At 43.9% G+C, this 224,877-nt stretch carries 253 protein-coding genes, 1 other RNA gene, 5 pseudogenes and 3 riboswitches (2 of these 262 cut by a window edge); of the genes and pseudogenes, 46 read left to right on the top strand and 213 right to left on the bottom strand.

Features of this window, described 5'->3' with window-relative positions; all coding sequences use genetic code 11:
* A pseudogene (msrA, locus tag ACMX2I_RS10250) lies at nt 1-470 on the bottom strand (peptide-methionine (S)-S-oxide reductase MsrA); its annotated part reaches 61 nt to the left of the window's first position; the annotation flags it as partial.
* A 130-nt stretch (nt 471-600) separates the two neighbouring features.
* Here msrA and ACMX2I_RS10245 point away from each other — a divergent pair.
* Nucleotides 601-1,026 (top strand): MarR family transcriptional regulator, encoded by a 426-nt coding sequence (locus ACMX2I_RS10245; RefSeq protein WP_039074221.1) that lies wholly within the window; start codon nt 601-603, stop codon nt 1,024-1,026.
* A 51-nt stretch (nt 1,027-1,077) separates the two neighbouring features.
* Here ACMX2I_RS10245 and ACMX2I_RS10240 read toward each other — a convergent pair whose 3' ends face one another.
* The 7 genes from ACMX2I_RS10240 to ilvA all read right to left on the bottom strand — a co-directional run bounded on the left by ACMX2I_RS10240 (nt 1,078) and on the right by ilvA (nt 6,456).
* Complete coding sequence (locus tag ACMX2I_RS10240) at nt 1,078-2,415, bottom strand: MATE family efflux transporter (RefSeq protein WP_414956841.1); 1,338 nt, start codon at nt 2,413-2,415, stop codon at nt 1,078-1,080.
* Nucleotides 2,416-2,486: 71 nt separating this feature from the next.
* On the bottom strand, nt 2,487-2,681 hold the full coding sequence (ypmT, locus tag ACMX2I_RS10235; protein ID WP_087990457.1) for a protein YpmT: 195 nt from the start codon (nt 2,679-2,681) through the stop codon (nt 2,487-2,489).
* A 12-nt stretch (nt 2,682-2,693) separates the two neighbouring features.
* Nucleotides 2,694-3,257 carry a YpmS family protein gene (locus ACMX2I_RS10230; protein WP_333519514.1) on the bottom strand — a complete coding sequence of 188 codons (564 nt, stop codon included), beginning with the start codon at nt 3,255-3,257 and terminating at the stop codon, nt 2,694-2,696.
* Nucleotides 3,258-3,266: 9 nt separating this feature from the next.
* Nucleotides 3,267-4,034 (bottom strand): SGNH/GDSL hydrolase family protein, encoded by a 768-nt coding sequence (locus tag ACMX2I_RS10225; RefSeq protein ID WP_414956840.1) that lies wholly within the window; start codon nt 4,032-4,034, stop codon nt 3,267-3,269.
* Between the two features lie 77 nt (nt 4,035-4,111).
* The gene (locus ACMX2I_RS10220; RefSeq protein ID WP_414956839.1) at nt 4,112-4,693 is read right to left on the bottom strand and encodes an SCO family protein; all 582 of its coding nucleotides are present in this window, start codon (nt 4,691-4,693) and stop codon (nt 4,112-4,114) included.
* A 156-nt stretch (nt 4,694-4,849) separates the two neighbouring features.
* Nucleotides 4,850-5,101, bottom strand: a complete 252-nt coding sequence (locus ACMX2I_RS10215) for a DUF2535 family protein (protein ID WP_087990460.1) — start codon at nt 5,099-5,101, stop codon at nt 4,850-4,852.
* Between the two features lie 86 nt (nt 5,102-5,187).
* Nucleotides 5,188-6,456, bottom strand: a complete 1,269-nt coding sequence (gene ilvA, locus ACMX2I_RS10210) for a threonine ammonia-lyase IlvA (RefSeq protein ID WP_414956838.1) — start codon at nt 6,454-6,456, stop codon at nt 5,188-5,190.
* A 246-nt stretch (nt 6,457-6,702) separates the two neighbouring features.
* Here ilvA and ACMX2I_RS10205 point away from each other — a divergent pair, with 246 nt between their 5' ends.
* Together ACMX2I_RS10205 and trhA are read left to right on the top strand one after the other, a co-directional pair.
* Nucleotides 6,703-7,698 carry a sigma 54-interacting transcriptional regulator gene (locus ACMX2I_RS10205; RefSeq protein WP_414956837.1) on the top strand — a complete coding sequence of 332 codons (996 nt, stop codon included), beginning with the start codon at nt 6,703-6,705 and terminating at the stop codon, nt 7,696-7,698.
* Nucleotides 7,699-7,718: 20 nt separating this feature from the next.
* Nucleotides 7,719-8,360: a PAQR family membrane homeostasis protein TrhA gene (trhA, locus tag ACMX2I_RS10200; RefSeq protein WP_289347553.1), complete on the top strand. Its 642-nt coding sequence runs from the start codon at nt 7,719-7,721 to the stop codon at nt 8,358-8,360.
* Nucleotides 8,361-8,392: 32 nt separating this feature from the next.
* Here the strand turns inward: trhA and ACMX2I_RS10195 are convergent, their stop codons facing one another.
* From ACMX2I_RS10195 to ACMX2I_RS10145, 11 genes are all read right to left on the bottom strand, one after another.
* Complete coding sequence (locus ACMX2I_RS10195; RefSeq protein WP_414956835.1) at nt 8,393-9,013, bottom strand: 1-acyl-sn-glycerol-3-phosphate acyltransferase; 621 nt, start codon at nt 9,011-9,013, stop codon at nt 8,393-8,395.
* Nucleotides 9,014-9,520, bottom strand: coding sequence for a dihydrofolate reductase DfrA (gene dfrA, locus ACMX2I_RS10190; RefSeq protein ID WP_414956834.1), 507 nt, complete (start codon nt 9,518-9,520; stop codon nt 9,014-9,016).
* On the bottom strand, nt 9,517-10,311 hold the full coding sequence (locus ACMX2I_RS10185; RefSeq protein ID WP_414956832.1) for a thymidylate synthase: 795 nt from the start codon (nt 10,309-10,311) through the stop codon (nt 9,517-9,519). The genes dfrA and ACMX2I_RS10185 overlap by 4 nt, the downstream gene beginning before the upstream one ends.
* A gap of 84 nt (nt 10,312-10,395) precedes the next feature.
* Nucleotides 10,396-10,929: a phosphatidylglycerophosphatase A gene (locus ACMX2I_RS10180; protein WP_087990467.1), complete on the bottom strand. Its 534-nt coding sequence runs from the start codon at nt 10,927-10,929 to the stop codon at nt 10,396-10,398.
* Between the two features lie 17 nt (nt 10,930-10,946).
* Nucleotides 10,947-11,558: a YpjP family protein gene (locus tag ACMX2I_RS10175; RefSeq protein ID WP_414956831.1), complete on the bottom strand. Its 612-nt coding sequence runs from the start codon at nt 11,556-11,558 to the stop codon at nt 10,947-10,949.
* A gap of 257 nt (nt 11,559-11,815) precedes the next feature.
* Nucleotides 11,816-12,601 (bottom strand): class I SAM-dependent methyltransferase, encoded by a 786-nt coding sequence (locus tag ACMX2I_RS10170; RefSeq protein WP_414956830.1) that lies wholly within the window; start codon nt 12,599-12,601, stop codon nt 11,816-11,818.
* Nucleotides 12,602-12,642: 41 nt separating this feature from the next.
* Complete coding sequence (gene brxA, locus ACMX2I_RS10165) at nt 12,643-13,077, bottom strand: bacilliredoxin BrxA (protein ID WP_148961540.1); 435 nt, start codon at nt 13,075-13,077, stop codon at nt 12,643-12,645.
* 106 nt (nt 13,078-13,183) lie between these two features.
* On the bottom strand, nt 13,184-14,860 hold the full coding sequence (ilvD, locus tag ACMX2I_RS10160) for a dihydroxy-acid dehydratase (RefSeq protein WP_289347559.1): 1,677 nt from the start codon (nt 14,858-14,860) through the stop codon (nt 13,184-13,186).
* Nucleotides 14,861-15,150: 290 nt separating this feature from the next.
* Nucleotides 15,151-16,284 (bottom strand): conserved virulence factor C family protein, encoded by a 1,134-nt coding sequence (locus tag ACMX2I_RS10155; RefSeq protein WP_087990472.1) that lies wholly within the window; start codon nt 16,282-16,284, stop codon nt 15,151-15,153.
* A 59-nt stretch (nt 16,285-16,343) separates the two neighbouring features.
* Nucleotides 16,344-16,961 carry an HD domain-containing protein gene (locus tag ACMX2I_RS10150; protein WP_414956829.1) on the bottom strand — a complete coding sequence of 206 codons (618 nt, stop codon included), beginning with the start codon at nt 16,959-16,961 and terminating at the stop codon, nt 16,344-16,346.
* A 13-nt stretch (nt 16,962-16,974) separates the two neighbouring features.
* A complete protein-coding gene (locus ACMX2I_RS10145; RefSeq protein WP_148961536.1) occupies nt 16,975-17,457 on the bottom strand; it encodes a glutathione peroxidase in 483 nt (160 codons plus the stop codon).
* A 393-nt stretch (nt 17,458-17,850) separates the two neighbouring features.
* On the opposite strand from ACMX2I_RS10145, the gene metA reads away from it, so the two are divergent.
* From metA to cspD, 4 genes are all read left to right on the top strand, one after another.
* On the top strand, nt 17,851-18,756 hold the full coding sequence (gene metA, locus ACMX2I_RS10140) for a homoserine O-acetyltransferase MetA (RefSeq protein WP_414956828.1): 906 nt from the start codon (nt 17,851-17,853) through the stop codon (nt 18,754-18,756).
* Between the two features lie 229 nt (nt 18,757-18,985).
* Nucleotides 18,986-20,137, top strand: a complete 1,152-nt coding sequence (locus tag ACMX2I_RS10135) for a diglucosyl diacylglycerol synthase (protein ID WP_414956827.1) — start codon at nt 18,986-18,988, stop codon at nt 20,135-20,137.
* Between the two features lie 79 nt (nt 20,138-20,216).
* On the top strand, nt 20,217-20,363 hold the full coding sequence (locus ACMX2I_RS10130; protein ID WP_414956826.1) for a hypothetical protein: 147 nt from the start codon (nt 20,217-20,219) through the stop codon (nt 20,361-20,363).
* A 15-nt stretch (nt 20,364-20,378) separates the two neighbouring features.
* Nucleotides 20,379-20,579 (top strand): cold-shock protein CspD, encoded by a 201-nt coding sequence (gene cspD, locus ACMX2I_RS10125; protein ID WP_003230776.1) that lies wholly within the window; start codon nt 20,379-20,381, stop codon nt 20,577-20,579.
* Between the two features lie 43 nt (nt 20,580-20,622).
* On the opposite strand, the gene degR is transcribed toward cspD, so the two are convergent.
* Nucleotides 20,623-20,805, bottom strand: a complete 183-nt coding sequence (gene degR, locus ACMX2I_RS10120; protein WP_010327956.1) for a transcriptional regulator DegR — start codon at nt 20,803-20,805, stop codon at nt 20,623-20,625.
* Nucleotides 20,806-20,961: 156 nt separating this feature from the next.
* Between degR and ACMX2I_RS10115 the strand changes: the two genes are divergently transcribed.
* Complete coding sequence (locus ACMX2I_RS10115; RefSeq protein WP_087990477.1) at nt 20,962-21,231, top strand: DUF2564 family protein; 270 nt, start codon at nt 20,962-20,964, stop codon at nt 21,229-21,231.
* 28 nt (nt 21,232-21,259) lie between these two features.
* Here the strand turns inward: ACMX2I_RS10115 and ACMX2I_RS10110 are convergent, their stop codons facing one another.
* The gene (locus tag ACMX2I_RS10110) at nt 21,260-21,442 is read right to left on the bottom strand and encodes a zinc-finger domain-containing protein (RefSeq protein ID WP_087990478.1); all 183 of its coding nucleotides are present in this window, start codon (nt 21,440-21,442) and stop codon (nt 21,260-21,262) included.
* Complete coding sequence (locus tag ACMX2I_RS10105; protein WP_333516523.1) at nt 21,435-22,115, bottom strand: ribonuclease H family protein; 681 nt, start codon at nt 22,113-22,115, stop codon at nt 21,435-21,437. Before ACMX2I_RS10105 ends, ACMX2I_RS10110 begins: the two co-directional genes overlap by 8 nt.
* Nucleotides 22,116-22,197: 82 nt before the next feature.
* Here ACMX2I_RS10105 and ACMX2I_RS10100 point away from each other — a divergent pair, with 82 nt between their 5' ends.
* The 3 genes from ACMX2I_RS10100 to sspL are packed head-to-tail and all read left to right on the top strand — an operon-like array spanning nt 22,198 to nt 23,455.
* Entirely contained in the window at nt 22,198-22,887 is a 690-nt protein-coding gene (locus ACMX2I_RS10100) for a queuosine precursor transporter (protein ID WP_333519528.1), read from the top strand.
* Entirely contained in the window at nt 22,887-23,285 is a 399-nt protein-coding gene (locus ACMX2I_RS10095; protein ID WP_414956825.1) for a reverse transcriptase-like protein, read from the top strand. The genes ACMX2I_RS10100 and ACMX2I_RS10095 overlap by 1 nt, the downstream gene beginning before the upstream one ends.
* 41 nt (nt 23,286-23,326) lie before the next feature.
* Nucleotides 23,327-23,455, top strand: coding sequence for a small, acid-soluble spore protein L (gene sspL / locus ACMX2I_RS10090; protein ID WP_414956824.1), 129 nt, complete (start codon nt 23,327-23,329; stop codon nt 23,453-23,455).
* 7 nt (nt 23,456-23,462) lie between these two features.
* On the opposite strand, the gene exnP is transcribed toward sspL, so the two are convergent.
* The 14 genes from exnP to kdgR form a co-directional block, all read right to left on the bottom strand.
* Entirely contained in the window at nt 23,463-24,353 is an 891-nt protein-coding gene (gene exnP / locus ACMX2I_RS10085; RefSeq protein ID WP_394716128.1) for a 5'-3' exonuclease ExnP, read from the bottom strand.
* Between the two features lie 99 nt (nt 24,354-24,452).
* Complete coding sequence (locus ACMX2I_RS10080) at nt 24,453-24,599, bottom strand: hypothetical protein (RefSeq protein ID WP_003230761.1); 147 nt, start codon at nt 24,597-24,599, stop codon at nt 24,453-24,455.
* 74 nt (nt 24,600-24,673) lie between these two features.
* The gene (locus tag ACMX2I_RS10075) at nt 24,674-24,931 is read right to left on the bottom strand and encodes a YpbS family protein (RefSeq protein WP_289347565.1); all 258 of its coding nucleotides are present in this window, start codon (nt 24,929-24,931) and stop codon (nt 24,674-24,676) included.
* Nucleotides 24,932-24,995: 64 nt separating this feature from the next.
* Nucleotides 24,996-28,574 carry a dynamin family protein gene (locus ACMX2I_RS10070; protein ID WP_414956823.1) on the bottom strand — a complete coding sequence of 1,193 codons (3,579 nt, stop codon included), beginning with the start codon at nt 28,572-28,574 and terminating at the stop codon, nt 24,996-24,998.
* Nucleotides 28,575-28,746: 172 nt separating this feature from the next.
* Complete coding sequence (fbpC, locus tag ACMX2I_RS10065; RefSeq protein ID WP_141113371.1) at nt 28,747-28,836, bottom strand: Fur-regulated basic protein FbpC; 90 nt, start codon at nt 28,834-28,836, stop codon at nt 28,747-28,749.
* Between the two features lie 70 nt (nt 28,837-28,906).
* Nucleotides 28,907-29,413 carry an isoprenylcysteine carboxyl methyltransferase family protein gene (locus ACMX2I_RS10060; protein ID WP_414956822.1) on the bottom strand — a complete coding sequence of 169 codons (507 nt, stop codon included), beginning with the start codon at nt 29,411-29,413 and terminating at the stop codon, nt 28,907-28,909.
* 3 nt (nt 29,414-29,416) lie between these two features.
* Nucleotides 29,417-30,514 carry a type III polyketide synthase gene (locus ACMX2I_RS10055; RefSeq protein ID WP_414956821.1) on the bottom strand — a complete coding sequence of 366 codons (1,098 nt, stop codon included), beginning with the start codon at nt 30,512-30,514 and terminating at the stop codon, nt 29,417-29,419.
* Between the two features lie 72 nt (nt 30,515-30,586).
* The gene (gene pbuX / locus ACMX2I_RS10050; RefSeq protein WP_414956820.1) at nt 30,587-31,903 is read right to left on the bottom strand and encodes a xanthine permease PbuX; all 1,317 of its coding nucleotides are present in this window, start codon (nt 31,901-31,903) and stop codon (nt 30,587-30,589) included.
* Complete coding sequence (xpt, locus tag ACMX2I_RS10045; protein WP_414956819.1) at nt 31,900-32,484, bottom strand: xanthine phosphoribosyltransferase; 585 nt, start codon at nt 32,482-32,484, stop codon at nt 31,900-31,902. Before xpt ends, pbuX begins: the two co-directional genes overlap by 4 nt.
* Nucleotides 32,485-32,574: 90 nt before the next feature.
* A riboswitch (purine riboswitch) is annotated at nt 32,575-32,674 on the bottom strand.
* 140 nt (nt 32,675-32,814) lie between these two features.
* Nucleotides 32,815-34,320 carry a carboxypeptidase gene (ypwA, locus tag ACMX2I_RS10040; protein ID WP_414956818.1) on the bottom strand — a complete coding sequence of 502 codons (1,506 nt, stop codon included), beginning with the start codon at nt 34,318-34,320 and terminating at the stop codon, nt 32,815-32,817.
* Nucleotides 34,321-34,432: 112 nt separating this feature from the next.
* On the bottom strand, nt 34,433-35,425 hold the full coding sequence (kdgT, locus tag ACMX2I_RS10035) for a 2-keto-3-deoxygluconate transporter (RefSeq protein ID WP_414956817.1): 993 nt from the start codon (nt 35,423-35,425) through the stop codon (nt 34,433-34,435).
* A gap of 41 nt (nt 35,426-35,466) precedes the next feature.
* Entirely contained in the window at nt 35,467-36,057 is a 591-nt protein-coding gene (gene eda, locus ACMX2I_RS10030) for a bifunctional 4-hydroxy-2-oxoglutarate aldolase/2-dehydro-3-deoxy-phosphogluconate aldolase (protein WP_414956816.1), read from the bottom strand.
* A 1-nt stretch (nt 36,058) separates the two neighbouring features.
* Nucleotides 36,059-37,033 carry a 2-dehydro-3-deoxygluconokinase gene (gene kdgK, locus ACMX2I_RS10025; protein WP_414956815.1) on the bottom strand — a complete coding sequence of 325 codons (975 nt, stop codon included), beginning with the start codon at nt 37,031-37,033 and terminating at the stop codon, nt 36,059-36,061.
* Between the two features lie 37 nt (nt 37,034-37,070).
* Nucleotides 37,071-38,090 carry a pectin utilization transcriptional regulator KdgR gene (kdgR, locus tag ACMX2I_RS10020; protein WP_414956814.1) on the bottom strand — a complete coding sequence of 340 codons (1,020 nt, stop codon included), beginning with the start codon at nt 38,088-38,090 and terminating at the stop codon, nt 37,071-37,073.
* Between the two features lie 222 nt (nt 38,091-38,312).
* Here kdgR and kduI point away from each other — a divergent pair, with 222 nt between their 5' ends.
* Nucleotides 38,313-39,140, top strand: coding sequence for a 5-dehydro-4-deoxy-D-glucuronate isomerase (gene kduI, locus ACMX2I_RS10015; protein WP_414956813.1), 828 nt, complete (start codon nt 38,313-38,315; stop codon nt 39,138-39,140).
* 1 nt (nt 39,141) lies between these two features.
* Nucleotides 39,142-39,906, top strand: coding sequence for a 2-dehydro-3-deoxy-D-gluconate 5-dehydrogenase KduD (kduD, locus tag ACMX2I_RS10010; RefSeq protein WP_414956812.1), 765 nt, complete (start codon nt 39,142-39,144; stop codon nt 39,904-39,906).
* 43 nt (nt 39,907-39,949) lie between these two features.
* Here kduD and ACMX2I_RS10005 read toward each other — a convergent pair whose 3' ends face one another.
* Nucleotides 39,950-41,875 carry an ATP-dependent DNA helicase gene (locus tag ACMX2I_RS10005; RefSeq protein WP_414956811.1) on the bottom strand — a complete coding sequence of 642 codons (1,926 nt, stop codon included), beginning with the start codon at nt 41,873-41,875 and terminating at the stop codon, nt 39,950-39,952.
* A 103-nt stretch (nt 41,876-41,978) separates the two neighbouring features.
* On the bottom strand, nt 41,979-42,170 hold the full coding sequence (locus ACMX2I_RS10000) for a hypothetical protein (RefSeq protein ID WP_394716242.1): 192 nt from the start codon (nt 42,168-42,170) through the stop codon (nt 41,979-41,981).
* A gap of 163 nt (nt 42,171-42,333) precedes the next feature.
* Here ACMX2I_RS10000 and ACMX2I_RS09995 point away from each other — a divergent pair, with 163 nt between their 5' ends.
* Nucleotides 42,334-42,486 carry a YpzG family protein gene (locus tag ACMX2I_RS09995; RefSeq protein ID WP_010327933.1) on the top strand — a complete coding sequence of 51 codons (153 nt, stop codon included), beginning with the start codon at nt 42,334-42,336 and terminating at the stop codon, nt 42,484-42,486.
* A gap of 52 nt (nt 42,487-42,538) precedes the next feature.
* Here the strand turns inward: ACMX2I_RS09995 and ACMX2I_RS09990 are convergent, their stop codons facing one another.
* The 9 genes from ACMX2I_RS09990 to ACMX2I_RS09950 all read right to left on the bottom strand — a co-directional run bounded on the left by ACMX2I_RS09990 (nt 42,539) and on the right by ACMX2I_RS09950 (nt 49,916).
* Entirely contained in the window at nt 42,539-43,696 is a 1,158-nt protein-coding gene (locus ACMX2I_RS09990) for a THUMP domain-containing class I SAM-dependent RNA methyltransferase (RefSeq protein ID WP_394716112.1), read from the bottom strand.
* A gap of 100 nt (nt 43,697-43,796) precedes the next feature.
* Nucleotides 43,797-44,179, bottom strand: an RNA gene (rnpB, locus tag ACMX2I_RS09985) — RNase P RNA component class B.
* A gap of 65 nt (nt 44,180-44,244) precedes the next feature.
* Nucleotides 44,245-44,541 (bottom strand): cell division regulator GpsB, encoded by a 297-nt coding sequence (gene gpsB, locus ACMX2I_RS09980; RefSeq protein WP_003225629.1) that lies wholly within the window; start codon nt 44,539-44,541, stop codon nt 44,245-44,247.
* A 77-nt stretch (nt 44,542-44,618) separates the two neighbouring features.
* Nucleotides 44,619-45,164 (bottom strand): DUF1273 domain-containing protein, encoded by a 546-nt coding sequence (locus tag ACMX2I_RS09975; protein WP_414956810.1) that lies wholly within the window; start codon nt 45,162-45,164, stop codon nt 44,619-44,621.
* Nucleotides 45,165-45,252: 88 nt separating this feature from the next.
* On the bottom strand, nt 45,253-45,477 hold the full coding sequence (gene cotD, locus ACMX2I_RS09970) for a spore coat protein CotD (RefSeq protein ID WP_087990497.1): 225 nt from the start codon (nt 45,475-45,477) through the stop codon (nt 45,253-45,255).
* An 83-nt stretch (nt 45,478-45,560) separates the two neighbouring features.
* Nucleotides 45,561-45,689, bottom strand: a complete 129-nt coding sequence (locus ACMX2I_RS09965; protein WP_003230707.1) for a hypothetical protein — start codon at nt 45,687-45,689, stop codon at nt 45,561-45,563.
* A gap of 99 nt (nt 45,690-45,788) precedes the next feature.
* Nucleotides 45,789-47,042, bottom strand: a complete 1,254-nt coding sequence (locus tag ACMX2I_RS09960) for a ribonuclease H-like domain-containing protein (protein WP_414956809.1) — start codon at nt 47,040-47,042, stop codon at nt 45,789-45,791.
* A 15-nt stretch (nt 47,043-47,057) separates the two neighbouring features.
* The gene (gene mrfA, locus ACMX2I_RS09955; protein WP_253268398.1) at nt 47,058-49,307 is read right to left on the bottom strand and encodes an ATP-dependent helicase MrfA; all 2,250 of its coding nucleotides are present in this window, start codon (nt 49,305-49,307) and stop codon (nt 47,058-47,060) included.
* 102 nt (nt 49,308-49,409) lie between these two features.
* Nucleotides 49,410-49,916 carry a PTS sugar transporter subunit IIA gene (locus tag ACMX2I_RS09950; protein WP_414956808.1) on the bottom strand — a complete coding sequence of 169 codons (507 nt, stop codon included), beginning with the start codon at nt 49,914-49,916 and terminating at the stop codon, nt 49,410-49,412.
* A 137-nt stretch (nt 49,917-50,053) separates the two neighbouring features.
* On the opposite strand from ACMX2I_RS09950, the gene ACMX2I_RS09945 reads away from it, so the two are divergent.
* A complete protein-coding gene (locus tag ACMX2I_RS09945) occupies nt 50,054-50,473 on the top strand; it encodes an Hsp20/alpha crystallin family protein (protein WP_087990500.1) in 420 nt (139 codons plus the stop codon).
* Between the two features lie 20 nt (nt 50,474-50,493).
* Here ACMX2I_RS09945 and ACMX2I_RS09940 read toward each other — a convergent pair whose 3' ends face one another.
* Nucleotides 50,494-50,862 (bottom strand): YppG family protein, encoded by a 369-nt coding sequence (locus ACMX2I_RS09940; protein WP_414956807.1) that lies wholly within the window; start codon nt 50,860-50,862, stop codon nt 50,494-50,496.
* Nucleotides 50,863-51,048: 186 nt separating this feature from the next.
* Between ACMX2I_RS09940 and ACMX2I_RS09935 the strand changes: the two genes are divergently transcribed.
* Nucleotides 51,049-51,237 (top strand): YppF family protein, encoded by a 189-nt coding sequence (locus ACMX2I_RS09935; RefSeq protein ID WP_003225611.1) that lies wholly within the window; start codon nt 51,049-51,051, stop codon nt 51,235-51,237.
* A 39-nt stretch (nt 51,238-51,276) separates the two neighbouring features.
* Here the strand turns inward: ACMX2I_RS09935 and ACMX2I_RS09930 are convergent, their stop codons facing one another.
* Nucleotides 51,277-51,648 carry a YppE family protein gene (locus tag ACMX2I_RS09930; protein WP_148961924.1) on the bottom strand — a complete coding sequence of 124 codons (372 nt, stop codon included), beginning with the start codon at nt 51,646-51,648 and terminating at the stop codon, nt 51,277-51,279.
* A gap of 45 nt (nt 51,649-51,693) precedes the next feature.
* Nucleotides 51,694-51,939, bottom strand: coding sequence for a DUF5446 family protein (locus tag ACMX2I_RS09925; protein ID WP_087990502.1), 246 nt, complete (start codon nt 51,937-51,939; stop codon nt 51,694-51,696).
* A gap of 198 nt (nt 51,940-52,137) precedes the next feature.
* Between ACMX2I_RS09925 and sspM the strand changes: the two genes are divergently transcribed.
* The gene (sspM, locus tag ACMX2I_RS09920) at nt 52,138-52,242 is read left to right on the top strand and encodes an acid-soluble spore protein SspM (RefSeq protein WP_003225606.1); all 105 of its coding nucleotides are present in this window, start codon (nt 52,138-52,140) and stop codon (nt 52,240-52,242) included.
* A gap of 24 nt (nt 52,243-52,266) precedes the next feature.
* On the opposite strand, the gene ACMX2I_RS09915 is transcribed toward sspM, so the two are convergent.
* The gene (locus tag ACMX2I_RS09915) at nt 52,267-53,229 is read right to left on the bottom strand and encodes a DUF2515 domain-containing protein (RefSeq protein WP_414956806.1); all 963 of its coding nucleotides are present in this window, start codon (nt 53,227-53,229) and stop codon (nt 52,267-52,269) included.
* A 40-nt stretch (nt 53,230-53,269) separates the two neighbouring features.
* Between ACMX2I_RS09915 and recU the strand changes: the two genes are divergently transcribed.
* Nucleotides 53,270-53,890 (top strand): Holliday junction resolvase RecU, encoded by a 621-nt coding sequence (recU, locus tag ACMX2I_RS09910; RefSeq protein WP_414956805.1) that lies wholly within the window; start codon nt 53,270-53,272, stop codon nt 53,888-53,890.
* Between the two features lie 21 nt (nt 53,891-53,911).
* On the top strand, nt 53,912-56,638 hold the full coding sequence (locus ACMX2I_RS09905; RefSeq protein ID WP_414956804.1) for a PBP1A family penicillin-binding protein: 2,727 nt from the start codon (nt 53,912-53,914) through the stop codon (nt 56,636-56,638).
* A gap of 73 nt (nt 56,639-56,711) precedes the next feature.
* Here ACMX2I_RS09905 and ACMX2I_RS09900 read toward each other — a convergent pair whose 3' ends face one another.
* The 18 genes from ACMX2I_RS09900 to ACMX2I_RS09815 form a co-directional block, all read right to left on the bottom strand.
* Nucleotides 56,712-57,206 (bottom strand): YpoC family protein, encoded by a 495-nt coding sequence (locus tag ACMX2I_RS09900; protein WP_087990506.1) that lies wholly within the window; start codon nt 57,204-57,206, stop codon nt 56,712-56,714.
* Complete coding sequence (gene nth, locus ACMX2I_RS09895) at nt 57,203-57,862, bottom strand: endonuclease III (protein WP_289347585.1); 660 nt, start codon at nt 57,860-57,862, stop codon at nt 57,203-57,205. The genes ACMX2I_RS09900 and nth overlap by 4 nt, the downstream gene beginning before the upstream one ends.
* Before the next feature lie 18 nt (nt 57,863-57,880).
* On the bottom strand, nt 57,881-58,579 hold the full coding sequence (gene dnaD / locus ACMX2I_RS09890; protein WP_333561927.1) for a DNA replication protein DnaD: 699 nt from the start codon (nt 58,577-58,579) through the stop codon (nt 57,881-57,883).
* Nucleotides 58,580-58,673: 94 nt separating this feature from the next.
* Nucleotides 58,674-59,966, bottom strand: a complete 1,293-nt coding sequence (asnS, locus tag ACMX2I_RS09885; RefSeq protein WP_289349107.1) for an asparagine--tRNA ligase — start codon at nt 59,964-59,966, stop codon at nt 58,674-58,676.
* Nucleotides 59,967-60,109: 143 nt separating this feature from the next.
* A complete protein-coding gene (gene aspB / locus ACMX2I_RS09880; RefSeq protein ID WP_414956803.1) occupies nt 60,110-61,291 on the bottom strand; it encodes an aspartate transaminase AspB in 1,182 nt (393 codons plus the stop codon).
* A gap of 22 nt (nt 61,292-61,313) precedes the next feature.
* Nucleotides 61,314-61,799 carry a cell wall elongation/penicillin-binding protein regulator TseB gene (gene tseB, locus ACMX2I_RS09875; protein ID WP_087990510.1) on the bottom strand — a complete coding sequence of 162 codons (486 nt, stop codon included), beginning with the start codon at nt 61,797-61,799 and terminating at the stop codon, nt 61,314-61,316.
* 8 nt (nt 61,800-61,807) lie between these two features.
* Entirely contained in the window at nt 61,808-61,978 is a 171-nt protein-coding gene (locus ACMX2I_RS09870; RefSeq protein ID WP_003225588.1) for a YpmA family protein, read from the bottom strand.
* Nucleotides 61,979-62,120: 142 nt separating this feature from the next.
* Nucleotides 62,121-64,916 (bottom strand): ATP-dependent DNA helicase DinG, encoded by a 2,796-nt coding sequence (gene dinG, locus ACMX2I_RS09865; RefSeq protein WP_414956802.1) that lies wholly within the window; start codon nt 64,914-64,916, stop codon nt 62,121-62,123.
* 125 nt (nt 64,917-65,041) lie between these two features.
* Nucleotides 65,042-65,425: an aspartate 1-decarboxylase gene (panD, locus tag ACMX2I_RS09860; RefSeq protein WP_087990512.1), complete on the bottom strand. Its 384-nt coding sequence runs from the start codon at nt 65,423-65,425 to the stop codon at nt 65,042-65,044.
* Nucleotide 65,426: 1 nt separating this feature from the next.
* Nucleotides 65,427-66,287 carry a pantoate--beta-alanine ligase gene (gene panC, locus ACMX2I_RS09855; protein WP_333561923.1) on the bottom strand — a complete coding sequence of 287 codons (861 nt, stop codon included), beginning with the start codon at nt 66,285-66,287 and terminating at the stop codon, nt 65,427-65,429.
* A 1-nt stretch (nt 66,288) separates the two neighbouring features.
* On the bottom strand, nt 66,289-67,122 hold the full coding sequence (gene panB / locus ACMX2I_RS09850) for a 3-methyl-2-oxobutanoate hydroxymethyltransferase (RefSeq protein ID WP_414956801.1): 834 nt from the start codon (nt 67,120-67,122) through the stop codon (nt 66,289-66,291).
* A 244-nt stretch (nt 67,123-67,366) separates the two neighbouring features.
* The gene (locus ACMX2I_RS09845) at nt 67,367-68,344 is read right to left on the bottom strand and encodes a biotin--[acetyl-CoA-carboxylase] ligase (protein WP_414956800.1); all 978 of its coding nucleotides are present in this window, start codon (nt 68,342-68,344) and stop codon (nt 67,367-67,369) included.
* Nucleotides 68,329-69,522 carry a CCA tRNA nucleotidyltransferase gene (locus ACMX2I_RS09840; RefSeq protein WP_414956799.1) on the bottom strand — a complete coding sequence of 398 codons (1,194 nt, stop codon included), beginning with the start codon at nt 69,520-69,522 and terminating at the stop codon, nt 68,329-68,331. The genes ACMX2I_RS09845 and ACMX2I_RS09840 overlap by 16 nt, the downstream gene beginning before the upstream one ends.
* A gap of 4 nt (nt 69,523-69,526) precedes the next feature.
* The gene (gene bshA / locus ACMX2I_RS09835) at nt 69,527-70,660 is read right to left on the bottom strand and encodes an N-acetyl-alpha-D-glucosaminyl L-malate synthase BshA (RefSeq protein ID WP_289347591.1); all 1,134 of its coding nucleotides are present in this window, start codon (nt 70,658-70,660) and stop codon (nt 69,527-69,529) included.
* Entirely contained in the window at nt 70,657-71,367 is a 711-nt protein-coding gene (gene bshB1 / locus ACMX2I_RS09830; RefSeq protein ID WP_087990518.1) for a bacillithiol biosynthesis deacetylase BshB1, read from the bottom strand. The genes bshA and bshB1 overlap by 4 nt, the downstream gene beginning before the upstream one ends.
* Nucleotides 71,360-71,773: a methylglyoxal synthase gene (mgsA, locus tag ACMX2I_RS09825; protein ID WP_414956798.1), complete on the bottom strand. Its 414-nt coding sequence runs from the start codon at nt 71,771-71,773 to the stop codon at nt 71,360-71,362. The genes bshB1 and mgsA overlap by 8 nt, the downstream gene beginning before the upstream one ends.
* A 15-nt stretch (nt 71,774-71,788) precedes the next feature.
* Complete coding sequence (dapB, locus tag ACMX2I_RS09820; protein WP_148961492.1) at nt 71,789-72,592, bottom strand: 4-hydroxy-tetrahydrodipicolinate reductase; 804 nt, start codon at nt 72,590-72,592, stop codon at nt 71,789-71,791.
* Nucleotides 72,593-72,603: 11 nt separating this feature from the next.
* A complete protein-coding gene (locus ACMX2I_RS09815) occupies nt 72,604-72,939 on the bottom strand; it encodes a nucleotide pyrophosphohydrolase (RefSeq protein ID WP_039074303.1) in 336 nt (111 codons plus the stop codon).
* 139 nt (nt 72,940-73,078) lie between these two features.
* Between ACMX2I_RS09815 and ACMX2I_RS09810 the strand changes: the two genes are divergently transcribed.
* Nucleotides 73,079-73,951 carry a YitT family protein gene (locus ACMX2I_RS09810; protein ID WP_087990521.1) on the top strand — a complete coding sequence of 291 codons (873 nt, stop codon included), beginning with the start codon at nt 73,079-73,081 and terminating at the stop codon, nt 73,949-73,951.
* A 286-nt stretch (nt 73,952-74,237) separates the two neighbouring features.
* Here the strand turns inward: ACMX2I_RS09810 and ypjB are convergent, their stop codons facing one another.
* From ypjB to ACMX2I_RS09630, 36 genes are all read right to left on the bottom strand, one after another.
* Entirely contained in the window at nt 74,238-75,032 is a 795-nt protein-coding gene (ypjB, locus tag ACMX2I_RS09805) for a sporulation protein YpjB (protein WP_087990522.1), read from the bottom strand.
* 68 nt (nt 75,033-75,100) lie between these two features.
* The gene (locus tag ACMX2I_RS09800) at nt 75,101-75,694 is read right to left on the bottom strand and encodes a DUF1405 domain-containing protein (RefSeq protein WP_414956797.1); all 594 of its coding nucleotides are present in this window, start codon (nt 75,692-75,694) and stop codon (nt 75,101-75,103) included.
* 112 nt (nt 75,695-75,806) lie between these two features.
* Complete coding sequence (locus tag ACMX2I_RS09795) at nt 75,807-76,574, bottom strand: menaquinol-cytochrome c reductase cytochrome b/c subunit (RefSeq protein WP_087990523.1); 768 nt, start codon at nt 76,572-76,574, stop codon at nt 75,807-75,809.
* Nucleotides 76,575-76,608: 34 nt separating this feature from the next.
* Complete coding sequence (qcrB, locus tag ACMX2I_RS09790) at nt 76,609-77,283, bottom strand: menaquinol-cytochrome c reductase cytochrome b subunit (protein WP_003225560.1); 675 nt, start codon at nt 77,281-77,283, stop codon at nt 76,609-76,611.
* A gap of 1 nt (nt 77,284) precedes the next feature.
* Complete coding sequence (locus ACMX2I_RS09785; protein WP_003230627.1) at nt 77,285-77,788, bottom strand: ubiquinol-cytochrome c reductase iron-sulfur subunit; 504 nt, start codon at nt 77,786-77,788, stop codon at nt 77,285-77,287.
* Nucleotides 77,789-77,930: 142 nt separating this feature from the next.
* Nucleotides 77,931-78,377 carry a YpiF family protein gene (locus ACMX2I_RS09780; RefSeq protein ID WP_202327404.1) on the bottom strand — a complete coding sequence of 149 codons (447 nt, stop codon included), beginning with the start codon at nt 78,375-78,377 and terminating at the stop codon, nt 77,931-77,933.
* Nucleotides 78,378-78,431: 54 nt separating this feature from the next.
* The gene (locus tag ACMX2I_RS09775; RefSeq protein WP_087990525.1) at nt 78,432-78,971 is read right to left on the bottom strand and encodes a ReoY family proteolytic degradation factor; all 540 of its coding nucleotides are present in this window, start codon (nt 78,969-78,971) and stop codon (nt 78,432-78,434) included.
* A 71-nt stretch (nt 78,972-79,042) separates the two neighbouring features.
* Entirely contained in the window at nt 79,043-80,314 is a 1,272-nt protein-coding gene (locus ACMX2I_RS09770; RefSeq protein WP_414956796.1) for a tetratricopeptide repeat protein, read from the bottom strand.
* 347 nt (nt 80,315-80,661) lie between these two features.
* A complete protein-coding gene (gene aroA, locus ACMX2I_RS09765) occupies nt 80,662-81,948 on the bottom strand; it encodes a 3-phosphoshikimate 1-carboxyvinyltransferase (RefSeq protein ID WP_394716088.1) in 1,287 nt (428 codons plus the stop codon).
* 11 nt (nt 81,949-81,959) lie between these two features.
* Complete coding sequence (locus ACMX2I_RS09760; protein WP_148961486.1) at nt 81,960-83,075, bottom strand: prephenate dehydrogenase; 1,116 nt, start codon at nt 83,073-83,075, stop codon at nt 81,960-81,962.
* A 48-nt stretch (nt 83,076-83,123) separates the two neighbouring features.
* A complete protein-coding gene (gene hisC, locus ACMX2I_RS09755; protein ID WP_414956795.1) occupies nt 83,124-84,206 on the bottom strand; it encodes a histidinol-phosphate transaminase in 1,083 nt (360 codons plus the stop codon).
* Between the two features lie 6 nt (nt 84,207-84,212).
* Nucleotides 84,213-85,019 (bottom strand): tryptophan synthase subunit alpha, encoded by an 807-nt coding sequence (gene trpA / locus ACMX2I_RS09750; protein ID WP_367386853.1) that lies wholly within the window; start codon nt 85,017-85,019, stop codon nt 84,213-84,215.
* On the bottom strand, nt 85,012-86,214 hold the full coding sequence (trpB, locus tag ACMX2I_RS09745; protein ID WP_087990531.1) for a tryptophan synthase subunit beta: 1,203 nt from the start codon (nt 86,212-86,214) through the stop codon (nt 85,012-85,014). The genes trpA and trpB overlap by 8 nt, the downstream gene beginning before the upstream one ends.
* Nucleotides 86,195-86,842 carry a phosphoribosylanthranilate isomerase gene (locus tag ACMX2I_RS09740; RefSeq protein WP_414956794.1) on the bottom strand — a complete coding sequence of 216 codons (648 nt, stop codon included), beginning with the start codon at nt 86,840-86,842 and terminating at the stop codon, nt 86,195-86,197. The genes trpB and ACMX2I_RS09740 overlap by 20 nt, the downstream gene beginning before the upstream one ends.
* A gap of 4 nt (nt 86,843-86,846) precedes the next feature.
* The gene (trpC, locus tag ACMX2I_RS09735; protein ID WP_414956793.1) at nt 86,847-87,599 is read right to left on the bottom strand and encodes an indole-3-glycerol phosphate synthase TrpC; all 753 of its coding nucleotides are present in this window, start codon (nt 87,597-87,599) and stop codon (nt 86,847-86,849) included.
* Nucleotides 87,592-88,608 (bottom strand): anthranilate phosphoribosyltransferase, encoded by a 1,017-nt coding sequence (trpD, locus tag ACMX2I_RS09730; RefSeq protein WP_414956792.1) that lies wholly within the window; start codon nt 88,606-88,608, stop codon nt 87,592-87,594. Before trpD ends, trpC begins: the two co-directional genes overlap by 8 nt.
* Nucleotides 88,580-90,127 (bottom strand): anthranilate synthase component I, encoded by a 1,548-nt coding sequence (gene trpE, locus ACMX2I_RS09725; protein ID WP_394716081.1) that lies wholly within the window; start codon nt 90,125-90,127, stop codon nt 88,580-88,582. The genes trpD and trpE overlap by 29 nt, the downstream gene beginning before the upstream one ends.
* Before the next feature lie 213 nt (nt 90,128-90,340).
* Nucleotides 90,341-90,724, bottom strand: a complete 384-nt coding sequence (gene aroH / locus ACMX2I_RS09720) for a chorismate mutase (RefSeq protein ID WP_087990536.1) — start codon at nt 90,722-90,724, stop codon at nt 90,341-90,343.
* Nucleotides 90,721-91,809, bottom strand: coding sequence for a 3-dehydroquinate synthase (gene aroB / locus ACMX2I_RS09715; protein WP_414956791.1), 1,089 nt, complete (start codon nt 91,807-91,809; stop codon nt 90,721-90,723). The genes aroH and aroB overlap by 4 nt, the downstream gene beginning before the upstream one ends.
* Nucleotides 91,809-92,981, bottom strand: a complete 1,173-nt coding sequence (aroC, locus tag ACMX2I_RS09710; protein ID WP_414956790.1) for a chorismate synthase — start codon at nt 92,979-92,981, stop codon at nt 91,809-91,811. Before aroC ends, aroB begins: the two co-directional genes overlap by 1 nt.
* A gap of 74 nt (nt 92,982-93,055) precedes the next feature.
* Complete coding sequence (gene cheR / locus ACMX2I_RS09705; RefSeq protein WP_394716078.1) at nt 93,056-93,826, bottom strand: protein-glutamate O-methyltransferase CheR; 771 nt, start codon at nt 93,824-93,826, stop codon at nt 93,056-93,058.
* Between the two features lie 233 nt (nt 93,827-94,059).
* Entirely contained in the window at nt 94,060-94,509 is a 450-nt protein-coding gene (gene ndk, locus ACMX2I_RS09700) for a nucleoside-diphosphate kinase (protein ID WP_087990540.1), read from the bottom strand.
* A gap of 114 nt (nt 94,510-94,623) precedes the next feature.
* Nucleotides 94,624-95,586 (bottom strand): heptaprenyl diphosphate synthase component II, encoded by a 963-nt coding sequence (hepT, locus tag ACMX2I_RS09695; RefSeq protein WP_289349108.1) that lies wholly within the window; start codon nt 95,584-95,586, stop codon nt 94,624-94,626.
* 25 nt (nt 95,587-95,611) lie between these two features.
* A complete protein-coding gene (menG, locus tag ACMX2I_RS09690; RefSeq protein WP_087990542.1) occupies nt 95,612-96,313 on the bottom strand; it encodes a demethylmenaquinone methyltransferase in 702 nt (233 codons plus the stop codon).
* 6 nt (nt 96,314-96,319) lie between these two features.
* Nucleotides 96,320-97,075, bottom strand: a complete 756-nt coding sequence (hepS, locus tag ACMX2I_RS09685) for a heptaprenyl diphosphate synthase component 1 (protein WP_333516923.1) — start codon at nt 97,073-97,075, stop codon at nt 96,320-96,322.
* 163 nt (nt 97,076-97,238) lie between these two features.
* A complete protein-coding gene (gene mtrB, locus ACMX2I_RS09680) occupies nt 97,239-97,466 on the bottom strand; it encodes a trp RNA-binding attenuation protein MtrB (RefSeq protein ID WP_087990544.1) in 228 nt (75 codons plus the stop codon).
* Between the two features lie 21 nt (nt 97,467-97,487).
* Nucleotides 97,488-98,060 carry a GTP cyclohydrolase I FolE gene (gene folE, locus ACMX2I_RS09675; protein WP_087990545.1) on the bottom strand — a complete coding sequence of 191 codons (573 nt, stop codon included), beginning with the start codon at nt 98,058-98,060 and terminating at the stop codon, nt 97,488-97,490.
* Nucleotides 98,061-98,247: 187 nt separating this feature from the next.
* Entirely contained in the window at nt 98,248-98,526 is a 279-nt protein-coding gene (gene hbs / locus ACMX2I_RS09670; protein ID WP_003153447.1) for a non-specific DNA-binding protein Hbs, read from the bottom strand.
* Nucleotides 98,527-98,900: 374 nt separating this feature from the next.
* Nucleotides 98,901-100,379 (bottom strand): stage IV sporulation protein A, encoded by a 1,479-nt coding sequence (spoIVA, locus tag ACMX2I_RS09665; protein WP_010330503.1) that lies wholly within the window; start codon nt 100,377-100,379, stop codon nt 98,901-98,903.
* Between the two features lie 182 nt (nt 100,380-100,561).
* Complete coding sequence (locus ACMX2I_RS09660; RefSeq protein ID WP_414956789.1) at nt 100,562-101,296, bottom strand: hypothetical protein; 735 nt, start codon at nt 101,294-101,296, stop codon at nt 100,562-100,564.
* Between the two features lie 21 nt (nt 101,297-101,317).
* Nucleotides 101,318-101,521 carry a DUF2768 domain-containing protein gene (locus tag ACMX2I_RS09655; RefSeq protein WP_087990548.1) on the bottom strand — a complete coding sequence of 68 codons (204 nt, stop codon included), beginning with the start codon at nt 101,519-101,521 and terminating at the stop codon, nt 101,318-101,320.
* Nucleotides 101,522-101,857: 336 nt separating this feature from the next.
* Nucleotides 101,858-102,895, bottom strand: coding sequence for an NAD(P)H-dependent glycerol-3-phosphate dehydrogenase (locus tag ACMX2I_RS09650; RefSeq protein ID WP_414956788.1), 1,038 nt, complete (start codon nt 102,893-102,895; stop codon nt 101,858-101,860).
* A 17-nt stretch (nt 102,896-102,912) separates the two neighbouring features.
* Nucleotides 102,913-104,223 carry a ribosome biogenesis GTPase Der gene (der, locus tag ACMX2I_RS09645; protein WP_087990550.1) on the bottom strand — a complete coding sequence of 437 codons (1,311 nt, stop codon included), beginning with the start codon at nt 104,221-104,223 and terminating at the stop codon, nt 102,913-102,915.
* Between the two features lie 153 nt (nt 104,224-104,376).
* Nucleotides 104,377-104,571, bottom strand: a complete 195-nt coding sequence (locus ACMX2I_RS09640; RefSeq protein ID WP_087990551.1) for a capping complex subunit for YIEGIA — start codon at nt 104,569-104,571, stop codon at nt 104,377-104,379.
* On the bottom strand, nt 104,568-105,461 hold the full coding sequence (locus tag ACMX2I_RS09635; RefSeq protein ID WP_289347607.1) for a YIEGIA family protein: 894 nt from the start codon (nt 105,459-105,461) through the stop codon (nt 104,568-104,570). Before ACMX2I_RS09635 ends, ACMX2I_RS09640 begins: the two co-directional genes overlap by 4 nt.
* Nucleotides 105,458-106,057 (bottom strand): hypothetical protein, encoded by a 600-nt coding sequence (locus ACMX2I_RS09630; RefSeq protein ID WP_289347608.1) that lies wholly within the window; start codon nt 106,055-106,057, stop codon nt 105,458-105,460. The genes ACMX2I_RS09635 and ACMX2I_RS09630 overlap by 4 nt, the downstream gene beginning before the upstream one ends.
* 77 nt (nt 106,058-106,134) lie before the next feature.
* On the opposite strand from ACMX2I_RS09630, the gene ACMX2I_RS09625 reads away from it, so the two are divergent.
* The gene (locus tag ACMX2I_RS09625) at nt 106,135-106,266 is read left to right on the top strand and encodes a YpzI family protein (protein WP_010334754.1); all 132 of its coding nucleotides are present in this window, start codon (nt 106,135-106,137) and stop codon (nt 106,264-106,266) included.
* A gap of 41 nt (nt 106,267-106,307) precedes the next feature.
* On the opposite strand, the gene fni is transcribed toward ACMX2I_RS09625, so the two are convergent.
* The 17 genes from fni to ACMX2I_RS09540 all read right to left on the bottom strand — a co-directional run bounded on the left by fni (nt 106,308) and on the right by ACMX2I_RS09540 (nt 122,184).
* Nucleotides 106,308-107,357, bottom strand: coding sequence for a type 2 isopentenyl-diphosphate Delta-isomerase (gene fni, locus ACMX2I_RS09620; protein WP_414956787.1), 1,050 nt, complete (start codon nt 107,355-107,357; stop codon nt 106,308-106,310).
* A gap of 12 nt (nt 107,358-107,369) precedes the next feature.
* The gene (gene rpsA, locus ACMX2I_RS09615; protein ID WP_087990555.1) at nt 107,370-108,518 is read right to left on the bottom strand and encodes a 30S ribosomal protein S1; all 1,149 of its coding nucleotides are present in this window, start codon (nt 108,516-108,518) and stop codon (nt 107,370-107,372) included.
* A 232-nt stretch (nt 108,519-108,750) separates the two neighbouring features.
* Nucleotides 108,751-109,425: a (d)CMP kinase gene (cmk, locus tag ACMX2I_RS09610; protein WP_414956786.1), complete on the bottom strand. Its 675-nt coding sequence runs from the start codon at nt 109,423-109,425 to the stop codon at nt 108,751-108,753.
* Between the two features lie 78 nt (nt 109,426-109,503).
* A complete protein-coding gene (locus tag ACMX2I_RS09605) occupies nt 109,504-109,680 on the bottom strand; it encodes a YpfB family protein (protein ID WP_087990557.1) in 177 nt (58 codons plus the stop codon).
* Between the two features lie 44 nt (nt 109,681-109,724).
* Nucleotides 109,725-110,378: a flagellar brake domain-containing protein gene (locus tag ACMX2I_RS09600; protein ID WP_333561903.1), complete on the bottom strand. Its 654-nt coding sequence runs from the start codon at nt 110,376-110,378 to the stop codon at nt 109,725-109,727.
* A gap of 93 nt (nt 110,379-110,471) precedes the next feature.
* Nucleotides 110,472-111,824, bottom strand: a complete 1,353-nt coding sequence (gene ypeB / locus ACMX2I_RS09595) for a germination protein YpeB (RefSeq protein ID WP_087990559.1) — start codon at nt 111,822-111,824, stop codon at nt 110,472-110,474.
* Between the two features lie 36 nt (nt 111,825-111,860).
* On the bottom strand, nt 111,861-112,772 hold the full coding sequence (gene sleB, locus ACMX2I_RS09590; protein ID WP_333561902.1) for a spore cortex-lytic enzyme: 912 nt from the start codon (nt 112,770-112,772) through the stop codon (nt 111,861-111,863).
* 150 nt (nt 112,773-112,922) lie between these two features.
* Nucleotides 112,923-113,579 (bottom strand): glutamic-type intramembrane protease PrsW, encoded by a 657-nt coding sequence (prsW, locus tag ACMX2I_RS09585; RefSeq protein WP_087990561.1) that lies wholly within the window; start codon nt 113,577-113,579, stop codon nt 112,923-112,925.
* Nucleotides 113,580-113,698: 119 nt separating this feature from the next.
* Nucleotides 113,699-114,673, bottom strand: a complete 975-nt coding sequence (locus tag ACMX2I_RS09580) for a YpdA family putative bacillithiol disulfide reductase (RefSeq protein WP_333561901.1) — start codon at nt 114,671-114,673, stop codon at nt 113,699-113,701.
* Between the two features lie 109 nt (nt 114,674-114,782).
* Entirely contained in the window at nt 114,783-116,057 is a 1,275-nt protein-coding gene (gudB, locus tag ACMX2I_RS09575; RefSeq protein WP_087990563.1) for an NAD-specific glutamate dehydrogenase, read from the bottom strand.
* A gap of 158 nt (nt 116,058-116,215) precedes the next feature.
* Complete coding sequence (locus ACMX2I_RS09570; protein ID WP_148961461.1) at nt 116,216-116,800, bottom strand: genetic competence negative regulator; 585 nt, start codon at nt 116,798-116,800, stop codon at nt 116,216-116,218.
* A 158-nt stretch (nt 116,801-116,958) separates the two neighbouring features.
* Nucleotides 116,959-117,738 carry a metallophosphoesterase gene (locus ACMX2I_RS09565; RefSeq protein ID WP_414956785.1) on the bottom strand — a complete coding sequence of 260 codons (780 nt, stop codon included), beginning with the start codon at nt 117,736-117,738 and terminating at the stop codon, nt 116,959-116,961.
* An 83-nt stretch (nt 117,739-117,821) separates the two neighbouring features.
* Nucleotides 117,822-118,265, bottom strand: a complete 444-nt coding sequence (locus ACMX2I_RS09560; protein WP_394716070.1) for a YpbF family protein — start codon at nt 118,263-118,265, stop codon at nt 117,822-117,824.
* A gap of 66 nt (nt 118,266-118,331) precedes the next feature.
* On the bottom strand, nt 118,332-119,063 hold the full coding sequence (locus tag ACMX2I_RS09555; RefSeq protein WP_414956783.1) for a LysM peptidoglycan-binding domain-containing protein: 732 nt from the start codon (nt 119,061-119,063) through the stop codon (nt 118,332-118,334).
* Nucleotides 119,014-119,616 (bottom strand): CPBP family intramembrane glutamic endopeptidase, encoded by a 603-nt coding sequence (locus tag ACMX2I_RS09550; RefSeq protein ID WP_176365270.1) that lies wholly within the window; start codon nt 119,614-119,616, stop codon nt 119,014-119,016. Before ACMX2I_RS09550 ends, ACMX2I_RS09555 begins: the two co-directional genes overlap by 50 nt.
* Before the next feature lie 26 nt (nt 119,617-119,642).
* Complete coding sequence (locus tag ACMX2I_RS09545) at nt 119,643-121,133, bottom strand: RecQ family ATP-dependent DNA helicase (RefSeq protein WP_414956782.1); 1,491 nt, start codon at nt 121,131-121,133, stop codon at nt 119,643-119,645.
* Complete coding sequence (locus ACMX2I_RS09540; RefSeq protein WP_414958318.1) at nt 121,126-122,184, bottom strand: helix-turn-helix domain-containing protein; 1,059 nt, start codon at nt 122,182-122,184, stop codon at nt 121,126-121,128. The genes ACMX2I_RS09545 and ACMX2I_RS09540 overlap by 8 nt, the downstream gene beginning before the upstream one ends.
* A gap of 265 nt (nt 122,185-122,449) precedes the next feature.
* On the opposite strand from ACMX2I_RS09540, the gene ACMX2I_RS09535 reads away from it, so the two are divergent.
* Complete coding sequence (locus ACMX2I_RS09535) at nt 122,450-122,698, top strand: ferredoxin (protein ID WP_003225461.1); 249 nt, start codon at nt 122,450-122,452, stop codon at nt 122,696-122,698.
* Between the two features lie 39 nt (nt 122,699-122,737).
* Here the strand turns inward: ACMX2I_RS09535 and fmnP are convergent, their stop codons facing one another.
* Nucleotides 122,738-123,310: a riboflavin transporter FmnP gene (fmnP, locus tag ACMX2I_RS09530; RefSeq protein ID WP_414956781.1), complete on the bottom strand. Its 573-nt coding sequence runs from the start codon at nt 123,308-123,310 to the stop codon at nt 122,738-122,740.
* A gap of 154 nt (nt 123,311-123,464) precedes the next feature.
* Nucleotides 123,465-123,600: riboswitch (FMN riboswitch) on the bottom strand.
* Nucleotides 123,601-123,806: 206 nt separating this feature from the next.
* Here fmnP and serA point away from each other — a divergent pair.
* Together serA and ACMX2I_RS09520 are read left to right on the top strand one after the other, a co-directional pair.
* Complete coding sequence (serA, locus tag ACMX2I_RS09525) at nt 123,807-125,384, top strand: phosphoglycerate dehydrogenase (RefSeq protein ID WP_148961456.1); 1,578 nt, start codon at nt 123,807-123,809, stop codon at nt 125,382-125,384.
* A gap of 117 nt (nt 125,385-125,501) precedes the next feature.
* Nucleotides 125,502-126,652 (top strand): IS3 family transposase gene (locus ACMX2I_RS09520; RefSeq protein ID WP_414955925.1). Its coding sequence is split into 2 segments (ribosomal slippage): nt 125,502-125,775 and nt 125,775-126,652, totalling 1,152 coding nucleotides; the frame shifts between segments, so codons are not numbered across the junction.
* A 65-nt stretch (nt 126,653-126,717) separates the two neighbouring features.
* Here ACMX2I_RS09520 and aroD read toward each other — a convergent pair.
* The 15 genes from aroD to scpA all read right to left on the bottom strand — a co-directional run bounded on the left by aroD (nt 126,718) and on the right by scpA (nt 140,598).
* The gene (gene aroD / locus ACMX2I_RS09515; RefSeq protein ID WP_414956780.1) at nt 126,718-127,485 is read right to left on the bottom strand and encodes a type I 3-dehydroquinate dehydratase; all 768 of its coding nucleotides are present in this window, start codon (nt 127,483-127,485) and stop codon (nt 126,718-126,720) included.
* 109 nt (nt 127,486-127,594) lie between these two features.
* Nucleotides 127,595-128,701 (bottom strand): sigma-X negative effector, encoded by a 1,107-nt coding sequence (locus tag ACMX2I_RS09510; protein ID WP_414956779.1) that lies wholly within the window; start codon nt 128,699-128,701, stop codon nt 127,595-127,597.
* Nucleotides 128,637-129,221, bottom strand: coding sequence for an RNA polymerase sigma factor SigX (sigX, locus tag ACMX2I_RS09505; protein ID WP_202327357.1), 585 nt, complete (start codon nt 129,219-129,221; stop codon nt 128,637-128,639). The genes ACMX2I_RS09510 and sigX overlap by 65 nt, the downstream gene beginning before the upstream one ends.
* A gap of 204 nt (nt 129,222-129,425) precedes the next feature.
* A complete protein-coding gene (gene resE / locus ACMX2I_RS09500) occupies nt 129,426-131,195 on the bottom strand; it encodes a sensor histidine kinase ResE (RefSeq protein WP_202327355.1) in 1,770 nt (589 codons plus the stop codon).
* Nucleotides 131,192-131,914 (bottom strand): DNA-binding response regulator ResD, encoded by a 723-nt coding sequence (gene resD / locus ACMX2I_RS09495; protein WP_087990574.1) that lies wholly within the window; start codon nt 131,912-131,914, stop codon nt 131,192-131,194. Before resD ends, resE begins: the two co-directional genes overlap by 4 nt.
* A gap of 81 nt (nt 131,915-131,995) precedes the next feature.
* Complete coding sequence (resC, locus tag ACMX2I_RS09490; RefSeq protein ID WP_414956778.1) at nt 131,996-133,171, bottom strand: cytochrome c biogenesis protein ResC; 1,176 nt, start codon at nt 133,169-133,171, stop codon at nt 131,996-131,998.
* Nucleotides 133,172-133,208: 37 nt separating this feature from the next.
* Nucleotides 133,209-134,819: a cytochrome c biogenesis protein ResB gene (gene resB / locus ACMX2I_RS09485; RefSeq protein ID WP_414956777.1), complete on the bottom strand. Its 1,611-nt coding sequence runs from the start codon at nt 134,817-134,819 to the stop codon at nt 133,209-133,211.
* Nucleotides 134,816-135,355 carry a thiol-disulfide oxidoreductase ResA gene (gene resA, locus ACMX2I_RS09480; RefSeq protein WP_414956776.1) on the bottom strand — a complete coding sequence of 180 codons (540 nt, stop codon included), beginning with the start codon at nt 135,353-135,355 and terminating at the stop codon, nt 134,816-134,818. The genes resB and resA overlap by 4 nt, the downstream gene beginning before the upstream one ends.
* Nucleotides 135,356-135,448: 93 nt before the next feature.
* Nucleotides 135,449-136,183, bottom strand: a complete 735-nt coding sequence (gene rluB / locus ACMX2I_RS09475) for a 23S rRNA pseudouridine(2605) synthase RluB (protein WP_087990578.1) — start codon at nt 136,181-136,183, stop codon at nt 135,449-135,451.
* Between the two features lie 91 nt (nt 136,184-136,274).
* Nucleotides 136,275-136,811 (bottom strand): spore maturation protein SpmB, encoded by a 537-nt coding sequence (spmB, locus tag ACMX2I_RS09470; protein ID WP_087990579.1) that lies wholly within the window; start codon nt 136,809-136,811, stop codon nt 136,275-136,277.
* Between the two features lie 4 nt (nt 136,812-136,815).
* Entirely contained in the window at nt 136,816-137,406 is a 591-nt protein-coding gene (gene spmA, locus ACMX2I_RS09465) for a spore maturation protein SpmA (RefSeq protein ID WP_024121904.1), read from the bottom strand.
* Complete coding sequence (locus ACMX2I_RS09460) at nt 137,394-138,542, bottom strand: D-alanyl-D-alanine carboxypeptidase family protein (protein ID WP_414956775.1); 1,149 nt, start codon at nt 138,540-138,542, stop codon at nt 137,394-137,396. The genes spmA and ACMX2I_RS09460 overlap by 13 nt, the downstream gene beginning before the upstream one ends.
* A 122-nt stretch (nt 138,543-138,664) precedes the next feature.
* Nucleotides 138,665-139,204, bottom strand: coding sequence for a YpuI family protein (locus ACMX2I_RS09455; protein WP_087990581.1), 540 nt, complete (start codon nt 139,202-139,204; stop codon nt 138,665-138,667).
* A gap of 55 nt (nt 139,205-139,259) precedes the next feature.
* Nucleotides 139,260-139,853, bottom strand: a complete 594-nt coding sequence (gene scpB, locus ACMX2I_RS09450) for an SMC-Scp complex subunit ScpB (RefSeq protein WP_087990582.1) — start codon at nt 139,851-139,853, stop codon at nt 139,260-139,262.
* The gene (gene scpA, locus ACMX2I_RS09445) at nt 139,843-140,598 is read right to left on the bottom strand and encodes a segregation/condensation protein A (RefSeq protein WP_202327346.1); all 756 of its coding nucleotides are present in this window, start codon (nt 140,596-140,598) and stop codon (nt 139,843-139,845) included. The genes scpB and scpA overlap by 11 nt, the downstream gene beginning before the upstream one ends.
* Before the next feature lie 273 nt (nt 140,599-140,871).
* On the opposite strand from scpA, the gene ACMX2I_RS09440 reads away from it, so the two are divergent.
* Entirely contained in the window at nt 140,872-141,396 is a 525-nt protein-coding gene (locus ACMX2I_RS09440; protein WP_202327340.1) for a DUF309 domain-containing protein, read from the top strand.
* A gap of 13 nt (nt 141,397-141,409) precedes the next feature.
* Here the strand turns inward: ACMX2I_RS09440 and ribT are convergent, their stop codons facing one another.
* From ribT to ACMX2I_RS09400, 8 genes are all read right to left on the bottom strand, one after another.
* Entirely contained in the window at nt 141,410-141,784 is a 375-nt protein-coding gene (gene ribT, locus ACMX2I_RS09435) for a GNAT family N-acetyltransferase RibT (RefSeq protein ID WP_087990585.1), read from the bottom strand.
* A 113-nt stretch (nt 141,785-141,897) separates the two neighbouring features.
* Entirely contained in the window at nt 141,898-142,362 is a 465-nt protein-coding gene (ribH, locus tag ACMX2I_RS09430) for a 6,7-dimethyl-8-ribityllumazine synthase (RefSeq protein WP_202327339.1), read from the bottom strand.
* Nucleotides 142,363-142,394: 32 nt separating this feature from the next.
* Nucleotides 142,395-143,591 carry a bifunctional 3,4-dihydroxy-2-butanone-4-phosphate synthase/GTP cyclohydrolase II gene (locus tag ACMX2I_RS09425; RefSeq protein WP_414956774.1) on the bottom strand — a complete coding sequence of 399 codons (1,197 nt, stop codon included), beginning with the start codon at nt 143,589-143,591 and terminating at the stop codon, nt 142,395-142,397.
* A 14-nt stretch (nt 143,592-143,605) separates the two neighbouring features.
* Nucleotides 143,606-144,253 carry a riboflavin synthase subunit alpha gene (gene ribE, locus ACMX2I_RS09420; RefSeq protein ID WP_268551272.1) on the bottom strand — a complete coding sequence of 216 codons (648 nt, stop codon included), beginning with the start codon at nt 144,251-144,253 and terminating at the stop codon, nt 143,606-143,608.
* A 10-nt stretch (nt 144,254-144,263) separates the two neighbouring features.
* The gene (gene ribD / locus ACMX2I_RS09415; protein ID WP_414956773.1) at nt 144,264-145,349 is read right to left on the bottom strand and encodes a bifunctional diaminohydroxyphosphoribosylaminopyrimidine deaminase/5-amino-6-(5-phosphoribosylamino)uracil reductase RibD; all 1,086 of its coding nucleotides are present in this window, start codon (nt 145,347-145,349) and stop codon (nt 144,264-144,266) included.
* Nucleotides 145,350-145,479: 130 nt separating this feature from the next.
* Nucleotides 145,480-145,624: riboswitch (FMN riboswitch) on the bottom strand.
* Nucleotides 145,625-145,743: 119 nt separating this feature from the next.
* Nucleotides 145,744-146,088, bottom strand: coding sequence for a hypothetical protein (locus ACMX2I_RS09410; RefSeq protein WP_087990589.1), 345 nt, complete (start codon nt 146,086-146,088; stop codon nt 145,744-145,746).
* Nucleotides 146,089-146,320: 232 nt separating this feature from the next.
* Nucleotides 146,321-146,875 carry a signal peptidase I sipS gene (sipS, locus tag ACMX2I_RS09405; RefSeq protein ID WP_414956772.1) on the bottom strand — a complete coding sequence of 185 codons (555 nt, stop codon included), beginning with the start codon at nt 146,873-146,875 and terminating at the stop codon, nt 146,321-146,323.
* Between the two features lie 94 nt (nt 146,876-146,969).
* Entirely contained in the window at nt 146,970-147,227 is a 258-nt protein-coding gene (locus tag ACMX2I_RS09400) for a hypothetical protein (RefSeq protein ID WP_202327334.1), read from the bottom strand.
* A 15-nt stretch (nt 147,228-147,242) separates the two neighbouring features.
* Between ACMX2I_RS09400 and ACMX2I_RS09395 the strand changes: the two are divergent.
* Nucleotides 147,243-147,480 (top strand): annotated as a pseudogene (locus ACMX2I_RS09395) (hypothetical protein).
* Here the strand turns inward: ACMX2I_RS09395 and ACMX2I_RS09390 are convergent.
* Entirely contained in the window at nt 147,423-147,629 is a 207-nt protein-coding gene (locus ACMX2I_RS09390) for a zinc ribbon domain-containing protein (protein WP_003223929.1), read from the bottom strand. The pseudogene ACMX2I_RS09395 and the gene ACMX2I_RS09390 sit on opposite strands and share 58 nt — an antisense overlap.
* Nucleotides 147,630-147,942: 313 nt before the next feature.
* Here ACMX2I_RS09390 and ACMX2I_RS09385 point away from each other — a divergent pair.
* Nucleotides 147,943-148,129 (top strand): annotated as a pseudogene (locus tag ACMX2I_RS09385) (spore germination protein).
* Nucleotides 148,130-148,308: 179 nt separating this feature from the next.
* Here ACMX2I_RS09385 and ACMX2I_RS09380 read toward each other — a convergent pair.
* Entirely contained in the window at nt 148,309-148,740 is a 432-nt protein-coding gene (locus tag ACMX2I_RS09380; RefSeq protein WP_087990809.1) for a peptidylprolyl isomerase, read from the bottom strand.
* Between the two features lie 257 nt (nt 148,741-148,997).
* On the opposite strand from ACMX2I_RS09380, the gene ACMX2I_RS09375 reads away from it, so the two are divergent.
* Nucleotides 148,998-149,870 (top strand): DUF1002 domain-containing protein, encoded by an 873-nt coding sequence (locus ACMX2I_RS09375; protein WP_087990593.1) that lies wholly within the window; start codon nt 148,998-149,000, stop codon nt 149,868-149,870.
* A 30-nt stretch (nt 149,871-149,900) separates the two neighbouring features.
* Here the strand turns inward: ACMX2I_RS09375 and lysA are convergent, their stop codons facing one another.
* The 23 genes from lysA to ansA all read right to left on the bottom strand — a co-directional run bounded on the left by lysA (nt 149,901) and on the right by ansA (nt 169,775).
* A complete protein-coding gene (lysA, locus tag ACMX2I_RS09370; RefSeq protein ID WP_202327723.1) occupies nt 149,901-151,220 on the bottom strand; it encodes a diaminopimelate decarboxylase in 1,320 nt (439 codons plus the stop codon).
* A gap of 106 nt (nt 151,221-151,326) precedes the next feature.
* Nucleotides 151,327-152,808: a spore germination protein gene (locus tag ACMX2I_RS09365; RefSeq protein WP_414956771.1), complete on the bottom strand. Its 1,482-nt coding sequence runs from the start codon at nt 152,806-152,808 to the stop codon at nt 151,327-151,329.
* A complete protein-coding gene (gene spoVAEA, locus ACMX2I_RS09360; protein WP_087990596.1) occupies nt 152,753-153,370 on the bottom strand; it encodes a stage V sporulation protein SpoVABEA in 618 nt (205 codons plus the stop codon). The genes ACMX2I_RS09365 and spoVAEA overlap by 56 nt, the downstream gene beginning before the upstream one ends.
* A 7-nt stretch (nt 153,371-153,377) precedes the next feature.
* Nucleotides 153,378-153,728: a stage V sporulation protein AE gene (spoVAE, locus tag ACMX2I_RS09355; protein WP_087990597.1), complete on the bottom strand. Its 351-nt coding sequence runs from the start codon at nt 153,726-153,728 to the stop codon at nt 153,378-153,380.
* A 1-nt stretch (nt 153,729) separates the two neighbouring features.
* Nucleotides 153,730-154,746 carry a stage V sporulation protein AD gene (spoVAD, locus tag ACMX2I_RS09350; RefSeq protein ID WP_414956770.1) on the bottom strand — a complete coding sequence of 339 codons (1,017 nt, stop codon included), beginning with the start codon at nt 154,744-154,746 and terminating at the stop codon, nt 153,730-153,732.
* 13 nt (nt 154,747-154,759) lie between these two features.
* On the bottom strand, nt 154,760-155,212 hold the full coding sequence (gene spoVAC, locus ACMX2I_RS09345) for a stage V sporulation protein AC (protein WP_148961946.1): 453 nt from the start codon (nt 155,210-155,212) through the stop codon (nt 154,760-154,762).
* 11 nt (nt 155,213-155,223) lie between these two features.
* On the bottom strand, nt 155,224-155,649 hold the full coding sequence (gene spoVAB / locus ACMX2I_RS09340; protein WP_087990599.1) for a stage V sporulation protein SpoVAB: 426 nt from the start codon (nt 155,647-155,649) through the stop codon (nt 155,224-155,226).
* Nucleotides 155,639-156,259, bottom strand: a complete 621-nt coding sequence (gene spoVAA / locus ACMX2I_RS09335) for a stage V sporulation protein SpoVAA (protein ID WP_414956769.1) — start codon at nt 156,257-156,259, stop codon at nt 155,639-155,641. The genes spoVAB and spoVAA overlap by 11 nt, the downstream gene beginning before the upstream one ends.
* A 126-nt stretch (nt 156,260-156,385) precedes the next feature.
* Nucleotides 156,386-157,153 carry an RNA polymerase sporulation sigma factor SigF gene (sigF, locus tag ACMX2I_RS09330; RefSeq protein ID WP_087990601.1) on the bottom strand — a complete coding sequence of 256 codons (768 nt, stop codon included), beginning with the start codon at nt 157,151-157,153 and terminating at the stop codon, nt 156,386-156,388.
* Between the two features lie 11 nt (nt 157,154-157,164).
* The gene (gene spoIIAB / locus ACMX2I_RS09325) at nt 157,165-157,605 is read right to left on the bottom strand and encodes an anti-sigma F factor (protein WP_414956768.1); all 441 of its coding nucleotides are present in this window, start codon (nt 157,603-157,605) and stop codon (nt 157,165-157,167) included.
* Nucleotides 157,602-157,955, bottom strand: a complete 354-nt coding sequence (spoIIAA, locus tag ACMX2I_RS09320; protein ID WP_087990603.1) for an anti-sigma F factor antagonist — start codon at nt 157,953-157,955, stop codon at nt 157,602-157,604. The genes spoIIAB and spoIIAA overlap by 4 nt, the downstream gene beginning before the upstream one ends.
* 95 nt (nt 157,956-158,050) lie before the next feature.
* Nucleotides 158,051-159,220 (bottom strand): D-alanyl-D-alanine carboxypeptidase DacF, encoded by a 1,170-nt coding sequence (gene dacF, locus ACMX2I_RS09315; RefSeq protein WP_414956767.1) that lies wholly within the window; start codon nt 159,218-159,220, stop codon nt 158,051-158,053.
* A 153-nt stretch (nt 159,221-159,373) separates the two neighbouring features.
* Entirely contained in the window at nt 159,374-160,189 is an 816-nt protein-coding gene (locus tag ACMX2I_RS09310; protein ID WP_414956766.1) for a purine nucleoside phosphorylase I, inosine and guanosine-specific, read from the bottom strand.
* Nucleotides 160,190-160,201: 12 nt separating this feature from the next.
* Nucleotides 160,202-161,386, bottom strand: a complete 1,185-nt coding sequence (gene deoB, locus ACMX2I_RS09305; RefSeq protein ID WP_414956765.1) for a phosphopentomutase — start codon at nt 161,384-161,386, stop codon at nt 160,202-160,204.
* A gap of 164 nt (nt 161,387-161,550) precedes the next feature.
* Entirely contained in the window at nt 161,551-162,441 is an 891-nt protein-coding gene (xerD, locus tag ACMX2I_RS09300; protein ID WP_414956764.1) for a site-specific tyrosine recombinase XerD, read from the bottom strand.
* Nucleotides 162,442-162,448: 7 nt separating this feature from the next.
* Nucleotides 162,449-162,676, bottom strand: a complete 228-nt coding sequence (locus ACMX2I_RS09295; RefSeq protein WP_414956763.1) for a YqzK family protein — start codon at nt 162,674-162,676, stop codon at nt 162,449-162,451.
* 124 nt (nt 162,677-162,800) lie between these two features.
* Nucleotides 162,801-163,250, bottom strand: coding sequence for a ferric iron uptake transcriptional regulator (gene fur / locus ACMX2I_RS09290; protein ID WP_010328189.1), 450 nt, complete (start codon nt 163,248-163,250; stop codon nt 162,801-162,803).
* A gap of 112 nt (nt 163,251-163,362) precedes the next feature.
* Nucleotides 163,363-164,007 carry a stage II sporulation protein M gene (gene spoIIM, locus ACMX2I_RS09285; protein WP_202327315.1) on the bottom strand — a complete coding sequence of 215 codons (645 nt, stop codon included), beginning with the start codon at nt 164,005-164,007 and terminating at the stop codon, nt 163,363-163,365.
* 101 nt (nt 164,008-164,108) lie between these two features.
* Nucleotides 164,109-164,324 (bottom strand): hypothetical protein, encoded by a 216-nt coding sequence (locus ACMX2I_RS09280; RefSeq protein WP_087990609.1) that lies wholly within the window; start codon nt 164,322-164,324, stop codon nt 164,109-164,111.
* 102 nt (nt 164,325-164,426) lie between these two features.
* A complete protein-coding gene (locus ACMX2I_RS09275; RefSeq protein WP_087990610.1) occupies nt 164,427-165,746 on the bottom strand; it encodes an NAD-dependent malic enzyme in 1,320 nt (439 codons plus the stop codon).
* Between the two features lie 17 nt (nt 165,747-165,763).
* Nucleotides 165,764-167,170 carry a malate-H+/Na+-lactate antiporter MleN gene (gene mleN, locus ACMX2I_RS09270; RefSeq protein ID WP_087990611.1) on the bottom strand — a complete coding sequence of 469 codons (1,407 nt, stop codon included), beginning with the start codon at nt 167,168-167,170 and terminating at the stop codon, nt 165,764-165,766.
* Between the two features lie 142 nt (nt 167,171-167,312).
* Nucleotides 167,313-168,740, bottom strand: coding sequence for an aspartate ammonia-lyase (gene aspA / locus ACMX2I_RS09265; protein WP_087990612.1), 1,428 nt, complete (start codon nt 168,738-168,740; stop codon nt 167,313-167,315).
* Nucleotides 168,741-168,785: 45 nt separating this feature from the next.
* Nucleotides 168,786-169,775 (bottom strand): asparaginase, encoded by a 990-nt coding sequence (gene ansA / locus ACMX2I_RS09260; RefSeq protein WP_202327305.1) that lies wholly within the window; start codon nt 169,773-169,775, stop codon nt 168,786-168,788.
* Nucleotides 169,776-169,955: 180 nt separating this feature from the next.
* On the opposite strand from ansA, the gene ansR reads away from it, so the two are divergent.
* Nucleotides 169,956-170,306 (top strand): HTH-type transcriptional regulator AnsR, encoded by a 351-nt coding sequence (gene ansR, locus ACMX2I_RS09255; protein ID WP_202327303.1) that lies wholly within the window; start codon nt 169,956-169,958, stop codon nt 170,304-170,306.
* Nucleotides 170,307-170,314: 8 nt separating this feature from the next.
* On the opposite strand, the gene ACMX2I_RS09250 is transcribed toward ansR, so the two are convergent.
* Together ACMX2I_RS09250 and nudF are read right to left on the bottom strand one after the other, a co-directional pair.
* Nucleotides 170,315-171,478 (bottom strand): TIGR00375 family protein, encoded by a 1,164-nt coding sequence (locus ACMX2I_RS09250; protein WP_414956761.1) that lies wholly within the window; start codon nt 171,476-171,478, stop codon nt 170,315-170,317.
* The gene (nudF, locus tag ACMX2I_RS09245; protein ID WP_202327300.1) at nt 171,475-172,032 is read right to left on the bottom strand and encodes an ADP-ribose pyrophosphatase; all 558 of its coding nucleotides are present in this window, start codon (nt 172,030-172,032) and stop codon (nt 171,475-171,477) included. The genes ACMX2I_RS09250 and nudF overlap by 4 nt, the downstream gene beginning before the upstream one ends.
* A 73-nt stretch (nt 172,033-172,105) precedes the next feature.
* On the opposite strand from nudF, the gene mciZ reads away from it, so the two are divergent.
* Together mciZ and ACMX2I_RS09235 are read left to right on the top strand one after the other, a co-directional pair.
* Nucleotides 172,106-172,228, top strand: a complete 123-nt coding sequence (gene mciZ, locus ACMX2I_RS09240; RefSeq protein ID WP_414956760.1) for a Z-ring formation inhibitor MciZ — start codon at nt 172,106-172,108, stop codon at nt 172,226-172,228.
* 62 nt (nt 172,229-172,290) lie between these two features.
* Nucleotides 172,291-173,211, top strand: coding sequence for an aldo/keto reductase (locus tag ACMX2I_RS09235; protein WP_414956759.1), 921 nt, complete (start codon nt 172,291-172,293; stop codon nt 173,209-173,211).
* Between the two features lie 289 nt (nt 173,212-173,500).
* On the opposite strand, the gene ACMX2I_RS09230 is transcribed toward ACMX2I_RS09235, so the two are convergent.
* Nucleotides 173,501-173,725 (bottom strand): YqkE family protein, encoded by a 225-nt coding sequence (locus tag ACMX2I_RS09230; RefSeq protein ID WP_087990810.1) that lies wholly within the window; start codon nt 173,723-173,725, stop codon nt 173,501-173,503.
* 166 nt (nt 173,726-173,891) lie between these two features.
* Here ACMX2I_RS09230 and ACMX2I_RS09225 point away from each other — a divergent pair, with 166 nt between their 5' ends.
* The gene (locus tag ACMX2I_RS09225) at nt 173,892-174,812 is read left to right on the top strand and encodes an alpha/beta hydrolase (RefSeq protein ID WP_414956758.1); all 921 of its coding nucleotides are present in this window, start codon (nt 173,892-173,894) and stop codon (nt 174,810-174,812) included.
* Between the two features lie 78 nt (nt 174,813-174,890).
* Here the strand turns inward: ACMX2I_RS09225 and ACMX2I_RS09220 are convergent, their stop codons facing one another.
* The 7 genes and pseudogenes from ACMX2I_RS09220 to ACMX2I_RS09190 all read right to left on the bottom strand — a co-directional run bounded on the left by ACMX2I_RS09220 (nt 174,891) and on the right by ACMX2I_RS09190 (nt 179,078).
* Nucleotides 174,891-175,130, bottom strand: coding sequence for a YqkC family protein (locus tag ACMX2I_RS09220; protein ID WP_003236767.1), 240 nt, complete (start codon nt 175,128-175,130; stop codon nt 174,891-174,893).
* A 14-nt stretch (nt 175,131-175,144) separates the two neighbouring features.
* Entirely contained in the window at nt 175,145-175,468 is a 324-nt protein-coding gene (locus ACMX2I_RS09215) for an iron-sulfur cluster biosynthesis family protein (protein WP_414956757.1), read from the bottom strand.
* Nucleotides 175,465-176,496, bottom strand: coding sequence for a bifunctional GNAT family N-acetyltransferase/GrpB family protein (locus tag ACMX2I_RS09210; RefSeq protein WP_087990620.1), 1,032 nt, complete (start codon nt 176,494-176,496; stop codon nt 175,465-175,467). Before ACMX2I_RS09210 ends, ACMX2I_RS09215 begins: the two co-directional genes overlap by 4 nt.
* A pseudogene (locus ACMX2I_RS09205) lies at nt 176,489-176,834 on the bottom strand (antibiotic biosynthesis monooxygenase family protein). The gene ACMX2I_RS09210 and the pseudogene ACMX2I_RS09205 overlap by 8 nt, the downstream one beginning before the upstream one ends.
* A gap of 9 nt (nt 176,835-176,843) precedes the next feature.
* Nucleotides 176,844-177,314 (bottom strand): GNAT family N-acetyltransferase, encoded by a 471-nt coding sequence (locus ACMX2I_RS09200; protein WP_087990621.1) that lies wholly within the window; start codon nt 177,312-177,314, stop codon nt 176,844-176,846.
* 190 nt (nt 177,315-177,504) lie between these two features.
* Entirely contained in the window at nt 177,505-177,843 is a 339-nt protein-coding gene (locus tag ACMX2I_RS09195) for a YolD-like family protein (protein WP_414956756.1), read from the bottom strand.
* Complete coding sequence (locus tag ACMX2I_RS09190; RefSeq protein WP_414956755.1) at nt 177,840-179,078, bottom strand: DNA polymerase IV; 1,239 nt, start codon at nt 179,076-179,078, stop codon at nt 177,840-177,842. Before ACMX2I_RS09190 ends, ACMX2I_RS09195 begins: the two co-directional genes overlap by 4 nt.
* Nucleotides 179,079-179,245: 167 nt before the next feature.
* On the opposite strand from ACMX2I_RS09190, the gene ACMX2I_RS09185 reads away from it, so the two are divergent.
* On the top strand, nt 179,246-179,452 hold the full coding sequence (locus ACMX2I_RS09185; protein WP_148961969.1) for a YqzH family protein: 207 nt from the start codon (nt 179,246-179,248) through the stop codon (nt 179,450-179,452).
* A 63-nt stretch (nt 179,453-179,515) separates the two neighbouring features.
* Here the strand turns inward: ACMX2I_RS09185 and ACMX2I_RS09180 are convergent, their stop codons facing one another.
* Nucleotides 179,516-179,689 carry a hypothetical protein gene (locus ACMX2I_RS09180; protein WP_414956754.1) on the bottom strand — a complete coding sequence of 58 codons (174 nt, stop codon included), beginning with the start codon at nt 179,687-179,689 and terminating at the stop codon, nt 179,516-179,518.
* 302 nt (nt 179,690-179,991) lie between these two features.
* Between ACMX2I_RS09180 and ACMX2I_RS09175 the strand changes: the two are divergent.
* A pseudogene (locus ACMX2I_RS09175) lies at nt 179,992-181,204 on the top strand (MDR family MFS transporter).
* A gap of 204 nt (nt 181,205-181,408) precedes the next feature.
* On the opposite strand, the gene ACMX2I_RS09170 reads toward ACMX2I_RS09175, so the two are convergent.
* The 5 genes from ACMX2I_RS09170 to ACMX2I_RS09150 form a co-directional block, all read right to left on the bottom strand.
* Nucleotides 181,409-181,795: a VOC family protein gene (locus tag ACMX2I_RS09170; protein ID WP_414956753.1), complete on the bottom strand. Its 387-nt coding sequence runs from the start codon at nt 181,793-181,795 to the stop codon at nt 181,409-181,411.
* Between the two features lie 4 nt (nt 181,796-181,799).
* On the bottom strand, nt 181,800-182,759 hold the full coding sequence (gene coaA / locus ACMX2I_RS09165) for a type I pantothenate kinase (protein ID WP_414956752.1): 960 nt from the start codon (nt 182,757-182,759) through the stop codon (nt 181,800-181,802).
* A gap of 71 nt (nt 182,760-182,830) precedes the next feature.
* Nucleotides 182,831-184,165, bottom strand: a complete 1,335-nt coding sequence (gene dsdA / locus ACMX2I_RS09160) for a D-serine ammonia-lyase (RefSeq protein WP_414956751.1) — start codon at nt 184,163-184,165, stop codon at nt 182,831-182,833.
* Between the two features lie 79 nt (nt 184,166-184,244).
* Nucleotides 184,245-185,024 carry an SDR family NAD(P)-dependent oxidoreductase gene (locus ACMX2I_RS09155; RefSeq protein ID WP_087990629.1) on the bottom strand — a complete coding sequence of 260 codons (780 nt, stop codon included), beginning with the start codon at nt 185,022-185,024 and terminating at the stop codon, nt 184,245-184,247.
* A 5-nt stretch (nt 185,025-185,029) separates the two neighbouring features.
* Nucleotides 185,030-185,989 (bottom strand): MBL fold metallo-hydrolase, encoded by a 960-nt coding sequence (locus ACMX2I_RS09150; RefSeq protein WP_414956750.1) that lies wholly within the window; start codon nt 185,987-185,989, stop codon nt 185,030-185,032.
* A gap of 403 nt (nt 185,990-186,392) precedes the next feature.
* Between ACMX2I_RS09150 and proC the strand changes: the two genes are divergently transcribed.
* Nucleotides 186,393-187,223, top strand: a complete 831-nt coding sequence (proC, locus tag ACMX2I_RS09145; protein ID WP_414956749.1) for a pyrroline-5-carboxylate reductase — start codon at nt 186,393-186,395, stop codon at nt 187,221-187,223.
* Nucleotides 187,224-187,266: 43 nt separating this feature from the next.
* Here proC and ACMX2I_RS09140 read toward each other — a convergent pair whose 3' ends face one another.
* Nucleotides 187,267-188,901 carry a M20/M25/M40 family metallo-hydrolase gene (locus ACMX2I_RS09140; RefSeq protein WP_414956748.1) on the bottom strand — a complete coding sequence of 545 codons (1,635 nt, stop codon included), beginning with the start codon at nt 188,899-188,901 and terminating at the stop codon, nt 187,267-187,269.
* Between the two features lie 173 nt (nt 188,902-189,074).
* On the opposite strand from ACMX2I_RS09140, the gene namA reads away from it, so the two are divergent.
* Together namA and ACMX2I_RS09130 are read left to right on the top strand one after the other, a co-directional pair.
* Nucleotides 189,075-190,091: an NADPH dehydrogenase NamA gene (gene namA / locus ACMX2I_RS09135; RefSeq protein WP_148961976.1), complete on the top strand. Its 1,017-nt coding sequence runs from the start codon at nt 189,075-189,077 to the stop codon at nt 190,089-190,091.
* A 109-nt stretch (nt 190,092-190,200) separates the two neighbouring features.
* Nucleotides 190,201-190,962 carry an alpha/beta fold hydrolase gene (locus ACMX2I_RS09130; RefSeq protein ID WP_087990634.1) on the top strand — a complete coding sequence of 254 codons (762 nt, stop codon included), beginning with the start codon at nt 190,201-190,203 and terminating at the stop codon, nt 190,960-190,962.
* Between the two features lie 42 nt (nt 190,963-191,004).
* On the opposite strand, the gene rpmG is transcribed toward ACMX2I_RS09130, so the two are convergent.
* Nucleotides 191,005-191,154 carry a 50S ribosomal protein L33 gene (rpmG, locus tag ACMX2I_RS09125; protein WP_003226511.1) on the bottom strand — a complete coding sequence of 50 codons (150 nt, stop codon included), beginning with the start codon at nt 191,152-191,154 and terminating at the stop codon, nt 191,005-191,007.
* 82 nt (nt 191,155-191,236) lie between these two features.
* On the bottom strand, nt 191,237-192,160 hold the full coding sequence (gene rnz / locus ACMX2I_RS09120) for a ribonuclease Z (protein WP_414956747.1): 924 nt from the start codon (nt 192,158-192,160) through the stop codon (nt 191,237-191,239).
* Between the two features lie 226 nt (nt 192,161-192,386).
* On the opposite strand from rnz, the gene zwf reads away from it, so the two are divergent.
* Nucleotides 192,387-193,856 carry a glucose-6-phosphate dehydrogenase gene (gene zwf / locus ACMX2I_RS09115; protein ID WP_087990636.1) on the top strand — a complete coding sequence of 490 codons (1,470 nt, stop codon included), beginning with the start codon at nt 192,387-192,389 and terminating at the stop codon, nt 193,854-193,856.
* A 125-nt stretch (nt 193,857-193,981) separates the two neighbouring features.
* On the opposite strand, the gene gndA is transcribed toward zwf, so the two are convergent.
* Both gndA and ACMX2I_RS09105 read right to left on the bottom strand, forming a co-directional pair.
* Nucleotides 193,982-195,391, bottom strand: coding sequence for an NADP-dependent phosphogluconate dehydrogenase (gene gndA, locus ACMX2I_RS09110; protein ID WP_289347648.1), 1,410 nt, complete (start codon nt 195,389-195,391; stop codon nt 193,982-193,984).
* Between the two features lie 109 nt (nt 195,392-195,500).
* A complete protein-coding gene (locus ACMX2I_RS09105; RefSeq protein WP_414956746.1) occupies nt 195,501-196,745 on the bottom strand; it encodes a DNA polymerase IV in 1,245 nt (414 codons plus the stop codon).
* Between the two features lie 72 nt (nt 196,746-196,817).
* Between ACMX2I_RS09105 and mifM the strand changes: the two genes are divergently transcribed.
* The 3 genes from mifM to ACMX2I_RS09090 all read left to right on the top strand — a co-directional run bounded on the left by mifM (nt 196,818) and on the right by ACMX2I_RS09090 (nt 198,832).
* Nucleotides 196,818-197,105: a membrane protein insertion/folding monitor MifM gene (mifM, locus tag ACMX2I_RS09100; protein ID WP_075746683.1), complete on the top strand. Its 288-nt coding sequence runs from the start codon at nt 196,818-196,820 to the stop codon at nt 197,103-197,105.
* 29 nt (nt 197,106-197,134) lie between these two features.
* Complete coding sequence (locus tag ACMX2I_RS09095) at nt 197,135-197,962, top strand: membrane protein insertase YidC (RefSeq protein WP_414956745.1); 828 nt, start codon at nt 197,135-197,137, stop codon at nt 197,960-197,962.
* Nucleotides 197,963-198,124: 162 nt separating this feature from the next.
* Nucleotides 198,125-198,832, top strand: a complete 708-nt coding sequence (locus ACMX2I_RS09090; RefSeq protein WP_414956744.1) for a YqjF family protein — start codon at nt 198,125-198,127, stop codon at nt 198,830-198,832.
* A 68-nt stretch (nt 198,833-198,900) separates the two neighbouring features.
* Here the strand turns inward: ACMX2I_RS09090 and ACMX2I_RS09085 are convergent, their stop codons facing one another.
* Genes ACMX2I_RS09085 through mce form a run of 3 tightly spaced genes read right to left on the bottom strand, consistent with a single transcriptional unit; the run spans nt 198,901 to nt 201,969 of the window.
* On the bottom strand, nt 198,901-200,016 hold the full coding sequence (locus ACMX2I_RS09085) for a tripeptidase T (protein ID WP_414956743.1): 1,116 nt from the start codon (nt 200,014-200,016) through the stop codon (nt 198,901-198,903).
* A 17-nt stretch (nt 200,017-200,033) separates the two neighbouring features.
* Nucleotides 200,034-201,557, bottom strand: coding sequence for an acyl-CoA carboxylase subunit beta (locus ACMX2I_RS09080; RefSeq protein WP_414958317.1), 1,524 nt, complete (start codon nt 201,555-201,557; stop codon nt 200,034-200,036).
* A complete protein-coding gene (gene mce, locus ACMX2I_RS09075) occupies nt 201,550-201,969 on the bottom strand; it encodes a methylmalonyl-CoA epimerase (protein ID WP_087990812.1) in 420 nt (139 codons plus the stop codon). The genes ACMX2I_RS09080 and mce overlap by 8 nt, the downstream gene beginning before the upstream one ends.
* Before the next feature lie 89 nt (nt 201,970-202,058).
* On the opposite strand from mce, the gene prli42 reads away from it, so the two are divergent.
* Nucleotides 202,059-202,151, top strand: coding sequence for a stressosome-associated protein Prli42 (gene prli42, locus ACMX2I_RS09070; protein WP_003226489.1), 93 nt, complete (start codon nt 202,059-202,061; stop codon nt 202,149-202,151).
* Nucleotides 202,152-202,171: 20 nt separating this feature from the next.
* Here the strand turns inward: prli42 and ACMX2I_RS09065 are convergent, their stop codons facing one another.
* The 6 genes from ACMX2I_RS09065 to brxB all read right to left on the bottom strand — a co-directional run bounded on the left by ACMX2I_RS09065 (nt 202,172) and on the right by brxB (nt 206,764).
* Nucleotides 202,172-202,744, bottom strand: coding sequence for a L,D-transpeptidase (locus ACMX2I_RS09065; protein ID WP_414956742.1), 573 nt, complete (start codon nt 202,742-202,744; stop codon nt 202,172-202,174).
* A 51-nt stretch (nt 202,745-202,795) separates the two neighbouring features.
* Entirely contained in the window at nt 202,796-203,764 is a 969-nt protein-coding gene (locus ACMX2I_RS09060) for an aromatic acid exporter family protein (protein ID WP_148961988.1), read from the bottom strand.
* Between the two features lie 72 nt (nt 203,765-203,836).
* Nucleotides 203,837-204,559 (bottom strand): arginine ABC transporter ATP-binding protein ArtR, encoded by a 723-nt coding sequence (gene artR, locus ACMX2I_RS09055; RefSeq protein WP_394716001.1) that lies wholly within the window; start codon nt 204,557-204,559, stop codon nt 203,837-203,839.
* Nucleotides 204,552-205,211 (bottom strand): arginine ABC transporter permease ArtQ, encoded by a 660-nt coding sequence (gene artQ / locus ACMX2I_RS09050; RefSeq protein WP_087990644.1) that lies wholly within the window; start codon nt 205,209-205,211, stop codon nt 204,552-204,554. Before artQ ends, artR begins: the two co-directional genes overlap by 8 nt.
* A gap of 80 nt (nt 205,212-205,291) precedes the next feature.
* On the bottom strand, nt 205,292-206,059 hold the full coding sequence (gene artP / locus ACMX2I_RS09045; RefSeq protein ID WP_394716000.1) for an arginine ABC transporter substrate-binding protein ArtP: 768 nt from the start codon (nt 206,057-206,059) through the stop codon (nt 205,292-205,294).
* A gap of 267 nt (nt 206,060-206,326) precedes the next feature.
* Nucleotides 206,327-206,764, bottom strand: a complete 438-nt coding sequence (gene brxB, locus ACMX2I_RS09040) for a bacilliredoxin BrxB (RefSeq protein ID WP_087990646.1) — start codon at nt 206,762-206,764, stop codon at nt 206,327-206,329.
* Nucleotides 206,765-206,922: 158 nt separating this feature from the next.
* Here brxB and ACMX2I_RS09035 point away from each other — a divergent pair, with 158 nt between their 5' ends.
* The 3 genes from ACMX2I_RS09035 (at nt 206,923) to ACMX2I_RS09025 (ending at nt 209,998) form a co-directional block, all read left to right on the top strand.
* A complete protein-coding gene (locus ACMX2I_RS09035; protein ID WP_394715999.1) occupies nt 206,923-207,816 on the top strand; it encodes a YegS/Rv2252/BmrU family lipid kinase in 894 nt (297 codons plus the stop codon).
* Nucleotides 207,817-207,917: 101 nt separating this feature from the next.
* Nucleotides 207,918-209,087, top strand: coding sequence for a multidrug efflux MFS transporter Bmr (gene bmr, locus ACMX2I_RS09030; protein WP_414956741.1), 1,170 nt, complete (start codon nt 207,918-207,920; stop codon nt 209,085-209,087).
* A 71-nt stretch (nt 209,088-209,158) separates the two neighbouring features.
* Complete coding sequence (locus tag ACMX2I_RS09025; RefSeq protein WP_414956739.1) at nt 209,159-209,998, top strand: MerR family transcriptional regulator; 840 nt, start codon at nt 209,159-209,161, stop codon at nt 209,996-209,998.
* A gap of 57 nt (nt 209,999-210,055) precedes the next feature.
* Here the strand turns inward: ACMX2I_RS09025 and ACMX2I_RS09020 are convergent, their stop codons facing one another.
* The 8 genes from ACMX2I_RS09020 to ACMX2I_RS08985 form a co-directional block, all read right to left on the bottom strand.
* Nucleotides 210,056-211,330, bottom strand: coding sequence for a dihydrolipoamide acetyltransferase family protein (locus tag ACMX2I_RS09020; RefSeq protein WP_414956738.1), 1,275 nt, complete (start codon nt 211,328-211,330; stop codon nt 210,056-210,058).
* Between the two features lie 21 nt (nt 211,331-211,351).
* Nucleotides 211,352-212,335, bottom strand: coding sequence for a 3-methyl-2-oxobutanoate dehydrogenase subunit beta (gene bfmBAB / locus ACMX2I_RS09015; RefSeq protein WP_414956737.1), 984 nt, complete (start codon nt 212,333-212,335; stop codon nt 211,352-211,354).
* A 13-nt stretch (nt 212,336-212,348) separates the two neighbouring features.
* The gene (gene bfmBAA / locus ACMX2I_RS09010; protein ID WP_414956736.1) at nt 212,349-213,341 is read right to left on the bottom strand and encodes a 3-methyl-2-oxobutanoate dehydrogenase subunit alpha; all 993 of its coding nucleotides are present in this window, start codon (nt 213,339-213,341) and stop codon (nt 212,349-212,351) included.
* 21 nt (nt 213,342-213,362) lie between these two features.
* Nucleotides 213,363-214,787, bottom strand: coding sequence for a dihydrolipoyl dehydrogenase (gene lpdA, locus ACMX2I_RS09005; RefSeq protein ID WP_414956735.1), 1,425 nt, complete (start codon nt 214,785-214,787; stop codon nt 213,363-213,365).
* Nucleotides 214,788-214,807: 20 nt separating this feature from the next.
* Nucleotides 214,808-215,899 carry a butyrate kinase gene (buk, locus tag ACMX2I_RS09000; protein WP_414958316.1) on the bottom strand — a complete coding sequence of 364 codons (1,092 nt, stop codon included), beginning with the start codon at nt 215,897-215,899 and terminating at the stop codon, nt 214,808-214,810.
* Nucleotides 215,900-215,917: 18 nt separating this feature from the next.
* On the bottom strand, nt 215,918-217,012 hold the full coding sequence (gene bcd, locus ACMX2I_RS08995; protein WP_414956734.1) for a branched-chain amino acid dehydrogenase: 1,095 nt from the start codon (nt 217,010-217,012) through the stop codon (nt 215,918-215,920).
* Between the two features lie 11 nt (nt 217,013-217,023).
* A complete protein-coding gene (gene yqiS, locus ACMX2I_RS08990; RefSeq protein WP_414956733.1) occupies nt 217,024-217,923 on the bottom strand; it encodes a phosphate butyryltransferase in 900 nt (299 codons plus the stop codon).
* 124 nt (nt 217,924-218,047) lie between these two features.
* Complete coding sequence (locus tag ACMX2I_RS08985) at nt 218,048-220,126, bottom strand: sigma 54-interacting transcriptional regulator (RefSeq protein ID WP_414956732.1); 2,079 nt, start codon at nt 220,124-220,126, stop codon at nt 218,048-218,050.
* Nucleotides 220,127-220,277: 151 nt separating this feature from the next.
* On the opposite strand from ACMX2I_RS08985, the gene ACMX2I_RS08980 reads away from it, so the two are divergent.
* Nucleotides 220,278-220,514, top strand: coding sequence for a DUF2627 domain-containing protein (locus tag ACMX2I_RS08980; protein ID WP_087990657.1), 237 nt, complete (start codon nt 220,278-220,280; stop codon nt 220,512-220,514).
* A 43-nt stretch (nt 220,515-220,557) separates the two neighbouring features.
* Here the strand turns inward: ACMX2I_RS08980 and prpB are convergent, their stop codons facing one another.
* The 4 genes in view from prpB to ACMX2I_RS08960 are tightly spaced (at most 37 nt apart) and all read right to left on the bottom strand, a layout consistent with a single transcriptional unit that may run on beyond the window.
* Nucleotides 220,558-221,463 (bottom strand): methylisocitrate lyase, encoded by a 906-nt coding sequence (prpB, locus tag ACMX2I_RS08975; protein ID WP_414956731.1) that lies wholly within the window; start codon nt 221,461-221,463, stop codon nt 220,558-220,560.
* A gap of 16 nt (nt 221,464-221,479) precedes the next feature.
* Nucleotides 221,480-222,898 carry a bifunctional 2-methylcitrate dehydratase/aconitate hydratase gene (locus ACMX2I_RS08970; protein ID WP_414956730.1) on the bottom strand — a complete coding sequence of 473 codons (1,419 nt, stop codon included), beginning with the start codon at nt 222,896-222,898 and terminating at the stop codon, nt 221,480-221,482.
* 21 nt (nt 222,899-222,919) lie between these two features.
* On the bottom strand, nt 222,920-224,038 hold the full coding sequence (gene mmgD / locus ACMX2I_RS08965; protein WP_414956729.1) for a citrate synthase: 1,119 nt from the start codon (nt 224,036-224,038) through the stop codon (nt 222,920-222,922).
* A 37-nt stretch (nt 224,039-224,075) separates the two neighbouring features.
* On the bottom strand, nt 224,076-224,877 hold the 3' portion of the coding sequence (locus ACMX2I_RS08960; protein WP_289347667.1) for an acyl-CoA dehydrogenase. It continues 332 nt past the right edge of the window; 802 of the gene's 1,134 nt are visible here — the last part of the coding sequence; its start codon lies off the right edge, out of view; it ends in the stop codon at nt 224,076-224,078.

The raw sequence follows: 224,877 nt of genomic DNA, 5'->3' as shown, positions 1-224,877 counted from the left end.
TAATGTCCTGGATTCTTTTTATAAAAATGCTGATGGTAGCCCTCCGCTTCATAGAAAGGCTCAGCTTTTAAAATGTCGGTTACAATCGGATCTTTAAAGATGCCGCTTTCCGCCAGACGCTGCTTGGAAGCTTCCGCAAGCTCCTTTTGTTTATCATTATGATAAAAAATGGCTGCACGGTAGGAGCTGCCGCGATCCGCAAACTGGCCGCCGGCATCTGTCGGGTCGATTTGCTGCCAAAACAATTCAAGCAGCTTTTCATAAGGATACACATCAGGATGAAACGTGATTTGAACGGCTTCACAATGTCCTGTCGTTTCACTGCACACCTCTTCATACGTAGGGTTTTCAGTATGGCCGCCTGTATACCCGGACACCACTTTTTCAATTCCCGGCTGTTCGTCAAAAGGTTTGACCATACACCAAAAACAGCCTCCTGCAAATGTGGCGATTTCTTTTTTTTCAGACATACTGGTGCCTCCTTTGTTCATACGTGGTATTATTATATTATAGCATGTAAAAATAGAATGAAAATGATTCTGCTTTTCATAAAATCTATAGGTTTTAAGCAATATGCTTATGTAATGGAGGTTCACAAATTTGAAAGTAAGAACACAGATGATGTACGATATGGAAAATTTACTCCGTAAAGTTTTTAAACAAATACGCAACGAAATCAATGAAATTCTTGATAAAGAGCTGTCACGGAATGAATTCACCATTCTGCGGATCCTCAGTGAACAAGGGCCTAAAAAAGTCACCGAATTTGCGCCTATTTTAGAGGTATCAGCAAGCCACATTACAGCTGTGACTGATGCGCTGGTGGAAAAGGAATGGATTACAAGAATCAGATCGAAGGAAGACAGGCGCATCATCCGCATTCATATCACCGAAGCGGGCGAAAAAGTCCTTCAGCATTTCAACGAGAAAAAAACGGAATATTTCTTTAAACGCTTTGACTGCTACACTGATGCCGAACTGGCCTCATTAATCGAGCTTTTCAGCAAACTTGATAAAAAACGATGAAAAAAAGCACATACCGCTATACATGGGTATGTGCTTTTTGCAGCCCTTCATTTATTTTTCAGCGAACAGTTTCATTGTTTTCCATCTTCCGTATCTGTAATACAAAAACGCCGCACAGCTGCTTAATAAAAAACTCATTCCGATTCCGAGCCCGATTCCTTTCTGGCCAAACCATGCTGAAAATAGAGCCGTGAAAGGATATCTCAAAACCCAAAACGATATCAAATTTAAAACCAGCACCTGCAGCATCGCTCCCGCAGCCCTGACGATTCCGTTCAGCACGAAATTAATCCCGATAAAAGGGTAGAAAAACGCGATCCAACGCAAATATTGTTCACCAAACGCAACCGCATCAGGCTCGCTGATAAATAGTCTCATAAGATATTTGCCAAATACCCAAATGATAACGGCAATCATCAGCATGCAAGAAATAACAACTATAACACCTAGCCTCGCAATTGTTCCCACTCTTTTATCGTTTCCGATTCCGATATTTTGCCCTGCCATACTGTTGACCGCCGTACCGGCAGCCATAGCGGGAAGCGTGATGATGCTGTCGAGCCGCTGCACCGCGCCGAAGCCTGACACCACATGCTCCCCGTAGGAGTTGACAACACTCATAATCGCCATCATTCCGCCTGTAATGACCATCATCTGCAGACCGGCTGGAATCCCAAGTTTCAAAACCAGCGCGGACTCTTCCCACTTGGGAACTCGCGGAATAGAGAACGGTACAAGCTTGTGTCTGATGACATAAAACAACCCGTACAGAAACGCAATGCCCTGTGACAAAATTGTCGAATAAGCTGCTCCCGCTATTCCCATGTGCAGCACAGAAATAAAGAACGGCGCCAACACTGTATTCAGCACAACTGCAAACGCAATAAACCGGAGAGGTGTCTTGCTGTCACCGAGCGCCCGAAGCACCGTACTGATAAAGTTATAACCAAACAAAAATAAAATGCCAATAAATTGAATTTGCAAATAGCTCTCAGCAAGCGGTATCATCGACTCCGGCGTTTTCAAAAGACGAAGCAAAAGCTCTGACAGAAAAAAACCGGCCGCGCCGAAGCCGACACTTAGGCCTGTTAATAAAACGACAAAAGCGTTTATATACGACGCCATTCCTTTTTCATCATCTTTACCCTTTTGCTGTGACAAAATAGTTAATGTCGCATTGTTAAGGCCCAAAATAAAAGACAGCACGGTTAAAACAATCGTGCTTGATACCGCGGCTGCCCCAAGGGCCTTCGCCCCCAGTAAATTGCCGATCCACAAACTGTCTATAAATTGAAAGGAAACCTGCAATGCGTTTCCGAGCATAATCGGCATTGAAAACAGCACAAGCTGTTTCAGCACGTTCCCCTGTGTAAAATCGTATGCTTTCATTTTTTCTCCTTGTGGTCTTAAATTTTCACCGGATCACACGAAAAAAGAGACGTTGTTTCATGTCTCTTTTTTCATGACTTATCGGTTTTTTTTCGGTCTCTCATACCGAATGTTAGCACCATCACACTTAAGAACAAGGCACAATAGGAAATGTTCAAATACATTTGGTCCATATCTTCAGCGGCCAGATGATGATAAGCAAGCCAGCCGAAATACAGGGAAAATGTAAAGGATAATAAACTGAAATACTGGTAAATCCGTTTCATTTTCAGTCACCTCTATTGTTTAGGATGGTAATAGGAAAACTCAATTTCATCTTTTTCTAAATTTATTTTATCCGCTCTGACATACATTCCATTCGTTAAAGGCATTTCTGACAGACGCACTTCAATGCTTTTATCGCCGGGATGGACGTGGACAAATGACGGCAATTCGTAAAAACTGTCCATATAATTTAACACAAAGCTAATCGGGATACTCAATTTCCCTAACGAAAATTTCGTTACATTCAGCTCCACGTCGCCATTTTTTTTCACGGTCGGTTCAAAAGCGATAAGCGCATCAATGGTCGTGGAAAAAGCCTTGATTTCCCCGACGACATGAACATCATCATCGATCTCTACTTTATAATCAAGCTGGTTGGATGCTTTGTCTTTTAAATATGAGTTGACAAACGCAGCTAATGATTCTTTTGTGCTTGTCACTTGAAATCCATACTCGCTCTCAGATGAATCCTTTACCTGAGCTTGTTTTCCCGGCAGCATGACTAGTGTCACAAACCCAGCGGCGAGAATCAGATTGATGGCAAGCAATATAAAAAACAGTCGTTTCCACTTATTCATGATGTCACCCTACTCTTTCGGTAATCCTTCTTTTTCAATGGCTTGATAGACGCGCTTCGCGATAAGGGAATAACCCGTACCATTAGGATGAAAATCATCATCCTCAGAAATTCTGCTGCTGTCGCTTTTTTGATTGAATAAATCTTCAATATAAATGATTTTCGCAAACTTATCTTTTTTCAGCTCTTTTTCAGCTACTTGGTTCCAATCAGTAACAACACCGTTTATTTCATTTAATTCAGATAACGTAAATGTAAACGGATTATACATGCTCACATAAATCAGCTCAGCGTGATCATTCAGTTCACGAATTTCAGAAATGATTTTTTTAAAACGCTTTTCGTACGGTTTTTCCGCTTCCTGAAATGGTTCCATTGTTAATTGCAGAAAGTTTTGGCGAAGGACTTTCATCAAATCGTTGCCGCCAATTGTAAAAAAGACATAATCAGCGTCCTTTATGCCTTTTTGAACCTTTTTATCTTTTAATTTCTCTAATAAATCATCAGAACGGTTCCCTTTCACGGCATAATTTTTTACGTCTACCGTTTTGACTTGTTTATTTGACCGGATAGAATCCGCAACCATGCCGACATATCCCTTACCGGCGGGATCTCCGACACCTTCTGTCAGCGAATCTCCGACAGCCGCAATGACAATGTGCTCTTTCGTTTTCGGTTCATGATCTTTTTGTTTCCCCTCAGATGCTGTACGTATGCTCGTACAAGCAGCAAGAAGCAAAATCAAACTGGCCATGAGTGAAAAAATGCGCAGCTTCAATCTTGTTGCTCCTTCCCATTCTACTAGTGGAAAGTGTATCATGTTTTAGAAGATTTGCAAATGCCTAGTCTCCTAGTTTACTTGAGTGTACTGGCTGATTTCACATCAACGATAATATCATCGTACGGTGTATTTTCCACTCCATTGTAATCTTTCAGCACCTTACCGTCCGGACCCACCAAATAAAATGAAGATTGATGAATGACTTGGTCTTTTCCCTCCGGTTTCTTCACAATCGCTTTGAAGCTCTTAAGCGCGAACGCCTCAATGTCACGCTGGCTGTATCCCGTGAGGAAATCCCAGTTATCAAAAGATAGCGGATAATTCGCCGCAAATTTCTTCAGCTGTTTTGGCTTATCGTTTTCTGGGTCAACACTAAAGGAGACGATCCGGACATCTATATTCTCGGCTTTTAGTTTTTTTTGCAAATCGGTCATATGAGCAGTCATCGGCGGACATACAGTCTCGCAATTCGTAAAAATAAAATCCGCCAGCCATACTTCTCCTTTTAAACTCTTTAATGAAACATTTTTGCCGTCTTGGTTTTGAAATGTAAAAGGCTCCACCTCATAATTGAGCGGATCTTTAATTTGTTGTCCTCCGCAGGCACAAAAAAGCAGAAAAAACAGCCCTGCCGCTAAACCCTTGATCACCTTCATGACATTCACCCTTTCCAGCCGGTAAAAGCGCATTCTAAAACCGTCCTTGCCTGCTATATCCTCTATTTTATATTTATATTCGGTACCGGCAAAAAAAATCCTGCATGCCTCCCAACCAACGGTTACAAAGGGAGACACACAGGTAAAAACGGCATATTACGCGTTGTACTTTAACACCTCTTGATGAAAAACAGCCTGATAATCTGCCCATTTCATCCGGCGCTTCATATAATGTCGGAAAGAATACACTTTTGCCCTGCTGTTTGATGAAAACACTTCTTTTAAGTAGAACTGCAAATGGTGATGTAACATAAAGAAATAGTGCTCATCTTCCTTTAATACAGGTATTTCTGTCACTTTCACCTGAATCCCGTCACTGCGTTTGAACTCTAGGCTTTTGAGTAACAAGCTATCAATCCTCTTTTTTTGTTTTTCTTCTATTATATACAATGCCAGCCGGACTGTCTGTCATTTTACGCGGTTGTGCGAAAAAATTAGATCAGCAAATGGAACAAGTCCTCATCCTTATTCACTTCTACATAATGAAACGCTTTTTTGTCCATTCGTTCAATCAGCGGCCCATAGTCAGCCTTGTCCTGCAGCTCGATGCCGACAAGAGCAGGTCCGTTGCTTTTATTATTTTTCTTCGTATACTCAAACCTTGTAATGTCATCATTCGGCCCGAGGACTTCGTCAAGAAATTCGCGGAGCGCCCCCGCTCTTTGCGGAAAATTGACGATAAAATAATGCTGAAGTCCTTCAAAAATCAAGGATCGCTCCTTCATTTCCTGCATCCTTCCGATATCATTATTGCCTCCGCTGACTACGCAAACCACATTTTTGCCTTTTATTTCATTCTTGTACAAATCAAGCGCTGCGACAGATAGAGCACCAGCCGGTTCAGCAACAATCGCACATTCGTTATATAATTCAAGAATGGCTGTACATACTTTCCCTTCAGGAACAAGGAGAATGTCATCCACGACTGATTGCAGTGTCTGGAACGTTTCCTCCCCAATTTTTTTAACAGCCGCTCCATCTACAAATTTATCAATTTTATCCAGTGTGACGACATGCCCGGCTTTGTTTGATTCAAAATAGGATGCCGCCCCTTCCGGCTCAACAGCAATGACCTTTGTTTCAGGAGATACATTTTTTAAATAAGTGCCTACCCCTGAGAGAAGGCCGCCTCCTCCGACACTTGCAAAAAGAAAATGCGGTTCTGTATCAATATCGTTTAAAATTTCGACCGCCAGCGTTCCCTGCCCAGCCATCACATCCGGATCATCAAACGGATGAATAAACGTTCGTGATTCCGCCTCACAGCATTCAACGGCGCTTTTATACGCATCGTCAAACGTATCACCTATCAAAATAATATCGATAAACCCTTTTCCGAACAGTTCAACTTGAGAGACTTTTTGTCTCGGTGTTGTAGACGGCATAAAAATTTTCCCGTGAATGCCAAGATGTTTACATGAGAACGCCACACCTTGAGCGTGGTTTCCGGCACTGGCACATACAATTCCGTTCTCAGTCTGCTCGCTGGAAAGCTGTTTCATTTTATGATAAGCCCCTCTGAGCTTAAAAGATCTGACAACTTGCAAGTCTTCACGTTTCAAATAGATATTGCATTCATATCTCTCAGAAAGTCTGTCATTCCTTTGCAAAGGTGTGTGAATCACAACGTCCTTTACGTTTTGATGAGCCTTCAAAATGTCTTTCACTTGGATGAGAGAATTTTCTTTAAGCAACGGTTTCATGTACAGATTCCTTTCTTGTTTTAAATCCCTATTTAATATGCCATTATAACACGAATATTCAAAAAATAAGACAATTATTTTTATTTAATATTTAAAAAATACAGACCGCATTCATAATATGCCCTGATAACACCTGCGTCACCAGCATTCAGCAGACCTAAGAAAAAAGATGCTCATAAATAAAAGGTGTTTTGAGGTAAAAGGCATGATATAATAAAACCAATTAGAACCAAAAGGAGCCAATTGATGAATAGCGCACCAATACTCAACACGTTTCATAACCTGATCGGAGAACATCAAACATTCCTGGACGCGAAACGAATCGCCAAGCAGTTCTCATTATCGGAGCTTCCTGTCCTAATAACAGGAAAAATCGGAGCAGGAAAAGATCATTTTGCACAAGCGATACACCAGGAATCCTCGAGAAACAGCGAACCTTTTATTAGCGTCAATTGCAGCATCCATTCAGAAGAAAGCCTTATGCTTGAGCTTTTTGGCCATGACGGTAACACAGGTGCGTTTAAAAAAACGGCACAAGGGACCCTTTTTCTTGATGAAGTTTGGCGCATGCCTGCTTCTGTACAAGCTCAGCTGCTAAAAGCGCTTGATTCAGACACGGAAAAACCGCGAATCATCTGTGCTTCTGCAGGCGAATGCGCGGAACATACATTCAGGCAAGACTTATTTTACAGACTGAATATTTTAACACTCACACTGCCCGAATTGTCTGAACGAAAGAGCGATATACCACTTTTGACACAGTATTTTCTCTCAAACTCCGGCCAGCAATTGTTCATTGATCCCTCAGTCTTTTCGATGCTTGAGCAGCACACATTCGAAGGCAATGTCAGGGAATTAAAAAACGCCACAGATTATATGGCCGCAGTGTCAAGCGGAGGAACGATTCATCCATATGATGTGCCGCCATACATTAGGGGCCCAATAGACGGAAAAGCATTGAAGAAAAAAGCAAAGCTGCTGACTTTAATGGAAAAAGCTGAGTTTTTGTTTATTTTGGAAACAATAAAAGCGTTAAACGAAAAAGGAGAACCGGCCAGCAGACGGATCATTTCGGAACACAGTAAAAACACCCAAACCTCGTTAACCCCGCAGCAGGTCAGAAGCCGTCTCGATTATTTGGAGAAAAAAGATTATGTCACAAAAAGCCGCGGACGCGCCGGCACTAAAATTACTTTAGAGGGTTTGAGCTTTCTGGAAACGCTGAAAAATCAAATAATCTAGCGATCGAAAGGAGAATGCACTTGTTTACAATCAAAGAAGAGATCGCCAATGCGATAACACACGGCATCGGTGTACTCTTATCCATACCAGCATTAGTATTTCTGATCTTATTTGCGGCTAATTACGGGTCCGCATGGGACATTGTCAGCTTTACAATATTCGGTGTCTCTATGTTGCTGTTATATTTAAGCTCTACACTGCTTCACAGCATCACACATAAAAAGACGAAGGATATTTTGGAGATTATTGATCATAGCGCCATTTATGTACTGATCGCCGGAACCTATACGCCTTTTTTGCTGGGGCCGCTGAAAGGCACACTTGGCTTCACCCTGCTGGTTATCGTATGGTCTCTTGCATTAGGCGGAATCGTTTTTAAAATTTTCTTCGTGAAACGCTTTATCCTATTGTCAACCTTCGTGTATTTGATTATGGGATGGCTGATGATTATCGCGGTTAAACCTTTATACGCTTCGCTGAGCGGAGCGGGATTCAGCCTCCTTTTTCTCGGCGGCATTTTATACTCGGTCGGAACCATCTTTTATATTTGGAAAAAGATCCCCTTCCATCACGCCATATGGCATAGCTTTGTATTAGGCGGAAGCGCTGCGATGTTTTTCTGTGTACTGTTTTATTGTGTGAAGGTGCCGTTTATTTCGTAACAGAAAAGCGCAGTCTTTGGGACTGCGCTTTTTTATGCACGTAATTGTTTTTCATTTGCTGGTATATAAGCTTTTGAAAATGACAATTCAATGTCTGCTGGTTTTAAGCGTTTAAAAAACGATCCCTTTTGCAGGTCATCTGTTCCTTTCGTTTCCACCATCACCAATGGAAGATGATAACAGGCCGCAAGTTCAACAGGATCTATAGAACCATCTAATGAAAGAATCAGGCTTTGTCCTTTTTCCAGCTGTTTCGTTACATCTTCATATACCTTTTCTGAGTCGCCGTCTGAAATCACATCCATCCGATCTAGCCATTGCCCGATTAAAGGAAAGCGAAATCCTTTTGGATTGGCAATAAAGCCGGCCGGTTCCTCAATATACCCAGCAATTAAGGCCAGTTCAGCCAAACGCAAACGGGGATGCACATACAAAACAGGACCGTGCGGTATTGGCTCAGGCTGATGGATCGTCACAATTGAACCGGTGATGCCGACACAGCCTTCCAAAAACGCCTTTGGCTGCTCGTAGACAAGAATCATCTGTTTTTTGTATGACAGACGGGGGTCAAGCATCCTTTGATTAAATAATTGTTTCATATTTTTTAACAGCATATACACAATATAAATCACTAGCAAGCTGTAGCGAATCAATTAAAATCCTCCCGCTTCAGAAGAATTCTTTTTTTCATACATCAGAAATTCGTAATCGTACGGGTTTTTTTCGTCCTTGATCCCCCGCTCAGAAGAAACCAGCTTCCAATTGGTTTCATCAAATTCGGGGAAGTGACGGTCACCCTCAAACTTGTGATGAATTTTCGTCATATACAGTCTGTCCGCATAAGGAAACAGCGCTGTATAGAGCTGAGCCCCTCCGATCACAAAGCATTCCTCAGAGCCTGAACAATTGTCCAGCACTTCCTTTAACGAACTGACAACCGTACATCCCGGAAATTCTGAAGCCGGCGCTGATGTGACGACAATATTTTTCCGATTTGGAAGCGGACGTCCAATCGATTCAAATGTTTTCCGGCCCATAATGATGGAATGGCCAGAGGTTACTTTTTTAAAGTATGCAAGGTCATTGGGCAAATGCCACGGCAAATCATTGTCTTTGCCGATCAGCCTGTTGGCATCCATCGCAAAAATGAACGAAATCATACGCTGACCGCTCCTTTAATATGAGGATGCGGATCATAATCCTCGATGATAAAGTCCTCAAACGCAAAGTTGAAAATAGAATCAACCTCTCTGGCGAAACGAAGCTTCGGAAGCGGGCGAACATCCCTTGTCAGCTGCAATTTGACCTGTTCAATATGGTTCTGATAAATATGGACATCACCAAATGTATGAATAAACTCTCCCGGTTCAAGCCCAGTCACATGAGCAATCATCATAGTTAACAGGGCATAAGAACCAATATTAAACGGCACACCGAGGAAAACATCAGCAGAGCGCTGATACAGCTGGCAGGACAGCTTGCCGTCAGACACGTAGAATTGGAACAGACAATGACACGGCGGCAATGCCATTTTATCAATTTCACTGACATTCCAGGCGCTGACGATTAAGCGTCTGGAGTTCGGATTTGTCTTAATATCTTCAATAAGGCGGGAAATTTGATCAACGGTTTCTCCGTCAGCTCCCCGCCAAGAACGCCATTGGGAACCGTATACAGGTCCGAGTTCACCGTTTTCATCAGCCCACTCATTCCAGATCCGCACTCCGTTTTCCTGCAAATAGCGTACATTGGTATCCCCTTTTAAAAACCAAAGCAACTCATGGGCAATCGATTTAAAGTGGAGTTTTTTTGTTGTCAGCATCGGAAAACCTTCCTGTAAATTAAATCTCATTTGATATCCGAAGGTGCTGACTGTACCGGTCCCTGTCCGGTCTCCCTTTTTTTCGCCATGCTCTAACACATGTCTGCATAAATCCTTGTACTGTTTCATCTTTTCCATCCTTTAAAAGTAGTCTTCTAGTAGTGTAACACAATAAAAAATCATTTCTGAACCCAGAAATGATTTTTTTATCAGTCATCTGACGACAGGCTTTTCATCCTGTTCTTTTTCTTCATCTTGCAGATCCTGATGCGTATGGGCAATTCTGCTCGCAGCGGCTGCTGCAAGTGCTGCCACGATATCATCCAAAAAGGTATGAATACCGTCCGGGCTTTCATCAAGTTCTTTAATGATTCCAATCTTCTCTTTATCCAAATAACCGAAGTTGGTCAGGCCGATCGACCCGTATACATTAACGATTGAAAGAGGGATAATTTCATCTATGCCGTAAAGCGGTTCATCCGTTTCAACAAGGTGCTGCAACGGTTCCGGAAGAAGTTTCTGCTCAGCGAGCTGATCAAGCGCAAGGCCTGTTAAAACAGCATGAATAATTTCACGTTTGTTCAGCACTTTTTCTACATTCTCCATACATACACTGAGTGGCAAATTTGGATTGTATTTTTCCTGAAGTTTTTGAACAATCCGCGCAATATCTTCGATCATAACGCCCCGTTTGTTCAGCATATCTTTTGTTATATCGACCATTTCATTCATTGTGTACTTTTTCATGTCTAATGGCATCTCCTTTACGCACTCATCCAGTTGGGAGGCGTGTTGCGGTCCCAGTATATGCTTCCAAGCTCATGATGTTTTTGAAATCCATCTTCTGCTGTATGATAATGAAAATTAAACCAGTAGCCGTCATGAGGCGGGTGGTCTCTGCGCACATGGAATCTGATGAGATCTTTTCCAGTCGTCCGATTGTAAACGTTGAAAATTTTTTCCGTTTTGCCCGCTGAAGGCATGCTTGAGATCACAACATCTTGATACGCCTCATCCTCTTGCAATGTCGCCAAATAATCACTAATCACATTTTCGATTTTCGGCATGATCTCTTTCCGATAGTCATCCTCAATGACCGGAGCGATTTTGCTGCCGAATTTCACAAAGGACTGATTCTCAGCGCTGTCAAGGAGCTGTTCCTTGTACGTTTGAAAAAGCAGTTCAGGATTTCGCCTGTCTTCCGACTCATCATCGTACAGGTCATGCTCATCATAAAAAGCGGTGTAATCATTCTGCTCAAGACTGCTCGGCTGTCCAGAGGGCTTGTCCGCCATAAGAGCAGCCGGAGGAGATACGAGCCCGAACGTCACGATGGTAAATAAAACCACAAGGGTCTTTCTCATCCACATTTTCATGATTGCTTATTCCTCTCTATTTTTTTGTTATGTTTCTCTTATTTTAGCACATCCGAAACATGCAAGTCATGTACCATATGAAACTGATATGCAAATTAGGAGATTCGTAACTTTGCGGTTTGCGTAAAAACGCTTACAATATTCTGTGAAAGGAGGCTTTCCACATGATTGACGCTCTGTTTGCCACAGTTTCACTCTTAACATTGTTATACTTTGTCGTCATGGAAGTCACCGATTAACAGAAAGCCCGTGATTCGTCACGGGCTTGTTTTACTTGCGGCTTGAATGACACCATAATGGAACAGCGCTGTTTTTCTTTTGATGACGTTAAAACCAAACTGTTCAAATCGCGGGCTTTTCCAGTGGTCTTTCAGTACAACGCTTTTTCTGGCAGCGCGCACCGCTTCTTTGATACACCCTTCATCCAAAGCTGAATCCTCCGCAAAGTTCCGTAAAGGCGCGATGCCGTCAGACGTCTCTACAGGCTCATGAAACATTGGATCGAAATATATCACATCAAAAGAGTTGTCAGGAAGCTGCTTGATGTATTCATAGCAATCCCCATTCTTTACTTGGATTCTGCTCATTGCAGCCTGAAGCTCTTCTATGCCCGTTTGCCATGATTGCAGCCCCGTCCTCACCAAAACGGACACGAGATGGTTTTTTTCAATTCCAATCACAGAACCCGTTTCGCCTACTGCCATACTTGCGATAATGGCATCCGAACCCAGCCCGAGTGTGCAATCTAAAAACGTATCTCCTTCCGATAAACCAGCTGCCCGAAGCATCGGTTCCCGCTCGTCCCGTAGGAAGCGTTTAGCTCTGAACATCGCTGTATTCGGATGAAAAAAGAATTTAGCCCCTTGTTTCGTATAAAGTTCAAACCGTTCTTTGCCGACCACAAGCAAATCACGTTCAGCTGACTTCAGCAGGTTTTCAACCGTTTGTTTATTTCGGCCGCAATATGGCATATCAAGCTCTTTAGAAAGCAGTTTTGCGGTTTTCACGGTGTGTTCAGACGGTCTATAGCTTGTTGTTATCATCTTCAGTACTCCCAAAAAGAAAATGCCCGGAAAACGGGCATTTAGCAGTGTGCATCAAAGGCAGCGGTCAAATTTTTCATGATCTCTTCCATATCATGACCTTCGATTTCATGACGCGGAATAAAATGGACGACTTCCTTGCCTTTCAAAAGAGCCATTGACGGTGAAGAAGGCTCCTGTCCAGTAAAATACTCACGCATTTTTACAGTAGCTTCTTTATCTTGGCCCGCAAATACAGTCACTGTATTGTCAGGTGTTTTGTCATGCTGGAGGACTGCCTGTGTTGCCGCAGGACGCGCAAGGCCTGCCGCGCAGCCGCAGACAGAGTTAACGACAACAAGAGTTGTGCCCTCTGCCTTTTCCATAAAGTTTTCTACTTCTTCCGCTGTTGTTAATTCTTCAAAACCTGCTCCAGTCAGCTCGCGGCGCATCGGTACAACTAGCTGGCGCATGTATTCTTCGTAAGCCATTGACATAAAAAAAGCCCCCTCTATTATCCTTCATCTGAAGTAAAGGATACTATAGAGAGGGCCGGATTTCAAATATTCACGCCTTAAAATAGGAGAAAGCGTTCCCCGCTGTCTAGATTTTCATGATACCGCCGGTGTTGGCGCTTGTCACAAGTTTGGAATAACGGGCCAAGTAGCCGGTTTTTACCTTTGGTTCAAAACCTTTCCAATTTGCTTTCCGTTTTTCCCACTCTTCCTCCGGCACTTGTACATCCAAGATGCGTTTTTCAATATCAACAATGATATGGTCTCCGTTTTCAACAAAGGCAAGCGGTCCTCCCTCTGCCGCCTCTGGTGATACGTGGCCGATCGAGAGGCCTCGGGAGGCTCCGGAAAAACGTCCGTCCGTAATTAATGCCACTTTTGGTCCGAGCCCCATTCCAACGATCTGAGATGTAGGGGCAAGCATTTCCGGCATACCAGGTCCGCCTTTTGGCCCTTCGTATCTGATAATGACCACGTCGCCTTCTTTTACTTTACGATTGATAATGCCGTTAAGCGCCTCATCCTGAGACTCAAATACGACAGCCGGCCCTTCGTGTCTCGTAATGCCGTTCTGTACGCCGCCTGTTTTAATGATCGCGCCGTCCGGAGCCAGATTACCGAATAAAACAGCGAGGCCGCCCTTTTCAGTGAATGGTTGATCCAGGGGATGGATGACGTCATAATCCTTTACTTCATGTCCGGCAATGGTTTCTCCGAGTGTTTTCCCTGTAACAGTCAGCGCGTCTAAATGAAGCGCCCCTTCTTTCTTGGAAAGCTCATTCAACGCCGCAGACACACCGCCGGCTTCATGAAGATCTTCAATATACACATCTGATGCTGGCGCCAGTTTGGACAAGTGCGGTACACGCTCGGCAACTTCGTTAATGCGTTCTAAAGAATATTCCACGCCGGCTTCGTTTGCGATGGCAAGCGTATGGAGAACGGTGTTTGTTGAACCGCCGAGCGCCATATCGAGCGCAAACGCGTTATCAATCGCTTTTTCTGTCACGATATCACGCGGTTTGATATCTTTGCGAATCGTTTCCATTAATTGAGCAGCTGATTTTCTGACAAACTCTTTGCGTTCCGGTGCTGTCGCAAGAATGGTTCCGTTACCCGGCAAAGCAAGGCCGAGTGCTTCGGACAGGCAGTTCATTGAATTCGCCGTAAACATGCCTGAGCAAGATCCACACGTCGGGCATCCGAACTGTTCTAATTCTTGAAGTTCGTTTTCGTTGATTTTTCCGGCTTGGAAAGCGCCTACTCCTTCGAAAACTGAGGAAAGAGAGATTTTTTTTCCGTCACTTGTTCTTCCTGCCGCCATCGGCCCGCCGCTAACAAAAATCGTTGGAATGTTGATGCGCATTGCCGCCATAAGCATTCCCGGCGTGATTTTGTCACAGTTCGGAATACAGACCATACCGTCAAACCAGTGCGCGGATACGACCGTTTCCACAGAGTCTGCGATAATTTCACGGCTCGGCAGCGAATACCTCATCCCGATATGCCCCATCGCGATGCCGTCATCTACTCCGATTGTATTAAACTCAAACGGTACGCCCCCAGCTTCTCGGATTGCTTCTTTTACGATTTTCCCAAACTCCTGCAAGTGAACATGACCGGGAACGATATCAATGTATGAATTACAAACCGCAATAAACGGTTTGCCAAAATCCTCTTCTTTTACACCTGCTGCACGGAGCAAACTGCGGTGCGGAGCTCTATCGATTCCTTGTGTGATCATGTTACTGCGTAATTCTGCCATGGTGATCCTCCTAAATACTTTTAATTGTTAGACTGGATTTTATTTTAACAATTTTCAGTTTATTTTCGGGCTGTTTTTGCAAACATATGACATTCAGGCCGCCCTTGCCTTGATTGTTTCCTTCATGTTTTTATATTTATATAGCTTTCTGTCGATGTAAACCCTCCAACTATTAATATTGTTACTTACTATAAATAGTTTTCGGATATTTTTCAACAATATTCGAAATAATTTTTATAAAAAGTGAATTCACAAAAAAAAGATGCAGGATCTGCACCTTTTTCATTCTTTTATTCGCCCTTTTTTCTGCTCTCTGTCATTTGTTTCCAAACAGAACCTTTTGCTTCTTCTCCATGCTCAATACGTTCAAGCGCCATTTTCACTTGAAGGCTGACCTCAAATTCGGGATCATTTTCGGCAGTGCGTAAAGCTTCAATGGCACTTTCATCGCCGACTTCGTACAGGAACATAGCCGCACGCCAGCGGACAAGCTTGCTGGAGTCGCTTAACGACTTGATCATAGCAGGAATGGCTTGAGAGTCGCCGATATCTGACAGGCAGTCTCCTGCCGTTCTTCTGACTGAGACAGCTTTGTCCTCAAGTGCTTTGTATAATAAAGGAAGAACATCGGATATTTCAATCATTCCTAAATATACGACAGCCTGTCTTCTGATAGACACCTTGGGATCATCCAATGCCTTCTGTAAAACCGGGATATCCTCCTCTTTCGGATCCATCTGCTCCAAATGCGCATAACGCTTTTTCCAGTCCTCATCATCCAGCATGTCAAGCGTTACTTTATACGCTTTGCGCTGTACAGCTTGTTTTGCTTCGCCTTTTCCTTGAACGGCTGCTTCTGTCAGCCGTTTCAGCCGCTCATCACTGTAAGCGGCCTGAATCTCTTCTGTCACGTCATGACCGATTTCATTAAAATCACCGAATCTGACGCCTTGTTCTTTCCAGGTCCGCTCAAACACAACATTTGAAGCTTCAGATCTGAGTTTTAAGATCGCCTGCTGAAAGCGTTCCGGTAACCCGAAGCGCTCTTCCCGCTCCCCATCAGTTAATTTAACCTGCATAGGAATGCCGCTGAACATCTGCACAAAAACTTTCACCTCTCCAAAAGACTCTTGGTCAGAGCGGTTTCCCTCTGTATTTTCAGCACTTTCCATCCCAAATGCAGAGCGGACTTGCGGTAAAATGTCTTTCCAATCGTATCTCGCGTTCCGTTCAACAGCCAGAAAATCAGCGACATGATATACGCCTTTAACGCCTTCTATTTTAAGGATTTCCGCTATAACAGGCGGTGCGCCTTCTGCTTGATCCGGTTTATAGTTATTGCTTTTGCCCGCCGGAAGCTCTTCCGTTAAGATGACCTTCATTGTATTGGGGCTTGGCGTAGGTTCAATTGATTTTATCTTCATGATCGTCCTCCTATAACATATCTGTGACTTATTCTATCATAGTCGTTCCAAGCCTTCTATTACGACGTTTCGGCATTAATCCCGGGTACGTCTTTTTCTAATTGGCGGACAAACTGAAGCATAAAATCATGTCTTTCTTCTGCCAGTTTCCGTGCGGTGTCTGTATTCATCATATCTTTCAGCCGGAGCAGCTTATGGAAAAAATGAGCGTAGGCGCTTTGATCATTTCCATAAAGGCTGTGCCCTTTTGCGCCCGCAAACATAAAAGCTCTGGCAATCCCTACAGCACCGATGGCATCAAGCCTGTCAGCATCCTGTACGGCTTTTCCCTCAATTGAGTGCGGCTCTATCGCCAGCTTATCCCTATCCCGAAAGGACATTCTTGTGATGATGTGAATCACTCTGTCAGCATCCTCTTTTCCAACTCCGAAAAAAACGAGCTGATCATATACTTCGCTCACTGAAAACCTAAACGCGTCAGGCATCTTGACATCAATTAAATCATGAACCAAAGCCGTGATTTCAACTATGAACAAATCCGCATTTTCCTTTTCTCCAATATACAAAGCAAGATCTGCAACTCTTGATACATGATGCCAATCGTGTCCAGAGCTTTCGCCGGTCAGCACAGACTGGACCCATGCCCTGATTTGCTCTATCCGCTTCAATTCCTTCACAAAAACACCCTCTTTATTGCCCTAACAGCTTCACGATAACGTCTTCCAGCTCTTTCGGATTTGTATTCGGAGAATAGCGGCCAATGATTTCTCCGTTTCTGTCCACTATAAACTTCGTGAAATTCCACTTGATTGCCTTAGTTCCCAGCATCCCTTTCGCATGCTCTGTCAAATACACAAACAGCGGGTGGGCGTTTTTTCCGTTTACTTCTACTTTTGAAAACATAGGAAACGTAACACCGTAATTTGTTTCGCAAAATTCTTGTATATCTGCCTCATCACCAGGCTCCTGGCTCATAAATTGATTGCAGGGGAACCCTAAGATCTCCAGTCCCTCCTGCCGATATGTATCATATAACTCCTGAAGCTGTTTCAATTGCGGCGAAAAGCCGCATTTGCTCGCTGTATTCACGATCATCAATACCTTTCCGGCAAAAGGCTGAAGTGTCATCTCTTTTCCTGTTATTGTACGTACCTTCATATGATATATAGACATATAAGTCCCTCCTATGTCACTGCTGCTGATTATTTTACCTTTTTTATATCTCAATTCAAAATAAACATCTTTTATCAGAACTTATAAGAACAGAGTCAAATAAACCTGATATGCCGGCTGTATATTGCAAACGAGTGGCTGGTGTTCAAAATAATGTTATATACACATCCGGGCTTCTGTTGTTATCTTAACCATTCTATAAAACATGACAGTCCCCTTCTGGGATAAATCATCGAAAAAGCATTTTCCAGTGAAACCAAAAGGCATATCTATGCGTTTTATTTAAAGAGTTTTCTGTTGTTTCCCCCTCAAACACTAATAGATAGATTGAAAATTGGCGTGAAAATTCCTATAATGAAGAAAATTAAACGGGGAAATAATGGAGGTGGCACGTTGCCTATTAATATACCAACACACCTGCCGGCAAAACAGGTGCTTGAGAGTGAACATATATTTGTAATGGATGAAAGCAGAGCATTTCACCAGGATATCCGGCCGCAAAAAATTATCATATTGAATTTGATGCCGAAAAAAATCCAAACAGAGACACAACTTCTCAGATTGCTTGGAAATTCGCCTTTACAGGTTCATTTTACATTCTTAATCCCAAGCACACACACGCCGAAAAATACTGCAAGAGAACATCTTGACGAATTTTATACGACTTTTTCCAATATCCGTCACAAGAAGTTTGACGGCATGATTATCACCGGTGCGCCGATCGAGCATTTGGCGTTTGAAGATGTTTCATATTGGGAAGAGCTCAAAGAGATCATGGAGTGGAGCAAAACGAATGTCACTTCAACCTTGCATATATGCTGGGGCGCTCAAGCAGGTTTATATTACCATTATGGTGTGGAAAAAATTGAAATGCCGAAAAAAATCTTCGGTGTGTTCGAACATACAGTACTTTCAAAACATGAAAGATTGGTAAGAGGTTTTGACGAGCTATACTACGTGCCGCATTCCCGGCATACAGATATAAATATGGAACAGCTTCAAGCAGTGACTGAGTTGAATATTCTTGCCGCATCTAAGGAAGCTGGGGTGTGCTTAATTGTGTCAAAAGACGAAAAACAAGTCTTTTTAACAGGGCACCCTGAATATGATACAAATACGCTTCTTCAAGAATATGAAAGAGATCTGGAACGCAACCTTTCTGGTGTCGAGGCGCCTAAACATTATTTCGCTGAAGACAGCATAGAGCCCGTGAATCGCTGGAAAGCGCATGCGACACTATTGTTTATGAACTGGCTGAATTATTACGTTTACCAAGAAACTCCTTATGAATGGGACTAATTTTTCTATTTTAGTGATACGCTGAGCAAAAAATATGATAAAATACATCTGATTCAGTCTGCGTATAACAAAAATTAAAAATACTGGAATCCAAATCTTTTAAAATTAGCTTAATTTTTTCACTGCATTAATAATTCGATTATGTATTTGTGTTATGTTTATGTATAGACAATAACTCCTTACGATGCATGAAGCTTGCTTGTTGTTGATTACATTGAGGTGAATTTACTTGAATACCAATAAAAGAGTATTAATTTTGACTGCAAATTACGGAAATGGGCATGTGCAGGTAGCCAAAACGCTTTATGAGCAATGTGTTCGGCTCGGCTTTCAGCATGTAACCGTTTCTAATTTGTACCAAGAGTCAAATCCGATTGTTTCAGAGGTAACTCAGTACCTTTATTTAAAAAGCTTCTCAATCGGGAAACAGTTTTATCGTTTGTTTTATTACGGAGTTGACAAAATCTATAATAAACGTAAATTTAATATTTACTTTAAAATGGGAAATAAACGATTGGGCGAACTTGTCGATGAACATCAGCCCGATATTATTATTAATACATTTCCGATGATCGTCGTGCCGGAATACAGACGCCGAACCGGAAGAGTCATTCCTACCTTTAACGTGATGACTGATTTTTGCCTTCATAAAATTTGGGTTCACGAAAACGTGGATAAATATTATGTGGCGACAGATTATGTGAAGGAAAAACTGCTGGAGATCGGCACTCATCCAAGCAACGTAAAAATCACTGGAATTCCAATCAGGCCGCAATTTGAAGAATCCCTGCCGGCGGAGCCGTTATATCAAAAGTACAATCTTTTACCAAACAAAAAAGTGCTTCTGATCATGGCAGGCGCACACGGTGTATTAAAAAACGTAAAAGAGCTGTGCGAAAACCTTGTTAAAGATGACCATGTGCAAGTGGTTGTCGTGTGCGGGAAAAATACGGCTTTAAAAGAATCTTTAAGTATGCTTGAAGCAGAAAACGGTGACAAATTAAAAGTTCTTGGCTATGTGGAGCGCATTGATGAGCTGTTCCGGATCACAGATTGCATGATTACAAAACCAGGCGGCATTACTTTGACAGAAGCAACTGCCATCGGTGTGCCTGTCATTCTGTATAAACCCGTGCCCGGCCAGGAAAAAGAAAATGCGAACTACTTTGAAGATCGCGGAGCTGCCATTGTCGTGAACCGTCACGAAGAGATTCTCGAGTCAGTCACTTCCCTTCTCGCAGATGAAGATACCTTACAGCGCATGAAGAAAAACATTAAGGGCCTTCATTTAGCAAACTCCTCTGAAGTGATTTTAGAGGATATCCTGAAGGAATCAGAAATGATGATGACAGCTAAACAAAGAGCCAAAGCGCTATCGTAATGATGGTCATAGAGAGTACGCGAAAATCGTGTGCTCTTTTTATTTTATTCACCTATTTATAAAAGCGGTTACATTTTTTGTGAAACTTTCCCTTCTTTTTAAAAATAAGCAGTTTCAGAACTTGACGGGTGCTCCCAGATGGTGTATAGTTGAACCATCATTTAACAATGAATCAAAGTTAAATGGTGACAAAATTTTTTTTAGCACACGGGTGCTACAGTACTAGGAGGAATTAAGCAATATGCAAAACGGTAAAGTAAAATGGTTCAACAACGAAAAAGGATTCGGCTTCATTGAAGTTGAAGGCGGAGACGATGTATTTGTTCACTTCACAGCTATCGAAGGAGACGGATACAAATCATTAGAAGAAGGACAAGAAGTTTCTTTTGAAATTGTCGAAGGTAATCGTGGACCTCAAGCTTCTAATGTTGTAAAACTCTAAACTCAATACATGATGACAAATAGAGGAGAGGCAAATGCCTCTCCTATTTGATTTTCATCTGAATTTCAATGGCCAAAATATTTTGTTTGCACCTCTGTTCAATCTCTTCGACATGTTTTTCCATTGACGGCTTCCCTTTTTTCGCGATATCCGCGAGTTCTTCTAAATCACTGTATATTTCTATAAATGTTTTGTGAAGGATCGACCTCAAGTCTTTATCATCCATAGCTTCGTTCCCCTTCTCTGCCAAGATACCTCAAATAGTAAAACAGTCCTATTTATTCTGGTTCAATAGTTATATCGGCTTATTTTTCATTTTATTTTCTATTTTGGTACATAAATTTCAAAAAACCTCTGCAAAATAATTGCGGAGGTGTTTTTTATGACATCAGAATTTCATGAAGAGGAGCAGACTGGCTTTACGGATAAGCGGCAGCTGGAACTAGCGGTGGAAACAGCTCAGAAAACGACAGGAGCTGCGACGAGAGGTCAAAGTAAAACATTAGTCGATTCCGCATACCAAGCCATTGAGGATGCAAGAGAACTATCACAATCTGAAGAACTGGCAGCTCTCGATGATCCTGAATTTGTAGAGCAGCAACAGCAGCTGCTGGATGATAGTCAGCATCAGCTGGATGAATTCAAAGAATAAAAACCGCAGCTTCTGCGGTTTTTATTCTTTAATGATTGGTTAAGACATCGCCGTATGCTTTCAGCTTTTCACCTACTGTACATTTATTAATACAAAATGAATGTGCATAAGTTTTGCCAAAATCTTTACGAAACTGTTTCTTAATAAAACAGTCCTTGCAATATTCATCTTGCAGTTCTGTCAGTTCTTTAAAGATCATTTTCTTATCCAATATCGTCATCTCCGTTACGGTCTAATTTCGTATGGCTTTCTACGAATTGATGGGATAGAATTTTTTTAGCGAGGCCGTCAGCTTCCTGGTTGTCTTTCCGCTGTATGGTTTCGTAAGTTGGAGTGAGCTTCAGCGATTCAAGGAGTGCTTCTATTTTGTCCAGCCATTCATTATGAGACGGATCATAGCAAGGCCAGCTGCCGTCAAGCTGATTCAGCACAACAAGCGAGTCCCCTTTGATTGTAATTGAATTTCTGCTAGCCCCAATCTCTCTGACTTCTCTTATTGCTTCATAAAGCGCCGCGTATTCAGCTTCATTATTGGTTTTCAGCCGGAAGCTTTTATTTTTTCTCAAGCGATGCCGGCTTCCTCCCAATGAATAATAAATGACGATTCCGAGTCCGGCCAGTTCGCTTTCCTTATCGAAACTGCCGTCAAAATAAACAGTAATGTCATCAGGCTCTTGAGCAAGCTCCTCTGTCAGCTTTTCCAATTCCTTCAGCGTCCAGCTGCCGCCTTTCTCGTCTTCGAACTCGAGCTCTTTCATATATGGAAAACGGCCTAGTTCTCTGGCGAGCATACGTGCCTGCTGAGCAGTCAGCCAGTCTTCGCCTAAAAATGAGACGGATCCCGTCCCTTTTGCTTCTATCTTCATATGCGGTCTGAGCTTCATTATGATCACCTTACCATTCATTAGTTGCCGGGCATGTGCTATAATCAAACCAATCTTATCCCGGAAAGGAAGCTTTTTCATTTTGTTTAACAATTCATTTTGGATCATTTTTGCGATCATTCATTTTATCATTGTTCTTTTATTTTATAAAGGATTTGGCAAAATGGGACTGTTTGTTTGGATTGGTTTTGCGACAGTTTGTGCCAACCTTCAAGTCGTCAAAACAGTCGAACTGTTTGGCTTAACAGCAACGCTCGGGAATGTGATGTACGGCACAATCTTTTTTGCGACAGATGTGCTGAATGAGAAATACGGTCCGGCGGAAGCCAGAAAAGCGGTATGGCTCGGATTCTCAACGCTCCTGACGCTGACATTTGTCATGCAGGGCGTGCTGCTTTTCGAACCGGCTTCCAGCGACATATCGCAAACAGCGCTGGAAACGATTTTCGGATTCCTTCCGCGAGTCGCGTTAGGAAGTCTGCTTGCCTTTATCTTCAGCCAAACGCTGGATGTTTATGTATATTCGTCAATTAGAAGGATATTTCCTTCTGATCGGCTTTTATGGCTCAGAAATGGGGGCAGTACAGCAGTCAGCCAGCTGTTTGATACATTGATATTTACTGGTGTCGCTTTTTTTGGCATTTATCCGGCAGGAATTTGGCTTCATATTTTTATTTCCACATATTTGATTAAGTTTGCGGTATCTTTGATTTCACTGCCTTATGCTTATGCAGCAAAAAGAATGGTACCGAATGATGAGAGGAGTTCATAATGCCTACAGAAATATATGTAGACGGTGCTAGCGCCGGTAATCCCGGGCCATCTGGCATCGGCATTTTTATCAAACATGAAGGACAAGCAGAGTTTTTCTCTATTCCAATCGGAATGCATACAAATCAGGAAGCGGAATTTCTTGCTTTAATTGAAGGGATGAAGCTTTGTGCAAAGCGCGGGTATCAATCTGTTTCCTTTCGCACCGATTCAGATATTGTGGAACGAGCCGCTGAGCTTGAAATGGTTAAGAATAAAACGTTTCACCCGTATGTGGAAGAAATCATCCGATTAAAAGCGGCCTTCCCTCTTTTTTTCATCAAATGGATACCGGGAAAGCAAAACCAAAAAGCCGATCAGCTGGCAAAAGAAGCGATTCGGCTGAATGATAAGAATTAAAACTCGATCATTTGTTCATCCTAATGTCGAGGTGAACAAACATGAAAAAGAAAGATAAAGGCCGGCTGACCGACGGTGTAACTCCTCAAGGCGACCTGGAAGGCAATACACATACTGACCCTAAAACAGAGCTTGAGGAAAGAGCCAAAAAAAGCAATACAAAACGCTAGAGAAGATCTACACGATCTCTCTAGCGTTCAGCTTTTCAAGCATACGTTCAATTCCTTTGATTTGGTGGCGGCGAAGCATGTCAGCCGCCTGCTCCATTTGCAGTGTAAATAGAGCGTCTTTTAACGTGCAGGCCAGCGGCACCGAGCAATGAATTTCCGCAAGCTTCCTCGACATCTCTAAATCGCTCAAACCTTGCTGAATTTTCCCCTGCTGCCCCTTCGGAAGAAGAGAAAGATTTTCTAATAAACGGTCAATCGTTTCGTATTCACGAATCAGTTTATAAGCTGTTTTTTCTCCAATCCCTTTAACGCCAGGATAGTTATCACTCGAATCACCCATAAGCGCTTTAATATCAATCAAAGCTTTCGGAAGAACCCCTGTTTCTTCATAAAAAGTCTCTTTTGTATAAACTTTATAATTTCCGATTCCTTTTTGGAGCAGGGCCACACTCACTTCATCCGTTAACAGCTGAAGTAAATCTCTGTCTCCTGTTACGATTGTAATGTCAGCCTCATTCCCATACAAAGCGGCAAGTGTTCCGATACAATCATCCGCTTCATACCCGGCAAAGCCAATATTCATGATACCAAGCTCAGCGGCCGCTTCCTTTGCCAAATCAAACTGCGGGATCAGCTCCACAGGCGGTGCGCTGCGGTTCGCCTTATAATCTTGGAACAAGTCATTTCGGTACGTTTTGCTTCCCATGTCCCAACAGCAGACGACGTGTGTCGGCTGGAATGTTTCCACCGCTGTAATCAAGTGCTTTAAAAATCCGTTGACACCGTTCGTCGGCACCCCGCTGTCATTTATCATAAAGTTGCGGTGCACGGCCGTGGCAAAAAACGCCCGAAATAACAGAGCCATGCCGTCAACAAGCAATAGTTTATTATGATTCATAAGATAACTCCCTTTTCTTTCATTCTTTCTATTTTACCATAAAGCAGTGCAAAATAAAAAACAGCATCTCTTCGATTAGAGATACTGTTTTGTATATCATCAGTCGTTGTGTCTTTTGTTGCTGGCGATCAGCTTTTCAGCTTCGCGTCCTGCGTAAGAGTCAAAATGGGTTTGAAATCCATTTTTCTTTTTGGCATTGTTATTCGCCTGTGCGTTTCTGTTTCCCAGCTTTGTTCTGCCCAACATGAATCCCCCCTTACGTCGGATACATATAGTATATGCTTCCGGCAGGAGATTCACTCGCGACAGGATCATCCAGCTTACATACGGCTTACGTATTCTCTGACCATTTCTTTTGATACAAGACGTCTTGTCGGCACGATGCCCTGTTTGGCAAGCTGATTCATTTGCTCGGTAACTTCATTAATCGCGTCTGTAGTAAAAGGCTCATCGTTTTTGCATTTTGAAACCGCTTCTTCAATGGCCATTTCACGCATGTTTTCAAGACGCATAAATGTTTTGATATGCTCGTGCTGTTTTGATGAATGTGCTGAAATTGCTTTATGTACCTCTGACATGAATCCTTCATCTCGCTTTTTTCTATTTAGTCTATCATGACTTGAAATACAATCCAACTGAATTTTACATTTTTATTGTATGACCTGATCTTTGCCAAGAGATGCACGCATGGTATGCCTTTTCAATCTCTTTCGCATGTTCCCCTTCCGCATATCCTTCTACATACGTATCTTTTTGATCCTTTATTTGTTCCATTGCTTTTACAGCCATCTCTTCCTGTAAGCGACTGAGATGATCTGAGTAATGAGTGATAAGGTTTTCTTCTTCATTTTTCACCCAAGCCTCTGTGATTTTCGTGAGTTTCATCCGTACAGCTTCGATTAAGACCGCTTTTCCTTTCTGTTCAAAAAACTGCTTCGGTGATTTGACTTCTTTTTGTTCCTGCTCGAAGGCGCGTTCATCTAAATCCGGTTCAACCTCCTTCAGCTGTATACCGTTGGAATGCTGATCACCCGCATACATGGAAAAATAACCGTCTTCATTTAATTGTTTTTGAAAGCTTTCCAGCCATTCTTCGGCAATATGCCGCTCGATGAAACCGCTCATGCGAACATCAAGCGTTTTAATTTCCTGAACATATTCAAACTGATATTCATGTAAGGCGGTTTTCATCGCCTTAGCGACGTTCTTTTTCCAATCTCCATTCTGAAGCCCGGGATGAAATGCCGATTTTAATAGATCATTGGCAAAAAAGGATAATCGCTGTGTAATGTGATAAAGCTGCTCTTTGGTGTCTTTTTTTACTTTCTCAATGATGGTTTCCGAGTTCCTCCGTTTCTCGATCTCAGCTGCAGTCCGCTCAAATGACATCATAAGGCGCTGTTTCTGCGCTTCCTTTTCTTCCTTGGATTGATGCTGGGACTGATGAAGCTGGAAAACAGTTTCGCATAATTTGTCTGCTTCCGAACTGAGCTGTGCAGCTGACGTTTTTTTCACATCCACTTCGATAAACCAGTCTAAATGTTTTCTGACGTTCGGGAACTGGTTATAAAATGATTCCGGTTTTCCGAGCAGTTCCTCCTTGCTTGATACGGTAAAGAGCCGCGGATCATGAATCCCTTCTTTTACAAGCTCTGCGCTGACATAATCGGTCACTGTTTCAAGCTCTGTTTTATCTTTCGCAAGGTCTGCTGCATTAATAATGAAAAACATTTTATCCATACTGAGCGATTCTTTTACCAGACCAAGCTTTCGCAAAAATGAACGGTCCCCTTTCGAGAAGGAGTGCTGATAATAGGTCATATAAAAAAATGCATCGGCATCTTTAATATATTGGAACGCCAGCTCTGTGTGCCGTTTATTCAAGCTGCTTGCGCCGGGCGTATCAACGATTGTAATCCCTTTTTCAGTGAGCGGGCACGTATAATAAACCGTTACCTCTTTCACAGCGCAGGCCGTTGTCTCCTCTGCCACATATGGCTTTAATTCAGACAGCGGAATCGTTAACTTCTTTTGTTCCTGTATATATGGCTGATGCTTTTCGTATGCAAGCAAGAAGTTATTGATCAATTTGATGTGTTCTTCCTGCAGCCGGCTTTTTTTGGCTGCCTTTTCCCACTTCTCTGTAAAAGAACTGCCTGTTGGCTCTTTTTGTATTCCGGTAAGCTGCAAAATGTCTGACGTTATGTCAGCCTCCGTCTTAAAGACCACATCCGCTGTTTTATTGATGTTGCCATTGGTTGGTTTTGTGATTTTGTTAATTGTGGCTGTGGTTGGCGTTGGTGAGGACGGAAGCACCCTTTCGCCGACAAGCGCATTTGCAAATGATGATTTCCCAGAGCTGAATCCTCCAAAAAGCGCAAGTGTAAATTTCTGTTCCTCAAGCCTTTTAATCCTTTCCCGAAAGGCCGAGATTTGCTTTGACAGCATGCTAATTTCGCCTAAAAGGTCAGACAATATGTGAAAGCGTTTGATCTGGTCATAAAGCGGCAGTTCTTGCTCCATTATTTCTGGTTTTACATTTCGCTGCCGTGTCTGTTGACTTTGGTTTCGTTTCTGTTCCGGAGCCGCCACTGTTTTTTTCTTCGTTTTAAACCAGTCGGTGTTTATGTGCATTGGACATGCGGATTCCTCTTCCCAAATGGCCCGCATGCGATCGGCTTTCTCGTGGGCATTATTCTCTAAACGGGCCTGTTCTTGAAGAATGGCAAGTTTTTCTGATTCATGAATGAGCCGGTCATTGATCGTTTCCAAGTCTTTGGAAACACTCTCTTTCACTATCGCAGTAAGCGCCTTTATGATGTCTGCCGCTTCTCTTTTCGCCTCTTTGCGGATGAGCTCTGCCAAATCTTTTGTATATTGCAATACATATTCAGAAGAAAAAGCTGCACCATGCTTAACCGCGCGCTCTATGATGTCAGCTTCAAGCGGCGTGCAATAGGCCTGTATCAGCTTTTCACTTTCAGCTGTATGAACATGAAATGCCTTGACGAGTTGATGGAACGTGTCGATTATGTGCCAATCCGCTTCGGCCTCTGTTCGTTTTGACACATCAGAGAAAAAAACATTTCTTCTTCTATCTCTTTCCTGTGCAGTTTTTGCTTTCGAAAAGAAAAAACCGGTTTTAAAGGAAGGCTCTCGTGATTCTAAAAATGCAGCTGCCAGTTCACGCATTTCAAAAGGCGTCAGGTTGGCGTTCTTTAAAATGCGGTTGACTTCTTCCAGCATCCTATTTTCTGCCTCGGTCGCTTGCTTTGCCGTCTCATCCAATTGATCACGCAACGATTGGACCATTTCAGCTTGTGTGTTAAGCTGTTCAGTAAAGCTGGGACCATCTGTTTCGTCTTTTAACAGCATCTCCGTATGTTCGTTCAGCAGATTGCGGACTTTTTGTTCTGTTAAAGGCTGGAGGTTGCTTTTTGATTGCTGTTCTATTCTTTTTAATTCTTCTCTCAGAGCCCCAATCTGATTGAACGGATGGTTTGGTTCTGTCACTGACGTAAAATAGAGCGCTTCCTTTGAAATGCCTTCATTGCAAAGCATCTCCTCTACCTGCGCTTTATAATCTTCAAAAGGCGTTTCCGTCTTATCATGTCGGTCAATTTGATTAACGATAAAATACACATTGGGAATGCTTTCTCTTATCGACCTGAGAAACTTTACATTTTCCTCAGCGTGCACGTGATTATAGTGAACGACGTAAAACAGCGCATCCGCCTGATGGAGAATAGACGCCGCCGACAGAAAATGCGCATCATCTGTTGAGTCAATCCCAGGGGTATCAATGTACGCAACCCCGGCATCGATGTCAGTATATCGATCAAAAATTTCAACGCTTTCAATCTGCTCCCCATCTTTGCAATATTGCTGCACCTTGTCTTTCCGATAAGCCCCCTCCAGCTCAGCACATGCTCCATCTGTTGTATGAAGCCGAACACGCTTTTCCCCGTTTCTGATCACAACAAGGTTAGCGCTTGTCGGAATCGGGCTTGTAGGCAATATATTCTCCATTAACAAGCAGTTCAGCAGTGAGGATTTACCTGCCGAATAGTGCCCGGTAAACGCGATATAAACCTCTTCATCAGCCGCTTTGTTCATGACCGCAGCCAGTTTAGCAGCTCTTTGTTCATCTTGATTCTCGATAAATTGCTTATAAAGTTCCCCAGTTTTGTGCAAAAGCTCTTTTCTGTTATATTCTGTCATAATTCTGAACCCCTTTGTGCCGTTTCACTTGTGAATCTTTCGAAAGATCTGAATACATTCCCTTTCATTTTACACAAGAATGGATCAAATTTCTCTAAAAGAATAGAAAAAAGCCGCCATTACGGCAGCTTCTATAAAAGAAAATCTGCAACTTTGACAAGTTCCAGATTCATTAAACAGATCTATTAGAGATTCCTTTTAATACAAAACCAATTAATACACTATATGTACAAACCGCCCCAAGCAAAAACAGCATTGTCATTTGCTTCACCATCCTGATTGAGAATCTTTTTCAAATTCATTTTAACACGGGTGAGAATGATTTTCAATCTCTATTTTATGCTGAATTCCTCTAATGCTTTGTCTTCTGTACGAATTCTGACGGTTAACAATACGGCATTGACAATGGAAAACAGACACATGGTGACGTACGCTTGATACAGCAGCGGAATCAATAAAATTTCTAGTATAACAACGGTATAGTTTGGATGCTTCATCCATTTGTAAGGGCCTTTTTTTACAAGCTCAGCACCTGGAACGACAAGGATTTTCGTATTCCAATATGCTCCTAAGGAACAAAGTGCCCAATACCGTACTGCCTGCACGCTTAAAATAGCCGCAGCAATACCGATCCACCAGCTTGACGGCTGTTTGTTCATCAGCAGCACTTCTGCAGTTAAAGACAGGAAAAAAAGGATATGCATGATGATGATATACGGATAGTGGCTCTCACCGAATTCGATCGCCCCTTGTTTCTTTACCTTTTGTTCATTTTGTCTGGCTACAGCCATTTCAGCTGCTCTTTGAGCAATGAGAATAGCGATCAACAACCAAAACATGAGTCAAGCCCCCTTTTCCCAGCTGAATAACAGCAGCTCTGACGAAAATCCCGGCCCTAATGCGCCAATCAGTCCCCGTTCTGCTTCGTTTTTATGCCCGTTCAGCAGATGCTCTTTGATCACATACAATATTGTGGCTGAAGACATATTTCCGTGCTTTTGCAATACGCTTTGTGCAGATAAAAGCTTTTCTGCTGACAGTTCAAGACTTTCGATGTATGCATCAATCACCTTTTTTCCGCCAGGATGTGCTAAAAAAACACTGATATCACTGAATAAAAGCTGATGTTTGTCCAAAAAAATTTGTACATTTGTTTTGAGCCATTTTTCCACCAAAGTCGGAATATCTCTTGAGAAAATGACTTTGAAACCTCGATCAGTAAAGTCCCAGCCCATGACATCTTCTGATTGTTTCATTAAAACGGATTGGGAATCCGTTATCCTCGGCACAAGTTTTAGTTTCGACATCGTGCGGTCCGCCTTCTCTCCGCATAATAATGCTGCCGCAATGCCGTCCCCAAAAAGTGAGGTGCCGATCAGATTGCTTTTCGTTTTATCCTCCGGCTGGAATGTCAGGCTGCACAGCTCAGCAGCAATGACAAGCACAAAAGCCTCAGGATATGCTTTGCAGTATTCGGCTGCGCGCGCTAGTCCGCTGGCTCCTCCTGCACAGCCGAGACCCCAGAGCGGAATTCGCTTCGTATATGGAGAAAACGGAAGTTCATTCATGAGCCGCGCCTCGATGCTCGGTGTGGAAAGACCCGTGCTGGAGACGAAAAAAACAGCATCCACCTTTTCATAAGGAATGGCGCCTTGAATAAATGCAGGTTGGGAGAGGCACTCTCTCACCGCTTCTCTGCTGTGTTTAAGTGTTTCTTCTATGTATATTTGATTTTTTTCTTCGAAGCTGTGGCCTTCTTTATACCATTCAATCGTCTTGACAAATTGTCTCGATTGAATTTGCCCGTTTTTAAAGGAGGTTAACAGCCGGTCAATATCTTTAAAGGAATGCTGAAACATGTAGCGGGCGAACTCAGCCGCTTTCTCTTGGTTTACATCGTACGCAGGAAGACTTGTTCCGACGGATAAAATAAACGCCATGTGATCACCTCTTTGCATACATTGTGCCGCAACGATCTTTTTTATATGCAAAAAACTCCGCCGCGGCGGAGTTTAGACTGCTGTTTTTTGTTCAGTGATATCAGCTTTTTGTTCTGTTTTTTTGGCTTTAGAAAATACGTTATATATAATATTCAAGATTACTGCAGTAAAGCTGCCGGCGACAATGCCGTTTGTTGTAAGAAGCGTTAAGGCACTCGGAAGCTGTTTAAAAATATCCGGCACAACGGTCACACCAAGACCCAGACCCACTGAGCAGGCAACAATTAGCAGATTTTCTTGTTTTGCAAAATCAATGCGGCTGAGCATTTTGATTCCGTAAGCGATCACCATTCCAAACATCGCCACCATTGCCCCGCCCAGAACAGCAGATGGAATGATGGTCGTGAAAGCAGCGATCTTCGGAAACAGCCCGAATGCCATTAAGATCACACCCGTGACAACAATTACGGCATTTTTCTTGATTCCTGTAAGCTGCACAAGTCCGACATTTTGAGAGAACGCCGTGTAAGGAAAAGCGTTAAAAATACCGCCCAGCAGCACAGCCAGTCCTTCAGCGCGGTAGCCTTTAGACAAATCTTTCTCTGTCAGACTGCGGTTCGTCAAGTCACCTAAGGCAAAGTAAACACCAGTTGATTCTACAAGGCTGACAATCGCCACGATGGTCATCGTAATGATAGGCGCTGTGTGAAAAGACGGCGCTCCGAAGTAAAACGGCTGAATCATTTGAACAACTGCCGCGTCCGATACGTTATCAAATTGAACTTTTCCCATAAAATAAGCGATTAAAGTCCCGATCAAAATACCGATCAAAATCGAGATGGATTTGATAAAGCCTTTCGTAAAACGGTATAAAAGCACAATGACACCCAAAACGATAAAGGCGAGTGCAAGATTGGAAAGATCTCCGAAATCTGCACTTCCTTCTCCCCCGGCCATGTTATTCATGGCTACCGGCATAAGGGTAATACCGATAATCGTAACAACTGAGCCTGTCACGACCGGCGGAAAAAACGATACCAGCTTTCCAAAGAAAAATGAAATCAGAATGACAAGAATACCTGAAGAGATAATACTTCCGTAAACCGCGGAAACCCCGTATTCAGATCCAATTGCAATCATCGGCGATACAGCCGTAAATGTACAGCCAAGCACAACCGGAAGCCCGATTCCGAAAAATCGGTTGCTCCACACTTGCAAAAGTGTAGCCACACCGCACATAAAAATATCAATCGATACTAAGTAGGTCAACTGTTCGACAGTCAGCCCCATTGCTTTTCCGACAATCAGCGGAACAACAATGGCACCGGCATACATGGCGAGCACATGCTGTATTCCTAAAGACAGCGTTTTGCCGAATCCGTTTTTCATGAATGAACCTCCTGTACGAAGGACACTTTTCCTTCTTCTAAAGATTGAATTCTTGCCAAAGATTCCACTCTGTAGCCAAGGTTCACTAGTTCTACTCTCCCTGGTTGAAATGACTTTTCAATGACAATGCCAAGCCCCCCAACAGAAGCTCCCGCCTGCTTCACAATCGACACGAGCCCGTGCGCCGCTTGTCCATTTGCCAGAAAATCATCGATAATCAGCACATGATCCTGATCCGACAGGTAGGTTCCTGACACTGCGATTTGGCTTTCTGTTTGCTTCGTAAAGGAATAAACAGACGCTGTCAGCAAGTGATCGGTGAGTGTTAAAGATTGATGCTTTCTGGCGAAGACAACCGGCACACCCAGCTGCAAGCCCGTCATCACAGCGGGAGCGATTCCGGATGATTCGATTGTCACAATTTTAGTAATACCGTCTTTTGCAAATCTCGCTGCAAATTCGTCACCGATTTTCTGCATAAGCAGCGGGTCAATTTGGTGATTCAAAAAAGAATCCACTTTCAATACCTGATCAGATAATACGACGCCTTCTTCTTCTATTTTCCGTTTCAGTGCTTCCATCCTGTCTTACCTCCGTTATGAGAATAAAAAAAGCATTGCCCGCTCAAAAAAAGAGCAAGCAATGCTGATATAACAAAAAACCGTACAGATGCGGTCTCATTGCTCACTCATAGTCGGACATTTATGGTGTCCGGTAGAAACTTGCGTGCCATATCCACGCGATTATATGAGTGTTCCTATGATATTGTAATAAATTATATCAAGATTCTAATCTCTTGCATAGACAAAAAAGCGAAATTCCCGAACTTTATTTTTATTTTCTATTTAATCATTCGTCTTTTAAGTTTTTTGATCGTAAAAAGCCTGACGGCCGCGCCGCCAGGCTTTTGATTACGACAGATAGAGATTTGAATATTTGTTTGACAAATAGTCAATCAAATAGCGTACATTCAATTCTTGCCCCGTTGCATCTTTAATAATCTCTAACGGCTTTTTCCGTTTTCCGTGAATGTGCACCTTTTCCGTCAGCCATTGTTTAATCGGATGGAATTCCCCTCTTTCCAAGAGGGTGTCAAATTCAGGAAGATCCTCAAGCATTTTTTGTTTCAGCTGGGCCGCATACATGTAGCCGAGCGCATAGGATGGGAAGTAGCCAAAATCTCCTCCTGCCCAATGGACATCCTGTAAAATCCCCTCTGCGTCCGTCTGCGGTGTAATCCCTAAATAATCTTGGTATTTTTGATTCCAAAGCGATGGCAGGTCTTCCACAGACACTTCATTGCTGAAAATCGCTTTTTCAATTTCATAACGGATGATAATATGAAGAGGATACGTCAATTCATCCGCTTCAACCCTGATGAATGAAGGCTTTGATTCGTTGATTGCCCGGACAAAATCATCCAGAGAAATGTCCTTGAACTGTTCAGGTGATGCTTCTTGAATCTTCTTGTAGTACGGTGTCCAAAAATGCTTGTTTCGGCCAATAAAATTCTCGTAAAATAATGATTGAGATTCATGGATTCCCATTGATGCGCCGTCTGACAAGTTCGTGCCGCTCAGTGCTTCGTCAATATTTTGCTCGTATATGGCGTGACCGCACTCATGAATGGTGCCAAAGATCGCCGTACGGAAATCTTTTTCATCATATCTCGTCGTGACCCGGACGTCTCCGCGATTCATCGTGGTCGCAAACGGATGAACCGTTTCATCAAGCCGTCCCCCATCAAAATCGTAGCCAAGCTCCTGCAAAAAATACAAGCTGAGCTCTTTTTGCTTTTCTTTAGGGAACGCTTTTGTAATAAAGCTTGTATCCGGTTTATTTCCGGAAGCTGTCACTTGTTTAACAAGCGGAATAATCGCTTCTTTGAGCTCAGCAAACAGCTGATCAAGGGCCTTTACCGTGACACCCGGCTCAAACAAATCAAGCAATGCATCATAAGGATGCTCTTGATAACCCCAATATGTAATAAAATGTTTATTGAACTCAATCAGCTGTTCTAAATAAGGGGAAAATAAGCTGAAATCAGATTTTCCTTTCGCTTCTTCCCACGCGGTTTCTGCCTTTGAACACAGAATCACGTATTCCTTGTATTCGGCCTCAGGGATTTTTTTATTCTCTTCATACTCTTTGTTCGCCAGCTCCACTGCCTTCTTCGTATCCTCAGACAAATCATCAAATCGTTCATACAGGGCATCGATAAGCGCCTTCATCCGATCTGATGTCTGGATATTAAATATATCTGTTGAAAGCTGGCCGATACTTTCGGCACGATCCTCTGAACCGTTTTTTGGCGCACCTGTTCTGGAGTCCCAGTGCATTAACGCAACTGCTTCGCTGTAGTGTGAGATTCTTTTTAGAAGATCAAAAAATTCCTTTTCATATGTATGTATCTCCATATCCATTCCCTCCCTATTCTAGCCGTTCCATTACAGGCTAATGGAAGGGTGTATGAAAGTCAAATTGTTTGGATAAGAGGCTGCCGGTATTCTTGGCGGCAGCCTTCTTTATTTAGTTGATCGTCATTTGATTTTTTGGAGGCGGTGTTTTCCGCTTTTTTTTATTGATTTTTTTATCCACCCACACTGTTGCCAGCGGGGTTAGCAACGAGGTGACAATCACGCTTGTCGCTATGATTGCAGTTGCTGATTCGGCAACTGGCGCAAACGAAGCATTCGCTTCCGCTAATGCATACGGCACGGCCACTGCCGCACCCGCCGTAGAAGAAGCGGCCACGCCCGCGACACCGTCTCCCCGCGCGACAAAACGATCAAGCAAAAACAAGGAGCTGCCCGATAAAATGACGACCGAAACACCGATAAATATCCCAAGCAGCCCTGATTGGATCAGCATTCCAAAATTCAAGGTATTGCCGAGCGAAAAGGCAAAAAACGGGATAATTGCCGGCACAACCTTGCTGAATAAGTCTCTGAGATCATGATCAAGATTTCCAAGTATACAGCCGAGTAAAAACGGGATGACCGTCGCTGCCAGCGTTTCCCACGGGAATGCCGCAAGCCCCATTACACCAAACGTCACCATGGTCATAAAAGGCCCTGATTCTGTACTGATAAACGCGAAAGCCCCCGCATCCTCTTTTCTTCCCAAATGGTTCATGAGCGCCAAATACAGGCCGCCGTTCGTTTCATTCATCACCGCAACAATTGCTAAAACAGAAAGCCCTGCAAAAAAACCGGATTGTATGCCATTATCAGGAATAAATTGTGCTGCGATCACGCCGAGAAGTGCCGCAAATCCGATCTTCCCCAATAATAATGTGATTCCTTTCCTTGCAATATAGCCTGAAGAACGAAAATCAATCGTCGCCCCTACACAAAAGATAAAAACACCCAGTATCGGCAGCGTTCCGGTAATCAAAGCACCCGTAAACCCTCCAAAGAACTCCGCTGTTCCAGGCGCAAACGTATTGAGCGCCGCTCCCAGAAACAGCGGAATAATCATCATTCCTCCAGGTACCCGTTCAATTGTCGCTTTGATTTTCATATGTGGATTCTCCCATCTCCGGTTATGAAAAAACAATACCCTTACACTTGGAAAACAGCCTGCAAATCCTCTTTTGAACAGCTGTCCAGCTGGCTGCCGACACCAACGGCGCCTGCTCCGGCCTTGAGCCAATCCGGCACTTCAGACGGATGTATCCCGCCTGTTGGAATAAAGGTCACCTGCGGGAAAGGGCCTGCTAAATTTTTCATAAACGGGATGCCAAACACACCGCTTGGGAACAGCTTTAATGTAGTATAACCGCATGTCAGCGCTTCCATAATTTCGCTTGGTGTCAATACACCGGGGATATAATGTGTCTTCAAAAACGAAAGATGTTCAGCGAGGTCAGGTGAAAAACCCGGACTGACAATAAATTGCGCACCAGCCTCAGCAGCTTCTCCCGCTTGCTGCGCAGTGATGACTGTGCCCGCGCCGATTAAGATATCTTCTCTGTCACGGAATGATTTGATAATACTCGATGCCCCGGGCGTCGTATAAGTCACTTCAACTGCACGAACCCCTTTATCTAGTAAGCTCTCAATCTGCTGACAGGCCTCCTGTTTATCCTTGGATCGAATGACTGCAATCAGCCTTGCTTCATTCAGACGGTTTTCAACGTTTTTGGACTCCATATTAATAACCCCCTTTCTTTTGGTAAACCGTTCTTTGAGCAGATAAAAACGCAGCTAATTTCTCCCTGGTCGGCAGGCCGTCCATATCCCCCGGTGCCTGCACTTGCAAAGCGCCAATCGCATTTCCTCTTTGAACCGCATTCTTGTACGACAAACCGTCAAGGATGCCGCTGATCACACCGACTGCAAATCCGTCTCCGGCACCGACCGTATCAACCACCTGTTCAACACGGAAGCCTTCTGCAAACCCTTCACTTTCCCTTGTTTTAAAGTAAGCGCCTTCTTTTCCGAGTTTAATAGCAACAAAGCTGACACCTTTTTTCAGATAATAATCGGCAATACCCTCAGGTGTTTTTTCTCCGGTCAACAGCTCCCCCTCTGCGATCCCCGGGAAAAACCAATCTGCAAGCCCCGCCAGATCATTGATCGTTTGGGCCATCGTTGCTTGATCAGGCCAAAGCGAAGGCCTTAAATTGGGATCTAACGATACCGTTTTCCCAGCATGTTTCAAATCCTTCATCACGTGGTAGGAAAAGTCTTTCATTTCAGCGGATAAGGCTGGGGGAATACCTGTCACATGCAAATGGCCCGCGCATTGAAAATAATCTCTCGGATATTCAGCAGACGTTAGTGTGCTTGCAGCTGAGTGTTTCCTGTAATAGGAAACTTGCGGATCGCCTTCTTTCACTTTTGACTTCAGCAGCAGGCCGGTGGGATTTCCGTCCTGCGAGCGGATTACGCGGGACACATCCACTCCCTCTTTTTTAAGCTCCTGTAAAATAAATGTTCCGAGCTGATCATTGCCGACCTTGCTCATCCATCCCACCTGAAATCCAAGTCTGGCCAGACCGCAAGCGACATTGCTTTCTGCTCCGGCCAGCCCTTTAGAAAAAGTGGATACTTCATGAAGGCCTCCGTACTCATTTGCATAAAACATGGCCATCGATTCCCCAAATGTCACCGCATCAAGCTTCATCTCTCCCAACCTCCTCTTCAGTTGAGGGCATCTAGGATTAAAGTGACTGTCTCATGATGACTTCCGCCTCTAATTCAATGGTTTGAGGCGCTCCCTTGTCACCTTCAATCCTTTTTAATACACGTTCCATCGCCGTCCTGCCCATATCATGTGACGGCTGGGCAATCGTTGTAATGCCCGGACCGATCAGTTTATACCATTCCGTATCATCGAACCCTGCAATCCCTATATCTTGAGGGATGAGCAGGCCGAGCTCTTCCATACAGCTGATGATTTTCAGCATAATTAGGCCGTTCAAGGCCAGAATCGCTTTTTTTTGCTCCGGCATTTCCTTGTGAAAAGAACGAAGCGCCGCCTTAAGCTGCTCCTTGTTTTTTACGTCAATTTCATACATTCTGACAAGCCCGTTCGCATTTTGAGCCGAAGCCATTTCCTGGTACACAGCTGCTCTTTCTGCACGAGGGCTGATAGATGAAATCGGTTCGCTAAACAGTGCGACATCAGTGTATCCTTTGCTGTAAATCTTCTGAAGTATCTCTTTTGTGATCCTTCTATTGTCAGTTGTTACCGTATCCAGTTTCAGATCCGGAAGTTTCCGGTCAATTAATATCGTGGGAATTTGCTGCTCTGCAAAGGTGTGCAGTGCATCCTTGTTTTCTCCCGTTGCGTTTAAAATCAGCCCTTCAACCGAATGGGCTTCAAGCTTTAGGAGCATTTCCCGCTCTTTTTCAGGACTGTTATCTGTGTTGCACACCATAATGCTGTAGCCATATTGATCACAAATCTCTTCGACTCCCCTGAAAGCCGCGACTGAAAAAGGGTTTGTAATGTCAGCTACAACAAATCCGATTAATTTGCTTTTTTTTATTTTTAAACCCTGTGCCATTTTACTTGGCCGATAATTCAATTCTGCGATTGCCTTCTTAATGTTTTTCACTTTTTCAGGAGAAATCGCATCAATTTTTCCGTTGATATAGCGGGAAACTGTTGATTTCGAAACTCCTGCACATTCAGCTACATCTTTGATAGTCGTATGGCCTGTTGTTTTCTTTTTCATTCAAGTGCTCCTGTATCATCTTATATTTGAAACCGATCCCAAAACCGTTACAACACAAGAATACCATATTTTTAAAATTCGGAAAGAGTTTTTTCAAAAATGTCCCTCTTAACAATTTTAACATTGACTCTTTTCACTATTTATCCTAAAATTTTCTTTGAAACCGTTACCAAAATATTTTCATTCAAGTGATGCTGAAATCTTAATCAAGGGGGAAACACAATGAAAAATCGTTATTCTGTACACCCTGAACAAGTCAAACGCTTTACAACAGAGGAGCTTCGCAGTCATTTCTTAATGGATACTTTGTTTACGGAAAACAAACTTACGATGTATTACTCACATGAAGACCGGGTTGTCATCGGCGGAGCAGCTCCGGGGCAAAGTGAACTGAAGCTTGATGCCGGAGATTTCCTTAAAACAGACTTCTTTTTGGAACGACGTGAAATCGGGATTATTAATGTTGGCCATCCTGGCGCTGTCAGGGTTGGTGATGATGAATATGTGCTTCAAACAAAGGATTTTCTTTATATCGGAATGGGCAATCAGGATGTAACGTTTACAAACCTGAACGGAGGCAAAGCTAAGTTTTACTTCGTCTCCGCTGGTGCTCATCATAGCTATCCGACACAAAAAGCCGCTCTTTCCGAACTGACACCGGACCGCCTTGGCGATGAGGCATCCTCTAATGTCAGAAGCCTGTACAAAGTCATTCATCAAGATGGCATTAAAAGCTGTCAGCTTATGATGGGAATTACGATGCTAGATCAAAACAACAACTGGAATACCATGCCGGCCCACGTCCATGACCGCCGGATGGAGGCTTACCTTTACCTTGATCTTGAGAAAGATTCAAAGGTGTTTCACTTCATGGGCCAGCCGGATGAAACGCGCCATCTTGTTGTCGGAAATGAACAGGCTGTCCTTTCTCCTGCCTGGTCTATTCACTCTGGCGCAGGAACTTCGAACTACAGCTTTGTGTGGGCGATGGCTGGAGAAAATTACACATTTACGGACATGGATGCCGTCCCGATGGATGGGCTGAAATAAGATGAGTTATCTACATGGTACCTTTTCATTAGAAGGAAAAACAGCGCTGGTGACAGGCCCGGGAACAGGAATCGGTCAAGGAATTGCCAAAGCGCTGGCGGGGGCTGGCGCCGATATTATCGGCACATCACATAAAAGCAGCCTGACTGAAACACAACAGCTTGTGGAACAGGAAGGCCGTACCTTTACATCTTTTACATTGGATATGAGCAAGCCGGAAGCGATAAAGAATTCTGCAGCTGAGCTGTTTGAAAGCCGCCAAATCGACATCCTTGTCAATAATGCCGGCATTATTCACCGAGAAAAAGCGGAACATTTCGCAGAAGAGAACTGGCATCACGTACTGAATGTCAATCTAAACAGCTTGTTTATTCTGACACAGCTGGCAGGCAGTCACATGCTGAACAGAGGCTATGGAAAGGTTATTAACATCGCCTCCCTTCTGTCTTTTCAAGGCGGTATTCTCGTTCCTGCATATACGGCGAGCAAACACGCGGTTGCCGGTTTAACTAAATCATTTGCTAATGAGTGGGCAGCGTCCGGTGTTCAAGTTAACGCTATCGCCCCTGGTTATATTTCTACCGCCAATACACAGCCTATACGCGATGATGAAAAACGAAATGAGGACATTTTAAAGAGAATCCCCGCCGGACGCTGGGGCAAAGCGGATGATATCGGCGGAACAGCAGTCTTTCTGGCATCACGCGCTTCAGATTATGTAAATGGGCATATTTTGGCCGTTGACGGCGGCTGGCTATCCCGCTGACAAAATAAAAAAGCTGACGAATACGATCGTCAGCTTTTTTCTATTAGATTATTTGCGGTTCAACAGGCAACACCTTTTTGACTTCATCAATGATGCGTTCATTTTCTCCGCCAGCGTAAATGTGGATCGAGCCGCTGTCTTGATTGGAACGAATCAGACGCCCGATGCCCTGCCGCATGCGTAATAACATATATGGCAGATCAACTTCTTCGAACGGATCTTTTTTTGCCCCGTTGCGTTTCGCTGTAAAAACAGGATCATGAGGCGGGAATGGCAATGACCAAATGGTCACATTCTTCAATGCGTCACCGGGAATATCGAGTCCTTCCCATAAGTGAACCGAACATAGTACGGTTTCCTCTTTCTCTTGGAATTTCTCCACTAAGCCGCTGATTTCCTCATCGCCTTCAAAGTAAATCGGATACGGCAGCTCCCAAGCCGCTGACAGCTGCTTAAACTCGTTTAATTCCTCAAAAGAAGGGAAAAGCATCAGCGTTCTGCCTTTATAACGCTTGATCGTTTCAATCGTTTCAGCCGTTTTTTGTTCGGCTGTCATATCTGTTTTCGCATATAGATTAACGGTCATTTGCTCGTCATAATCATATGGAGAATCAACAGTTAACGACAAATAATCATGAATCCCGAGGCTGTCGGCAATATAATCAAACGATCCGCCTTCTGACAGCGTAGCAGAAGAAAAGATATGAGGAATTTTCTTGGAAAACACTTTTTCACCCAGCACTTCTGCTACCGTTCTCGGCATGACAACAAAAGTTGATTCTGCTTCTTTTTTCTCCAGCCAGCTGATCGCATCCTTTTGATATAGGGATAATGAATACGCCATTTGTTCTACATATTCTTCCACAACTGACAGCTCGTATTGATCAATTGTGTACATCTCAGACTCAATCACGAGAGCCTCACCGATTTTTTCAAGCAAACGGCAAAGCTCGTCCGCCGCCTTTTTGACACGGTGGTCATTTTGTATTTCTAAACGGTGTGAACCGGCTACTTCTTTAGATTCTTTAGAAAGAACATAGAAAAATTCGTCGTTCGCAGCAAGCGCATCTTCAATCAATTCAGCAAACTCTTCTCTGATGTCATTTTGAAGCAAACGTTCTAAAAACAATTCAAGAGTAGACTGCTTTACTCTGTAGGTTAACGCTTTTTGTGCGGCAAACTCTAACAGATGCCCTTCATCAAATACAACCGCACTATGATCAGGCAAGAGCGGCAGCTGTCCCTCTCGTTTACGGGATTCTTCCGTCCACACATGCTCCATATAAAAATCATGGGAACAAATGATCAAGTCTGTTGACTTGCGGTAGTGATCTCTGGAAAGCGTCAAACCGCATCTGTGCCTCATATCACAAGTCAGACAATCCTGAAACGAATCATAGCTTACTTCAGACCATTCTTCATTTGACAGATTGGCATACTGCTTACGGTCGCCATACGGATAAAAGCGCTGCATCGCCTGTGATTCATGGACAAATGACGGTAACGACTCATAAAGATCCAGCCATTTATCATCATCGGAGCGCTGCATTGTTTTTTCAAGCTTCTTTAAGCATAAATATTGCTCATGTGATTTCGACAGTCTTGTATCAATTTTCAGATCCAAATGCTCAGCAAGCTTCGAAATATCGCCTTCTTTTTTCACTAGCTGTTCGATTAATGTTTCATCAGCACAAGCGATAATGGCGGGTTTGCCGACATATCTTGCATAGCTGATCGCAAAAAGAAGATAAACCAGTGTTTTCCCCGTTCCCACTCCAGCTTCGGCAAACATGACTTTTTTCTCTTTAAACGCTCGCTCCAGCTGAAAAGCCATAAATACTTGCTCATCCCGAAGATCAAACCCTTTTTCGGGAAGGATATCGTAAAACACGTCACCAATCCAATTGTTCAATTCTTCATAAAAATTCTTTGTTTTCGTTAAAGAAAAAGGCAAACGTGATGTTGTCACCTAGTTCCAACCCCCAACTATTCGACATTCAGACCATCAATAATATCATTTCCCACTGATGAATACAATAAAAAAACTTGGCATTGCCAAGTTTTTTTGCAGCTTACTTTCGATTGATCACATGCGAAGATAAAAAAGGATGGTCTGTTGAATAAATATGTTCCACCGCTTTTTCTAAATCGTTTTGCGCATGGGAAATCACGGACGGAGACAAATCAACTCCGAGCTCGTTCAGCTCGTTTGCTGTTGCGTCAAGCGCCCTTTGAATAAGATTAAAATGTTCGCTGTTCAGCATGAGATCACCTCTGATGGAAATAATCATCATTGTATGCGAACTTTTCATTTTATATACATGCTTCCCGCATGTTATCACCGAAACATGCGCAAACTACAATTGATATTCCGGTACCCGGATTATCCGTCTTATCAACAATATTCTATCAGGGAGTGATGTTGACATGAGTTATAGAAATCGATTAGATCAGCATTCTGAGCTGTTTCATCACAATTGGACGCGGCCTAAACGTTCTAAGTCTCAAGTAAACGGTCACACTGAAATGTCCCAAACCAACATTATATTGAGAAGCAACGCGAAAGCGCACCGTTGGTAACGATAGAATATAGCTGAAAGACGAAAGAAGACGCATGCAAAGCGTCTTCTTTTTATTCGTTTTCTGTTTTCGTGCGCTGCGGTCTTACTTTTGACCAGTATTGATAATAATCCGTTTTAATAAATCCGTTAAAGAGCTTTCGTTTCTTCGTCGCTTTTCTGCCGTATGCTTCCTCAAAATTCTCATTTGATGTCAGCATATACACAGACCAGCTATCAAGCGGTTCGAATGCCTGTCCCATTTCTTTGTACATCTGCTCAACAGCTTTTTTCTCGCCGAGACGCTCTCCGTATGGCGGGTTTCCGACAATTACCCCAAACTCCAGATTTGTCGTGAAGTCTTTGACCTGCATCTGCTTAAATTCGATTAAATCTCCCAAGCCTGCTTCTTCTGCATTCTCTTTTGCGATTTGAACCATGCGGTGGTCTATGTCGCTTCCGAAAATCGTAAGCGGCTGGTCATAGTTCGCTTTTTCTTCGACTTCAAGGCGCGCTTTGTCCCACTGCTCTTTACCGATCCATTCCCAATCCTCTGAGACAAAATCACGGTTAAAACCCGGGGCGATGTTTTGGCCGATTAACGCGGCTTCAATCGCGATCGTTCCAGAACCGCAGAAAGGATCAACAAACGGACGGTCCGGGGTCCAATTTGTTAGTTGAACTAAAGCGGCAGCAAGTGTTTCTTTAATCGGCGCGCCGCCCTGATCGACACGGTATCCTCGTTTGTGGAGGCCTGTCCCTGAGGAATCGAGCGTTATAACCGCCTGATCTTTCAATAAAGAAATTTCAACCTTATACTCGGCACCTGTTTCTTCAATCCAGTCATTGGCTTTGCCGGACTGAAGCTTGAGCTTTTCGACAATTGCTTTTTTGACGATCCGCTGACAGTCAGGAACGCTTGCAAGTGTCGATTTCACTGATTTCCCAATGACAGGGAATTTCCCGTTTTCAGGTATAAATGAGCGCCAGTTAATCGCTTTCGTTTTTTCAAACAGTTCATCAAATGTTTTCGCTTTAAAAGAAGCAACCTGAACCTTTATGCGGTCGGCTGTTCTAAGCCAAAGGTTTGCACGGCAAATGGCAAGCGCATCACCTTCAAAAATAATTTTTCCGTTATCAACCTTGCATTCGTATCCTAAGTCTCGTACTTCCTTTGCGACAACAGCTTCAATGCCCATCGGCGCCGTTGCAATTAGTGTATACTTCTTCATCGTATCACCCTGTCTTTTAAAACTTTTCTCTTTTCAAGATAAAAGCTCTCCTTATACGGGAGAGCTTGTTTTCATCATTTTAAATGTAAGTGGTCTAACGTTCTGTAAGCCATGTTTTGTTTCCGTCGTACTGCAAGCGGCTCATCACCTCGTACTCAGGCGGCAATCATCTATCTACAGAAAGTATTCTGTCCTTCTCTCCGTTGAATTCCGTTAAGAAGGTTCCCCTACCAAAATTTGGGTTTCTCGCTCGAGGGGTTTACCGCGTTCCACTCTCACCATTTCTAGTGAGACTTCGTCACTGTGGCACTTTCAAGGATACTCAGCCATATCCAAAGGACGTAGGCTTTTTTCCTGCCGTCAGCCTATCAAGGCTGCCCTAGCTTATGACTTCGCTAGGCACGAACACTACGGGCATCTCAGCACCGTGCGAGCATGGACTTTCCTCTACAGATTCAAGATCTGCAGCGATTACCCGAACGTTAAGAACATGAATTATTATATAACAACTGATTGCAATTTACAAGTGCCATTTTTTTCAAGCACGATCAATCATAAAGTTTGCTGCCAAAAACGTGTTTTTCTAAGTTAGACAGCCGTTTTAAAATATCAAAGTTCGTTGTGTTAGATTGCACCGGCTGTTTTTTGCTGGCTTCTTCAAGCTGTTTTTTCAGCTGCAGATTTTCCTGCTGCAGTTCTTCAATTTCTTGATGGAAGGTTTCATAATCCTTAATAATCATATCTAAAAATTTGTCAACGTCTTCTTGCTTGTAGCCTCTAACGCCTGTTTTAAATTCTTTTTCCAAAATTTCTTTCGCAGAAAGCTTTACTTTATCAGCAAGCATCTTTTTCACCTCGTATCGTGAATCATCAACTATATTTTTTCAGAAATCTGTACGGTTGTCAAATTTCTCTTTCTTTGTTATGAGTAGCTGTCTTCCTCTACTGTCACTCTCAAGTCATCCATTGTAATAAAGTAAACGGGGTAGCCGTCCTGTTCGCGTCGCTTTTCCGCTGTCTCAAGCATATACTTTGGAGAGCCTTCCATTTCCGAATCATATAAAAGCATAAGCGCATCTGATTTCTCAATGAAGAACTGATTTTTTTGTTTAAACTGAAGCGGGCTTTCATATGGCCTGTGAGTCAGGCTTTCTTCATAGTCAGCCTGTGCCAGAACAGCTTCATAAAGCTCTTTATTAGGTTCTTTCCAGTTCTTTTCCTGATCGTAAAAAGGGGTAATCACAGCTACCTTTAAATCAGGGTATTCCTCCTGCAGATCATAGGCAGCTTCAGCCGCCCAGAGTTCGGCTCCGAGCTGGCCCGAAATTAAAATCCATTCCAGTCCTTCATCTAAAAAAGCAATCAGCCGGTTCTTAATGGCTTTTTTTATGTAATACAACGCTTTGTCATCCTGTTTAAAAATCCCGAGTTCAAATGGCTTGTATCCTGTTACTGCCAATACTTTCATTATTTCACCTGCTTTAAAAAATGGGGCTCCCCATTGGGCCCCATTTTGATGTGCTGTTGTTTCCACCATCAAGCTGCACGTTTCCATACTAGTCGAAGAAAGGTCTTCTCGCTTGAAAATGTTGATGCGTAGCCGTATCAACGTTTGAGAAAGTGTGTGGAAAGTAGTGAACGTGCTGAAAATGCTGGTGATTTACGTTTGTTGTGTGCTGTGGGTGAATATGCGGCACGATAGTATTTGAAAACGTATGGTTTTCACAGCAATGAGTAGGATGGACAATCGGCGCCATCATGTGCGGTCTGCAGTGATGCATGATTAAATCCCCTTTCCATAAACTTTATTACAATACTAAGTTATGAAAAATAGGGGGTACATGTTCTGATGCAATGACCTATTTTAAAAGTGTGCAATTAAGCTGTCTTTAAAGTTTGAAAATACGAAAGCAATCAAAAAAACAACGACAAAGAACAAATAAAAAACACCCTTATACATACCAACTCTCCCTTTAAAAATAACTAACGTCATTTTACAGGATTCGCCGGTATTCTACAACAAAATCGATGTGAATCCAGCAAAAAAATTCTTGGCGAAAGAAGTCATCTTTTGCGCTTTCCCGGGGAATATTTAAGAGGAATATTTCCTCTTCAGCCGCGCAATTCTTACATGCAGATTTTCAACTTCTTTTTCTGATAAAAACGCCTCATTGCTAAGTAATTGTTCTGCTATACGCAGGGCTTTTCCGAACTCTTTTTTCTTATGCTCAAAAAATTTCGCAAGCTCTATCACAGCGGTGTATCTGCACTTCTGATTTTGGGAACGGGACAGCTTTTCCCAAAGCGGCACTGCCTCCTCCAACCGGTTTTGTTTTTTGTACAGTAGTGATAAATCCAGCCGGGCCCTATCCTGACCCTCAAACGGCTTTTCTTTAAGCCTTTCCAGCTGTTTGACCGCTTGATCCGTTTCTTTATGGGCCATAAACCATTTCGCCATCGCATAAGCTTCACTGTGCTCTTTTGGCGCATGTGATTCAGAGAGAATTTTTTTAGACATATGAATGTACAATGAAATGAGCGATAGCACATCCATTTCATTATGATGCAGAACACCTTTTAGAAGATCCGGCTCTTGCGCCTTGATAAAATGAAAGTAAAGCATTGGCGCCAAGTAGCCCGGTGTATCTTCTTGCCTGCGGATACCGAGCTCCTCTTTTTCAACCGTGCCAAGCGATACGCGGTCCATTTTGTGTTTCCACAAGCGTCTTGCTCCGTGCAGCAGGTCAAAGTGGCCGAACTCCGGGAGATTCGGAAGTCTGTCGCGGATCAATGTGTGCCTTGTTTTCACCTGCGGCCAATCAAAGGCTTTACCGTTGTAGGTCACGAGTGATGTAATGTCAACCTCGCTTAAAAAGCTTTGATACAAGGCGACTTCATTTCCCGGCTTGGGCAAAAGATGCTGTTTGACTGTCACTCGGTCTTCATATACTCTCGCATGGCCCAGCAAAAAAATGGTATTTCCGGCGCCACCTCCAAGACCGGTTGTTTCCGTATCAAAGAAAAAGAGACTGTTTTTGTTATACCCTTTTGCTGACAAAGTATGCGCCAGGCAGCTTTGATTCCACAATGCAATCACTTCATCAAGTTCAGAAAAACGGTATAACCCATGCCGGTGAGAAAGCGGATATTCTACTTCTCTAATGAGGCAGTACTCATCTTCGAAGAAAAAAGGCTTCATACCAAAAGCCTCCCACTCTTCTAAAAATGGAATCTCAGCATGGTTCTCAACGAGTTTGTTTTCTTGTTCGCCTTTTTCTATTTTATATTCCCCTTCATCAAGCACCATATGCTTTTTCATTCGCTGGAGTTTCCCTTTTAATGACATATCTGACCTCCCTCCTTACGACATTTGATCCAACAGCTGCAAAATTCTTTCCTTTGCTTTTATCCCTTCTATTTCGGTTCCTATACAAGACGGACAGCCATCGTGACAAGGACATTGTTTAATAAGCTGTTTCGCCGCTTCGTTTATGTCTGAAAAACGTTTGTAGACTTCCTCGGCCAAACCGATACCGCCCGGATAATGATCGTACAAAAAGATGGTCGGCAATCCGGTATGGGCCGCTTTAATTTGAGAAACGACATGCACATCGTTTCGATCACACATGATATACACAGGGACAATATGCTGCAGCACATTCGAGATGCCAAGAAGAAGCTGTTCCAGCGTCTTTTCCCCGATATCTTCGTCTGCTGTTTTGATTTCGAGCCAAGCTGCACTTGTATGCAGTTCTTCTTCCGGCAAATGAATAGGGCCTGAGCCAATATTTTCAAAGGTGGTCATTTTAATTTTTTTAAAAATGGTCGGCAGGGCATTGACAGTGACGTCACCATAGTGCAATGACATACTGCTTTTTTCGTTCGTTTTATCAACTTCTAATACTTTCAGCTGAACTGCCAGGTTGGCATCCGTGTAATACTCGACATCGACGTTTCTGACATAAGCCTTTTTATGGTCCCAATCAAGCTTCTCTACTTGATATTGCACCCCTTCATGCAAATAAATCGCTTCATCATGTAAAAGCGTCATCGCGCTAAAACGATCCATTTCACCGATAATCCGCACATTTGCAATATCTGACTGATCAACAATGACGACATTTTCTTGTGAAGCGGAACGTAAACTGATATTTGATGCGGGGAACGATTCACTTGCCCAATGATACCGTTCGCCGTTGCGGTGAAGAACGGCCTCTTCCTGAAGGTACTCAAGAATATCACTTACATCCATCGGCCCAAACTCTTCATCAGCTCTAAAAGGAAGCTCATAAGCCGCACACTTTAAATGGTCTACTAAAATAATCAAATTCTCCGGATTGATTCTTGCAGATTCCGGCGAACGGTTAAAGAAGTATTCGGGGTGCCGCACAATATATTGGTCAATCGGCGTTGAATTGGCGACCATGATAATCAAAGACTCACCGTGCCTTCTGCCGGCTCGTCCCGCCTGCTGCCATGCACTTGCCACACTTCCAGGATAACCCGTCATCACACACACTTGCAGCTGGCCAATATCAACACCAAGCTCTAAGGCATTCGTACTGACCACTCCTAAAATCTCGCCTTCTCTCAGACCTCTTTCGATTTCTCTCCGCTCTTTTGGAAGATAGCCTCCCCGATAGCCTCTGATTGACTTTGTCCCAATCTCTTTTTTCACAAGCTCCTGAATATGGCTTAAAATAATTTCCACCCGGACTCTGCTTCTGGCAAAAACAATGGTCTGCACTTTGTTTTTCAGGAACTCTTTCGCCAGTTCATTCACTTCTGCTGTTGCGCTTTTTCTAATATTCAGCGGTTTGTTCACAATTGGCGGATTATAAAACACAAAGTGTTTCCGTCCGCTCGGGGCTCCGTTGTCATCAACCAGCCGCATCGGTTTTCCCGTCAGCTGCTCCCCCAATTCCTTCGGGTTGGCAATCGTTGCGGAAGTACAAATAAAAACCGGATCACTTCCGTAAAACCGGCAGATTCGCTTCAGCCGCCGGATCACATTCGCCACATGGCTCCCGAACACACCGCGATACGTATGAAGCTCATCGATGACGATATACTTAAGGTTTTCAAACAAACTGACCCATTTCGTATGATGCGGAAGAATGGCAGAATGAAGCATATCGGGGTTTGTAATGACAATATGGCCTGCTTTTCTCACCTTTTGCCTGATTGCCGGAGACGTATCCCCGTCATATGTAAAGCTTTTAATATCAATGCCCATTTCATCAATGATTTCATTTAGCTCGCTCTTTTGGTCTTGCGCCAGCGCTTTAGTCGGAAATAAATATAGCGCCCGATTTGTTTCGTCGCGGGCGATGGACTGCAACACTGGGAGGTTATAGCATAATGTTTTTCCTGATGCGGTTGGCGTTACGGTAACGATGCTTTCTCCTTTTTGCACATATTGAAAAGCGGAATATTGGTGGGTATATAGTTCATTAATGCCCCTTTTCGAAAGGGCTGCTTTAATTCTTTCGTCTATACTTTCAGGCATCGGCCTTGTTCTTGCTTCACGAGGCTCAATTTCATGCCAATTCACAACGTTTTCATTTCCTTTTAACTCAGAAATGAGCTCAGTCAGTGATTTCCTTTTCATTCTTTACACCTCTTTGTCAAATACAGTTTACCGAATATTTGTTTGCATGGCTAGGTGCAAGTTTTATACAATCGAATAAAAAAAGCAAGGCATGCGCCCTGCTTATTTCGCTTTTATTGTGAGAAGCTTTGTTTCGCCTTTGTGGGCAGCGTTTTCGCCTGCCGGCACAATTGATCCTACAGCCTCACCATTCATGATAACGATCGGGATGACCGTGCTGCTCGCTTTTTCTTTAATTAATTCCAAGTCACACGTAATCAACGGATCACCGACTTTCACTTTATCCCCTTCTTTCATGTGGGCAGTAAAGCCTTCTCCGTTCATATTGACTGTTTCCAGCCCGACATGAATTAACAGTTCAATTCCCGAGCGAGTCCGAATGCCCACGGCATGTTTGGTGTGGAAAATCTGAATTACTTCACCTTCAACAGGTGAAACGATTTCACCGTTTGATGGTTCCACCGCTATTCCTTCCCCCATCATTTTCTGTGAAAAAACAGGGTCCGGCACATCAGTCAGGTCCATTACCGTACCATCTGCCGGAGAATAAATAACCTCTTCTGCCACTTTTTCCTGAGTTTTGCCCATTCCGAATAATTTTTTCAGCAATGTGTTTTCTCCCTTCTCATTCGCCTCAACCATTATCCCTTCAATCACCACTATTTAACCACACTTTCAATTTTGCTTCAATTTATAACAACATCTGGCACAGACGCATAATCTGGTTAAAAAAGGCGGTGGCAAATTTGGAATTCAATCATGACAAAAAGAACGAACTGCAAAAGAAAGAAGAAATCATCGCGGAGGCAATGGACCATCTTTTTCAATCCTCAGCATTCGGCAACCTATTAAACGGATTTCAGAACTTGATCAACTCGAGTTTAAAAGATGTACAGACGACCATACATGTCAGAGAAAGAGATACCGGGCTGTATGTCGATATCACGATTCCGGAGACGTTTCGAGATGGCGAGATCATCGTTGATATTAAATCGAGGTATCTGCATGTAACTCTCCAAGAGAAACAAAAACAGCAAAATGAGGCCACTTTTACAAGCATGACCAGAACGGTTCAGCTGCCTTATGAAGTACACCAAGAAGATATGGAAACATCTTGGAACGAGCAGACAATGACGCTTTTCTTCCCAAAAAATAAGCATGAATGAGTGATTCATTCATGCTTCTATCATTTAAAAAAGCTGGTAAATCCCTTTATTAAAGATCCGACCTGATTCATTGCACTCATCACTTGACCTGTCGTATCCATCATTTTATTAAAATCAAACTGCCCGTTGGCTTTTTTGAACTGCGACATGATACTTTGAAATTGTGAGGGTTGCTGCTGGTTAGGCCTTGGGATTGGATAAGGGTTGGAGAATACTGGAGGCTGCGTAGGCATCGACTGGAGCGGAGAATGCGGCTGATAAAAATCCTGCTGTCCATAATGCTGCTGCGGCCAGTATTGTCCATGTGCTGCCTGCTGATAATATCCTTGCATTTGCTGAGGATAATAATAGTCCATTTGCCGAGGATAGCTTTGAGAACTCCTGTTCATTGCGATTCCCCCTAAACTCAACATGTTTCTCTTCTATATATGTATGAATGAAGTCTATTGGTTGTGTCACAGGTTCTGATTCGCGTTTGTCAAATTGTGTCGAAAGTTTAAATTTTTTAAAAACAGAAAAAAGTCGAATCATTATGGTACCATATTTTCAATACAGATGAGAGGGGATGCACCATAATGAACGTATCATACTTAAGCAAACGTTTTGCAGAAATGAAGAAATATGAAACAGACTGTATGAATAAACTGATGGACTTCGCCAAGTTCCTCTATATTCAAGGACATCTCAGCACAACTGAGTTTCGTAACAGTATGAAGGTTCTCGAAGCAAATGGAGCAGAAAGCCCGGCATATGAGTTGAATTAACGTCCGGCCCCCTACAACAAACTTAAAAGAAGACAGCCTTTACCGGCTGTCTTTTCTTGCAATTTCATCCTTTACCGCGTGCAATGTATAAAGGACTGACTCAGTGATGTCCTTGAATCGTTTTTTATGAATATGATGAACATATGATTGAAGGACCAATTCCAGGAAATTGTCCTTTACGGTCTCAATTTGCTCTCTGTGCACATATTTCGGACGGCGGGCTTTTACCAATTCAAGCGCCCCTTGGGCCCAGCGAGCCGCCAGATCATCATTCTCTTCAACTGCAGGCTTTATCGTCTCAAAAAAATCATATGAAAGATTCTTGTCTTTTCCTTCCTGGTATCGATCAGCGCCATTTTCAGCAGCTTCAATCATTTGCTCGGTCATTTCCAGCAATGTTTGTGATTGCAACATCCTTCACCTCAATGAATATCGTACCAAATTTCACCCGCAAATTCAGCCGATGCGGTATACCTTTTCAAATGCATACCTGTGTTCAGGTGATTGATGCAGCTCATTTATACAAATATGAAGGTCCATGATTTCTTCTTCCAGCACACTCAGGCGATCGTTTTCCTTTTCCCGCATCTCAGCCTCCCATGCGTTTAAGGAATGGTTCAGGCTTTGGTCGGCTCGGGTTAATTCATCTTCTATATCAGAAAGCATACGGAGAATATCTGTCTTGCTTACGTAACCGGACATTCGTGTACCTCCCTTTCCTCGTCTCTCCCGGTTAAGATTCTTTGCTCTTCAGTCTCTTTCCTTCCTCATGACAAAACTAGAAGAAAATCGCCAAACAAACAGGTTTTCCACGGAAAGCTGAAGTTTTCGACAAAAACAACCGCAAAAATTGTATGATCCTCCCCCTTAATGCAAACGATACTTGTGAGGAGGTGCCGTATGAAAACCAGACCGAAAAAAGCCGGCCAGCAAAAAAAGACTGAATCAAAAGCAATCGATTCTTTAGATAAAAAATTAGGCGGCCCGAACCGCCCTTCTACGTAAGAAGCAAGGAAATTCCTTGCTTCTTTATTTTTTCAGCCAATGCTCGACTGCAAAAAGCGCATGAAGCTGGCGTTTTTTATGCAGATACCAGTCTGTCAATTCAATCTGCTTCGGCAATTCCTCACGTCTAAAGAACGCTTTCTTGATCTTTCCATGAAACCAATCCGTTTTCTTTCCGTCTAATGAGTGGATGAACTCAGGGTAGCATGTCCTTAACATAGGAGATGTTCTTTTTGTGATCCCGATCATTTTTTCCATATCAAAACGGGAGCCTGTGTGTGGCACTGTGTGCAAAAAGTGATAAAAAGAGGAGAATAATTCGGGGCTGAACAGCAATTGAGACAGCTGCTTTCCCAGCCTTATCCTTTCCTCTGTCTTTGAAAAGCGTTTCACTGAAATGCCGTAAAGAAACCCGTCTGAAGAAGGAAAAATAACGGTGTTAAAATGAAACCAGTCACTTAAATAAAAAGGAATCGTGTCAAAAACGTTCTTTTTAAACGAAGGATTTTGTATAATAGGTGTTTGGATAGTGTTTTGTTCATTTACAATGAGGGCATACATCAGCCGCTCGGTGTTTCGCTCATGCCAAAAATGGGCCCATTCTTCCGTCATAAATTGCGAGACGCCAAACATATGGAGATGATGGAACAGCGGTTTCCCGATTTTTTTTGACCAGTGGTACAAAAGAAGCTGCGGATAGGCATCCGAAAAAATAAGCCAGTTCGCTCTTTCATAGGCTAAAAAGAACCACTTTTGCTGTCTCTCATGGAGTCCAAGCTGAAACAGACTGCCTTTTAAGTCAGTCATTGACCAGCCGGCATTGCGAGAAACAAAAGATGCTAAGAGCGACCATTTGATTTCCGGATGACAGTCATAAAATGCTTTATATGCGTTCGTTCTTGAAATGTTATCTGCGTTTTTTGCTTTTGTCTGCCGTTCAATCCGGCTAAGAAGCTTTCTGATGGCCTGTTGTTCTTGCACGTACATTCACTTCCGTCACGAATAGTTTAATAAGGAGGATGAGAAAGTGATTCGGTATCCTAACGGAAAAACGTTTCAGCCGAAACATTCGGTTTCATCCCAAAACAGTCAGAAAAGGGCCCCGTCCTACAGTAATCGCGGAATGACCCTCGAAGATGACTTAAACGAAACGAATAAGTATTATCTGACAAACCAAATTGCCGTTATACACAAAAAGCCGACACCTGTTCAAATTGTAAATGTCCATTATCCAAAAAGAAGCGCCGCGGTGATTAAAGAAGCTTACTTTAAACAATCATCGACAACAGATTATAACGGGATTTACAAAGGGCGGTATATTGATTTTGAGGCGAAAGAAACGAAAAACAAGACCTCTTTCCCCCTGCAGAATTTTCATGACCATCAAATCGAGCATATGAAGCAGGTAATGGCTCAAGACGGCATTTGTTTTGTTATTATATCCGCTTTCGACCAGGTTTATTTTTTGGAAGCCGATAAACTGTTGGATTTCTGGGACAGAAAAGAAAAAAACGGCAGAAAATCAATTCGAAAAGATGAATTAGCGGAAGCGGCTTATCCGATTTCTCTTGGATACGCACCTAGAATTGATTATATTAGTATTATTGAACAGCTTTATTTTTCGCCGTCATCTAGTGCGAAAGGTTGATTAACGAAAGGTTGAGATGTTATGTCAGATCAATTTAACAGCCGTGAAGCTCGACGAAAAGCGAACAGCAAATCGAGTCCTTCACCGAAAAAAGGCAAGAAACGAAAAAAAGGCGGATGGTTTAAAAAGACCCTTTTTACTTTACTCATTCTGTTTGTTTTAGGTGTAGTCGGCGGTGCCGTCACATTTGCTGTCATGGTTTCCGATGCGCCAAAACTTGACGAAAACAAATTAAAGACGCCTTATTCTTCGACAATATATGATAGAAATGGAGAAGAGATCGCTGAATACGGCTCCGAAAAGCGGACCTACGTCTCAATAGATGAAATTCCTGATACTGTAAAAGAAGCTTTTATTGCGACAGAGGACGCCCGTTTTTATGAACACCACGGGATTGACCCTGTCCGTATCGGAGGCGCCTTAGTCGCCAACTTTACAGACGGTTTCGGAGCTGAAGGCGGAAGTACGATCACCCAGCAGGTCGTCAAGAACTCCCTTCTTTCTCATCAGAAGACGCTGAAACGGAAGGTACAGGAAGTGTGGCTTTCGATTCAGCTAGAGCGCAATTACTCTAAAGACGAAATTTTAGAAATGTATTTAAACCGGATTTATTTTTCTCCTAGAGCATATGGAATCGGAAAAGCGGCGGAAGAATTTTTCGGCGTCACAGATTTAAGCAAATTGACTGTGGAACAAGCGGCGACACTTGCGGGCATGCCGCAAAGCCCGACAGCGTACAATCCCGTTAAAAACCCTGATAAATCGGAAAAAAGACGGAACATCGTACTCAGTCTGATGAAAAAGCAAGGATTTATTTCTGATTCTGAATATAATAAAGCCAAAAATGTCGCGATGAAAGACGAAGGCATTGTGTCACAAAAAGAATATGAAAAAAATAATTCAAACAAATACAGCGCCTTTGTTGAAGAAGTCATGAAAGAAATTGAAGAAAAATCTGATGTCAATCCAGGAACTGACGGATTAAAAATTTATACGACATTAGATACAAAAGCACAAGACAAACTAGATGAATTAATGGACGGAGACACCGTCGGATTTACTGAAGGCATGCAGGGCGGCGTTACCCTTCTCGATACAAAAAACGGAGAAGTCCGCGCGATTGGTGCTGGGCGCAATCAGCCTGTCGGAGGCTTTAACTATGCAACTCAAACTAAGGCACAGCCTGGTTCGACCATAAAGCCGATTTTAGACTACGGTCCAGTTATTGAAAACAAAAAATGGTCTACGTATGAACAAATTGATGACTCAGCTTACACTTATTCTAACGGAAAACCAATCCGTGATTGGGACCGTAAATATCTAGGGCCTATCTCTATGCGTTATGCACTTGCACAATCTAGAAATATACCAGCCTTAAAAGCATTCCAGGCAGCTGGTAAAGATACTGCTGTAGACTTTGCAAATGGACTTGGACTGGGATTAACAAAGGATAATGTACCAGAGGCCTACTCAATTGGCGGTTTTGGTGGAGACGATGGTGTTTCTCCTCTGACAATGGCAGGCGCATACAGTGCGTTTGGAAATAACGGAACATATAATGAACCGCATTTTGTAAAATCCATCGAATTCAACGATGGCACGAAGCTTGATTTAACACCGAAATCAAAGTCAGCAATGAGTGACTATACTGCGTTTATGATTACAGATATGCTGAAAACAGCTGTTAAGACAGGTACAGGACAGCTCGCTCAAGTACCTGGGATAGAAGTAGCCGGTAAAACCGGGACTACAAACTTTGATGAAAGTGAAGTCCAAAGGTACAATATCGCAAGCGGCGGTGCCCGAGATTCTTGGTTTGTCGGTTACACACCGCAATATACAGCAGCCGTCTGGACGGGTATGGAAGAAAACGATGCTGGAAAGAAATCACTTTCTGCTGAAGAGCAAAAAGTCGCAAAACGAATCTTCGCCCAGCTCATTGCCGATGTCGATGACGGAAGCGGATCGTTTGAGAAGCCTGACAGCGTAGTTGAAGCCACTGTAGAAAAAGGCTCTAACCCGGCAAAACTGGCAGGGCCGAATACGCCAAGCGATAAAAAGCTCACGGAGTACTTTGTCAAAGGCACTGCCCCTTCCACTGTTTCTAAAACGTATGAAAAAGAAGAAACAGATAAACCGACTGGCTTAAACGTGAAATATGATAAAGACAATCAATCTCTGACATTAAGCTGGAAATATGACGGTGATGCCACCTTCGAAGTGAAGCAGTCTGTCGATGGCGGCAGCTACTCAGAGATTCAGAACAGTTCTGCAAAAGAAGCCGTCATATCCGGTGTGCAGCCTGGATCTGTGTATAAATTCCAAGTAACAGCCATCAGCGACGATGTCCGCAGCGATACAGCCGCCACTTCGTATGAAGTGCCGAAGGCTGAGGATGAAGAAGATAAAGACGACGAAGAGAAAACCGATGATGAAAAGCAAGATGAAGATAAATCTCAGGATGATACACAGACTGATGATTCGCAAACAGATGACAGTCAGACAGATCAAGATCAGACAGATGATTCAACGAACGATCAAGACAAAAAACAAGACAACCCGAACACCAATCCGTCCGACAACAGCAATCAAGACCAAACCAACGATAACAGCAACAATCAGGGTACGTCGGATGGTGATTCGAACTCAGACACAAATGATTCATCAGGCTCTGATACAAATAAAAACAAAACAAACACATCTGACAAAACACAAACGAATTCATCATCAACTGAAAAAGCAAATTAAACAAAAAGCCGTCACTCTATTGGGTGATGGCTTTTTCTTCATCATAAAAAACCTCCCCTTTTAAGGGGAGGTTTTAGCGATTCATCGCATGGTATTTATAAAAATGCTTTTTCATTTCAGCAAATAGCTCATCAAGCTGAATAAAGCAATGGTATTGAGTCGGCTTTAGAAGAATAAATTCTACTCGTTCAGGCCAATTGATTGGCTTCACGGGAAATGATTTTTCCGTCAGTTCTGGCCAATCGAGCGATTTTACCCGCTCACCCGCTGTCCAGTGGAACGAAGCGAGCAAACATACAATGCCCTTCAGCATGTCATTTTGGTCACATCTCGATTTTCGTGTTTGAAAGACTGGGAGAAGTGATTCTTTAATGTCTTCCCACACTTCAAATAAAAGCGGAACGTACTTGCCGCTGTCTTCCCATGGCAAAACACCTTGAGATTCCAAACAGAGGTCAACATACACAGGGTTGATTCTCAAGGCTTCTGATATATCCAGGGAGTTCATCTGGCCAAGACTGCTTAAGTACTGCTCATAGGAAGCCAATACGTCTTTCGCTTGCGTCATCGTTTCACCAGTCCTTTTTTATCTCTCTTCTGCCCTTCTCTGCACAAAGACAGCAGCGGACATTCCGCACAGCGCGGAGACTGGGCCTTACAGTGATATCTGCCGAAGAAAATAAGCCGGTGATGGGTAACAGACCAGTCTTCTTTTGGCACCTTGCGCATCAGCGTCTTTTCCACTTCCAGCACCGAGTCTTTCCACCGGCAGATTCCCAAACGTTTGCTGACTCTCTCCACATGGGTGTCTACAGCTATGGCCGGCACGCCAAAGGCAACAGATACTACGACGTTGGCGGTCTTTCTTCCGACACCAGGCAGTTTGACAAGCTCATCGCGGTCTTTCGGCACTTCTCCGCCGTAATCCTCAATAATCATTTTACTCAATTTTTGGATGTTTTTTGCCTTATTACGATACAAACCGATTGATTTAATATCCTGCTGAAGTTCTTCCAGCGAAACAGCCAGATAGTCTTCCGGCTGTTTATATTTTTGAAATAATGTTTTGGTCACCCTGTTTACAAGTGCATCTGTACATTGCGCAGATAAAGCGACTGCCACCACTAATTCAAAAGGATTGGAATGAACCAGTTCACACTCTGCGTGGGGAAACATGTCGCCTATCTTGTCCAAACAGAATTCAATTTGTTTTAGATTTAACACGATTGTCACCTTTTCACTTTATTGTTCAAGCCAATTGTAAAAAGGAACTTGCCTTTTATACTCTTTTTGCGGTTCAGTCTGCTTGGTTTGTACCCGCCGGAATTTCTGGCTGTGGATTTTTGCCTGCTCCACAGTTTTCAGCCCGTTTTTCTTCCACTCAAACAAAATCCGGTCAATGTAGCGGAAACTGAGTTTCCCTGACAGTACCGCCTCTTTTAAGGCGTGTTTGATCAGCTGTGCGTCATGCTGATCTTGATCCTGCCAAATGGCCAGTGTTTCACACTCCAAAGGTGATAACGGCCTTGCGAACTCTTCCTCAAAAATGGTATAAAGGCTTTTTTGTTCCCCTTCTGCTTTTCTTTCCTGCGTTTGATTCTGTGCAAGCTGTATATACTCGTACAGCTTGCCCCATAAAGGCTGAAGAGAATATTTCTCAAATTTGATACCGTTTTGGTCTTCACATTCTTCAATAAACAGAAAACCTTTTTGAATAAACATCCTCAATCTGTTTGTGCATTCTTCAACAGAAATTGACATCCCTTCTTGCAGCTGATTCGGTGTAGGAAAATAAGATCCTTTTTCTAAATGCATTTTAATTTTTAAGAGCAGAATAAGTTCTGTTTCGTTAAGCCCGAGCTGTTTATAATGCGTAAGCAGAAGATTAGGGATTGTTGACGTTCCCTGTTCATGCATATCAATAAATTGCTGTTTTTTCATCGTCACACCTCTTACTGTAAAGGATCATGTTTTCCCCTTTACTGTAAAAAGTCTCCCTTGCAGGAGACTCTTTTTCTTGTTTCATTTGAATGTATTATGGATATAGACGGTTTAACAGTCTTGGGAACGGAATGGTTTCACGAACGTGAGGCGCTCCGCTGATCCAAGCTACTGTCCGCTCTAATCCAAGGCCGAAGCCTGAATGAGGAACTGATCCATATTTTCTAAGTTCAGCATACCATTTATATGCGTCAGAATCCAGTCCATGTTCTTTAAGGCGCGCTTCCAAAAGCTCCATATCGTGAATCCGTTCGGATCCGCCGATGATTTCTCCATATCCTTCCGGCGCAATCAGGTCAGCGCAGAGCACGACATCCTCACGGTCAGAAGCCGGCTGCATATAGAATGGTTTTAAGGACGTCGGGTAGCGAGTGATGAAAACCGGTTTGTCATAGTGTTCCGCAATCGCTGTTTCATGAGGCGCCCCGAAGTCGTCTCCCCACTCGATATCGTCATAGCCTTTTTCTTTTAGAAACTCAATCGCTTCATCATACGTGATTCTTGGGAACGGAGCTTTGATTTGCTCAAGTTTTGATGTGTCTCTTCCTAATGTGTTTAATTCAATTTTGCAATTCTTAAGCACCGACTGCACAATGAAAGAAACGTAATTTTCCTGTACTTGAAGGTTTTCTTCAAATTGTACAAACGCCATTTCCGGTTCGATCATCCAGAATTCGATCAAGTGGCGTTTTGTTTTAGACTTTTCCGCTCTGAATGTCGGCCCGAAGGAAAATACTTTTCCTAAAGCCATTGCCGCAGCTTCCATGTAGAGCTGGCCGCTTTGAGACAGGTAAGCATCTTCCTCAAAGTACTTTGTCGCAAAGAGCTCTGTTGTTCCTTCAGGCGCGCTTCCAGTCAGAATGGGCGGATCCACTTTTACGAAGCCTTCGTTATTAAAAAATTCATAAGTCGCGCGAATGATTTCATTACGAATTTTCATGGTGGCATGCTGGCGTTTTGAACGAAGCCATAAATGTCTGTGATCCATCAAGAATTCTGTGCCGTGTTCTTTTGGCGTAATTGGATAATCAGTCGCTTCGTGAATGACTTCAATACCTGTCACAGCTAGCTCATAACCGAGCGGAGAACGCTCGTCCTCTTTGACAATCCCTTTTATATAGAGTGACGTTTCCTGCGTCACTGATTTAGCTGTTTGGAAAATGCTTTCTTCCACTTCCGCTTTGACTACGACACCTTGAATAAAGCCGGTACCGTCCCGCAGCTGCAAAAACGCGATTTTCCCGCTTGAACGCTTATTAGCGACCCAAGCTCCGATCGTTACTTCCTCACCTACGTGTTTATACACTTGGTTGATTGTTGTTTTCAACATATTTCCCTCCAAAACAAGAAAGACATTCGGAAGCCCATTGCCCCACGAACTCTTTTATCATCACTTTATTATACCCGCTCTTAACTAGCCGGGTCAATGCAGATAAAAAGCGGCTTTTCTGTCAGCCGCTTTTTGATCTGTTAGCTATGTTTTTCTACAAAACGTTTGATTCTCTCAACCGCTTTTTCAAGAAGTTCTAAAGATGTTGCGTAAGAAAGGCGTACATTATCAGGAGAGCCAAACCCGGAGCCAGGAACAATCGCAACTTTTTCCTCCTCAAGAAGCGCTTTAACAAATTCGTCTACATCTTTGAAACCGCAAGTTTGAGCTGCTTCTTTTGCATTCGGGAACAAGTAAAAAGCACCTTCCGGCTTCACACAGCTAAACCCGGGGATCTCTAAAAGCTTTGCATAGATCGTGTTTAATCTATGTTCAAACGCTTCTCTCATTTCTTCCAGCGGCTCAGAAGGCCCGTTATAAGCAGCAATCGCTCCGTACTGTGAGATTGATGTCGGATTTGACGTGCTGTGGCTTGCAAGGTTAGTCATTGCTTTAATAATGTCTTCGGCCCCCGCCGCATAACCGATTCTCCAGCCCGTCATGCTGTGTGACTTCGACACGCCGTTAATAATAACCGTTTGCTCTTTCAGGCTGTCAGACAGCTGTGCAATGGAAACGTGTTTCTTTCCGCTGTATGTAAGTTTTTCATAAATTTCGTCAGACACAATCAGGATGTCATGTTCAAGGCACACTTCACCGAGCGCCGCCAGTTCGTCTTCCGTATACATAACGCCAGTCGGGTTGCTTGGAGAATTGATGACGATCGCTTTTGTTTTTTCCGTGATCGCATATTTCAGCTGTTCAGGAGAAATTTTGAAATGATTTTCCTCAAGCCCTTCTACATAAACAGGCTTTCCGCCAGCGAGTTTCACCTGCTCCGGGTAGCTCACCCAGTAAGGTGTTGGAATAATGACTTCATCTCCTTCATCCAAAATCACTTGGAAAAGGGTGTACAGCGCATGTTTGGCACCTGTGCAGACAATCATTTGAGACGGTTTGTATTCAATATTCTGGTCACGTTTAAATTTCTCTGCAATGCTGTTTTTGAGTTCAGCCAGACCACCTGAAGGCGTGTACTTCGTATGGCCTTCGTTCATAGAACGTACAGCGGCATCAATGATGTGCTGCGGTGTATTAAAGTCGGGTTCGCCTGCCCCTAGGCCGATAACATCATGGCCTGCCGCTTTCAGTTCTTTCGCTTTTGCTGTGATTGCCAGTGTGGTAGACGGTGTTAATGCGGATACTCTTTTTGCCAGTTTCAACTTGAACTCCCCCTAATTCGTCTTAAGGCGTCATATTTTTGAGAATCTTTCCAGTTGTAAAGTCCACATAACTTAAACTGTATTGACCTTCTTTGTCTAAGTACGTTACTTCCCAAAGCAGGACATTTCCCTCTCTTGCCAGATGAACCTCTTTTTGCTTTGAAACCAGTCCTTCATCCTGTATGATTTTCGCCGCTTTGTCTTCGGAGATTCCCTCTTTTGCTTCTTTTGAGAGAATTTTTGCTTTTTTATCGGCAGGAACCCAGACATATAATTTGCTTCCTTTTTTGTCCGTTCCCTTTACAACATAATATTTTTCTTTTCCGACAAATGTTTCGACTTGATCAACGTTGGCGAGATCGGTTTCTTTTTTAGCTTCAGCAGCTGCTGCTTCGTGCCCCTCTTCCTTTTGTGCCATGGCTGATTTATAAATGCTTGCCGAGACAAGAAGTACTGCTAAAAAAATAATACCAAAAATGGCGGTAAATATTAATGCTTTTTTTCTCATCTTCTCACCTACGTACGATAAATGGTAAAAACGGCTTGGTTTTTGTTTTCTTCATCCAGCGCAAGGCCGAACATCAGATTATCTCTTTTCAGTGTCCGATTCAGTGTGTCTACAATTTTATAAAGGTCATCAGAATGCTCTACATTAATTGTTGAAAGAATCTCGATTTTGCTTTCCATTTTTTCATCCTCCAGTTTGAACAAATATTGTTAGTCATACTCCATTTCAGGACACGCCATACTAGTATCACAGAGCGGCAAAACCGCTTTTAAATAAAACACCATCCTACTCCCACACCGCAAAAGCCGCTTTATGCGGCTTTTATTCATTTTCCCCTGCAACGTAAGCCTCAAGCTCGCTGTCAGTCATTTCGGATACGTAAGTTGTCGGCAGGGCATCAAGAAACAACCGGCCATAACCTGCCGTTTTAATCCGTCTGTCCAATATGACAATCGTCCCTTTGTCTCCCGCTGTCCGCAGCAAACGGCCGATTCCTTGCCTGAAGGTCAGCACAGCTTCCGGAAGTGATACTGTTTGAAACGGATTCCGCCCTTGTTTTCGGGCAAGCTCACATTTCGCAGCATGAAGCGGATGATCAGGGGACCGGAATGGAAGCCTTGCGATCATTACCGTTGTCAGCTCATCACCAGGAAAATCAACGCCTTCCCAAAAGTGATTTGTACCAAGCAAGATCGCCTGATTGGATGTTTTAAAAGTTTTCATCAGTTTGCCTGGACTTCCGCCTGAAATTCCTTGCGCCAAGAGCTGAATGCCGGAAGCACTCATCGCTTGCTTCAGCTCCTGATGAACCTTTTTCAGCATATCATGAGACGTAAACAGCACAAGGATTTTGGGCTGTTTTTCCTTTGCCATCAGTTCAATATAACGGGCCGTATCCTGTATAAATTCAGTTTGCCCTGTATCTTGAATTGTTTTCATTTCTTTTGGAATCATCACCCGCATGCGCTCATCGTAAGAAAAAGGCGACTCAATTCTCATTGTTCGCGGGAAAAAGTCATCCAGTCCCAGACGTTCAATCATAAATTGAAATGAATCTTCGACAGTAAGGGTTGCAGATGTCAGCACCACACTGTTTTTGCGCGCGAAAAACTGATCAGCCAGGAGTTCACCAGGTTCAAGCGGCTGTGCGTAAATGGCCACTGCGTTTTTTGCTCCCTTTGCGTCTATTTCAACCCAAACCGCTTCATCTTCATCAGACTCGAAGAACAGCTTCTGCAACGTTAGACAGTAATGCTGCAAGCCTTTCATGACTCTTTGATATTCATCGGCTAAATAAGCGGTTTTGCTCTTCATACTCGTCAGATGTTTTTCCATCAGAGCCGACTGTGCCTCAAAAAGCTGCTGCAAATGTGTCAGCATGGAACAAAGCCTCTCTGCTCCATCCGTTAAAATAGGCCAGCTTTTATCTTGGCTTTCTTTGTTCACCTTATAGACTAGACGGTTTAAGTCTTCTTTAGGTTTTCTTCGTTTGACAAAAGAATGCACAGAGCTGAAGAAAGCATCACTTTCTGCTTGGATGTGCTGAATCCACTCTTCCAATTCGAAAAAAGAATCAACGGGCAGGCTGTTTCGCTGAAATAGCTGTCTCATCTTTTTTAGAAGCCCCTGTTCCTTCAGAGTGCCGATTCTGTTCAATTTAGAATGCAATTCTATATACGTGGCTCTTTTTCCTAAATGTTCGCTTGCCGCACGTTCAAAATGATGGGCTTCATCGATAATAAATGTGCCGCTTTCAGGGAGTCTTTTTTTCTGGCTGCCTTCATCGGTCAGCAAAAGGGAATGGTTGGTAATCACCAAATCGGAACGCATGGCAATCTCCTTGGCACGCTCATAAAACCCGGTCACACTCTCATGGCGACTTCTTTTATAGGAGCCATCGTCATAAGCCAATCTGTCCCACAGCAATTTTCCGCCTGAAGGCAGATTCAGTTCAGCTACATCTCCTGTGTTTGTCTCAGTCAGCCAAACGAGGAGCTGTGCCTTTGTCAATACGGCATCATAATTATCATCTTCTTCATGAAGCACCTGCTCGAATTTATACAGGCATAAATAATGCGATTGTCCTTTTAAAATCGCCGCTGTTACCGGAAATGGAAACAGATCTTGGACAATCGGCAAATCCTTTGTCAAAATCTGCTGCTGTAAAAGCGTTGAATACGTGCTGATAATGACCGGTTTTTTTGATTTCTTGGCAAAAAGCGCAGCCGGAATGAGGTAGCCAATCGTTTTTCCGATTCCCGGAGGAGCTTCAATCAGCGCATGCTCACGATTGGCAAACGCTTCAGCCACCTCTTTGATCATCATCATTTGGCCGTCTCTTTTTTCATAACCGGGCATTAACGCAGACAGCGCTTTTTCATTGCCCGCTTCCCAATTTTCCATCTCAAATGAGAAGTTTCCGTCTTCATGGACACGTTCATCGATCGTTTCAGGTTCTCTGACAGAAAAGGAAGAAAAGCGCGCATAGCCGGGTATTTCGGTATGTTTGTTTTCATAAATGAACATATCCAACAAATGCGTCAGATCACTGATAAAATGCTGCGAAAGTCTTCTTAACTGTTTTAATGTCGGATCAGGAAGCTGCCGCAGCTTTTCAAGGATTTCCAAAAAAATAAGCCCTGTCACTTCAGCGTCGCTGTCAGCCCGGTGCGGCTGATCATGCCGCAGTTGAAGCTCCTCGCTTAATTCGGTCAGCTTATACCCTTCAAACCCCGGAAAAACAATACGGGAGAGTTCGACAGTATCCAGCACTTCACAATCTGGGAGCTGAAAGCCCGCCTTATGTAACTCATACTTGACAAATCCAAGGTCGAAATGGATATTGTGGGCGACAAAATAAGCGCCGTCAAGCAAATGAAACACTTCCTCAGCGACAGCCTCAAACGGCTGTTCATGCTCTACCATTTGATTGGAGATTCCTGTAAGCTGCTCAATGAAAGCAGGAATGGATTTATTTGGATTAATGTATTTTGAAAACCGCTCAGTAATTTGTCCATTTTCAATTACAACCGCTGCGATTTGTATGATTTTATCGCCTTTCTTCGGCGAATTCCCTGTTGTTTCTACATCTATAACAACGAACCGTTGCTTATTCATTAAAATGGACACCTCAATTCTTGCATACGACAAAAGTGTAACACGTTTTGTACGGAAATGGAGCGGCAAAACCGTTTTACTCTCAAAATCTTAAAAGAAAACCCCCGATAAAGGGGGCTTTTCTTCTACAACATTGTACGGGCTGGTTCGTTCCCCAGCATTTGTTCAATTTTGTTTTGATCATTCAGAACAGCCACTTTTGGCTCGTGGCTTGCCGCATCTTGATCAGACATCATTTTGTAGGAAATGATAATAACCTTATCTCCTACCTGCACAAGGCGTGCGGCTGCACCGTTTAAGCAGATGACGCCGCTTCCGCGTTCACCAGGAATAATATACGTTTCCAGACGCGCTCCATTATTATTATTCACAATTTGCACTTTTTCATTAGGAAGCATTCCCACTGCATCAATAAGATCTTCATCAATTGTAATGCTTCCCACATAGTTCAGATTTGCTTCCGTAACGGTTGCCCTGTGAAGCTTGCCGCTCATCATCGTACGATACATATTATATTCTCTCCATTTCTCGAATATCAATAATGATATTATCTATTAAACGCGCTTTTGAAAAAGCAACTGCAACAGCCAGAATGACCTTTCCTTCCATTTTGTCCGCAGGCTCGAGTTTCGGATAGGAATAAAGCTCCACATAGTCAATGGTGCCGCTTGTCGTTTCAATGATTTCTTTCGCAGCTTTTATCACCGCTTCAGGGTCTCTTTCGCCGGCTCTGATCAGCTCCGCACTTGTTTGAAGGGCCCGATACAGCTTAGGCGCTTCTTTTCTTTCCTCAGCAGTTAAGTACACATTGCGGGAGCTTTTGGCTAAGCCGTCTTCCTCTCTGACTGTATCGACAGCAACCAGTTCAATATCCATGAAGAAATCGCTGATTAAGCCATCAACAACCGCCACCTGCTGTGCATCCTTTAAACCGAAATAGGCGCGGGTCGGCTGCACAAGATTGAACAGCTTCGTCAGTACAATTGCAACACCGTCAAAATGTCCTTCTCTTGAGCGTCCGCATAAAACATCCGTTCGTCTTTCGACGTGAATCGTGACATTCTTTTCGCCAGGATACATATCATGGGCACTAGGCGTAAAAAGAATATCGACGCCTGCGTTATCTGCAAGGCCCGCATCCCGCTCAATATCGCGCGGATATGCCTCAAAATCTTCATTAGGACCGAATTGCGCAGGATTCACAAAAATACTCATAACGACGGCGTCATTTTCTTGTCTTGCTTTGTCTGCCAAGGTTAAATGCCCCTCATGCAGAAAGCCCATTGTCGGAACAAATCCGATTGACTTCCCCTCTGACTGGTATTGTCTTATGGCTTCTTTCAGCTGTGAAATATCTGTAATCTGTCTCATATTATTTTCCTCCGTACAAGCCGTCCAGCACTGTCTGATTCATTTGAAAGGAATGTTTTTGTTCAGGGAAAGCACGATGTCTTACATCCTGGACATATCCGCTGATTGCTGTTTCGATTGTTTCGTCAATTCGCGTATATTGCTTTACAAATTTAGGTGTTCTCTCTACACCGTGGCCGATAATATCATGATAAACGAGAACTTGTCCGTCCGCTTTCTCACCGGCACCGATTCCGATGACAGGTATGCTTAGCATCTCGGCAATTTTGGCTGTGAGTTCTGCAGGCACACATTCCAGCACAAGCATCATAGCTCCTGCTTCTTCGCATTTTATACTGTCTTCTATTAATTTTTTGGCGCTTTGTTCGTCTTTGCCCTGTACTTTATATCCACCCAATACACCGACTGACTGCGGTGTCAGGCCTAAGTGACTGACTACCGGAATGCCCCCAAGCGTCAATGCGCGAATGGATTCAAACACGCCTTCTCCGCCTTCAAGCTTCAGTGCGTCGGCTCCGCTTTCCTGAACGATAGCCGCTGCATTTTTCAGCGTATCCTCCTTGGACAGGTGATAAGACATAAACGGCATATCCGTTACGATAAATGTATTTGGCGCGCCCCTTTTAACGGCTTTTGTATGATGGATCATGTCCGCAACTGTCACGCCGACAGTTGAATCAAGTCCGAGGACGACCATTCCGAGTGAATCACCGACTAAAATCATGTCAACTCCCGCTTGTTCAGCAAGTTTAGCTGCCGGATAATCATAAGCGGTCAGCATCACAATCGGTTCTTCAGTCTGCTTCATTTTTAGAAAATCGAGTTTTGTTTTCATGTTTTCTCCTCCTCATGTTTAGAGGAGATGAGCTGCCGTTTTCTTATACAAGCCAAAAAACCTTCCGTTACACGAGAAGGATTCTTCACTTTCTAAAGTTCGGCGAGTTTCATCCCTCTGTCCCAGTCCTTTTTTGGATCAAGGCAGACTGCTGCAATGTCAATCTATTTTTATAATAGGTGCAGTTCGCAGGCGATACTGCCCAATGGAAGTATACCAAAATCAACGGGCTTGTACCAACACATTAACCTAATTCTATATCGGCAGAATAGATTTTTTTAATGCCTTCCTTCGTTTCTAAAAGAAGAACACCTTCATCATCTATACCTAACGCCTTCCCGTAAAATGTTCCATTTAATGTTCTGGCCCTCATATTAGAGCCGATTCCCAGCGCGTAGCTTTCCCATAAAAGCTTAATCGGCGTAAAACCGTGCGTCATATAATCCCGGTACCGTTTTTCAAAGGTAAGCAAGATATGCTGGATGACACCGGCCCGGTCAATTTTTTCTCCGGCGGCTTGGCTGAGGCTTGTCGCAATGTCCTTCAGGTCATCTGGAAAATCATCCGACTGCTGATTGACGTTAATGCCAATCCCGATGATGACCGAACGTACCCGGTCTTCCTCGGCCTGCATTTCTGTTAAGACGCCGACTGTTTTTTTTCCGTTAATCAAAATATCATTAGGCCATTTTATATCCGTTTGGATGCCTGCTGCCTCTTCTATTCCCTGCACAACAGCTACTGCAGCAAGTAATGTGAGCTGCGGTGTTTTTTGGAGCGGAATGTCAGGCCGTAAAATCAGGCTCATCCAAATACCGTTTCCCTCTTGGGAATGCCATACCCTTGACATTCGCCCCCTGCCGGCTGTTTGTTTATCAGCCACGACGAGAGTGCCCTCTGCTGCGTTATTATTTGCAAGCTCATGCGCCGTTTTTTGCGTGCTTGATAGAACGTCATGATAAATAAGGTGCTGGCCCATCACTTCCGTTTTCAGTCCGAAGCGAATTTCACTTTCACTGAGTTTCCCGGGCTTTTTGATGAGACGATATCCTTTTCTTCTAACAGCTTCTACTTCATAGCCCTCTTTCCGAAGCTCTTCAATATGCTTCCACACAGCAGTTCTGGAACAGCCGAGGGCGTCACTGATTTTTTGGCCGGAAATAAATTCATTTCCAGCCTGAGAAAATAATTCAATAAGATCTTTTCTTAATGTTGACCGCATGTCTTCAGCCACTCCTCTATGTGCTTCTTTTGATTGGAGAGCTTTCCCGTCAAAACAGCCTGCTCAATCCGCTTTAATTCTTCCGACACCCATTGTCCGGCAGGCCGGTTTCGCAGCGCAAGCAAATCCTTACCCGTGATATCAAGATCCTTAAGGCTTTTAATCGGCAGGCTTTGATAAGCGTTTTGGATGTCCTTCAATTTTTCTTTATCTAGTTTTTCGTTTTGCCGAAGCTGTGATATTCTGGCCGCTGAAAGAAGTGCTTTTTCCCCAGCCTTGTACATTGACATAGCGTCAAGGCTCTGGCCAAACGTATAGGCAATGTGAATGGCTTCCTTCATTACTTTTCCCGGAAGCTTCCATGCTTTCAGGAAAAGCGGCGCTTCTTTCAAATTTATTTCAAGATCAATTAAAAGCGCCGCCCAAAGCTCCTCACGGGATGTTAAAGAGTCAAACGAAAACTCACTCGCCGCAAGCAGGTTCTCTCGTTTATGATAAAAACCAGGCAGTTCTTCGTACAACCCCGTTTGAATGAGTGTTTGAAGCGCCTGGCGGGACGCTCTTCCCTTTAGCAGTTTCTCGAACTCTATTGTTTTTCGTTCAACTGAAACATGGGATAAGAGTGTTTTTTCCTTCGTAATCGCTTCTTCTGTTTCCAGTGAAAGCGTAAAGCCAAGCTGGCTCATAAAACGTACGGCTCTCAGCATGCGAAGCGCATCCTCTTGAAATCTGTCCTTGGGCCTTCCGACGGTTCGAATCAACTTCTGATCAATATCTTTCTTGCCGCCAAAATAATCAAGCACTTGACCTTCCGTTGTCATGGCCATCGCATTAATCGTCAAATCCCTGCGTTTCAAATCCTCTTCTAATGATGTGATAAAGTTCACTTCTGAAGGTCTTCTATAATCCTCATACTCTGATTCAGTCCGGAATGTCGTGACTTCATAGGTTTCATCTTCCCAGAGCACAATAATGGTCCCGTGCTCTTTTCCTACATCAACCGTCCGCTGAAACAGCCGTTCTACTTGATCCGGTGCCGCATCAGTCGCAATATCGACATCTCCGATCGTTCGTTTCATATAGCTGTCTCGAACTGCGCCTCCCACAAAATAAGCCTGGTGGCCCGCTTCAATTAAGGTGCGGAGCACGGGAAGCGCTTTGATAAAAACTTGTTCCATATGATCACTCCGGTTCTGCTAAATCGGCATAAATCTGTTCATACTGGCTGACAATTTTTTGTGAAGAAAATTCATTTTTTAGCATTTCCATTGCCGCCTTTGTAAAACCCTTGCTTAGCTGTTCATCTTCTAAAATACGCATCGCGCAGGCTGTTGCGGCTGCAACGTCGCCGACATCCACCAAAAATCCGCTCACACTGTTTTTAATAACCTCCGGGATACCGCCAGTGTTTGTTCCGATACAAGGCACTCCGCAAGCCATCGCTTCAAGCAGGACAAGTCCGAAGCTTTCTTTTTCGGACAGCAGCAGTTTCAGATCGCTAATAGAATAAAGCTCCTCAACACGGTCTTGATTTCCAAGCATTAAGACTTGGTTTTCCAATCCATATTTTCTGACAAGCTCACAGGCCGTCGACTTCTCCGGGCCGTCCCCGACTAAAAGCAGCTTGGCTTTCGTTTTGCCGGCGATATTCCGGAACACGCGGATGACATCCTGCACGCGTTTGACCTTTCTGAAGTTAGACACATGGATGACGACTTTTTCGTCTGGTAAAATACCATGTTTCTCTTTAATCGCCGCATTGTTTTTCTTCAAATACACGCGCTCATCTATAAAGTTATAAATCGTTTCGATTTTTTTCTCCGGTTTAATTAAATCGTACGTTTCAGCTGCAAGCGCTGAGGAGACAGCGGTCACCCTGTCTGATGCCTCAATGGCAAAACGGATAAGATCTTTTAGAGACGGGTCATAGCCCAGCACCGTAATATCCGTGCCGTGCAAAGTTGTCACAATGCCGATATTACGTTTCAGCATCTGCTTTGCTAGATAGGCGCAAACCGCATGCGGGAGAGCGTAGTGAGCATGTATAATGTCTAAATTCTCCCGTTCCGCCACCTCAGCAATTTTGCTTGCCAATGCCAAATCATACGGCGGATACTTAAAAACAGCATATTGATTAACCTCAACCTCATGAAAATGAATATTGGGGTGATATGTATTCAGTCTAAACGGGATGCTTGATGTGATAAAATGGATTTCATGTCCTTTTTCAGCAAGCTGCTTCCCCAGTTCTGTCGCAATGATACCTGAGCCTCCGACGCTCGGATAACATGTGATCCCTATTTTTAGTTTTTTCATTGTTCGCCCCCAAGCACATCATGATCGAGCAACAGCATCCGTTTGGAAAAGAAACCCTCGGCATACTCCACACCCGCTTCTTTACCGTAAAGCTTTTCTCTCGCTTCAACGATCTCGATATAGCCATTCGTCAGAGGAGTTGAAACTGAATCCTTTGACGGTATAAACTGGCTTTTGTAGGCATTAAGGCTTTGTTTCTTGGCCTCTATTGTATTCGATATATCAATGACAAAATCAGGCTGATGAAAACCATTTATCATATAGTAGTAAACCTTGCTTATTTTATGCGCGGGAAGGCTCTTTTCATCTTTATATTTATGGATTCCTGCGGAAAAGATTGCTTCTTCCACCAGTGCAGCGGCATTGCCGTGATCCGGATGGCGATCCTTTTTATATGGCATAAAAACTGCTTTTGGCCGGCAGGTTCTGATCACACTGACAATCGCCCGAATGGCCTGATCACTCATCATCAGGCCGCGGTCTGGAAGCGTCAGCTGCATTCTTTTTTCTGCGCCTAATATACGGGCTGCTTCAGCTGCTTCTTCTTTACGTAAACTGACCGTTCCGTTTGAAGAGAGTTCCGCTTCGGTCAAATCGCATATCATTACTTTTTTTCCTTGTTTGACAAACTTTGCGATTGTGCCGCCCATTCCGATCTCGACATCATCACTGTGGGCGCCAAAAGCAAGAACGTCAGCATTATACATTCGGCTCTTCTCCCCTAAGAAGATTGCGGAATTCGAAAACACCTTCATCAAGGGTGCGGACAAGAATCTCCGCGGTACCCATATTTGTGGCGAGCGGAATGGAATACACGTCACATAACCGGATTAATGCCGAGACATCCGGTTCATGCGGCTGCGCGGTCAGCGGGTCGCGCAAAAAAATGACAAGGTCGAGTACATTGGCTGCGATCAGTGCGCCGATTTGCTGGTCTCCCCCTAAAGGGCCGGATTGAAAACGTTCAATTTGAAGACCTGTCGCCTCTTGAATTTTCAACCCCGTTGTTCCGGTTGCGTATAGGTCGTGATGCCTTAAAATATTCCGATAGGCAGTCGTGAATTGAATCATATCCTGTTTTTTCTTGTCATGCGCGATCAAAGCAATTTTCATCATTTATCCCCCTGTCTAATCAATGATATTTTCTAATCCATACACAAGCTGGTCAATCTTCATGACTTGTTCGACTGACAGTTTAACACCTGACATGAAAGAAGCGCGGTTATAGGAATCGTGGCGGATCTGAAGCGTTTGGCCATCCATGCCGAACATGACTTCCTGATGTGCGATCAGCCCCGGAAGACGCACGCTGTGCAAGCGGATACCGTTTTGCTCCGCTCCTCTTGCTCCTGGGAGAATTTCTTTTTCATCGGGATGTCCTTGTTGTTTTTCTTTACGGACTTCTGAAATCATTTCCGCTGTTTTAAGTGCAGTTCCGCTCGGTGCGTCAAGCTTTTGGTCATGGTGAAGCTCAATAATTTCTACATCCTCAAAGTAGTTGGCAGCCATTTTCGAAAATTTCATCATCAGCACCGCACCAAGTGCAAAGTTTGGAGCGATGATGGCTCCGATTCCCTTCTCTTCTGTTAGAGACGTGAGCTCTTTTAAATCATCTTCTGAGAAACCGGTCGTTCCGACAACAGGACGAACTCCGTACTCTAATGCAATTTTTGTATGTATTTTCCCAATTTCAGGGGTTGTTAAATCAATTAAGACATCCGGCTGTGTTTCTGTAAAGCAGGCATGGATATCTGTGTAAATCAGAGCCTCTGACTCAACAGACATCACATCAGATAATTTTTGCCGGTCGTATGTATGGTCAATGGCCCCAACAAGGTCAAACTGAGGTGTTCGCTCCGCCAATTTCACAGCTTCCTGCCCCATTCTTCCACGCGGCCCTGCAATGACTACTTTAATTGTTTCGTTTGACATCATGATCTCCTCTACTTTCCTTCTTCTATTCTAGTCCAGCGATCTTTATCTCTCGTATTAAATTTATACATCACTCGGTCGTGGGCTTCCTCTAATGAAATATCAAGTGAGTTGGCTAAACAAACCAACACAAACAGCACGTCGCCCATTTCCTCTTCCATGCTTTTATCATCTTCAGTCGCTTTTTTTGGTTTTTCTCCATAACGATGATTGACTTCTCTGGCAAGCTCGCCCAGTTCTTCGGTCAGCCTTGCCATCATGGCAAGCGGGCTGAAATATCCTTCTTTAAATTGGCCAATGTAACGGTCTACCTCAGCCTGTATGTCTTTCATTGTTTTCTCACTCACTGCACGAAACCTCCTATCATCCTCTTACATGTTAGCTAATTCAGATACGTTTGACAAATGTTTAAGCACGTTTGCTGTTTTCTTTTTCATCCACTATAATATAAACGCTATCCAATGGAAGGAAAAGGGGTTTTGTGTGATGCTTGGAGAAATTAGATTAAAAAACATATTTTTCATTTTAATCGGAGCGGCAATTTTTTCATTCGGCTTGGTTCATTTCAATATGCAGAACAATCTGGCTGAGGGCGGTTTTACAGGTATTACACTTTTGCTTTATGCCCTTTTCCATATCAGCCCCTCTATCTCGAACCTGGTTTTGAACATCCCGATCTTTTTTATCGGCTGGCGTTTACTTGGCAGGACTATGTTTGTTTATACCCTTGTTGGCACTGTCGCCTTGTCTTTGTTCCTCAGCATCTTTCAGCGATATGAAATACATATGCCTCTTCAGCATGATTTAGCGCTCGCTGCTTTATTTGCCGGCGTGTTTATCGGAGCCGGATTAGGAATTATATTTAAGTTCGGTGGAACGACAGGCGGGGTTGATATTATCGCCCGTTTAGTCAATAAGTATTTTGGAATTCCGATGGGCAGAACGATGTTTGCTTTCGATGCCTGTGTCATCATTTTGTCTTTGCTTACTTATCTCTCCTATAAAGAAGCGATGTATACCCTGGTGGCTGTATTTGTAGCTGCAAAACTCATTGATTTTATTCAGGAAGGCGGCTACACTGCTAAAGGCGCTACGATCATCTCATCGAAAAACGACCGGATTCAGAAAAAGATTCTTGAAGAAATGGAACGAGGCGTCACCATTTTGAAAGGACAGGGTTCCTATACAAAAGAGGATATAGATGTCCTTTATTGTGTGGTGCCGAAAAACGAATTGGTGATGCTGAAAAGTGTGATTAACTCCGTTGATCCTCATGCCTTTGTGGCGGTAAGCGATGTCCACGATGTGCTCGGAGAAGGATTTACGCTTGATGAAAATAAAAATCCGCTTCCCCGCTGACATTTAATTATAAAAAGGCGGCTGCCGCCGCCTCAGATTGTTGACAAAATCCTAAAACGACTTTCGTTTTAGGATTTTGTCATCTTTTCAGCGTGATTGAAAACCTTTGAAGTCTAGGAAGGACGAGCATTGGAGCAGGCTTCCGCAGGATGCGGTGACAGCGGCGTCTGAGCAGGGCGCTCTAGCTTTTAGCCGCTGATCTTTTTTTACGCGAGCACCAACGCGCAGGACTGACAACGAATGCGAGGGTTTGCCGACACGCTGAGGCAGCTGCCGCCCCTCATGCTTATTTAGGGTAGTCCCGTTTTTTCAGCTTGTTTTTTTCCGCTTTGTATTTTCTGTAGCCGACATAGGTGAGAGCAGTAATAATGATACTGCCGGTTGTGATCATCACCCAGAGCAAAGACGGATCAGCATCATCCTCTTCCACCCTGTCAAATACGTTTTTCAGATCATGCTGAAGAAGGGATAGCCGTTCAAGCTTCGTGCTCTCGGTCATTTGCTGAAATTCCTCTTGCTCAATGACTTCTATATGTTTTCCGACTGTTTCAAGCTGATCCTCTGATACATCGATTGTAAGACTGGGATAAATCAAATCATATAAACTGATAAATTCATTCCATTTTTCATGAAAGCTCGTGCTTTCATTCTTTTGAACATCCTGCTTCAGTTCAGCAAAGGCTTCCATAATCGGTTTTTCCAGTGAGCCCCAAAGCGGAACGGATCGATTCTCAACCGCATCCACCAGCATTCTGAATTGCGCGGCTGCTCTGAGTTTTTGTATATCTGATGTATCAGTCTGCTTTAAGCTCCGTACCATATCGTTATAGCCCAGTGTGATTTGACGGATTTGGGCTCCGGTTAGCATGAGGTCTTGCTGTTTTTTTTCAGCGGATTTTAATGTTTTTTCAAAATAATCCAAGACTTGCAGCGCCTCTTCATATTTCGACTGGCGGGTCATTTGAAAGACTGTATCGGATAAATCATTCAATTCTTCGAGGCTTCCCCGCTCTGCAGCCTTGGCATTTCCATTATAAAAAATAAGAGCAATCAACAAACAGATCGTCAGCTTTCGTTTCATGCAGGTCCCTCCCACTCTCTCTCCTTACAGAATATGAAGAAAGGGACAAGGATAGACCAAGATTGTCTTTACATCAGGTCAAGCTTTGTTTGCTTTTTTGAAACCACTAAAAAGTAAGCCAGCCCGATTGAAAAGATGCTGAGCCAAAATGTTCCGTACCCTATATCTGTCATATAATCAGAAAGCATAGAGTATTGAGGCATCATGTCAAACAAGTAATCAATGACATCGTTATGCAGCGTCCAGACTGCAGCAATTGCAAGATGCCAAAAAGAAAAACGAAAATACGGACTGTACAATACGCCTTGGACCGCCATTGCAAAATGAGAGGCAATCAGCATATAGCCCTCCCACGGCAAGTCACCTGTTACAGCCAGCACAAGAAAATTCATAGCGACCGCCCATAGACCGTACTTTACGAGGGTGACTAGCGCAAGCGCCTCAAAGAGCGGAGCGTTCCGTTTCATGATAAAGGCGAGCAGCACAAACAGAAAGAAAAATGTTGCTGTCGGACTGTCCGGAACAAAAATCAGGAAACGGGCCGGTGTCTCCAGAAGCTGCGGCAAGTACCAATAGTACCCGTAAACCGTTCCCAGAAAATTAATGGCTAAGACAAGAATCAGCAGCGGACGCTGTCCTAATACATATTGAAACCATTTCACATCATATCAACTCTCAGTCTGTAAAAAATAAGGTGTCCATATAAAAAAGCTGACGCCGGGTCAGCTTTTGATATTCCAAGTATATCCGTCCATTACACCATTCACAATATGTTTATTTTGCGGTTGTTTCCGAAATGAATTTCGCAAGTTCTTCGAGCTGCTTATCATTCCCTTTAAACACACCCGCCGGCATTTGGCCTTTCCCTTCGACAGCGATTTTTTTGATTTCTTCTGGCTTCAGTCCAGTGTCCACTAATGAAGGCCCGGCCGCTCCCCCTTGAAGGTTATCCCCATGGCAAGAAATACAGCCCTGCTCCTTAAAAATCTTATATCCTTCCGCATTGGTGTCAATGTCGGCTTCTTTTGTGATTTTTCCCTGTTCTTCTGCCTTGGCCCAGTCGTGAGTCGCAACTGACTGCCACGTCAAAAATACAGCAGCGGAAATGGCCAGAAGCATCATACCGACAGCAACAGGACGCTTCCAAGGCCTTCTTTCCGTTCCTCTGTCAAGAAATGGTGCCAAAAGCAGGGCGCCAAAAGCGAGCCCCGGCATAATCATGGCGCCGACTACTGTAAAGCTCCCGGCGGCGTATTCATACTTCAACAGCTGGTATAAGAAAAGAAAATACCAATCCGGCAACGGAATATAACCAGTATCAGTCGGGTCCGCCATCCGCTCCAAAGGCGGCTGATGCACAATCGTCAAAACAAGAAAACCGATCAGAAAGACAGCGCCAACCATCCATTCCTTCAACAAGAAATTCGGCCAGAAAGCCTCTGTTTTCCCGGGATACTCCGAATAATCCTTCGGTATATTCGGCTTTTTTTCAGCCGGTATCCTTGAGTCGCCTACAAATTTCATCCCTTTGCCCCGGTGCATGTCATCCCCTCCCTTTTATTCGCAGATCAAGAGTTTAAAGCGGTCCTGAAATCCCCTGCTTTCGGATCATAATAAAATGTGCAGCCATCAGCCCGAACAATGCGGCAGGAAGAAAGAATACATGGATCGCAAAAAACCTAGTCAGCGTTTGGGCGCCTACAATATCCGGGTGCCCCGCAAGGAGTGTTTTGACTTGCGTCCCGATCAAAGGCGTGGCTTCAGCGATCTGCAGCCCGACTTTTGTTGCGAACAGAGCCTTCATGTCCCAAGGCAGCAAGTAGCCTGTAAAGCCAAGCCCGAGCATGACAAAAAAGATCAGCACACCGACAATCCAATTCAGCTCGCGCGGCTTTTTATACGCCCCTTGGAAAAAGACCCTCAGCGTATGTAAAAACATCATCACAATGACCAGGCTCGCACCCCAGTGGTGCATCCCCCTGACAATCTGGCCGAATGCCACTTCATTTTGCAAATAATATACCGATTCCCAGGCATTTTTAATATCAGGCACATAGTACATCGTTAAAAACATTCCAGATAACACTTGGATAACGGTTACAAAAAACGTCAGTCCCCCAAAGCAATACACAAACGCAGAGAAATGATGGGCGGGATTTACATGTTCCGGTACTTCGTGATCGGCAATATCCCTCCACATCGGTGTAATATCAAGCCGCTCATCTACCCAGTCATAAATTTTGTTCAGCATGTCACCCTTCCCCCTTAGGCTTTGCTTTTCCAAGATACAGGAAGCCGTCTTTTACTTCTTGCTCATAATGATCAAGAGGCGCTAGCGGCGGCGTGCCCGGGACATTGGTGCCGTCCTTTTCATAGAGTCCGTAATGGCATGGACAAAAGAATTTATTCGGATTTTTAGGATCACTATTCCAGTTCACCGTACATCCTAAATGTTTGCAAATTGGCGAAAGCGCTACAATTTCATCCCCGTTTTTGAAGACCCAGGCTGATCTTGACTCTTCTGACTCATACCAGGCATCGACTTGATTAATTTTGAAATCAAAACGCTGCGGTTCTTTTGTCAGCTCATCTACGCTGACAACCTGAACCATATCCTGCTTTCCTGTCGATTTTAATACCGGGTCGAGTGCAAAGCGAACCATAGGCATGAGCATACTAGCCGCCATAAAACCCCCTACGCCTGTAAGCGTATAATTTAAAAATTGACGTCTGGATATATCATGTTTTCCGCCCATCTTTTCTCCCCCCTCTAGGTCACCCCTGCAAACTGACTAAAATAGAAAATATTGCAATAACACTAGACACCCTCATAATATATGAATCTCTCAACAAGGTCAATATAGCCAAAATATTGTTCATCAGGAAAAGTAAGTGTTTTTATGAAGCGCTCCACAACTGTAACAAAACGTTCAAAATTTCAGCAGTGCGTTCATCTAATATTTTTCTTTTTAAAGAGTCATTCAAATGCTCTAACGGAACAGACGGTGTCACAATGATTTCGCCTAATGCATGCTCATTTTTCCAATTTTCGTCAGATGTGAGCAGCACAACATGCGGAAATTCTGATATGAGCTCTTCCCGCAAATCTTGTAGTCCATGAACGGTTTTTTCATTTCTATCAACATATGTATAAGGGGGCAGTAAATATACCCGTCCCTTTAGCTGCCTTTCCAGTTCTTCTGACAGAAGCTGCGTGAATTCACCTTTCTCGGCCGCCATTTTGAAATGGCCCCCTACTTTAATGTTAATTAGTGGAATAACAGCGGTATCAATATAATCTTTTGCTTGTAAATAGTCCTTGGCATCAGTGATTCTCCACCTCATCGTTCTCCCCCTTTACGACAACAAGCCTTGCAATATGCTGCAAGGCTGGTCTTATTATGTGAGTTGATTCAATTGGCGCGATAATTGTTCAAATGCGTCTTTATCATGACGATCTAGCGCGTCGTCAATATCTTTTAATAATTTTTCTTTTTGGAATGTAGAAATAGCGTGCTCCAAAATTTGTTCAGCCAACCCCTGATCTTTTTTGTTCTCAAACAGATCCTTTGGAATATGCGGATTGGACTCCAGCACCGCCGCATACTCAGGTGAGCTGTAAGCTGAACGGAAATTAAGCTGGATAAACAAATCCTGCTGTTTATTTAATCTAATATCATGAAAAGATTTTTCCGCGTCGGTTGTCATGACATTCTCTTTATAGAACCGAAACGGAACTTCTTCAACACAATGTGTTGACATGATGATGCCTCTCGGACAAAATTCTGCCTGCTCTACAAAATGAACCTTCTCCATGAGAGAATCATGGCTCATTAAGTAGTTCAAGATCCAAACGCACTCTCGGCGCTTTAACTGATAATGGTTTAAAAACCAACGGATAAAATCCTTTTTCTCATTGACAGAAACAGGGGTCTGCATGTAATTCCCTCCTCTATCGTTCGTATAATCTATATACTTATATGTTCCACATGAATGGTGATCATTCCTGCTTATCTAGAAAATTCATCTTCGATTCGCAAAATCGCTTCTTCCAGCTCTTCATTGGTTCCGTCAATTTCAAGAACCTTTTTCAAAAGCGGCAGCGCTTCTTTTTGAAGGCCTTCTTCTAACAGGAAGCTTCCGTATTCATATAAGAAATCTCTGTCATCCCGGTAGTGAAGAAAGGCAGCCTCAAAGGATTGTTTTGCTTTCTCGTAATGCTCCAATTCGGTATATGCGCTTGCAAGATACCAGTTGTATTTCGGATCTTCTTCTCCGTAGCCGCGCACCTCTTGAATAAGATCAATGATCAGTTCATAATCCTCTTCTTTATGATACACGGCAAGCAGTGTATGAAGTGCTTCGACGAAGCCCGGATCAAGCGCAAGCGCCTCCTGAAGCAGCTTTTTCCCATCTTCTGACTTCCCGATTTTTAAGGCCATTTTTGCAGCATAGAGGAAAAGTTCTTTGTTATATTCATCATAACTGATACCCTCTTTTGCCGTTTTTAATGCCTCTTCATACATTCCTTCAGCTTCATAGCTTTTCGAAAGCGGCATATAAAGTGAAGAATACGACGGATCAAGCCCCTTTAAATCAGACAGCTGCTTAATCGCTGTTTTAACAAACCCCGCCTGTAAGGCTGTAAACCCATAGCCGAAAATCGTATTAGGATCAGGATTCTCATCAGCAGCTTTCTCGTACCACGGAATGGCATCCTCAAATTCACCTGAGGCACTTAACGATTCTGCCAGTCTTTGATGGACATTAACGCCACCGATCTCACTCTGCTCCTCAGCCGTTGTTTTAAAATATTGAACCGCTTTTGCATAGGCTCCCTGAGTAAAGTAAAGTTCACCCAGTGCGAAATCAATAATGGGTTCATTGGCCAAAATAGATTTTGCTTGTAAAAGCTTTTGTTCACTGACTTCGAATAACCCCTGCATCTGATAAAGATCCGCCATAAGCAGCAAACTTTCCGGATATGATGGATCTGTTTCCGGAATGGTTTCCAGCACAGCGAGGGCTTTTTCTTCTTCGTCAATATCTATTAAAAGTTCAGCATAAAAATTCGTCAGTTCTGTTTCATTCGGATATAAATCGTGTAAGTCACTGATCAGTGAAATCGCTTTTTCTACATTGCCCCACTCGTAATACAGCTGGGCTGCGATGGCTTTATCTTCATCATGGAGCTGTTTTTCGGCTTTTGACAGAGTATTGAGGCCTTTTTCTGTTTCACCTGCTTCAACTAATTTTATGGCTTCTTGAATCAATGTATTCAAATCGGACCGGTCCTTTCTTTTCCTATACAACATCAACCATACAAAAAACTTTATTTGTTCGGGTTAATCTTATCATAATTCAGACGATTGCCCCCGGCAAATAAGATGCTTGCTGTACGGCAGGGAATGATTGAGTCTTTTTAGTTTACCAAAAGATCTTGAGATAGAAAATGAAAAAAGGAAGATCGCCCTCTGTACAGTAAAGCAGTTCTCTGACCTGCCGGCTTGTAAGTAAAGCAAATCCCCCCCTTTTCGTTTTTTTTTCCCTCTATAAGACAAGCTATGTTTTTTTCCTTGAATTATGATTCTTACAGCCAATCCGCTCAAAAAATCCTGAAGCAAGAACTTCAGGATTTGTTTGAAAGCTTATTTAAATGCTCGAAGAAGGTTGGATAAGAAACATGAATGGCATCTGTCAGCTCAATTTCAATCGGCTCCTCCGTTATAGAGGAAGCGATGCCAAGCATCATTCCGATCCGATGATCTCCATGACTGGACACTGTGGCGCCGCCTTTCAGTGTTTGTTTGCCATGAATCATCATTCCATCTGCTGTCGGTTCAATCTCAGCACCCAGCTTACGAAGCTCTGAAACCACAGTGTCAATGCGGTTTGTTTCTTTTACTTTAAGCTCTGCCGCGTCCTTAATTACGGTGACTCCTTCCGCCTGAGTTGCAAGAAGCGCGATGATAGGGATTTCATCAATTAAACGCGGAATAATATTTCCTCCGATTTCAACCGCTTTTAGAGATGACGTTTCTATGACCAAATCTCCGTAAGGCTCCGCACTGCTGTCAGCAGACGGTTTGATGTCAAGTTTTGCCCCCATGTTTTGAAGGACGTCAATGATACCTGTCCGAGTCGGATTTAAACCTACATTTTTCAGTACAATGCTGCTGTTTGGAACCATTGCACCCGCAGCAAGGAAAAACGCCGCTGAAGAAATGTCCCCAGGAACAAAAATATCTGCAGCTGTCAGTTTCTGGCCTCCTGCAATAGAAACACTCGTTTGATCTTCAGAAAGTTTAACCCCAAAAGCAGAAAGCATCCGCTCAGTGTGGTCACGAGATTTATGAGGCTCTGTGACGGTTGTTGTGCCCTCAGCTTGCAGTCCGGCCAGCAAAACAGCCGATTTAATTTGCGCGCTTGCAACAGGTGAGACAAAATCAATTCCTTTTAATGAAGCGCCGCTCACTGACAGAGGTGTAAATTCTCCGCCGGATCTGCCGTCGATTTTAGCCCCCATTTGTTTCAAAGGCTCAGTTACACGTTTCATAGGGCGCTTTGCAATGCTCTCATCTCCAGCTACCGCACTGTAAAATGGACGGCCCGCCAAAATTCCGAGCATCAGGCGAATCGTTGTGCCAGAATTTCCGACGTCTAAAAAGCTTTCTGGCTCGCTCAGGGAATCGATTCCTTTTCCGTAAATCACTACATCGCTGCCGTTTTGCTCGATTTGAACACCCATTTTTCTAAAGCAATCGATCGTGCTCAGACAATCCGCTCCCGGCAGAAAGTTTTTAACAGTTGTTGTGCCTTTCGCCAGCGCCCCAAACATGACGGAGCGGTGAGAAATGGATTTATCACCGGGAATCTGTATTTCTCCGTTTAAAGCCTGCACCTTTTCTCTTTTCATTATTTTCCACCTCAATCAGCATAAAAAGTTTCATATTCCGCCCGGGCTTCAATGCAATGTTCAGCCCGTTTGCGGTCGTCATCAGACTGAAAACTGATCCTTAAAATCCCGTTAATATCTTCTCGTGTTTCAATAATGCGGATATTCGTAATACTGATGCGCTCCGCAGCTAATATAGCCGTTATCTCGGAAATCACACCCGGATGGTCGGGAACATCCACATATAAATCATAAAATGCAGGGATCGCACCCTTCTGCCGAAGCGGCAGCCCGTCGCGATAATCCTTAGCGTTTTTAAAATAACGAAATAGATTTTCCGCATCTTCTTGTTCTACATATGTCCGGATCGTCTCGATTTCTCGAATCCACTCATCAAAACGATCCAAGATTTTATCTTTATTATGTAATAGAATATCCCGCCACATTGCCGGGCTGCTCGATGCAATCCTCGTAATATCCCTGAACCCGCCGGCAGCAAAACGCTTAACAAGCGGATAAAGCTCTTCCGAATGATGGGTTTGGTGAACAAGGCTTGCTGCGACAATATGCGGAAAATGACTGATCACGCTTGTCACGCCATCATGCTCTTCCGGTGACATTTCCACAAAATGGGCATTTGTCCCATTCAGCAGGTTTTTTAACTGTTCTACCGCTTGTCTTTCCGTTTTATGACCTGGCGTTAAAATATAAAATGCATTTTCAAACAGGAACTCCTTCGCAGCAGCCACTCCTGATTTGTGTGACCCCGCCATCGGATGCCCTCCGACAAATTGATAGCGGCTAGGCAACACTTGATCAGCATAATGAACCACTTTTTGCTTTGTGCTTCCTACGTCGGTAATCAAAAGCTGGTGTTCAATTCCTGAATGAGCCAGCTCATCAAGCATAAGCAGCGTTTGCGCGACAGGTGTCGCAATGATCACTGTAGCTGCCTCTTTCGCACCGCTAATAAACGAATCAGCACGCTCGTCAATCACACCTAATTTTAAAGCGGCTACCGCCTGTTCATCAGAAATGTCGATCCCGATAATCCGTTTGCCGGGATGCTTTTTTTTGATCGCTAACGCAATCGAACCGCCTATCAATCCGAGACCGGCGAGCAATATTGTGTCTTTCATTCGATTCATACGTCATCACCTGGTTTATAGACTAAAGAGGTGATATTTAATCACCTCTTATAAAATTTCAGCTAAAATTGCAAGGATTTCTTCATTTTGCTCTTTTGTTCCGATCGTTATCCGGAGTGATGTCGGGAAACCTAATGCATTTCCTGACCGGACAATATAGCCTTTTTCCAGGAGAGCCTGAAACAGTTCATCGGAAGGACGGTTACAGTCTATTAAGACAAAATTTGTTTCTGAAGGGTAGCACTTTAAACCATGAGTCTGAGCAAAATCATAATATTGCTGAAGGCCTGCTTTATTTTGCTCGACACAGGACGCAATAAATGCTTGGTCATCAAGCGCTGCGATCGCCGCAGCCTGGCCTAGACGGCTCGTGTTAAACGGCTCTCTGGCCGGCTCAATCTGGCGAATCAGGTTCTCGGCAGCAATTCCGTATCCGACTCTGAGCGCTGCCAGTCCGTAAGCCTTTGAAAATGTGCGCAATATCATTAGATTGGAATAGTTGCTTAAGAGCGGCACTGTTTCCGGGTAATCCTCTGCTGTTACATATTCATAATATGCTTCGTCAAGCACAACGAGGACACGAGAAGGCACGCGCTCCAGAAAAGCAAGTAATTCTCCTTCTGATGTATAAGTGCCGGTCGGGTTATTCGGGCTGCATATCCAAACGACTTGTGTCTGTTCGTCAATCGCTTCAAGCATGGCGTCTACATCATGTGAGCCGTCAGGACGAAGTGCGATTTCACGAACTTCAGCACCTTCAATGACCGCATTGTGTTTATATTGCGGAAAAGTCGGTGCAGCAGTTATCGTGTTGGTTTTCTCATTTAAAAATGCCCGGCAGATGATCTGAATGATTTCATCTGAACCGTTTCCGAAAATAAGCGATGTTTCGCTGACATTGAGGTGCTCACTGAGCCTTGTCCGCAAAGCGGCGCTATACCCATCGGGGTAAAGGGCAAGCTGTTGAATCTCATGATGAAGCGCCTCTTTTGCCGCTTCTGAACAGCCGTAAGGGTTCTCATTTGAAGCTAGCTTCACGACTTTATCCAAGCCATATTCTAATTTCACTGCTTCAATCGGCTTACCAGGCTGATAAGGCTTCAGCTGTTTTAAATGTTCTTTGATACGCAAATCCAGTCACCTCTTTAAACTGTACAAGCCGCCAAACGCCGTTGCGTAATCTTCAAACTCCTGCAGCGCTTGATCTCTCGTTTCAGCGCTGATGAGCCGGTCCTTTAGCTCTTCTATTTTTCTGACGAGCGCACTTCCCACTACGACACCGTCACAAATTTTATTCATCTTCATAACCTGTTCGCGGTTTGAAATACCGAATCCTACAGCAACCGGAACAGTACTGAGATCCTTCACTGCCCGGATGAACGGATAGACGGATGAATTGAACTCATTGCGGACACCGGTCACACCTAAAGAAGATACACAGTAGACGAAGCCCTCGGCTTGTTCAATAATGGTTTTCAAACGGCTTTCGCTTGTCGGCGCAACCAAAGAAATATACGTCACCTCATGATTTTTGCATTCCGCTTGGAGGCTGGCGCTTTCTTCTAATGGCAGATCCGGAACAAGCAGACCGTCAATATGATTTTCCCGCAGTAAAGCGAAAAAGTATTCTTTGTTCAATTGTAACACAGGATTATAATACGTAAAGAGGATAATCGGAATATTCACTCCGTTTTTTTTCATTTTTCCGCCTAATTCGATTGCCTTTACGATATTCATCCCATGACCAAGCGCCCGCTTTGAAGCTCTCTGGATCACCGGACCGTCTGCAAGCGGGTCTGAGTATGGAACACCAAGCTCCAATGCCGTGGCACCTGCTTTTTGGAGAGACTTCGCCAGTTCAATCGAAACCTCAGGCAATGGATCACCCGCTGTAATAAACGGGATAAACAATTTTTCTGGCGCTTGAAGGTTTAATTTAAACATGCGCTTTCACCTCTTCTTCCAATACATTCATTAATGTGTTGACATCCTTATCTCCCCGTCCTGATAAACAGACAAGAATGATTTGATTGCGATCCATCTCTTTGGCGAGTTTGAATGCTTTCGCTAACGCATGGGCAGATTCAATCGCCGGCAAAATTCCTTCTTTTTCTGATAAGAGTTTTAATGCATCCACCGCTTCTTCGTCTGTGATACTGTCATAAGTGACACGGCCGCTCTTATGCAAATAAGCGTGCTCCGGACCGATTCCAGGGTAGTCGAGTCCTGCTGAAATGGAGTAAGGCTCAATAATTTGCCCGAACTCATCTTGAATGAGATAAGTCAATGAACCGTGAATAACGCCTACGGTTCCTTTCGAGATAGTAGCGGCATGAAGAGGAGTATCAATTCCTTTTCCGGCTGCTTCAGCACCGATCAGTTCAACGTCTTCATCTAAAAACGACTGAAACATGCCCATCGCATTGCTTCCTCCGCCTACACACGCCACTACTTTATCAGGCAGAGCGCCTTCAATGCGTTTCAGCTGATCCTTCGCTTCTTCTCCGATCATTTTTTGAAATTCACGAACCACTTGCGGATAAGGGTGCGGTCCGACAACTGATCCAATCATGTAAAAATGATCCTCGCAATGTTGAACCCAGTACCGAATCGCCTCATTTGTGGCATCCTTCAATGTGCCGTTTCCGCTTGTTACAGGCACAACTTCCGCTCCAAGCAGCTTCATGCGGAAAACATTCAGAGACTGGCGGGCAACATCCTCCTCGCCCATAAACACAGTGCAGGAAAAGCCGAATTTAGCTGCGACTGTCGCTGCGGCAACACCGTGTTGACCAGCGCCGGTTTCTGCAATGATTTTCGTTTTTCCCATTTTCTTAGCGAGCAGCGCTTGACCTAACGCATTATTGATTTTATGAGACCCTGTATGGTTCAAATCTTCTCGTTTCAAATAAATTTTCGCGCCGCCTAAATACTCAGTAACTCGATCAGCGAATGTGAGTGCAGTCGGCCTACCGGAATAGTCATTTAACAGCTTGTAATATTCATTACGAAAAACAGGATCATCCTTGATTTCTTTAAATGCGGTTTCAATTTCTTCTAACGGCTGCATCAGTGTTTCCGGAACAAACTTTCCGCCAAAATCGCCGTATCTGCCTATTTCATTCGGATATGGATACATATTGATTCATCCTTTCTTCTAAAAGCCTCATCAGATTCTGATCTTTTTGCCCGTTTTTTTCGATTCCGCTGGCTAGGTCAATTCCTGCCGGATGATATTTCAATAGGTCTGTGATGGTATCAGGATTCACGCCGCCTGCGATAAAACAGCGTTTGCCTATAGCCGCCTGCTGGTATTCCGGTACACAATCCCACGAAAAAGCAACACCAGTGCCGCCTCTTGCCCCTTTGACAGATGAATCAATCACAAAGCCATCCACATCACCTTTAAAGCGGGCTATTTCTTGAGTTGTGTTCTCATGATGGTGAAGCGCCTTCCATATTTCACAATCTGTCAGCATGCGAAGCGCCTCGGCATCCTCAGGTTCCTCATCACCGTGAAGCTGAATGACGTCGAGATTCAAGTCTTCGGCAATGCGTGACATCATCTCTATCGATTCATTAACAAAAACCCCTGCAACCTGTTTTTCGACACGAACTTGACTCAGCCACTTTTTCACATCTTGCGGAGATACTTTTCGTTTGCTTTCAGCAAAAATAAAGCCCAGATAATCAGCCTGTGAGTCCGCTGCAAACTGCAAATCCTGCAATGACCGTATTCCGCAATATTTTAATGCCGGCTTCTTCACATCCTCACTCCCCAAACAAAGCATAGATTGCTTTTTGCTGTGATGTTTGTCTCATCAATGATTCACCGATAAGCACAGCTTGTGCCCCTTGTTCTTTGACGAAGGTTAAGTGTTCTAAAGAGCCGATCCCGCTTTCGCTGACTAGCAGTGATTCTTTCGGAACTAGAGATGCGATTTGTTCTGTCTGTTTTATAGAGGTTTCAAATGTTTTTAAGTTTCGATTGTTGATGCCGAGAATTTCAGGTGTGAACACTTTCAAGATTTGTTCAAGCGTTTGTGCATCATGAACTTCCACTAACACGTCCAGCTGCTTTTCACACGCTTCCAGATACAGTTCGTGAAGTTGGGAAGGATCAAGCACCTCACCGATTAACAATATGGCATCCGCTCCGATTCTTTTTGATTCCTCCACTTGCAGAGAATCAATAATAAAATCTTTTCTAAGTACAGGTATTGAAACAGCGCGCTTCACGTCTGATAAATAGCTGTTTTCCCCTTGAAAAAACGGGGTGTCAGTTAAAACAGAAAGCGCATCTGCCATCGCAGTTTGATAGTCTTTTGCAATCCGCTCAGGGACAAAATCCTTTTTAATTAGCCCCTTAGACGGCGAAGCTTTCTTCACTTCGGCAATCAACCCGATAAACCGATTCGGGCTTGCCAGCGCCTCTTTAAATGAACGTTTTTCGAAAGGCTGCTCTTCCGGCAGGACCAGTGTTTTTACTTCTTCTTTCTTTTGTTTGATGATGTTTTCAAGCATAGATCTCTTCCTCTTTCTGCTTTAGTCGTTCGAGCTGCGCCGCTGCGCCTCCGCTTGTAATCGTCTCTAACGCTAGCTCGGTTCCTTCCTTCAATGAGGCGGTAATCCCCGCCGTGTATATCGCAGCCCCTGCATTAAAAGCAGTAATAGATAAAGCGGAACTGCTGCTTTTATTTTCAAAAATATTCTGAATGAGACAGGCACTCTCTTTCGGTGACTGCACCTGTAAATCTTCAAGTCTGCCATTTGTGAAACCGAAATCTTCGGGTGATACGGTATATTCCCGGCGCTCCCCGTCCTTTAATTCAATTACATCAGTCGGTGCTGTAATGGAAAGCTCATCTAAACCGTCACGGCTTGCTACGAACAGGACGTGCTTCGGCTGAAACGGCTCCAGCGCGCTTGCCATTAGTCCCGCTTTTTCAGCGGAATAGACTCCGATCACCTGACGCTTCGCCTGTAAAGGGTTGCTGAGCGGTCCGAGCAGATTAAATACCGTTCTAAAACCTAGTTCTTTTCTTGTACCGGCTACATGTTTCATAGACGAATGATAAAGCGGGGCAAAGAGAAAACCCATATTGTTCGTTTCAATGCTGCTTTTAACCTTCTCGGGAGTAGTTTGAATCGGAACCTCTAACTCCTCTAGTACATCAGCGCTTCCGCTTTTAGAAGAGACAGAGCGATTGCCGTGCTTAGCGATTTTTGCACCGGCTGCAGAGGCAACAATTGCCGATGCTGTTGAGATATTAAAAGTGGAAACACCATCTCCTCCGGTACCGCATGTATCAACTACATCAGGAAGTCCATCGACTGCAAGAACTCGCGCCCGCATCGCCTTCACAAAACCCGTAAGCTCTGCTGGCGTTTCTCCCCGATGGGCAAGAATAGACAATATACCGCCCATTTCAGAAGGAGCCATTTCCGCTGTCATCATCATATTCATCAGTGCTTCAGCCTCACCGGCAGTAAGTGTTTTTCCGTCAACGCACAATTGTAGAAATTTGTTCATCAGCTTTATCCTCCTTGCTATGGAACATGTCTTCTGCAATATGAATCGTTTTCAGCAGCGCCCCCGCTTTATTGCAGCTTTCTTCATATTCGGATTCCGGAACAGAATCCGCAACAATACCAGCTCCTGCCTGTATCGATGCAACACCGTTCTTTACACTCATGGTGCGAATCGTAATACAAGAATCGATATTCCCGTCAAATCCGATGTAGGCGATACAGCCGCCGTATGTCTCTCTCGGCGTGGGCTCAAGCTCTTGCAAAAGCTGCATGGCACGGATTTTTGGAGCGCCTGTTAACGTTCCTGCCGGGAAAGCGGACATCAGTGCATCGACAGGATGAACACCTTCTTTCAAGCGGCCTGTAACCACTGAGATAATGTGCATAACATGCGAAAAGGAGACAATTTTGGTGAACTCCGGCACAGAAACAGATCCGTATTCTGCTACTCTGCCGACATCGTTCCGGGCAAGATCAACGAGCATGTAGTGCTCCGCTTTTTCTTTATCATCCTTCATCAGCTCAGCTTTGAGTTTTTCATCTTCCTCTTTGTCTGCGCCTCGTTTTCTCGTTCCGGCAATCGGATGGATTTCCAAGTGCCCGTCCTGAACGTGGATTAACCGTTCTGGAGAGCTGCCGACTATTTCTCTGTCTTGGAGTTTCATATAATACATATACGGAGAAGGATTGACGATCCTAAGCACTCGGTATAATTCAAAGGCCTCTGCTTTTATCGGAATCTCAAATTTCTGTGACAAAACGCCTTGGAAGATATCGCCCGCTTTTATATATTCTTTGATTTTCTCTACATCAGCCATAAAAGCGGATTTTTCATAATTAGAAGACACGGTTTCAAAGCTGGGTGTCTGATATGAATCAGCAGATAGAAACAGCTCTTTTATATTTTTTTGATTCATCATTTTTTCAATGAGATCTTGGAGCTCCTGATGATGTTGATGAAACACATCGATTTTTTCGTTTTCTGTTTCTTGTCCATTGAGTCTCGCATATTGAATAAAGTGGACATTTTTGGTTTCATGATCATACGCAATTATGGTCCGGCAAACAAAGAGCATACACTTTTCCAATCCTGTTTCCTTTGCGTGCGGAGGAACAGATGACTCAATCAGCGGAATCATATCATAGCTTAAGTATCCGACAGCACCGCCGACAAAAGGAATACCAAGCTCCGGCGTTTTGATTTTGTACGTGGTATTCATCCAGTTCAGCACTTCTTTTAATTCGTTTCCTGTGTAAAGAGATCTGCCGTCCTGATCAGCAGCTGTAAAACGGCTCTCCTCTTCTTTAATCGTGAGAAATGGATTCAGGCCGATAAACGAATATCTTGACCAACTGGATGTATCATCCTTGCTTTCAAGAAGATATGTAATCTCCCTGTCGAGCTTCTCTATCATTTGAATGGGTGTCAGCGTATCGACTGTGAAGGTCTCCACAATCGGTATGGTGTGGTAGGACAAGCTGTCCTCTAAAAATGCAGAAATGTTTGATTGGAAATTCATTACTCTCACTCCTTTTGGCAAGGAGAATGAGAAGATGGCATGAGAGGATAAAACGATATAACAAATAAACCCAAAAGAAAGGCTTCTTTTGGGTAGAATAAACATACATGTCTCAGCTCAACTAAACTCATTCTCTGCTACCCTATTCTCTGACTCAACTCATTTAATCGCTTTATACACGCTCTTGTGTATTTCTAAGCTGTTCCTATCGTATTACAATTCAGTATTTTTTGTCAATGATAAATCGGGTCTTAATACGACGGCTTTTTCTAAATATACATGCCTGATCTGATCCTGAGGAACATCTGTCTGAACGGTCATCATGACTCTTATGCACTTTTTCAGACCGCCGGCCACATCCATTTCCTGCATACATGTTACCGGCACATACTGCCAGCCTGAAAGCTCACGAACAGCTTTTGCCGGAAAAACGGAGTGCAAATCAGGTGTCGCCGAAAGAAGCATTTGAACAACATCTTCGGGCTTTGTTTTGTTTTCTTCTATGATTTTCTCTAACAGCTGTTTTGTTTTTTGTAAAATTTCTTCTTCAGTATCCCGTCCAACTGTAGTTGCTCCGCGAATTCCGCGAATCATCATGATGTTACCTCCAATCGCCATTTGTTCAGCCAGCTCTCTAGTTCATTTTTGGAAAATGTGCGATCAGCAACTTTTCCTAATTCGTTGAGCACGATAAACTGAATCATCCCGCCGCGGGTTTTCTTATCATTCATCATACGATCTAAAAGAACTGAAGATTCCGCCTCTTTTTTGATTCGACTTGGATACCCCAAGCTTTTTAGCCAGCTGACCATACGTTTTCTGTCCATTTCACAGCCCGCTGTCTTTTCGCTTAAATATAAAGCAAACTGCATCCCGAGGGCTACGGCGTCACCGTGAGTGATCTGCCCGTATCCATATTCCGCCTCAACGGCATGGCCGAGCGTATGTCCGAAGTTTAAGTAAGCTCTTATCCCCTCTTCTTTTTCATCCTGCTGAACAACAGACGCTTTAATTGAAATGCCTTTAAAAATCATATCATTCAGCTGCTCACTTGTGATATCGTGCAATGAATGGATATTCAGCAGCTCTTCCAGAAACGATTTGTCATAGATAAAAGCGTGTTTAATCACTTCTGCCATCCCGGACCGAAGCTCCTTTTCGGACAGAGAACGAAGGAAGTCTGTATCGTAGAGCACGGCTTTCGGCTGATAAAACGCACCGATTAGATTTTTTCCGAGCGGATGATTCACGGCCACTTTTCCTCCGACGGCGCTGTCATGCGCTAAAAGTGTCGTAGGCATTTGAATGAAATCAATGCCGCGCATAAAAGTAGCGGCCACAAAACCGGCAAGATCTCCTACAACACCGCCACCGAATGCGATGATGCATGAGGAGCGATCCATATGAAAACGAATCGCTTCACTCTGCAGTTTTGTGTACATGTCCATAGATTTCGCCTGCTCTCCGCTCGGCACCGACAATTTTTTCACAGGCCATTTTTCTTCCAGCAAATGAAGCATTTCATCACCATACAGGCGATCCACCTCTTCATCTGTGACAAGCATAATTCGTGTTAAAGGCCTGTTTAAAGAGGTTAATAGTTCACAAACCTCTTTTCTGATGCCTTGTCCGATAAAAACAGGATACGACGAGGAAGCGGTTTGAACATGCAGTGTTTTCATTAAAATTCCCTCGACAGTTTTCTCATATTCTCCACATTTTCTCTAATGCGGTCGATTTGATCTAAGCCGAATTGTTCAACGACTGCGTTCGCAATTTCCCATGCGACAGCGGCTTCAGCTACTACACTTGCCGCAGGCACTGCACAGCTGTCTGAACGTTCAATGCTGGCGGAAAATGGTTCTTTTGTTTCAATATCCACACTTTTCAGCGGTTTATACAAAGTCGGAATCGGCTTCATGACCCCGCGGACAACAATCGGCATTCCTGTTGTCATGCCGCCTTCCAGTCCTCCAAGTCTGTTTGTAGCGCGAGTATATCCCTTTTCCTCGTCCCAAATGATCTCATCATGAACTTCGCTTCCATTTCTGCCGGCCGCATCAAAGCCGATGCCGAATTCAACCCCTTTAAATGCGTTAATTGACAGTACTGCAGCAGCAAGCTTGCTGTCCAGCTTGCGGTCATAATGGACGTAGCTGCCCACGCCTACCGGCATTCCCTCGACAATGACTTCTACAATTCCGCCGATGGAATCGCCGTTTGCCTTCGCTTCATCAATGGCAGCCATCATTTTGTTGCCTGCTTCTTCATCGTAGCATCTGACCGGAGACTCCTCCGTGACACGCTGCAGGTCATCAATTGACGTATATTCTGTTTTCTCAGCTTTAACTGCGCCAATTTGCAATACATGGCCCGCCACCTTAATGCCCAGCTCAGAAAGAATCTTTTTAGCGACAGCTCCTGCCGCCACTCTGACAGTTGTTTCCCTTGCTGAAGAGCGCTCCAACACATTTCTCATATCGCGATGATTATATTTAATCGCACCGTTTAAGTCAGCGTGACCCGGTCTCGGTCTGGAAATTTGACGCTTCATTTCCTTTTCTTCATCCTCTGTAATCGGAGCCGGACCCATGATTTTAGTCCAATGTTTCCAGTCGTTGTTTTCTACTGCGAGAGCAATTGGTGAACCGAGCGTGCGGGCATGGCGCACCCCGCTCATAATTTTGGCCTGGTCTTTTTCAATCTGCATGCGGCGGCCGCGGCCGTGGCCTTTTTGGCGTCTGGCAAGCTCAAAATTGATATCTTCCTCCGTTATGTAAAGCCCGGCAGGCACACCTTCAATAATGGTCGTCAGTTGGGGGCCGTGTGATTCTCCGGCTGTTAAATATCTCATGACTTCTTCTCCCTTCATCGCATTAACGCTTTTAAGTAAAACTACTATAACATATTTTTCAGCAAAAAGTCAGTCTATCTTTTTTGATAAAAGAATGTATCAGCTGAAACCAGGCCGAATTTCTCAGGATTGAAGATTTGCTCGGTGCTGCCGACAAAAAGAATCCCATTCTTTTTCAGGCTCTGTGCCATTTTTAAATAAAGCTCTTCTTTTGCGCTTTCTGTAAAATAAATCAATACATTTCGGCACACGATTAAGTCAAATTCTTGTTCATAGCGGTCCGCCAGCAGATTGTGCTTTTTGAATGTAATATTGTTTTTAATTTCCGGTTTTACTTCATAACTTCTATTTGCATGCTGAGTAAAATAACGATCCTTCACAGATGTCGGCACTTCCTGTAAAGACCGCTCCTGATACACGCCTTTTTTCGCTTTCTCCAATGCTTTTTCATCAATATCAGTCGCCAGGATCTGAAAGCCGGGAAGACCTTTTTGCTGATTCAAAAGCATGGCAAGCGTATAAGGCTCCTCACCCGTTGAGCAGGCGGCACTCCATATCTTTAAAGGCTTAGAATGCTTGATTAACGGCAGAATAGCAGTCTCAAGCACTTCCCATCTTTTATAATTACGATAAAATTCTGAAACATTAATCGTCATTCTGTCCAGTGTTTCATTTAAGAGCGCTTGATCCTTTTCCAAGGCCGCCGCAAAATCCTTAAAGCTTTGAAACCCCTTTTTCTCATAAAGCGACGTCAGCCTTCTCTTCATTTGTGCTTCTTTATATAAAGTTAAATCAACACCGGTTAATTGTTTCCATTTTGTTATAAATAAGCTGTATGTATCCATCTCTACTCTCCCAGTCTCGCTGTCTTTTTGTCCTAGTATAGCTTGTTTTCTCAGAAAATTGTATTGTTTCAATAAAAAAATCAGCTTTTCAGCTGATTTTAGATCATTGGGAAGGCAGGAATCTGATAAACATTGCCATTAACCCCTTATTTACTTTATGTAAACCTTTACAAAAGAAAACGAAAACCGACGTCATTACATAGTGCCGGCCCTGCTACTTATTTTCATAATGATTAATAGATCCAGCCTGCCATGAGCTGTTGATATGATACTAATTCTTCATTCTTAAAGAAAATGTTAATCTCACGTTCAGCACTTTCGAGAGAATCAGAGCCGTGGATGATGTTTTTTCCGACAAACATGCCATAATCTCCACGAATAGTGCCAGGCAAAGCTTCTTTAGGATTTGTCTTTCCGATCAGCTGTCGTGTCACTTCAATGACATTTTCGCCTTCCCAAACCATTGCGAATACAGGTCCTGAAGTAATAAACTCAACGAGCTCTCCGAAGAAAGGCTTCCCTTGATGTTCAGCGTAGTGTTTCTCAGCTATTTGTTCAGTCACTCTCATTAACTTGGCACCAGATAATTGTAAGCCCTTACGTTCGAATCTCGACAAAATATCACCAATGAGCTGACGTTGGACACCGTCTGGTTTCACCATAATAAAAGTCTTTTCCATCACATTCTCCACCCCATCATTATGTATGTATAGGCTTTCACACTGCACACCGAAATCGTAACATCTTTCTGACAATTAATCAATCCGGGGCGGAGAAATTTCTCAATATCTACAAAATTAAAATTTTCTTTTTCCGATATATTTTGCGATGGCCGCAAGAGACGAACGTGCACGCCCTCTCGGAAGCGTGTTTAATTTCTGGAAAGCTTTCTGCAGATACATTTCACTTACTGCCATAGATGCTTCAATTGCATCTGTTTTTTTCATTTCTTCAATAATCGGTTCAAGCTGTTCCTGCGTTGTCTCGGTGTTAATCAATTTAAGCTGATTTTTTAATGCTGGATTTTTCAGGGCATACAGCACTGGCAATGTAACATTTCCTTGAAGTAAATCTCCTCCAACAGGTTTGCCCAGCTCTTCTTCCGTTGAAGTGAAATCAAGAATATCATCAATGATTTGATAAGACATGCCGACGTAATACCCAAACCAGTACAGCGCCTTATGAATCTTTTCATCAGCGCCGGACGCAATGGCCCCGAGCTGGCAGCTGACCGCGATAAGGAGCGCCGTTTTTCTTTTGATGCGGCGGAGATATGTTCTGAGGTTTTGTTCCATGTTGTATTTGTCTTTGATCTGCTCGATTTCCCCAAGACAAACTTCAACAATCGTCTGCGACAAAATCCTATGGGCTTTCGGTTCGTTAATTCTCGTCATCATTTCAAGAGATCCCGCAAGCATATAATCACCTGTGTACATCGCAATGCGATTGTCCCACTTTGCTTTAATTGTCGGCTTCCCTCTGCGAAGCTCCGCATCGTCAATGACATCATCATGAACCAAAGATGCCATGTGAATCATTTCCAAAGTGACGGCGACATATTTAATCTTATTAATGTCATAATCGCCAAACATGCCGGAAAGCAGCACGAAAACAGGGCGAATACGCTTCCCTCCCGCCTGCAGCAGATGAAGACCCGCCTCGCTTAAAAGCGGGTAATCGGAACGTACGGTCTGTTCAAGTTCTCTTTCAATTATATCAATATCGTCATTTAAAAAAGAGTAGGCCATTTTAAATTTCATATCATTCACCCAAACATCTGTGTTTTCATTTCCATCCGATATGCGTGGCAGCGACTCCGCCAGTAAACGAATGATATTTGACATTTTTCAAGCCCGCCTCTTCAAACAGGCCCGCCAGTTCTTTCATTCCAGGGAATTCTCTGGCTGATTCTTGAAGCCAAGAATATTCTTTATAGCTCTTCGCAAACAATTTCCCGAAAAACGGCATAATATACTTAAAGTACATAAAGTAAGCCTGTCTGAATCCGAACGTTTCCGGCTGGGACGTTTCCAGACATACCACCTGGCCGCCCGGCTTCACCACACGTCTCATCTCTTTCAGTACGGTCAAGTAATCAGGGACATTGCGCAGTCCGAAGCCAATGGTCACATAATCAAATGTATCATCATCAAAGGGAAGCTCCATCGCATTTCCGTGCAGCAGTTCAATTTGGCTGAATCCGCCGTCTTTTACTTTCTGCTGGCCGACACTCAGCATATTTTCACTGAAGTCCAAGCCCTTGATCTCACCGCTTTTACCGGCTGCTTTTGCAAGAGCGATCGTCCAGTCAGCCGTTCCGCAGCAGACATCAAGTGCCTTGGCGCCTTCTTTTACATTCATGATGCGCATCGTTTTGTCGCGCCATTTTTTATGCTGCTGAAAACTGATGACAGAGTTCATTTGGTCGTAGTTTTTATATATTTTTTCAAACACTCCGTGTACGCGCTGTTCTTTTGAGTCCTGCATAATGGTTTACCCTTCTTCCACTTTCTGATGATAGGTTTGATCTTGGCTGATTGTCTTCAGGCGGTTTAATAAAATATGCTGAATAGGTGAATTTAGAGGCAGAAGTGACTCAATGCTGTTTTTCGCTTTTTTAAAACAATCTTCTAATATCTCTTCTTTTGTTTTTCCCAGCTGTATAAAACTGCCGATCACATCCAGAAATGTATCATTCCCGTTCATAAGCCGCTTAAATACAAAAAAATCACTCGACAGCTCTTTCCAGCGCGGGAGGTTGAAGTGTTCCGCCACCCGATGGAATAAAGCCGACTCAACGATGCCGACACTTTCGAAAAAATCGTGTTCATCCTTGAAAGAACGGTCATATAGCCGAATTTTGTGTTCATTGATTTCTTTGATAGCTGTAGCAAGCGTCCGAATCATGTAGATATCCTTCATTTCAGATAGTAAAGAGTAGTACAGCCCGCTGAAATAATCGCCTGCGAGAACAGTCAATTGGCGGTTTTTGTTTTCGTCTCGTTTTATGACTCTGGCTGTCGTCACTTCATCATGGGTATCAAGGGCGCTTTGTACAAGCATCGCTGTTACAATATAATTTTCTCTGTCATTGTTTTTTATGTCGGCTTCTTCAAATAAAGCATGAAAAAGAAGAAGCTTATCCTCATCAATTTTCGGCGCAGAAATATGCTTCGCTAAATAAGGATGAGACAGCTTTTGTTTTAATTTTGTGTTCAGATTGGCTAAAGTTCCGTAGATGTCTTGCAAAAATATCACCCTTGTCCCCAAATTCACATTTATTTCTTAATCTATGTATGAGTTTTATCTTTTCATTCACTTACGCATGTATCATTATAGCATAAAAAAAAGAAATTGGCTGTATCCTCCCGCTGTTTGCGAGCATTTGCTTTTAACAGCGGGGACAGCCAGCTTATTTTTTTTCGCTTTTCATTTCTCCGTATGCGGTTTGAATGAGTGCCTCTCCTCTGATTTTAATGGCCGAAGTATGCTCTGTAAACTGAGCGATGATTACTTCTCCCTTGTCGAGTTTTTCGGAATGGTGAAACTTTGTATCGGTTCCTCTTGTCAGGCCGATCACATTCACTCCGTCTTCAACCGCTTTTATGATGACAAAATCACTTGAATGCTTTTCGTTCATTTCTAGCACCCTCTATCTTTATTAGTCCTGGCGTTTAATATGTTCCAATACTTCGGCACGGGCAGCTGCATCATCTTTAAAAATGCCTCTGACTGCTGAAGTGACGGTTTTTGCACCCGGTTTTCTCACACCGCGCATCGTCATGCACATGTGTTCTGCTTCAACCACTACCATGACGCCATACGGGTCAAGCGTTTCTACGATGCTTTCCGCAATTGTAGATGTGATACGCTCCTGAAGCTGCGGACGCTTTGCAACGGCTTCAACGGCACGCGCCAATTTACTGAGCCCTGTGACCTTTCCGCCTCGCGGTATATATGCAACGTGTGCTTTTCCATAAAAGGGAACAAGGTGATGCTCACACATAGAATGAAACGCGATATCTTTTACAAGAACAAGCTCCTCATGGTTTTCACCGAAGATAGTCTGGAAATGTTCTTTTGGGTCTTCATTCAAGCCGGAGAATACTTCGGCGTACATCTTTGCGACTCTTTTCGGAGTATCAAGAAGCCCTTCTCTGTTCGGGTCTTCTCCGATCGCTTCTAAAATTTGACGAACAGCTTGTTCGATTTGCTCTTTATTAACTTCTTTCATGTTCTATGTCCTCCACCAATGAATACATTTAATTTCGATTCTAGCACACATGCCCCGCTAAAAGCAAAGTGAATGCCCTGTCAGGAAGCCCATGCCCTTGAAATATGAAAAGCCCCTTGGAAAGGGGCTTTTCTGTGAAGAAATAAAGTGTATGTAAGCTAGATGCATACACGATCTATATTCACAATTATTTTCCGGCAACTGCGTCTTTAAGCGCTTTACCTGGTTTGAAAGCAGGTACTTTGCTCGCTGGAATTTCGATTTCTTCACCTGTTTGAGGGTTGCGTCCTTTACGTGCAGAACGTTCACGCACCTCGAAGTTACCAAAACCGATCAGTTGAATTTTATCACCGTTTTTAAGTGCATCTAAGATCGTATCAAAAACAGAGTCAACTGCTTTTGTAGCGTCTTTTTTAGACAATTCGCTTGCTTCTGCAACCGCATTGATAAGTTCTGTTTTGTTCATGCCTTTCACCTCCTCCCAAAAGGAATACATTCAGTTCGTTTATTATCATTTCTTCACAGTTCAGTCTGATTCTAAACCTGGCCCAGAAAAAAATCAGAGCAGGCAAGAGAAAGACAATTAAACGGCTTTTTAAGAAAAACTGCACTCTGAGGAATGTTTGTCCAACAAAGTGAAGAATTTCTGTATGTAGAGTAACACATATAAAAAGCCATATCAAGCATTTTAAAGCGTCAATCCCTTGCTCGTCAAGGATTTAACGTGATTCACCGAACAAATATTCCTTTTTTTGCTTTTTTCATCCTATTCTTTGATCCTTTTCCATTATTAAGAGCAAAGAAAAAAGACCTCCCATTCTATAAAGAGGTCTTCCGGTATTACAGGATGATGGCGATTAAGCCGCCAGAGCCTTCGTTTATAATTCTTTCTAACGTTTCTTTTAATTTATACCGCGCGTTTTCAGGCATTAATGACAGCTTTGCTTGAATCCCTTCTCTCACAATTGAGCTCAGTGATCTTCCGAAGATATCGGAGTTCCAGATGGAGAGCGGATCATCCTCAAAGTCCTGCATTAAATAGCGTACAAGCTCTTCGCTTTGTTTTTCCGTTCCGATAATCGGCGCGAATTCGCTTTCGACGTCTACTTTGATCATATGGATCGATGGCGCGACAGCTTTTAGCCTCACACCGAATCGTGAGCCCTGTCTTATAATTTCCGGCTCATCGAGACTCATATCAGTTAAAGCAGGCGCTGCAATGCCGTATCCCGTCTGTTTGACCATTTTTAAGGCATCAGACACTTGATCATATTCTGTTTTCGCATGGGCAAAGTCTTGCATGAGTTCAAGCAAATGGTCTCTTCCTCTGATTTCAACACCCACCACTTCTTTCAAGATTTGATCATATAAGTGGTCCGGCGCGTACAAATCGATTTCTGCGACCCCTTGACCCAGCTCAATTCCGGCTAATCCGGCACTTTCAATAAATTCAAACTCGCTGAATTGGCCGACAACCCTGTCTACGTCCCGAAGCCGCTTAATATCCTTAACAGTTTCCTTCACGGATTCCTGGTAGCTTTCACGCAGCCAATGGTTTTCTTTTAGCACCATTACCCAGCTTGGGAGGTTGACATTTACCTCAAGCACCGGAAACTCGTAGAGAGCTTCTCTGAGCACACTCAGCACATCTGATTCCCGCATGCTTTCCACGCTCATTGCCAAAACCGGGATATCATATTTTTCGCTTAAATCCTGGCGCATGGCTTCTGTTTCCGGATGATACGGCCTGACTGAGTTGATGACCATAATAAAGGGTTTGCCAACCTCTTTCAGCTCTTCAATGACTCTTTCTTCAGCCTCTATATAGTCACTTCTGGCGATATCACCAATGGTGCCGTCTGTTGTAATGACAACTCCGATGGTCGAGTGTTCTTGTATGACTTTTCGCGTGCCAATTTCAGCAGCCTCATGAAATGGGATCGGTTCTTCGTACCAAGGCGTGTTAATCATCCGCGGCCCGTTTTCATCTTCATATCCTTTAGCGCCGGGTACTGTGTAGCCTACACAATCTACTAATCTTATATTGACATCGAGTCCGTCTGACACGTGAACAGACATCGCCTGATTCGGAACAAATTTAGGCTCTGTAGTCATAATCGTTTTGCCGGCCGCGCTCTGCGGCAACTCATCCTGCGCACGGGCCCGGTCTGCTTCGTTACTGATATTCGGGAGCACCACAAGCTCCATGAATTTTTTAATGAACGTGGATTTTCCTGTACGGACAGCACCTACGACTCCTAAGTATATATCGCCTCCTGTTCGTTCAGCGATATCCTTGAAAATATCGACCTTTTCCAAGTGAATCCCTCCCGGACTTCCTATCCTTATCAATTTTATTAAGCTCTTTCAATCAAACACAGGACACTATATGTGTATGACGTTGTCCTATTTCAATATGACATCTTTAGAAAATTTTCCGTCCTCAATCTATTAAAGTATAAAAAAACCTTTCTCCCTATTTGTATGCAAGGGAGAAAGGTTCATTCCTTTTTCATATCATTTTCTAAAAAAACAGGTTCCTGTTTGTCATTTACCGTATATTTCACAGAAAACGCCGGGACGAAAGGCGTTTCTTGCCAAATCATATCCTGAATTTCAGATCCGGGCTTAAACGTTTTTTTGCTTTTTTTGAGCCAAGAAGCCAGCTCAGTCCGGTAATCGGCATATATTTCTCCGTCTCCGTCAATCATAAGCGGCAAGGAATTCCCTGAGATTGGGCTTGTCACTGTAAGAGAGCTTCCAATCCCCAGCTTCTTCTCATCTAGTGTAAATAAATCACGTGACAGCACATCCTGATAAGGCGGATATTGATGCTCCTGGCGGTACATTTGGACACGCAATTTCACATCGCGGATTTTTTCAGCCATCTTTAGATCAATCAATTTAACAGTCGGATCGTTCTCTACGTCGACAAGCACGTATTGATAGTCTCCTCCGCTTTCATATGCCGTGCTTGGAGGTTCGGCCATATACCTCGGCGCTAAACGGTTAAAGTCTATCGGATATTTTTGATACAGAGGTGTCGACATATCTTTTGTTTGAATGGGAAGCAGTCCTCCATTTGCCTTTTGGAATTCGTCAACAGCAGACTGGACCTGCTCTAACTGGTCCTGATAAGGAATGGCATGTACACTGCTTTTCCGCTCATTTGGATATAAACAGCCTGATAAAAACACGACTGCCGCAAAAATCATAGCGCACTTCAGTTTACCCATACAGCACTTCCTTTTACAGCTTTATTCATTGACAGGACCGCTGAATACCACGACAAACACAATAATTCCCGATATGAGCATACACATGTAAGCAAACGATGAAACCGCAATCTTCAGAAAACGATTCCGAAACTTAAACCGGCTTAAATAGATGGACGCTACAGCCAGAAACATCAGACCCATGGACCCCAGTGCAAACCACATTTTCATCAATGCCAGACTCAATGACCTGCGCCTCCCTAATATGTATGATGTAAGCGTTGTATTTCATTTTAATATACAGCGCCGGTAAAGATCAACCAGATTTTCCATCCTTTGATAGAACAAAAAACTGAAGCAAAGAGGGGGACCTTCGCTTCAGTCAAATTGACTATATTCACCTGCACGTTTAAGAAACACTCTCTTGGACTTCGATGCTATAGTATGCGACTTGGCATACAGATGCATCCTCTATTGCCTAAATCAGCAAAATGTTTCAGGAGATCCCAAGACTTGGGTGTTCTACTGTTTTTCGGGCTTTCGTTCAATTAAGATATGCGGGCGTCAATACAATTGACACTTTTACTTCACTTGATTTTCAAATGTATTTACCAGATCCTCCATCTCGTGGGTTTTCCCTCTCGCCATTAAAGATTCAACAGCAGTTTCCACTTTTTGTCCGTTAAATAGAACTTGATGGAGTGCTTCTGTAATCGGCATTTTCACATCATATTTCTCCGAAAGCTGGTAAGCCGCTTTTGTCGTACGGACGCCTTCGACTACCATTCCCATCTCTTCAAGAACGTCTTTGAGCTTGTACCCTTTTCCGAGCAAATTGCCGGCACGCCAGTTTCTGGAATGAACACTTGTGCACGTCACAATCAGATCGCCCACTCCTGTCAATCCAGAAAACGTCAGGGGATTCCCGCCCATTTTCGTTCCGAGTCTCGCGATTTCGGCAAGTCCGCGCGTAATCAAAGCAGCTTTGGCATTGTCGCCATACCCTAAACCGTCTGTAATTCCTGCGGCAAGGGCAATGATATTTTTTAAAGCCCCGCCGATTTCAACTCCGATAATGTCAGGGTTTGTGTACACCCGGAAATTGTGATTAATAAATAAATCCTGCACCTCTTCTGCTGCCCGCATGCTCTTTGAAGATGAAGTAACGGTCGTCGGATGGCGCAGCCCCACTTCTTCCGCATGGCTCGGGCCGGAAAGGACCACAACATCTTTTCTGACATCGCTTGGGAGCTCGTCTTCCATAATCTCAGAAATGCGAAGGAGCGAATCAGGCTCTATTCCCTTGCTGACATGAACAAAGACTGCCTTTTTCGTGATAAAAGGCACAGCCTGTCTCAGCACTTCCCGAATCGCTTTTGTCGGAACCGCAACAATAATGAAATCTGCGTCCGAAACAGCTTTCCCGATATCCGTTGTAGCCTGTATTGATTCCGGCAGCTTGACGTTCGGCAAATAATCCTTATTTTCATGCTGATCATTGATTTGATCAATCAGATCTGCACGGTACCCCCACATGGTTACATTGTGATGATTATCGGCTAACACTAAAGCCAGTGCCGTCCCCCAGCTTCCCGCTCCGAGCATAGTGACTTTTTTCATATTTGCTTCACACCTTTTTATTTTCTAGCTCTTGCAAAAATTTTGATTGGTGTCCCTTCAAAATCGAACGCATCTCTGATTCGATTTTCTAAAAAGCGTTCGTACGAGAAATGCATTAATTCAGGATCGTTTACAAACACAACGAAACTCGGCGGTTTTACCGCCACTTGGGTCGCATAATAAATCTTCAAACGAGAACCGTTATGAGTCGGCGTCGGGTTCATTGCCACAGCGTCCATGATGACATCATTTAAGACATTCGTTTGAACCCGCAGTGAATGATTTTCACTCGCTTTGATAATCGCAGGCATCAGCGTATGAATCCGTTTTTTCGTTAAGGCTGACATGAATAAGATTGGCGCATAACTAAGAAATTGAAAATGGTCACGGATATTTTCTTCAAATTCTTTCATCGTGCTTTCATCTTTGTCAACAGCATCCCATTTGTTTACGACGATCACGACAGCTTTGCCCGCTTCGTGTGCATAACCGGCGATGCGCTTATCCTGTTCAATAATGCCTTCTTCGCCGTCAAGCACAACCGCAACGACTTCTGAGCGGTCGATTGCTTTCAGCGCCCGCAGTACACTGTACTTTTCAGTCGTTTCATAGACTTTCCCTTTTTTTCGCATGCCGGCAGTATCAACAATGACAAACTCCTGCTGGTTGTACGTAAATGCCGTATCAACAGCATCTCGTGTCGTTCCTGCCACGTTGCTCACAATGACGCGCTCTTCGCCGAGCATCGCGTTCACTAGGGAGGACTTTCCGACGTTCGGGCGTCCGATCAGGCAGAATTGAACCACTTCTTCATCGTATTTCGTTTCAGGAATGTTTTTAAAATGCTCTGCAACGGCATCCAGCAAATCACCTAATCCGAGTCCGTGTGTTCCCGAAATTGGATACGGCTCGCCAAAGCCAAGCGAATAAAAATCGTAAATATCCGCTCTCATTTCTGTGTTATCCAGTTTATTAACTGCCAAAACAACTGGCTTTTTCGTGCGGTACAAAATTTTCGCTACTTCTTCATCAGCAGCAGTCACGCCTTCACGGCCGTTCACCATAAAGATAATGACATCCGCTTCATCCATGGCGATTTCAGCCTGCTGGCGAATCTGCGCTAAGAACGGCTCATCACCGATATCAATACCGCCAGTATCAATTAAATTAAAATCATAATTCAGCCACTCAGCCGAGCTGTATATCCGATCCCTTGTCACACCAGGGGTATCTTCTACTATTGAAATTCTTTCTCCCGCAATCCGGTTAAAGATTGTGGATTTTCCTACATTTGGTCTCCCGACAATGGCTACGACAGGTTTACCCATAGTACCCTTCCTTTCGATCCAGCCGCTTTCATTTTTACATAAATTTTCAACCGGTTATTAAAATCATTTCATTCACTTTTATGAAAAGAAACCCTTCAGAGGAAGGGCTTAACTCATTTATTATATCAGTTTTTACTGGGATCACAACTATTCTTAAAAATGTTTCACGATCAAATACACGTCATCTCCAATTCTGTGCGCTATTCCATCAAGGATCGCCTCAAGATTTTTAGCGAAAAGCTCCATCTCCTTTTTGTCATTGCAAAAAAAGACAGGAGCTCCCCCCGCAGCCCGGTTTCGGTTCGTCGTAATCACAGACAAAATCATTTTCGTAAGAGATTCGCTCATTCTATCACCTTATCCTGGTTCTTGATAAATTCAGTTGGCATTCTGATCGCATTTTCCAAAGTTGGAACATTGCTGATAATCTGAACAGCTGTTTCGGGGTGGTTAATTTGCGGAAGAACAAAAACTGCCACTCTCCCGTCATTTAAATCGCGTTTTGCAATTGGAGTGAGAGACGGCTCGCCCGAATCCCGATAAACCCCGAGTACATTCGAAACATCAAATAAAATGGCCTGGCGCTGCCCTAAGTTGGCAATCGTCGCTGCTGAATTAAAATTTTTTGGCGTTAAAATAAATCCCATGCCGTGCTTTAAAATCAGCTCCTGTTTTTCCGGAAGCCCAATATTCATCATATAAATATTATCAACAAACAGTCCCGGGCCGTCAAAGCGCGGCTTTATGTACTCGATATCTACAATCTCCTTCAAGACACTGCCCGACATAAATTTCATTGCCAGCAAGAAACAAACAATAGCCGCTATGACTGCAGCCCAAATGGATAAAAGCACATACGCAGAGGTTGTCAAAAGAGCTGTAAAGATCACGATATAATTTCTGCTTTCAAACGCAATCGCAATTCCCTCAATATATGTGCTTCCCCTTGAGACAAGCTCATACGAATCCATTTGGGTCAGTGTGTTCCGCTCCATGTTTCGAACATCTCTAAATTGCGTCGCTGCCAATGTTAAAAACGTGATGGCCGTAAATTCCTCCTGCAAAAGCGCCGGCATAATAATGGCCCCTAAACCAGCCGCAATCAGCCCTAGTGCAATGTGAATGACTTTCCCATGAACATAGGTCGGATACTGGCGGTAATCCGTTTTCAGCATATAAAGCCGTGTCGCGACCCCGGCAATGACCCCAAAAATAATTGGATAAATGTAATCACTCATGACATTTTGGTAGCTCCTTTGTTTGATCTTTTGCTCTTTTGACCAATCTGGCTTGCCAGCTGTTCGTATTTCGATATCCCAAACAGCAATATAATACCCGCGGAACACGTATTCAGCCATTGAAAGCCACCGACAGCCAAAGCCCCGGCCAGCTTCTGAATCACAAACGAATACACCAGTTCGCCTTGGCACATCCCTAGCACCAATAATGTAAGCTGTTTCGGGAACTCCCTTTCAACCGAAGCTGTCAAAAGCACTAATAATATTACGGCAGCCCACTCAGGTTTTATGATAAACCAAACTGGATCATATAATGCAAAAAGATAAACAAACGCATACCCGGCAATAAGCATCAGATAGACCATGAGATAACGAAAACGATACATTCTCAAATACCCTGCATAGACACACCCGCAGAAAAAAAACATCATATAAGCAGTATTTAGGGAAAAATATAAAGTGATGTCATGTATGCTTAGAATCATATTAGTCAAAATAAAGACAGAGACGGCAAATCGCCTTTTCGTCTTTTCAAAAATAAAGGTCGTCAGGACCCACAGAAACCACATTGACCAATAGTAATAAAATTGTTCCATTTTGCTTCCTCCATACTCCCAGTATGGAGCCCGAGCGCTTTTTTTAAACAATCCACCTCACAATAAGGAGTATGATCATGGGAAAAGACAGACAGGAAAAAAAACTCAAAGCTTCTGGCAGAGTCGAATCAGATCGCGACCAGTCCATACACTATGACGGAGCAACAAGCCTTGAACAAAATGGAAAATTCAAAAAGCGAAAATCATAATCAAAAGCCCAAAACTCATAAGGTTTTGGGCTTTTTATCATTCATCGCACACTATAGCTGGACGTATCAATCCTTCTCTCTGTGAGCCAGTGATGGGTTTCACCTTTGATCACAAGAGGTGTCTTTTGCAAATCAGTAATCGTTCTGGCGCCCAGTACGGTCATAATCATTTTTAATTCGTCAAGGATCAGCTGAACCTCCTCAAGCAGTCCATCCTCTCCGCTTTCAGTCAGCGCTTTTAAAAAGTGTCCTGCCATTCCGGTGCAAGAGGCCCCCAGCGCTATTGCCTTTGCCACATCAAGCGCATCCTGCAGGCCTCCGGACGCCATCATTGTGTTTGCGGGAAACGCAGAGTGGATTTCCGCCAAACTTGCTGCTGTCGAAATGCCCCACGAGTTAAAAAAGGTGATTTGCCGATGTCTTCGGAGATTTTCGATTTTCGAGAAATTCGTGCCCCCGTAACCGCCGATATCAACAGCTGCAGCACCAGCTTCATACAGCTTCCCTGCTGATTCTTTGCTCATACCGAAGCCGACCTCTTTCACAATGACCGGCACACTGACCTGACTGCAAATTTGTTCAATACGGTCCAGAGCTCCGCTGAAGCTTCTGTCTCCTTCAGGCATCACAATTTCCTGAATCACATTCAAGTGAATCTGCAGCGCGTCTGCTCCAATCATTTCCACTGCTTCCTTTGCCTGATCAGCTGTCGCCTCGCTTCCCAAGTTGGCAAAAATCAGTCCGTTTGGGTTTTCTTTTCGAACGATTTCATACGAAAAACGCTCTGAGGGATCTTTTAATGCTGACATTTGTGATCCGACAGCAAGAGGTATACCGGCCTGACGAGCCGCTCGTGCAAGTGATTGATTAATATCATATGTAAGTTGTCCGCCGCCGCCAGTCATTGCATTGATAAAAATCGGCGAACTGCTTGAAAGTTCGCCGATTTTTGTGGAAATATCTACTTGTTCTAATGCAAGATCGGGCAGACTGGCATGAACAAACGTAATATCATCAAGACCCGTGTCCCGCTTTTGTCCAGTGGACAGGGCATGATTGATGTGTTGTTTTTTCCGTTCTGCTCGAGTCACGTTTATCACCAATTATTTTAGTTTATTCAGCTTATCTCCGATCAGATCACCAAGCTGGAAGCCAGTGCTTGTTTCTTCCTTCGCCTGATATTGACGGTAATCTTCCTGATCGGCTTTAGGCGCTTCTTCAAGTTCACGCATACTTAATGAAATGCGCTCCTCATTTTCATTCACATCAAGAACCTTCACTTTTACAGTCTGTCCTTCTTCAAGGACTTCATGCGGCGTGCCGATGTGTTTGTTGGAAATTTGAGAAATATGAACGAGACCTTCAACACCCGGAAAGATTTCAACAAAGGCTCCGAAGCTTACAAGACGCTGCACAGTTCCTTCAAGCACATCGCCTGGTTTCACTTTCTCGCCGATTTGGCTCCACGGTCCAGGCAGTGTATCTTTGATAGATAAAGAAATACGTTCATTATCACGGTCAACCGATAATACTTTCACTTTTACTTCTTGCCCTTCTTCAACAACGTCAGACGGCTTCTCCACATGGGAGTGGGAAAGCTGCGAAATGTGTACAAGTCCGTCGATACCGCCGATATCAACAAACGCACCAAAATCAGTCAGGCGCTGCACTTTGCCATCAAGTACACTTCCAACTTCGAGAGACTGAAGAAGTTCTTGTTTTTTATTTACTTGCTCACTTTCAACAACGGCACGGTGTGAAAGGATCACGCGGTTTTTATCACGGTCAAGCTCTACAACGAGCAGAGACAGTGTTTTTCCTTTATAATCAGTAAAATCTTCAACGAAATGCGCTTCAACAAGTGATGCCGGAATAAAACCGCGAACGCCGATATCAACGACAAGTCCGCCTTTCACGACATCTTTAACTTCAGCTTCAAACACTTCTTTTGTTTCAAATTTTTTCTCAAGGTCTTCCCAAGCGCGGTCTGCATCAACAGCACGTTTAGATAAAATCAAAGCATCGTCTTCCACTTTTGTTACTTTCAGGTCAAGCTCGTCGTCTACTTTTACAACATCCGATGCTTTCTCTACATGAAGACTTGATAATTCACTGATTGGAATAATACCGGACTGTTTGACATTGATAATTTCAACATCCACATGCTTATCCTCTACCTTTGTCACAATCCCTTTAACTACATCTCCAACCTCTGGCACTTGAACATCAATTTGATTCATTTCCTCTGTCATTTGAATAACCTCCTTGGTCCAAACCTACACAGCTTAATTAAAACGGTTTGAAAGCTGGACATATAACATGCCCGCTTTTAGCCGAATATGTATTAAAGAATCATCCAAAAAAGTTTTTTGAATGATCAATAAAAAGTTTTATTAGTATTAACTTCTAATAAAAGGACAGGTTTGTCAAGCAATAACATTCTTTCTTGGCTGAAAAAATCTAAAAAAGTGGCATTCGCCATAATCAGCGGGACTTTTGCTCCACTGCCTTGAGGATTTTATCAGCTACCTCTTGAATGGAAAGAGATGTCGTATCGATTTCAAGAGCGTCTTCTGCTTTTCGCAACGGTGATACTTCGCGCTCTGAATCAAGCTTGTCTCTTCTTGCAATTTCCTCAATCAATGTCTCATAGTTGACATCGTAGCCTTTTTTCACGTTTTCTTCATAACGGCGTTTCGCTCTTTCCTCAACAGAAGCCAAAAGAAAGATTTTCACTTCAGCATTCGGCAGCACGTGAGTCCCGATATCACGTCCATCCATGACGACGCCGCCTTTTTCTCCAAGCTGCTGCTGGCGTTTCACCATTTCTCCCCTGACGCTTCTGTGCTTTGCTGCTATTGAAACTTGGTTGCTGACTTCGTCTGTTCGGATCGCCTCAGTTACATCAGTGCCGTTAACGATCACTTTTTGTCCTTCTTCTGTTGTTATCAGTTCAATGTTTGTCCGCTTTAGCAGCTCAGCCAGTTTTTCTTCATTTGCCAGGTCAATGTTTTCTTGCAAAGCCGTGTACGTTATCGCCCGATACATCGCTCCTGTATCAATATATATGTACGATTTCTTCTCAGCCACAATTTTGGCAACGGTGCTTTTCCCCGCAGCTGCCGGGCCGTCAATTGCAATCGATAATTTCTTTTCCATAATTCCTCTCCTTGCTCTTTTCTCCTCTATGGATTGTATCACGAACTTTATGAAAAAGGGTGGAAAATTGATGAATAATTAATGTTTGAAGGTTTCAATCCTATTGTTCTCCTCCATTTTATCCACCCCTTCATATTGAATCACTTTTGATACATAAGGCTCAATATGCTCATAGTGAAAAAGAATCTGGACACCAAGTAAAATGATGGCCTGAATGAACAATAATTTGATGAGCAGCCGTTCAAATGTTTTCATCGGAGCACCTCCATCACAAATAGTATGGAAGTGTTTGCCGATGTTTATTCCATCCGTGCCTTTCTTCTCTTATTTAACTGGCGCCGGATGCAATATTGAAGCAGAAACTGCTGGTCACTCGCTGAGATTCCCGTATACTCAAGGGTCATTTTATGCTTCCCTGTTTTCGGATCGTCAAAGACTCGTCTGACAACGGCTTCTGTTTCTATTTGACGTATGTTTTCATTTTCAGAAAGACTGATAATCAGGCGCAATGATTCCCCGGATTGAAAGGAATGGCCATCCGCTAAAATTAAGGCGATGCCGCCCGCGCTGATATTATAGGAAAGTGTGCTGAACTCTTCCTCAGCTGCCGGCTGCATTCGCACATCCAATACCGCATCAGTTCTCACATACTGGCGGCGCTGGATCCGTTTCACCTTTTCACGGGGAGGCACTTCAAGACAGATCATTTGAAGTTTGTCCTTCACTTTACCTTTTATACGGCTTGTAAAGCGGTAAGGAACTTCGTCTTTGCCCACAAACTCTACCGTTACTTCCATATCGTTATGCAAAATCACAGTTCGCCCTGTAGCTACATCAACCGGGTACGCGATCAAAAGCTCATTGTTTTCGTTGCTTACAGCTTTACTCTTCGCTTTTTTCAATTCATTTTCTTCTATATATTCTAAATGTACATTTTCCCCAATCTCGATCATTAACTTCACTCTTTCGTATTCAATATGCTCTCATTTTTATTAAAGCACGTTATGAAAAAAAGGAAAAGACATTTAGTCCTTTCCTCCTGTTTTTTATAGGTCTTTATATATAGGTTCAGCATTTTTTAATTTTTCAACCTTTTCTTCAGAACCATCACTGGCATTTATATACATTCTAAATGTGTCATTTTCAATTGTTCCGAGCATTTCATAGCATAACACTTCTTGGCCAAGTTCATTTGTAATCAAAGCAAGCCTTGTTTCTCTTACTTGTACATTTTTATTTAATTTCGATTTCGCTTCTGCCTCAGTAATGGCCGGCTTAGGAATATTTCTTTTTCTGTGGGATGTTAGGAAGTCCCTTGCTGAAAAGCCGACAACCTCACCGTCATCCAAAGCCACTTTCATGCGAATTGCTTCTGGGTACATCCGGATTTTATTTTCAACAGGCACATATGAAAATACGCCGATTTTATCATATTGGGCACTTTCATCAATTTCCAAATCATCTGTTTCAAATCCGTTTTTCTTTAAAAAGGCGAGCGCGCGGTTCGATCCGTCATTCAAACTGAATTTCTGATTCTTCACTTTTCTGTTTTGGATCAAATATACCGGATGCCCGCCCTTTCTCGTAATATCCATATAAATCGCTGCTTTATGGTCTGGGTCTTTCATGCTGACGCTATATACGTCGCGGTTTGTTTTTTTTCCGCTTTTCACCACTTTAATTGAATAATTGTCATCCGGGGCAAAACGCTCAGCAATTTGTTTTGCTTCCTGTTCGGAAATTTGTTTTCCTTTCAGATGGCTGAAGCCCTTCTCTTCTTTTTTGGTGCTGGTGAAACTCGGGCCAAGGTCTGTTCCGGTGGAGAATGCACCGACATTTTTTTCGACGGTTTTAAAGCTGTTGATAATCGTATTATCGCTTTGTTTTTCGTCAGAAGCCAGTGCCATCTCTACGTCCATCCAGCGAAGGTTTTTGCTCATAACAAGGTGCTGAACATGACGCAATTCATTTTGTATATCTTCGGATTGCTGATATAGCTTATTTAGTGATGTATACTCTTTTTTATCTAACGGCTTTTGCTCCAAATCTCTGACTGACGTTTTATAACTGAAATCGCCGATCTTTGATAATAACTCTTCTGTTTTGTTAAACGGCATTAATGTAAGCGGCAGCTGACTGACACTGTTATGGGCTTCAGATGTAATCCTCCACACATCTACCAATGCAGGTGAAAGTGATTTTTGGCTGTTCATGGCGAGTGTTGTTCCGATTTTATCGTGAAGCTGATCCATCTGATAGGTAAGTTCATGGAACGCCCGCTGGTAGTTATTTTCAGCATGAAGAAGAACTGCGTCTTTTTCCTGGTGCTCTTTGTATCCCCAGTAGCTTGTACCGACAATTGCAATACCGAGCAACGCGATTAAAATACCTCTGATCATTTATCACACCTCATTTTTATGCTTTCTTATATCCTGCTACTCACAGAAAATGTGTTTTCCGATTCTCTTGATCTGCGGGCGTCCCCAAATCCATGCGCTGGTCGCTGTATCCGGGTTAAAGTAGTACAGTGCTTCCTCGGTTGGATCCCAGCCATTAATGGCATCCAGCACTGCTTCTCTTGCCGTTTCATTCGGCTGCATATAAATTTGCCCGTCAGCCACCGCTGTAAAAGCAAGCGGTTCAAAAATAATACCAGCTACTGAATTGGGAAATAACGGACTGTTCAAACGGTTCAAAATAACTGCCGCGACGGCAACCTGACCCTCGTACGGTTCTCCCCGTGCTTCCCCGTAAACAGCTTGAGAAAGCAGCCGAATATCATTGTTGGAAAATCCACCAGGCATGTTAGCTGCGACCGCGTCCTGTTTTCTTGTTTTTGCAGGTGTGTTGTTTTGCTGTTTATCCGCTTTAGGCTGCTGCGTTGTTTTTTCCGCAGGCTGTTTCTGCCGCGCTTCTGCTTGCTGTCTTGCTTTTTGTGTTGCTGCTTTTGACGGTTTCGTCTGATACTTCAGCGGAATTTTTCCGTAATGCGTGAACGTATTCCCTTTTTGAAGCTGTTCCATGACGTATTCACGATAGTATTTAGATTTAGATATTAAGGTTTGCTTTGTTTTAGCCCCTACAAGGCCGTCAACCTCTTTTAACCCGAATTGATCCTGAAAATTCCGAACAGCCCAGTACGTTCCCCATCCATAAACCCCGTCAATTTTTCCGTTATAGTATCCATTATATTGAAGGCGTGCTTGGAGTTCGATCACATCGTCTCCTGTAGCCCCTCTTTGAATGACCTGATTGGAAAAGGCAGAGATGGTTTCAGTATTGATAAACGTCGTTATTGTAAAGGAAAAAAGGATGAGACATGCCATAATCGTTCCTTTGGACTTCATCTTTTCAAGCCTCCTACAGCAAATTTTTGAGTGTAATCGTATTTTCTGTAACGAGGTTATTTTTATACACTCTTTCCTTGTTATCCCTCAGAACATAAATCTCATTTGATAAATCGGCACACAAAAAAGCCGCACGGTTCTGTGCGGCTTCTATACTTGCATCATATTGACGGAACGGGCTTTTTTCGCTTTGCGCAAACCAAACCACCATAAAAACAACATAAATGGAAACATATAATAAATCCAATTGCTGAGTGCTGTCAGAATAAAATCATACGATCCATGCAAAAGTGACGGAACAGCTAAAGAAAGAATAAGCCACTTCACACGCGCCTTATGAGCGGAAAAACGGGCTTTCCCAAGGTAAAATCCCATAATAACACCTATCAAGGCATGGCATGAAACTGGAAGCAGCGCCCTGACAAACGCATGCTCCACACCGTGGCCGATTAAGTAAAGAATATTTTCGAGAGTTGCAAAACCGAGCGATACACTGGCCCCGTACACAATCCCGTCATAATGCTCATCAAAGTGGGCGTGCGGGTATACACTGACCATCAGAATAAACCATTTCAGTGATTCCTCCAAAAACCCTGAAGTCAAAAAAGAAACGAAAAAGCTTCCGCCTCCCACATTCTCTTTTTCAAGCACGTACTGGATAAACATTGTGGGAAATACAAGAACAACTCCCAGAAAAAACGACCGAAGCACCATATGTACAGGTTCATTATCATACTGATCTTTTAAATAAAAATAACTTAACAGCGCGATGCCGGGAGCGATTCCAGCAGAGATGATTGCAAACATCAGGCAACCTCTTTCCTTTATATTCCTAAGTCTATCCTACCATGTTGTTTATGATCTTACATCTGTCTGAACTTAAAAAAACAAAAAGAGCATATGAATTCTTCATATGCTCCCCTTCTTTAATAATTTTCTCTTTTGGCGATTTCCGCTGCGATATGCCCCCCGTGAAATCTGCCGTTTTCAATAAATATTTCATTTGCATTGTTCCCGGCAACAATGACCCCGGCAATAAAAATGCCTTCAACGTTTGTTTCCATCGTTTCTTCATTAAAAAATGGACGTCCTGTTTCTTGATCAATTTTAACACCCATTTTTTCAAGAAATTGATGATCGGGATGATAGCCTGTCATGGCAAATACAAAATCATTTTTAATGGTAATGAGTTCCTTCTCGCCGGAGCGGAATACCACTTCATCCTCGGTGATTTTTTCGACACAAGCCCCAAATTCCATGCGGATTGTCCCGTTTCTGACGAGCGACTCAAATTCAGGCAGGATCCACGGCTTAATGCTTGGCGAATACTCATTGCCCCTGTATAAGACTGTGACACGCGCTCCAGATTTCACGAGTTCAAGCGCAGCGTCTACGCTTGAATTTTTGCCGCCGATGACGACAACATCTTTATCAAAGTACGGATGGCCTTCTTTAAAATAATGGAATACTTTTGGCAAATCCTCACCGGGTACGTTCATATAGTTTGGATGATCATAATAGCCTGTTGCAATAATACAATACGGTGTCGTGTAAGTCCCTTTTGACGTCTCTATAACAAATGAATTGTTTTCCGCTTTCGTGACTCTATGCACCATTTCAAACGCATTGACACGGATGTTTTTCCGTTTGACAACTTCCCGGTAATACGACAAAGCCTGAATTCTGACAGGTTTTCTGTTTTCCGTAATAAATGCCACGTCTCCAATTTCAAGCTTTTCACTTGAGCTGAAAAAGGTTTGATGCGTCGGATAATTGTAAATGCTGTTAACGACATTGCCTTTTTCAATGACGAGGGCATCAATGCCAATTTGTTTTAGGTGAATGGCAGCAGATAGTCCACAAGGTCCTCCGCCAATAATTATTGCTTTTTCTTGAATCATTTCCGTCAACTCCTGCGATTGGCATTTCACTTCATATTTTTATATATCCGAATAAAAAAATCTCCTATTTTATCATAGGAGATTTTTTATTTTTATGCAAATTATCAACTTATATCCAGCCTCTAAAGCGCGAAGCTTCAGCCATTTTGCGAACACCGACCATATAAGCAGCGAGCCTCATGTCAATTCTTCGGTTTTTAGCCATTTCATAAATATTGTTAAATGATTTGATCATCATTTTTTCTAATTTCTCTTCTACCTCTTCTTCACTCCAGTAGAAGCCTTGGTTATTCTGAACCCATTCAAAATATGAAACCGTTACGCCACCGGCGCTTGCCAGTACGTCTGGCACAAGCAGAATGTCCCGGTCTGAAAGAATTTTTGTTCCTTCAAGCGTTGTTGGCCCGTTTGCCGCTTCAACGACAATTCCAGCCCGGATATTATGGGCATTTTCTTCTGTAATTTGATTTTCAATTGCGGCAGGAACAAGGATATCACAATCCAGCTCCAGCAGCTCCTGGTTCGTAATAGTATCGTTGAAAAGCTTTGTTACGGTACCGAAGCTGTCGCGGCGGTCGAGTAAGTAATCGATATCGAGACCTTCCGGATCATAAAGTCCGCCATACGCATCTGAGATGCCGACAACCTTTGCTCCCGCATCATGCATAAATTTAGCTAAATAGCTTCCCGCGTTTCCGAAGCCTTGAACAACGACACGCGCACCATTAATATCGATGCCTTTTTTCTTTGCCGCTTCTTTAATACAGATCGTTACGCCTTTTGCTGTCGCAGATTCTCTCCCGTGAGATCCGCCAAGCACAAGCGGCTTGCCCGTAATAAATCCAGGCGAATTAAATTCATCAATTCTTGAATACTCATCCATCATCCAAGCCATGATTTGTGAGTTTGTAAATACATCCGGTGCCGGCACGTCTTTTGTCGGGCCGACAATTTGGCTGATTGCTCTGACATACCCTCTGCTCAGACGCTCCAGCTCTCTAAACGACATATCCCTTGGATCACAAACAATTCCGCCTTTACCACCGCCATATGGAAGATCAATTATGCCGCATTTTAAACTCATCCAAATAGAAAGCGCCTTCACCTCTTTTTCTGTTACGTTCGGGTGAAAACGTATCCCGCCCTTCGTCGGACCGACAGAGTCATTGTGCTGCGCACGATAACCTGTAAAAATCTGTACTGAACCGTCGTCCATACGAACAGGTATTTTTACCGTTAATAATCGCATCGGCTCCTTTAACAGTTCGTAGACTTCTTCGGGATATCCCAATTTTTCCAGAGCCTTATGTATTACGGTTTGGGTTGATTTTAATACATCAAGTTTGTCCTCTTCTGTATGACCGGTGTTTCGATCGGCTGCCATTTGAGTTAACCTCCTAGAATCTTCTGTTTCTCACATGCTCCCTTTCAGAGAATAGTATACACCTTCATATGATCTATGCATAGAATAAACGTTATGTTTTTCCATGTTTTTTAACTCAAAAAAAACTGCTGTGAAATCAGCAGTTTTCCGTTGCATTTTTATAAAAAATGAGTCTGTATCGTCTCAACAGCATTATCGTCCATAATAAGCTTACCATACTCTTGCAAGCGATAAATCGTTAAAGTTGTCGGATTGCCGTATTCAGCCAGAACCGACACAACTCCCTCAGCCGTATGTGACCCCAGGTCTTCAAGGCTTAAAAAGTACTGTCCCTCATAGTGGTAGACAGTCCCCCCTGTGATACCGATTCGCTGTAAGCTTTCTGAAAGCTGAATGATATCTTCAAAGGAATGGAATTGATAAATGATGTCCGCGCTTTCATCAAGCTTGACTTGCATTTCGATGTAATCATCATCATACTCATCGTCTTCGGAATCTGCTTCTTGGTTCTTTGTTACGATCACAACCATCCCTTGTGCTTGGAGAGAATACACTTCCACTGCAATCGGTCCATTCGCTTCAAAGCCGAGCTCTGTATTAGCTTCATTCATCATATCTTTAAATAACTGGTGGACTTTAAATGAGTCCTTCCAGAGGTCTTCTTTTGTCAATCCCCGGTCTGTCAAATCATCGAGGGTTAAAAAGATTTTAATCTTATTATAATTCAGACGCTCAAGCCGCATAACGTTCCCTCCTGCCTCTACTTGCACACAAATCATATAACACATTATATGAGATGATGAGTCATAGGTTCTTAATTGTTATCAGTTTACACTGTGTTCACTAGTAAGACAAGCACAATGCAGTTTTTATTGCCTTATGGATTTTTGCTTTTGAGAAGTTATTCTGGCGCGCAAAAAGTTACAATATGTGTTTCCGGCTCAGCACCTAAACGAAAAGGCACTTTTGTCGTGCCATATCCGTTGCTGATCAGATACGCCGCATGTTTTACAATACCTGTTTTTCCAAGCTCATACGGGCCGAATTTCCCAAACCTGATCTGACCGCCATGGGTATGCCCGCTGAATATCGCATCAATACCGTCGGTTTCATTGATTTGTTCGTGGATTTCCGGGTTATGGCAAACCAGAATATTCAGCTGGCTTTTGTCGAGCTCTTTAATGGCTTCCTCATAATGATCCATCTCCATCTTGATATCATCAACTCCCGCAATCGCAATCGTATGCCCATTGTGCGAAAACGAAACTGATTCATTCCTCAGGCTGATGACCCCGTACGCTTTGAATATGGAGTACAGCTTATTCTGTCTGACTTCATAATCGTTATTTCCCCACACAAACACGACAGGGACCCCAATATTTGAGAGCCGTTTGATGTTTTCCTCGATTCTCGTACTGGGCACCCCGCCCTCGGCTAAATCACCGCCGATGATAACCAGGTGAGGGGCATGACTACGCGCTTTTTGTAAAAGGTCTTGATCGATGGAACGTTTATGAATGTCCGAAATAAAAAAGATTGTAAGAGGCAATTTGCCCTTCATTTTTGATAAAAGAAACGTATGTGTTTTCAAATGGTTGCCTTTTGCTGTTGAATACATTTTTGCCGTCATAGCCGCTGCGGCAACAGTTAGCACACTGGCAATTTTCACTGATAGCTTCATAAAAACTCTCCATTCTTTTTAGAACTTATCAATAAGACGGACAATAAAAAAAGACGTTTCTATCGTTTGAAAAACGCCCCATTTTATTTACTTTCAAAATATAGATTAATATCATATTTGTGCTTCATCATTTGAAAAACAGACTCTCTCGCCTTCCATTTATCCGGCTGCGGCCAAAGATCAGTGCTCTTCTGAATAATTTCGCATCTCAGTTTATGGAAATCGCCCTCAGCTTTATCTTCCTTTTTCTTAAAATAATATGAAGTGCAGTATGCAAAAGCGGTGGCCATCATCCAAAATAAATAAAAGGTACGGCTTAGCATTTCTTGAAGAACGAGTTGAGGCGCCGGGCTTTTGATCATGATCATAAGACATAATAGGCCCAAGCAAATGAGTGAAGCCCATCGCCATCTGCGGCATTGCGCTGCATAATTTTCAAATTTTTGTTTTCGTTTCACCAGCGCTTGGAGCATCTGTTTGGTCGGCGCATCTGTAAACTGATCGAGCTGATTCCATAAGGATTCCATACGCTTCACACCTTGTCCATTTTCATTGCTACAATATATGAGCGTTAATTAAAAAAAATGCCCTATTCATCCATCAAGGGGGATGTCCAAAACTTGTCCGGTGTATACATCATTTCCATTCAAATGATTATACGCACGGATTTTTTCTTCTCCCGACCGGCTTTTATAATATTTCATGGAAATGCGGTACAGCGTTTCTTTCTTTTGGACGGTGTGCTTAACTACGCGTTTCGTTTGAACTGGTTCTGCCGGCTGCTGTTCTTTTTGGGCTGCTGTTTGTTGAGAAGAGGAAGCAGCCGCGGCGGTTGCTTCCTCCTTATTTTCTGAGTCTTCTGTTTCCGCTAAAGCAGGCTGTTTTTTATCAGTTGTTGTTTTTGCCGGCTCTTTAGCCTTTGTATTCTCAGACTTTTTTTTGGACGCTTGCTGCAGTGCAGTCTCTTTGGTGTCGTCTTCTTTGGTGTCTTTTTTACCCTCTGATTTCGGTACAACCTCATATTTGCTTTGGCTGCTGTCAATAAAAACATCTTCATAATCGTCACGGTGATCCGGGTGGTTTTTTAGATAAAATAAACTGACTAAAACGATAACCGGCACAAATACAAATAACACAGCGAGCACAGTGAATAATGGCGTTTTTGTTTTACCTTGCTTTTTTTTCTGTTCTCTTTGATTTTTTACAGATTGTCTTGTCGGAAGGCTTTCTCCATCATCATCGAAATATTCGTCCGTGAAGGCGGCGTTTTGATCTTCATAAAGATTCTGGTTTTTTCTTCGCTCTACTCTCGACATGTTCGTCATGTTTATCCCTCCTCACATGTTCAAAACGAATCTGACAGGCAAACACGGCATCAATGATAAAATGCGCCGTCATCGGAACAAATAAGTTACCGGTCCATTCATACATCAGTCCGAGCAAAAAGCTGATTGCTGTCACCATGATAAATAACAGCCATTTTGACAAATACCGAAAATGAAGAACGGCAAATACAAGGCTGGCCGCCCATAAACCGATATGAGTCTGCAGCACTCCTCTGAATAACATTTCTTCCGCGAAAGCAATCAGAAGCGTTAAAAATATAATATGAGGGATTGACCTCTTACTGAATATTTTTTTATTGATTCCCCCGTCATCATATAGATGGGGCGGGCACCATTTCATCACTGCCATATCGGCTAAAATCACAATAACAGCAATAGAAACACCGTACCATATGATTCGCATATCGCTAATATCCCAGAGTTTTAGTACGTCTCTGACATCCTTAAAAAAGAACAATCCTGCTGCAGCTGCGGCGATGAGGATCAAAAGCTGCGTCAAATATAACTGCTTCAGCATATCACGGTCTGACATTTGCTGAATGAAATCCTTTTGCTGTTTCAGTCCAGTTCACCTACAGTCTGCAAGCTGAATATTCGGTGCAATTCCGAACTCCAGCTGTCTAATGAAGCCTTTTTATTCCGTTCTTCTTTTTGTTCATACAAGGATAGATCGAAACCGCAATGAGAACAGCACGGGAGGTTTCCGTCCTCAGGATCGTATGATTCATCAAAATAGGTTAACAGCGATTGTCTTATACAGCCATCACGCTGAAGCAGCAAAGATACACGGCGAACTTTTTCCAGCTTAAGTTCCATACGATGAGAAATCTCCCGCTTCACCAGTTCAATTGATGTTTTGCCCTGCATGAAGAGATGTATTATCATACGGCCTTGGGTCTCTCCGATATCATATTGCATTAATAAGTCACGCAGCCTTCTCTCATCCCGCTCCTCCGTCTCCTCAAGCACACGGATCACATTGGCGATTTCTTCAGCTGTAACACTCTCCATTTGGATAATCTGCTCCTGAAGTTCAAAATCCCCTGGCGCCCGCAGCAAAATGCTGACACTCGGTTTTCCATCGCGTCCCGCTCTGCCGATTTCCTGCATAAAAGCTTCAGCCGTTTGCGGGAGGTGAAAATGGATCACATATCTGATATCAGGTTTATCGACACCCATTCCAAACGCATTCGTACAACATATCACATCAAGCTGGTTATGAATAAACTGCTGCTGAATTAAAATCCTGTCGCCAGATTCCATACCGCCATGGTAAAAGTCGGCTCTGCTGCTCGTTTTGCTTTTAATTTCACCCGCTAATTCCTCAGCCCATTTCCTTGTCGGACAATAAACAATTCCCGGACCTTGCAGGTTTTCAACCAGCTGAATGACCCTATCTATTTTTTCGACAGTATCAGCCGCATGTTCAACCCTGAGCGCGATATTTGGACGATTGACTGAGTTGAGATGCCGTTCGGCATGCTGCAGCTCAAGCAGGTCCGTGACATCTTGCAGCGTAGCCTTTGTAGCTGTAGCGGTCAATGCCAGAACCGGCGGGTGCCCAAGTTTTTTTCTCAGCTGTCCAAGCTTTGAATAGTCAGGCCTGAAGTCATGCCCCCATTCAGATATACAATGCGCCTCATCAATAACAAATAGGCTGATCGAGACGCTTTTCAATTTTTCCAATACATATGGGGACTGCAAAGCCTCAGGAGACAAGTACAAAAATTTATAGCGATGAATATGATCTAAAACGAATTGTCTCTGCTGCATGCTAAGCATGCTGTTCAAAGCTGCCGCACGCTTTTCACCCCGCGCCTTCAGCTGCTGTACCTGATCCTCCATTAAGGAAAGCAATGGAGAAACGATTAATACCATGCCGTCAAGCATATAACCAGGCAGCTGGTAGCAAAGCGATTTTCCTCCCCCAGTCGGGAGCATCGCAATGGTATCCTTCCCGCTAAGTATGCTTCTAATAATGTCCTCCTGCCCTTTTTTAAAGGAAGTAAAACCAAAAAACTGATATAACGTTTGCTGTAATTTAGTCATATTGCTGCACCTGCTTTGTCAATGCCAATCTGATTTGAAAATAGCTGAACCGCTGTTCCATCCCGTCGCGAATTTGTTTGATTTTGTTCGTTCTCATTCGTTTGGCAAACTCTGCAATTTTGAGCTGGTCTTCCGCTGATACATAGTCATCTATCTTAAACGCAGGCTCGTGGAGAGAAATCTCGACAATATGGTCTTCGATCGTCGCTGTTTTCAGCTTTCTGATTTCTGCAATTCGCTGTATCGGGATCCCTTGTTTGACCATCTGCCATGTTTTTCTCGTTGACTCTGTCAGGGCATTCTCAACATGCACATCAGAGAGGAGGTCCTTTAACAGAGAATGTTCACACTCCGGAAGAGAATGTATAAAATAATGTACGGAAGCCCAAAACATGATATAAACATACCATTCATCTTCTTCCAGCGTGTCGGCAAGCTGTCTGCTCGTATAGCCAATCCTATCGTGCGAGGTTAAAGAGTAGACAAAAATTTTCGCTTCTTTGTCATCAATCTTATACAAATGCTCCTCTAGCATGGCAAAAAAGCTGCGTGCCATCTCTATATGATCCGTATGGCGGGAGAGGTATTTCTTTACCCAGTGAAGCGTCTTATAATCCTTTGTGACAGGGATATACTGCCTGCTCCCTTGCAGTTTATTAGATAAGACCTGCACAAGCAGGGATAGCCTTTTCCAAAGCACACCGGCAGCCTGCTGGTAATAAGCGCCGTGGCAATGAACAGGCCAAGGCCGTTCATTGAGAGCATGACTCAATGCCGCTGCGCCGCTGGTTGTCACTTTATATGTATCTGTTTCAGCCATTGGTTCGAGATATGAATGCTGTTCGAGCTTGGTGATTGACGCTAAAATATCGCTTCTCGAACATTTCCGCGCCATTCCAAAGTATTTTGCAGTCTGAAACAAGCCGGCGTCTTGAATGGTTTGTGACGATCTTTTGCCTTTGAATAGGTGAAAAACAGAGCTTCCCGAACGTTCTCCGTTTATTTTGCAAAGGCAATCGAGAACCATAATATCGAAGTAATTTAATGACAACCTATCCACCCACATTCTTCCTGACAAAAATCGTTGATTTGCTCTTTTTATTTTAACAGATTTTAAACAGAAATCGACGTTTAAAGTCATCGTTAGGGGGGATGTTATGTAGATAACCCCTTATGTGATAAGCATTCTCAATCATTTTTCTGTTGAAATGTGGCAGCAACATCATTACAATAAGTAAGAGGAATAGGTGTTAAATTGATTAAATATAAAGATTGATCCATTTGTTCCACCAAGAACAATCTGGGAGGTTTTATTCATGGCAAAGTACACAATCGTAGACAAAGATACATGTATTGCATGCGGCGCTTGCGGAGCTGCTGCACCAGACATTTACGATTACGATGATGAAGGCATCGCGTTCGTAACGCTTGATGAAAACAAAGGCGTTGTTGAAGTTCCTGAGGTACTGGAAGAAGATATGATTGACGCATTTGAAGGATGTCCTACTGATTCCATCAAAGTGGCGGATGAGCCATTTGAAGGCGACCCGCTTAAATTTGAATAGAAGTATGGAAAAAGCTCCCCTGCGGGAGCTTTTTATATTTTAATGGATATGAGCGCTTCGCTGCTGTTCAATCCATGGCTTCAACTTGATGAAAATAAGTGAGAAAACAATCGTAATCACAATGCCTTTTATGATGTTAAACGGCAGAATACCAGCGACGACCGCTGTTTTCAGCGCGCTTTCGGATAATGCCGGCGAATGTAAAAACCACGTGTAAGCCGGAAGAATCAGTACATAATTTAAAATACTCATCAAAACGGTCATCGCTGCAGTTCCCAGAAGCAGACTGACAGCAATCCCCTTTGCTGAGCTCAGCTTTTTAAATAAGAAAGCAGTCGGCAAGATAAAGAGTGTTCCTGCGATAAAATTCGCAGTCTGCCCGACAGGAACTCCGGCCATGCTTCCCTGAATGATATATTGAAGAACGTTTTTTATCGCTTCGACGGCAATTCCCGCCAAAGGACCGTAAATCAGAATGGCAATAATAGCGGGCACGTCGCTAAAATCAATTTTCAAATAATCCGGAAGCCCCGGAAACGGGAAATTTAACAGCATCAAAACAAAAGCAATGCTGCTCAGCATACTGATCACAACTAATTTTTTCACTTTCACTTCACTCTCTCCTTTTCGATCACATCTTACTCGAAAACGGAAAGGTTCTTTTCTAGCCAATAAAAAAAACCGCTTCATCTAAAAAAAGCGGGGTTTCGAAAATTAGGCTAGGCAAAGAAACGTTTGAGAAATAAATTTCAAAACGCTTATGAACCTCCATCTTCTCCCATCCAGACTGTACTGTCGGCTCCGGAATCTCACCGAATCCTGCTGTGAAAAACAGCTCGCGGGCTTAGAGCCATCGGCTCATCACCGCCGGTAGGGAATTTCACCCTGCCCCGAAGATTGATCATATGAATTTAGTTCCATTATAAACGATAACTTGTTGCCTGTATAGAGAATTGCTTCAAATTATAAATAATACCCAAAAGCTGTGAAAATATTGATTTTCAAGCTTTCCTTTTACCCTTTACTGCGTCAATACACGTTGACACTCTATTGAGAATATGTTAAATTATCAGATATTTAGTTTGTCAATTTAGGAGGAAATCTAACGATGTTTCGAGTATTGGTCTCAGACAAAATGAGCAACGACGGCTTACAGCCACTTATTGAATCAGACTTTATTGAAATCGTTCAAAAAAACGCAGCAGATGCAGAGGATGAATTACATACTTTCGATGCTCTTTTGGTGCGAAGCGCAACAAAAGTAACAGAAGACCTTTTCAACAAAATGACTTCTTTAAAAATTGTCGGAAGAGCCGGTGTCGGTGTAGATAATATCGATATTGACGAGGCGACTAAACACGGCGTCATCGTAATTAACGCTCCAAACGGCAACACCATTTCGACAGCTGAGCATACATTTGCGATGATCTCTTCTTTAATGAGACACATTCCTCAGGCTAATATCTCCGTGAAATCCAGAGAGTGGAACCGCACGGCTTATGTCGGTTCAGAGCTTTACGGGAAAACGCTTGGGATTGTTGGATTAGGCCGAATTGGAAGCGAAATCGCACAACGTGCGAGAGCGTTCGGTATGACCGTTCACGTTTTTGATCCTTTCTTAACTGAAGATAGAGCGAAAAAAATCGGTGTAAACAGCCGTACATTTGAAGAAGTGCTTGAAAGCGCGGATATTATTACTGTTCACACGCCTTTAACAAAAGAAACAAAAGGCTTGTTGAATAAAGAAACGATTGCAAAAACGAAAAAAGGTGTTCGCTTAATTAACTGCGCGCGAGGCGGTATTATCGATGAAGCTGCACTTCTCGAAGCTTTGGAAAGCGGGCATGTTGCCGGAGCGGCGCTTGACGTTTTTGAAGTTGAACCGCCTGTTGACAATAAACTCGTTGATCATCCATTAGTCATTGCAACTCCTCACTTGGGAGCATCGACTAAAGAAGCACAGCTGAATGTCGCGGCTCAAGTGTCAGAAGAAGTTCTGCAGTTCGCAAAAGGTCTTCCTGTCATGTCAGCTATCAACCTGCCAGCCATGACAAAAGATGAATTCGCTAAGATTAAGCCTTACCATCAAATCGCAGGAAAAATTGGCAGCCTAGTATCCCAATGCATGAAAGAGCCGGTACAGGATGTTGCCATTCAGTATGAAGGCACAATTGCTAAACTTGAAACATCGTTCATTACAAAAAGCCTTCTGTCAGGCTTTTTAAAACCGCGCGTTGACTCAACTGTTAACGAAGTCAATGCCGGCGGTGTCGCAAAAGAACGCGGCATCAGCTTCAGTGAAAAAATTTCCTCTTCTGAATCTGGATACGATAACTGCATCAGCGTAAAAGTAACGGGAGACCGTAGCACCTTTACTGTGACGGCTACGTATATCCCTCATTTCGGAGAACGTATTGTCGAGATCAACGGCTTTAATATCGATTTTTATCCGACAGGTCACTTGGTATATATCCAGCATCAGGATACAACAGGTGTCATCGGCCGAGTAGGACGTATTCTCGGAGATAACGATATTAACATTGCAACCATGCAGGTTGGCCGTAAAGAAAAAGGCGGAGAAGCCATCATGATGCTTTCCTTTGACAGACATTTGGAAGATAAAATCGTGAAAGAACTAACAGAAGTTCCCGATATTGTATCTGTTAAGCTCATTGATCTTCCATAAATCAAAAAAACTCAAGCTATATGGGACTGACCCCATAAAATGAGACAAATAAAAAACACCTTCAAGTTTGAAAACGGATCGTTGTTATCCGAAATTAGACTTGGAGGTGTTTTTTCTATGGGGACAAGAGTGAGTTATCCGCTTGAAGTGAAACAGAAGGCTGTAGAAATGAGATTGGCAGGCGTACCTATGAAAGAGATCATGCAGGAGTTGAATATCAAAAATAATACGCAGATTAAGACATGGGTCAGATGGTATAAGGCTGGTGATACACATCGATTTGAACAGCCTGTTGGTAAGCAATACACTTATGGAAAAGGTCCGGAGTATTCTTCCGAATTAGAGAAACTGCAGGCAGAGAATCGTTACCTGAGACAACAGAATGAAGTTTTAAAAAAGTACAACGAATTGGAAAGGAAGTTGATAGCCAAACGTCAGTCGAACTTGTAGAAGTATTGCACCGATCAATGACCGTACAAGATATCTGTTTTCATTTAGGTATCTCCCGAGCGTCTTATTATCGTTGGAAGAAGAATCTGACGAAGGATCAACCTAAACAGCATTTAGAAAGACAAATCGGCATGTTGTGCCGAGAGCACAAGTATCGATATGGATATCGAAAAATTACAGCTATATTAAAAAAGGGAATGTGTATTAACCATAAAACGGTTCAGCGTATTATGCAGAAAAATCAGTGGCAGTGCCGGGTTAAGGTGAAAAAGCGCAAGAAGAATGGGCAGCCATATGCCGTGGTCGATAATATATTAGATCGGAACTTTCAGTCTGATCATCCTCTTGAAAAACTAGTAACGGACATCACGTATTTGCCTTATGGACAGAAGCAATTGTACCTTTCCAGTATATTGGATGTATACAATGGAGAAGTGATTGCTTTTACGATTGGAGATAAGCAGGACACAGACTTTGTCTTACACACACTTGATCAACTGCCAACACTGCCTGAGAACTGCGTGTTACATAGTGACCAAGGATCTGTGTATACATCTTACGAGTATCAGAAAGCTGTTAAAACAAAAGGCATTACCATGAGCATGTCCCGCAAAGGGACGCCCGCTGATAATGCCTCCATCGAATCGTTTCATTCCTCACTAAAGTCTGAAACGTTCTATCTTAACAGCATTGATCGAACCACGACCGCCATCGTAGAACGCACTGTCAAAGAATACATTTATTATTATAACAATATTCGAATTCAAACGAAACTAAACAGCCAATCACCGATAAGCTATCGGCAATTGGCTGTTTGAAAGGTGTTTTGATCCCTGTCTCAAAAACGGGGGTCAGTCCCATATAGCTTGAGTTTTTTATTGTTTTATTTTCGTATGTTTTTGTGCAAAATATCTAAGACACTCCTCAGCTCAGAAACAGGTATTTGACCAGGTGCCGACGCCTCTTCTCCGGCGCCAAAAGTACAAGCTGATCCAAAAACCTCGCCGCTCAGTCTGCTGATTAGTCCTGTTGCAGCCATGGACATTGTAATGATTGGACGGTTTGCATATTTTGTTTTCATTGTATACGTTGCATCAAGCAGCGTTAAGAGATCCCTTGTATCATTCGGCATGACAGCCATTTTTGGAATATGCGCCCCTAAATCCTGCATTTTTCGAAGTCTCGAAAGAATTTCATCTTTCACAGGCGTTTTCTCAAAATCATGATTTGACATCACCACATAGACATTATGTTCTTCTGCCAGCGATACTAACGCTTTCACATTTGCATCTCCTGAAAATAATTCAATGTCAATAAGATCGATGTCTTTTGTCTGGACTGCCGCTTCCAGCAAGGCAATATATGAGCTTTCATCCATTTCCATACTGCCCCCTTCTTTATGGGTTCTGAAGGTAAATAGAAACAGCTTGTCAGCTAAAGACTCCCGAAGCTTAGAAATCATCTGTGTGACAGCTTCTTTGTCGTTTGCTTTTTCAAATAGGTCGACTCGCCACTCCACAATGTCCGGGTCCAGTAATTTTACAGCTTCTGCTTCGTTCAAAATTTGTTTTTCCGTTTTTCCCATCAACGGAATGATGATTTTCGGCATCCCTTCTCCGATGGAAACTCCTTTGATTGTTAACACGTTCACTCATCTCAAATCCTTTCAATCGTTACCTTGTTTTATTATACACGCACAACTATTTTTTGAAAATTCCTATTATATGAAAGGTAACTAAAAAAGACCCTGAGGGCCACTTTTAGTTTAAAGAGATGGGGTTTGGAGCAGCAGGTACCGGAATAGCACCTGATACGTCATACCTGCCGATTTTTTTTGTTCTGGTTTCCGTAAAGGTCACCTTTGTAAAACCAAATTCCTTTGCTGTTAAAAGAAGTCCTTCAAGCATTAAGATACCAGCAATAGAATCGTCAACTCCTGAGTCTTTTGAGAAGTGGATATATAAGTGTTTCTTTTTCTTCGTTACAGATTTGACAGCTCCCGCTTGAAAAAGAGGTGTTGTATCTTGTTGGTTGCTCGATTCCATTTCCTTAATCGCTTCTTTTACCGTATCAAATGTTTTTTCTGATGGTACGAGAAAGTCTTGTCCTTGTTTATTTCGGTACAAATAGTAGGCTCTTTTCGACTTTTTGGGAATCGAAATTTCCGTAAAAGTGCCATATGAGCCAATACGGATGCCACCATCGTTTTGATCCGATAAAAATTTGATTTTTTCATAAGGACTCCATTTTAAAGATTCTTTCAGCAATTTTTTTAACAGTGTATCATCTTTTACAGAAAAATCCTGAACCGGCTGATGGACTCGTATACTTAATTCCTTCTGGTTTGGTTTTTCCTTTACCTCTATTTCATCTATGAAGGATGGGATCGTAATGGCATGATCCAAAATACCCAGTTCACTGCTTTCAAACAACATCTCCTGTATCGTTTGGTCTTCGTTTGTTTTTTTGATGCTGAGAGGTATAATTGCGGATGTTTCGGCATCAGCAATCGCTACAGTGATGTAATTGTTCTGTTCCTTTTCAGAAACAACATACGATGTCTGATCCAAGGATGATGCAGCCTTTGGGCTGTCTGCTGTCTCAGTTTTCGTCACAGCGTTCTCTTGGGACGCTTCTTTTTGTTGAGGTTGTGCCTGATCAAAGAATTGAGGAGAAATAATGAAGGCGATATAAACCGCAATTGCAGTGGCACACGCGGGGCCAATCCACCTAATAGCTGGCTTTTTTTTGATTTTTGCCATCGTCAGCCGCTTGTAAATATCTTGGGGCGAACGATGGTCTTTAACTGCCGGAAGTTGACTTAACAACTCCTTTATCTGCTCTTCGTTCCAATCTGACTTCATCATCCATTAGCTCCTCCCTCAAAAGCTCCATATGTTTCCGAAGTACTTTGAGCCCTCTGTGTTGGGTCGTTTTGACTTTGCTTTCCGAGAAGCGCAGAGCATTGGCTGTTTCCTGTATTGAATATCCCTGAATAAACCGCAAGATAATCACAGCTCTTTGATCGATCGTACATTGATCAAGCGCAGCATAAATTTCCCGGACATTTTCATTTTGAACCGCAAGTTCATCCGGAAGCAATTGCTGATCTCTGACATCCTGTGTATCCCAATCAAATGTGCCGAGTATACGCTGTCTGATCGTCTGCTGTTTACGGAACCAATCTATCGCAACATGGCGCGCGACAGACAAAAGCCATGTTTTTTCACTGCTTCTTCCTTCAAACGTATGATAAGAATGTAATACCCGGATATAAACCTCCTGAAGAAGATCTTCAGCCTGGTTTTTATCCTTTACCATATAAAATAAAAACTGGTATAAATCTTGATGATAAGTATCATATAACAATTGAAAGGTTTCTTCCATTTGAAACCCCTCCGTTCACTTTTTTGTCGTATTAATAGCTTGAAAAGTTACATTACAACTATATTACGAGAAACTGGAATTTGGAAGGGAATTTATATTAACATATCCTTAAATTTTATTAATATTGGCTTTTAAAAAAACACCCGCTAAGATCAGCGGGTGTTTCTTATGGAACAAGATTCTTCGGCAAATTCAGACTTGATTTTATGGTTTTGTCGGAATATAAAATGTAAATGTCGTTCCTTTATCCATTCGGCTGTGCACCGTAATTGACCCGTTGTGGGCCTCCACGATATTTTTAACAATAGCCAGCCCAAGTCCGGTTCCTGCTCTGCCTCTTGTCCTCGCTTTATCTGCCTTATAGAACCGCTCAAAGATAAAAGGGAGATCTTCTTCCGGTATACCGGATCCAGAGTCTTTGATATCGATTTTCAATCCATCCTTCACAGAATGGACTTCAATAGAAACACTGCCGCCGGATGAAGTATGCCGCAGCGCGTTATCGACCAAATTGGTAAATACCTGCTCCATCTTGTCTTCATCAAACATAAATTCCTCTTCTATGAGAGAAACGTCTTGATGTAAAGCGATATTTTTTTCTTTAGCAACGCCGGAAAATTTCCGGATGATCTTCTCTAAAAATTCATTAACATTGATTTTTTCATAATGCAAGCCTGTATGGCCTGATTCCATTCGGGCTAAATCAAGCAGATCGTTGACTAAGCGACCCATTCGCAGCGATTCATCATAAATAATTTGAGCAATTTCTTTTCGGTCTTCTTCAGAGCTTGCAATGTCATCGACAATCGCTTCACTGTATCCCTGAAGCATGGAAATCGGTGTTCTCAACTCATGACTGACATTTGCGATAAAATCCTCACGCAGCTTATCAAGGCGTCGTTCTTCCGTCATATCGCGCAGCACGGCAACCGCTCCTCTGACATGCGCTTCCGCATAAAGCGGCGACATCAAAAGCACCCATGATCTGCCTTGCAGCGTCATTTCTATCATTTGTTCTTTTTCGGTGCTGACAGCGTTTTGGAACAGCTCTTTTGCTTCAGGCGGAAGATTATCCCCTTCTTTAATATTCATGTTCTGCTCATAATACCAAGCTTGAAGAAAACGTTCAGCCGGCGGGTTTGTCACAAGAATCGTACCGTCAATATTAATGGTAATGACCCCGTCAGCCATACTGCTCAAAATATTAGAAAGCTGCTCTTTTTCTTGATTGAGCGCATTAATATGAAAGTTAAGCTGCCGCCCCATTTGATTAAAAGCAGTTGCCAGTTCACCGATTTCATCCTGAGTTAAAATTGGGATTTTTGTATCAAACTTGCCCTTAGCCAAGTCCTGTGCGCCCTCTCTCATTTTTCGAAGCGGATACGTGACCCTGCTTGATAAGAAGAAAGCGAAAAACGTGGTCAGTACAATCGCAATCCCCGCGGCCAGAAAAATATAGCGGGTCGTGTGTTTTGTTGTATCTTTAACGGCAAGCAAAGACTGGGATAAAAAGACCATGCCTTTCTTTCCGTCTTTTTCATACGGGACACCTACAATCAGACGCTCATTATCCGTGTCTGTATCGCTCAGCCCCGATCGTTTGCTTACTTTTTTATGATCTTGGAGAGCTTGATTTAAGTCATTGTCATGCTGTATTTGCTCAACCGTAATAGACGACAGGCGATTTTTATCATTCGGAGAATACCAATACTGTTTCTCATCTTGAATGATTGCAATGCTTGTTAAGTTATCAGCGAGCTCCCAAGTGATTGATCTTGCCAGCGCCTGGTCCTCGTGATTTTCTAAGATGACAGCAACTTTATTCGCAAGCTGTGTTAAATCATTCTCGGCTTCTTCCACATGGTAATTTTCAATAAACTCCAACAAAAGAACCGTTAAAATAAATAATACGATCAAAACGAGTGAAAGGATCGTAAACCACAGCTTGCCTACTACGCTTTTCCAAAATTTCATTCAGCGCCTACCTCAAATTTATAGCCTACACCCCATACGGTGACAATTTTTTTCGCAGCTTCCGGGGATACCTTGTTCAGCTTCTCTCTCAGGCGTTTAACATGAGTGTCCACTGTCCGCAGATCACCAAAAAACTCATATTGCCACACTTCTTTGAGAAGCTTTTCCCGATCATACACTTTGTCAGGAGTTTTCGCTAAGAAGTGTAGGAGCTCATACTCTTTCGGCGTTAGGCTTACTTCTGTTCCCTCAGCCGTTACGCGGTGGGCATCATGGTCAATGGACAGATGTGAAAACACAAGCACATTTTTCGTCGGTGTATTGGCATTGATATAAGAGGTTTGGGATGCTCTTCTCAAAAGGGCCTTTACCCGCAGCACGACTTCTCTCGGGCTGAACGGCTTGACAATATAATCATCTGTTCCCGCTTCAAACCCCTGCACCCGATTTGTTTCTTCTCCTTTTGCGGTCAGCATGATGATTGGTGTCGCTTTTTTTTCCCGAAGTTGCCGGCACACTTCAATTCCATCAGTCCCCGGCATCATCAGATCAAGCAAAATCAAGTCATAATTGGCTTCAAGTCCTTTGGCAATGGCTTCATCACCATTTTCCGCTTCGTCTATGACATAATTTTCACGTTCCAGATACATTCTTAAAAGGCGGCGAATTCTGGCTTCGTCATCAACTACTAATATTTTGGTTTCGTTCGTTTGGTCCATCGTTTTCCCCCTGCTTTCCTTCTGTTACTTTCATTTTATCAAATCGTGAGAAAGTTTGAGAACTGTGTCGCTTTCTTAGGACTAAGCATAAGAATGAAGTCCGGCAAGCACTAGATTTACGAATATTAAATTAAACATAATAATAGCAAAACCGATTACGGCCAGCCATGCTGACTTCTCACCGTGCCAGCCTCTTGACAGTCTTAAATGCAAATACGCGGCATAAAACAAAAAGGTGATCAGCGCCCATACTTCCTTCGGGTCCCAGCCCCAAAATCTGGTCCACGCGAGCTGAGCCCAAATCATTGCAAAGATCAGCGCGCCGAGCGTAAAGATCGGAAACCCGATTGATACGGCCCTGTACCCAACCTCATCCACCAGATCAAGATTGACGTTTTTCACAAGCGGATGTAAAAGGGCACTGATTCTTTTTCTGATAATCAGACGAAGCGCACCGTACAAAACCAGCCCTGCGCCAAATGACCAAATGACAGTGTTCACCTTTCTGCCTGAGAAAAGAGCAGGAAGCTCAACAAGCGGCTCCATTTTCTCCTCGGTCAAAAGCTCTCCCTGATGCGGGCCGACAAGCGCAGGCATTTCGTACACCATCACGCTTTTTTCCTTATTTTTATCCACCCAGTTGAACTCCGCCTCATAGCCTGCAAGACGAAATGCTGATGTGATCAAAATAAAAGCGGCGGTTGTGACGAGGATAAACATAATCGCTTCAAGCCAGAAGGTTTTTTTGCTGCGTTTTGTCTGGTCTACATGCTTCAAAAGAAAGATGACACCTGCGACAAAGCTGATGGCAAGTATAGCTTGCCCAAGCGCGGCCGTTGTTACGTGAATATACAGCCAATTGCTCTGCAGGGATGGAATTAATGGCGAGATATCCGTCGGAAACATGCTGGCGTATGCAATCAGCAATAAAGCGATTGACAGCGTAAACAAGCCTAATGAAGGCAATCTATAGATAAAATAAAGAATAATAAACGCTAAAACGAGCATCATGCCAAAGGCGGTGGTGAATTCAAACATATTGCTGACAGGCGCATGGCCGCTGGCAGCCCACCTTGTGCTGAAATATCCAAGGTGGCAAAGAAAACCGATAATAGAAAGAGTGATTCCAATGTTGGCCCATCGGTTTGGCTTGCCCTTTTGATCTTTATTTCCTCGTATGGCCCCGCCGAAAATCGGGACAGCGATTAAATACACAAGAAAGGCCGCATAAAGAAAATTTCCGCTCAGCTCTGCCATGTCATCACTCCCTTTTCGCCTATTTCTGTATTTTGATTCATTCTTTTTGGTCCGCCGGTTCAGTCAGTCCGGAATCAGCCAATGCAAATGCTAAATCCTTCTTAAGGCCATACCAGTTTTTATTGGTATGCGCCGCCACCATAACTGCCCCGCCCTGTGAGCGCAGCCAGATTCTTCGGTGCTGCCAGTACATTCCTTGAATGACACCGATCATAAAAATAGCTCCGCCGACGGCAAGCACCCAAAGTGTCAGATCCTTTCTGACTGTAAGTCCGGTAATGCTTTTCGTTTCGACATGGTCAAATTTCAGCTTGTATTTATTGCTGCCGGAGCCTTCGATTGTTTCTTGGATGGCGACAAAGCTCTTTTCACCCTTCGGTTTGTCCGGTGTTATGACATTAAAGACAAAAGCCGGATTGTTAGGGATCTTTGTTTTCGTGCTCGGTTCCCCGTCCTGATTAAAATAGAAGTCGGGCAGGTAGCTGGCGATTTCAATTTTGTAACCGTTGCCAAGATCATAAACCGAATTTGGATCCAAAAGGTTGATCTTCATGCTCCCAAAGGATTTTTTTGTTTTTTTGTCTATAAGCTGAAACACCATTTGATCAAGCTGATTCTCTTTATAATCCACCTGGTAAACGGAAAAAGAATCAAAACGCAGCGGCTGATTGACTCGGATATCCTCTTCTGATACTTTTTTCAGTTTTGGCTTCTCACCGTAAACAATTTTTCCTTCTCTCTTGTAGAGTACGGCATCTGTTTGAAAGTTCTTTGCCACTTTCCCGTCCCCGACTCTGTCAATGGCATCTGCGAATACCTTTTTTTCCGTTTTACTGTTATAGGTCTCTACGCTGAATTGATTGTTTTTTAAATAATATTTACCGTCTGTTCCCGGTATTGCCTCGGTCTCGCCTTCTCTGACCCAAAGTGTCTCATCAACGTACATGCCAGGCACAAATCTCAGCATCGCACCAATCAGAAAGATAATCAATCCAATGTGGTTGACATACGGGCCCCAGCGGGAAAAACGCCCTTTTTCGGCAAGAATGCTACCCTCTTTTTCTCTGATTCTATAATGCTTTTTCTTTAAGAGAGCTACAACCTTTTCTTTTGCTTCCCCATCCAATCCAGTATCCGTTTCACTGAACAAGCGCTGCCTTCTTAAAAAAGCAGGACTCCTTTTGACACCTTGTTTCTTTAACGCCCTGTACAACGGAATGACCCGATCGAGGCTGCAAATCACGAGTGAAATGCCGATCGAGGCGATAAGCAGCAAATACCACCAAGAACCATATAAATGATGAAATCCGAGCAAATAATAAAGCTGACCAAATGTGCCATACTGCTCTTTGTAATAGGTGTCAGCCTGTGCGCCCGGAGGCAAATAGGCTTCTTGGGGAAAAATGGTGCCGAATGCTGATGCAGCAAGGGTTATCATGATAAGCCAGATTCCAACCTTAACCGAAGAAAAGAAATTCCAAATTTTATCAATAATCGTTTTGTTATAAGTTTGTGAACGCCTTGCGCTTCCGTCATATCTCATATCAGCAAGCGGAGGCTGAGTGTCTTGGAGAGCTCTTCCGCACGATTCACATAGAACGGTTCCGACCGGGTTTACATGTCCGCATTCACATTTGACTTGCTTCATCCCGAAGTCTCTCCGGGTTTTATCAGATTCATATAATCATGGATCATGCTTTCTGTCATAGTGCCGGTCACCACCTTGACAACTTTTCCTTCCGGATTGATTAAAAAGGTTGTCGGAAGCGGAGATACGTCATAGGCATCAAGCACTTGGCGATCTGTATCCAGAACAACCGGGAAATTGACTCCGTAGGATTTCATAAAATTATGTACTGCTATCTTTGACTCCCCAACATTTACCGCGACAACTTCAATACCTTTGTCTTTAAAATGCTTATATTGGTTCGCCATATAAGGAAATTCTTTTTTGCACGGTTCACACCATGTACCCCAGAAATTCAAAAAAACACCTTTCCCTTTTAAATCTCTGAGCTCGATACGCTTCCCATTCGTATCTTCAAGGACAAAATTCGGTGCGTCGGACCCTTCGGATATGCTCTCTTTGCCGGCAAATACAGCATTGTAAATCGTATAGCCAAGCGCGCAGATTAAAACGAGAAGGATGCCGGTCCGAATGAATAAACGCCTTTTTTTCTTCATTGTCCACTGCCCCCTTCCCCCTATTGCAGATCCATTCAATTATATCATTGCACATTCATTTCACATTTCTACTTTTTGAAGGTTATGTGAAATTTAGAAAGCGTTTTTACCGTGCTCCGCCAGCGCTCTGAGTCTTTTGACTTCATGCGGCGTAAGTTCTCTGGCATCTCCCGTGTGCAAGCCTCGCAGGTTTAAAAACGCGTATTCTTCGCGCTTCAGCTTGATTACCTCATGCCCGATCGCTTCGAACATGCGGCGCACCTGTCTGTTGCGTCCTTCATGAATTGTCAGCTGAATAATGCTTGTCTGCTTTTTCTTATCCAAAGACAGAAGCTTCGCTTTAGCAGGCGCCGTTTTGCCTTCTTCCAGCATAATTCCACGCTCCATCTTTCTGAGCAGCTCTTTAGGCGGAATGCCTTTCACCTTCGCCACGTATGTTTTGTCTATTTCATATTTAGGATGCATCAGCTTATTGGCAAACTCGCCGTCATTGGTTAAAAGCAAAAGACCGCTCGTATCATAATCCAAACGCCCGATCGGATAAATGCGCTGCGGGACTTCTTTAAAAAAGTCTGTCACGACTTTGCGTCCTTTGTCATCTTGGGCTGCAGAAATAACGCCTCTTGGTTTATATAAGAGAAAGTAAACCGGCTCCTCACGTTCAACCTTTAACCCGTTTACCTCAACCTGATCAGAACCGGTGACCTTAACACCAAGCTCTGTTACTACTTTGCCGTTCACCTTTACTTTTCCTTCTTTAATCAGCTCTTCTGCCTTTCTGCGCGATGCAAATCCGGCATGAGCAATCACTTTTTGCAGTCTTTCCATGTCTTTCACCTCAAGTATTATCTTACTTTTTTCGACCTGAACAAACAAGCTTTTTCAGACTGTATGCGCCCAATCTAAAAAAACGCCGTTTTCAGGCGCCCCCAAATAATAACGTAACGATGATGATAGATGCAACTACACCGATTAAATCAGCAAGAAGTCCCACCTTTAATGCATCACCCATTTTTTTAATGCCGACTGCCCCGAAGTACACAGTCAGCACATAAAGCGTTGTATCCGTTGACCCCTGCATAACGGATGCCAGTCTGCCAATGAAGGAGTCCGGCCCGTAAACTGCAATTATATCGGTTGTCATACCGAGTGCAGCCGTACCGGAGATCGGGCGGATCAGGGCAAGCGGAACCACCTCAGCGGGTATACCGATAGCGGAGAAAACCGGTTTTAAAAGGTCCATTATAAAATCAAGCGCGCCTGATGATCTGAAAACAGTAATGGCGACAAGCATTCCGACTAAGTAGGGGATAATGGAAAAGGCGATCTCTATGCCTTCTTTTCCGCCTTCTACAAAGGATTCATATGTGGGAACCTTTTTGATTGTTCCATAAAGAAGAATGCCGGCAATAATGATCGGAATCATGGCTAAAGACAGCCAATTAATGATTTCCATCCGCTCACCTTCCCTTCTTTTTGCGGCGGTAATAAAAATACCTGTCAATGATAATGGCGCCGATTCCAGAAATGAGGGTCGCCAAAATACTTGGTCCGACGATATCTGTCGGTGTTTTGGAGGAATAAGCCATTCGGACAGCGATTACGGTTGTCGGAATGAGAGTAATGCAGGACGTATTGACAGCTAAAAAAGTAATCATCGACCGGCTTGCTTCCGATCGGTTTCCATTCAGCTTTTTCATTTGCTCCATTGCTTTAATGCCAAGCGGAGTTGCCGCATTCCCAAGGCCGAAGAAGTTCGCCATGAGATTAGATAAAATGTAGCCCATCGCCGGGTGATCCGGAGGGATATCCGGGAACAGCTTAGATATAAAAGGCCTGCACATCCGGCTGAAAATATCCAAAAGCCCTGACTGCTCGGCTATTTTCATTAAGCCAAGCCAGAAAACAAGCACGCTCATCAGCCCGAATGAGATCGTAACGGCTTCCTTTGCCCCCTTAAACACAGCTTCATTTACATCTTGCAAGGTTCCGTTGCACATCGCAAAAACAAGTCCGATCACAGTTAAGCTGACCCATATTATATTGACCATTTTGCCCCGCCAGCCGCATTCAGAAAGATTGATTTGAACGTTTCAAAAAATTGTTTCTTCGGTTTTTGATTTCGTTCATTTTCATAATAGATCGGCACTTTTGCGATGGTTTCATCGTTAAACATGATCTTCATGTGCCCTACGATGTCGGGAATCTTTGAGGCGTCTTTTTCCCATGCTTTTTTCGGTTTAAGCAGCGTGGTTTGAATGTTGACATCTTCTTTTTCCTCTTCAGTCAGCAAATAGGTGATGTCCCGTTTAATAAAAGCCTTAGATTCATAAAATGTGCCATTCAGCTTTGGAATGTCCCCTTTTTTCGCGATTAAATAGGTTTGATAATGATTAAACACATAGTTAAACATTTTCATATGATCATCCCAATCGTCAGGATCATTGATAGTCACGGCTATCAGGTCAATGCTATCCTTTGTGGCTGTTGAGACCAGTGTCCGTTTTGCAAGTTTTGTATAGCCTGTTTTCCCTCCTGTGCTGTATCGATAAAGCATCGTCAGCAGTTTATTTTTGTTTTTCCAAACGCTTTCCATCGTTTCTGCTCTGTATACTTTTGTGCCTGAAATTTTTTGATAGTCTTTCAGCTTCATAGCGTATTTGGTTAAAATGGCCATATCAAAGGCTGTTGAATAATGGTTTTTGTGGTCGTCCAATCCGTGCGGGTTTTGAAAACAGGTATTCTCCATGCCAAGCTGCTCGGCTTTTTGATTCATCATATAAACAAATCCATCAAGACTTCCGCCGACATGTTCAGCAATCGCAACAGCGGCGTCGTTTCCTGATCTCAGCATGAGGCCGTACACAAGATCTTTTAGTTTCACTTTTTGGCCTTCTGTTAAATAAATGGCAGAGCCTTCTGTTCTGACAGCATTTGCCGAAACCGTCACCGTTTCATCCATTTTGCCGGATTCGATGGCGAGAACAGCCGTCATGATTTTTGTGATGCTTGCAATCCGCCTTTTTTCATGCTCGCTTTTGGCAAATAACACCCGGCCTGACGCTCCATCAATGACAATCGCACTTTTTGCACTGACATCTATAGCAGCATGTGCTGTGTTCACATTTACATTTGCAAAAAGAAAAGAAATTATAACCATGAATACTGCGTTTTTGAAAATGCGCATGTTTGCTCACGTCCTTGTGGTGGTTTGTACAAGTTTATGCGCATGTCCACCAGTTATGAATACCAATTATAGATCTGCAGGCAAACATAAAAAAACTCTCCCTGAAAAAGGGAGAGTAAACGTTATCTGATTGGCGCCATGCTTGATCCGGACGCTTCGTAATGAGCCAGCTCTTCTCTCATTCTCAGAAAGGCTGCGCTCAGCGGCAATAATAATTGCTCAAGCGACGCAGGAACAGCATGGTAAAACTCAATTGCGCTGACTCCGGTATAAGACGCCCGGCTATTTTCACACCACGTGTCCTTTTTGGGCATAAAGAACTCTTCAATGCATTGGTGATACACCTTGTAAAGTGTTTTTCCCGCTCTGGCTTCTTGAAAAGGCTCCTGCATCAGGAGACGGCGGCACGCTTCTGCGCCTCCTTCACAATATACTGTCATTCTTCTCAGAGTGCTCAGCACATCACAGCAGTATCCTTTCTCAATAGGCAATTCAGCCTGCAAGGACGCAAGCGTTGTTTGGTTTAGGTAATCGTTAACAGTATTGACAACCATTGATAAGAATTCGTCTGTTTTTTGAGTCTGCGCTCGCACAATCGAATGTCTCATTTCGTTTGGTATCTTCCCCTCATGTCTTTGTCTCTCACATTTTGCTTCTTTCATAATAGCTTCTTTCCTTATATCTTATGTTGATGAAAAATCGCGATTCATTAAACATCTATTTTATATCTTCGAAGGTTTGGTTAAAGTTTTCAAAAAATAAATCTGCTTCTTCTTGAAGAACGTCTTCTTCCGCATTTTCAGGCAGCGGCGGAAGCTCGTCCAGCGTTTTCAAACCGAATTGTTCAAGAAAAGTCGGCGTGGTGCCGTATAATATGGCCCGTCCCGGACCGTCAGCCCGTCCAACTTCACACAATAAAGCCTTCGCGACGAGGCTATGTAAAATCCGCTCTGATTTCACGCCTCTGATTTCTTCAATTTCTGCTCTGGTAATCGGCTGTTTATAAGAAACAATGGCCAGCACTTCTAATGAAGCTTGAGAAAGGCCCTTTGACGGCACTTCTATTAGTTTTTTCAAATACGGCGCAAAGGCTTTTTTGGTAGAGAGCATGTACGTATCTGCATATGTAATAAGTTCAATGCCCCTTGCATCCCCGCGGTATTCTTCCGCCACATCCGCCATAATGGTGTTCAGTTCAGGCTCTTCGATTTCAAGCACTGTTAACAGCTGCTTTTTTGTGAGCCCTTCATCGCCTGCCGCATAAAGAAGGGCTTCCACTATAGCTTTCCAATTCACGATATCAAGCCCCATGAATGGATTCACTCCCCGTAATGTAAATATCTGAAAAATTGTGCTCCTGTTCAATGAGAATCCGCTGATTCTTCATCAGCTCGAGAACAGCTAGAAAAGTTACAACCAAATGGTCTTTTTGCTCATACGGAAACAGCTCCATAAAGTTGATTCTCGTTCCTCTTGATTTCAGGCTGTGCACGATTTCGTTCATTCTGTCTTCGATTGGTATTTCTTGTCTGGTAATTGTTGTTTCCATCGGTTTTGTTATTTTTTTGCGTTTCAGCACTTTTTGAAAAGCCCCGATCATGTCATAGACCGTGACTGAGAGCTTTTGCTCAGACTGTTTGACTTCTTTTGCATATTCACTCAAATCACTCGGCGGTTTCGTGAACGATTTTTGTCTTTCTTCTTCCCGTTCTTTTAAATCCTTCGCCGCATCTTTATATTTTCTATACTCAATCAGCTTTTCAATCAGTTCCTCCCGCGGATCCTCTTCTTCAAGTAATTCATCTTCAAAAAGCTCCTCCTCTTGCTTCGGGAGCAGCATTCTGCTTTTAATGCTGAGCAGCGTGGCAGCCATGACCAAATACTCGCTGGCAATATCGAGCTCAAGCACACGCATCGTATGTACATATAATAAATATTGTTCAGTGATCTTTGCCACAGGGATATCATATATGTCAATTTCAAGACGATTGATTAAATGAAGCAGCAGGTCCAATGGGCCCTCAAACGTATCAATTTTCACTTGATATTCTTCCATCATCTCACCATTTTCAAGTATCACTCTCATTGCCGGATAAACTGGCTATCCTTTAGTATAAGCCACCAAAAAGCTCTCGTCCAATACTATTTCATTTCCTGTTTTAAAGCTATTTGTACAGAAAATTCAAAACAATAAAGGAGTTGCGAGAAAGACCCCCGCGGCGGTTTCCCTTTCAATTGTCGTGATAAACAAAGAATCAATCAGGGCTGAGCGTTTTTTTCTTTTATTCTTCCTATGTTACACTGAAAGCAGATTAAAGGAGGAAGCATCGTGTACCCGAAAGCTTATATCGATTATCTCGTTGAGTTTCACGCAACACGGGATTATTTTGAATGCCATGAAATTTTAGAAGAATATTGGAAGGAAGACCCTCCAAATCAACGAAAAATGTATTGGGTCGGCTTTATTCAGCTTGCGGTTGCTTTGTATCATCATAGAAGGCAGAATACAGCCGGTGCAAAAAGACTGATGGCGAACAGCATCCGGATTCTTCAAGCCGAAAAACAAGCGGTCGAAGACTTGGGACTTGATCATAGCCGTTTACTCGAGCTTATGCAGTCGGTTTACGAACAAATCGAAATGGGATCTTCCTATAAAAGCATCATGCTGCCGATCAAAGATGAAAAGCTGGAGGAAACATGCCGCATTGAATGTCAGAAAACAGAGTACACATGGGGGCAGCCCAGCACAATCACCGACACATTTCTTATTGACAAGCACCGTTTGCGGGATCGGACTGAGGTCATCCTTGAGCGTGAAAAAGAGATAGAACGGAGAAAAAAAAGCAGAGGCTGATGACAGCCTCTGCTTAATTATTGTATGAAATGTCTTGATCCTGCTGATCTTGACAACGTTCGAAAAAGCTCTGCGTTAATTCATTCGGAACCAGTATCTGCGTTTTGAATAAATGCTTTAAAGCATCCATCATCTGTTTTCCGATTCCTTGATGGCGATGAGAAGGATTCACACTGATATGCCGGATTTCAACCTCGGAATCCTTTTTTTCGACTCCGATTGCTCCGACGATATCCTCGTCCTCTTTCCAAAGAAAGAGCTGGCGGTCTGTATCCGTTTCGTAGTCCTTAATTGTCTGCTGAAGCTGCTTAAGGTCTTTTTCATTCGGCATGAACGAAAGAAGCCCCATCGCAATCTTTTCAAACGATTTTTTATAACGAATTAACATAAAAACCCCTCTATATCCAAAATGTCCAGTCTGGCTATTAACGGATACGAATAGGTGATCCGTTTTCTCACATTATATCATTTTCGCCATATTTTTAAACTGTTTTCAACAAATTATTCAAATGAACGGTTTAAATTTGCCATTTCTATGGCAGAAACAGCGCAATCTACACCTTTGTTGCCTGCTTTCGTGCCGGCACGCTCAATAGCCTGCTCGATGTTTTCAGTGGTGACAATGCCAAAGATGACAGGTACGCCTGTCGTGTTTGCTGTTTGCGCGATGCCTTTTGCAGCTTCATTGCAAACATAATCATAATGTGTCGTTGCACCTCTGATAACAGTGCCCAATGTGATAATCGCGTCATATTTTTTTGTTTCCGCCATTTTTTTGGCGGCAAACGGTATTTCAAATGCGCCTGGAACCCAAGCCACATCAATATCATTTGTGTCTACGCCGTGTCTGAGCAACGCATCTTCTGCACCGCTTAGCAGCTTGCTTGTAATAAAATCATTAAATCTTCCTACTACGATTCCGATTTTAAGACCTGTACCAACTAAGTTTCCTTGTATGATATTCATATGATTCCCATCCTTTTTTGTGATATTTGTGATTAGAAATGAAGCAAATGACCCAGTTTATTCATTTTGGTTTGTAAATATTTTTTATTGTGCTCTTTTGCCTCCATTTGAAGGGGCACTCTTTCTGAAATGCTGAGTCCATAGCCTTCAAGACCGGCGATTTTTCGCGGATTATTCGTCAGAAGCCTCATATTCCGCACACCGAGATCGCGTAACATTTGTGCCCCGATGCCATAGTTGCGAAGGTCCGGTAAGAACCCGAGCGCTTCATTGGCTTCTACGGTATCATAGCCTTGTTCCTGAAGCTTATAAGCTTTTAATTTATTGATTAAACCGATGCCTCGGCCTTCTTGGCGCAAATACAAGAGCACTCCCCGCCCTTCTGCGGCAATTTGCGCCAGCGCGGCGTGCAGCTGCGGGCCACAGTCACAGCGATGAGATCCAAACACGTCACCTGTGAGACATTCTGAATGAACCCGGACCAATACCGGTTCTTCACCGAACGGCACGTCTCCCATCACAAATGCGACATGCTCTTTTCCGTCTACCTCATTTGTGTATCCGTAAACCTTAAATGTGCCAAAATCAGTAGGCAGCGTAATGTCGACTTCCCGCTCGACAAGTGTTGTCAGGTTGTAACGGTATTGAATCAAATCTTTAATCGTGATCATTTTTAATTGATGCTTTTTCGCAATTTCAATGAGCTCGGGCACTCTTGCCATCGTTCCGTCTTCATTCATAATTTCACAAATGACGCCGGCTCCTTGGGATCCGCAGGCTTCAGCAAGGTCAACAGCAGCTTCTGTATGGCCCGCTCTTTTCAGGACACCTCCTTTTTTCGCAATGAGCGGAAAAATGTGCCCCGGACGCTGAAAATCAGACGGCACGGATTTGCTGTCCAGCAATGCTTGAACGGTAAAAGATCTTTCTTGAGCACTGATACCCGTTTTCGTTTTGCGGTGGTCAATGCTTACCGTAAATGCAGTATGATGAGAATCTGTATTGTGCTCAACCATTGGGTGAAGATCAAGCTTGTCCGCGATTTCCTCACTAAGCGGCGTGCAAATCAGTCCTCTTCCGTGGGTCGCCATAAAGTTAATGACTTCTGGGGTTGCATGCTCGGCAAGAGCGACAAAGTCTCCTTCATTTTCTCTGTCTTCATCATCTACAACGATGATGACTTCGCCTTTTTTTAAAGCGTCTAGCGCTTCTTCTATTGGATGAAACATGCGAATCTTCCTCTCTAAAAGCCGTTTTCGCTTAAGAAGGCTTTTGTAATGGTTTGTTGGGTCTTATTTTCACTGGCTTTATGCAGAAAACGATACATATATTTTCCGATCATATCGCATTCGATATTCACTGTAGAGCCAATCGTTTTATCTGAAAAAATCGTTTCGCTGATAGTATGCGGTATTAAAGAAATTGTCACTGTATCTTCTGACAGGCCGAATATGGTCAAGCTTACACCATCCACGGTAATGGATCCCTTTAAAACCAATGTTTTTGTTAAAGACGGGTCCATCTTTAAATCATAGTAAACAGCGTTAGATTTCTCTTCAATTCGTGTAATTTCAGCAGTTCCGTCAACATGTCCTGAGACGAAATGGCCTCCGAATCGGCCGTTTGCCGCCATCGCTCTTTCCAAATTTACTTTGCTTCCTTTTGATAATTCATTCAGTGAGGTCGCTTTGACTGTTTCAGGCATTACATCTACTGTGAATTGATTTTTTGTAAAATCGGTGACAGTCAGGCAAATGCCGTTCACCGCAATGCTGTCGCCCAGATGAACATCCTCTAGTATCTTTGAGCATTTGATTGTCAAGGCCATTGAATGCCCTGCTTTTTTCATCGATTCGATTGTGCCTGTTTCTTCTATAATTCCTGTAAACATGGTCACCATCCTACTCGTTTATCGGTTTTGCCGTCAGTTTGATATCACGGCCGATTTGGGTTATATCAGTGAATTGCAATAAGGGGACATCTTTCATTGATTGAAAACCTTCACCGGAGATTAAGCTGGGAGCATGCGTTCCTCCGATTAGTTTAGGGGCAAAATAGAAGATGATTTCTTGAAAACAGCCTTCTTGGACAAAGCTTCCGTGAACAGCAGAACCGCCTTCCACATACACAGACATAATGCCTTCTTCTGCAAGGATTTTCAGAACATCAGGAACTTGAATGTGATCTGTTTCAAACGTAAATATGTTCACTCCCAAAGCTGAAAGCCGTTTTTTCTTTTCCTCGTCTGCGCGTGCCGTTGTGAAAATCCATGTCGGCGCTTCCTGATCGCAAATCACTCGGGCGTCCTCAGGAATCGAGAGTTCGGTGTCAAGGATCACCCGAACCGGCTGTTTTGCCACATTCGGCAGCCTGCAGGTTAAACTCGGATCATCGGCTTTCACGGTGCCAACTCCGACTAAAATGCTTTGGTGTGTTTTCCTGTATTGCTGAGCATCCTGTCTTGCAGCCTCTGACGTGATCCATTTGCTCTCGCCCGTGCTAGTGGCTGTCTTTCCGTCAAGACTGGCGGCAGCTTTTAGTGTGACGTAAGGGAGGCCTGTCCTCATGAAGTGCAGGAATTTTTCATTCAGCTTCTCCGCCTGGTCTGCCAAGATGCCTTCCTTTACTTCAATACCGGCTTCTTCAATCATGTTGACTCCTCTTCCAGCCACAAGCGGATTAGGGTCTCTCATCGCCACAAACACTCTTTTGATTCCAGAGTTGACAATCAGCTCTGCACATGGCGGTGTTTTTCCGTAATGGCTGCACGGTTCGAGTGTCACGTAAATATCAGCACCCTTTGCGTGGGAGCCGGCCATATGGATGGCATGAACTTCTGCATGAGCTTCCCCATATTTTAAATGGGCGCCCATTCCGACAATTTGTCCGTCTTTTACCACAACAGCGCCGACGAGCGGATTAGAATCGGTCTGTCCTTCGCCCTGCTTCGCAAGATCTAATGCCAGCTTCATATAATACTCTTCCATTTATTTCCCTCCCCTCTTTTATTGATTTACCGTCAAAAAAGCCCCGAATTTATGAAAAATCCGGGGCTTTAGGTATTTTACGCAATAAGAAATAACACTATGCATTTTTGAACCATTTGCATAGCGGCTCATCATCCTTCTCCCATCCAGACTCTCACTGTCGGCTTCAGCTTAAACTGAATCCACCGCGCGCTGATGCACACGGGTCACGGGCTCTAAAGCGCATTCGCTTTACTACCGCCGGTCGGGATTTCCACCCTGCCCCGAAGGATACAATCTTTATTCATTTGTCCTTATTGGCTATTATAGCGATCCTTCTTAAAGTACGCAATGAAATAAACTTACAATTTGAGAAAACAAAACATCACCCTTCAATCCGAAAGGTGATGTTTTGTTAATCATTCACTTTGGCAACTTTAATTAATCCGTCGATCCGCTTTGATTTGCTGAAGTATGCCTTAATCTTGTCGCCTTCTTCTATATCAGACAAATCCTGATTTAATTTTTTTCCATTGAAGATGATTTTCGTACCGTTTTCGGCTTCTCCATGATATTCAGAGCCGTCAATTTCCGTCACTTTATATTCCTGAATGGTGTATTCCTCTTCTTCCGAGGACAAGGTTTGTCCAATTGCTGTCGGAACATCCTTCAGCTCAACGCCATTTATGTACATATAACCGCCTGCAAGTAGAAGCAAAAGCACTAACAGAATGGTAATCTTGGTTTTTATTCTTCCCATTTTTAAACCTCCAGCCGATATGAATCTATTCATTCATATGAGTTATTCCACTTTTTCATGAATAAAAAACCGTCATTTCTCGTAAATTATTAATATAACGGTGCATAACGAGAATATGTTTCACCTTTCTGCAATTTCTTTTCTATAGTTATACGAATTTATGTTCTGGTTTTGGGGGATGAATATAAAAAAGAAATAAAAAAAGCAGCCCCTGTTCGGAAGCTGCTCGATCCTAATTTGTTTTACGCATTTCGTTAAATGGGAAGAAAACAAACTTTGACGTGCCGGCAATTTGTTTTTTTGTGAAGAGGCCAAGCCCGTTTCGGCTGTCCATTGAGTTCCGCCGATTATCCCCCATCACAAAATACTTGTCATCAGGCACTTTCACCGGGCCGAAATCATCGGTCAGATGGTCATAATTGTCCTGTTTTGCTCTCTTTTTATTAGCTGCCAAATAAGGCTCGGCCACCTTTTTCCCATTGATATAAAGCTGGTCGTTCTTCATTTCAACCGTATCTCCAGGCAGGCCGATAATCCGTTTGACATAGTGAACATCCTCCCCGTTTAATACGACGATGTCTCCTCTATCAAACTCACCGATGTACTTGATTGTCATGTTGACAAAGACTCTTTCCCGGTTATGAAGTGTTGGATACATAGAGTCACCGTCAACGACATACGGCGCAAAAATAAAATGGCGGATGAGCAAAGCGAGAACGACAGCAATCACAATTGCTTTTGCCCATTCTAACATTGTTTTTTTCTTCGAAACATTTTCTGATTTCAACTGATTTCCTCCAATAAACAACGGTCTTCAAATTTATGTTATCACGAATCGAAAAGAAATCCTATCAGGACCATTGACATGATTTTATACTCTATTAATCTTCATCTTCTACCCAAATCATGCCTAACTTTTTCTTGTCAGCCACAACCAGCCCTGCATCAAATGTCGCTTGGGAAATTGGAGTCCAGCTGCTTAGTTCAACATAACCGGACTGAACAACAACATCAGCATTTGTATAATACGTAGGCACATCCGCAAAGTAATCAAAAAAATAATCGCATAATTCAGAAGCAATGGACTTGGATGAAAGAGTGAACTCGTATGCTAAATCTTTAGATAGGATATAAGTCACGAGGTGACGGGCAGTCTGTTCATCTACTGCATTCCATTGATCGCCAAGTTCATGATACCCATAGCACTTGACAAAATGATTCACGTCATGAAGGGTACTGGAATGTTTACGGCAGCCTATTTCACAGGTGATATAACCGGCATCCCGTTTGGCTTTCAGGATGTGTTTAAAATCATTGAAGCTCGAAAACATGGATCAGCCCCCAAAAAACAAATCCAATATGTTGCCGGCTGTTGAGGATTCTTTATTATAAAACTCTGAATATCCGCAATTCTTGCAGTACACCACTAGAAAACGGTTATGCTGCACGTCAAACAACTTTGACAATCCCGTGCCGGTTGTGGCGATTTCTTTTTGGCCTGCTTCAGTGCTTCCGCATTTTATACAGCCTTTGTTGTTCATAACGCCAAACTCCTTTTCATCACATTACGTTTGTTTTTGATTTATTTTACTACAAAATACCATTTTTATGAACGATGTAAATTTAAAGTTTTCTTAATTTTACATATGAACTCCACACAAAAAATCCCATTATGCAAGCTTGAATTGGAAGCGAATACGCATGACTCGCTAAACAAGATGCAATGATTAAGAATCTATCACCTTTGCACGACATCATATAAAAGATAATTATTTTTACCAATAAGTTTACGCTTAACGCCTCTAGCACTAATACATATAAAAAATAAAATAATATGAAAGGAGACTCGATAGTGTGATTGTTTATCCTATCAATATAAACAACATTTCCGGAAACAGCGTAGTGAACGTAGGCGGCGCTTTTATGATCAGGCCATTAACTGTGTCCAAATCTGTGTCTGGTTCCGGCGGCTCGAATACGGGAATTGTCATTGAAAACAACTTTGTAAGCCAAACTAATTAACCATCAATTTACTGATTAGAACGTGACCAAAATATTTTAATTACATTTCATCATGAAACACTCGCCGCAATGTCTTCACTTCAACCTAATCATGCCTGTTTGTTTTTACCGCCTCCAACACTCGGACGGTTTTTTATTGGTATATTTTTCACAAATAAAAAAGCTTCCCCCGATACGAGGAAGCCTTCTGCCTGCCTATTAGCCTTCTACACGAACTTCTTTCATGACGTCGCCGTTAGACATGTTTTTCGCGAATTCTAGTCCGCTTGTTACTTTACCAAATACAGTGTGAACCCCGTTCAAATGAGGCTGTGGCTCATGAACGATGAAAAATTGGCTGCCGCCAGTGTCTTTTCCTGCATGTGCCATAGAAAGCGAACCCGCTTCATGAGTGTGCGGGTTTCCTTCTGTTTCACATTTGATTGTGTATCCTGGACCGCCTGTGCCAGTTCCGTGCGGGCAGCCTCCTTGGCTCACGAAGCCCGGAATCACTCGGTGGAATGTAAGACCGTCATAGAAGCCTTCGTTCGCAAGCTTTTCAAAGTTTGCGACAGTGCCCGGTGCAGCTTCAGGATAAAGTTCAAATTCAATTTTGTTGCCGTCTTCTAATAAAAAGTAACCTGTTTTCAATTGTATGCCTACTTTCTTTATTTTAATTTTCAAAGGAGATTATGTATGATAGGTTATAGCCTGTCTCTCCTTGTCGCGGCTATTATACCACACCTTTCGGGGGAAAACGAATCTCCCGGCTTTAGTAAAAAATAAAAATGAAACCTGAATGTCTTTATCTCCGTCTTACCTAACGGAACTGTCTTTTCATCATGATTCAGGTCCTCGCAAAGCAGCTCTATCCAGCTGCTTGTGAAATTGAAGGAGGTCAAACTGCTTTGAAAAAAATATGGATTGGAATGCTGGCAGCGGCCGTTTTGCTGCTGACGGTTCCGAAAGTCAGTCTCGCGGATGCCGCAGTTGGAGATGTCATTGTCACACTGGGTGCTGATTTGTCAGAATCTGATAAACAAAAAGTGCTTAATGAAATGAATGTCCCTGATAATGCCACAACGGTAACGGTGACCAATAAGGAAGAGCATGAATATTTAGGAAAATATATATCGAACGCTCAAATCGGATCAAGAGCGATTTCTTCATCGTCAATAACCATCGCCAAAAAAGGCTCTGGACTGAATGTTGAGACACATAATATCAGCGGCATTACAGATGAAATGTACCTAAATGCGCTGATGACAGCCGGTGTTAAAGATGCGAAGGTGTATGTGACAGCACCGTTTGAGGTATCCGGGACTGCGGCTTTAACCGGATTAATTAAGGCGTATGAAGTTTCTTCTGATGAAGCGATCTCAGAGGATGTGAAGCAAGTAGCCAACCAAGAGCTTGTCACGACATCAGAGCTTGGAGACAAAATCGGTAACGAAAATGCGGCTGCACTGATTGCAAAAATCAAAGAAGAATTTGCTAAAAACGGTGTGCCTGACAATAAGGCTGACATTGAAAAACAAGTGGACGACGCGGCTTCTGACTTAAACGTCACACTTACAGATAGCCAAAAAGATCAGCTTGTCTCCTTATTCAATAAAATGAAAAATGTTGACATCGACTGGGGACAAGTCGGTGACCAGCTTGATAAAGCGAAAGATAAGATTACGAAATTCATAGAATCAGATGAGGGCAAAAACTTCATCCAGAAAGTTATTGATTTCTTCGTATCTATCTGGAATGCGATTGTTTCTATATTCAAATAAGAAAAGGCGCCGAGAGATTCGGCGCCTTTCTTATTGCTTTACACTCGTTTTAAAGGGCAGGTCAAGTTTGACAACATCCTCGTATGTTTCTCGCTTCACGACTAAATGGGCCTCTCCATTTTCTACAAATACAACAGCAGGTCTCGGGATTCGATTGTAATTGTTGGCCATGCTGTATCCGTATGCGCCTGTACAAAAAACGGCAAGAAGATCGCCTTCTTTTACTTCTGGCAGATCAATATCCCAAATCAGCATATCACCGCTTTCACAGCACTTTCCGGCAATCGATACCGTATTGTCATGCGCTTCTCCGATACGATTGGCTGTTGCTGCTTCATACTTAGCCTGATAAAGTGCAGGACGAATATTGTCGTTCATGCCTCCGTCTACAGCCACATACTGGCGGACGCCCGGCACTTCTTTTTGAGAGCCAACCGTATAAAGGGTTGTGCCAGCATCTCCCACGAGAGAACGTCCCGGTTCGATCCAAATTTCCGGAATGTTAAAACCGTAACGGGCAGCATTTTCTTTCACAGCATCGATAATTTTTTCAACGTATTCAGTAGCGTGAAGCGGTTGATCTTCTTCGGTATAACGGATGCCGAAACCTCCTCCGAGATTCAACACCTTGGATACAAACGAGTATGATTCTCTCCACTCGTCGAGTTTTTTGAAGATTTTTTCCGCTGCTAACACAAAACCGGCCGTATCAAAAATTTGCGAGCCTATATGGCAATGGACACCCAGAAGCTGAATGTGTTCTGATTGTAATACTTGCTCAATCGCCCGTTCAGTTTGTCCGTTATGAAGATCGAAACCAAACTTCGAATCTTCCTGGCCAGTTGTAATGTAGTCATGCGTATGCGCTTCTACTCCGGGCGTTATTCGAAGAAGAACATCGATGGAGTGTCCCGTTTCTTTACATAGGTCTTCCAAAAGCGAAATTTCATAGAAATTATCCACCACAATGCAGCCGATGCGATGCTCAAGTGCCATCCGCAGTTCTTCCCTGCTCTTGTTATTCCCATGAAAGTGAATGCGTTCTGCAGGGAAGCCCGCTGCAACAGCTGTATAAAGCTCTCCACCGGACACGACATCTAAAGAAAGTCCCTCTTCCTCAGCAAGCTGAATCATTGCAACTGATGAGAATGCTTTGCTCGCATATGCCACCTGTGCTTTAAGCCCTGCAGTCATAAATGCCTGCTTAAAGCTTTTAGCACGCTCACGTATTAAAGCCACATCATATACGTAAAGAGGTGTTCCATATTTTTCCGCTAAATAAAGAGCGTCCACACCTCCGATTTCTAAATGCCCATGTTGATTTTGTCTGCTTGTGCCATGTAAGAACAATGTCATTCCCTCTTTCTTCGCTTATGGGTGAAAAGGACAGTTTTATGGACTGTCCCTTCATAATTAAGACATACATTATCATACTCTTCAGTCAGTTTCAATGCGATTATGAATTGGTAGGTTGTCTTAAGCGATTTCTTGGGTGAACGATACTGGGTCTTACTTTTGCGCCTGGTTTCGCTGTGCGGACCAGTACCTGCCACAGCGCCTTGCCGTTAAAGGGCATCAGCGGCCATAAGTACGGTGTTTGCAGGGATTTGATGCTGGACATGGCAATAATTAGCACTGTAAAACCGATAACAAGCCCTTTTACATGAAATAAGGCAACGAGTATCATGAGGGCAAGTCGGCTCATTTTATTTGCCAAACTCAATTCATAACTAGGCGTCGTAAAGGTTCCGATCGCTGCAAGTGAGACGTATAGAATCACCTCTGGTGAAAACAGGCCGACTTCAATGGCAATCTGTCCGATCAGCACAGCAGCAATTAATCCCATTGCTGTCGATAAAGCAGTCGGTGTGTGTATGGCGGCCATTCTGAGAAATTCGATTCCTAAGTCAGCTAAGAATATCTGCAGGATGATCGGGATATGCGTATCTTTATTTAAACCGATAAATTTCATATTCTCGGGCAGCAGGTCCGGCTGCAGCACAAAGAGAAACCAGATCGGGAGAAGTATAGTGGATGCCATGATACCGAAAAATCTCACCCATCTTAAAAAAGTACCGACTGCAGGCGCCTGCCTGTATTCTTCAGCATGCTGGACATGGTGGAACATTGTCGTCGGTGTGATAATCACACTCGGCGATGTATCAACCATGATGACGACATGGCCTTCAAGCACATGATTGGCCGCGACATCGGGTCTTTCGGTATAACGGACGAGCGGATACGGGTTGTAGCCTTGTTTAATAATGAATTCCTCTACTGTTTTGTCAGCCATCGTTAAGCCGTCGACATCAATGGCAGCAAGTTCTTTTTCCACAATATCTACCAGATCCGGATCTGCAATATCTTCAATATAAATAATGCTCAGATCCGTTTTTGATCGCTCGCCAACCTTTGTCATCTTAATGCGAAGTCGTTCGTCTCTGATCCGCCTTCTGAGAAGAGCCGTATTGACGACGATATTTTCAACAAATCCGTCTCTGGCTCCCCTGACCACCTTTTCCGTATCAGGTTCTTCCGGATTTCTGCCCGGATAGCTTCTGACATCAATAATAAATGCGAAGCCCGTGTCTTCAACAATAACTGCGACTAATCCCGACAGCAACTGGTCAGTCGTTTCATCCAGCGTTTTTACTTTTTCGACCTGGGCGTTAAGAATCCTGTTTTCTACAATATCGACCAGATGATCTGGATCCTCATCCCGATTGTTAATGGCAACGAGTTCTCTCATTAAATGAATGATAAAGGCCGTATCACATAATCCATTCAAATAGTAAAGCTGGATTTCTTTGTCTAAAATGGTGAGCTTGCGAACCCCTACATCGTAGCTCGTTCCCATCCCGACACGGTTTTTAAAGTATGCTTCATTTTTGTCTGGATTCCGATAAACCCGGGTTTTCTCTTTCTTTTGGTCCGGCATGATACCCGCTCCTTTCTAAAATAAACTCGACCGCTTTCATGGTGATGGGCGACCCTTTTGAGATATCGTCTTTTCTGCCCATTTTGCCAATATCCCCGATACCGACAATAAGCGGGAGATCAAGTTTATCAAGGCAATAGACTGTGTCTCCGTTCATTCTGTGTTCATCAAATTCCCGTTCCCCGACTTTATCTACACCGTATTCAGTTATTTCTCCATTGCGGTCAATGCTTACGTCAACCCTAGTCCATTCAGCCTGATGTGTTTTTGATGCGACCGCAATCACACCGAGCACTTCAATTGACGGATGCGTGGCGACATAGGTTAGAGCGGCTTCTCCCGGACCCTCTCCTTGAAGGCCGGAGTCGTCAAACATGACAAATACGGGATCATACGGTGCTGAGGTGATCAACTTGACAAGCTCCGCGCCGCTGCGAATGGAGGGATTGCCCTTTGATTGTGATATACATCGCCCTCCCACTTTGCTTGCGGCGTATTCTATTGTTTTAGCGGCGTATACATCCCCGTCTGTTACCAGTATGACCTTTCGTTTTGTCGTCATGTCGGCATTATCCTTTCGGTTTGAAAATAACAGCTACGATAAAGGCGAAGAGAATGGCGGCTGAGATACCAGCAGAGGTCAGCTCAAAAATCCCCATGCCGATTCCGATAAATCCATGTATATGAGCCTGGTGCATGGCACCGTGCAGAAGGCTGTGGCCAAAGCTGACGATCGGAACGGTGGCGCCTCCTCCGGCAAATTCAATAAATTTATCGTAAATGCCAAAACCATCTAAAATCGCGCCACTCACAACAAATGATGTCATGACGTGGGCTGGCGTCAATTTAAAAATATCCAAGAGCAGCTGGCCGACAATACAAATGGCCCCGCCGCATACAAAAGCCAAAAGGTAGTCCATGTTAAGATGCACCTCCCGCACGCTCAAATACAACCCCGTGTGCAATGGTCGGGATGGTTTCTTTTTGCTGGATCATCGTCGGGCTTAACAGCGCTCCAGTCGCCACGATGAATACACGGTTTAATTTTCCTTCTCTCAGCTGCTTAAAAATGTGAGAGTAGGTGACAAGCGCTGAACAAGCACATCCGCTCCCTCCGGCAAAGACCTGCTGATCCGGTGTATAAACTAAAAGCCCGCAATCATCATGTTTTGTGCCGACCGGATAGCCATCTTCTTTTAAGAGATCTTTTACGATAGGAGATCCGACGCCGGATAGATCACCTGTCAGGATTAGATCATAGTCATCCGCTGTCCGGTTGAGATCTTTAAAGTGCTGCTTAATCGTATCTGCTGCCGCCGGAGCCATGGCGGATCCCATATCAAACGGATCTGTAATTCCTAAGTCAGAGACCTTTCCGACAGTCGCGCTTGTGATTTGGATATCACCCTGTGTCTGACTGATAACAACGGCTCCGCTTCCGGTCACAGTAGAGGTGGCGGTGTCCGGTTTTTGCCCCCCGTATTCCGTCGGATAGCGAAACTGCCTTTCCGCTGTAGCATTATGACTGCTGGTGGCAGCGAGCGCTCTCTTGGCAAATCCGCCGTCAACTAAGGCTGATGCGACAGCCACTGTTTCCATTGATGTTGAACAGGCGCCAAACATACAAAGAAACGGGATGTTTAAGTGTCTTGCCACATAGTTGGCCGTTACGTTTTGATTTAGCAAGTCGCCTGCCAGCAATAGATCAATATCATCTTTTGTCAAATTACTTTTTCGAAGTGTTGCATTAACAGCATCTTCCATCAGCTGACGTTCAGCCATTTCCCAGCTTTTTTGATTACAGTGCATTTCATCATAGGTTTTATCATATAAAGAGCCGAGCGGTCCGTCTTTTTCCTTCGGTCCTGCTGCTGTTCCTGCCGAGTTTACAAATAACGGATGTTCAAATACCCAGGTTTGCTTTCCTGTTAATTTCATTTTTCTTCTCCTCCTATGACATCAGTTTCTCAAAAGCAAACCGAATCATTCCGACGATGTACGCAGCCACAACACCGAAAACGATGACATTCCCCGCCAGTTTAAACATGTTTGTCGCTACTCCGAGCACGAACCCTTCGCTTTTATATTCAAGAGCCGCGCTTGCCATGCTGTTGGCAAAACCTGTGACCGGCACGGCTGAACCGGCGCCTGCAAACTGCCCGATTCTGTCATAGATGCCAAACCCGGTAAGCAAGGCTGAAATTAATATCAGTGTTGCCGCCGTTGGATTTCCCGCTGTTTTTTCATCAAAATCGAAAAAATGAATATAAAAATTTTGCAGACCTTGTCCGATCGCACAGATCAGACCGCCTACAAGAAAGGCTTTGACACAATTCCAGACGTAAGGCGGCTTAGGCTGATATGTTTTCACTTTTGATTTGTAGTTTTCTTTTATGTTTGTCATCTTGAAACCTCCTATGAATGATCAATAAAATACAGCCAGTGAAATAAAGACCCCGCGATTTTCCCAATCACGATGGCCATTAACAGAATAATGATTTTACTTCTGAGCCCGATTCGTTTTGCTAAAATCGGCAGGACATTTAAAACTTCTGTAAGGGCAGCTGCGAGCATCCCGACAAACACACCTGCCAGCAGCCCGACCGGTACAGCAATCCATTTTGTTAAAAAAAGATGGTTCATATGAAGCGTCTCCCATCCCCCGAAAACAGCGCCAAGTATAACAGCTGCTTCATAGGCCTGAACGAATCTCATCGTTTTGGTGAGCTGCATCAGCCGCGGAATGATTCCCATTACGGTTAAAAAAGCAACGAAGCCAGCCCCCACCGTGATGCCTCCGCCGAGCCCGACAAAAATAATGAACAATGCACTAACGATCATGCAGGTCCTTTATTGTCTCTTGATTCTCATGCATGGCCACATAGTGATCGAGATCAAGCTGATAGTTAAACATCTCAACCTCCAGCGGACTGGGCTCTTCATTAAGGCGCTTTTTAAAGATGTGGTTAAAAAACACGATCATCCCCAGTCCCAAACCGATGCTGTATGGGATTTGAAGCAAGTATGGATAGTCATTCCTCTCTCCGGTTATGATTTCATATAGTGCGATATGAACATCTCTCATGCTTACATCCTCATGAAAGTTCATGATAGCAAGACACGATCCGATAAACAGAAGCAGCCAGACACCGATAAACAGAACCGTTGACATTTTCCGTTTGCGATATTGAATTTCGACAATGGTTTCTGCTCCGCCAACTGTTTGAACATCAAGTGCCGGATCTTGTAAATGAATGGCTTTAAGGACTTGTATGATATCCAGAATTACGATATTTTTATCTTTTTCGCTCACCTGATAAAGCGGCATAGCCGAAAGTTTCTTTTTCAGCTGAATCTGTCCTTCAATTTGCGCGGCATCTCCAACCGTGATGATATCTCCCGGATGGGCCAGCACCCTGTGGCGAAGTCGGATAAATACACGTCGTTCCATTATTGATCACCATCTTTCGGTGGTTATATATGTAGTATGTGGTTCGATTTTGTTCTCATTCATCCGCTCGAAAAGACCATAAATTACCACGCTTTTACACACAAAAAAGCCAGCCTGCATGGCAGACTAGCTATCCGGATGGTCCATTTGAACCTTGATCTGTTTCAATATTTTCTTTTCAAGCCTGGAAACCTGAACTTGAGAGATCCCAAGCCGCTCAGCCACCTCGGACTGCGTTTGGTCTTTATAATATCTGAGATAGACGATTAGTTTTTCCCTTTCTTCCAAATCTCTGATTGCTTCTTTCAATGCAATTTTGTCAAACCACTTTTCTTCAGAGTTGTCAGCGATTTGATCAAGCAGGGTGATTGGATCTCCGTCATTCTCATATACCGTTTCGTGAATCGAAGACGGCGCCCTTACCGCCTCTTGAGCAAGTACGACATCTTCAGCTTCAATCTCCAAATGGCCGGCGATCTCCTGCACTGTTGGCACTCTGCCCAGTGTTTTTGAAAGCTCATCTTTCGCGCGCCGGATTTTGTTTCCGAGTTCTTTTAATGACCTTGATACCTTTACGGTTCCATCATCGCGGATAAAACGCTGAATTTCACCGATAATCATCGGAACTGCATACGTTGAAAAACGCACATCATAGGTTAAATCAAATTTGTCAACAGATTTTAACAGCCCAATGCAGCCGATCTGGAAAAGATCATCAGGCTCATATCCTCTGTTTAAAAACCGCTGTACGACAGACCAAACAAGACGCATGTTTTTTTCTATGAGGAGGTCTCTTGCCTGCTGGTCGCCATTTTGGCTTTGTTTGATTAATTCCTTTACTTCATGGTCCTTCAGCTGAGCGTTTTTGCCGTTTTTCTTAACCTCCACATCCATAACAAATCTCCTTAATTACAAAGCGCTTTGCTTTTTGATAAGTGCTTTGTTAAGCGAATCGTTGTCCCCATCTCAGGCGAGGAATCGATACTGACATCATCCATGAAATTTTCCATAATGGTAAAGCCCATTCCAGATCGCTCAAGCTCAGGCTTAGTCGTGAATAAAGGCTGGCGGGCTTCGTCAAGATCTGTAATGCCCATGCCTTCATCACGAATGATCATATATACGACATGATCTTCCAGCGTCACTGAGATGTAAACTTTTCCGTCACAGTTCTCTTCATATCCATGGATAATGGCATTCGTTACAGCCTCTGACACGACTGTTTTGATTTCGGTCAGTTCGTCCATAGTCGGGTCTAGCTGGGCAATAAATGAAGCAACTGTCACACGGGCGAACGATTCATTCTGGCTGAGGGCAGAAAATTCAAGATGCATTTCATTTTTCATGATGCCACCCCCAGCGTCAGCAGCGCCTTCTGCTCAGATTGTTCAAATCTGATAATTTTAAACAGGCCCGACATATCAAACAGCCGCTTCACCGCAGGAGAGATAGCGCAAACAACCATTTCCCCGCCAGTTTGCTTAATTTGCTTGTATCTTCCTAAAATGACGCCAAGCCCCGAGCTGTCCATAAAGGAAAGGTCCTCCAAGTTCAGTACGATATGGCAAATATCATCCTTCTCCAGTGATTGAGTCACTTTGTGTTTCAGGGTTTCAGCCGTATGGTGATCGAGTTCGCCTGTTAATCGAATACAAAGCACAGATTCTTTGACATGCATGTCAATTCCAAGGCTCATGCTCATTCCTCCTTGATATGATCGGATAATGAGTGTTTCGATTTCGACGGAATAAATTCCTTCACCGTGACAAAACTAGTGGTCATTCGGCATAATTACTTAAATTTTGTCCAGTCTCCCATCGTCCGCTTCAAGAATGTTAAGAAACCGGCTTTCTTCATATCTTCTTTAGCAGCAACAGGACTTTCAGCAAGCACTTCTCCATCCTTTTTCAGAACGAGTGTGCCAAGCTCCTGGCCTTTTTGAATCGGAGCACTTACATTGTCATTCATTTTGATTTCTTTTTTCACATTTTTCATATCTTCGCCTTTTTTCGTCAATATTGAAATCGGCTCAGAAGTAGTGAGTTCGATAAATGTTTGTTTTCCTTTTTTGACCTTTACTTTTGCTACTATTTCATTTCGTTTATATAAAGGATGTGTTTCGTATTGACTAAAAGCGAAATCAAGCATCTTTGTGACTTGCGCGTTTCTTTCTTTAGGTGTACTCGCCCCGAACACAACCGCAATGGCCCGCATGTTTCCTTTTTTAGCCGAAGCTGTCAGACAATATTTCGCCTCTCCTGTATAGCCCGTTTTCACGCCGTCTACACCAGGATAAAATTTAATAAGCCGATTCGTGTTGACGAGCCAAAACTTTTTATCTGTATTTTCCCGCAGGTAATCCTCATACGTGCCTGTAAATTTCGTGATTGATTCGTATTTCAATAATTCCTTAGCCATGATTGCCATGTCATAAGCAGAACTGTAATGGCCCTCCTCGGTCAGTCCGGTCGGGTTTTTAAAGGATGTGTTTTTCAAGCCCAGCTCTTTTGCTTTGTTGTTCATCTTGTTTACAAATTCTTCTTCAGAGCCGGAAATAAATTCAGCCATCGCTACGGAAGCGTCATTTCCCGAAGCGATTGCGATGCCTTTCAGCATTTCTTTGACAGTCATTTCCTCACCGGGCTCGAGGAAAATTTGTGATCCGCCCATTGAAGCCGCATGCTCACTTGTACGGACCTTATCATTCATTTTGATTTTGCCTTCATCTAAAGCTTCCATAATTAAAAGCATCGTCATAATTTTCGTCATGCTTGCGGGAGCCAGTTTCTCATTGCTGTTCTTGTTGTAAAGCACTTTTCCCGTGTCACGTTCTATCAGCACCGCAGACTTCGCTTCATGAGCAAGCTCCGATGTGCCTTTTCCGTCTTGTTTTGCAAATGCAGACGGTGCAAATGTAAGCAGCATGATACCAATCAACAAAGTGGATAAAAGACGTTTCATCTCAAAAGCCCTCCATTTCATAATCTTTTTTATTTTTTCCAAGCCGGATGGTTTTATACGCCACTGATGGAAAATGTTTCGTATCTTTTTTGGGCATAAAAAAAGACAGCTGCGTCATATTAGACACAGCTGTCTTTTGATCTTGCTATTGTTTTATTCGTATTGAGCGACGACTGCTTTTACGAGCTGCAAGAATCCTGCTTTTACTTTTTCCGTCACTTCCATTACTTCATCATGACTTAAAGGCTGATCCAGAATTCCGGCTGCCGCGTTAGAGATGCAGGAAATGCCAAGGACACGCATTCCGGCATGATTAGCCACAATAACTTCCGGAACAGTGGACATGCCGACTGCGTCAGAGCCCATTGTTCTTAAGAAACGGACTTCTGCCGGTGTTTCGTAAGAAGGTCCTGTCACAGCGGTATACACGCCTTTTTGGATCGGAATGTTAAGGTTTTTCGCAACCTTTTCAGCCAAGCCGGATAGATCTTTGTCATAGGCTGAAGACATATCTGGAAATCTGGCGCCGAAATCGGCTTCGTTTGGCCCGATTAACGGATTTGTTCCCATAAAATTGATATGATCGGTAATGATCATTAAGTCTCCCGCACGGAATTCAGTGTTGACGCCGCCAGCGGCGTTTGTCACGATCAATGCTTCCACGCCGAGCGCTTTCATCACACGTACAGGGAAAGTGACTTTCTCCATTGAATAGCCTTCATAAAAATGAAAACGGCCCTGCATCGCAATGACGGAAACTCCTTCAAGGGTGCCAAGCACAAGCTGGCCGGCATGTCCTTCAACAGTAGATACCGGGAATTCTGGTATGTCTTCATATTTCAGTTTGACCGGATTTTCGATTTCGTCTGCCAAAATGCCAAGACCAGATCCTAAAATAAGGCCGATCTTTGGAGATTCCGGCAGGTTTTGCTTAATAAAAGCGGCTGCGCGTTCGATTCTGTCTTTCAAGAAACAGTCCCCCTATTGTAATGAAGATAAAAAGCTTTTTCCGTATTTCGGTTTAGTCGCTTGGAAATTATCAGCGATCGTCGCGCCGATATCAGCAAATGTATCTGCAAGCGGCAGCATTTGCACGTTCTTATGTTTTTTGCTGTATGCGAGAATCGGCACATACTCGCGTGTATGGTCGGTTCCGTGATGAATCGGATCGTTGCCGTGGTCGGCTGTAATGATTAACAGATCGTCTTCTTTCATTTTCTCAAATACTTCCGGAAGCCGCGCATCAAATTCTTCAAGCGCGCGTCCGTAGCCTTCCGGATCGCGGCGGTGTCCGAATAAGGCGTCAAAATCAACAAGGTTCGCAAAGCTCAAACCTGTAAAGTCTTCTCCCAGCGTGTCGATCACCTTGTCCATTCCGTCCATATTGGAAACTGTTCTCCGTGAAGAAGTAATGCCTTCTCCGTCATAGATATCAGAGATTTTTCCGATTGAGATCACATCTAAGCCGCTGTCTTTCAATTCGTTCATGACAGTGCGGTCAAACGGCTTAAGCGCATAGTCATGACGGTTTGGTGTCCGTTTGAATTGTCCCGGCTCTCCGACGAACGGCCGTGCGATAATGCGGCCTACCATATACTTCGGATCAAGCGTCAGCTCTCGCGCCGTTTCACAAATACGGTACAGCTCCTCAAGCGGCACAACCTCTTCGTGAGCGGCAATTTGCAGAACAGAGTCAGCAGATGTGTATACAATTAAAGCCCCTGTCTCCATGTGTTCTTGGCCAAGTTCATCCAAAATCGCTGTGCCGGAAGCCGGCTTGTTTCCGATAATTTTGCGTCCAGATCTCTTTTCCAGCTCCTGAAGCAGTTCATCAGGAAAACCTTCCGGGAACACTTTAAACGGTTTATCAATATACAAGCCCATGATCTCCCAATGGCCGGTCATGGTATCTTTACCGTTAGACGCTTCTTGCATTTTTCCATAATACGCAAGCGGATGTTCTGTTTTTTCCACACCTTTGATATCTCCGATGAGACCAAGGCCGAGTTTTGCCATATTCGGCATATGTAATCCATTCATATGCTCGGCAATATGCCCGAGCGTATTGGCGCCTTCGTCATTAAAGTCAGCGGCGTCCGGCGCTTCGCCGATTCCGACTGAGTCCATCACAATTAAAAACACACGATTATATTTGTATGCAGGCATCTTGAAAGCCTCCTTTTTTTCTATACGTCTATTGTATCGCTAAGAGGTCTGACAACTCAAGTATAAACCGTTTTCATTCCCGTTGACAATGAATTCGGAAATAATGAGAAACTTCAATATTTTCTGTCGCGCTAAACAAAAAAGCCGCAGCCCCCCCCCTGCGGCTAGGCGCGCGGATGAAACTGCTTGTACACATCCTTCAGCCTTGTTTTCGTCACATGCGTATAAATTTGCGTCGTGGATATATCCGCATGGCCGAGCATTTCCTGCACCGCTCTAAGATCAGCCCCGTTCTCAAGCAGATGCGTCGCAAAGGAATGCCTGAGTGTATGCGGGGTCAGCTCTTTTTTGATTCCGGCTTCAAGGGCGATTTTCTTTAGGTTTTTCCAAAACCCCTGACGGCTGATTTGCTTGCCGTGATGATTTAAAAAGAGGGCGTCAGACACTTTGTTTTTCAGTAGTTTCCCCCTGGCTTGCGTCATATATTCCTCAATGGCGGAAGCGGCAGCTTCACCGATTGGCACAATCCGTTCTTTTCTTCCTTTCCCGAAGCAGCGGACAAAACCCATGGATAAATGAACATCTGCCGTTTTCAATTCTATCATTTCACTGACTCGTATGCCTGTTGCATAAAGCAGCTCCAGCATCGCTTTATCCCGATAGCCGAAAGGGCTCGTCAGTTTAGGCGTGTCCAATAATCGCTCGACCTCATTGAGCGCGAGCACCTTCGGAAGCGCCCGTTCGGTCTTTTGTGTTTCGATATGAACGGAAGGATCCTTGTCCGTCACCTTTTCCCTGAGCAGAAATTGGTGAAAGGAGCGAATGGATGCCAAATGCCTCGCTGATGTCTTGCCGGATTTCCCCGAGTCCTTCAAGTGCTTTAAATATTGGATAATATGTATGCGGGTTACGTGATTCCAATCTGTAACATGAAGGGTTTCTGTTAAATAGAGAGAATAGCTTTTCAGGTCCCGTTCATAGGATACCACTGTGTTTTGTGAAAGCCCTCTCTCTACCATGACGTAGTGGATGAAATCCTTTATTTGATCTTTCACTCTAGATCTACTCCCCGTTTTGGTAAAAAAAGATCAACCGGTTGAACCATCCGCCTTTTTCATCCTGATCCATTTCAACAACTTTTACAGCGGAGCCTTCCGGTTTATCGTACCGATGATAGTTTTCATACTCTTGATTCACCCATATCATAGCATAATAGAACAGAGCGGTAAAACCGGTAAACAGGATGAAAACTTTCAATGCATCGAGAGCTGTTTTCAGGAATCTTCCCATGTCTTAATCGATCCTTTCCCTATGGTTCCAGTTATTTAAACCATATGCCAAATCAGAAAGGTTTTATACATAGAAACAGCAAAAAACCCTTTCCCCGTGAGAAAAGGTTCGCGCTCGGCATCGTCTATTCAGTTTCTGTTCCGTTACAGCGGTGGCAAATGCCGTGAAACGTCAATCTATGATCTTTAATCTTAAATTTCCAATCACGTTCAATGATTTCTTCCACGTCTTCAAGCAAATCTTCTTCAATTTCATCAACGGCTCCGCACTCCATACACACCAAGTGATGATGAAAGTGAGCTGCGCCCTCTTTCCGTAGGTCGTAACGGGACACGCCGTCTCCAAAGTTAATTTTATCAACGACTTTTAATTCAGTTAATAATTCAAGCGTACGGTATACTGTTGCGAGACCGATCTCAGGAGATTTCTCTTTTACGAGGAGGTATACGTCTTCTGCGCTTAAATGGTCTTCTTCGTTTTCAAGCAGCACTCTTACTGTCGCTTCACGCTGAGGCGTAAGTTTGTAGCTGGATGAGTGCAGTTGTTTCTTAATTCGATCAATACGGTTTTCCATGTCTTTCCCTCCTACGCCGCATTCCATGACTCATTATAACAAAATACGCGCAGAGTTCCAACTATAATTATTATAAACTGATAAATAAAATGTTTTTCTTTTAATAATCATTTTAAAATAGTCTCAATGTAAGCTTTTCCATTAACACAGGAGATAAATATGCTTCAAAGAGAGATGAGATCAGTGCTAAAAACAGAATGACCAGAAGCACGAGGGCATATTGGCCGAACCACTGAATCGGCGCATCATGCAGGCTTCGTTTAACGAACAGCTGCCTGATTAACTTTAATGAAAACGCAATTGCACATGTGCCCATAATGAGATAAGCCGGAATTAGCAGTACATTTTGCGGCAAAACGGAGACAAAGGATAAGAAAAAACCGCTGATTCCCATCTGATTGACGAGAAATCCGACAGTAAAGCCGACAACGATTCCTTTCAGAAAGATCATGATGAAAATAATCGGCATCCCAATGACGGAAATCCCCAATATCCACATCAGCCCTAAATATTTTACATTATGAAAGATACTTTGCCCAAACATATCGGATGAACTTGCCTGTTTACCATCCGAAAGCTGTCCGAAAAATTGGCTTAAATAGTAATATAAATCTTCTTTCTGGCTGATGGTCATGCTGTTGACAATAATCGCCCCAAAAATGACACCCATGAAAAACAGGACTGAGACAAATATATAAAGAGAGAGATGATCTTTGACATGTCTGAGAAAGATGTCCTTATAAGAGATTTTTCGCATTCCGTTTCCTCCCGCCCGCTCTAGTGATTTGATTTAATAGATTGTATGAAAGAAACGGAAAAACATGCCCTTTTTCAAAAAGGAACGCTAGGAGAAGAATGCTAGGCGGCTTTTTTGGGCACAAAAAAACCCTTATCATCAACTGATATATGATCATAAGGATTCTTGGGCTTTCTTGTATTCAACATCTCTTTTTTGCTTTTCGTCATTCTTTCATGTGTACTGAAGGATGGTGTGCTGCCTCTTGATAATAAGACGTCACGTCCGCCGTTTCTCAGCAGATGCTCCCGCTTCTTTTTCGCTCGGCTTTTTGCCATGCTAATCACTCCCTTATTGATTTTCATAGCAATTATAGCAAAAAAATGAACTCATGATGAAAAAAAACAGCACCTTGTATGCCAGGTGCTGCTTTACTTCATTTATTTCACTGCTGTAAGAGCTGCTCGCTCGACCGCAGCTGCTACCTCATGATGGACTTTTGAGTCAAGCGGCTGAGGAACCACATCGCCTTGCTTTGTGCAGGCTGCGATGGCCTCTGCTGCAGCGACAAGCATATCATGATTAATCTCCTTGCTTTTTGCGTTGAGCGCCCCTCTGAAAATACCCGGGAAGCCAAGCACATTATTAACAGAACGCCCGTCAGCTGCATATGCGGCGCCAGCCTGCAGCGCGGCCTCCGGCTCAATTTCCGGCTTCGGATTCGATAAAGCCAAAATCACCTGGCCAGAACGTACAAATGCTGGTTTAATTAACCCGGGAACTCCGGTTGTGGCAATGATAATATCGCATGTTTCCATGAGCTCCTCGATGCTGGCAGCTGCCTGTCCGCCATATTGTTCGAGACGGTTCATCGCTTCCTCAGATTTGTCTGTTCCGTATACAGCTTTTACGCCATAGGCCATAAACATCCGGCAGATAGCGACGCCTGCTGCGCCCAGACCGATTTGCCCCACCTTCGCTTCTTTCAGGTCAACACCCGCGCTCCTGCATGCCGAGATGGCAGCAGCCAGCGTCACAACGGCTGTACCGTGCTGATCATCGTGCATAACAGGGATGTTCAGCTCCTCTTTTAGGCGGTCCTCGATTTCGAAGCAATGCGGCGAGCCGATATCCTCAAGCAAGATGCCGTTAAAACCTGGTGAAATATGTTTTACTGTTTTGATGATCTCTTCAGGATCACTCGTATCAAGCAATATCGGTATGCCGCTGATACCCGCCAGCTGATCAAACAAAGCAGCCTTTCCTTCCATGACAGGCATGCCTGCCACAGAGCCGATATTCCCAAGACCGAGAATTGCCGTTCCATCCGTTACAATCGCGACAGAATTGCTGATCGTTGTATAAATAGAAGCTTTTTCGGGGTCTTTTTCGATCAGCCTGCACACGTCTGCAACACCTGGTGTATAGACACGCCCGAGCTCTGCCAGTGAGCGGATCGGCATTTTGCTTTTCATTTGGATTTTTCCGCCTTCATGTGCGGACAGGACTTCATCAGATACGGTGTGAAGCCTGATCCCTTCTCCCAGGCCCTGTACAGCCGCGATCACTTCCTGAAGCTGTTCTTCATTCTCCACTTGAACGGTAATATTCCGCATTGTGTAATTGGGTCCGACTTTTACTGTCTCCACTTCACCAATATCCCCGCCCAGAAGGCCGATTGCCGTCGCTACCCTTCCTAGATTTCCGGGAACCGAAGGCGTTTCAATCATCAGTGTCCGAATCATGTGTTTCGCTATCATTCAGTGATCCTCCCCAATTAGCCTAGTTTTTCGGCTTTAGCTGTATTGTTTTTCGTATACCATATAAATTTTCCTGTATAACCATAGATAATAGCAAGACCTATTGCAACAAAACTGAGCCACATAAACGGCAGATAGGCGAAGGTAGAAACCCCTAAAATACCAGCCATGTAAATACCGTTATCAGACCAAGGGACCATACCTGAAGTTAATGTTCCCCCCACCTCTGAGTTACGGGATAGCACCCTTCTGTCTAGATTCAATCGATCATAGCTGTTTTCCATAATCTTCGGTGTCAAAATAAGAGATACATACATCGCACAGCCGAAGATGTTCGCTAAAAATGCTACAATCAGCGTAGATATAGTGACGTTGCCCGGTGATGTTAATTTCTTTTCAAACATAGAGACGATCACTTTTAAGACGCCAAGCTTTTCAAGCAGCCCGCCAAATCCGAGACCAAAGATAATGACGACAAGGGAACCGAGCATTCCGACGATGCCTCCGCGATTTAACAGGCCGTTCAAGAATTCAACATCTGTTTTAATAGAGAAGCCGTTGTAGGCAGTTGCAATCGCATCCGCTGGATTCATGCCTTGGAAAACAACAGCCCAGATAGCGCCAAGCAAAGCGCCAATTACGATAACCGGCATTGACGGCTTTTTCATCGCCAATAAGACGATGACGACAACAGCCGGGATCAGCATCCAAATATGAATGTCAAACGTATTTTGCAAAGAAGATTTCAAAAATTCAACTTTATCAAGATCAATATTTTTCCCGCCGTACATAAAACCGGTAATTGTAAAGAGGATTGCTGTAATCACATACGCCGGCACAGATAAAAAGAGCATGGCTCTGACGTGGTCTAAGACATCCACTTTCGCTAGTGAAGATGCGAGAACTGTGCTGTCTGAAAGAGGTGACAGCTTGTCCCCGAAATAAGCGCCTGAAAGAATTGCGCCCGCTACAAGAGGAAGCGGAAGGCCTAACCCTTCTCCAATTGCGATCATGGCAATGCCGGCAGTCCCGACTGTTCCCCATGAGGTTCCTGTTGCTACAGACATAATGGAACAAATAATTAACGTTGCAAGTAAAAAGATACTAGGATGAATAAATTCTAAACCATAGTAAATCAGAGTCGGTACGATCCCTCCGGCGATCCATGTTCCAATAAGTGCTCCTACTGAAACAAGAATCAGAACAGCTTCAAGACCGTTTGATATACCATACAGAATGGCATTCTGCATATCTTTATAAGAATAACCGAGTCTGATACCGAGAATCATTGCGATAAACCAGGAAATGAAAAGCGCAAGCTGTATCGGCAAGTCTAAAAAGACTGTAAACGACATGACAAGTGCTAAAAATGATCCTAGAACAATAATTATTTCGAATAATGTTGGCAGTCTTACATCCTTCAAAAGAAGTCCCCCTTCATGTAAAAAGCTAAAACGCTTTCAATAAATAGTGCAATACACGTATACTATACTTCCTCATCCCTATGTTGTAAACAGCTTATTCATCCGACTATCGGAGATGAATAAGCTGTATTTTGTTCAAATTTTATTTTTCTAATAGTTCTTTCCCTGCAATCCCTGGTTTTGTCATTTCGTACGGGTTTAAAATAGTATCCAATTCTTCCTCTGTCAGCACATCATGCTGCAGGCAAAGATCACGGACTGATTGGCCTGTCATAATGGCTTCCCGGGCAATTCGGGCTGCCGCTTCATATCCAAGATGCGGATTGACTGCAGTGATGACACCTGCGCTTTTTTCCACGTACTGTTTCAAGCGTTTTTCATTGGCCTCGATGCCTTTTAAGCAATTGTCAGTGAACGAACGGAAGCCGTTGTTCATGATGCTGATGGATTGAAGCAAATTAAAGACAAGCACGGGCTCCATCACGTTCAATTCAAGCTGGCCGGCTTCTGAAGCAAGGCAGATTGTATTATCGTTTCCGATGACCTGAAACGCAATTTGGTTGATCAGCTCTGCCATAACCGGATTGACTTTACCCGGCATAATGGATGACCCCGGCTGACGTGCAGGCAGAGAAATTTCCGCAAGTCCGGCGCGCGGGCCTGATGCCATTAAGCGAAGATCGTTTGCGATCTTAGACATGTTCATCATGCAGACCTTTAATGCTGCTGACACCTCTGTATAAGCATCCGTATTTTGTGTGGCATCAACAAGATGATCAGCGCCGACAAGAGGAAGCCCGCTAATATCAGCAAGATGCTTCACTACCTGTTTGATATATTCTGGATCTGCGTTCAGGCCTGTGCCGACAGCAGTTGCGCCCATGTTGACCTCATACAGGTGCTGGCGTGATTGCTTGATTCGTTTGATATCACGCTCCAGAACGCGGCTGTACGCTTCGAATTCCTGGCCGAGACGAATCGGAACAGCATCTTGAAGGTGTGTCCGCCCCATTTTAATAACAGAATCAAATTCCTGTGCTTTTTGTTTGAACACACTATGCATATCTTCCATTGTTTTCAACAGTTTTTCTAAAAGATTCAACGTGGAAATATGAATAGCAGTCGGGAACACATCGTTGGTTGACTGTGACATATTCACATGTGTGTTTGGGCTTAAATGGATATAATCGCCCTTTTTATGTCCCATAATTTCGAGCGCCCGGTTTCCAATCACCTCATTTGCATTCATATTCATAGAAGTTCCGGCACCGCCCTGAATCGGATCGACGATAAACTGATCGTGCCATCTGCCTTCCAGAATCTCGCCAGCGGCTTGTACGATAGCTTGGCCAATTCCTTCATAAAGCCGTTTCACGTCCATATTGGCAAGAGCCGCAGCTTTTTTTACGATCGCCAGCGCGTTAATCATTTCTTCATGGATCTTGTATCCCGTAATCGGAAAGTTTTCAGAAGCACGGAGCGTCTGAATTCCGTAATAAACATCCGCTTCAATTTGTTTTTCCCCAAGGAAGTCTTTTTCCACACGGTATTCTTTTTGGCCGTTTAACATAATCTTTAACCTACTTTCTCTTTGGTGGTTATCGTTTTTGACCTTTTAGAGGACAACGTCATCAGCAATCGGCGTTTCCATAATTCTCTTGACGACAGCAAGATCCGAAGACTGGCCGAGTGCCCACATTAATTTTGGCACGATTGCTTCTGTGTTCATATTTCTGGATCGGATAATTAAATCTTGGTTGACTCTGCGGCCGACTTCGTAAATGCTCATGTCTTCGCCTTCTTCCAGACATTGAGTTGTGATGACGACGACGATTCCGCTTTCGATCAGCTCATTCACTTTCGACAAAATGTCTCTGCCTTCAAACGGCACGCCTCCGCTGCCGTAACTTTCAATGACGATTCCTTTGAAGATGCTTTTTAAGGCATCAAACATTTCAGGCTTTAAGCCCGGATGCAGCTTCAGCAGACATACATCTGTGCATAGTGAAGTATCAACTTTAAAGGTGTCGTTCTCAGGTTCCGTTACTTGTTTGTTGTATTCGATCCCGTCTTCATTGATAAAAGCGATATATGGGTAATTGATGCTTTCAAATGCGTCGTAGCTTTTCGTTCTTAATTTAATCGCACGTGTTCCTTGGATGACTCTGCCGTCAAACACAACATAAACGCCGCCCACACCTTCACAGGCAAAGCGAATGGCGTCTGTGATATTTTTTTTGGCGTCCGTTTTTTGAAACGTGATTGGAATCTGCGAGCCAGTGATCACAATCGGTTTATTGGCATGCTGCAGCATATACGATAATGCGGCAGATGTATAGGCCATTGTATCTGTACCGTGAGTAATAACAAACCCGTCATAGGCATCATAATTTTCCTTAACGGCTTGTGCTATTTCCACCCAGTATTCAGGCTGCATATTGGTGCTGTCTATATTCATAAGCGACTGAGTTTCCATCGTGTAATCGTTATCAAGTTTTGATACGTAACTCAATAATTCATCAGCCTTGACCCCGGGAGCCAGCCCATTTTCCCCTTCAACTGAAGCAATCGTTCCCCCAGTTGTCAACATCAATAATTTTTTCATACCATGCACCTCTTCACTGTATCTAAAGATGGGTTGCGAGAAGTATTCGCTTTTCGCATACTTTTAATGCCATTATAGACACGGAAAATAAAATACGCAAGACATTATTATTCAATTCGCGTACACTTCCTAATACCTATATGATATAATCAGCTCAAGGTGAAAAAGGAGCGAAAGTTCATGAATCTAGATCGTTTAACTGAATTGAGAAAAAAGAAAAATTGGTCGCTTCAATATACAGCTGACCTTCTGGGTATCGCAAAAAGCACATATGCCGGCTACGAATCAGGCTACCGGCGGCCTTCACTTGAGGCGCTTGCCATGCTGGCTGACCTCTTTGACACAACCTGCGATGAACTTTTGGGCCGCGAGAAACAAAAGCAGACTGCTCCTCAGACCATTGAGTTGACCACGTGGAGCAGCCTTGACTTGACTATTTCTGTTGATGACAAGCCGCTGAGTGAAGACGAAATCATCCAGCTGATCACCTTTATCCGGACGAAGAGAAAAGTACAGGAGGAAATGAGTTAATCTTTCACTCACGGTTTAATTTTACCGTAGGTTCCTCCTCCTCCGGCTTTCAATTCCAGCTTTCCGGATCTCGCTTTTACAATCAACGCCGCGGTTTTCGGCGGGACAACGCGAGCCAAATCTTCTTCTGCCGCCTCATGAAGAACAGCCATTTCTGTTCCGAAGGCTTTTTTTAGTTTGTCCAGCGTTTTCGGACCGACACCCGGAACAAATTGCAGCGGGATCTGATGAACATATCGAGGGCGCGAGACGCGAACTTCAGTCTGATCACTCAATTCACGCAATCTTTCGCTAACGCCCTTTGTAAACTTGGCATTTCCGCAATTCGCGCACACCGTTTCCCCGCTCACAGCAGGTTCTCCGCATGCTTCGCAAGCCGTCTGATAATATTTTCCCAATAACGGATCCAAGCCATAATTTGCGGTAATTCTCCTGTCATCCTGCACCTTTAATGCAAGAGCAAATTCGGTAAAATCAGCTGACTGCACATATAGTTCATTATATTCTCTGCCGATTTTCGCTAACGAATGCGCATCAGAATTTGTTAAAAAAGGATACTGATTCAATTCAGATACATGTGAAGCCATGTCTGTATCACAGCTTAATCCTAGTTCCACGGCATCTATCATAGAGGGATCAAAAACCTCGGTTAGGCTTGATGCAACCCCTTTTCCATATAAGCTTTTATGTGGTGTAAAGATATGGGCGGGGATAAACAGTCCGCCCAATTCCTTCACTTTTTTTTGCAGATTCAAGCCCGTTTCATAAATCCGCTGTGAGCTTAAATGAATGTTTTTCAGCCGCGCTGACAGCCAGTTTGAAAACCGCTTCATTTCAGCAAGCGTTGGCATAAACACGAGGACATGGATCGGCCCGCTGCAGGCTTCGTCATAAATCTCCAGCTCGCTTCCTAATAAAAGAGTCGTGCTGCGGTACCGAATCCCCCCGCCATCAAGCTCGCGATATGTTCCTGATGAAATGCCTTCTTCTAGCTCCAAAATGACTTCCGGAGAATGGCAGTCGATAATGCCAAGAAGTTCTATCCCTTTATGCTCACTGGCTTCTATCAAAATTCGGTCCAGTGTAAGTGTTTTGGCGCCTGTTATTTTGACAGCCCTTCCTGTAAAGGTCCGGCCGATATGAATGTGCAAATCCGCGTAAATCTTTTTCATTTTTGTGCTTGGAGCGCTTCTTTTAGCTGAAGATACTGAATCGCATAGGCTGTCTTAGCATCATATACTTCACGCGATTCAACCAGCTTCTGCGCATCTTCAAGCGTCACCTCCATCACTTCAACAAACTCGTCCTCATCAAGCTCCCGTTTTTCTTCGAGAACAGAAAGCTCTTCAGCAAGAAACACGTGAACGATTTCATCAGCAAAGCCGGGCGATGTATAAAACGCAGTGATTTTTGTCAGCTTTTTCGCTGTATAACCCGTTTCCTCTTCAAGCTCCCGAAGTGCCGTATACTCCGGCTCCTCCCCTTTTTCAAGCTTTCCGGCCGGAATTTCAACGATCGTCCGCTCAAGCGGCTTGCGGAATTGTTTGACCATAATGATTTTCCCTTCATCAGTAACAGCTAATATCGCTACAGCCCCAGGGTGTTTCACAATTTCACGTTTACTCGCTTTGCCGTTTGGCAGCTCCACGTCCTCCACATATAGATCAATGACTTTACCTGAAAAGATCTGTTCTTTGGCAATTGTTTTTTCTTCTAATGATTTCATTTCTTCATCTCCCGTTCTGTCTCTATATGATGCCCCATACATTTTATCATACTAGACAAAAGGGGGCTTCTTCATGAAAGTGCACCGCATGCCAAAAGGTGTTGTCTTAGTCGGAAAAGCATGGGAGATTCGGGCGAGGTTAAAGGAGTACGGGCGCACATTCCAATATGTGAAAGATTGGGTCTCTAAGCCGTAAAAGTTGAAACTTTAGCTCCTTTATATTACGGTCAATACAAAGCCTAAAAAAGGAGTGTGCACATGAGAAAGCGCAAACTGGGTACATCTGATTTAGAAATAAGCGAAGTCGGACTCGGCTGTATGTCTCTTGGTACTGAAAAAAACAAAGCTTTGTCTATTTTGGATGAAGCCATCGAGCTTGGCATCAACTATTTGGACACAGCGGATTTGTATGACCGCGGACGCAACGAAGAAATCGTCGGTGATGCGATCCAAAATAGACGCCAGGATATTATTTTGGCAACGAAAGCGGGAAACCGCTGGGATGACGACAGCGAAGGCTGGTATTGGGACCCATCAAAAGCTTACATAAAAGAAGCCGTGAAAAAGAGCCTTGCTCGGCTGAAAACAGATTATATTGATCTCTATCAGCTTCACGGCGGCACGATAGAGGACAACATTGATGAAACGATCGAAGCGTTTGAAGAATTAAAACAAGAAGGTGTCATCCGTTACTATGGCATTTCTTCCATTCGCCCGAATGTCATAAAAGAATATGTAAAAAAGTCAAACATCGTCAGTATTATGATGCAGTTCAGCCTGTTTGACAGACGTCCCGAGGAATGGCTTCCGCTTTTAGAGGAACATCAAATCAGCATAGTCACTAGAGGTCCGGTTGCCAAAGGGCTTTTGACAGAAAAACCGCTTGAACAAGCAGCGGACAGCATCAAACAAAACGGGTACTTGTCTTATTCCTTTGAGGAATTGACAAATGCCCGCAAGGCAATAGAGGATGTTGCTTCCGATCTTTCCATGACAGAAAAGTCGCTGCAGTATCTGTTAGCACAGCCGGCTGTCGCTTCAGTGATTACAGGCGCGAGTAAGATTGAGCAGTTACGGGAAAACATTCACGCTGCAAACGCACGGCGTTTAAGCGAAGAGGAAGTCAAAGCGCTCCAATCTCATACGAAACAAGATGTTTACGAAGCTCACCGCTCATAACAGAAAACAAGCACCTGTACGGGTGCTTGTTCATATGGTTGACAAAATCCTAAAACGGTTTTCGTTTTAGGATTTTGTCATCTTTTCAGCGTGATTGAAAAACCCTTGAAGTCTAGGAAGGACGAGCATTGGAACAGACTTCCGCAGGATGCAGTGGCAGGGGCGTTTGAGCAGGACGCTCAAGCTTTTAGCCGCTGATCTTTTTTCACGTGAGCACCAATGCGCAGGACTGACAACGAATGCGAGGGTTTGTCAACACGCTAAAACAAGCACCTGTACGGTGCTTGTTTTATTTATATTGATGCCAATCCATTTGGCTTTCATCAAGGAGCTCTTCAAAGCTTTTATTTTTTTCGATCTCTTTTTTCTTTCTGAGCTGTTCTGCTTTTTCTCTTTCCTGCCTCTTTTCGTCCTCTTCCTTCAACTGACTCTTCATCTCCATAAGCTTTGCTTTGATGTCGGTTTGAAGGCCGTCTTTTAATTGGTGTTTGTCAGCGGATTTTTGTTTTTTCATGTAGACTTCCCCCCGTGTTTTGTTTTGAAGCCAGTTTATCACGGAGCATACAGACTGAACAAGCGGGCTCTCTTCTGAAAACTTTTTTGATCCGCGCAGCAGTGTTTAGGTATAATGATTTCAAGTGTAAATTTCCTGTATTTAGTTGAAAGGTGCTGTGACTCTTTTGAAGAAAATCCTTTTGGCCATTTGCGCTCTCTTAACCGCTGTTATCGGAATCGGAGTTGTTTTTTCGAATATCATTCTATTTATCAAGAAAAAGACAGATGAAGACATTATCAAAAGAGAGACAGATGACGGACATGATGTGTTTGAATCCTTTGAACGAATGGAGAAAACTGCTTTTGTGATACCATCGGCTTACGAATATGATATAAAAGGATACCATGTCGCTCCGCATGACACACCAAACACCATTATCATCTGCCACGGGGTGACGATGAATATATTGAATTCTCTTAAATATATGCATTTATTTCTCGATTTCGGCTGGAATGTAGTGGTTTATGACCATCGCCGTCACGGTCAAAGCGGCGGAAAGACGACTGGCTACGGGTTTTATGAAAAGGATGATCTCAGTGAGGTTGTCAATTGGGTCAAAAACAAAACAGGTCATCGCGGATTGATCGGCATTCACGGTGAATCAATGGGAGCTGCGACCGCCCTGCTTTACGCTGGTGAACACTGTGATGATGGGGCTGATTTTTATATTGCTGATTGTCCGTTCGCACGTTTTGATGAACAGCTTGCCTATCGGCTGAAAGCGGAATACAGGCTCCCGTCTTGGCCGCTGCTCCCCATCGCCGACTTCTTTTTGAAGCTGAGAGGCGGCTATCGGGCACGCGAAGTATCTCCCCTTGCTGTCATTGATCAAATCCAAAAGCCGGTCCTCTTTATTCACAGTAAGGATGATGATTATATTCCGATTTCTTCAACCGAGCGGCTTTATGAAAAGAAACCCGGACCGAAGGCACTGTATATTGCCGAGAACGGTGAACATGCCATGTCGTATACCAAAAACCAGGACACGTATCGAAAAACGGTGCAGACGTTTTTAAACAAAATGAAGGGTTCAACAACATGCTGAAATCTTAGGCCTTGCCTCGTTTTTTTTCTTTCCATAATAAAAAGCGAAAGGCCACTTCGGCTCTTTCGCTTTTCCATTTCATAAAACGTCGGTAATGCCATCCATATTTTCTCTGATCCATTCAATCGCAAGATCTATTGTTGTGAACTCTTGTGTTTCGAATGTCATTTCATCCTGCAATAGCCAAACATCTTTCTTGATAGACTCTGCTCCTCCAATTGACCAATGGAGCAAGGTATAGGGATGGTTTTGGTTTAGGAAGGATACCCACGTTTTATTCTGTGCTGTGTTCTTCATTGACTTCAGCTTTTGTTCCACGTTTTCGTGTCTCCCTACTTTACTAATATGCTCATTCTGGGGCTGAGCATTTCAGCCGGACTTTTCAGCGCCAGTGTTTTAGCTTTTTCATTGTAATCGATCGTCATTTGATCGTCAAAAAACACTTTTTGCGACAATTGGATATAAAGCGGGATGCCGTTCGTTTCCAGCTGCTCGCACTGTCCCGTTAATTCTTCTGCCAGCCAGATTGTCGGTACACCGCTTACCGCGCAGCCGCATCCTTCTGCATCGTAACGAAGCTGGGCTTTTTTCCTTGGGTTGGCGTCAAACGCCTGCTGCAGTGCTTGTTTTGCTGCATCTGTCACGTGTATGTTCATAAGGTGAGTCCCCCGTTTCCATCATTTTCGCTATTGTAGCATACAACGTTTCTATCCGCATTGTTTCCGCCTTCCTTCCACCGCTTCGCATTTTCTTCTGCAGCCTTAATCCAATCATCTTTCCCTTGTATGTACTGATTGATACTATCCGGATGTTGGGCCGCCAGTCGTTTTTTGAGATTGGCGTATTCGTTCGCTATTGCTGGATGAGCTCTGAGATAATCTCTCAATAGCAGATGCCTTTCAATAGCAGGGTTTCCCTTTTCGTACATATGGAGATGATGAGTGCGTTTATTACCGCCCTTTTGGAAGTAACGCCTGCCCGCTGCGCCATTTTCTCCTTTCGGTGTGTAGCCGATTGCCTTCATTTGTGTATCATATTGGCTCACAGCTTCAATTCTTCTTACTTCAATCAGAATATCAATGATTGGCTTTGCCGCCATGTTCGGGATCGATGTGCTTCCGATATGATGAACAGCGATGATCTCCGGTCCGAACACAAGCTTCAGCCGCTCTTTTTCTTCACTGAAAAGTTCCGCCCATTTTTCATTGTAGGGAACGACTTCAACTTTTCTTTTCGGATACAAATAAAAGACAGACAGCAAAAGACCCTCCGCCGCTTCGACGGTTTCTGCCTTTTGAAATCCCGCCTGTGTATAGAGCGACATGGCCGGTGTATTTTTCTCGGCTGTGACTACTTCGATTTTCTCAGCGTCTTTGTTTTGATCGATGACAAATTGCAGAAGTGCCCGTCCAATCCCTTTTCTGAAACCGCCGGGATGCACGACAAGCCTGCAAATGGTGAGATGATGCATGTTTTTCTCATATGAAATGACACCGATCAGTTTGCCGTCTTTCCGATATCCCGCAAACTGTTCATGGGATGCTTGGATATCCTTCGTCTTCTCTTGTAAGGCGGGGATACCGTCAAAACCGATAAGCTCCGCTTCTTTTATGTAGGCGGGCTGCTGTACGGCAATAATCTCACGCGCTGTGTTGTCTTTCTTATGTTGAAGAGATTCAATCATTTCTGTTCTCCTGAAAATAGCAGCTGTCTCTCGACCTTTGCAACGCGGACTGCATACGACGCGTACCAAACGCTCTTTCCTTTTTCTTTTGCCGCTTGATGTTCGGTGTGATGCTTCCAGCGATTAATGGCGTCCATACTGTCCCAATAGGACACCGTTATGCCCCTTCCACTCGCTTCACGAACGCTTTCGACGCCTAAAAATCCGGGCTGATCCGCCGCCAGCGATACCATCCGCTCTGCTGTTTCTCCATATCCTGTGTCACTTTCGCTTTTGACAGATGAAAAAATAACTGCATAGTAAGGAGGCTTAGGTGTTTTTGATAAAAAATCCATCATATTTCCCCCTCATATGTTTTTGACAAACAGGACCTTGTCTTGGCCCGGGCCATCGTAGTTTGCAAACACTGAGATGCCATTTAGCGTTTTGGTGCCTTTTTCAATGTCAAAGCCCAATTTTGTGTGATACGCGATTGATACCTTGTTCACCGGTGAAGTGACGCACTTGACCCGGGTGCACCCTCTTTGTTTTACCATTTCAATAAAGACATCGTATAATTGTTTTCCAATTTGCATTTTTCTGAAATCAGGGTGTACACCGGAAAAATGGATGTATGCCGTTTCAGGATCCGATTGCGATTGAAATCCGATTAAAAACCCTGTCATGCTGTTATGTTCAGATGCAATAAAGCTTGTGTCCTGAAAATGCTCAAAAAATAGCCTCGGCAATTTTTCTTTCAGCGGTCGGCCGCCCCACCATTCATTCATTACAGACGTTACCATTTCATAATCTGAAGACGTGATTGTTCGAATATCCATTTACGATTTAATCTCCCTCCGTCTGGCAAAACGAATGTCAGCTCTTTTTTTCTACAATACAAAAATTATATTTTGCCTGACTGGAATTGTAAATGCCTTCTTTTCGGTATCATACGTTTCGGAGACTACGGAGGGAACAATGTTTGATCATTTTACACATATTTCTCCCACAGTGCAGGAGGGAGAAACTTTACAGCACAATATCAAGCACCTGATCAAGTTTCAGCTTATAAAGCTGATCCTCGTCTCCTTTTACCCATACTGTTTTTTCAAACTCTTCATACCGGCAGATTTTCCCGGTGCAGCGGACAATTTCACCGTCCTGAAAGCAGCTGAGAGTAATATCCTGAGCAAACTCCATCGCGGCGCAAAGCGTTTGATTCATTTCCTCCAGCTTATCGGGATCAAGGGTCGGCTTTTGCAGCTTCTGTTTATGGCGCTTTCTCTCAAGCAGGCTTTGTTTATGTTCCGGCAGAAACATCCTGCTCCCTTCCCACAGCAGGTTGCCTCTTTTTAAATGGTCGTTCATTTATAGTGCCCTCCTATTTTAGCCGCACGTTCAAATGCCTGGCCTGCCGCTGTCAATGACGCCGCTCTGACGATGGCTGTGTCGCCGAACCGGTTTTTAATGCCGTCCATCACATAGCCAAGGCTCATTTTCTTTGCATCATCCTGAAATAAATTGAGCTGCCATATGTCATCAGATGAGAGCTGAGACAGATTGACCCCCAGGCGGCGGACAGGCTTCCCGTCCCAAAACGTAAGAAACAGCCGGCACACAGCCTCATATACATCCTGCGTGGAATTAGTAGGCTCCGCCAACTTCACTTGCCGGTTGAAGCCTGTCGGCCAATCAAAATCAGCCCCCCGGCAGCTTACTGACACCGTTTGTCCCATTGCCCCAGCGTTTCGGCTTCGCCTGCACACTTCTTCACTCAGCTCCAGCAGCACGACTTTAATTTCTTTGTCAAAGTGTTCGTAGTCTCTCGGGAGCGTCATTCCATGGCCGATGGCCTTTTGCCCGTCCAGAGATGAAGTTGAAACAGGGGAATAGTCGATCCCGTTCGCCGTCATCCACAGCACGTGGCCGTTAATGCCCCATTTCTTTTTTAAAAGATCGAGCGGAAAAGCCGCGAGCCCGCCGATCGTGCTGATGCCCATTCGGTTTAAATGATGCCCCATGCGCCTCCCCACACCAAACATGCTGCCCACCGGGAGCGGCCACATTTCGATTTTCATACTTTCTTTCGTTAAGGTAAAAATACCGTTCTTATTCTTTTTGGCAAAATTGTCGCATGCGATTTTAGCCAGCGCTTTATTAGGGCCGATTCCGACACGCGCATAAACGCCGATCTCCCGCATAATTCTGCCCTGAATGCTTTTTGCGATCTCATCCGGCGTCCCAAACAGCTTCTGGCTGCCTGTAATGTCCATGAACTGTTCATCGATGGAATACGGCTCTACAAGATCTGTATATTCCTCTAAAATGGCCGTGATTTGCAGTGATACATCAATATACCGCTGCATACGAGGCCGGAGCACAACTGCTTCAGGGCACTTTTCCTGCGCCTCCCACAGCCGGGAAGCATTCGCGACCCCCTTTTGTTTCGCCAGCGGGCAGGCGGCCAATACGACTCCTCCCCTTCTTTCAGGGTCACCCGACACAATGACGGGCCTATTTTTCAAATGTGGATTTTCCGCTTTCTCTACAGATGCATAAAACGATTGCATGTCAACGAGAAAAATCACTTTTTCTTTCATCATACACACCTCTAAAAAGAACTTATGTTCGCTTTTTCTATTATATGCGAAAATATGTTCGATTTATACTGGTAAATGATTCTTGCCTGACAGAAAATATGATCCAAGGGTTTGAGAGAAGAAAAACATTTAGTAGAATAAAAGCGAGGCATAAAGATAGGAGAGTCATAATGGAGAAATTTGTCGAGAAAATGCTGGGACAGGCACTACGTCAATACGGCCGAAATGTTGCCGTAGATCCGTTAAGCCCGTATGAAAAACAAAGCCTGAAAGCAGCCTTGGAAGAGAGACGGAATGAAGAACCCGATGAAGATTTGCATGCGCATATAGAAGATATCATTTATGACTATGTCACCAACCAAGGACTGTTCTCTTAAACATTGGCCAAAAGAAACAGAGACGCACAGCGCCCCGAATCGGACTGTGAGTTCTTTCAGCCGCTAATGCGGCTTTCCTTTGTAAATACCGCCATGAAAACAAACAAAAGTCTTTGTCATTATGCAGAAAGGCTTGTAAAAAAGCAAAGCCTGAGTCATACCCAGTGCCGCCTGTTCTGTCGGTCCATGCAGCGCTCCGTCAGCTTGAATCAGCGGATGATCGCCTTTTATATTCAAACAGACACCATCTGCTTCCACGGTCTGCCGAATCGCTTTGAAATGCCCGGCATTCCAGCATCAATCACATCAAATAATATGCTTTCACCACCATAAAAACATCGGATATATTATCATTTTACTCCCGAACGCCTCAACCTCAATTTCAACGATGTAAACTCCGCCAGCGACGTGCATCATCCTCAGGTAAGATATGTTTCACATTCATATCAACAATAAAATATTTTGAATTTCCCATTGGATAAGGAAATTTTTTCATATATGATAGAAAAAAATCCTACATACAGGAGAGAATACGATTCATGAAGAAATGGAAAGATATCCACCCCATCAGCTGGACAATTATAATCGGAACTATTTTCGGCAGGATGGCAACATCAATGAGCATTCCTTTTTTAGCGATTTATTTAACAGCCGTCCAAGGCACATCAGCTTCCTATGCAGGGCTGGTTATCGCTGCAAGCTCATCAGTCGGCATCCTCGCAAGCTTTTACGGCGGATATATCTCGGACAAATTCGGCAGAAAAAACATGATGCTAGTGTCCATTTTCGGCTGGATGCTGGTATTTGCAGGATTTGCGGCGGCATCTCATCTCTGGGTGTTTTTTGTGGTAAACGCATTAAACGGCCTTTGCAAATCACTATTTGAACCTGCTTCAAAGGCTTTGCTGTCTGATATGACAGAAGAAAAAACGAGACTGCTTGTTTTTAATTTACGCTATGCAGCTATAAATATCGGCGTTGTCTTCGGACCGATACTCGGCCTGTATTTCGGCTCATCGCAATCGACCGCACCCTTTTTGGCGCCCGCAGTCATTTACGGACTATACGGACTCGTGCTTGTTATCCAATTTAAAAAGCATCCATCCTTATCAGGATCAGGCCAATCCCGAAATATGAGCGTGCGGGAAGCATTTATGGTGACGCAAAAGGATCTTCTTTTTACAATTGCTCTGGTCGGCATTACGCTATGCACCTTTGGCTACTCACAATTCAGTTCCACATTTCCGCAGTATATGGCGCAGAACCCTTTGTTTGGCAATGGAACGAAACTGTACGGGCTGATGCTGACATTAAACGCAATTTCCCATCGTCCATTTTGCAAAACGTTTTTCGCCGCTTTGCTCCTTGATGCTCGGTAATGTGATGGTGAGTATCAGCATGGCTATTTTCACCGTATCACACGGTGTTTCATCCCTTGTGCTGATTGTGGTCACATTTACAATCGGCGAAGTGCTTTTATTCTCTATGATGGATTTGTTTGTAGACCAGATTGCAAAACCCGGGTTAAAAGGCACTTATTTCGGGGCCATCGGTTTTTCACAGCTCGGAAACGTCATCGGCCCTTGGATCGGGGGTATATGTATAGACCTATTTGGCGCTGGCCGGCCGATTTTTATTTTTTCTGTTCTGAGCGGGATCACCCTGCTCGGCCTGCCATTTTTGGCGTTCGCCTATCGGCAGATGAAAACGGGAATGACAAAACACCGGCCAGGGCTGGAAAAGCCGCTTTAAATTAAAAAACGGGAGAGAACCAATCTCTCCCGCAACAATGGGGTGATGAACACGAATATAGGCAATGGATGTTTCAGCTTTTAAGTATTTATTATGTTGCCGCTGTCATCTTTGCAGCTGTTACAGGCTTCAAGTACGCGAAGAACCGAAAAGCGCAGCTGATCGCATTGAGGAAAAGCTTAACAGCCTGTCCGAAGACCATGATTAACCGCTTGGGGCAACGAGCTCTACCTTCATCCGGTCCGGATCCTCGCAATAAACGGCATAATGCCCGTCTCCTCCGGCAAAAGGATGGCGGTCCCGGTACAACACACGATAGCCTTTTTCCATCAGTTTTTCGGTCATCTGGTCAACTTGAAGCTTGGATTCAGCATGAAAGGCGAGATGGTTCAGCCCGACCCGGCATCTGTGGTATGCCGGCTCGAGAAATGGCTCTTTCGCCTGCACAATCACAAGATAAAAATGATCTTTCTTCCAGCTAATGCCTGAGCCCCATTTTTGATACTCTCTATAGCCAAGTTCTGTTAAGAACCATCCCCAAAACCGCCGAGACGCTTCCAAATCGGAGACATACAGTTCAATATGGTGCACGATATTACACCCGCCTTACCAGCACTTCTTCCACCTTATGCCCGTCCCCCTTACGCAAAATGAGATCGGACCTGAATTTAGTCGGCAAGATATTTTCATATAAATTAGGCCGGTTGACACTCTGCCAAATTGAAGCTGCCATCTCGTCAGCCTCCTGATCAGACAAGTCTTTAAATTTATGAAAATAAGAATCGGGATTTTGAAAAGCAGTTTCCCGAAGCAGACGAAAACGCTCTAAATACCATGTGAAAATCCGGCTTTCGTCCGCGTCCACATAAATCGAAAAATCAAAGAAATCGGAGACAAAAATACGCGGATCTTCCCGGTCATCCTCCAAGGTGGGCGACTGAAGAACATTAATACCTTCAATAATCACAATATCGGCCTGTTCTACAATCTCGAACACCCCTTCCTCGCGGTCATAGGTCAGATGGGAATACACCGGAGCCTTTACTCTGTCTTTTCCTGATTTTAAGTCATTCAAAAATTCGAGCAACGCCTTTACGTCATAGCTTTCGGGAAACCCTTTTCGTGACAGCATATTTTTCTTTTTCAGCTCGGCTGTAGGAAATAAAAACCCATCTGTCGTGATAAGGCTCACTTTAGGGCGGTCCGGCAAACGCGAAAGCAGCTTCTGCAATATCCGCGCCGTCGTGCTTTTTCCGACTGCCACACTGCCGGCGATGCCAATAATAAACGGAATTTTGGCTGAATGAGGGTGCTTCAAAAAAACATTGACATGCTTATTGCGCTCGGCGGCTGACTTCACATGCAAATGAAGCAAGCGAATAAGCGGAATATAAATCGTTTCCACTTCTTCAACAGATAAATAATCATTCAGCCCTTCCACGGCTTTTGCCTCTTCTTCAGATACAGCAATCGACAAATGTCCCCCAAAACCAGACCAAGATTCGCGATTGTGCTGTGTATATAAAGTATGTAAGTTAAGCTCTTTATTTTTCACTGTTTACACCTGACTCTCTGTAGGTTAAAACCCTTACAAAGATTGTAACGGAAAACCCTTTCACTGTCTGCTTATTTTTTCAGCAAATCCGCACCGATTCGATTATAAGCGGACATCTCTTCTTTTGGAACCATGCTTCCTCCCGTTCCCCAGACGACATGTACGGCATGTTCCATGTTATGCTTCTGACTATATAGCCTTCCTTCTTCTGTCGAAAAAAGCTGAATAGGCCCGAACATGCCGGCAAGAGCAGAGGGCTCTAAATATTTACTTTCAGATACAGCCAGCATATGAAGCAAGGCATAAAGCGTATTGTCCTCTACGGTATAACAGCCGCTCAGCAGCGGTTCAATCAGCTTGCCCACAAACCCTGACGGCCTTCCTACAGCAAGCCCGTCAGCAGCCGTCCGATTATCCAGACCGATATCATGGACGGAAATCTTCTCGTGGAGGCCGGAATAAAGCCCCAGCAGCATACACGGTGAATGAGTCGGTTCTCCGAAAAACACATGGACATGGTCGCCGTATAAAAGCTTCAGCCCAAATGCCACACCTCCCGGCCCTCCACCGACTCCGCACGGCAGATACACAAACAGCGGAGTCTCCAGACTTGGTTGTATATTCATACAGTCGAGCTGCGTTTTTAATCGGCCGGCGGCAACAGCATATCCTAAAAACAGCTGACGGGAATGTTCATCATCAATAAAATAACAAAATGGATCTTGCTCTGCCTGCCGTCTCCCTTCTTTCACCGCTTCACTGTAATCTGATTCATACTCCATGACAGTGACACCTTTTTGGCGAAGGAGATCCTTTTTCCACTGCTTGGCATCAGCGGACATATGCACTGTCACGCGAAATCCGAGTGTCGCACCGATGATGCCGATACTTAATCCAAGGTTTCCTGTCGAACCGACAGCAATCGAATAGCGGGAGAAAAACGCGGCAAATCTCTCTTCCTGTAAGATGCGGTAATCATCGTTTTCCTGAAGCATTCCTTCTTGAAGCGCCAGCATTTCAGCATGCTTCAATACTTCATAAATCCCGCCCCGCGCTTTAATCGATCCTGAAATCGGAAGTTCATGGTCGCACTTTAAAAGCCATCTTCCCGGAAAGGGCTGCTGATATGCTGCTTCCAGTTTTCCCTTCATATGCTGCATTTCAAAAAGCGGAGATTCGATTATTCCTTTTGCATCTTTCGTCTCAGGAAACACCTCGGCAATGTAAGGAGCAAACCGCCGCAGCCTATTTTCCGCTCCCGCTATCTCGCTTTCCCACTCATCTGCGTGAAATAACGGGCTCTCTTTCTTGCCGGAATTTGCCCAGAATACAGGCTCTGCGTCAATCAGTTTCTGAATGAACGGATCTTTGAGCAGAACATGAAGGGCTTCTTGATTGATTGACATCCAATGATTCTCCCTTCCTCTATAAAAAAACTGCCTGTGGGTATGCGAACAAGCCATCTCACCACAGGCAGTTCCACCATTATTTTTTCATAAGCACGCGTCCTGCCAGCTTTTCAACGAGAGCTGGAAACAGCTGGTACAGCTTGGTGCCGGCATTCATGAAACGCGGAAGATTGATCTCCCGTTTGTTCGTGAAAATAGCAGCTGTAATGTGAGCTGCCACGTCATCAGGATCAAGCATCCAGCGGCTCACATTTTTGGCGTATTCCCCGCCTTTATCAGCAATGGAAAAAAAATCCGTCTGAATCGGTCCCGGATTAACTGTTGTCACATAAATGCCTGTTCCCGCCAGCTCCATCCGCAAAGCGTTTGAGTAGCCGAGCACGGCATGTTTTGTCGCGGAATAAAGGCTCGACTTAGGTGTTGCAATTTTCCCCGCTTGAGAAGCGATATTGATGATATGGCCCTTTTTTTGCTCAAGCATATGCGGAAGCACCGCTTTTGTACAGGCGATCAGGCCGAAGACATTCACATCAAACATCGCTTTCATATCATCCAGCGTCGAGTCTAAAACCGTTTCAAATATACCGAAGCCCGCATTGTTAATCAGTACATCAACCGAGCCGATCTGACCGCGGACACAGGCGATATCCTCTAGGCTGCCGACATCCAGAGGGAAAATCTCACACTGTCCGCTCCATTCCTCGGTTATCTTCCTTTTAATTTCTATCAAACGCTCCTCACGTCTTGCCGACAGCAGGACATGGGCTCCTTCAGCCGCGCATAAGTATGCGATTCTTTCACCGAGCCCTCCTGAAGCGCCGGTTATCCATATCCGCTTTCCCGCTATATGCTTCATCCATTTCACCTCTTCATTGTTCTAAAATATGCAGTATTTCCTTCCCAATATGACGTGATGGATTCTTCAGCCGCCAACACATCAAGATGCCCTGCCGTTTCTGACATCGTTAAAAATAAGTCCTTTTTATACACAGCAGGAAAAAGCTGCTGGCAGACCTGAAAAGCGGTCATCGGCTTTTCATCCAGCATGCGCCGCACATCTTCCGTCCTGTTCCTCTGCTTGTCAAAACGCTTCTCTATCAGCGCCTGTACGCTGGTAATCGTCTCGCCGTGGCCGGGAAACACGATTGTTGGATCAAGTTCAGACAGCCTTCGCAATGACCGCTGATAATCAACTAAAGGCTTTGATCTTATGTCTCCCGTTTTCGGTGCTTCCAGAATCGGATTAGACGAGCTGTTGGCCAGCAAAAGATCGCCGCCAAGCATTCTACCGCTTTTTTCATGGAAAAGAACAATATGCGATTCAGCATGTCCAGGCATCTCCAAAACAGTCCAGCCCCCAAGCCCATCAACGCTCATCCCTTCTCTGACTGTTTTCGTCAGGGATCTCGTACAGGAAAACGCGTACGCTGACCGAATCAGCTTTTCTGTCTTTCCCGTATCAAACGGAACGCCTAATTCAGGCAGAAGCTTTTGAAAAAAACATTTTTGCCAATCCCTAAAAGCTTGATTTCGGCTGATATAAGGTTCGTTGAACGGATGCCCAATCACTTCGATTTCATCAGAAAAGGCATCAAGCAAGCCTGCATGATCAGCATGATGGTGAGTCAGTACAACCTGCTCGATATCTGACATTTTCACATTTACAGTGGCAAGCTGCTCTTGAAGGGCTCTAACAGCCTCTTTTGTATTCGGCCCGGCATCGATAAGTGTCAGCGCATCACCTTTTACGAGGTAAACGATAACATCGCCCACAGCAAAGGGTGTCGGGACGCGGATCGTCATAACATCTGCAGTTGTCATCCTTTCGCTCCTTGTCTTCATTCATTACTCATATTTTAGCTTTTTCTCAGTCTTGTGTCATTATTGCCGAATGAGAAAGTCCCTTTTTGAAAAAGCTATTGACATGAGCTTGTCCGCCATTGCATAATGAACAACAAACTAAAACGAGAACCATTGGAACGCTATGACGAGGAATCGTATACAAGGCAATGGCTAAAGAGAGCGATGCCCCCGGCTGAAAGGCATTGCGGTTCGCTTGTTTGTAGAATCTGCCCTCAAGTCGCGGTTAGGAAAACCTAAACGTTTCCCGCGTTACGGGATTAGAGCTGAGCACAACTCGTGCTAATGAGGGTGGTACCGCGAACCTTTTCGTCCTTTACGTGATGAAAAGGTTTTTTGCTGTTCTGATTAAAGGAGGATATCAATGAAAAAGATAGGATTTGTCGGCGCCGGGTCCATGGCAGAAGCAATGATTAACGGTATTTTGCAAAGCGGCATCACAAAACCAGACCATATCTATATCACAAACCGCTCAAATGACGAGCGTTTGATTGAATTAAAGGAAACGTACGGCGTATGTCCCTGCAGAGATAAAAATGAGTTTTTCACTCAAACCGATATCATCATCCTCGCTTTTAAACCGAAGGACGCAGCGGAAAGCATTGACAGCATTCGTTCGTATATCAAGGGCCAGCTTGTGATTTCAGTACTTGCAGGTCTTACCATCGAAACCATTCAGCACTATTTTGGCAGAAAGCTCGCGGTCATTCGCGTCATGCCTAATACATCTGCAGCCATTCGCAAATCAGCAACCGGATTTTCCGTAAGCGCTGAAGCAAGCCAGGAAGATATGACCGCCGCAAAAGCTTTATTGGAAACAATCGGTGATGCCACACTTGTTGAGGAACGGCATCTCGACGCTGTCACGGCAATAGCCGGCAGCGGCCCGGCCTTCGTGTACCGTTATATTGAAGCAATGGAAAAAGCGGCGCAAAAAATAGGATTGGATGAGGAAACGGCAAAGGCTCTCATTTTACAGACAATGGCAGGGGCAACAGATATGCTCCTTCAAAGTGGCAAACAGCCCGCAAAACTGCGCAAGGAAATCACGAGTCCGGGAGGCACAACAGAGGCAGGTCTTCGCGCTTTACAGGACTCACGCTTTGAAGAAGTGATTATTCACTGTGTTGAAGAAACCGCTAAACGCAGCGCCGAGATTAAAGAGCAGTTTTCCGGTGCCGCTTTAGAGACGTAAGCCCAGAGACAGAAGGGACAATGCCTTCTGTCTTTTGTTTTTCCTAAATCAGCCGGCTGGCAGTTTCTGATGGTTTTAATAGCGCGGAGATCGTAAATGAAAGCAAATCGGGAAGCACTTCAAAGGAATAAGGCATATACAGCCTTTCCGTCCATTTGTGCGGGTCTTTTCCAGCCGGACCGACATTTAAAACCGGGACATATAAAGCCTGATCTTTGCCGCTTGGCAGTGAATATCCTCTATTAAAGAGCGGCATATTGCTTGTGTACACGTTGACTTCCTGCTTTTCGAGCTGTAGATAGCTTAAGTCTGAAAGTCCCGGGAAATACTGAACCTCCTGCAACGCAATGCCGTATCTGTCAGCCGCATAATGCATAAGCTCATCAGCTGTATTCCTAATCAAGTGATCGTCCTTTGAAGAAACCGCCGGATAAAACGGCGGGCTGTAAAAAAGAACAATCAGCGGCGCATCCTCCTTACAAAGCGAAGCAAGCTCAGATACCATTTTCGTCGAAAAATCCCTGTCCCCAAGATCTCCCCTGTTGGCAAAGGCATAATTCAGAACCCGCTCTATTTCAGAGTTTCCGGCACGCTTTCTCGCACGTGCGGCCAGCTCATCAAATGTCAAAACAGAGACGTCGCGTTCCATCGGCGTAAACGACTCAAATTGCTGAAAATCCTGTGTTTTCTTCCGAATATTCGCGGTTATTTCTCTCGCCGCCTGTTCTGCGGTTTTAAGCAGCATCTGATGCAGTTCATTGGCCGAGCGTTTCATGGACAGCACATTAAATAACGTGACAGCTGTATGCGGTGTCTGAACAGAATACGCCTCTTTCAAGTCCTTTTGCATTAAGTTTACCGGAGGCGGGGTGACTTCACCTTCAACCTTCTCGCAATAATCAGAATTCAGTTCAAGCAAGCGGTTAATCTCCGATACCATTAAATTTGCGTTTATGCCTGAAAACGGCTCTCCGACATGAGTTTCAATCCCCTTGCAGAAAAAGCCCGCAAGCACCTTGCCGATACTTCCTGTATAAATATATTGCTGCAGGTCGCCGGGAAATTTTTCGAACATCGGTTCAGCATTCAGACAAGCGGAAAATGAGAGATCATGCTTTTTCTCCATTTCCTTCAGTACAGGAACCGCTTCAATCATGCCTCTCGAATTCACTTCCTCGTCAGGAACCGTAATCAACAGCAGATTGCCTTCAAATTGGCCGTTCATTGCCCGCTCTAGCATCGACAGCTGAACGGCAAGCCCCGCTTTCACATCCATCGTGCCTCTTCCGAACAGCCAGTCGCCGCTTTCAGCGTCTCTTCTCACATGTTCCGGAAGCAGCTCTTTTTTCTTTAAAAAAGAACTCAAAAGCTCAGCAGGCTTACAAGCCATATGTTTGAATTCTCCGTAATCCTCTATGTCCACGACATCAAAATGGCTCAGCAAAAGCACTGTCTTTTTGACATTCTTCTTTTTGACAAGAGCCGTAAGAAAGGATCTGCCGTCGTCCATCGGATGAAGTGTTACATCATCAGGATGTTTTTGAAAATAAGGCTTGTCTTTCAAAATAAAATAAAGATATTCTGCAAGTGCTGCCTCTCCCTTCGAACCGGTGATGCTTTCGTATTGCACAAGAGAAGTTAAAAGGGTCAGCAATTCGTCCTTCGTCTGCCAATGCATCGATCTCCGCCCCCTCCTATGTATAAAAACGCTTCTAACCTGGAAAATAAGATGATTCCTTGTCTATTATACAGAAAAGTTTTACAAAAATAGATCGTTTGAGCAGTTTATATGACGGGAAAGAAATGACTTGATATAATCAACCTCTAAAAACCTTACGGGAGGCGAAAGAAATGGCCAGAAAATTATTCACACCGATTACCATTAAAGATATGACGTTAAAAAACCGCATTGTCATGTCGCCAATGTGCATGTACTCTTCTCATGAAAAGGACGGAAAATTGACGCCGTTCCACATGGCACATTACATATCGCGCGCAATCGGCCAGGTCGGGCTGATTATTGTCGAGGCATCAGCAGTTAATCCTCAAGGACGAATCACAGACCAAGACTTAGGAATTTGGAGTGACGAGCATATTGAAGGCTTTGCCAAACTGACTGAGCAGGTCAAAGAACAAGGCTCAAAAATCGGCATTCAACTTGCCCATGCCGGACGTAAAGCAGAGCTTGAAGGAGATATTTTCGCTCCATCGGCGATTGCGTTTGACGAACAATCAGCAACACCTGTAGAAATGTCAGCAGAAAAAATAAAAGAAACAATACGCGAGTTCAAACAAGCGGCTGCCCGCGCAAAAGAAGCCGGCTTTGATATGATTGAAATTCATGCGGCGCACGGATACTTAATTCACGAATTTTTATCTCCGCTTTCCAATCATCGCACAGATGAATACGGCGGCTCACCAGAAAATCGCTATCGTTTCTTAAGAGAGATCATTGATGAAGTCAAACAAGTATGGAACGGCCCTTTATTTGTCCGTGTATCTGCTTCTGACTATACAGATAAAGGCTTAGACATCGCCGATCACATCGGTTTTGCAAAATGGATGAAGGAGCAGGGTGTTGACTTAATTGACTGCAGCTCAGGCGCCCTTGTTCACGCAGACATTAACGTATTCCCCGGCTATCAAGTCAGCTTCGCTGAGAAAATCCGTGAACAGGCCGACATGGCAACTGGTGCTGTCGGCATGATTACAGACGGTTCAATGGCTGAAGAAATTCTGCAAAATGGACGTGCCGACCTCATCTTTATCGGCAGAGAGCTATTGCGGGATCCTTTCTTTGCAAGAACAGCAGCGAAACAGCTCAATACAGAGATTCCGGCCCCTGTTCAATATGAGAGAGGCTGGTAATGCCCATAAGAGATATCCTCAAACGGATATCTCTTTTTTTATTTTTAGAGAAACGATCAGCTCAGGTTCTCCGTCTCCCTAGTAGAACCAATTAGAGGAGATGACTCCAATGAACTCAGCTTGGATGGAAAAGACATATACAATTGACGGATGTGCGTTTCATACACAACACCGGAGAGGATCAAGCGGTGTAACAATTGTCTTTGAGGCCGGCTACGGTACTTCTTCTGAGACGTGGAACCCATTAATAGCGGACATTGATGATGAATTTGGCATTTTTACATATGATCGGGCGGGAATAGGAAAAAGCGGACAAAGCAGCGCTAAACGAACAGCTGAACAAAAAGGGGAAGAATTGGAGAGTTTGCTTAAAGCAGCAGATGTAAAACCTCCTTATCTCGCTGTTTCACATTCATATGGAGCTGTCATCACCGGTTTATGGGCTTGCAAAAACAAGCGAGATATTATCGGCATGGTTCTCCTTGATCCAGCTTTAGGAGATTGTGCAAGCTGCTCCTTTATTCCTGAAGAAATGCACAATGCTGATACAAGAAAGATGATGCTTGAGGGCACACATGCAGAATTTTCAAGAAGCCTGCAGGAACTCAAACGGAAGCAAGTCCATTTGGGAAACATGCCTCTCCTTGTGTTGTCATCGGGTGAACGGACTAAGAAATTCACCGCTGAACAGGAGTGGCTAAACATGCACAGCAGCATATTGTCTCTATCTCATCAAAGCGGCTGGATTCAAGCTAAAAACAGCTCTCACAACATCCATCATGATGAGCCTCATATCGTTCATTTGGCTATTTATGATGTATGGTGTGCAGCGTGCCAGCAGGCTGCTCCACTTTATCAGGCAGTCAATTAACATAAAAGAAGACCGGGTATGTACGCCCGGTCTTCTTTTCTATTATTTCGTTTCACGATGAAGGGTATATTTCTTTAAACGCGGTGAATATTTTTTCAGCTCTAAACGATCTGGGTTGGTGCGTTTGTTTTTTGTTGTGATGTAATTCCGGTCTCCCGTTTCAGTGCAGGCTAAAGTAACATTGACTCTCATAATTAACATCTCCTTATAAAGCGTAATGATTACGTTTTATTATACAACATAATTACAAATTGTCAAATAAGAGCTCTTGGCCTCAGCCCCGAGGGACGTTTACCTCTAAGAAATCATAAGCTGCTATGCTGTTCGGGAAAACGTCATCCGCTTCTTTCTGAAGCTCTAGAGAGGCATCTCCCTGATATCTGGCGCTGATATGGGTTAAAATGAGCTTCTTCGCCCCTGCTTCTTTCGCTGTTACGGCCGCTTGTTCCGTTGTACTGTGAAAATAATCATAAGCAAGCTTCCGATCTTCCTTAGCAAAGGTCGCTTCATGAACAAGCACATCACAATCTCTTGCAAGGTCTTTTAGCTTATCACTTACTCTCGTATCTCCGGAAAATACCACAGCCCTTCCCTTCTTAGGAGGCTCCAGAAAATCATTTCCATTGATGATGCGCCCGTCATCAAGCGTTACCGTTTCGCCTTTTTTAATTTTTTGATACACAGGCCCGGGCGGGATGTTCATTTCCTTTAATAAATCCGCCTTTAAGGAGCCAGGCACATCTTTTTCCTGCACACGGTATCCGAAAGCTTCCACTCCATGAATAACAGATACGGCCGAGACCATAAACTGCTCGTCTTCAAACACGATTCCTTCTTCGATTTCCTTGATTATAAGCGGATATGTCAGATGGGTTTTCGTGACGGCAAGGCTTGTTTCAATAAACGCCTTGATCCCTTTAGGTCCGTACACCGTCAGCGCGTCCTCTCCCCCTTGAAAAGAACGGCTTCCCAGAAGCCCTGGAAGTCCGTATACATGATCGCCGTGCATGTGGGTAATGAAGATTTTTTCGATTTTACGCGGTTTAATTGTGGTATGTAAAATTTGATGCTGTGTGGCTTCCCCGCAGTCAAACAGCCATACCGAACGTCTTTCTTCAAGCAATTTTAACGCCACCGACGTTACGTTTCTCGCCTTAGCGGGAATGCCGGCTCCCGTCCCTAAAAAAAGTAATTCCACATTTCCTTCCTCCTACTAGAACTAGTTACCTACAAGAATACAGGATCATGCGTAAAATGTGAATCTTGCCTCTGATAGGAACAATCCTTTTGTTCTAGAGACATTTTTACGGTATTCTGCAAAAAAAGGGGCTGAAATGTTTGCTTTCGTTCAATTTTAGATTTAAAATGAAGAAAATATACGGGGTGTACTAAAATAAAGCTTCGAATAAAGTGAGGTACTTTTAGTGAAAACAAACCAACAACCAAAAGCAGTAATTGTCATATTCGGCGCAACGGGAGATTTAGCAAAACGAAAACTGTATCCGTCTATCCACCGTTTATATCAAAACGGACAAATCGGAGAAGAGTTTGCAGTAGTAGGAGTTGGAAGAAGACCTTGGTCTAATGAGGATCTTCGCCAAACGGTTAAAACATCCATTTCCTCATCTGCAGATAAACATATAGATGATTTCACGTCTCATTTTTACTATCACCCGTTCGACGTGACAAATCCTGGCTCTTATCAAGAGCTTAACGTATTGCTTAACCAGCTGGAAGATACATATCAAATTCCGAACAACAGAATGTTCTACTTGGCAATGGCTCCTGAATTCTTCGGGACAATTGCAAAAACATTAAAATCAGAAGGTGTGACAGCAACAACAGGCTGGTCCCGCCTTGTCATTGAAAAGCCGTTCGGCCATGATCTGCCAAGCGCACAGGCGTTGAACAAAGAAATCCGCGAAGCGTTTACAGAAGATCAAATTTACAGAATCGACCATTACCTAGGCAAACAAATGGTTCAGAACATTGAAGTGATTCGATTTGCCAATGCGATTTTCGAACCGCTTTGGACGAACCGCTACATCTCAAATATTCAAATCACATCTAGCGAATCACTTGGCGTCGAAGACCGTGCAAGATATTACGAAAAATCAGGCGCCCTTCGCGATATGGTGCAAAACCATATCATGCAAATGGTTGCCCTTCTTGCAATGGAGCCGCCGATCAAATTGAACACAGAAGAAATCCGCAGCGAAAAAGTGAAGGTGCTGAGAGCACTGCGCCCTGTTGCAAAAGACGAAGTAGACGAGTATTTTGTACGCGGACAATATCAAGCCGGTGAAATTGACGGTGTGATGGTCCCTGCTTATACGGATGAAGATAATGTCGCTCCTGACTCAAATACAGAAACCTTTGTTTCAGGAAAGCTCTTGATCGACAACTTTAGATGGGCTGGTGTTCCATTCTATATCCGCACCGGAAAACGAATGAAAGAGAAGTCCACGAAAATCGTCGTTCAATTTAAGGACATTCCGATGAACCTGTACTACGGCAATGAAAACAACATGAATCCAAACTTGCTCGTGATCCATATTCAGCCTGACGAAGGCATTACGCTTTACTTAAACGCTAAAAAGCTCGGCGGAGCAGCACACGCGCAGCCAATCAAACTGGATTACTGCAGCAATTGCAATGATGAGATGAACACCCCTGAAGCATATGAAAAATTGATTCACGACTGTCTTCTTGGTGATGCCACAAACTTTGCACACTGGGATGAAGTTGCCTTGTCTTGGAGTTTTGTCGACGCCATTTCTGAAACATGGGCAGCAAACAAGACCCTATCTCCAAACTATGAGTCAGGCTCTATGGGACCGAAAGAATCAGATGATCTTTTGGCGAAAGACGGCTTGAACTGGTGGAATATATAATACAGAAAAAGCCGAAAATGCTGTAGCGCATTTTCGGCTTTTTTTGCGGCTGTCAAGACTATTCCTTAAGACACAAATTCAATAACAAAAAACCCCGAAGCCCTAAGGCGCTTCGGGGTTCACTATTACTTCATCCATTCAGTATGGAAGATACCTTCTTTATCTGTACGCTCATAAGTATGGGCGCCAAAGTAGTCACGCTGCGCTTGAATTAAGTTTGCAGGGAGTACAGCTGTGCGGTAGCTGTCATAGTAAGCTAATGCGCTTGAGAATGATGGCACCGGCACACCTTGGGCAACAGCAAGTGAAATCACTTGGCGAAGCGCTCCTTGGTAGCTTTCTACAATATTTTTGAAGTAGCTGTCAAGAAGCAGGTTGTCGAGCTCAGGTTCGCGATCGTAAGCTTCTTTGATCTTCTGAAGGAATGCAGCGCGGATGATGCAGCCGCCGCGGAAGATCATAGCGATTTCGCCGTATTTCAGATCCCAGTTGTATTCTTCAGAAGCTGCTTTCATTTGGGCAAATCCTTGCGCATAAGAACAGATTTTACTCATGAACAGCGCTTTTCTGACTGCTTCAATCAGCTCTTCTTTATTGTCTGTAACAGGCTTCACTTCAGGTCCTGAAAGAAGGCCGCTCGCTTTCACACGCTCTTCCTTCATCGCTGAGATAAAGCGCGCGAATACAGACTCAGTAATAATCGGAAGCGGAACACCTAAGTCAAGCGCGCTTTGGCTTGTCCATTTTCCTGTTCCTTTTTGTCCTGCTTTATCGAGAATGACATCAACAAGCGGTTTGCCTGTCTCTTCGTCTTTTTTCGTAAAGATGTCAGCCGTGATCTCAATCAGGTAGCTGTCAAGCTCGCCTTTATTCCATTCAGCGAAAATGTCATGAAGCTCATCCGCTGAAAGGCCGAGCACCTGTTTCAAAATGAAGTAAGATTCAGAGATCAGCTGCATATCTCCGTATTCAATTCCGTTATGCACCATTTTCACATAATGGCCGGCACCGTCTGGACCGATATATGTCGTACAAGGTTCTCCGTCAACTTTTGCAGAAATCGCTTCAAGAATCGGCTTCACAAGCTCATGTGCTTCTTTTTGTCCTCCAGGCATAATAGAAGGCCCTTTAAGCGCTCCTTCTTCACCGCCGGAAACGCCTGTTCCGATAAAGTGAATGCCGCTTTCTGCAAGTTCTTTGTTACGGCGCTGTGTATCTTTATAGTATGTATTACCGCCGTCAATTAAAATATCATCCTTTTCTAGATGAGGAAGAAGAGATTGAATTGTCGCATCTGTTGCAGTTCCCGCTTTCACCATTAATAAGATTTTACGCGGTGTTTCCAAGGATTGGACAAATTCTTCAATGCTGTATGTGCCAACAACATTTTTTCCTTTTGCCTCCTGCAAAAACTCCTCCGTTTTACTGCTTGATCTGTTGTAAACAGAAACAGAAAATCCCCGGCTCTCGATATTTAAAGCCAGATTTTTACCCATGACCGCAAGTCCGATAACTCCGATTTGTTGTTTTGACATATTCTAACGTCCCTTCTGCAAACGTTTAATCATTTTAAAATTCAAATTAAAATAAAATGATATTTATAATAAAGAAATTACCATACTTTCACCCTTTTTTTCAAGCTATTCACCTTTTCTTTTCATCCTGAAAAAAATCTTTATTAAAGCTTGTTCCCTTCGTTTTGCTCTCCTCCTTTTTTATCCTTGCCCCTTTTCTGATCAGCTTGGATCCGTACCTATCATTCAGCTTTTCCATCATCTGCTGAATGGGCTCATCCTTCGCATCTTCATTAAAACTGAACAAATCGAGCTGCTTATAGGCCTGTTCTTTTTCTACTAAATCGGTTCCGGTAATGCCAAGCAGCCTGACAGGATTTTTATTCCAGTGTTTAAAAAAGAGGTGCTCCGCTTCTTTCATTATTTCACTTTTTTGATCGATCGGATTTTTCAGCGTGATGCTTCTCGTGATGGTTTTCCAATCTGCATATCTAATCATAATAAAAAGCTTCGAAGCCATGACTTCCTTGCGCTGTAAGCGGTCACTCACGGAAGCGGCAAGCTTTCTGAAAACGCCTAACAGCTCTTCTTCATCACTGGAATCGTGTGATAGTGTCGATGAGTTGCCGACGCTTTTAAATTCGTAAATGCGTTCCGGGTCAACCGGCGCATGGTGAATGCCGTTTGCTTTATGTTTAAGGCGCGGGCCGTTGATGCCAAGCAGGCGTTTCAGCGAGTGTTCATCAGCTGCAGCTAACTCTCCAATCGTATGAATGCCGAGTCCCTTCAGCTTTTCCGCTGTCTTTTTGCCGACTCCGTGCATCTCTCCAACAGGAAGCGGCCAAAGGATATCAGGCACTTGCCTCCTTCTTAAAATCGTGATGCCGAGCGGTTTTTTCATATCAGACCCCATCTTAGCGAGAAATTTATTCGGCGCGATCCCTATGCTTGACGGAAGTAGCAGCTCTTTTTGCAGCCTGCTTTGGATTTCTTTTGCCGTCTCCAGAGCGCGGCTGCTGTATGGTGTATCGGTCATATCCATATAGCCTTCGTCGATGGAGACAGGCTCCACCAGGTCAGTATATTCACGGAGGATGTTAAACATCGCTCTTGAAGAGTTTCTATAGCGGTCAAAGTTCGGCGGAAGAACGATCAGCTCAGGACAATTGCGCTTCGCTTCCCAAACCGGCATCGTTGTTTTAACGCCGCGCGCTCTTGCTTCGTAGCTGCATGTCACCACGATGCCCTTTCGCTCCTTTACATTTCCGGCAACTGCGACCGGCTTCCCCCGGAGAGCCGGATCATATGCCATTTCCACCGATGCATAGAAGCTATTCATATCAATATGGAAAATAATTCGGCCCTTTCCCTGCATAAATAAATCTCCTTTTCGTTCATTAGACAACGGCTTGTACATATAGTAAAATGAAGGTATTGAATGGATGTGATGACAATGTTTGTGGAATCGATAAATGACGTTTTATTCTTAGTCGATTTTTTCACAATTATTCTTCCTGCTCTGACAGCAATCGGGATTGCGTTTCTTTTACGAGAATGCCGTGCTGGCGAGCAATGGAAATCAAAACGAACAGACGAACATCAGACGGTCTTTCAAATAAACCGAACAGACTTTCTTATTATTATATATCATCGCATTACAACTTGGATACGTAAAGTCTTCCGCATGAATTCGCCTGTGAACGATGATGAAGACGCCAGTTCCCTTCTTTTATAAACCGCATTTATAAAAAGGAGGAGAACAAATTGTTAAAAACATATCAAAAACTTTTGGCTGTAGGTATCTTTTTGATCGTATTATGCTCGGGCAATGCAGCGTTTGCGGCGACTAATCAGGTGGGAGGTCTCAGCAACGTCGGTTTTTTCCACGACTATTTAATCGAACCGTTTTCCGCTCTGCTTAAAGGTGTTGCCGGACTGTTTCACGGAGAATTCGGACTGTCTATTATTCTCGTAACCATTATTGTGCGTGTGGTTGTACTGCCTTTGTTTGTCAATCAGTTTAAAAAACAGCGTTTGTTCCAAGAGAAAATGGCGGTTATTAAACCTCAGGTTGACAGCATTCAGGACAAATTGAAAAAGACGAAGGACCCAGAACAGCAAAAAGAACTGCAAACGAAAATGATGAAGCTGTATCAGGAGCACAATATCAATCCGCTTGCCATGGGATGTCTCCCAATGCTGATTCAGTTCCCTATTTTGATTGGGTTTTATTACGCGATTCGCTCTACACCTGAAATTGCGTCACACTCGTTTTTATGGTTCAGTTTAGGACAATCTGACATTCTCGTGTCTCTTAGTGCGGGAGCTATGTACTTTATTCAGGCCTATGTTGCTCAAAAACTGAGCGCCAAATATTCCGCTGTTCCGCAAAACCCGGCAGCTCAGCAATCAGCCAAACTGATGGTGTTCATTTTCCCTGTGATGATGACAATTTTCTCGCTTAATGTTCCTGCAGCCCTTCCGCTGTACTGGTTCACAAGCGGGCTGTTCCTGACAGTGCAAAACATCGTCCTTCAGATGACACACCATAAAACAAAAAAAGCAGCTGCTCTTACTGAGCCGGTGAAATAATGAAACAACCCCGAGCGAAAAGCCGGGGTTGTTTTTTGTTTCACCGCACCCTTTTCTTTCAAGGCTGATGCAAAAATGGCCATCCTAACAAAACAGCCATATCGTTTAAAAAGAAGGAAAGCGGGAATACCTTTAGTCACACCCACTGAAAGGAGGATATACGTGACGGAACGCTTTCAGCAAAAAAATATGTCTGTACCTGAAGGAATGTGGATCATGAGACAAGCCTGGAATGATGTCTTATTTGCCCACTGGCCTGTCGATGTCTCTATTCTTCGCCCTTTAGTACCGCCAGTTTTAGAATTAGATACATATAACGGACAAGCTTGGATCAGCATACTTCCCTTTATGCTCACGAACCTGAGGGCCCGATTTCTTCCTGCCCTTCCCAGTGCGCGTGCTTTTCCTGAGCTTAACCTCCGCACCTATGTCACGTATAAAGGCAAACCCGGCATTTATTTTTTCAGCCTGGATGCCGATCATCGGCTGACGGTCCTTGGCGCGCGCACGTTCTTTCATTTGCCTTATTTTCACGCTGATATGAAAACCGTAAAAAAAAGAGATAACATTGATTATGTCAGCAAACGGAAAGACGACGGAAAAGACGAATTCCGCGCCGCATACCGGCCCATTTCAGCTCCTTTTGCAGCGGAAGAGGATTCTCTCGATTATTGGCTGACGGGACGATATAGACTCTACACCACTTATTGCAACAAGCTCTATTACGAAGACATTCATCATCATCCTTGGCTGTTACAAAATGCCGAAGCCAAGTTTTCAGTCAATACGATAGCTGAAGCTCACGACATTTCATTGCCAGAGTCAGACCCTTTGCTTCATTTCGCTAAAAAACAGGACGTGTTATTTTGAACGCTTAGGCAATGGAGCTGAATGCAAAAAAACCCGATGCGGTACTAGTCCGCTCGGGTTTTCCTTTTTTATTTCGCCGCCTCTTCAATAATGGCAACAACCATTTCCGCGGTTTTAACGAGTTCTTCAATCGGCATTTTTTCATTTTTTGTATGAATTTGCTCATAACCGACAGCAAGGTTGACCGTCGGAATGCCATGACCTGCAATCACGTTCGCGTCGCTTCCGCCGCCGCTTGTTTGCAGCTCGCTCGGGCGCCCGATTTTAGCTGCCGCTTTCTTCGCGATTTCAACAACTTGGTCGCCGTCTTGATATTTGAAGCCCGGATACATCACTTCAATTTCGACTTCCGCGCGTCCGCCCATATCAGCAGCGGCCATTTCAAAAGCAGCTTTCATTTTTTGAACCTGAGCTTCCATTTTCTCAGGAACTAAAGAACGTGCTTCCGCAAGAATATGGACTTCGTCGCATACAATATTTGTTTGTGTGCCGCCTTCAAACCGTCCGATGTTTGCTGTTGTTTCTTTATCGATGCGCCCCAATGGCATTTTTGAAATGGCTTTGCTAGCGATTGTGATGGCAGAAATGCCTTTTTCAGGTTCAACCCCGGCATGTGCGGTTTTCCCGTAAATGGCCGCTCTTACCTTCGCCTGTGTCGGCGCGGCCACAATGATATTCCCGACTTTTCCGTCTGAGTCAAGGGCATAGCCGTAGGATGCCGTGATCATAGAACGGTCAAGCGCCTTCGCTCCGATCAGGCCTGATTCCTCACCTACTGTGATGATGAATTCAATCGTGCCGTGCTCAATGTTTTCTTCTTTCAGCACTTTAATCGCTTCAAACATTGCAGCCAGCCCCGCTTTATCATCAGCGCCTAAAATCGTAGTGCCGTCTGTTTTGACATAGCCTTCTTCAACAACCGGTTTTACGCCGTTTCCGGGTACAACTGTGTCCATATGAGATGTAAAATAGATCGTATCTGCTTGTTTTGTCCCTTTTAATGTGCAGATCAGGTTTCCGGCTCCATGGCCAGTGATATCCATTGTATCGTCTTCTTTTACATCCACACCTAAATCAGAAAATTTTCGTTTCAGCACTTTGCAGATTTCTGCTTCGTGTTTTGTTTCTGAGTCAATTTGGACAAGCTCTAAAAATTCTTCCAGCAGGCGTTTTTCATTCACCATTTGTAAGTCCCTCCATATTAAAGCGGTATGTTACCGTGCTTTTTTTTCGGCCTCTCTTCTGTCTTATGTGCAAGCATGTAAAAGGCTTGAATCAGCCTTTTCCTAGATTCTTCAGGCAAAATGATGTCATCAACCATTCCGCAGGCCGCCGCTTTGTACGGGCCGGCGTTTTGCTTTTTGTATTCAGCTGTTTTTTCACGTTTTGTCTTTTCCGGGTCGGCTGAAGCTTTTATGTCCTTTTCATACAAAATCGAAGCCGCGCCTTCTGAACCCATCACTGCGATTTCAGCATTCGGCCATGCAAACACAAGGTCCGCTCCGATCGCTTTGCTGTTCATGGCCACATAGGCGCCGCCGTACGCTTTTCTGATAATGAGCGTGACTTTTGGGACGGTCGCTTCTGCATAGGCATACAATAATTTTGCGCCGTGCCTGATAATTCCGTTATGCTCCTGCTGAATACCGGGAAGAAATCCCGGCACATCCTCGACAGTTAACAGCGGGATATCAAATGCGTCACAAAAACGGATGAACCTTGCCGCTTTATCAGCAGCGTCAATCGTCAGGCTGCCCGCCAGATGCTTCGGCTGGCTCGCAATGATGCCGATTGTTTTTTCACCCAGCCTTGCAAACCCGATGACAATGTTTTTCGCAAAGAACGGCTGAATCTCAAAAAAAGACTGCGGATCTGCCAGCTCTTTAATCACCGTCCGCACATCATACGGCTTTGTCGTGTCAGCGGGCACGAGACGGTTTAATAACGGCCTTGAGACCTCTTTCTCTGGCTGCGGCACTGTTGTCTGGCCCTTCAGCGGCAAATAAGACAGCAGTTTTTTCACCCCTGTCAGAACCTCCTTCTCCGTATGTCCGGAAAAGTGGGCGTTCCCGCTGACGGCATTATGTATCCCCGCTCCGCCTAAGCTCTCCGCATCTACCTGTTCTCCTGTCACTTTTTCAATCACCTTCGGCCCGGTAATAAACATCCGGCCGGTCTGTTCAGCCATAAAGATAAAATCTGTGAGGGCCGGAGAATATACAGCGCCTCCAGCGCACGGCCCTAAAATAACCGATATTTGCGGAATGACTCCTGAATATAAGACGTTTCGGTAAAATATGTGACCGTATCCATCTAATGATACCACACCCTCTTGAATTCTCGCACCACCTGAGTCATTCAGCCCGATAATCGGCGCCTTATTTTTTGCTGCCAGATCCATCAGAGCGCAGATTTTTTTGGCGTGGGTTTCGCCAAGGGCCCCGCCGAACACTGTGAAGTCCTGCGCAAATACATATACAGAGCGGCCGTCAATTGTGCCGTACCCTGTTACGACCCCATCGCCTAAAATGCGCTGTTCTCTTGTTAGCGCTTGGCTTTCCATGAAGGGATGCAGCTCGATAAAGCTGCCCTGATCAAGAAGAAATGTGATCCTTTCCCGTGCTGTGAGCTTTCCCTTTTGCCGCTGTTGGGCCAGCTTTTCATGTCCTCCGCCTTGTTCTGACTGCCTGCGCCTCGTGTATAAATGATCAATGTGCTCATTCATGTTCATTGGTTTCTCCTTTCGGCTCGCAAAGCTCTACAAGAACGCCGTTTGTTTCCCGTGGTGAAAGAAAGGCGATCCATTTCCCGTTTGCTCCCTGTCTTGGATACCTGTCGATCAATTGAACTTGCCGGTCAGACAATACTTGAAGCTGTTCAGATAAACCGGTGCACAAAAATGCAACATGATGCAGCCCCTGCCCTTTCTTCTCCAAAAAGAAACGGACGGGGCTGTCAGTTGTCAGCGGCTCAATCAGCTCAAGCTTGACGCTGCCCGCTTGAAAAAAAGCAACATTCACCTTTTGCTCTTCAACCGTTTCTTGATGAAGAAACGCAAGCCCCAATACTTCTTCATAAAAGCTTCTCGCTTCTTCTATCGAAAAAACGGCTATCCCGATATGGTCAAGCCTGTTCATTTTCATCCCTGCTTTCCGCGAATAGATATTACTTGTCCGCCCCCTCAAAACACGCTAAAATATAGACAGATTGTCTAAGGAGTGAAATCATGTCTCAAAAACTGATGAAAAGCGTTTTGATCGTGATTTTGGGAGTTTTTATTCTTTCAACTGTGCTCTCAGGAATCGTCATGTTTTTATAATGATAAAAAAGCAGGCAGCCTTATTGAATGGGAACATCCTGCTTTTTTATCAGAGCTTTATGTTCAATGGCAATCTCCTGCTTTTTTATCAGAGCTTTATGTTCAATGGCAATCTCTTCAAAAGAGCGGGAGTCATCCGTAATCAACACTCTCGTACCCACCGGAATCGTTTGAAACAAATGAACGACTTCATCGTTATGCATACGTATACAGCCGTTAGACACAAATTTCCCTACCGACTCATCCCGGTTTGTCCCATGAATTCCGTAAATCCGCCCGTCTGTCCCATTCGCGTCAAATCCAAGCCATCTTGCTCCAAGCGGATTGTCAGGAGATCCCCCTTCAATATTTTTCTTTCTGTAGTAAGGATTCGCCGCTTTTACTGTTATCGAAAATTCTCCTTCAGGCGTTAAATCGTCTGTTTTTCCGGTCGCCACGCTGTACACGCCTTCTACTTTGTTGTCGAGGATGACAGCGAGTTCGTTTGTTCTCTTGTTGACAATGACATACGGATCACCCGGCAGCGGATTGTCGCCGAGCGGCCAAATCGGTGACATCATCATGATAAAAATCGAACATAAGAAAAAACGCATAAGCTCCTCCTTTTTCATTAGGTTGACCAATGAAGGAAGAGCTCATGCGAATCATGCGAGTGATTTTTGCGCTTTTATTCCTTTAAAATAACTTTTAATCACTAAATATTGTTCCATTTCCCCGAGAAGATGGAAGAGAGCGGCTCTCGCTTCAAATTCCTCTCTTGTCGCCGGAAGCGGCATCTCCTCAAATTCTTTTCTCATATCGGCAAGCCTTTTCAGAAATTTGTGCGCCGTATTTCCCGGGTGTATCGCTTCCCGTAAATCGTGAATAAATGCTGCGATCATTTTTCCCTGATCTACCGTAATGGAGATAGAAGTCACTTTAGGGAGGAGGCGTTCGATAATTTCAAATTGCTTTTCTCTCATTTTAAAATAATGATAATGCAAATTTTCGTAGCGCAGAATGTGGTTTTGCACATCTCGGTATGCCAGATTTTTAGCTTCCGTGATGAGCTGATGTGTTTCCGGAATTTCTTTTCCAGTCCAATCTTGCTCACCAGTTAACAAATACCGCTCTATTTCTGCGAAAATGACGGCAAAGTTATCCTCTATCTTTTTGCGATAGGCAATCAGCTTTCGGTCTAGGCTCGGCATATACAAGTTCATCAAAAGAGCGACGCCGATACCAACCGTAATCAATTGAACTTCATTCCAAATGAAAGCAAGCGTTATGCCACCCGACATATACAGATGAAGAATAATAACGGAACTTGTGACGATTCCCTCATTAATTTTTAACAGGACCGTTATCGGGATGAATATCAAAAGGAGCGCTCCGATAACAAACGGGTGATAGCCAATCAGCTCGAAAAAGAGATAAGAAAAAAGAATTGCCAAACAGCATGCCGCAAAGCGGGCCCACGATGCCTGAAGCGACCGTTTTTGTGTGATTTGAATGCACAAAATGGTGATGATTCCTGCTGATGCGAAGTTTTGCAAATGCAATAGCTGGCTTAAATAAATAGCCAAAGCTGTTCCAAGCGCTGTCTTTATTGTGCGGTAACCAATTTTAAACATGTCGGACTCCATTTCTATTTGTTTCTTCAATAAAAAAGAAGAAGCGACCAGCCTTCTTCTTTTTTCTATATTCTATAATATTTTTTCTAAAAAGTCCTGCGCTCTTTTGGATTTTGGCGATAGAAAAAATTCTTTCGGATTGCCGTCCTCGACAATCATTCCCTGATCCATAAACAGCACGCGGTCTGCCACTTCTTTTGCGAAGCCCATTTCATGCGTGACAATCACCATGGTCATACCGGTTTCAACCAGCTCTTTCATCACCTGGAGCACTTCTTTGACCATCTCTGGATCAAGTGCAGAGGTCGGTTCGTCAAACAGCATGATGTCCGGATTCATCGCAAGAGCCCGGGCGATGGCGACACGCTGTTTTTGCCCGCCTGATAAGCGGTTTGGATAGTCATTTCGCTTTTCAAACAAACCGACTTTGCGGAGCAGCTCTTCGGCTTTTTCCTGTGCAGCCTGTTTTGATTCTTTTTGGACATTGACAGGCGCGTACATAATATTTTCGAGAACTGTTTTGTGCGGAAAGAGATGAAAATGCTGAAAAACCATCCCGATGTTTTCCCGGACCTTTAATGTGTTGGTTTTCGGCTTCGTGATCTCTTTGTCTTTGATTGTAATGGTGCCGCCGTTGGGTTTTTCCAACAGGTTTAAACAGCGAAGGAACGTTGATTTGCCTGAGCCTGAAGGGCCGATCACGGCAACAACCTCACCTTCAGAGATTGTTGTTGAAATGTCTTTTAGTACTTCATGTTTCCCAAATGATTTTGACAGCTGTTCAACCTTAATCATTGGATTTCAGCTTCCTTTCTACAGCCTTGCCGATAAACGTTAAAATCAGGACAAGCACATAATAAATCAATCCGGCGATAATGAGCGGCTCAAGATAATTGTACGTGGCGGCGCCAGCTTGATATGCGCGTCTCATAACATCACCAAGCCCGATAACAGTGACGATCGCCGATTCTTTTGTTAATGTAATTAATTCATTCAAAATTGCAGGTGATATATTTTTAAAAGCCTGCGGCAACAGGAGATCCTTCATCATTTTGCCGTACGGAACCCCCAGTGCGACAGCCGCTTCCCTTTGGCCTTTATCAATGGCGTTGATTCCGGCTCTGATAATTTCCGATACATAAGCGGCGGAATTCAATGACAATGCGACAACTGCTGCCCAAAACTGGTCAATTTGAAATCCGAGCAGCTGAGGAAGCCCGAAATAGACAATCATAAGCTGCAGCACTAAAGGCGTGCCGCGGAACACTGATGTGTAAAAATCAGCGATCCAGACCAGCGGGCGGAACGTGCTGATCTTGCATAAGCTTAGCACAATACCGAGTATAAGTCCGATAATGGCTGATACGACGACAATTTTCAAAGTAATTGCCAAACCTTCTAATATAAAAGGAATTTGGGGGATCGTTGCTGAAAAATCCAAATTCATAGTCTTTGTCTCCTTTTCTTACAGGAAAAAAGATTTCCTATTCAATAAAAAGGCTCAACGAAAAAGTTGAGCCGCTTTTCTTACTTCTCGCCAGTGAACCATTTTTTCTTCAATTTCTCAAGCTCTCCGTTATCTTCCATTTCCTTGAGCGCTTTATTGAATTTGTCTGTCAGTTCACTGTCCTTTCTGAAAGCAATCGCTGAACCGGCTTCCTCCGCTTTGGCATCAGGAATCACGAAGCCTTGCAGGTCGTCGTTTGACTTGAAATACCCTTCTGCTACCATGTCTTCGATAATCGCGGCTTCAAAGCGGTCTGATTTGATTTCCTGCACCAAATCAGAAATTCTGTTGCGGTCTTCTGTTTTAAAGCCATATTCCGGAGAAAGCTCTTTCCCCTTCTCTTCCTGAATAGAGCCAAGCTGAACGCCGACTGTTTTTCCTTTCAGGTCTTTCAGAGATGTAATGCCGCTGTCTTTTTTGCTGACAATCATATGGTTCGCTGTATAGTACACATCGGAAAAATCAACTTGTTTTTTACGATCAGGCGTCGGAGTCATTCCTGACAGAACCAGATCCACCTGTTTTGATTTCAGTGCTGTGATTAAGCTGTTGAAGTCCATATCCTGCACTTCAATTTCGTAGCCCGTCTTCTTCGCCAGCGCTTTTGCCAAATCTACATCAAAGCCGACAATTTGATCGCCTTCTTTATATTCAAACGGTTTGTAATCCGCCGAAGTACCCATAACTAATTTTTTCTTGCCGCCTTCTGAACCTGAATTGCTTGAACCGCAAGCGGATAGCGCTAAAGTGATGCAGGCAGCTACAAGTAATAAGAGCCATTTTTTCATGATCCATTTCCCCCATATTCATTACTTTTAGTGAGTTTGAATATTTATTCGTTAATTTGTATTTTAAACAGTTTCTTATTTTTATGCAATACTATTTTTAAAAATTATCTTTAAGCTTATTTTTCCAACGATATCTTTTTGATATTACTTAAGGAAAATAGATTCACTGTATAATCTAATTGAATAATCCCTTAATAATTATTCATATCTTCAGGGCATTTTATGCATAAAAAAACCCGAGCCACTTAGGCACCCGGGTTGTTCGTCTTATACTTCTTCACAATATTCTTCAAAGGCTTCTTGCAGCTTTGCCACAACTGCCATCGGCTCATGGCCTTCAATTTCATGGCGCTCGACCATTTTCATGATTTTTCCGTCTTTCAAAATCGCAAAGGATGGGGAAGATGGCGGATATCCTTCAAAATAGTCACGCGCTCGCGCTGTCGCTTCTTTATCCTGTCCGGCAAAGACGGTAACGAGGTGATCAGGTCTTTTATCATAGTGAACGGAATGGTATGCGGCCGGTCTTGCAATTCCTCCGGCACATCCGCAAACAGAGTTTACCATGACTAACGTCGTTCCTTTTTTCGCAAGTGTCTCATCCACCTCTTCAGCTGTTTTCAGCTCAGTGTATCCGGCAGCTGTAATTTCTTGTCTCGCTTGGCGGACAATATCATTCATAAATAAATTAAAGTCCATGTTCAATGAAGACCTCTCCTTTTTTATCATCTGTTCTTATCATAGCAAGGAAACGTCTATATCGGCAAATGACATTGCTTGGCCGTACACTTTTTTCTATTTGTTTACAGCTTACAGAAAAAGGGGATGATATAACCAGATATAAAATAAAGGAGCAGTTTTGTATGAGCCATCGGAAAGCATTACTGATTCATAACGGAAATGCCGGCAACAAACATATAGAAAAAGCATTAGGAGCTGTGGTGCCGGTCTTATCACAACATTTAGATGAGGTGATCATTAGACAAACAAAGAATAAGGATGATGCGTTTCATTTTTGCCAATCCATTGATGGTTCTGTCGACACCGTCTTTATTCTCGGCGGCGATGGCACAGTCCATCAATGCATTAACGGCATCAGCGCTTTAGAAAGAAAACCCGCTGTCGGAATTTTGCCCGGCGGCACGTGCAATGACTTTTCAAGAGTGCTGGGCATCCCTCAAAATCTCGCAAAAGCGGCGGAAGCACTTCTGTCAGGAACAAAAACGAGCGTAGATGTATGTCAAATGAACAAGCATTATTTTTTAAATTTCTGGGGAATCGGCCTGATTACAGAAACGTCGAATCAAATCAACGAAACGGCCAAAGCATTATTTGGAAAAATCAGCTATTTTACAAGTGCATTAAAAACCGTCTCAGCTGCTGAATCGTTCCCGATGACATTAAAAATTGATGGAAAAGAAATAAAAGAAGACGCAGTTATGCTGCTTGTGATGAACGGACAATACATTGGAACGAACCGAATTCCCCTGCCGAATGCCAGTATAGAAGACGGCTTACTCGATATCCTCATTTGCCGCAGCACCAACCTCTCCGCATTGCGGGAGCTGATGAGCATGGAACAGGGCACAATTGACCGGTTTGCCGGAGAGCTGTCCTATATCCAAGCCTCCCGGATCGAAATTGAAACAGACACCGCCCAAAAGGCGGATACAGATGGAGAAGTCTATACTCATACGCCCGCAGTGATTCAAGTCCTGCCGCAGCACATTGAAATGCTTGTCCCGTGCAGTGAATAAGGATCTGAACACTGTTAGAAAGATGATGTAAATCCGTTGACTCTCCCCTAAGAGGAGGCCTTACAGTATAGGAGATACACTTTCGAAAAAGGGGAAGTCACATGAAGAAACAAAATATGACCTTAACGATATTATTAACTAATTTATTTATTGCTTTTTTGGGGATCGGGCTGGTGATTCCGGTAACGCCTACCATTATGAATGAATTGCATTTATCGGGAACCGCAGTCGGCTATATGGTTGCGTGCTTCGCTGTTACACAGCTTATTGTTTCACCAATAGGCGGACGATGGGTTGACCGCTTCGGACGTAAAATCATGATCGTGATCGGTCTGTTTTTCTTTAGTGTTTCGGAGTTTTTATTCGGCATCGGAAAAACAGTTGAGATGTTATTTATCTCCCGCATGCTTGGCGGGATCAGCGCCGCCTTCATTATGCCCGGGGTCACGGCTTTTATCGCAGATATCACAACCATTAAAACACGGCCGAAAGCGCTTGGTTATATGTCAGCCGCTATTTCAACAGGCTTTATCATCGGCCCAGGTATCGGGGGATTTTTAGCGGAAATTCATTCCCGTCTGCCTTTTTTCTTTGCGGCAGCCTTTGCATTGTTAGCAGCCATTTTATCAATGCTTACGCTGCGCGAGCCTGAACGAAACCATGAGAATCAGGACATAAAAGGGCAGAAGACGGGATTCAAACGGATTTTTGCCCCCATGTATTTCATTGCTTTTCTCATCATTTTGATTTCGTCTTTTGGCTTAGCGTCATTTGAATCGTTATTTGCGTTATTCGTTGATCATAAATTTGGATTTACGGCCAGCGACATTGCCATTATGATTACAGGAGGTGCGATTGTAGGCGCCATTACGCAAGTCGTCTTATTCGACCGTTTTACAAGGTGGTTTGGCGAAATCCATTTGATTCGATATAGCTTAATCATCTCAACGAGTCTGGTCTTCTTGCTGACAATCGTGAATTCTTATTTTTCGATTCTGCTGGTTACTGTCACCGTATTTGTCGGATTTGACCTCATGAGACCGGCGGTAACGACTTATCTGTCAAAAATTGCGGGAAATGAACAGGGATTTGCCGGCGGTATGAACTCAATGTTTACAAGTATAGGCAATGTATTCGGACCTATTATCGGCGGAATGCTGTTCGATATTGATGTAAACTATCCATTCTACTTTGCAACGGTAACTTTAGCCATAGGCATTGCGCTGACCATTGCTTGGAAAGCGCCTGCACATATTAAAGCCAGCACGTGATAAAAAGCGTATTCTTTGTATACTGCAAAGAGTGCGCTTTTTCATTATACTGATATAGAAGGAGTGATGGCATGAAGGAATCGTATTACTCAATTGGAGAAGTATCAAAACTGGCAAACGTGTCGATTAAAGCGCTCCGTTATTACGATAAAATTGATTTATTTAAACCCGCCTATGTCGACCCGGATACAAGCTACCGCTATTATACAGATTCCCAGCTTTATCATCTGGATCTTATCAAATCATTGAAATATATCGGCACACCTTTAGAAGAGATGAAAAAGGCACAAGACTTAGAGATGGAAGAACTGTTTGCTTTTTATACAGAGCAGGAGAAGCAAATCAGGGAGAAATTGGAGTTTTTATCAGCATTGGAAGAAACCATTTCACTGGTGAAAAAGCGGATGAAACGGCAGATAGAATACCCTGCGCTCGGGGAGGTGTTTGTTTTAGATGAAGAAGAAACACGCATCATTCAGACAGAGGCAGAGGGAGTCGGACCTGAAAACGTGCTCAACGCCTCCTACAGCAAATTAAAAACATTTATCGAATCAGCAGATGGATTTGCGAACAATAGCTACGGTGCCACTTTCTCGTTTCTCCCGTACACCAGTATTGATGAAATGACTTACCGCCATATCTTTACGCCTGTATTGACGAATAAACAAATATCCGCCGTTACGCAGGATATGGAAATCACAACGATCCCTAAAGGCAGATATGTTTGCATCGCGTATCATTTTTCACCTGAGCATTATTTTCTCAACTTACAGAAGCTTATCAAGTATATCATAGACCGCCAATTAACAGTTGCCAGTGATGTTTACGAGTTAATCATACCGATTCATTACTCGCCGAAAAAACAAGAGGAATACCGGGTCGAAATGAAAATCAGAATTGCTGAGTCATGATGCATAAAAAAAGAGCATTTTTTGAAGTTATGTATCAAAAAATGCTCTTTCTGCTTATTAGTAAACAGATGTTTTCTCGTCAATCGATTCTAAAATTTGTTTTACTCGTCCGAGGAATCGTCCGCACACAAGGCCGTCAAGCACTCTGTGATCCAAGGACAGGCACAGATTGACCATGTCTCTGACAGCAATCATGCCATGATCCATGACAACCGGGCGCTTGACGATGGATTCCACTTGAAGAATCGCAGCTTGAGGGTAATTGATGATACCCATCGACTGAACAGATCCGAACGAGCCTGTATTGTTGACGGTAAACGTCCCTCCCTGCATGTCATCTGCTGATAGTTTTCCCTCTCTCACTTTTTTAGCAAGGCCGTTAATTTCTCTCGCAATGCCTTTAATTGTCTTTTCATCAGCGTTTTTAATCACCGGAACAAATAAAGAATCCTCTGTGGCAACAGCGATTGAAATATTGATATCTTTTTTCTGAATGATTTTGTCTCCCGCCCACATGCTATTCATTTGCGGGAATTCTTTTAACGCCTGGGCGACCGCTTTTACAAAAAAGGCGAAGAACGTTATATTAAAGCCTTCTGTCTGCTTGAATGAATCTTTTATACTGTTGCGATATTCCACCATATTTGTGACGTCGACTTCCATCATCGTCCAAGCATGCGGAATTTCTGTTTTGCTGCGTTTCATATTGGAAGCAATTGCTTTTCTTACAGCTGTGACAGGGATTTCTTTATCTCCCGATGCAGACGCAGGATATGAAATCTCGCCCTTCGGCTCTGGTTGTGGTGCAGACTCTTGTGCGGGAGCTGCTGTTTTCGGCTCCTCAGCCCGTTCTTGCACACCGCCTGTTTCAATGATGCGCTGAATATCTTTTCGCGTAATGCGTCCGCCTGCACCTGATCCTGTCACTTGATCAAGATCAATGCCGTGCTCTCCGGCCAAACGGAGTACAGCTGGCGAGTAGCGCTTTTTATTGGGCTGGTTGTCTGCTTCGGATCGGCTTTCTGCAACAGGTGTTTCAGCGGCTTCTGGTGCCTCTGGCTGCTCTTGTTTTTGTTCAGACGGATTCACGCCTTCTATTTCGATTTTGCAAATGATTTCCCCGACTTGCAGAGTCTGGCCTTCTTCTCCCACAAGTTCTGTTATCGTACCGGTAAAAGAAGATGGAACCTCTGCATTGACCTTATCTGTCATGACTTCCGCTATCGGATCGTATTTGTTTACTTTATCACCGGGGGCAATTAGCCATTTGCTGATCGTCCCTTCCGTCACGCTTTCTCCAAGCTGCGGCATCGTCATTTGTTCAATTGCCATGATTGTGTCCTCCTTACGTCTTTAAAACTCCGCTAACTCTCTCATCGCCGCTTCCACTTTATCAGGGTTGAGCATAAAGTATTTTTCCATTGTCGGCGCATAAGGCATAGCCGGAATATCAGGACCCGCAAGCCGTTTAATCGGCGCGTCTAAGTCGAAGAGACAATGCTCAGATATAATTGCGGCCACCTCACTCATGATGCTGCCTTCTTTTGTATCTTCTGTAACCAAAAGCACCTTACCGGTTTTGGATCCGGCTTCAATGATTGCTTCTTTATCAAGCGGATAAACCGTTCTTAAATCTACTACATGCACTGAAATTCCATCTTTTTCGAGACGCTCTGCAGCCTGTAACGCGAAGTGGACACACAGGCCATATGTGATCACTGTGATGTCGTCGCCTTCCCGTTTAACATCAGCCTTGCCGATTGGCAGGACATAATCGTCTGCCGGAACCTCACCTTTTATCAGACGGTACGCGCGTTTGTGCTCAAAAAACAGCACCGGATCTTCATCACGAACCGCGGCTTTTAAAAGTCCTTTCGCGTCATATGGCGTTGATGGCATGACAATTTTCAGTCCGGGCTGATTGGCAAAAATCGCTTCGACTGATTGAGAATGATAAAGGGCCCCGTGCACGCCTCCGCCGTATGGCGCTCTGACGACAATCGGACAGCTCCAGTCATTGTTGCTGCGGTAGCGGATTTTAGCCGCTTCAGAAATAATTTGGTTGACCGCCGGCATAATAAAATCAGCAAACTGCATTTCAGCAATTGGTCTCATCCCGTACATAGCCGCTCCGATGCCGACTCCGGCAATCGCAGATTCAGCAAGCGGCGTATCCATCACACGCTCTTCTCCAAATTGTTCGTAGAGGCCGGCTGTCGCTTTAAATACACCGCCTTTTCTCCCTACATCTTCCCCAAGGACGAAAACGCGAGGGTCTCGTTCCATTTCTTCTTTCATCGCCAAATTGATTGCATCAATATATGACATTACTGACATTTGTTCTTCCTCCCTACTTCGCATACACATAATCAAGCGCTGACTCAGGAGCTGCATAAGGGGCGTTCTCCGCTTCATCCGTCGCTTCGTTTATGATGGCCATCATTTCATCCAGCATGGTTTGTTCTATCTCATCGGACAGCAGGCCTGTTTCCTTTAAGTAAGCTTGATAAGTAAGCAGGGGATCGCTTTTTTTCGCTTCCTCTACTTCTTCACGGCCTCTGTAACTGCTGTCATCGTCATCACTGGAATGCGGTGTAAGGCGGTAAGAAATTGTTTCAATTAATGTCGGGCCTTCTCCTCTGCGCGCCCGTTCGCGTGCTTCTTTGACCGCTTGATAAACCTCCAGCGGATCATTTCCATTCACGGTTACGCCAGGCATTCCATAGCCTACGGCACGGTCGGAAATGTTCTCACATGCGACTTGCTTATCGTAAGGCACAGAGATTGCGTATTTGTTATTTTCACACATGAAAATAACCGGCAACTTATGGACAGCGGCAAAGTTTGCCCCTTCATGGAAATCGCCTTGATTTGAAGAGCCTTCACCAAATGTAACAAAGGCCGCAACATCCTTTTTCTCCATACGCCCCGCAAGCGCAATGCCGACCGCGTGCGGCACTTGCGTTGTAACTGGAGACGATCCTGTCACGATCCGGTTTTCCTTTTGACCGAAATGTCCCGGCATCTGGCGGCCTCCTGAGTTTGGATCTGCAGCTTTGGCAAACCCGGACATCATTAAGTCTTTTGCTGTCATGCCAAATGCGAGCACAACACCCATGTCTCTGTAGTACGGCAGTACATAATCCATTTCACGGTCAAGAGCAAAAGCCGCCCCTACCTGCGCTGCTTCCTGTCCTTGACAAGAGATTACGAATGGAATTTTTCCAGAACGGTTTAACAGCCACATTCTTTCATCGATTTTTCTTGCTAACAGCATGGTTCTATACATATCAACGGCTTCCTGATCAGTCAGCCCTAGTGCTTGATGTCGGTTCGTACTCATTCAAGCCCCTCCTTTATGCTTTTAAAAATGAATGGCTTTGCCGTCTGCGGCAAGCGCTGCTTCTCCAATCGCTTCAGAAAGCGTCGGGTGCGGGTGAATTGTTTGCCCGACCTCCCACGGCGTTGCGTCCAGCACTCTGGCAAGACCCGCTTCTGAAATCATGTCGGTGACGTGCGGGCCGATCATATGCACGCCGAGAATATCATCCGTGTCACGATCCGCTACGATTTTTACAAATCCATCGCTTTCTCCGTATACAAGCGCTTTTCCAATTGCCATAAATGGGAACTTGCCGATCTTGACATTATGCCCGTTCGCCTTCGCTTCTTCTTCGGTTAAACCTACACTGGCAGCTTCAGGGCTTGAGTAGATGCACTTCGGTACAAGCGTTGGATCAAGCGGATGCGGATTGAGTCCAGCAATATGCTCAACAGCAATGATTCCTTCATGCGATGCGACGTGAGCTAATTGAAGACCTCCGATTACGTCCCCGATTGCATAAATATGAGATTCCTTCGTTTGGCAGCTTTCATTGACTGAAATGAAGCCTTTTTCAGTGACAATATCGGTGTTTTCTATGCCGATGCCTTCGATATTTGCCTGTCTGCCGATGGAAACTAGCATTTTTTCAGCAGAGTAAGTGACGGTTTCTCCGTCTTTTTCCGCTTGTATGCTGATGTCACCCGCCGTTTTTGTCATTGTGTCAGGCAGCACTTTTGCCCCTGTCACGAACTGAATGCCTTTTTTCTTAAGAAGACTTTCCATTTCTGTTGAAATGTCTTGATCCTCAGTCGGCAATATGCGGTCTGCGTATTCAATAACCGTTACCTTCACGCCAAAATCATGAAGCATAGACGCCCATTCGATACCGATCACGCCGCCGCCGACGATGATGATCGATTTTGGCAGCTCCTCCATTTGGAGTGCCTCATCCGATGTCAATACAGACTTTCCGTCCGCTTCCAAACCCGGAAGCATTCTCGGTCTTGATCCTGTTGCAATGATGACTTGCTTCGGAATCAGCATGTCATTTTCTTCGCCATTTCCCCGTTCAACAGAAATTGTTCCCGGCATCGGAGAGAAGATTGACGGTCCGAGGATACGGCCATATCCGTTGAACACGTCGATTTTTCCTTTTTTCATTAAATGATTCACACCGGCTGCAAGCTTATCAACAACAGCTTGCTTGCGCCGCTGCACTTTTTCAAAGTTGAGGGACACGCCTGCCGTTTCTACTCCGAATTGATCGGATTCACGAGCTGTTCGGTATACCTCTGCGCTTCTAAGCAGCGCTTTACTCGGGATACAGCCTTTATGCAGACATGTTCCCCCGAGTTTTTCCTTTTCCACAACGGCTGTCTTTAAGCCAAGCTGAGCGGCTCTAATCGCCGCAACATAACCGCCGGTACCGCCGCCCAAAATGACTACGTCATACTCAGTTGCCATGGTGACTCACTCCTGTCTGTCTATTCAATACGATATTGTTTGGATAGCTCTTCGCCCAGCAATACCCTGAGCGCCCCTTGGGCCAGAGACTGCAGTTCATTTTCTCCCGGATAGACTAAAACGTCTGAAATCCAATCTATGTATGAGCTGATACTGGAAACAAAGCTTTTGCCGTATGCCAAGCCGCCCGTCAGCACAATCGCTTCCACTTCGCCTTTTAAGGCCGCGCTGGCTGCCCCGATTTCCTTCGCTACCTGATACGCCATGGCATCAAAAACGAGGCGGGCTTTTTCATCGCCCCCTTGAATCATCTGTTCCACTTTTACTGCGTCATTCGTACCGAGATAGCCCAAAAGCCCGCCGGTGCCCACCAGTTTTTTCATGATTTCTTCTTTTGTATACTGTCCTGAAAAACATAAATCGACAAGATCCCCCGCAGGCACTGTCCCTGCACGTTCAGGGCTGAATGGCCCCTCTCCGTGAAGGCCGTTATTGACATCGACCACCCGCCCGCAGTCATGGACGCCTATTGTAATACCGCCGCCCATATGGGTAACAATCATTTTCATGTTCTCATATCGTTTGCCGAGAGAGGCTGCCGCCTTACGGGCGACAGCTTTTTGATTTAACGCATGAAAAATGCTTTTCCGTTCAATCTCAGGCATGCCTGAGATTTTTGCGAGCACTGACATTTCATCTACGACAACAGGATCGACGATATATGAAGGGATATTCAGCCCGTCAGCGATTTCCCGCGCGATAATGCCGCCGAGATTCGAAGCATGCTGGCCGGCGTAGCCGCTTTTCAAGTCCTCAATCATGTCATCATTCACTTCATACGTTCCGCCTTCAATCGGCCGGAGAAGACCGCCTCTGGCGCAGACTGCATCAAACTTTGAAATATTGATTCCCTGTTCATGAAGCGTTTCGAGAATCTGTTTTTTGCGAAATTCATACTGATCAATAATATGGTCAAATCGCTGCAGCTCTTCTATGTTGTGTCTCAATGTTTTTTCGAAAATGCCTCGTTCGTTATGAAAAACACCGATTTTGGTTGAAGTTGAGCCTGGATTAATAGTGAGAATGCGTTTTTCATCATGTAACACTTTGATAACCTCCAGATCAATTTCTTAACGTCTGCTTAATACACTATGGCCGTTTTGCAAAAACTGGCTTCTCGAGCGGCGCATGCGATCAATCCGTTCCTCTGCCAAGCGGTCAGCCGCTAAATACGTCGGAATGCCATCACGCTGAGAAATTTCAAGTACACGCTCAATATTGCCGTAAATGCCTTCAACTTTCTTCAATGCGCGTTCTGCATTATAGCCGTAAAGCTCATCTGCCACGTTGATGACGCCGCCCGCGTTAATGACATAATCCGGCGCGTAAACAATGCCCATTTCGTGAATTTGATCGCCATGGCGTGTTTCTTTTAATTGGTTGTTGGCCGCACCCGCGATGACTTTCGCCTTCAGCTGTTTAATGGTGTCGTCGTTGATTGTCGCACCGAGTGCACACGGCGCATAAATATCGCAGTCTTGTGAATAAATCTCATCCGGATCAACCGCACGGGCGCCAAAATCTGCAACTGCGCGCTGTACTGATTGTTTATTGATATCCGTCACGATTAAGTTTGCCCCTTCCTCATGAAGGTGGCGGCATAGGTTATAGGCTACGTTCCCTACACCCTGTACAGCGATGGTTTTTCCTTCGAGAGAGTCAGTACCGAAAGCAGCTTTAGCAGCAGCTTTCATACCTCTGTATACGCCGTAAGCCGTAACTGGGGATGGATTTCCTGAAGATCCGAAAGCAGGAGAAATCCCTGTGACATAGTCTGTTTCATCATGAATGATGTCCATATCCTCAACCGTTGTGCCCACATCTTCAGCTGTAATATACCTGCCGTTCAAACCTTGAATATAGCGGCCAAACGCGCGGAACATTTCCTCATTTTTATCTTTGCGGGGATCACCGATAATCACTGTTTTTCCGCCGCCAAGGTTTAAGCCTGCCGCCGCGTTTTTATAGGTCATGCCTCTCGCCAGCCTGAGCGCGTCTTCAATCGCCGCTTCTTCATTTTCATACGTCCACATTCTCGTTCCGCCAAGTGCCGGACCGAGCGTTGTATCATGAATCGCGATAATCGCTTTTAAGCCGGATTGTTCATCTTGGCAAAATACCAATTGTTCGTAATCGTATTTCTCCATATATTTAAAAAGTTCCATGTTCGTTCCTCCTAATGTGTGTATTCTTCTGATGCGCATATCGCGAGCGCAATGGAATACAGTTTATTTTCAGCGGAGTCCGCTCTGCTCGTTAAGGCAATCGGCGCTTTTGCCCCCGTAATGACAGCCGCCACGCTGGCCTTCGCAAAATAAATCAGTGATTTATATAAAATATTGCCGGCCTCAATTGTTGGGACGAGAAGGATATCAGCGCTGCCCGCTACGTCTCCCGAAATCTTTTTCTGGGCCGCGGCAATTTGCGAGACTGCGTTATCCAAAGCAAACGGCCCATCAACAATACAGCCTTTGATCTGGCCTCTTTTGCACATTTGAGCAAGAGCAGCTGCATTTACTGTCGCTTCCATTTTCGGGTTTACCGTTTCGACCGCTGCCAGAGCAGCTGCTTTTGGCATATTGTTCCCTATTGCACGGGCTACATGAACCGCATTTTGCAGGATCTGCCGGAGCTCTTCCAGTGATGGAGCGATGTTCATTGCCGAATCTGTCACAAACATCAGCCTGTCAAAGTCCGGTATATCAAACACAGCGACATGAGAAAGGACATTGGATGACCGAAGCCCCTCCTGTCTGTTCAATACCGCTTTAAGCAAAACAGAAGTCGGCACATCCCCTTTCATTAACACATCCGCTGTTTTATGATGCACAGCACGAACCGCTAATTTTGCCGATTCCTCAGGCGTATCCGCATGAACGATTTCCACTTGATTCCCTTGCATAGATGATGTCAGATCGTTCAGTTTTTTGCTGTCGCCCACTAACAAAAAACGGGCAGATAGGTGCTCGGCTGCCAGCTTTACAGCCCGGATCACTTCCTCATCCTCAGCATGAGCAACCGCAATAGTCTTGTTTTTGTACATCGACGCTTTACCGATCAAATCTTTCAGCTTCATCTGTTACCACCCTTCTTGTTTCGACTCCGCCTTTTATTATGCAAGTTCCATGCCAGCTCTTCGCCATGCTGTCATAACGGATGCTTTGAAAAATTCGTGCAGATGTTTGCGTTTATTCTGCAAATTATTGCATGCCTTCATTTGCAAGGCCATATTTATCCATTTTGTAATATAAATTCCGTATGCTGACTCCGAGGGCTTTCGCTGTTTTTGTCCGGTTATAATGATGCTTCTCGAGCGTTTGCTGGATCAAATGCGCTTCAAATTTTTCTACTGCAACAGACAGCTTCTCGCCTTCAATATTCGGAAAATCAAAACTTGCCCCTTGTTCTGGGTCGCTTTCTTTTTGTTCAACTTCGAATACAGGCAAGTGATCTTTTTCAATCCATTCCATATGCGGATTCAGAAAAATCATGGCTCGTCCTAGGACATTTTCCAATTCGCGGACATTCCCCGGCCAATGATAAGCGGATAAAACACGCAAAGCTTGCTGCGAGAGACCCTTTACATTCCTGCCGTAATCCCGGTTAATCTTTTGGATAAGCCTGACGCTTAGTGCCTCAATGTCTTCCAGCCGCTGCCGCAATGGCGGGATGGAGATGGGGTAGCGGTTGATCCGGTAATACAAGTCTTCACGGAACGCACCATCCGCCATCGCCTTTTCGATATTTACATTTGTCGCCGCGATCACTCTGACGTTGACAGGGATCGCCTTCGTACCGCCCACTCTGACGATTTCCTTTTCTTGAAGGACGCGGAGCAATTTCGCCTGCATATTTTGTGTCAGTTCGCCGATTTCATCTAAGAAAATACTTCCGTTATTGGCTTCTTCAAATAAACCCTTTTTACCGCCACGCTTCGCTCCTGAAAACGCACCATCCTCATAACCGAACAATTCTGATTCGAGCAGGTTTTCAGAAAGGGCAGCACAATTCACCCGAATAAATTTATTGTACTTCCGGTCACTTTCGTTATGGATGGCATGGGCGAACAGTTCTTTTCCTGTTCCTGATTCCCCGCGCAGCAAAATGGTTGCCGGCGTTTTCGCCCCGAGCTTGGCCTGCTCAAGCGCAACCAGCATTTGCTCGCTTTTGCCGATAATGTCGTCAAACGTGTATTTCGCCTCAAGTGTACGAATGATTTGTCTGGCCCGGTTAAGCTCCGCTGTCAGCATTTTAATTTCGGTCACGTCGTGAATCACACCGACACTGCCTTTCAAAATCCCGTCTACAATCACCGGCGCTACATTGACGATGACCTCTTTTTCATTCGGGCCGACCTTCATTCTGACACCGCGGACAGGGCGTCTCGTTTCAAGCACCTTTAAATGCATGCTTTCGCCTTCAGAAATATCAGTGTTGGCAGGCTTGCCGATGACTTCTTTTTCCGAGAGCCCTGTCATTTTCGTATACGCTTTATTAATCAGGAGTCCGATGCCGTTTTCATCAACGACAGAAATCGCCTCATCGGAGGATTGAATAATCGCCTCCAGCATCGTACGGACCTGCTTTAAGTTTGTCACTTCCTCTGCCAGCTCAACAGCATCGGTGATATCTTTAAACACACAAAGCGCCCCGAGCAAACGTCCGCCTTCATCAATAATCGGCAGCCTCGTCGTCACAATTTGCAAATGATCGCCCAAAAGCTGCTTCTGGTTGTATTCAGGCACTCTTGTTTTTAAAATCCGCGGCAACTTCGTGCTCGGAATGACTTCTTTTATCGGGCGTCCGATGACTTCCTCGCGTTTTTTCCCGACCATTTTTTCGGCCATATGGTTAAAGAGAATGATTTCTTCATTGATATCAATAAAAATCATCCCGTCATGGGTAGAATTAAAAATTCGGTCGTGTTTGTATGTTTGCTCTTTCAGCATTTGAATCAGGTGCTGCTTTTCTTCCATCAGCTGAAAAACGATGTACGCCATTTTTCCCGGCATAATAATGGTCTCTTCATGCTTTTCTTGAAGAAGTTCGTCAAACACGGCTTGATCGCCGGTGGTATGAATGACGATATCCGGTTTTAGTTGTATGTAAGGTTTCCAATCAGATGAAACGGCAATCCCATACTGTTCTGCTTCTTTCAATCCCGGCGCCTCGGGGTCTTTGTCAACTACGGCAATGACCTCTATGATGGCTGTTTTGATCAGAATATGTAATAACGCCGTTCCCCTTTTGCCGGCACCTACAATCAGTACCTTTTGCATCCCGCTACCCCTTTGTATGAAAAAATTTGCACACCTATTTATTCCGTTGCAATAATTTGCACAACCCTATGTTACCACGTTTTCTTCTCTTGACAAAATATTTTTCCCGCTGGACAATAAAGAAAATGAAAGATAAAGGGGTTTTCTGAGGATGAGCCGACTTCTTGCGCTTTTGATATTAGTCGTCCCCGGCGCCATATCCGCTTTAGGCATTAAACTGATGAGAGATACACTTTTCGGTCATAGTGTAAAGCCATTTGCAGCTCTTTGGCTCCAAGGTTTGTCAGGGTTCATCTTTTTTGCGTTCGGCCTTTATGTGCTGGCAGGGTTCGTTTTATACAGGGACAGAAAACGCCATCAAGTCAGCCCGCGATTCAGAAAACGATAGCTGCAAAAAAAGCCGGAGAACACTCCGGCTTTTTTTGACCGCACTATTCGTCAGGCAAAACGGTCTTGGCAATCGTTTTATCTAACGTTTCATAGTCATAATAAGAAATCGTCTCGTACAGTTCTTTTCGTGTCTGCATATGATGAAGCCCTTCTTTTTGTGAGCCGCGCTCCTTAATCAAATCAAATATCCGTGCATAAGCTTTTGCCGCCGCTCGAAGCGATGTGACAGGATATATCACCATGTGAAACCCCATAGCTTCGAATTCATCGGCACGATAATACGGCGTTTTCCCAAATTCGGTCATATTCGCAAGGAGCGGAACGGAAATGCGTTCAGCAAACTGGCGGAATTCGTTCTCCGTCTGAAGCGCTTCCGGAAAAATTGCGTCCGCTCCAGCCTCAATGTAAGCCACTGAGCGCTTCACCGCGGCGTCAAGCCCTTCCTGCGCCCTGGCATCAGTACGGGCAACAACGACAAGGGTGGGCGCCGCTTGTTTGATCGCTTTTATTTTTTGCGCCATTTCCTTTATCGAGACAAGCTGTTTGCCATTTAAATGCCCGCATTTTTTCGGAAGCTGCTGGTCTTCTATTTGAACTGCGGCTACCCTGGCTTCAAGCATCTCACGGGCGGTTCTGGCGGCATTTAACACACCGCCGAATCCCGTATCTATATCAACAAGAAGAGGCAGATCAGCTGCACGCACAAGATCCTTGGCTCGATCAGCTATTTCTGTTGACGTGATGATCCCTAAATCAGGGAGCCCCCTGCTGGCTGTATATGCCGCACCAGACAAATAAACAGCAGAAAAACCGGCCTCTTTCGCAAGCAAGGCGGCCATCCCGTCATGAGCGCCGGGAATCTGCAAAATGTCCGGCGCTGACATCAGCTTGCGGAAACGAACGGCAAGCTCTTCTTGTGACGATTGCTTATTAACGATCCACGACATGACGTAAGTCCTCCTTTTACATGCAAAACATATCTATGAATTCATTTACACGCATCGTTTGTAATGTCTCATAGCTGGTACAGCGCTTATAAATGTGTTTTTGCTGTTTATCAGAGAAATGGGTTTTAAGATTGGCAGAAAACTTTTCCAGCAGCTTCGGCACTGCCTCGTCTCTTCGAAAACGATGGCCGAGCGGAAATTCACATTCCACTATTTCCGTACTCGTTCCGTCTTTAAAATGAACTTGAACTGCATTTGAAATGGAACGCTTGTCGGGTTTCAGGTAATCCTCGGTATATGTTTTATTTTCAGTCACTTCCATCTTATCCCGAAGTTTATCTATTCTCGGATCACTCGCTGTTTCAGCCTCATAATGCTGCGCGGTGATATCACCAAAAAGCAATCCGATTGCTGCGATGTATTGGAGGCAGTGGTCACGATCTGCCGGATTGTGAAGCGGGCCTTTTTTATCAATGATTCGGATAGCGGATTCATGCGTTCTGATGACAACACGGTCAATCTCATCAATCCGGCCCTTTACTTGCGGATGAAGAATGACGGCGCACTCTGCCGCTGTCTGAGCGTGAAATTCCGCAGGATAAGACACTTTAAATAACACATTTTCCATGACATAAGCGTCGAGCGGGCGGGCAAGTTTAATCTCTTGTTTATTGAATAAAACGTCTTGGAAGCCCCACCCCGGTGCGCTCAAAGCTGTCGGATAGCCCATTTCCCCTTTTAACGCCATCAGCGCCAAATGAACTCCTCTGCTCGTTGCGTCTCCTGCCGCCCACGATTTGCGCGAACCGGTATTCGGTGAATGCCGGTATGTCCTCAAGGCTGCATTGTCAATCCATGCATTTGAAAGCGCATTTTTGATTTCTTCTCTTCCGCCGCCCAAGAGCTTTGTTGCAACAGCGGCTGTAGCGACTTTGACAAACAGCACATGATCAAGGCCAACTCGGTTTAAGCTGTTTTCTAAAGCAAGCACGCCTTGAATTTCATGTGCTTTGATCATCATTTCAAGTACGTCGCGTACCAATAAAGGTTCGTTCCCTTCAGACAGCCTTACTCTCGATACATAATCAGCAGCCGCAAGGATCCCTCCCAAATTATCGGACGGATGCCCCCACTCCGCCGCCAGCCATGTATCGTTATAATCGAGCCAGCGAATCATGCAGCCGATATTAAACGCTGCTCTCACAGGATCGAGAACATATGACGTTCCCGGAACTTTGCTCCCATTCGGCACAGTCGTTCCGGGAACAATCGGGCCGAGCAGCTTGGTGCATTCGGGATACCGGAGCGCCAAAATCCCGCAGCCCAGCGTATCCAGCAGCACATGCCCCGCTGTTGTAAACGCCTCGGAGCTTGTAATCTCTTTCTCAAGCACATAGTCTGTGATTTCTTCAATGACATGATCCGTTTTCAGCATTCTACCAGTTCCTTTCATGATTTAAGATTCGGCCTGATACCGCGGGCCCAAATAACTGACACGTGGACGAAAGAGACGGTTATTGGAATGCTGTTCGATCACGTGGGCGCATAAACCGGATGTTCTCGCACTGAAAAAGACAGGCGTATACAAAGGTATCGGTATGCCGAGCATCCAATACACCGGGGCAGCGTAGTAATCCAAATTCGGGTAAAGCCCTTTTTCCTTCTCCATCAGCCGCTCGCCTGCTTCACACATCTCATATAAACGATGGTCGCCGGCTTTATCGCATAATTGCTCCAGCGCCTCTTTCATCATGAGTGCTCTCGGGTCCATTTTTTTCATATACACTCGGTGGCCGAATCCCATAATTTTTTCTTTTCTTTGCAGTTTTGATTGCAGAAGCTGCTTAAAATCGGACGGTGTTTTCGCCTCCAAAAGCATATACATCACGGCTTCGTTTGCTCCTCCGTGAAGATTCCCTTTCAGAGAGGCTACAGCTCCTGTCAAAGCGCCATAAAGATCTGAATGTGTAGAAGCGATGACTCTGGCGGTAAAGGTTGAATTCGGCATTTCATGTTCACTGTACAGGATGAGGGACCGGTCAAAAATGCGTTCTTCCAGTGAGGTCGGCAATTTCCCAGTCATCATAAATAAAAAATTCGCACTGTAGGATAGGGTTTTAAGCGGAAGAATCGGCTCTTTCTTATTGATGATCCTATAGCTGGCAGCAGTGAGGACAGGCATTTTCCCGAGAAGCTGATAGGCGCGTTCTTTGTTAGCGGAAGGAGAACGATCATCAATTTGCCGGTCATAGCCGGCAAGAGCAGACAGTCCGGTCCGCAGACTATCCATCGGATGAGTGTGCTCAGGGAGCAGTTCAAGGAGACGGAGATGATCTGCCGGCAGGTCTGATGCGCTGTTTATGTTTCTTTCCAGCGTTTCCGTTTCACTTTCTTCCGGCAGCCTGCCCTCCAGCAATAAATGAACAAGCTCCAGATAGCTTTTTGTTTTAGAAAGATCGATTAAATCATAGCCTCGTATCAAAATCTGGCTGGACTGCGTGTCAAGATAAGAAATTTGAGTTTCTGCTGCAACCACACCGTCCAAACCCGGAGAATAATGCTTTTTCTCCTGCATATCCTCAACCTCCGTTTTGCGTTTTTGTCGATCGGATTTAGCCAAGCAGATGCTTGGAAATAATCAGTCTTTGAATCTCGTTCGTTCCTTCATAGATTTGCGTCACCTTTGCATCGCGAAGCAGCCGCTCAACCGGGTAATCCTTCATATAGCCATATCCCCCGTAAATTTGGACGGCGTCTAACGCCGCCTTCACCGCAGAATCTGAAGAAAATTGTTTAGCCATAGACGCTTCTTTTTCACAGGCCAAGCCGCGGTTATGAAGGTCTGCGGCGTGGTAGACAAGGTGCCTTGCCGCCTCTGCCCTTGTCGCCATGTCAGCCAGCTTAAATGATATGCCTTGATTGGCTGCGATAGGCCTTCCAAATTGCACCCGCTGCTTCGCGTAAGCAACGGCATGTTCCAGAGCCGCCTCTGCAATTCCGAGCGCCTGTGCCGCAATGCCGATGCGGCCGACATTTAAATTCGCCATGGCAATGGTAAAGCCATCACCCTCTTTGCCAAGCAAATTTTCTTCAGGTACTTCTGCATTGTCAAAAATCAGTTCCGTAGTATTGGAGCCATAGAGCCCCAGTTTTCTTTCTTTTTTTCCAACGGTAAAACCGGGGGTGTTTTTTTCAACGATAAAAGCGGAAATCCCGTGCCTGCCTTGATCCGGAGCTGTTAAAGCAAAAGTGATATAGACATCGGCGGCTCCGCCGTTCGTAATAAACATTTTTGATCCATTTAATAGGTATGTGCCGTTCTTTTTGATAGCTGTAGTGCGGAGGCTTCCTGCATCCGACCCTGAGTGAGGCTCCGTCAGCGCAAATGCGCCCAAATGGTCTCCTGAAGCAAGC

Origin of the sequence: Bacillus sp. SW14 (assembly GCF_047608225.1) — a bacterium.
Classification (GTDB): domain Bacteria; phylum Bacillota; class Bacilli; order Bacillales; family Bacillaceae; genus Bacillus; species Bacillus subtilis_G.
Note: the sequence above shows the minus strand (reverse complement) of the source record. Positions and strands in the feature narration are given on the sequence as shown.

Excerpts from the sequence above, each read along its gene's own strand:
- ACMX2I_RS10240 (WP_414956841.1), bottom strand. The coding sequence starts at position 2,415 with ATGAAAGCATACGATTTTACACAGGGGAACGTGCTGAAACAGCTTGTG.
- ypmT (WP_087990457.1), bottom strand. The coding sequence starts at position 2,681 with ATGAAACGGATTTACCAGTATTTCAGTTTATTATCCTTTACATTTTCC.
- ACMX2I_RS10230 (WP_333519514.1), bottom strand. The coding sequence starts at position 3,257 with ATGAATAAGTGGAAACGACTGTTTTTTATATTGCTTGCCATCAATCTG.
- ACMX2I_RS10220 (WP_414956839.1), bottom strand. The coding sequence starts at position 4,693 with ATGAAGGTGATCAAGGGTTTAGCGGCAGGGCTGTTTTTTCTGCTTTTT.
- ilvA (WP_414956838.1), bottom strand. The coding sequence starts at position 6,456 with ATGAAACCGTTGCTTAAAGAAAATTCTCTCATCCAAGTGAAAGACATT.
- ACMX2I_RS10205 (WP_414956837.1), top strand. The coding sequence starts at position 6,703 with ATGAATAGCGCACCAATACTCAACACGTTTCATAACCTGATCGGAGAA.
- dfrA (WP_414956834.1), bottom strand. The coding sequence starts at position 9,520 with ATGATTTCGTTCATTTTTGCGATGGATGCCAACAGGCTGATCGGCAAA.
- ACMX2I_RS10185 (WP_414956832.1), bottom strand. The coding sequence starts at position 10,311 with ATGAAACAGTACAAGGATTTATGCAGACATGTGTTAGAGCATGGCGAA.
- ACMX2I_RS10180 (WP_087990467.1), bottom strand. The coding sequence starts at position 10,929 with ATGAAAAAGTACACAATGAATGAAATGGTCGATATAACAAAAGATATG.
- ACMX2I_RS10175 (WP_414956831.1), bottom strand. The coding sequence starts at position 11,558 with ATGAAAATGTGGATGAGAAAGACCCTTGTGGTTTTATTTACCATCGTG.
- ACMX2I_RS10170 (WP_414956830.1), bottom strand. The coding sequence starts at position 12,601 with ATGATAACAACAAGCTATAGACCGTCTGAACACACCGTGAAAACCGCA.
- brxA (WP_148961540.1), bottom strand. The coding sequence starts at position 13,077 with ATGTCAATGGCTTACGAAGAATACATGCGCCAGCTAGTTGTACCGATG.
- ilvD (WP_289347559.1), bottom strand. The coding sequence starts at position 14,860 with ATGGCAGAATTACGCAGTAACATGATCACACAAGGAATCGATAGAGCT.
- ACMX2I_RS10155 (WP_087990472.1), bottom strand. The coding sequence starts at position 16,284 with ATGAAGATAAAATCAATTGAACCTACGCCAAGCCCCAATACAATGAAG.
- ACMX2I_RS10145 (WP_148961536.1), bottom strand. The coding sequence starts at position 17,457 with ATGTCTATATATCATATGAAGGTACGTACAATAACAGGAAAAGAGATG.
- cspD (WP_003230776.1), top strand. The coding sequence starts at position 20,379 with ATGCAAAACGGTAAAGTAAAATGGTTCAACAACGAAAAAGGATTCGGC.
- degR (WP_010327956.1), bottom strand. The coding sequence starts at position 20,805 with ATGGATGATAAAGACTTGAGGTCGATCCTTCACAAAACATTTATAGAA.
- ACMX2I_RS10115 (WP_087990477.1), top strand. The coding sequence starts at position 20,962 with ATGACATCAGAATTTCATGAAGAGGAGCAGACTGGCTTTACGGATAAG.
- ACMX2I_RS10105 (WP_333516523.1), bottom strand. The coding sequence starts at position 22,115 with ATGAAGCTCAGACCGCATATGAAGATAGAAGCAAAAGGGACGGGATCC.
- ACMX2I_RS10095 (WP_414956825.1), top strand. The coding sequence starts at position 22,887 with ATGCCTACAGAAATATATGTAGACGGTGCTAGCGCCGGTAATCCCGGG.
- sspL (WP_414956824.1), top strand. The coding sequence starts at position 23,327 with ATGAAAAAGAAAGATAAAGGCCGGCTGACCGACGGTGTAACTCCTCAA.
- exnP (WP_394716128.1), bottom strand. The coding sequence starts at position 24,353 with ATGAATCATAATAAACTATTGCTTGTTGACGGCATGGCTCTGTTATTT.
- ACMX2I_RS10080 (WP_003230761.1), bottom strand. The coding sequence starts at position 24,599 with ATGTTGGGCAGAACAAAGCTGGGAAACAGAAACGCACAGGCGAATAAC.
- ACMX2I_RS10075 (WP_289347565.1), bottom strand. The coding sequence starts at position 24,931 with ATGTCAGAGGTACATAAAGCAATTTCAGCACATTCATCAAAACAGCAC.
- ACMX2I_RS10070 (WP_414956823.1), bottom strand. The coding sequence starts at position 28,574 with ATGACAGAATATAACAGAAAAGAGCTTTTGCACAAAACTGGGGAACTT.
- fbpC (WP_141113371.1), bottom strand. The coding sequence starts at position 28,836 with ATGACAATGCTGTTTTTGCTTGGGGCGGTTTGTACATATAGTGTATTA.
- ACMX2I_RS10060 (WP_414956822.1), bottom strand. The coding sequence starts at position 29,413 with ATGTTTTGGTTGTTGATCGCTATTCTCATTGCTCAAAGAGCAGCTGAA.
- ACMX2I_RS10055 (WP_414956821.1), bottom strand. The coding sequence starts at position 30,514 with ATGGCGTTTATTTTATCCGTCGGAACAAGTCTTCCTGCGTACGATGTA.
- pbuX (WP_414956820.1), bottom strand. The coding sequence starts at position 31,903 with ATGAAAAACGGATTCGGCAAAACGCTGTCTTTAGGAATACAGCATGTG.
- xpt (WP_414956819.1), bottom strand. The coding sequence starts at position 32,484 with ATGGAAGCACTGAAACGGAAAATAGAAGAAGAAGGCGTCGTATTATCT.
- ypwA (WP_414956818.1), bottom strand. The coding sequence starts at position 34,320 with ATGGAGATACATACATATGAAAAGGAATTTTTTGATCTTCTAAAAAGA.
- kdgT (WP_414956817.1), bottom strand. The coding sequence starts at position 35,425 with ATGAAAATCAAAGCGACAATTGAACGGGTACCTGGAGGAATGATGATT.
- eda (WP_414956816.1), bottom strand. The coding sequence starts at position 36,057 with ATGGAGTCCAAAAACGTTGAAAACCGTCTGAATGAAGCAAGGCTGATT.
- kdgK (WP_414956815.1), bottom strand. The coding sequence starts at position 37,033 with ATGAAGCTTGATGCGGTGACATTTGGGGAATCGATGGCCATGTTTTAT.
- kdgR (WP_414956814.1), bottom strand. The coding sequence starts at position 38,090 with ATGAAAAAGAAAACAACAGGCCATACGACTATCAAAGATGTAGCTGAA.
- kduI (WP_414956813.1), top strand. The coding sequence starts at position 38,313 with ATGAAAAATCGTTATTCTGTACACCCTGAACAAGTCAAACGCTTTACA.
- kduD (WP_414956812.1), top strand. The coding sequence starts at position 39,142 with ATGAGTTATCTACATGGTACCTTTTCATTAGAAGGAAAAACAGCGCTG.
- ACMX2I_RS10000 (WP_394716242.1), bottom strand. The coding sequence starts at position 42,170 with ATGCTGAACAGCGAACATTTTAATCTTATTCAAAGGGCGCTTGACGCA.
- ACMX2I_RS09995 (WP_010327933.1), top strand. The coding sequence starts at position 42,334 with ATGAGTTATAGAAATCGATTAGATCAGCATTCTGAGCTGTTTCATCAC.
- ACMX2I_RS09990 (WP_394716112.1), bottom strand. The coding sequence starts at position 43,696 with ATGAAGAAGTATACACTAATTGCAACGGCGCCGATGGGCATTGAAGCT.
- gpsB (WP_003225629.1), bottom strand. The coding sequence starts at position 44,541 with ATGCTTGCTGATAAAGTAAAGCTTTCTGCGAAAGAAATTTTGGAAAAA.
- ACMX2I_RS09975 (WP_414956810.1), bottom strand. The coding sequence starts at position 45,164 with ATGAAAGTATTGGCAGTAACAGGATACAAGCCATTTGAACTCGGGATT.
- cotD (WP_087990497.1), bottom strand. The coding sequence starts at position 45,477 with ATGCATCACTGCAGACCGCACATGATGGCGCCGATTGTCCATCCTACT.
- ACMX2I_RS09965 (WP_003230707.1), bottom strand. The coding sequence starts at position 45,689 with ATGACGTTAGTTATTTTTAAAGGGAGAGTTGGTATGTATAAGGGTGTT.
- ACMX2I_RS09960 (WP_414956809.1), bottom strand. The coding sequence starts at position 47,042 with ATGTCATTAAAAGGGAAACTCCAGCGAATGAAAAAGCATATGGTGCTT.
- mrfA (WP_253268398.1), bottom strand. The coding sequence starts at position 49,307 with ATGAAAAGGAAATCACTGACTGAGCTCATTTCTGAGTTAAAAGGAAAT.
- ACMX2I_RS09940 (WP_414956807.1), bottom strand. The coding sequence starts at position 50,862 with ATGAACAGGAGTTCTCAAAGCTATCCTCGGCAAATGGACTATTATTAT.
- ACMX2I_RS09935 (WP_003225611.1), top strand. The coding sequence starts at position 51,049 with ATGAACGTATCATACTTAAGCAAACGTTTTGCAGAAATGAAGAAATAT.
- ACMX2I_RS09925 (WP_087990502.1), bottom strand. The coding sequence starts at position 51,939 with ATGTCCGGTTACGTAAGCAAGACAGATATTCTCCGTATGCTTTCTGAT.
- sspM (WP_003225606.1), top strand. The coding sequence starts at position 52,138 with ATGAAAACCAGACCGAAAAAAGCCGGCCAGCAAAAAAAGACTGAATCA.
- ACMX2I_RS09915 (WP_414956806.1), bottom strand. The coding sequence starts at position 53,229 with ATGTACGTGCAAGAACAACAGGCCATCAGAAAGCTTCTTAGCCGGATT.
- ACMX2I_RS09905 (WP_414956804.1), top strand. The coding sequence starts at position 53,912 with ATGTCAGATCAATTTAACAGCCGTGAAGCTCGACGAAAAGCGAACAGC.
- ACMX2I_RS09900 (WP_087990506.1), bottom strand. The coding sequence starts at position 57,206 with ATGACGCAAGCGAAAGACGTATTGGCTTCCTATGAGCAGTACTTAAGC.
- dnaD (WP_333561927.1), bottom strand. The coding sequence starts at position 58,579 with ATGAAAAAACAGCAATTTATTGATATGCATGAACAGGGAACGTCAACA.
- tseB (WP_087990510.1), bottom strand. The coding sequence starts at position 61,799 with ATGAGAAAAAAAGCATTAATATTTACCGCCATTTTTGGTATTATTTTT.
- ACMX2I_RS09870 (WP_003225588.1), bottom strand. The coding sequence starts at position 61,978 with ATGGAAAGCAAAATCGAGATTCTTTCAACAATTAATGTAGAGCATTCT.
- dinG (WP_414956802.1), bottom strand. The coding sequence starts at position 64,916 with ATGAATAAGCAACGGTTCGTTGTTATAGATGTAGAAACAACAGGGAAT.
- panD (WP_087990512.1), bottom strand. The coding sequence starts at position 65,425 with ATGTATCGTACGATGATGAGCGGCAAGCTTCACAGGGCAACCGTTACG.
- panC (WP_333561923.1), bottom strand. The coding sequence starts at position 66,287 with ATGAGACAGATTACAGATATTTCACAGCTGAAAGAAGCCATAAGACAA.
- panB (WP_414956801.1), bottom strand. The coding sequence starts at position 67,122 with ATGAAAACAAAACTCGATTTTCTAAAAATGAAGCAGACTGAAGAACCG.
- ACMX2I_RS09845 (WP_414956800.1), bottom strand. The coding sequence starts at position 68,344 with ATGCGGTCAACATTAAGAAAAGATCTTATTGAATTATTTTCTCAGGCT.
- ACMX2I_RS09840 (WP_414956799.1), bottom strand. The coding sequence starts at position 69,522 with ATGGAACAAGTTTTTATCAAAGCGCTTCCCGTGCTCCGCACCTTAATT.
- bshA (WP_289347591.1), bottom strand. The coding sequence starts at position 70,660 with ATGAAAAAACTAAAAATAGGGATCACATGTTATCCGAGCGTCGGAGGC.
- bshB1 (WP_087990518.1), bottom strand. The coding sequence starts at position 71,367 with ATGTATAATGCTGACGTTCTTGCTTTTGGCGCCCACAGTGATGATGTC.
- mgsA (WP_414956798.1), bottom strand. The coding sequence starts at position 71,773 with ATGAAAATTGCTTTGATCGCGCATGACAAGAAAAAACAGGATATGATT.
- dapB (WP_148961492.1), bottom strand. The coding sequence starts at position 72,592 with ATGTCAAACGAAACAATTAAAGTAGTCATTGCAGGGCCGCGTGGAAGA.
- ACMX2I_RS09810 (WP_087990521.1), top strand. The coding sequence starts at position 73,079 with ATGCTTGGAGAAATTAGATTAAAAAACATATTTTTCATTTTAATCGGA.
- ypjB (WP_087990522.1), bottom strand. The coding sequence starts at position 75,032 with ATGAAACGAAAGCTGACGATCTGTTTGTTGATTGCTCTTATTTTTTAT.
- ACMX2I_RS09795 (WP_087990523.1), bottom strand. The coding sequence starts at position 76,574 with ATGCACCGGGGCAAAGGGATGAAATTTGTAGGCGACTCAAGGATACCG.
- qcrB (WP_003225560.1), bottom strand. The coding sequence starts at position 77,283 with ATGCTGAACAAAATTTATGACTGGGTAGATGAGCGGCTTGATATTACA.
- ACMX2I_RS09785 (WP_003230627.1), bottom strand. The coding sequence starts at position 77,788 with ATGGGCGGAAAACATGATATATCCAGACGTCAATTTTTAAATTATACG.
- ACMX2I_RS09780 (WP_202327404.1), bottom strand. The coding sequence starts at position 78,377 with ATGAGGTGGAGAATCACTGATGCCAAGGACTATTTACAAGCAAAAGAT.
- ACMX2I_RS09775 (WP_087990525.1), bottom strand. The coding sequence starts at position 78,971 with ATGCAGACCCCTGTTTCTGTCAATGAGAAAAAGGATTTTATCCGTTGG.
- aroA (WP_394716088.1), bottom strand. The coding sequence starts at position 81,948 with ATGAAAAGAGAAAAGGTGCAGGCTTTAAACGGAGAAATACAGATTCCC.
- ACMX2I_RS09760 (WP_148961486.1), bottom strand. The coding sequence starts at position 83,075 with ATGAATCGAATGAAAGACACAATATTGCTCGCCGGTCTCGGATTGATA.
- trpA (WP_367386853.1), bottom strand. The coding sequence starts at position 85,019 with ATGTTTAAATTAAACCTTCAAGCGCCAGAAAAATTGTTTATCCCGTTT.
- trpB (WP_087990531.1), bottom strand. The coding sequence starts at position 86,214 with ATGTATCCATATCCGAATGAAATAGGCAGATACGGCGATTTTGGCGGA.
- trpC (WP_414956793.1), bottom strand. The coding sequence starts at position 87,599 with ATGCTTGAAAACATCATCAAACAAAAGAAAGAAGAAGTAAAAACACTG.
- trpD (WP_414956792.1), bottom strand. The coding sequence starts at position 88,608 with ATGAACAAATTTCTACAATTGTGCGTTGACGGAAAAACACTTACTGCC.
- trpE (WP_394716081.1), bottom strand. The coding sequence starts at position 90,127 with ATGAATTTCCAATCAAACATTTCTGCATTTTTAGAGGACAGCTTGTCC.
- aroH (WP_087990536.1), bottom strand. The coding sequence starts at position 90,724 with ATGATGATTCGCGGAATTCGCGGAGCAACTACAGTTGGACGGGATACT.
- aroB (WP_414956791.1), bottom strand. The coding sequence starts at position 91,809 with ATGAAAACACTGCATGTTCAAACCGCTTCCTCGTCGTATCCTGTTTTT.
- aroC (WP_414956790.1), bottom strand. The coding sequence starts at position 92,981 with ATGAGATATTTAACAGCCGGAGAATCACACGGCCCCCAACTGACGACC.
- cheR (WP_394716078.1), bottom strand. The coding sequence starts at position 93,826 with ATGGATACATACAGCTTATTTATAACAAAATGGAAACAATTAACCGGT.
- hepT (WP_289349108.1), bottom strand. The coding sequence starts at position 95,586 with ATGAAATTTAAAATGGCCTACTCTTTTTTAAATGACGATATTGATATA.
- menG (WP_087990542.1), bottom strand. The coding sequence starts at position 96,313 with ATGCAGGACTCAAAAGAACAGCGCGTACACGGAGTGTTTGAAAAAATA.
- mtrB (WP_087990544.1), bottom strand. The coding sequence starts at position 97,466 with ATGAACGAAAAGCATTCAAGTGATTTTGTCATCATAAAAGCGGTTGAA.
- folE (WP_087990545.1), bottom strand. The coding sequence starts at position 98,060 with ATGAAAGAAGTTAATAAAGAGCAAATCGAACAAGCTGTTCGTCAAATT.
- hbs (WP_003153447.1), bottom strand. The coding sequence starts at position 98,526 with ATGAACAAAACAGAACTTATCAATGCGGTTGCAGAAGCAAGCGAATTG.
- ACMX2I_RS09660 (WP_414956789.1), bottom strand. The coding sequence starts at position 101,296 with ATGGGTAAACTGAAGTGCGCTATGATTTTTGCGGCAGTCGTGTTTTTA.
- ACMX2I_RS09650 (WP_414956788.1), bottom strand. The coding sequence starts at position 102,895 with ATGAAAAAAGTCACTATGCTCGGAGCGGGAAGCTGGGGGACGGCACTG.
- der (WP_087990550.1), bottom strand. The coding sequence starts at position 104,223 with ATGGGTAAACCTGTCGTAGCCATTGTCGGGAGACCAAATGTAGGAAAA.
- ACMX2I_RS09640 (WP_087990551.1), bottom strand. The coding sequence starts at position 104,571 with ATGAGCGAATCTCTTACGAAAATGATTTTGTCTGTGATTACGACGAAC.
- ACMX2I_RS09635 (WP_289347607.1), bottom strand. The coding sequence starts at position 105,461 with ATGAGTGATTACATTTATCCAATTATTTTTGGGGTCATTGCCGGGGTC.
- ACMX2I_RS09630 (WP_289347608.1), bottom strand. The coding sequence starts at position 106,057 with ATGGAACAATTTTATTACTATTGGTCAATGTGGTTTCTGTGGGTCCTG.
- ACMX2I_RS09625 (WP_010334754.1), top strand. The coding sequence starts at position 106,135 with ATGGGAAAAGACAGACAGGAAAAAAAACTCAAAGCTTCTGGCAGAGTC.
- rpsA (WP_087990555.1), bottom strand. The coding sequence starts at position 108,518 with ATGACAGAGGAAATGAATCAAATTGATGTTCAAGTGCCAGAGGTTGGA.
- cmk (WP_414956786.1), bottom strand. The coding sequence starts at position 109,425 with ATGGAAAAGAAATTATCGATTGCAATTGACGGCCCGGCAGCTGCGGGG.
- ACMX2I_RS09605 (WP_087990557.1), bottom strand. The coding sequence starts at position 109,680 with ATGAAAACATTTGAACGGCTGCTCATCAAATTATTGTTCATTCAGGCC.
- ACMX2I_RS09600 (WP_333561903.1), bottom strand. The coding sequence starts at position 110,378 with ATGATCGAGATTGGGGAAAATGTACATTTAGAATATATAGAAGAAAAT.
- ypeB (WP_087990559.1), bottom strand. The coding sequence starts at position 111,824 with ATGATCAGAGGTATTTTAATCGCGTTGCTCGGTATTGCAATTGTCGGT.
- sleB (WP_333561902.1), bottom strand. The coding sequence starts at position 112,772 with ATGAAGTCCAAAGGAACGATTATGGCATGTCTCATCCTTTTTTCCTTT.
- prsW (WP_087990561.1), bottom strand. The coding sequence starts at position 113,579 with ATGTTTGCAATCATCTCTGCTGGAATCGCTCCCGGCATCGCGCTGTTA.
- ACMX2I_RS09580 (WP_333561901.1), bottom strand. The coding sequence starts at position 114,673 with ATGATTCAAGAAAAAGCAATAATTATTGGCGGAGGACCTTGTGGACTA.
- gudB (WP_087990563.1), bottom strand. The coding sequence starts at position 116,057 with ATGGCAGCCGATCGAAACACCGGTCATACAGAAGAGGACAAACTTGAT.
- ACMX2I_RS09570 (WP_148961461.1), bottom strand. The coding sequence starts at position 116,800 with ATGCGGCTTGAGCGTCTGAATTATAATAAGATTAAAATCTTTTTAACC.
- ACMX2I_RS09565 (WP_414956785.1), bottom strand. The coding sequence starts at position 117,738 with ATGAAGCTATCAGTGAAAATTGCCAGTGTGCTAACTGTTGCCGCAGCG.
- ACMX2I_RS09560 (WP_394716070.1), bottom strand. The coding sequence starts at position 118,265 with ATGGAATCCTTATGGAATCAGCTCGATCAGTTTACAGATGCGCCGACC.
- ACMX2I_RS09555 (WP_414956783.1), bottom strand. The coding sequence starts at position 119,063 with ATGACGAACATGTCGAGAGTAGAGCGAAGAAAAAACCAGAATCTTTAT.
- ACMX2I_RS09550 (WP_176365270.1), bottom strand. The coding sequence starts at position 119,616 with ATGTCAGACCGTGATATGCTGAAGCAGTTATATTTGACGCAGCTTTTG.
- ACMX2I_RS09545 (WP_414956782.1), bottom strand. The coding sequence starts at position 121,133 with ATGACTAAATTACAGCAAACGTTATATCAGTTTTTTGGTTTTACTTCC.
- ACMX2I_RS09535 (WP_003225461.1), top strand. The coding sequence starts at position 122,450 with ATGGCAAAGTACACAATCGTAGACAAAGATACATGTATTGCATGCGGC.
- serA (WP_148961456.1), top strand. The coding sequence starts at position 123,807 with ATGTTTCGAGTATTGGTCTCAGACAAAATGAGCAACGACGGCTTACAG.
- ACMX2I_RS09510 (WP_414956779.1), bottom strand. The coding sequence starts at position 128,701 with ATGATGAAGTCAGATTGGAACGAAGAGCAGATAAAGGAGTTGTTAAGT.
- sigX (WP_202327357.1), bottom strand. The coding sequence starts at position 129,221 with ATGGAAGAAACCTTTCAATTGTTATATGATACTTATCATCAAGATTTA.
- resE (WP_202327355.1), bottom strand. The coding sequence starts at position 131,195 with ATGAAATTTTGGAAAAGCGTAGTAGGCAAGCTGTGGTTTACGATCCTT.
- resD (WP_087990574.1), bottom strand. The coding sequence starts at position 131,914 with ATGGACCAAACGAACGAAACCAAAATATTAGTAGTTGATGACGAAGCC.
- resC (WP_414956778.1), bottom strand. The coding sequence starts at position 133,171 with ATGGCAGAGCTGAGCGGAAATTTTCTTTATGCGGCCTTTCTTGTGTAT.
- resB (WP_414956777.1), bottom strand. The coding sequence starts at position 134,819 with ATGAAGCAAGTCAAATGTGAATGCGGACATGTAAACCCGGTCGGAACC.
- resA (WP_414956776.1), bottom strand. The coding sequence starts at position 135,355 with ATGAAGAAAAAAAGGCGTTTATTCATTCGGACCGGCATCCTTCTCGTT.
- rluB (WP_087990578.1), bottom strand. The coding sequence starts at position 136,183 with ATGGAAAGACTGCAAAAAGTGATTGCTCATGCCGGATTTGCATCGCGC.
- spmB (WP_087990579.1), bottom strand. The coding sequence starts at position 136,811 with ATGGAAATCATTAATTGGCTGTCTTTAGCCATGATTCCGATCATTATT.
- spmA (WP_024121904.1), bottom strand. The coding sequence starts at position 137,406 with ATGGTCAATATAATATGGGTCAGCTTAACTGTGATCGGACTTGTTTTT.
- ACMX2I_RS09460 (WP_414956775.1), bottom strand. The coding sequence starts at position 138,542 with ATGCGCATTTTCAAAAACGCAGTATTCATGGTTATAATTTCTTTTCTT.
- ACMX2I_RS09455 (WP_087990581.1), bottom strand. The coding sequence starts at position 139,204 with ATGAAAGAAGCAAAATGTGAGAGACAAAGACATGAGGGGAAGATACCA.
- scpB (WP_087990582.1), bottom strand. The coding sequence starts at position 139,853 with ATGGGGCTTGATATCGTGAATTGGAAAGCTATAGTGGAAGCCCTTCTT.
- scpA (WP_202327346.1), bottom strand. The coding sequence starts at position 140,598 with ATGGAAGAATATCAAGTGAAAATTGATACGTTTGAGGGCCCATTGGAC.
- ribT (WP_087990585.1), bottom strand. The coding sequence starts at position 141,784 with ATGTTAATTCGTTATAAAAAATCGTTTGAAAAGATTGCGATGGGGCTT.
- ribH (WP_202327339.1), bottom strand. The coding sequence starts at position 142,362 with ATGAATATCATACAAGGAAACTTAGTTGGTACAGGTCTTAAAATCGGA.
- ACMX2I_RS09425 (WP_414956774.1), bottom strand. The coding sequence starts at position 143,591 with ATGTTTCATCCAATAGAAGAAGCGCTAGACGCTTTAAAAAAAGGCGAA.
- ribE (WP_268551272.1), bottom strand. The coding sequence starts at position 144,253 with ATGTTTACAGGAATTATAGAAGAAACAGGCACAATCGAATCGATGAAA.
- ribD (WP_414956773.1), bottom strand. The coding sequence starts at position 145,349 with ATGGAAGAGTATTATATGAAGCTGGCATTAGATCTTGCGAAGCAGGGC.
- ACMX2I_RS09410 (WP_087990589.1), bottom strand. The coding sequence starts at position 146,088 with ATGGGAAGAATAAAAACCAAGATTACCATTCTGTTAGTGCTTTTGCTT.
- ACMX2I_RS09390 (WP_003223929.1), bottom strand. The coding sequence starts at position 147,629 with ATGAACAACAAAGGCTGTATAAAATGCGGAAGCACTGAAGCAGGCCAA.
- ACMX2I_RS09365 (WP_414956771.1), bottom strand. The coding sequence starts at position 152,808 with ATGCCGGACCAAAAGAAAGAGAAAACCCGGGTTTATCGGAATCCAGAC.
- spoVAEA (WP_087990596.1), bottom strand. The coding sequence starts at position 153,370 with ATGACGACAAAACGAAAGGTCATACTGGTAACAGACGGGGATGTATAC.
- spoVAE (WP_087990597.1), bottom strand. The coding sequence starts at position 153,728 with ATGGACTACCTTTTGGCTTTTGTATGCGGCGGGGCCATTTGTATTGTC.
- spoVAD (WP_414956770.1), bottom strand. The coding sequence starts at position 154,746 with ATGAAATTAACAGGAAAGCAAACCTGGGTATTTGAACATCCGTTATTT.
- spoVAC (WP_148961946.1), bottom strand. The coding sequence starts at position 155,212 with ATGACAAACATAAAAGAAAACTACAAATCAAAAGTGAAAACATATCAG.
- spoVAB (WP_087990599.1), bottom strand. The coding sequence starts at position 155,649 with ATGATCGTTAGTGCATTGTTCATTATTTTTGTCGGGCTCGGCGGAGGC.
- spoVAA (WP_414956769.1), bottom strand. The coding sequence starts at position 156,259 with ATGGAACGACGTGTATTTATCCGACTTCGCCACAGGGTGCTGGCCCAT.
- sigF (WP_087990601.1), bottom strand. The coding sequence starts at position 157,153 with ATGGATGTGGAGGTTAAGAAAAACGGCAAAAACGCTCAGCTGAAGGAC.
- spoIIAB (WP_414956768.1), bottom strand. The coding sequence starts at position 157,605 with ATGAAAAATGAAATGCATCTTGAATTTTCTGCCCTCAGCCAGAATGAA.
- spoIIAA (WP_087990603.1), bottom strand. The coding sequence starts at position 157,955 with ATGAGCCTTGGAATTGACATGCATGTCAAAGAATCTGTGCTTTGTATT.
- dacF (WP_414956767.1), bottom strand. The coding sequence starts at position 159,220 with ATGAAACGTCTTTTATCCACTTTGTTGATTGGTATCATGCTGCTTACA.
- deoB (WP_414956765.1), bottom strand. The coding sequence starts at position 161,386 with ATGCCTGCATACAAATATAATCGTGTGTTTTTAATTGTGATGGACTCA.
- ACMX2I_RS09295 (WP_414956763.1), bottom strand. The coding sequence starts at position 162,676 with ATGGGAAGATTCCTGAAAACAGCTCTCGATGCATTGAAAGTTTTCATC.
- fur (WP_010328189.1), bottom strand. The coding sequence starts at position 163,250 with ATGGAAAACCGTATTGATCGAATTAAGAAACAACTGCACTCATCCAGC.
- spoIIM (WP_202327315.1), bottom strand. The coding sequence starts at position 164,007 with ATGCGAAAAATCTCTTATAAGGACATCTTTCTCAGACATGTCAAAGAT.
- ACMX2I_RS09280 (WP_087990609.1), bottom strand. The coding sequence starts at position 164,324 with ATGGCAAAAAGCCGAGCGAAAAAGAAGCGGGAGCATCTGCTGAGAAAC.
- ACMX2I_RS09275 (WP_087990610.1), bottom strand. The coding sequence starts at position 165,746 with ATGATAGCGAAACACATGATTCGGACACTGATGATTGAAACGCCTTCG.
- aspA (WP_087990612.1), bottom strand. The coding sequence starts at position 168,740 with ATGTTAAACGGCCAAAAAGAATACCGTGTGGAAAAAGACTTCCTTGGG.
- ansA (WP_202327305.1), bottom strand. The coding sequence starts at position 169,775 with ATGAAAAAATTATTGATGTTGACAACTGGGGGAACGATTGCTTCAGTT.
- ansR (WP_202327303.1), top strand. The coding sequence starts at position 169,956 with ATGAATCTAGATCGTTTAACTGAATTGAGAAAAAAGAAAAATTGGTCG.
- ACMX2I_RS09250 (WP_414956761.1), bottom strand. The coding sequence starts at position 171,478 with ATGAAAAAGATTTACGCGGATTTGCACATTCATATCGGCCGGACCTTT.
- nudF (WP_202327300.1), bottom strand. The coding sequence starts at position 172,032 with ATGAAATCATTAGAAGAAAAAACAATTGCCAAAGAACAGATCTTTTCA.
- mciZ (WP_414956760.1), top strand. The coding sequence starts at position 172,106 with ATGAAAGTGCACCGCATGCCAAAAGGTGTTGTCTTAGTCGGAAAAGCA.
- ACMX2I_RS09235 (WP_414956759.1), top strand. The coding sequence starts at position 172,291 with ATGAGAAAGCGCAAACTGGGTACATCTGATTTAGAAATAAGCGAAGTC.
- ACMX2I_RS09230 (WP_087990810.1), bottom strand. The coding sequence starts at position 173,725 with ATGAAAAAACAAAAATCCGCTGACAAACACCAATTAAAAGACGGCCTT.
- ACMX2I_RS09215 (WP_414956757.1), bottom strand. The coding sequence starts at position 175,468 with ATGAACATACACGTGACAGATGCAGCAAAACAAGCACTGCAGCAGGCG.
- ACMX2I_RS09210 (WP_087990620.1), bottom strand. The coding sequence starts at position 176,496 with ATGATTGAATCTCTTCAACATAAGAAAGACAACACAGCGCGTGAGATT.
- ACMX2I_RS09200 (WP_087990621.1), bottom strand. The coding sequence starts at position 177,314 with ATGGATATTCGAACAATCACGTCTTCAGATTATGAAATGGTAACGTCT.
- ACMX2I_RS09195 (WP_414956756.1), bottom strand. The coding sequence starts at position 177,843 with ATGAACGACCATTTAAAAAGAGGCAACCTGCTGTGGGAAGGGAGCAGG.
- ACMX2I_RS09190 (WP_414956755.1), bottom strand. The coding sequence starts at position 179,078 with ATGATGAAAGAAAAAGTGATTTTTCTCGTTGACATGCAATCGTTTTAT.
- ACMX2I_RS09185 (WP_148961969.1), top strand. The coding sequence starts at position 179,246 with ATGGAGAAATTTGTCGAGAAAATGCTGGGACAGGCACTACGTCAATAC.
- dsdA (WP_414956751.1), bottom strand. The coding sequence starts at position 184,165 with ATGTCAATCAATCAAGAAGCCCTTCATGTTCTGCTCAAAGATCCGTTC.
- ACMX2I_RS09155 (WP_087990629.1), bottom strand. The coding sequence starts at position 185,024 with ATGAAGCATATAGCGGGAAAGCGGATATGGATAACCGGCGCTTCAGGA.
- ACMX2I_RS09150 (WP_414956750.1), bottom strand. The coding sequence starts at position 185,989 with ATGACAACTGCAGATGTTATGACGATCCGCGTCCCGACACCCTTTGCT.
- proC (WP_414956749.1), top strand. The coding sequence starts at position 186,393 with ATGAAAAAGATAGGATTTGTCGGCGCCGGGTCCATGGCAGAAGCAATG.
- ACMX2I_RS09140 (WP_414956748.1), bottom strand. The coding sequence starts at position 188,901 with ATGCATTGGCAGACGAAGGACGAATTGCTGACCCTTTTAACTTCTCTT.
- namA (WP_148961976.1), top strand. The coding sequence starts at position 189,075 with ATGGCCAGAAAATTATTCACACCGATTACCATTAAAGATATGACGTTA.
- ACMX2I_RS09130 (WP_087990634.1), top strand. The coding sequence starts at position 190,201 with ATGAACTCAGCTTGGATGGAAAAGACATATACAATTGACGGATGTGCG.
- rpmG (WP_003226511.1), bottom strand. The coding sequence starts at position 191,154 with ATGAGAGTCAATGTTACTTTAGCCTGCACTGAAACGGGAGACCGGAAT.
- gndA (WP_289347648.1), bottom strand. The coding sequence starts at position 195,391 with ATGTCAAAACAACAAATCGGAGTTATCGGACTTGCGGTCATGGGTAAA.
- ACMX2I_RS09105 (WP_414956746.1), bottom strand. The coding sequence starts at position 196,745 with ATGCAGGGAAAGGGCCGAATTATTTTCCATATTGATATGAATAGCTTC.
- mifM (WP_075746683.1), top strand. The coding sequence starts at position 196,818 with ATGACAATGTTTGTGGAATCGATAAATGACGTTTTATTCTTAGTCGAT.
- ACMX2I_RS09085 (WP_414956743.1), bottom strand. The coding sequence starts at position 200,016 with ATGGTGAATGAAAAACGCCTGCTGGAAGAATTTTTAGAGCTTGTCCAA.
- ACMX2I_RS09080 (WP_414958317.1), bottom strand. The coding sequence starts at position 201,557 with ATGAATGAGCACATTGATCATTTATACACGAGGCGCAGGCAGTCAGAA.
- mce (WP_087990812.1), bottom strand. The coding sequence starts at position 201,969 with ATGAACAGGCTTGACCATATCGGGATAGCCGTTTTTTCGATAGAAGAA.
- prli42 (WP_003226489.1), top strand. The coding sequence starts at position 202,059 with ATGTCTCAAAAACTGATGAAAAGCGTTTTGATCGTGATTTTGGGAGTT.
- ACMX2I_RS09065 (WP_414956742.1), bottom strand. The coding sequence starts at position 202,744 with ATGCGTTTTTTCTTATGTTCGATTTTTATCATGATGATGTCACCGATT.
- ACMX2I_RS09060 (WP_148961988.1), bottom strand. The coding sequence starts at position 203,764 with ATGTTTAAAATTGGTTACCGCACAATAAAGACAGCGCTTGGAACAGCT.
- artR (WP_394716001.1), bottom strand. The coding sequence starts at position 204,559 with ATGATTAAGGTTGAACAGCTGTCAAAATCATTTGGGAAACATGAAGTA.
- artQ (WP_087990644.1), bottom strand. The coding sequence starts at position 205,211 with ATGAATTTGGATTTTTCAGCAACGATCCCCCAAATTCCTTTTATATTA.
- artP (WP_394716000.1), bottom strand. The coding sequence starts at position 206,059 with ATGAAAAAATGGCTCTTATTACTTGTAGCTGCCTGCATCACTTTAGCG.
- ACMX2I_RS09035 (WP_394715999.1), top strand. The coding sequence starts at position 206,923 with ATGAGCCATCGGAAAGCATTACTGATTCATAACGGAAATGCCGGCAAC.
- bmr (WP_414956741.1), top strand. The coding sequence starts at position 207,918 with ATGAAGAAACAAAATATGACCTTAACGATATTATTAACTAATTTATTT.
- ACMX2I_RS09025 (WP_414956739.1), top strand. The coding sequence starts at position 209,159 with ATGAAGGAATCGTATTACTCAATTGGAGAAGTATCAAAACTGGCAAAC.
- ACMX2I_RS09020 (WP_414956738.1), bottom strand. The coding sequence starts at position 211,330 with ATGGCAATTGAACAAATGACGATGCCGCAGCTTGGAGAAAGCGTGACG.
- bfmBAB (WP_414956737.1), bottom strand. The coding sequence starts at position 212,335 with ATGTCAGTAATGTCATATATTGATGCAATCAATTTGGCGATGAAAGAA.
- bfmBAA (WP_414956736.1), bottom strand. The coding sequence starts at position 213,341 with ATGAGTACGAACCGACATCAAGCACTAGGGCTGACTGATCAGGAAGCC.
- lpdA (WP_414956735.1), bottom strand. The coding sequence starts at position 214,787 with ATGGCAACTGAGTATGACGTAGTCATTTTGGGCGGCGGTACCGGCGGT.
- bcd (WP_414956734.1), bottom strand. The coding sequence starts at position 217,012 with ATGGAACTTTTTAAATATATGGAGAAATACGATTACGAACAATTGGTA.
- yqiS (WP_414956733.1), bottom strand. The coding sequence starts at position 217,923 with ATGAAGCTGAAAGATTTGATCGGTAAAGCGTCGATGTACAAAAACAAG.
- ACMX2I_RS08985 (WP_414956732.1), bottom strand. The coding sequence starts at position 220,126 with ATGCAAAAGGTACTGATTGTAGGTGCCGGCAAAAGGGGAACGGCGTTA.
- ACMX2I_RS08980 (WP_087990657.1), top strand. The coding sequence starts at position 220,278 with ATGAGCCGACTTCTTGCGCTTTTGATATTAGTCGTCCCCGGCGCCATA.
- prpB (WP_414956731.1), bottom strand. The coding sequence starts at position 221,463 with ATGTCGTGGATCGTTAATAAGCAATCGTCACAAGAAGAGCTTGCCGTT.
- ACMX2I_RS08970 (WP_414956730.1), bottom strand. The coding sequence starts at position 222,898 with ATGCTGAAAACGGATCATGTCATTGAAGAAATCACAGACTATGTGCTT.
- mmgD (WP_414956729.1), bottom strand. The coding sequence starts at position 224,038 with ATGCAGGAGAAAAAGCATTATTCTCCGGGTTTGGACGGTGTGGTTGCA.